Origin of the sequence: Streptomyces sp. NPDC044984, assembly GCF_040646935.1 — a bacterium.
In the GTDB taxonomy this organism is placed as follows: Bacteria; Actinomycetota; Actinomycetes; order Streptomycetales; family Streptomycetaceae; genus Streptomyces.
Genome location: NZ_JBEZBE010000002.1, coordinates 265,601 through 429,682, shown reverse-complemented (window position 1 = coordinate 429,682; position 164,082 = coordinate 265,601). Strand labels below are relative to the sequence as shown.

The following is a 164,082-nucleotide window of genomic DNA, read 5'->3' as shown; positions in this document are numbered from 1 at the left end:
CGCCGGAAGGAGACCACCATGTCCGTTCAACGTTTCACCCCTGAGGGCTTGTTGCAGCCCGCGCCTTACCATCACGTCGCTGTCGGTACCGGCAGTAGACATGTTCACGTTAGTGGGCAGACTTCCAGCCTCGCGGACGGGACACCCGTCGCGCCAGGAGATCTCTCCGGGCAGGTCGCGCAGGCGCTGCGGAACACCGCCCGCGGTCTCGCCGGGGCCGGCGCGACATTCGACGACGTGGTGCGACTGACCGTCTACGTCACCCAGTGGAAGCCGGAGAAGATGGGCGCCTTCATGGCGGGCGTCGAAAGCGTCGCGGACGAGATCGGGCTGCCGCAGCCTCTCCCTCCGTCGTCACTCATCGGCGTCGACTGCCTCTTCGACCCCGGCGTCCTCGTCGAAATCGAAGCCACCGCCCTCGTCGACTGACAGTGAGGATGCGACGTGGTGACGCTGCGGGTGGGTCTGACCCTCCGGCCGACTGACGTCTCGACTGTCCTGTTCGGGATGTGTCGGCTCGCCGGGCGTCACCACGCACGCGGCCGGAGTCATGGTCGTCGAGGTGGACCGCCCCGGACCGCAAGACGCGGCGGATGAAGGGCTCAACGCGACGCTTCACGCCCTGCAGATCCACTGATCCACCGCAGGAGTGCCGGGGCCGCGGAGGCGCCTCGGTGCACGGCAGGCCCCGCGACGTATCGGCGACATCCCACGCGGCCCGGGGCATGTCCACGTACCCCCGCGGCATCACCGGGGTGCTGTTCGAAACGCTCGGCACGTTTCCGGCGGCGCCCCGGTACTCCTGCTGTGGACGGCGATTTCCACCGCCGAAGGAGCGACGGAGCCGAACGGTTCGAGGACGACGGGGAGCTCAGTGATCGGGGTTGGCGGATTGCGTGGACTCGCCGGGCGCGACAAGTCCTGCCCCGTAGGCGAGGACGACGTCGGGCTGGAGGCGGCGGACGGCTTCGACGGTCTTGGCTCCGTCCCCGGCCTGGCCGACCACCTCGATACCGCGTGCGGTCAGGGTCAGGCGGAAGCCGGTGCGGACCATGTCCTGGTCGTCGCCGCCAGCTCTGGTGGCGAACCGCTCTGGCCGGCCGCCGAGGAAGCCGGCGAACCGGTGGCGGAACCGGCTCAAGGACTGCTGCGGGCGGCGTACTGGCGCGGTGCGAGACGGCCTGTCGGGGATTGCGCACTGAGACGTGGTGACCGCCCGTATTCATGGGACGCCTGGCGCGTTGTCGGGCCGACTTGTGCAGCGGCCGCTTCACGGCTCCCTGCGTGGGCGATGCAACTGACGCCCGCTTGACGCTCTGAGTGTGCGCCAGCCTGGCCGCGAGTCGAAAGAATGGGGTCTGACCTGGCATTTTCCGAGAAGGGCTCAGGCTGACATGTTCCCGATGACCCACCACGTGGAGTGCGTGGCGATTCTGGAGCCTACTGCAAAGGGGCTCTGAGCTGCGGCTTTCCGGCGCCGAGGACCTCGGCGCCACGGGCGTACGCATCGGTGCCGTACCAGCCGACCCGCCGGACGACGGCACGTTCTCCTCGACGGCCGACGCGGCGGCGGCCTGGACCGGGTCCACGGTCGCGGTCGTGCACCTCCACGCCACCACGTGGCAGGCCGAAGTCAGCCGGTCGCCGCGCCCCCGGCCTTGGCGATGAGCATGTCCAGAAGCGAGAGCAGCGCACCGCGCGCGTCGTCACGGAGGCGGGCATCGAGCAAGTGGATGGGTGTGTTCGGGTCACGCAGATGCAGCGCCGCCCTGATCTCCTCGACGGTGTAGGGCTGTTCGCCGTGGAAACAGTTCGCGGCGACCAGGAACGGAACCCCTCGGTTCTCGAAGAAGTCGACGGCCGGGAAACTGCGGTCGAGGCGTCGTGTGTCGACAAGGACAATCGCCCCGAGTGCCCCGTTCAGCAGGTCGTCCCACATGAACCAGAAGCGCTCCTGGCCAGGTGTGCCGAACAGGTAGAGCACGACCTGTGCGTCGGTGAGGGTGATGCGGCCGAAGTCCATCGCGACGGTGGTGACCGCCTTGGACTCGATGCCGTCGAGGTCGTCGACGCCGACGCCCGCGCTCGTCAGCCGCTCCTCGGTGCGCAACGGCTCGATCTCGGAGACCGTCTCGATCAGGGTCGTCTTGCCGACGCCGAATCCCCCAGCGATGAGGATTTTGACGGGGTCCGCTTCATGGGCAGGGGCGTCATATCCAGGCAAGGTTGTCCCTAATTTTCATGAGCAGGTGCACATTGGTGGTCTCGGCCCCTTCCAGGGGTGGCCGGTGCTCGATCAGCCCCCGGTCCGCGAGTTCGCCGAGAAGAAGCGTCATGGGAGTGAGGCGCATGTGCATGCGCGCCGCGATCTCGGCGACCGCCAGGCCGCCCGGAGGCGAGCACATCGCGAGGATGGCCTGCCACTCGCTGGGCAGGCCGCTGTGGCCGTCCGCGACGGCCACCGCCGTGATCGTGGTGTCCATGGTGAGGGCGGTGTGTGCAGCCGCCGTACGTCCATCGGTCAGCGCGTACAGCCGCGTCCGGCGGTGGCCTCCCTCTCCCGGCCTGGGCTCGTCCGCCATTACGACGGCTGCGCCTGGCCGCGATCAGGTGTGCTCAGCCACTCACCGAGTGCCTGGGCGGTGCGCACGGCTTCACCGCCCAGCTCCCCCAGCCGCGCCTTGCGGGAGGTCACCACGATGAGCGTGCTGCCCTCCCCGCACCCGACGATGCAGAGATAGCAGTCGTCCATCTCGACCAGCTGGCGGATCACCCGGCCGCCGTCGACCTCCCTGGATATCGCCTTCATCGTGGAAGCGATGCCGGAGGACGCGGCGGCTATGCGCTCCGCCTGGTCCCGTTCCAGCTCGTACGAGCTGAGCTTGATCCCGTCGTTGGACAGGAGCACGGCTCCCTTGATGCCGGCGATCCTGCTCAGGTTGTTGTCCAGGACGCTGTAGATCATGTCGTTCGTTGTCGTCATGGCTGATCCTGTCGGAGTTCTTCTTCCACTGTCTGAGTCCCGTGTTCGTAGTCCGCCCAGGCGTCGGCCACTTCTTCGGGTGTCGCCGCGTCCTGGTGGACGCCGGTCTCCGGTGCGTGCGGCGCGCGGAGCTGCTCGGCGATGTGAGCCTGTGGGATCCGCTCGGGGAGGGCCGGCTTCGCGTCACCGTTCCGTGCCGGGGAAGGAACCGGCGGCTTGCTCTTCACCGGCCGCTCGGGCAGGCGCTCCGGCGTCCTGCGGGCGGCCGACCCGGTCTTCGCGTGCAGGACCAGTTCGGGCTTGCGTTCGTCGAACGGGCCCGGTGCCGGGGCGGGCATCGCCGCGCGCGGCGCTTCCTTTCCCGCCCGGACCGGTTCGGTCGGCACGAGGAGTTCCTTGGGGAGGATCACCACGGCCGACGTCCCCCCGTACACCGAGCGGCGCAGCGTCACTGTGGCCCCGAGCTGTTCGGCGATGTGGCCGACCACGAACAGTCCGAGCCGGTGCGCGTTCTCCGCCAGGACGGAATACGGCGGGGCCGAGTGCAGACGCCCGTTCATCTCCTCGTAGGTGGCGGCGGTCACCCGAGGCCCGCGGTCCTCGATGTCGACCGACAGCCCGTCCGTCACCAGTTCGGCACGGATGACCACCTTCGACTGCGGCGGGGAGAACCGGGTGGCGTTGTCCAGGAGTTCTGCCAGGAGGTGGCTGATCTCGCTGATCACCCGCGGTGCCACGCTGATCTCGTCCAGGGCCTGGCGCTCGATCCGCCGGAAGTCCTCGACTTCCGCCGCGGCTTCGCGCAGCAGGTCGGCGACGCGCATGGGCTCGGTGTGCGGATCGGGGATCTCCCCACCTGCCAGGATGAGCAGGTTCTCGATCTGCCGCCGCATACCCACCGTCAACTGGTCGGATCGCATCAACCGGGCGAGAAGCTCCTCGTCGTGCCCGAAGGCGTCCTGCAGTTCGTCGGTGAGGGCCAACTGGCGGCTGACCAGGTTTCCGGTGCGCGAGGCGATGCCCGCGGCGAACATACCGAAACCCTGACGCTCGGCCGCGAGCCGTGCATGCCCGTCGACGGATACGGAGACGACCCGGGCGAACGCGTCGCTGATACGTCCGACCTCGTCCCGGTCTCCGCTCACCGCGGGCAGCGCGTCGACGTCGACGCGCTGCCCGCGCTGGAGCCGGGCAACGACATCCGGCAGCGTGTCCTCGGCAACGGCCACCGTACGTTCGTGCAGACCGCGCAGGCGGCGGAGCACGGAGCGCGTGGTGAGCACGATGACGGCCGCGACGGCGATGACGGCTGCGCCGTTTCCGACGATCAGCCAGATGACCTCGTTCTCCAACTGCGTGGCCTTGGCGTCGGCGTGCACGAGCAGGGCTCGCCCCTGTTCCGCGTTGAGCGCGGCAAGGCGCGGCGCGAACTCGTCGTACGCGGCCTGCCAGGCGTCAGCTTCCTCGGGCAGCTCGATGCCGGAGGCGGTGCTCTGGTGGTCGGAGATGACCACGTCCTCGAGACGGACCTTCGTCTTCCAGCCGTCCGACGCGAAGACCTGGTCGTAGGCCGCTTTGTCCTCGGCCGTCAGATACGGCGCGACCCACTCGTCGTACTGGTACCGCTGGGATCCGACGGAGTTGACGAATTCGGCGAACCCGGAAGGGCTCAGACGCCTGGACGGCCCGGCCATCGCGAGGATGGTGGTCTCGCGTGCCACCATCTCGGTCACCGTGAACACCGTGACGACCAGGCCGCTCTCCTGGATGAGCTCGGCGTCTTCCGCATGGCTGAACTCGTTCTGGTACACCCGGATGATGCGGTCGACGAGGTCGGAGTAGTAGCCGATCGTCCGGTCCGCGTCCCCGCTGCGGGCGTCCGCGCGCTCGCGGAACGCGGCCAGATCCGCGAGGCTGTGCTTCAGCTCCGCGACGTAATGATCGTCCTCGCGCCCGGTCGCCGCCAGAGCTCCGTCCGCCGCCCGGCGGAACTCGTCCGCGGCCCGGTCCGTGGCCGCGCGCTGTTCGCGCAGCTCCTTCTCGGACACGGAGTCGCTCGCCCACCGTGTGGCGGTCATCGTCCGCTCAGCCTGCAGTTCGACCATCAGCCTGGTCAGGGGTGCATCGGTCCGCTCAGCGACTGCCACATCAGCGCGTAGTTGCTTTGACTGGTGCACCAGCGGCTGTGCGGTCATGGCCACTTGGGCACTCATCGCCAGAATGGGGACGATGGCCAGCCAGATGAGCAGCGTACGCAGGCGCAGAGTGCGCCGCCGACGAGTCGCCGGCTGCCCTCGTGTGCCTTCGGGTTCTATGGGAGACATCAATCCTCGGAGAGCGGGAAACCAGGGGGACGGCCCGACCGCCGAGACCGGACGCAGTCCTGGGTTCAGGACCGGGGGAAGTCCGGTTCGGCTTTGACGCGACGTGATGTACCGATCATAACCAGCCACACCGGGGAAACGGAGAGATGGCTTCCGCTGGTCACATGTGGTAGGGGCGACGAAGCATTGCACGCAGAGGACGTCTGACCGCCCACGAGGGACAGCCGACAGCCGGCTTGTGCATAGGGCGCAAGCCGGTGATCGGTCATCACGTCGTCCGGCCCCATCGGTGACGACGGAGCGCATGCCGGAGGAGTCTCATAGCCGCTCCCGGGTCGTCCGGTCGCGGACGCCCAGGACGTCACCCGCACGGACTCGGTGCGCGGCACGTCCCGGGTGCTCCGATCCGCTTCAGCCGCCGATGGGCGTGACCCCTGAGGGAGCCGGGACCAGTCGGTACCCGCCGTCCTCGCGCAGCACGTGTCCGGCGGTCGGCGGCGGGAAGTGGCTCCCCAGCAGGAGAGTCGACGTACCGGCCAGTGAGCCGAGCACCTGGTTCCGGGTCCTGGCCGCGAGTTCGGGAGCGACGTCCACACAGCTGCAGAGCTCCGGATGCGCCATCTGGACCGGGTGGTGGATGCTGTCGCCGGTGACCAACGCGGTCTCGCCACGGCTGCTCAGTTCCACCGCCACCTGCCCCGGTGTGTGGCCGGGGGTGGGCAGCAGACGGATGCCCGGCGCGACCTCCGTGCCCTCGTCCGCGACATCGACGAGGTCGAACAGACCTGCTTCCCGGACGGGATGGACCGAGTCCCGGAACATCTGCCGGCGCGCCTCCTCCATGTCGACACCCGCCCAGTAGTCCCACTCGGTGCGTGAGGTGAGATAGCGCGCGTTCGGGAAGGTGGGCACCCAGGCGTCGCCCTCGGCACGCGTGTTCCACCCCACGTGGTCGGTGTGGAGGTGGGTCAGGACCACGAGGTCGACGCTCTCCGGCGCGAAGCCCGCCGCCCGTAGCCGTGCTTCGTAGTCGCTGTTCAGGTCGTGCCAGGCGGGGTTGGCGCGCCGCTTCCCGTTTCCGATGCCGGTGTCCACCAGCACCCGCATGCCGTCCACCTCGACGGCGAAGCTGTGACTCGCCAGGCGCAGGACGCCTTGTTCGTCGGCGAATTCGGGGCTCAGCCAGGGAGTCCGGTTCACGAGGTCGGTGGTCGCCCCGGGCAGCAGCCACGGACCGGTCCGGGCGGGCAGGACCACTTCGTCGATGCGTCGCACGATGTGGTTGCCCACCGTCCAGGAGGAGGCGGGGGGAGTAGCGGACTTGGTCGTTTGCGATGAGGTGAACACGGCGACTTTCCTTACCTGTCGTGGGTCGCGAGGACGGAGACGTCTGGAGCGGGTGTGTCGGGTGAGGCGGATGTGCAGTTGCTCGTCGCCGGGCGGGAGTGGGTGTCCGGGGACGGTGTCCGGCGCCGACTGCGCAGCGGCGCGGTCAGCGTCGCGACTGCGACGGTCGCCAGTACGGCCACGCAGCCGGCATGGGCCAGTGCTGCCGCACGCAGCCCGAAGCCGGCGGTGAGGGCGCCGGCGCCGATGGCGGGCAGACTCATCGCCAGGTAGCTGAGTACGTGATAGGAGGCGAGCGTGCCGCCCTTCTCCCGGGCCGGGACCGAGTCGACGACCGCGCGCAGCGCACCCTGGGAGACGGCTCCGAAGCCGAACCCGGCCAGCGCCGCCCCGGCGAAGAGGAGTACGGGGCCGGCGAGGTGGAGGGCACCCAGGGTCAGGGCGGCCGCCGGAACCACCGCGCAGCTCCCGAGAAGAGCGGAGACGTCGGGACGCATCCTGCGCGTGAAGTACACCGTCGGGGCGGCGACGGCCGTGAGCGTGAAGAAGACCGTGCCGCCGGCGTATTCGGGTCCGCCGGGGGAGACGAGCCGTGTGAGGCCCGGTCCCAGGGACGCGTAGAAGCCGCCGAGTGCCCAGACGGCGACGACGCCGGCGCCGTGGAGCAGGAGAGCGTGGGCGGCCGCCGACGGCAGCGCCAGGTGGGGCCGCGTCGAGCGCAGTGCTCCGGGACGGCGGCGGACGGTCTCGGACGTCGAGACGAGGGCGATGGCCTGCGCGGCGAACACGGCGATCAGGGCCGCGTACACCGTGATCGTCGGAACGGGGGCGAAGCGCACCACGAGGGTGGCTGCCAGGACGCCGGCCGCCATGCCCGTCACCGGCGCGATGCTGTTGGCCAGAGCGGGGCGACCGGGCCGGGCGGGATCCTCCAGGTCGAGGAGAGCCGCACCTGCCGCGCTGGTCGCCGCGCCGGTCGCGATGCCCTGCAGCACGCGGGCGCCGATCAGGGTGGTCAGGCCGTCGGCCGTCGCGAACAGTGCCATGGAGGCGACCTGGACCGCGAGCGCGCCCAGGAGCACGGGGCGGCGTCCGACATGGTCGGAAAGCGTTCCGGTCGTCAGCAGTGCGATCAGGAGCGCCAGGGCGTAGGCGCTGAAGACCACAGTGATGTCGAGGGACGACAGCTGCCACTGAGCCTGGTAGCGGGGGTACAGCGGGGTCGGCGCGCTGGACGCGGCGAGCAGCGCGATCAGGATCGAGGCGTGCAAGGCGAACGGCAGGCGTCCGGATGGGGAGGTGCGGGGAGGCGCGAGGCCCGCGGGGGCGCTCTGCATGAGGGTCCTTCCCGTGCTAAAAGCGATTGGTTTGCTTTAAGTCACCGTAGGTCCTACGATCGACTAAAGCAAATAATTCGCTTTTACGGTGGTCGGAGGTCCTGTACCAGCCCCGGCCCGTCGCGCCGCACAGATCCGGAAGGAAGCCATGACCAGCGAACTCACCCCCCAAGAGGCAGCCCGAGGGGCGCTGCGGGCGGGGCTCCCCCTCGGGGACGGCCGACACGAAGGAGTGGCCATGACGGCCAACCACATCCACTCCGTGATCAGCACGTTGCGCGAGCTCGACTTCGGCGAGATCCCTCCCGCGTCCTCCTACCGAGCCGTACAGGGGAACGCCGATGCAACCGTTTGAGCTGTCGCTGACCGAAGCCTCCCGTGCGGTGCGCGCACGGGAGCTGTCCCCCGTCGAACTCACCGAATCGGTGCTCGCCCGTATCGCCGCCGTCGAAGGACGACTGGGCGCCTACGTCACCGTCGCCGCCGACGCGGCCCTGGCCGCAGCGGTCCGCGCCGAACGGGAGATCTCCGGCAGCGGACCGCGCGGGCCGCTGCACGGGATCCCCATGGCGCTCAAGGATCTGATCGACGCGGAGGGGATGCCCACCACGGCGAGCTCGCGCGTCCGGGCGGGGCACGTGGCGGAACGCGACAGCCGGGTGGCCGAACGGCTCGGCGCCGCCGGGGCCGTCCTCCTGGGCAAGACGCACACGCACGAGTTCGCCTACGGCCTGACCACTCCGCAGACGAACAACGCCTGGGACCACAGCCGGGTCGCGGGCGGGTCGAGCGGCGGCTCGGCGGTGGCTGTCGCCGCCGGCGGGGCGACGTTCGCCATGGGCACGGACACGGGCGGTTCCATCCGGGTCCCCGCGGCCCTGAACGGCGTGGTGGGCCTCAAGCCGACCTACGGCCTGGTCCCACGCACAGGCGTGACCTCGCTGTCCTGGTCCCTGGACCACGTGGGTCCTCTCGCCCGCACCGTCCAGGACGTCGCGCTGGTGCTGTCGGCGACCGCCGACCACGATCCGCGCGACCCGGCGAGCGTGCCCGGCCCGATGCCGGACCGCTTCCCGGGAGGCGACCTGCGGGGACTGAAGGTCGGCGTACCGCGGAACCACTACTTCGACCGGGTCACGCCCGAGGTCGAGGAGTCCGTGCGCGGCGCGATCGAGCGGCTGGCGGAGCTGGGGGCGGAGCTCGTCGACGTCGAGATCCCGATGGCGCGTCACATCCGGGCCGTCCAGTGGGGGCTGATGGTTCCCGAGGCCACCGCCTACCACGAGCGGTCGCTGCGGGCCACCCCCGACCTGTACGCGGCGGACGTTCGCGTCCTGCTGGAGGCCGGCGCACTCACCTCTGCGGGCGACTACCTCCGCGCCCAGCGGGCCCGCACCATGATGCGAGACGCCTGGGCTCTCATGTTCGACGAAATAGACGTCCTCGCCGCGCCGACGGTGCCGATGACCGCCGCCGAGGCGGGGCAGGAAGCCGTCGAGTGGGCCGATGGCACGACCGAGGCCGTGTCGGACAGCTACGTCCGCCTCTGTGCCCCAGCCAACATCACCGGCGTCCCGGCCCTCACCCTGCCGGTCGGTCACGACCGCGCCGGACTGCCGATCGGTATGCAGCTGATGGCGCGCCCCTTCCACGACGCGACGGTGCTCCGTGTGGGCCGGGTCTACGAGGAGTCGGTGGCCGGCGCGGGGCGGCTCGCTCCCCTCGCTGCCTGAGGGAAGGCGGACGTTCCGGCCGGCACGCGGTCGCGTCGCCGCTGGGGCGTCCGCCGGGCTCGGGCACCCGGATGTGCAGCCCCGCGGGTCGCCGACGCCGGCCACCGCCTAGAAGCAACAAAATCGCATTAAGGTGGACCGCATGAGTCCCAGGCCCATGGTTCGCCCCGGCGGGCGCAGCGCACGCGTACAGGAGTCCGTCCACGCGGCGGTACGTGAACTCGTGGGGGAGGTGGGCCGCGACGCGCTCACGGTCCCGATGGTGGCCGCTCGGGCGGGCGTGACCCCCTCCACCATCTACCGTCGTTGGGGCGACCTGCAGGAACTCCTGTCCGACGTGGCCGTCGAACGACTGCGCCCGGAAACGGGTCCGGCCGATCTCGGAAGCCTGCGGGCCGATCTCGACGCGTGGGCGGAACAGTTCCTCGACGAGATGGCCTCGCCGCCGGGGCGCGCCTACATCCGGGACGTCCTGCTCGGCGACCCCGACGGAACCAATGCCGGTCAGTGTTCGGCGTATGCCGCAGAGCAGATCGACGCCGTGTTGGCCCGTGCGGTGCAGCGGGGGGAGCCGGTGCCCGAGACGGAACTGCTGATCGACCGTGTCGTGGCGCCAATCATGTACCGCATCCTCTTCCGCCCCGGCCGACTGGACGCCGCATACGCGCGCGAACTCGTGACGAACGCCGTGTACGCCCAGCAGATCGAGGCCGGCGCTCGCCCCACCCGGGCCGCCGCCCCCGGGCGCTCGAAGAAGAAACCCGACAGCTGACCACTTCGCTCATCGGGCGGTCCGGCCACCGGGCCGTGGAGGCCAAGCGGCCGGCTGTACCGGCAGGGGTCCTGAAATCCCCGGCAATGACCGACCAGAACGTAGCCCTTGGGCGTGACGCCCGTTTGACGCTCCGTGCGCGCGAAGGGTCCTTCTGCGGAGCAGAAAACGGCCCCTGAGCTGGTGTCATATGAAATCCATCCTGCCGGGGCATCTTTCCGATGACGCACCACGTGGAGTGCGTGGCGATTCTGGAGCCTGCGGCAAAGGGCTCCTGACCTGCGTTTTTCTGTTCCTGTCAAGCTCGGGGGCCGGGCCGGCCTGTTTTCGTGGGTGCGTCACGCGGACTGTGTCGAGTTGCCGGAAGAAGCTGTTGACCTGCTGCTTCCTGGGCTTGCGTGGGGGGCACGGATGCATCGCCCCGACCCCGCACCGGGGGAGCGGAATCGCCGCGACGCTCCCTCTGGCGGGTCGTCAGGCGAGTGGATGGCGCCGGTCTGCCGGCGGGCCGCATTCCGTAGGGTCTCGGCGGGCAGCTCACTTGGTGGGCCACATCGTCGGGGTTCACGGGACGGGGCGCGATGGAGGGGCAGTCCTCCGACGAAGGCGCCCAGCCGGCGTGCGGTGTCCGGATCGCAGTGCTTCTCGAAGTGGGCGCGGCTGCGGTGTGCCCATTCGTGGGCGGGTTCCCGGTAGACGGTTTGGCGGGCGGCAAGGGCGTACAGCTCCTGGGCGAGGACGAGGCTTGACGCCGGCGCCGGTGGTTGAGGGGTGCCCCGGGGAACTTCCCGCCGACCACCCGCAGGCGGGCCGGCTCGAAGTCCTCGTCCGCAACCGGCTCAAGCGCCCTCAGCACCGGCCCGGCACCCTCGACGGCTTCATGGCCGCACCGGCCCGACCCCCGACGATCCAGCGTCACCCTGACAAGCCGAAGTCAGTGCGGAGCCTGCGGTAAAGGGGATCTGACCTCCGATTTCTCCGGATCGCTGAGGTTCACCGGTGGTTGCTCGACCTGTTTTCCGAGATGCACGACGCGGGGTGCACCGCTTGTCGGCAGGAAGGCCCTGACCTGCGGCTTTCAACCGGTGCCGCGATGGTGAGGAGCGATGCGCCCGATCCCCCGCGAGAACAGCGCGGGGAGTGCCGGCGCTCACCTGACGCTCTTTCCGGAGGGCGGGGTCAGGGGAGGCCGGCGCAGGCAGCGTCGGGTGCTGGTCGAGGTCCGAGGAACATGCCCGGTGGATCGTGCGCCGAGCTTCCTCCCCGCTGGTTTGTGCCTGGACCGGGAGGCGGCGAGACGGTGCCGGTGCCGGTGGCGTGCCGGGGCCGTGGGTCCGATGTCGGCTGTTGGGCGGCGGGGATCGGAGTCCTGCTGGTGACCACGCCGGATCCCCGACCGGGACGGGAACGTGCGGCTTGACCAACGCGACAACCGTACGGGCGGACGCCCGCGGTGGCGCGCGGCGCTGCGGCGGATCCTGTTCGACCCGCTGTCGGCAGCGTCCAGTGGAGGCACAGGACCGGCAGGACCCGCACCCTCGGCGAGGGACGTCACGAGGTGACGTTCGCCAGCGGCAGCACCGTCGTCACCAGCCTGCTGGTCGGCGCGGACGGCGCCCGGTCGCGGAACGCCGATCGTCTCGAGCGGCCGGGGGAGAGGCGCAGCGGTGATGTGAACGACAAGGCCGGTTCCGGTGGCAGCCGGCGCTTTGGACGCACGGGCCGGGGACCGTACCGCACCGGCCTTGGTGTTCGTCTGCCGCTGGGGTGGCTCCGCCGACACATGGAACGACGTGATCGGTGATCTGCCGCCCGGGCGGGCGACGGTCCGCTTCGACCGATGCGACTGGGGCGCCTCGCGGGTTCTGCCCGGCCCTTGGTCACCTCGTCCAGCCCGCCGACGGCCTCGGCAGCCGTCGTGAGGCTCGTTCGACGCTCCGGCCGGTCCGAAGATCGGTGCGCAGGTCTGAGAACGTGATCCGACCTGCCGTTCGGCGCGCCCCACGCTTCCTGGAATGTTGCGCTCCGGCTGGGTCAATACCTGTGCCCGCGGGGTGAGATTTCAATGGAATACGCAGACAGATTCTCTGCCGCAATAAGTGAACTCGGATTCTTCCCCGCACGCAGGCCGCTGCGGCGTGCTACTGTCGATCCCAGTTGCAGTTGTGGTTCCCGAAAACTTCAAGTGTCTCCGGCTCGGCTCCTGTGCCACTGGAAGCGCTTTTGTATATCCGGTCTTTTTCCGGGCGGGGTGATCATCGCGGCGACGCGGGGTCCGCACAGTGTGGGCCCCGAGGCACTGCCCCGAAGGAGAAATGACATGGCTGCTGGTACTGTGAAGTGGTTCAACGCGGAAAAGGGTTTCGGCTTCATCGAGCAGGACGGTGGCGGCGCCGACGTGTTCGCCCACTACTCGAACATCGCCTCCCAGGGCTTCCGTGAGCTGCTCGAGGGCCAGAAGGTGACCTTCGACATCGCGCAGGGTCAGAAGGGCCTGACGGCCGAGAACATCGTTCCCTCCTGACGCTGACGCGCATTTCGTAGCTGGGACCCGCATCCTTTGGGGTGCGGGTCCCAGCTGCTTGCGTTTCCCGTAGCTGTTTCTCCTGTGGACGACAACCAGGAAAACCGTATGCTCACCGCATGCGAAGCATCCTTCAAGGGTGCGCGCAACCCGTCATGACCTCATCGCGGTGGACGCCCGAACATTGCGTCCACTTTGCGTCACTCATTTCAGCGCCTGTGCGCGTACGGATTTCCGTCGGCCAGATGCGCTGTCGCGTTCCACCGGCCCGTTCTTGCAATTCTCCGTGCTGCTCATCGCTGCGGGAATTCCTTGATATGTGCCGCATCGAGGAAGGTTCCGCATGAACCGCACACGTACGAACGACCGTTTCGCCCTTGCCCGTAAGGGCGGTGCCGACTCCGGAAGGGGTGGCAGCCGATTCGGTTCGTCGGCCCCGAACCGGTCGGGCAGCTCGAGCCGTTCCGGCGGTTACGGACGCCGGCCTGCCGCGATTCAGGGAGAGTTCGCCCTCCCCGAGACGGTCACTCCCGCGCTTCCCGCCGTGGAGGGCTTCGCCGATCTCGACATGCCCAAGGAGCTGTTGGCCGCGCTGGGGTCGCAAGGCTTGACCGTGCCGTTCCCGATCCAGGCCGCGACCCTGCCGAACTCCCTCGCCGGGCGGGACGTCCTGGGCCGTGGCCGCACCGGCTCCGGCAAGACCCTCGCCTTCGGTCTGGCGCTGCTGGCCCGTACGGCCGGGCAGCGCGCCGAGGCCCGGCAGCCGCTGGGACTGGTCCTCGTACCGACGCGTGAGCTGGCGCAGCAGGTCACCGATGCGCTCACCCCCTACGCCCGCTCAGTGAAGCTGCGGCTGGCCACCGTGGTGGGCGGGATGCCGATCGGCAGGCAGGCGAGCGCGCTGCGCGGTGGCGTCGAGATCGCCGTCGCCACACCGGGACGTCTCAAGGACCTCGTCGACCGCGGCGACTGCCGGCTGGACCAGGTGTGCGTCACCGTCCTCGACGAGGCCGACCAGATGGCCGACATGGGCTTCATGCCGCAGGTCACCGCCCTGCTCGACCAGGTCCGCCCCGAGGGTCAGCGCATGCTGTTCTCCGCCACCCTCGACCGCAACGTCGACCTGCTCGTGCGCCGCTACCTCAGCGACCCCGTCGTGCACTCCGTCGACCCCTCGGCCGGCGCGGTCACGACGATGGAGCACCACGTGCTGCACGTCCACGGCGCCGACAAGCACACGGCCACCACCGAGATCGCCGCGCGTGACGGCCGCGTGATCATGTTCCTCGACACCAAGCACGCCGTCGACCGCCTCACCGAGCACCTCCTGAACAGCGGGGTACGGGCCGCCGCCCTGCACGGCGGGAAGTCGCAGCCGCAGCGCACCCGCACGCTGACGCAGTTCAAGACCGGGCACGTCAACGTGCTGGTGGCGACCAACGTCGCGGCGCGCGGCATCCACGTCGACAGCCTCGACCTCGTCGTCAACGTCGATCCGCCCACCGACCACAAGGACTACCTCCACCGCGGTGGCCGCACGGCCCGCGCCGGCGAGTCCGGCAGCGTCGTCACCCTGGTCACCCCGAGCCAGCGCCGCGCCGTGACCCGCCTCATGGCAGCGGCCGGCATCGTCCCGCAGACCACCCAGGTCCGCGTCGGCGGGGAAGCCCTGCACCGCATCACCGGAGCCCAGGCCCCCTCCGGCGTCCCGGTCGTCATCACCGCACCGGTGGCCGAACGCCCCAAGAAGCGCGGCGCGACCTCACGCGGCCGACGCCGTCCCGCTTCGGCGGCCCACCGTGCGTCCGTACGGCAGTCGACCGTCGGTACGGCGGCGTAGAACCTTCGTGATCAGAAAGCCGGCCCATCCCCGCAGGAGGCACCCTTTGACGCTGGTCCAGACGCAGTTCCGCCCGGAGAGTGCCCACCGCGTGCACGGCACGGTGGCCGACACCATGGAAGCGGCCGGACCGCAGGTCTGGGAGGACATGACCGTGGAGGTGGCACTGTCCGTGATGGCCGCCGCCCGTACGGCTCACCTGATCGTCTGCGACGACGACGGTCTGTGCACCGGTCTGGTCACCCGGGCCCGGCTCACGGCCGTTCGTGACAGCTCCCGGTACACGGACCGGATCTGTCTGCGTGACATCGCCGACGTCATCGCTCCCTTCGCCTCGCCGCTGACCACGAGGGCCGAAGCCGAGCGTGCGATGCGGCGCCGCCGGCTCGGGGCCCTGCCCGTGGTCGACGGACAGGGCAACGCTCTGGGCGTCCTCGCCCTCTCCCGCTGAACCGCTTCACGGCGGTCGGCCCCGTCCCTCCTTCTCCCCGTGAGGCATCATGCGCTGTGTCATCGCCCGCTTCCCGTTCGACCTGACCAAGAGCGGCGTACTGGAATCGATGAAGGACATCAGGCCCGAACCGGTCACCGGCGAGTCCGTGATCATCGGACGACGCCACTACCCCGCCAAGCAGGTCGGCGAGGTCGTCACCCGCCAGGACCGCCGTGATTTCAGCGTCGGCGAGGTCCTGCGGGCCATGTCCCGGCTCGGCTTCACCTGTCGCGCCCTTCCCGAGACCGCACCTGCGCGCGTGGACAGCCCGTTGCAGCGGGCTTCCGCGATGCTCGGCACCCCCTTGTCCGGCTGACCAACGGGACGAGCAGGGACCGAACAGAGCAGTGAGGGCCCTACCGGTACATACCGGTAGGGCCCTCACTGCGTGACGTGCCGCTCCCGGCGCGGCGGTGGGTCAGTGGTCGGAGTAGCTGAAGTCCCCCACGGTCCAGGCGCTGACGTCCTCGATCGCGATGCGGTACATCCCGCCCGTCTCCGGGATCCCCACCGTGCCCTGCAGGATCCGCGCGACGTGGAAGTGCAGATGCGTGGGCGGCCCCTCCTTCTTCGCGGGGGTGTCGAAGACGGCGGAGAACTCGCCCAGGTGTGCGGAGTCCATCAGCACCTCCGACACCCTCTGCCTCCACACGGCTTCGGGAGCCAGCCGACCGGTGATGACAGCACCACCGGTGACCACGGTCAGGGACATCTGATTGCTCTGCCCGGACTCCACGAGGGCGGCGATGTCAACGATCAGCTCGTCAGGTTTCGGCATGAGATCGAATTCTATGCCTTGGTCCGTCCGGGCGTCCCGGCCGGTGGCATCACCGGCCGGGACGGGGCGCACACGGCTCGCCCGGTGCCGCACCACGGGGCCGGTGGGTTCGTATGCGCGGCACCTGTGAGCCGGGGGTCGTGGACGGCCACCTCGATGGTCAACGGGTGGGTCGTCCGTTCCCGCGCGCAGGTGCCCCGTCGTGGCGCGGAGCGTCGGTGGCGAGCCCGGACGCGATCAGGACCGCGGTGTCCGAGGCTCGCCCGGGGCATTGGTCGGCTGCCGTTCGGCTGCCGCAGGTCTTCGACGAGGACGTGTGCGGCTTCGCGTGTGTCGGCAACGGCCGCGGTGGAACGGACAGCCGTGGCGTTGGCGGACACCGTGCTCATCAGGATCATTCCGGCCCCGGCCTTTGTCCCGCCCGCCCCTGCGCTCCACCCGCCGACCCAGGAGCCACCGTGTTCGCCGGAGGGGCTGAGGATCGCGGTCGGCGGCGCGCCGCGCCGGTCGGCGGCGTCACGGAAAGCTCGGCGGGTGGCTCTGGGTCCCGTCCGTGCGGCGGGTTGCGCTGCGGACGGCCCTCAGCCGCACAGATCGCCTCATCGGGAGTCTTCCCCGTCCGACGGCAGTAAATCTGTAGTTGTGGGGATAGACATTCGGATGCTCCACGGCTACGATTTCTCTCGTAGCCGAGATCTAACAAGGCCCGGCAGGCGCGAACTGCCGGGCAGCAGTCCCTGTGTGGCGGTGCGGTGGTGGAGTTCCGAAGCCAGGTTGTCGTACGACGGTGACGGGACTGACGACCGGACCGGGTGGCCCGAAGTGATGAGGGGCCGCCGTGAGCAGGACCGCAGTTGATGCGGTCGCGGTACCAGCAGTGCTGTATCGAGTGGTGCCCCGGTGAAGGCGTTGGACTGCGGACGCGCGCGCCGGGGGTCCGGTGGTGGGGTTCCGAGCCAGAGCAGACGCAGGACGGGCGACGGGGCCGACTGCCGGAGGGTGGCGCTGTGCAAGGTCACCAGCAGTTCGCGGTATCAGCAGTACGCAATCCCTGTTTGCAAGTGATTGGTTTCGAGGGAAGAACGGAGGAGTCGAGCACCATCGGGATCACCCGGGCGGAAGACACGAGCTCGGGTACCGCAGGACATCGATAGGCAGGTGGTCTCCGGTCACGCATCCGCGATCCCCGCACCCCCGTCGGAGTATCAGGCGGCTGGGCGGGAACAGTAGGCCGGCGCAGCACTAGGGCCGGCAGATGGTGTTGCAGTTCCTTCGGGGCCTTGGTGTCGTACGGCACCAAGGCCCCTCCATGTGTTGCACAGAGAGGCGAGATGACAGCAGACGAGTCGCTGAGCCGTCTCGACGACGACGATTTCCCCGCCTACACCATGGGCCGGGCTGCCGAGTTGCTCGGCACCACTCCCGGCTTCCTCCGCGCCATCGGCGAAGCGCGACTGATCACACCACTGCGTTCCGCAGGCGGACACCGCCGCTACTCCCGCTACCAACTGCGCATCGCAGCCCGGGCGCGTGAGCTCGTCGACCGGGGCATGCCGATCGAGGCCGCATGCCGGATCGTCATTCTCGAAGACCAGCTCGAAGAAGCCCAGCGCATCAACGCCGAGTACCGCCGCGCCGCTGGGACGTCCAGTCCGTCGGCCGCGGCCTGAGGTGGTGGGTCCGCCGGTATCGGCGGGCCGTCACAACCGCGCACGGCCGGGCTGTGCCGCTGGGTTCGTCTTCGTGTCCGGTCGGTTCCACTGGCATGTCGCTCGCCTTCGGCCCGGTCGCGGCGCCCCCACAGCGGATGAGGCGGCCGGCAGGCTCCAAGCCCGGGCGCCGCCTCTTCTCAAGGGCATCCCCCATACGGCCGTTGATCGGGCCGCGAGTGCGGCGACGGCTCCGTTCCGCAGGAATGCATGTCGTGCTGCTGTGGTCAGTAGGCGGTGAGGGAGATGGCGATGTAGTGCGCGGTGAAGGCCGCCACGGTCAGGGCGTGGAACACCTCGTGAAAGCCGAACCAGCGGGGCGAGGGGTCGGGGCGCTGGACGGCGTAGACCACCGCGCCCGCGCTGTAGAGGAGGCCGCCGGTCACTACAAGGGTGACTGCGGCCGCACCGCCGGTGTGGAGGAAGTCGGGCAGGTGACGCACCGGCGCAGCAGGTGTGGGCGCCCCGGACCGCCGGGAAGAAAGAGAACGCACAGGCGGTGGATCATGCCGTCCCACTCTCCGGGTACCGTGGAGGCATGAGTCATCCGCACCCCGAGCTGAAAGCCGCCCCGCCCCTTCCCGAGGGAGGACTGCGGGTCATCGCTCTGGGCGGCTTGGGCGAGATCGGCCGCAACATGACCGTCTTCGAGCACGCCGGCAAGCTGCTCATCGTCGACTGCGGCGTGCTGTTCCCCGAGGAGACCCAGCCCGGCGTGGACGTGATCCTGCCGGACTTCACCTCGATCCGGGACCGGCTGGACGACATCGTGGCCGTGGTGCTCACCCACGGCCACGAGGACCACATCGGCGGCGTGCCGTACCTGCTGCGCGAGCGGCGCGACATCCCCGTCGTCGGCTCGAAGCTGACGCTGGCGTTCCTGGAGGCCAAGCTCAAGGAACACGGCATCCGGCCGCGCACGGTGCGCGTGCGCGAGGGCGACCGGCGCGGCTTCGGGCCCTTCGACTGCGAGTTCGTGGCGGTCAACCACTCCATCCCCGACAGCCTCGCGGTCGCGATCCGCACCCGGGCCGGGATGGTGCTGCACACCGGCGACTTCAAGATGGACCAGTTCCCCCTCGACGAGCGCATCACCGATCTGCGCGCCTTCGCCCACCTCGGCGAGGAGGGCGTGGACCTGTTCCTCACCGACTCCACCAACGCCGAAGTACCCGGCTTCACCACCTCCGAGCGTGAGCTGAACCCGGCGATCGAGCAGGTGATGCGCACCGCGCCGCGCCGGGTCATCGTCTCCAGCTTCGCCAGCCATGTGCACCGCATCCAGCAGGTCCTGGACGCCGCCCACCAGCACGGCCGCAAGGTCGCCTTCGTCGGCCGGTCGATGGTCCGCAACATGGGCATCGCCCGTGACCTGGGCTACCTGAAGGTCCCCTCCGGTCTGGTCGTGAGCACGAAGGAGCTGGAGAAGCTCCCGGACCACCAGGTCACTCTGGTGTGCACCGGCTCCCAGGGCGAACCGATGGCCGCGCTGTCGCGGATGGCCAACCGCGACCACATGATCCGCATCGGCAAGGGCGACACCGTCCTGCTCGCCAGCTCCCTCATCCCCGGCAACGAGAACGCCATCTACCGGGTGATCAACGGACTCACCCGGTGGGGCGCCCACGTGGTCCACAAGGGCAACGCCAAGGTGCACGTCTCCGGGCACGCCAGCGCCGGCGAACTCGTGTACTGCTACAACATCGTCAAACCCCGCAACGTCATGCCCGTGCACGGCGAGTGGCGCCACCTGCGGGCCAACGGCGACCTCGCCATCCGTACCGGTGTCGACCCCGACCGGGTCGTCATCGCCGAGGACGGCGTCGTCGTCGACCTCGTCGACGGACGCGCGTCCATCACCGGCAAGGTCCCCGCCGGCAACGTCTACGTGGACGGCATGGAAGTCGGTGGCGCCACCGAAGCGTCCCTCAAGGACCGCCTCACCCTCGCGGAGGAGGGCGTCGTCACGGTGGTGGCGATCGTCGACGCGGACACCGGCGCCCTCGCCGAGGCCCCCGACTTCCTGGCCCGCGGTTTCGTCCACGACGACACCACCTTCGAACCGGTCATCCCCGTCATCGAGAAGACCCTGGCCACCGCGGCCGAGGAAGGCGTCGGGGACGCGCGCCAGCTCGAACAGCTCATCGCCCGCGCCGTGGCGAACTGGGCGTTCCGCACCCACCGTCGCAAGCCCCTCATCATCCCCGTCATCATCGACGCCTGAGCCACAGCCCGGCAGTGGAGACCGGTCACGTGGTCGGCGACGACCCGGACCCCAGGTGGTTCATGGGCGCTGGGCTCAGGGAAGCAGTGGGCCACGTCCCGCGCGTACTCGCTGACGCGTACCGGGTCGAGCGGAGGAGGCGGGACCAGCTGGCCGGGGGCCGGTGATCGTGCCCGTGCGGTTTGCCGGCTTCGTGGTCCGGCGGCTACAGCCGGCGGAGAACGGAGTTCAGTGTTTCGATCTCCTGCGCGGAGAGCTTGTCGGTGAAGTGCCGGCGCACCGCGGCGTCGAGGCCGGGGTGCACGGCGGTGACGGCCCGGCGTCCGGTGTCGGTGAGGGTGACGATGACACCGGCGGCGCGTTCGCGGGTGACGAGCTGACGCTTGCTCATGCGGGTGAGCTGGTGGGAGACGCGGGTGCGGTCCCAGCCGAGCGACGCGGCGAGCTCGCTCTGGCGCAGGGACCCCCCGCCCTTGTTCAGGGCGGCGAGGATCGTCAGGTCCGGCTCGGAGAGGCCCGCCGCCTCGGCGGCGTCCGCGATCACACGGGTTCGGACGATCTCGTGGGCGCGCTTGAAGGCGGACCAGAGGGCGACGGGATCCGGTGCGTCCTCGGTCGGTGCCTCGCCCGGCTGGGGAGTCCCGGCGTCCGACGTTGACATGTCAACACACCCTTTCTGGTGTTGAGATGTCAACGCTAGTAGGCGCCTGCCGCTACGTCGGCCCCTGACGGGAACCCCGAGCCGACGCGTCGGTCTACGCAGTCGCCCACGCCTACCGGCAGTTCCTGGAGGACCTGCGGGAGGGCACGTCACGCGTACCCGATTTCGCGCACGGTGTCGCCCGGCACCGCAGCATCGCATCCGTCATCGCGGCAGCGTGACCGGACGTGTGGGTCTCGGGCGGATGAGCCGAGCCGGCGATGAACGGTTCCCGCAGGTCGGTGCGTCCGGGTTGCCCGCACTCGACGGCTGACGGGTCGTTGATTCGCTGACGCTCGTTCGGCGCTCCGGTTCCCGGATGGCCGACGAGAAGAGCTGAAATACGCCCCTGACCAGGCGCTTTGCTTGCTGTGGTACCGGCTGGCGTCTTCTCGACGACGCATCACGTGGAGTGCGCGGCGATTCTGGAGCCTGCGGCAAAGGGTGTTTGACCTGATGGTTCTCTGATTTCCCAGGTTTCGGGCGGGGCGCGTCTGCGTGGTTCCATGGGCGCACGACGTGGAGTGCGCCGCCCGCCGGATGTGCATCCCGGAGCTGCGGTTTCCACGCATCGTTTGGAGGATGGCGAGCGTCGGTCGGGATACCGCCCGGGCGCGGTGGAACGAGGCCGAACCCGGGGCAGGCAGAAGGGGCGTATCCGGTGGCGCGGCCGGTGGTGTCGGGAAGCGTTCCGCGGGCCGCGTGGGGAGTCGAGGCGTCCGTCAGGGCGAGGCTGGCGGATTCGAGGGTCCGTGCGCGGCACCGCACCCCGACGTAGGCGACGGCCGCGGATTCCGCCGCGTCGTACGCGGTGGCCCGGGCCGGGCGGTTCGCGCGCGGTCGTTCCCGGTGAGGGCCGCCGTAGCCGCGTCCACACCCGTTCGAAAGTTTCGGACGTCACGCACATGATTGCGCTACTCCCCTTCCTCGTATTACTCCATCCCTCGCAAGGGTTCACGTAATAGGTGTCTTGACCAGCGGAGTCGTACTCGCCAAGACCTCTTCCGGTGAGTGGGATATTTCCGAAAGCCTGTCGAAAGAGTTGACAGGGTCATGGTGCTCTACGAAAACTGTGGCCACTGAACGACAGGAGGCCGTCGTTCCCCCCCCCGCGTCATGCGACCGGGGGAGGGCGGTCGGTCGTTGCGGCACCACGACGGGCGATCCCCGCCGTGTTCCATGCAAGGCCGCGGGCGGCAGAAGTCGCCCGCCCCCCACCAGCCTTCATCGGGAGGACGCATGCAGCAGGACGGCACGCAGCAGGACCAGATCCAGCAGAACCCCGCCCCCTTCAGCGGCTTGAGCCGACGAGGCTTCCTCGGCGGCGCCGGCACCGTCGCACTCGCCACCGCGTCCGGACTGCTGCTGCCCGGCACCGCCCACGCCGCCACCACCATCACCACCAACCAGACCGGCTACGACGGCATGTACTACTCGTTCTGGACCGACGGCGGCGGCTCCGTCTCCATGACGCTCAACGGCGGCGGCAGTTACAGCACCCGGTGGACCAACTGCGGCAACTTCGTCGCCGGCAAGGGCTGGAACACCGGCGGGCGCAGGACGGTCCGCTACACCGGTTACTTCAACCCGTCGGGCAACGGCTACGGCTGCCTCTACGGCTGGACGTCGAACCCGCTGGTGGAGTACTACATCGTCGACAATTGGGGCAGCTACCGGCCCACCGGTCAGCACAGGGGCACCGTCTACAGCGACGGCGGCACGTACGACATCTACAGGACGACACGGTACAACGCCCCCTCCGTCGAGGGCACCCGCACCTTCGACCAGTACTGGAGCGTCCGGCAGTCGAAGGTGACCAGCGGCTCCGGAACCATCACCACCGGCAACCACTTCGACGCCTGGGCGCGCGCGGGCATGAACATGGGCCAGTTCAGGTACTACATGATCATGGCCACCGAGGGTTACCAGAGCAGCGGAAGCTCGAACATCACGGTCAGCGGCTGACCTCTGTCCGGCGAACGACCGGCTGCGGGCCCCGTCCTCGTGGCGGATCCCGCAGCCGTGGCGAACCCCCCACCGCGGTGGGGGCACTCCCGGCCGAAGGCCGGGGGAGGGGCGACCGGTTCGACGACCGGCACCTCCACACAGCGATCGGCGACCTCCCGCCCTCCGCGGCCACCCGCGCCTTCCGCGCCCCGCCAGCCGCTGCGCGAAGGCGGGGTGAGGGACCCGTCATCACGGCAGCGTGACCGGGTGTGTGGGCCCCGGGCCGACGAGCCGAGCCGGTGATGAACAGTTCCCGCAGGCCGGTGTTCCGGGTCACCCGCACTCGACGGCTGTCGGACCGCCGGTGGGCGGAGGGCCGGCGGCTCCGCGCGGTAGCCGTCGCCCACCAGGAACGGTGCTCCCGCGGGGGTGCTGTGAAGCCCCGCTCCCGGAGAGCGCATCCGACGCCCTCGGCGACGCCGCGGAGGCGGCGACCCTCGGCTGCCCGCAGCCGTCGGGCAGGCGAAGGGGAGCGGAAGCCCGCACGGCCGGCTTCGGCCCCCTCCGTGACGCCGCGCCCCGCGTCAGCCTTCGCCGACCGCCATCTCGCCGAGCAGCGACCAGTCGTCCTGGGGCACCTTCGCGTTGACGATCCTGGGTGTCGCGGCGAGGTGGGGAGGCAAGGTCTGCTGCGCCGCCCTGAAGTGCGCCGAGCCCACGTGTGCCGCACCGGCCTCGTCGTCCCGGAAGGCTTCCACCAGGACGTACTCCGTCGGGTCCTCGATGCTGCGGGACCAGTCGAACCACAGGCATCCCGGCTCGGCGCGCGTCGCGCGGGTGAACTCCTCCACCACCTCGGGCCATCGGTCGGCGTGCTCGGGAAGGACACGGAACTTCGCGGTGATGAAAATCAAGGGATTGCCTCCTTCGTGGTTCGGGGTGAGGATCGCCCGGCCCCGGATGCGGCCGCTCCCCGGGATCGCCCAGGGCGTCCTGGAAACGGTCGAGGGACTACTTGGCGGTGTGCGGGCATACACGGCCCCGCGCGGCGAGGACCATCGGCCCGCACAGGTCGTCGTGGGGGCCGACGAGGTCACCGATGAAGTTGATCTCGGCGGAGATGACGTCGATGGTGGGGTTGTCGACGTTCTCACCGTAGCCGACCACGTGGTGTTCGCCCGCCCGGCGCGGCAGGCCGACGCCGTCCTTGGCGGAGCCGCCCACACCGACGAAGTCGGCGACTGCTTCCGCGTCCTGGGGAATCCCGGCCCGGCAAGCGGCCGGGAGCTCCACCGCCGGCCGTGTGATGCTCGGCGGAGCCCCGGCGTCCATGGCGTGGTGGCAGGCCGTGGCCACGGCCGCACAGTCCTCCGGCGAACCCTCGGCGTCTTCCCTCGACACGGCCATTCCGCCTCCCCCGTTCGGCCGTTCCGCCGTTCGGCCACGGTGATCCGCGATCCACACGGCACGCACTGTCCGAAGACGGTCCCACACCTTCCCCGGTGGCGATGACGCCGTGCGGCAGGGGGACGGCGAGCCGGTCACCGTGGTGGCACGGCCGGGGAGGGGGCGGCGGCGGTGCGCGGTGCGACGGCGGCGGAAGCGGTGCGGCGAAGCCCCGGCCGATACTCGCCCCGACCGCGACCGGTCCCCGACCGGACGGTCCGGTTGGCTTGAGCCATGGGGCGTTCGAGCGGAGGACCGGAGGGGGAGCCGCTCCCTCCTGAGCGGTCCGCGCCGGGAGTGGAGGCGTCGGTGCCGTACGACACGGCGCGAGGGGGCGCATCGTGGACGAGGGAGTGCACCAATGCGCCCACGAGTCCACTCATGAGACGACTGAGGGCGACGGACCGGTTGCGGCCTGCGAACGCGCTCGCGACAATGGGCCGTCCCTTGGGGGGGAACCAACGAAAAAGCGTTGGATGTCCAGGAGTTGACTACAGGGCCCGGTGTGACCGGATAGTTCCCCGGGCTCGTCTCGGATCGGGCTCCTCCTCGCGGCGGCACCGCCCGGTGCCGCCGCGAGGAGTGATGCCGCAGCACAGCAGGGGCAAGGGGGCAGACGTGACGTCCATCAGAAGTGGTGCCGGGTGCGGACATCGCTCCAGGCCGCTCTGAGAGGGCACCGCGAACGTGTTGCTCTCTTCCGGAGCTGACGAGAAACGGTCCGGTCCGGTGGTGCGCTGCCCTGTCTGCCTCCACCCGGGGCGGGACGAACGACGCTGCCCGGCGTGTGGATTCCCGCTCTTCGGGGATCCGGTCCTGGGGGCCGCGACCGAGGAGGACCACCGGTCGGCAGCGGCCGAGCTGGCTGCCGCCGCGCGCGCCTGGGACCTCGACGCGGCCCGGCGCGCGCTGAGCGGTCCGGCCGAGCAGGCGGAGATCGCCGGGCTGCTCCGCCCGGCACCCTCCGGTATCCCGCACCCCTCCGACATCCCCGGCCCCGTCGCACTCCCCGCCCCCGCGGTGGCCGCCGAACCGCACGCCCTGGCCGAGCTGCTGCACGGGCTCACCACCGGTGAGGTGCCCGAGGTGCTGTTCGTCGAGTTCGGCACCCGACGGGCGGCGGTGGTACGGGCGTACGCCGACGCCGCCGGCCTGCCGCACGCGCGCCCGCACGCCGAGACGCCCTGGACCGAGCTGGTCCCCGGGCTCGCCCCCGGGGAGGCCCCGCGCCGCTTCCAGCTCGCCGGAGGCATCGGCACCGTCGAGCCGGTGGACCGTCCGGACTTCGACCGGGCCGTGCGCGACTGGCTGCACGCCGTCGTGCCCGGCGCGTGCGAGGGGACGGGCACCCGTGCCACCGCGCTGGTGCTGCTGCGCGGTGGCGTCGGCTGGACCCTCCTCGACCGGGCCGCCGCCGTGCTGCACGATTCCTGCGCGGCGCGTACCGAGAGCGCCCCGGCCCCCGCACCCGGTCCGGGCACGGCGGCCGCCACCACGGACCGGGTCCGCCGGCTGCTGCGCGGCGCACCGTTGCGGGAACCGCACACCCTGCTCCTGGCGCGGACCGGAACCGGCACGGGCGACCACCTTCCGGTGGAGCTCGCGCACCACGTCCTGTTCGAGGCCGGCCTGCGGCTCGCCCCCGGTGAGACCCGGACGGCCTCGGTCACCGTGCACGGCGGCCTCCCGGTGCCGCCCCCGGGAGGCGGCGCCGCGCCGTCCGAGACCCTGACCGTCGTACTGCCGCTGCTCGCCGGTCACTACCGCCCGGCGGACCACCGCCCCCCGCTCCTCGGCCTGCCCCGTGCCGAACTGCCCGTGCTCGGCTCCGCGCACCTCACCTTCGTCCTGCACGGACCGGGCGAGATCGAGGTGCGCACGGACGGCGGCCACCTCCTGGCCGAGGCACCGGACGGACGCGGACCCGACCTGCGCGCCGTGCTCGCCCGCATGCCGCGGCACCTCCGGCGGCCCAGGCCCGTGGAGCTCATCTGCGCCGTCGAGATGTCCGGCACCGACCGGGCCGAGGTCGCCGAGCGCGTCGGTTTCACGAGCGACCTGATCCGTGCCGCCGAGCGCCACGGCGGCGCGGGCGGCGGCCTGCGGGCCGCGGTGATCGGCTACTACGACCACGCGCCCCGCAACGAGCACCAGCCCGACCGGAAGGTCGTCCGGTCCGTGCGGCCGGGGACGCCCGGCCGGGCACTGCGGCACCTACGGGAGCTGACCTTGGAGGTACGGCCCCGGCGCACCCTCACCTCCTCGCTGGAGGACGCGCTCAGGGAGGCCGCCAGAATGACCGCCGGGCAGCGCGACGAGTCGGCCGACCAGGTGCTCCTGGTGGTCGGGGGCCGGCCGCCGGCCCCGTACACGCAGGAGGGCCTGGTGCCCGGCTGCCCGCGTGCCGTCGACTGGCGGGAGCAGCTGCGGACCCTGCGTCACCGGGGGGTGCGGGTCGGCGTCCGGGCCGAGCCCTTCACCGCGCCCGTCGCTCCCGGGACACCCGGCGGGGACCGGCTGGGCCGCTACCTCTCCGGGGCCTGGCGAGACCTGACGGGCCCGGACCGCCTCCTGCTCCGGCCCGGTACCGACTCGGCGGAGCAGGCGGCGCTCGCCCTCACCGCCGAGCGGTCCCACGACACCGACGGCACCCCGCTCGCGTTCACCGCGCCGCCCTTCCCCCCACGGCCATCCGACCCACCTAGGAGCTGAACCGGCCCATGACGACACAGCAGCGCCGGCCCGACCCGGAGCCCGAGGGCTCCGGGGACGAGGCCGGCTCCCCGGAGCAGAGGCAGTCCCCGAACGCGCACCCCGACGCGGACCGCACCTGGCAGTCGCTCGCCCTCAACGGCAAGCCCGGCGCCGAGGGACCGGCCCCCGCCCCGGCACTCCGGCCCGTACCGGAGCCGCTGCAGGTCGGCGCCCACGACAGCCACACCGTGTCCGACCGGGTCACGCCGCCGAAGGCCATACCGCAGATGGGCGGGGCCGCTCCCGCCGGCGTCAGGATCGGCGTGTGGGGAGCCTCCGGGTCCGGCAAGACGACGTTCCTGGGCGCGGTGCCGATCGGCGCCATGCAGCACCAGCAGCGCGCCCGGGTGAACTGGGTGATCGCCGGGATGGACCCGTCCTCCCAGGAGTTCCTGCTGGACAGCGTGGACCAGCTGGTGTCGCAGCAGCGTTTCCCGGAGGCGACCCGGGCGCAGCGGGACCTCAGATGGTCCTTCACCGGCGACGCGCAGGGCGTCGGAGGCCTCCGGCGTCGGCAGATCTCGTTCGCGCTCGAGGTGCTCGACCTCCCGGGAGAGGCGTTCAACCCCAGGTCCAACCAGGTCGCCGAGGACCTGCACGAGCAGGCCGTGACCCATCTGTCGGGCTGCGGTGGCCTGGTCTACCTGTTCGACCCGCTCCTGGACGCCAACCAGCAGACCGCGAGCATCAACTACTTCTTCGGGATGGCCACTCAGATGACGGCCCGGGTGCGCGACGAGAACCGGCTCCTGCGCAACGGCCGGCTGCCGCACCACGTCGCGGTGTGCATCACCAAGTTCGACCACCCGGACGTCTTCGAGCCGGCGCTGCGGGCCGGCTGGGTCACCCAGGAGCGGGTCGGCGTCATCCCGCGGGTCCCCGACCACCAGGCGCGGGGTTTCTTCGACTGGATCTGCAACAGCTTCCGCGGCGGCAGCGCCCGCCTGGTCCGCGACGGCCTCGGCAACTTCTTCCACCCCGACCGGATGTCCTACTACGCCACCTCCGCCATCGGTTTCCAGCTCAACGCCAACAGCCAGTTCGACTACCGCGGTTACGTCAACGTGGAGCCTGACGGCGAGCGGATCTGCAGCTCCCCGCCGACGCCGATCAACGTCATCGAGCCGCTGATGGCCCTCGAGGAAGGGCTGCGGGGGTCGTCGCGCGGGGGTGGCAGGCTCTGGCGGGGGCGCAGGTGAGCGGGGCATCGGCCGGGACCTCGGTGCACGCCGCCTGGTCCCTCCAGGGCAAGGCGCCGGGGCAGGTGGCCTACGACGTGCAGGCCGGCAGCGTGGAACCCCGGGTCGCCCAGAAGTACTTCTGGGCCGCGTCCACGGAGACGCCGCGCGCCGATCGCGTCCACGCCCCCGACGCGTTGCCCTGGGTGGCGTTCCTCGGCGGCACCGAAGCCGGCCGGACCGTGACCGGTCTGGTGGAGACCACCTGGTCGGGCGGGCGGGACGCCACCGGCCGGATCAGCTACTCGGCACGGTTGCTGCTCCTCGACTGGCAGCCGGTCAGCGGCGCGGGGCTCACCTGGTCCTCGCTCTACGCCGCCGCCCTGGACGCCGAGTGGCCGGCCGCCGACCCGGACGCCGGGCACCCGCCGCACCTCGTCCTCGACGCGGCCCCCACCACGGTCGCGAAGCTGGCCCGGTACATCGAGCAGGACATCGGGTTCGAGTGGGCCGCGCGGTGCGCCGCGCTGCTCCTCGAAGGGCGGCACGTGGCCGTCACGCTGTCCCCGGAGCACGCCGGTCTGAACGCCGTCACCCGGGTCGCCGTGCTCGACGGGATCTGCGCCCTGCTGCCGTACGGCAGCCGCGCCTGGCTGTCCGCCGCGACCTGGGCCGGCCACGGCGCCGACCACGAGCTGCGGCTGACCTTCGCGCTGCGTCCCCGGGGAAACCAGTGCCATGCCGTACTCCGCGGACAGCCGCCGCAGGAGCCCCGCTCGAGTCAGGGCCGTGCCTACCTGGCGGAACTGCTGCGGCTGCGGCAGCAGAAGGGCGTCGACGCCCTGCTCCCCCACCTGCTGTCCCATCGCACCCCGCTGACCCCGCACGACGCCGAGCCGGCGCTGCAGCACCTGCGGGACCTCGATCTGCGGGCGGTGGTGCTGGGGGACATCGACCGGGGGGTGGGCCGGCTGAACGACGTGGCCAGGCTGCTGAGCCTGCACCCGTTGGAGAGCCTGACCGAGCCGGAGGCCGCCACGGTGGCGCGGCACCTGGCGCGCCGCGCCCTGTCCGGCGGCCGCTCCGGGGCGGAGCGCGCGCAGGCCCGGAGCCTGCTCCTGGAGCACTGGTCCCCGCGGGCCGGGGAGGCCCTCGTGGACGAACTCAACTCCTGGGACGCCGAGAGCCAGACCCTTCCCCGGGTGCGTGCCGTCCTCGACCTGGCGGCCGCCGCGGCGCCCCGGGACGGGCAGGCCCACGCCCTGGTCCTGGCCGGCTACCTGGACGGGGACGCGGCGGCCACGACGCCGGACGGACTGCGGTCGCGGAGCGCGCTGCTGCACGCCCTGCAGCGGGACCTGGAGGAGAACACGGCCGCCGCCGTGCACGCCGTTCTCCTCCGGCGCCCGGCCCTGGCCCTGGCCTGGCTCGACGTCAACGCCGAACGGAACACCCTGGACGACCGGCCGGTCCGGGACCTGCTGTCCCTGCCCGGCGGGGACAGCGCGCGGGAGACGCCGAAGTGGCTGCGCGGCGCCGCGCTGATCCACCGCGAACCGCTCGTCGCCGCGGTCGGCGGGGAGATCGACGCGTTCGCCGACGTCTCCGCGACGGCCTGGCGCACCGGCCTGAGACTCGCCTGTCACGCCGGCAACCCCGACGTCCTCCCCTGGCTCAAGCCGGAGCTGTACGACGTCGCCGCGGGACGGAGCGGCACGGACACGGACCGCGACCTCCTGCTCCGCGCGATCGACATCCTCGTACCGCGGCGGCCCGGCCCCACCGGGAAGCACGCCGCGTGGGCCGATCTGTTCCAGCGCCCCCTGCTCGGCTCGGACATGCGGCGGTCCCGGTGCCTGGCGGACGACGGCCGGGCGCCCGCCGAATACGCCGCCGTCCTCAGAGAGGAGCTGCCCCACCTGGGACTGCTGAGCTGGGAGGAGGCCGAGCTGGCCGCCGGGCTGGTCGGCGACCGGCCCGAACAGGTCCCGTACCCGGTCCTGTGGGAGCTGATCCACCCCCGGGGAGCCCCGGCCGCGGGCGGTGTGCGGAGCCTGGAGGGCCCGGTGCTCGCCCGGATCGCCGAGCTGCTGAAACGCACCGGGGACTGGATCACCCACGGCATGCCCGCGCAGTGGGAGCACCATCTGAGGAGCCACCCCGACCTGCAGTGGCTCGCCCACACCGCGGACATCCGCCGGCTCGTCGCCACCCGTACGGCCGCTCCCGAGGAGCTGGGCGACGCGGTCGTGCGGGCCAGCCCCCACTCCCGGTACGCCGACCGCGGGCAGGAGGTCGTCGAGTACCCGTCGGCCGTGCTCGAGGCGATCAGGCCCTGGCTCCACGACCGAGCGGGAAGCGGCGACGCGCTCCACCGCCTGGCCAGGCACCTCGACCGCGCCTCGCCGCAGCGGGCGCTCGGTCGTCTGCTCTACCACTCCATCTCCCAGCAGCGGTTCGGCGACCTGGTGCGGCAGCGGGCACTGGACGGCCACGAGGAGCTGAAGGACAGCGTCGAGCAGGCGATCAGGCTCCTGCGCCAGAAGCCGTCCCGGCGACCGCCGACGCCGCCCGCGCCGTCCTCCGGCCGAGGGCTGGGCGACGGCCCGTCCCGCCCGCCGTCCGGCGCCTACCCCGAGCCCGACCAGGACACGAAGTCCTCCTGGCTGCGCTGGCGGCGGGGGCGAGGGGACGACCGCGTATGAATCCGCCGCACACCCTCGCCCTCGACATCGGCACCCGCTACGCCCGGCTCGCCGTCGCACGGCCCGGCGCCGCGCCGCCGCGTCCGGTACCGCTGCCCGGTGACGTGCCGGGCGAGGGGCTGCCGCTCTCCGCCGCCGTGCGCGGCCGGCCCGTGGCCGCGCTGCGCGAGGCGTACGGCGCCTACCTCGCCCGGTACGGTCCGCCCGCCGGGGCCGTGGTCGTCCTGCCGCGGCGCACCGCACAGGCGTCGGCCGGCCCCGCGACGGCGGCCCTCGCCGCGGAGGGCTGTCCACGGGTCCGGGCGATCGGCACGGCGCACGCCCTGCTCGCCCTGGTCCGGCACGCCGCGGGCGCGGCGGCCGACACCGCGGAGGAGTACCTCGTGTGCGACGCCGGGGCCCGCGCCGTCGACGCCGCCCGCTGCACGCCGGCCGGCCCCTCGGTGCTCCTGCGCGCCACCGCCGAGGCGACCGGGCCGACCGGCCGCCTGGGAGCGGAACTCGACGCGGCGCTCCTCGCCGCCGCCGGTCTCCCCGACGACGAGGAAGGGCACCGCAGACTCGCCGCCGCGCGCCTGGACGACCCCGGCGGCCGCCGGCTGGGGCTCGCCGTGGCCAGGGCCGTGCGCCGCCCCGACCCGTTCGACGAGATCCCGGTCCACCGCCTGGGCGACCGGGACGTCACCGCCGGGACCGTACGGACGTCCCTTCCGCCGCTGATCGACGCGGTGCGGCAGGCCCTGGACGAGGTCGCCGCGCCGCCCGGCGCGGCAGCGCGGCCGCCGTTGCTGCTCGCCGGAGGCCTGGCCCGGCTCGAACCGCTCACCCGGCAGCTGGCGGAGCGTCACCGGCTGCTGCCGCTGCCCGCGGACGTGGACCCCGGGTACGCGGCGGCGGCCGGCGGCGCCCTGGTGGCGGCGGGACTCGCCGACCCCGGCGACCGCTATCCGTACGCCGTCCGCATCAGCACCCACCGCCGCGCCGCCGGACGACTGCACACCGAGGCGCTGGAACTGGCCCCCGCCGGGGCCCTGGAGCCCGGCGGCGACATCGTGTTCGCCGCCAGGGACGGCCGGCCCGTCCAGGTGCTCCCCGACGCGGCGGCCGGGCGCCCGCTGCGGATCGAGGCCGTCGGCCCCGACGGCCGCCCGGTCCCGCTGCCGGACGTCACACTGCCCGCCGGCACCCCGGACGGGCCCTGCCGGGTCGGCGTCCGCGTCGGCGCGGACGGGGCGGCGGCCCTCGTGCTGCGCCCGGTGGCGAACGGCGCGGACGCGGAGACCCGCCTTCCGCTCGGCCCCCTGCCCGTCCCGCCCGAAACCTGATCCGTCCCCGTCCCCGTCCCCGTCCCCGTCCCCGTCGACCCCGACCAGTGCCGCGCCCGAGGAGCTCTCATCCGATGAACCAGCCGCCGCCACGCCCGAGGCCGGAACGAGCGCGCGCCCGTGCCGTCCACCGCGCCGCCGCCGGACTCGCCGCCCTGGTGCTCACGGCCCTGCCCGCCGTGGCGTCCGGGACGGCTCCCGCGGCCGCCCGTACCGCCGCCGACCCGACGCGGGCCGGGTCGTCGCCCAGCCGCAGCGAGATCTACTCCGAGCTCGGCCTGGACCGGGTGCCCGCCGACTACGTCGTCCTGGTGGACGTCTCCGGCTCGATGCTGGACAAGGGGCGCTACTCGTCGGTCCGGTCGGCGCTGCTGCCGTTCCTGAAGGGCCTGTCGCCACGGGACTACGTCGCCCTGTTCACCTTCGGGGACAAGGCCGAGGCGGTCTACCTGGGCCACCCGTCCGACCCGGAGGGCATCATCGGCAAACTGCCCGGCCGGGCCGGGCCCTCCGGCGTGCAGACCGACATCGGCGCCGCCCTGGACCGCGGCCTGGCCGAGCTGGAGCGGCCCGGTGCCGCCGAGATCGGCTCGGTGGTGATGTTCACGGACGGCAAGCACGATCCGCCGGAGGGCTCCGCGTACCCCAGGTCCGACGGGACGGCGTGGAACGCGCTGCGGGGCCGGGCCGAGAAGCTGGCCGACGGACACGAACTGGCCGCCTACTCCATGCCGTTGGCGACCGACGAGTCCGGCACCGCGCAGCTGTCCGGCGTCGTCCCGGACACCACCGAGCTGCGGCCGGACTCGGTACAGAACCTCGCCGAATACCTCGGGCGGGCCGCCGAGCGGGTCCGGGCGCGCAAGGCCGCGCGGCTGATCGCACCGGACGAGGGCAAGGGCGTCACCGCCACGCTGTCGCCCACCGGGGCACTCGACCTGGACGACGGCGGCGCGGCGGCCACACTGACCCTGACCGCCACGACCGAGCGGGTGCCGCTGACCGTGACCGGCCTCGGGGCGACCCTGGACGGGCAGCCGCTCACCGTCACCGGCCTGCCGGACCGGGTGTCCCTGGAACCGGGCGCGGCACGGCGGTTCGACGTCCAGGTACGGGGCGAGCCCGACGCCGGGCTGCTGCCGGTGCGGCGGACCTGGGAGGCCGAGGTCGGCCTGACCGTGCACGGCGAGGTCGCGACGCCCTGGGCGGCCACCCTGGACGACGTGGAGTTCGAGGTGCCGGAGGCGGTGGAGGGACCGGCCGAGGGCCTGCGGCTGCGGGCGGAGGTCGGCTCCGCGCTGACCCTGCCCCTGCTGATCGGGGTTCCGCTGCTGGTCCTCCTCGCGGCCCTGCTGCTGTGGACGCGGTACAACCGGGCGGTCCTGAACGGCGTACTGGTCCTGTCCCCGGCGTCCGGCGACGGCCCGCAGGACCACATCGCCCTGCACGGACGGCGGCTGGCGCTCGCACCGCCGCAGACCGGCGGCGCGGGCCGCGTCCACGGCCGCCGGTTCCGGGCGGACGACGGCCGTCGCGGGGTCGCGCTGCACCTCAGCTACAGCCCGGACGGCACCCCGGCACGGAGCGCGGACGCCGTGTGCCGGCCGGGCGACGCGGTAGTGGTCAACGGCATCCGCTTCGCCTACCGGGCGGACCGCGACGGGCCGCCCGCGGCCGCCGCACCGGAAGCCGGCGGAGTACCCGCCCCCATGCCGATCCCGCGGCCCGGTTCACTCCCGCACCACGGGGACGGCCCCTGGGGCGGCTCCCCGCCGCGACCGCCCGCGCAGCGCGAGAGGCCCGCGCCCTCGGAACGGGACCTTCCGTGACCGGCCCCGCCCTCAACGTCGCCGCCACCCGGGTCGGCACCCACGCCCTGGGCCCGGGGCGACGGTCGGTGGTGTGGGTGCAGGGCTGCCCCTTCCGCTGCGCGGGCTGCCTGGCCCCGGAGTGGATCCCGGACCGCCCCGCCCGCCACGTGGAGCCCGCCGAGCTGGCCGACGAGTTGCTCGCCGATCCCGGCGTGACGGGTCTGACGCTCTCCGGGGGCGAGCCGATGGCCCAGGCCGACGGGCTCGCCGCGCTGGTCCGCGCGGCCCGCGGCCGTCGCGACCTCTCGGTGGTCTGCTTCACCGGCTACCGCCTGGAACGGCTGCGTGCCCGCCCGCCCGTACCGGGCGTCACCGAACTGCTCGGCCTCCTGGACGTGCTGATCGACGGCCGGTACGTCGCCGGCCTCGACGACGGCAAGGGGCTGCGGGGAAGCAGCAACCAGCGCGTCCACCACCTCACGCCCCGGCTCGCCGGATGCGGACACGACTTCACGGGCGGGCCGCGTACCGCCGAGATAACCGTCGACGGGACCACCGCCCTGCTGGTCGGGGTCCCGCCTCCCGGGCTGCTCGCGGCCTTCGACTCCGCCGTGGAGGAGGCCCGTTCGCGGCTGCGCCTCCCCGGAACACCCGACGCGGCGCCCGGCACCACCCGGGCGCGGACCACCGCCGACCGAACAGGTGAGGACGACTGATCATGAGCGGCAAGAAGCGCATCCTGGTGGACGAGACCGAGTGGTACCGGGCTCAGCGGGCGGCCCAGAACCTCAAACAGGTCCGGCGCGACGTTCCCCGGCTCCTCGACGAGGTCCGGCGGCGGACCGAGGCCGACCAGGCCCGCACCCGCGCCCAGTTGGAGGAGCGCGCCCGCAGGACGGAAGAGGCGCTCTCCGGTCTGACGGCCCACACCCGGCGACTCGAACGGGACACGGAGCGCAGGCTGCGCGAGCAGTCCGAGCGCCTGCGCCAGGAGCTGCGCGGCACCGCGGAGCGCCTCGAACGCGACACCCGTACCAGGCTCGCGGAGCAGCGCGCGGCCCTGGAAGGGCAGCTCGCCGCCGAACGCGAACAGCGCCGCCGCGACATCGCCGGCCTGACCGAACGCGTCGACGAGCTCGCCGGGAACCGCGAGCGTGCCGCGGCCGCCGTCCGGGACTGGCTCGCCGACGGCGCCACGATGGCCGACCTCGTCGCCGCTCTGCCGCACGAACGGCACGCTCCCGGCAGGCTCGACCGGCTCCGCCTGGACCTCGACACCGCCCGGCGGAACAGCGACGCCGGCCATCACGAGGCCGCGCTCCCCCTCGCGCAGCGCGCCTACCTGGACCTCGGCGAACTGCGCCTCGACATCGAGCACCGGGAGCTGGAGCGGCGGCTCGCCCAGGGCGCCGCCACCGACGCCCTGGTCCTGGTCGAGACCCTGTGCACGCAGAACGGGGTCAGGCCGGTGACGGGCCCCGACGGCCGGCCGCTGCAGGGGGCCGAGCTCGATGTGGACCACTGGTCGGAGGGCGAGCTCGAAGAGCTGCGGGGTCAGGTGGCCGAGCGGCTCTCCCGGGCGAGGGACGACGCGACGACCGTCGCCGAGCAGCGCGAACTGGCCGCCGAGGCGGCGGAGCTGGAGCAGCGGCTCGGCGAGGTCGTGGACCGGGCCGGCATGCGGCTGCTCGCCTCACAGCTCCGTGTGAACCTCGCCGACTCGGTGGCCGGGACCCTCTCCCGGATCGGCGCCTACGAGCTGACGGACGGCGAGTACGAGGACGAGGACGAACGCCGCTCGTACCACGCCGTCCTCGAGCACGCGAACGGCAACAAGATCGTGGTGCAGGTCCTGCCCGCGCCGGAGGGGGAGACGGGGCAGGTCCTGCGGGTCCTCTCCTACGACTACGACACGGCCTCGGAACGTGAACTCCGGGACCGCGCCGAGGCGGTACGGCACGCGCTCGCGGACGACGGGCACCCGACCGGGGCCCTGGAGAGCGAACCCGGCGTCCCGGACCCGACGGCCGTCGATCTGGACCGGTTCCGCAAGCCGGCGGCCGCCCCGCTGCGCAAGCGCCCGGCCGACGGCGTCTCGTGACCGGTCGGCTCGGCTCCCGCTTCGCCGACCTGCGGCTGGGCGTCGGCGAGCCGTTCACCGTGGTGTACGGGCCCGGCGTGGACGACACCTTCGTCGGCGCCGACTACCGGGAGAGGAACCTGGACGCGGTGCTGTGGCACCTGCTGCGCGCCCGGTCCTGCGCGTATGTGGCCTACAGCTCCCAGCGCCGGCCCCTGTACTTCCTGGACCCGGAGTCCGAGGCGCGGTCCCGGCCGTCCGGCCGCGCCCCGGCCGACGCGCCGCCGCGCACACCGACGGGACCGGCGGGCTCGGCGGGACCCGGGCTCATGCGCCACCCCAGGCTGCGCGGCCCGCTCGGCCGGGTGGTGGTCCGCCCGCCCGCACCGGAGCCGAACCCCGCGCCCGCCGGGGTGCGGAACGCCTCCTCCGCCGCGGAGGGGACCGGCTCGCCCGCCGAGCCCGGACCGCCGCGCGCCCTCTCCGACCCCTTCACCGTCATGACCCTGACGGGATATCTGACCGATCCGCCGCGCCGTGCGGCCGTGGTGTTCACCGAGGCGGAGAGCACCCTGCGGCACACCGACGCCACCCGCCCCCTGAACACCTTCTTCAGCGACTGGGCCCGGCACGGCGACTACGACCACCCGGTCGTCCTGGTCTTCGCGCGCCCGACGTTCGACGCCTGTGTGGAGTACGTCGAATCGCTGCACGGTTACCCCGGCCTGGCCGCCCGGCTGTGCCGGCAGGCCACGCCCTCCGTCCGCGTCGGCTTCCCGGACGAGGCCGAACTGCACCGCCTCGTCCAGCGCATGCGCCTGCGCGACGGTCTGCGCATCGGTGACTGGCGCGAACTGGACAGCGTCGTACGGGCGATGGCCGCCCAGCCGCTCACCGTGAAGAACTGGCGCAGCAACCTGCTGTCCCTCGGCGACACCCCGCTCAGCGGCGGCGAGCTGACCGAGCGGGGCTGGCTGCCGCGCTCGGGCCGGGACACGCGCCCGGCCGAGAAGCAGCTGGAAGACCTGGTGGGCCTGGAACCGGTGAAGGAACACCTGAAACGGCTGCGCAGGCGGGTGGCGGCGGAAGCGCTGCTGCGCGGGCAGGGGTTCGGCGAGAACGCCGAACCGGCCTCCCCCCACCTGCTGTTCGCCGGCCCACCCGGTACCGGGAAGACCATGGTGGCCCGGCTCGTCGGCGAGATGTACCGGGAACTCGGCGTGCTGAGCCGCGGCCACACGGTGGAGACCCGGCTCGACGACCTGATCGCGGGGTACGTCGGACAGACCTCGTCCCGCGCCCACGCCGTGCTGGACGAAGCCGTGGACGGGGTGCTGTTCCTCGACGAGGTGCACGGCCTGAGCAGTGAGAACGGCAGCTTCGACCGGGACGCCCTGAAGGTCCTGCTCGCCAGGCTGGAGAACGACCGGGACCGGTTCGTGGTGATCGCGGCCGGGTACCCCGACAAGGTCGACGAGTTCCTCGCCTCCGACGACGGCCTCCACCGCCGGTTCGGCGAGCGCATCGTCTTTCCCGACTACCCGCCGGACGTGCTGCACCGCATCCTGCTGCGGTACCTGGCGGCACGCGGCCTGCGCTGGGACGGGACGCTGGCCGACCGGCTGCTGCAGGTCGTCACCGAACTGCACGCCACGCGCGGCCCCGACTTCGGCAACGCCGGCACCATGCGCAACCTCAGCGAGGAGATCTTCACCGAGTGGGCCGTCCGGGTCGGCGAGGACATCGGGCAGCCGCTCACCGCCGAAGACCTGCCGGAGGGCTACCGCGCCCTGCTGCCCCGGCCCGCGCCCGACGACGCCGCCCTGCTGTCCGAGCTGGACGACATGGTGGGCCTCGCCCCGGTGCGCCGGACGCTCACCGACCTCGCCAACCGCATCCGGCTCCGCCAGGCCCGCGGCAGAAGCCTGCCCGCGCCCCCGAACCTGCTGTTCACGGGGCCGCCCGGCACCGGCAAGACGACCGTGGCGCGGGCCGTCGGCGAGATGTTCCGCAAGCTCGGAGTGCTGCGCAAGGGCCATGTGGTCGAGACCACGCGCGCCGACCTGGTCGCCGAGTACGTCGGCCAGACCGCGCCCAGGGTCCGCGAGGCCGTGCACGCGGCCCTCGACGGCGTGCTCTTCATCGACGAGGCGTACAGCCTGACGGCCGGCGCCGGCATCCACGGCGCCGACTTCGGCAAGGAGGCCGTCGACACCCTGGTCAGCGAGATGGAGAACTGGAACGACCGGCTCACGGTGATCGCCGCGGGTTATCCGCGCGAAATGGACGCGTTCGTGCGCAGCAACAGCGGTCTCGCCTCCCGCTTCACACTGAGCGTGGAGTTCCCGCCGTACGGCGCCGAGGAACTGGTCGAGGTGCTGCGCCGGAGCGCCGCGGCCGACGGCTACCTCCTCACGCCGGAGGCCGCGGAACGGGCCGGGCAGTGGTTCGACGTCCGACGGCACGCCGATCCCGCCGGGTTCGGCAGCGCCCGCGAGGTACGCGGCCTGCTCGCCGCCATGGAGTCCCGCCTCGCCGGCCGCCTCCTGGCGGGCCCCACCGCCGCCGACCCCTCCACGTTCACCGCCGACGACGTCCCGCCCCCCTAATCCAGCGCCTCCCGCAGCACCCGGTCGATCTCGCCGAGGCGTCGCTCCACGTCGGCGGCGGTGAGCCGCGCGCGCTCGAGTGCCGTACCGGTCTCGACGAGCCGGTCCCCGTGCGCGCCGCCGCCGCTGCCGTCGCCGTCGGCCTGTCCCCACGCGGACAGCGCCTCCGCCAGCTCCCGGTCCGCCCGCGCGTAACGCTCCAACTGGGGAACCCGTTCCCCGAGCGCGGCGCGGACCGCCTCGAGGCGCCGACTCCGCTCGTCCAGCTCGGAGGTGACCCGGGCCAGCTCCCGCTCCTCCACGGCGAGCCGCTCGCCGCTCTCCTCGGCCTGGCGCAGCGCCTCCCGGGTCCGCGGGGCGAGCGCGTCCAGCTGGTCCTCGCTGAGCCGCACCAGTGCGCCGCAGTCCGCGGTCAGCGTCCGCTCGGCGGAAGTGTCCCGGGAGCGCAGCGCCTCCAGACGCTCGTCCACCACCTGCTGCTGTCCGCGCAGCGCGTCCAGCGTGTCCACCAGCCTTTCGAGGCGGCGCAGTTCCGCGACGCGGTCCCGCAACTCCGCGTGCTCCGCGAGGCGTCGGCGCAGCTCGTCCTCGGCGCCGGCGAGCCGCTCCAGTGCCGTCCGGTCGGCCCGCAGCCGTTCGTGGAGCGCGGTGAGCTCGGCGAGCCGCTTGTCCAGCTGCTCCGCCGGCCGCTCCCCGGGCCGGGCGGCCGCCACCAGGAGGGGAGCCTCGGCGGCCAGCGCCGGAACCTCCTCCAGCGCGTCGTACAGGTCGAACACCCCCTCGAGCGCGGCGACACCGTCGCCGTCCCGTCTCTCCGCCAGCACCTCCGCGGCCCACCGGAGCGAGGCGCCGAGCGCCGCGAGGGCGTCGCCTCCCGCGAGCGCGTCGCGCAGTACCCGGCGGGCACGCCCCTGTGAGGACGTGTCGTCCGCAGCCGTCATCCCCGCCCCGCTTCCCTGTCCACACCGCTGCCTCAGGCAGCGTAGCGCCGAAGTTCCGGCCGGCAGGCGCATTCGCCTGTGGGACGGGGCCGCCCGGACCTAGACTGCGCCATCGGTGAGCCGGCCTCGTCCCACGGACGAGGCCCGGGGGAAGGGAGGAGCCCGTGAGCGAGCCGGAAAGCGACCCCGTGCCCGAAGCCCGCCCCCCGCTCCCCGCGGAACCCGTCCTGACCTCAATGGTGTTGGCCCTGCTCGGCGATGTCGCCTCCGCCGAACGGAACTGGCACGAGGCGCGCCACTGGTACCGCCGCGCCCTGGCGGCCCCCGACGGGGACCGGGCACACGACCGTGCTCGCGCGGCCCTCGGGACCCTTCCACCACAGCGCCCGGACGGCCGGTGAGCCGGGTGCCCCCGGGCGGGTCAGCTCGGTGCCGCGACCAGCAGATGCGTCTCCAGGGGAAGGCCGTGGAGGGATTCCACCGTGAAGCCGGCCTTGTCGAGGAGGGTGCGGTACTGCGTCTCGTCCCGCTCCCGGCCACCCCCGAGGACCACCAGCATGTGCATGTTGTAACCCTGGGACAGTGAGGAGCCGGTGCCCCGGACCAGTACGCGTTCCAGGATGACCAGCTTGCCGCCGGGGGCCATCGCGCGACGGCAGTTGGTGAGGATCCGATGGCACGCCTCGTCGTCGAAGCAGTGCAGGATGCGGGAGAGGAGGTAGACGTCGCCGTCGGACGGGACCGACTCGAAGAAGTTCCCGGCGATCCGTTCGCACCGGTCCGCGTGGTCCGTGGCGATCGGGCGGTCCTTGCTCTCCTCGATCACGTGCGGGGCGTCGAACAGGACGGCGCGCGGGCCCGGGTTGGCGTTCAGGATCTCGTTGAGGAGCGCTCCGTGGCCGCCCGCGACGTCCACGATCCGCCGCGCCCCGGAGAAGTCGTAGGCGCTGCTGACCTCGGCGAAGAAGGGTGTGCCCGCCACCATGGCCCGCTCGTAGGTCAGCGAGACCTCGGGGTTCTTGTGCAGGTACGAGAACAGGTCGGAGCCGTAGACGTGTGCGAACGCCGAGCGCCCGGTGCGCAGCGAGTGGGAGAGCGCGCCCCAGGCCGGGTAGAAGTGCGAGCCGTAGATGCGCACGTGGTCGCGCATCGAGTCGCGGGTGTCGGTGCGCAGCAGTTCACCGACCTCGGTCAGCGCCCAGCCGCCGGCCTCGTCGCCCTCGACCACTCCGAGGCTCTCCAGGAACAGCAGGAGCCGCCCCAGCGCGTCGGCGTCGGTCCGGGTCTCGATGGACAGGTCGACGGTCGAGGCACGGCCCGCCGCCGCGATGGCGTCGACGGTGCCCGACTCGACGGCGAGGTAGACGGCCTGGGTCTTCCAGAACCCGGCCATGAGCTCGAACAGGTGACGCCCTGCCGTTTCCTTCATGGTCATGCCCCCATCGTGGTGTCCGACGCCGTGTGCGGCCCGCCGGGCGGCGGGTGCTCTTCCCGTATCAACCGGGCGAGTTCGGAGCGCTGTACCTTCCGGGTCGAGGTGCGCGGCAGGTCGTCGAACCGGAGTTGGCGGAAGTCGCTCATCGGAGGCAGGTCGAAGGTCGCCCGCCGCCACCGCTTCTCGTCGAGGGGCGCCTCGCCCCGGGTGGCCACGACCGGGACCGGCTCGCCCTGCGGGCCCGCCACTATCACCACTTCCCGCAGTTCTTCGAGACGGCCCATCAGGAGGTCCTCGACCGCGAGGTTGCTGTCCACGGCCTCGATCCGGTCCACCTCGCGGTCGATCAGGTGCAGCAGGCCCCAGCGGCTGAGGTAGCCCATGTCACCGACCCGCCACCAGCCGTCGCGCAGTTCGCTCCGGAACCGTTCGTCCTCGCCCAGGTAGGTGAGGATCCGGGTGCGGCTGCGCACTTCGAGGTGGCCGGTCCGTCCGGCCCCGAGCCGGCGGCCCGAGTCGTCGACGACGCGCATGGAGATGAAGCCGGGCAGCGGCATCCCGACGCAGCGGCCGTCGGCCTTGTGGGCGGTCTGGCGGGTGTACCAGCGGCCGGCCATGGGACCGATCTCCGACTGCCCGTAGAACTGGACGAAGACCGGCCGCTTGTGCCGTGAGGCGGCGAGCATCCGCTGGATGGTGCGCGGGTGCATCGCGTCGAACGTGGCGCCGAAGACGCGGACGCTGGACAGGGGAGCGCCGGGCGCGTCGTCGAGTTCCTCCCAGTCGACGTACGTGTTGGGGTGGGTCTCGATGTAACCGGGGCGGGTGCGGACGAACAGCGGGCCGATGCGGTCCGGGTGCGGATCCACGGCGATCACCAGCGGGTTGCCGTGGCTGAGGAACATGGCGATCCCCTGGTAGAAGCGGGAGTGCACGAACGTCATGCACAGCGCGGCCGTCTCCTTGCCCCGGATGGGCCAGGAGACCAGCCGCTGCGGCACGAGCCGGTGCCAGCCGGCCTCGGGGCAGTGCACGGCCAGCTTCGGGACGCCGGTCGTACCGGAGCTGTGCGTGATCAGTGACGGCTGACGCGGGTGGAGGAACACCGGCTCGCGCCTGGGGGCGTCCGCGTACTCGGCGAGCGCGGTCGGTTCGATGGTCCGCCCGGAGGTTTCCGTGACGGGGCCCGAGGGTGCCGTACCGGCGGACAGCAGGATCTCGCGCACGTCGTCGGCCAGGGGCACGTCGCGCAGCTTGCCCGCCAGGGTGTCGCCGTCGGTGAGCAGCCACGGCTTCTCGAGCCGGACGAGCAGTTCGTGCGCCACCGCGCCGTCCAGGGCCGGTGACAGCAGCGCGGGTACGGCGCCGATGCGCGCGGTGGCGCAGGCGAGCAGCGCGATGTCGAAGTTGTCGGTCTTGTACAGGGCCACCCGTTCGGTGGGCCGGACGCCGGCCGCCCATAAGCGGGCCGCCAACTCGTCTATGTAGTCGGCCAGTTGCCCGACGGTGAAGTGGGTGCCCCGGTCGGGCGCCGACTGCAGCGGGCGGTCCAGCGTCACGTGTGTCGTGGCGTCGCGGCGCGCGGCGGCATGGAAGAGGTCGCCGATGTAGAAGCCGTTCCCGCGGGTGGCCCGGCTCAACAACGTGTGCAGCACTGGTTCTCCTCGTAGGTCAGGGGCGGGGGGTGAGACGTACGGCCGCGGGCTCCCGTCCGGCAGCCCGTTCGGGCCCCGGGACCGTGGTCGCCGCCGCGGCGTCGTGGCCGTACAGCCAGTCGAGGTGCTCCAGGTCCTGCCGCGCGCGCATGTCACGGTCGCGCCGCTCCTGGTGGGTGCCGTCGGGGAGGTGGAACGTCCGGCCCAGGGCGCGGGCGCGCCGGTGGACGTCGGCGGTGCGGGGCAGGCGGAGCTCCTCGTAGCGGCGGACGGCCCCGGCCAGGTCGCCGGGGCGGGCGTCCTGGAGGCAGCGCGCGAGGACCACGGCGTCCTCCAGCGCCTGGTTCGCCCCTTGGGAGAGATAAGGGAGGGTGGGGTGTGCGGCGTCGCCGAGCAGCACCACCCGGTCGGTGGCGTACCGGTCGGCCATGTCGCGGTCGAACAGGTCCCACCGGGTGACCGAGGCGGCGGCGGTCACCACCCGCCGGACCTCCTCGTGCCAGCCGGCGAACGCCGCGTCGAGGTCCTCGACCGCGCCCGGGGCCGACGTGGAACCGGAGCGGGTGTCCGGGCTGACGCCGACGGCGCTGAAGTGGACCGTGTCGCCGCCCGCGATGGGGTAGTACGTGACGTGCCGTTCGGGGCCGAGCCAGAACACCACCCGCGGATCGCGGGTGAAGGAGGGCACCACCTCGGCTGGGACGAGACCCCGGTGCACCGAGTAGCCCGAGAACCGCGGCGCGTCGTCGACGACCGCCGCGCGGACGACGGAGTGCACGCCGTCGGCCCCGATCACCAGGTCGGCGGTGGCCACGGAGCCGTCCGTGAGGTGGAGTTCGACCGCGTCGGGCCGTTCCACCAGGCGGGTGCAGCCCTTGCCGAGTTCGACGACGCCCTCGGGCAGGGCGGACACCAGACAGCGCTGCAGATCCGCGCGGTGGATCAAGTAGTACGGGGCGCCGAACCGTTCGTCGCACAGGGTGCCGTGCGGCACCCGGGCGATCGGGCTTCCGTCGTCCCACCGCCGGGTCTCGATGGCGCCGGCCCGCACCCCGGTCCGGGCGAGGGCGTCCGCGAGCCCGAGCCGGTGCAGGACGCGCACCCCGTTGGGGGAGAGCTGGATGCCCGCGCCCACGGCCCCCAGCACCGGTGTCCGTTCGAAGAGCCGGACGTCCATGCCGTGACCGTGCAGGAGTGTGGCGGTGACCAGGCCGGCTACGCCACCTCCCACGATGGCTACCTGTGCCTTCGACGGGGCCATGCGCATCCTCTCGACCAGGGGGAGGTTGGTCCGGGTGACGCCGTGAGGGCCGGTTCGCCGCCCGGACCGCAGGGTTTCCGTCAGCGTCGCAAACACCTGTCGAGGCCGAGCAGTAGGAGTGCTCAATGCCATGGGCACGTGCGGGAAAAGAGGCAGGAGCCCACCCCGGGGGATTGGGTGGACTCCTGCCGGTCCGTTGTCCGGACGGTCCGTTCGGCCGTCCGGCGGCCCGCCGTGGCGGGCGGCTCACCGGGCCGCGGTCCGTCGCCGGCCCGTGGCGGAGCGCCTACACGCGCTGGTCCTCCTCGATCCGGCGCGGTGAGAGCCGGGCGATGGGGGCGAGCATGAGCAGGGTGACGGCGGTGAGGAGGCCGAAGCCGAGGCGGTAGTCACCGGTGGCGTCGCGCAGACCCCCCACGATGACCGGTCCGACGGCCGCACACGCGTACCCGACGAAGAACGCCATCGCGGCGAACCGCCCGGCCTGGGCGGCGTCCCGGCTCGCCGAGACGGGCAGGGTCAGCACCAGCGTGAACAGTCCGCCGTGTCCGATGCCCATGGCGAGGACCCAGAGCCAGGTGCCGGTGCCCGGGCTGAAGGCGAAGCCCAGGAATCCCACGGCGGTCAGCGCCGTCGTCACCGCCAGTCCGAAGCGCTTGTCGTCGCGCTCGCCGAGCAGGGCGGGAACGCCCAGCATCGCGACGACCTGGATGGAGATCATCACCGTCAGCACGAAGCCGGCCCGGGCCTCGCTCAGTCCGCCGTCGTCGTGCAGCAACGGCGCGATCCACGCCAACTCGCAGTAGTACAGGGCGGAGTTGCCGGCGGAGATCGCGGTGATCCGCCAGGCCAGGCCGGAGCGCCAGGGCAGACCGGTGGTGGTTGGGCCCTTGGGGCCGTCGATGTGGGCGAGGCGCAGTTGCCCCTTCGCCGCCGACCAGAGCACGATGCCGGCGACGGCGAGGAGAGCCCATGACGCCAGGGCCACGGGCCAGGAGTCGACCGCGTCGGCCAGGGGGGCGCTGACCCCGGCCGCCACCGCGCCGCCCAGTCCGAGCCCCGCCGTGTAGATCCCGGTCACCAGGCCGGCGCGGTCGGCGAAGCGGGTCTTCACGACGGCCGGCAGCAGCGTCTGGGCGATCGCGATGCCGGCGCCCACGACGGCGGCACAGCACAGCTGGAGCCAGGTGGTCCCGCCCAGTCCCCGGGCCGCGGTGGCCACGGCGACGACGGCCAGGCCGATCAGCACACCTCGCTGCAGTCCCCACCGGCGGCCCACCGACGCGGCCAGCGGAGCGCACAGGCCCATGGCCAGGGTCGGGATGGTCGTCAGCAGGGACACCGCGGTCGCCGACAGGTCGAGGTCCGCGCGGATGCGGTCCACCAGGGGGGAGACCGCGGCGATCGCGGGACGGAGGTTGGCCGCCGCCACGAACAGGGCCACGGCGGCGAACCCGAGGGCGGCGCGCTCCTGGCCGGAGGTCGCGGCGGCGTCTTCCGAGCGGTGACCCGGTGCCGCGGCGGCGGGTGACGCGGAGGATAAACGATCTTCAGTCTCGCTCATGACCTGCACCTTCGTCTATCTCGGATATGTGCCGTCCTTGTTTATACCAGGATCTCGGACAGTCAACATCCGAGACTGCTAGTCTGGCGTCATGAAGCTGTCCAATGGAGTCGAGTGGGCGCTGCACTGCTGTGTCTCGCTCACTCAGAGCCAGGCCCCCGTGCCGGCCGGGCGGATCGCGAAGCTGCACGGCATCCCGCCGGCCTACCTCGCCAAACACCTGCAGTCGCTCTCCCAGAGCGGCATCCTGCGCTCCACGCCGGGGCCGACCGGCGGGTACGTGCTCACCCGGTCCCCGGACCGGATCACCGTCCTGGACGTCGTCCTGGCGATCGACGGCCCCGAACCGGCGTTCCGCTGCACGGAGATCCGCAGACAGGGCCCGCTCGCCCTGGAGCCCGAGAAGTGCCGCACGCCCTGTGCCGTGTCGCGGGCCATGGCCGCCGCCGACTCCGCGTGGCGGGCGGCGCTCGAGGGCGTCACGATCGCCGACCTCGCCCGGGACATCGAGGCCGACAGCTCGGGAGCGGCCATGGGGTCGGTACGGCAGTGGCTGGCCGGGACGGGATAGCCCGCCCCTCCTCCCGCCCGCGCCGCCCCCTTACCGCATGTTCCCGGAGGTACACCGAGCAATGAGCCCCGACGAGTGCCTCGTGCCCGTGTTCGGCTCCGAACTGTCCGCCGTGGAAGTAGTACCGATCGCCCGCCTGCTGCTGGCCGACTCCCCTCGCTGCGGGGGCGAGGACCATGAACACGTCCGTCTGCTCGCCGAATCGGAGGCGCCGCTGCCGCCGATCACCGTGCACCGTCCGTCCATGCGGGTCATCGACGGCGTACACCGACTGCTGGCCGCCCGGTGGCGCGGCAGGCACGAGATCCAGGTGCGGTTCTTCGACGGGCCGGCGGAGGACGCGTTCATCCTCGCGGTCGAGGCCAACGTCAGACACGGGCTGCCGCTGTCCGCGGCCGAGCGCACCACTGCCGCGATCCGCATCCTCCGCACGCACCCGGAGTGGTCCGACCGCGCCATCGCCTCCATCGCCGGCCTGTCGGCCAAGACGGTCGCCGCCCAACGCCTCAAGGTCCAGGGTGACGCGGGTCGGACGGGCCGCATCGGCAAGGACGGCCGGGTCCGTCCGCTCAGCAGCGCCGAGGGACGCAGGATCGCGGCCCGGCTCATCGCCGAGGATCCGTCCGCGTCACTGCGCAGCATCGCCAAGAGGGCGGGCATCGCGCCGGGAACGGTCCGTGACGTGCGCGACAGACTGCGGCGCGGAGAGGACCCCGTGCCGTCCAGACCGCAGCCGGCGCAGGCCACTCCCGCGGCCGTGCCCGCGTCGCGGCCCGCCCCGCCGCGCCTGGTCGTCCACCGGGACACGGCGTCCCTGTCGGCCGAGGCCCGTGAGGCGATGTTCCGCAGCCTGTGCCGGGATCCGTCCCTGCGGATGACCGAGACCGGGCGTCTGCTGCTGCGGATGATGGAGGTCCACATGGCCGCGGACCACCGGCACATCGCCGCGGCGGTGCCGGCGCACTGCGCGGAGTCGATCTCCGCGATGGCCACGGCCTGCGCGGAGGTCTGGCAGGAACTGGCCACCCTGGTCAAGGCGTCCGCGCCCACCCCGTCGTTCCCCCAGGCGCCTCCGTGGAGCGCCGCCCCCGCCGTATAGGACCCGTCGGACGGCCGACGGCGGCTTGCGGTCCCGGGAACGACCGTTCCCGGGACCGCAAGCCGCCACCGGTGCGCCGGTTCACCGGTGCGGGTGCTCGGTGCTCTCAAGGGTCCCCGCGGGCGGAGCCGGTCTCAGACGGCGAGGGCGTCCGAGTTCAGGATGGCCAGTTGAAGGTCCTGGAGCGGGGCTCCGGGTTCGATTCCGATCTCCTCCACGAGACGCACCCGCAGACCGCGCAGGACCTCCAGGGCCTCGGCCCGCCGGCCACCGAGCGCGAGCGCCCGTACGTACTGGTGGTGCAGGGCCTCGTGGAGCGGGTGCTCCCGGGTGACGGCGGCGAGCTGGGTGATGGCCTGCTGGTGCAGACCGGCCTTGATCTGGGCCTCGGCCCGTATCGCTATGGCGTCGAGTCTGGATTCCTCAAACAGCCTCCGCTTGGAGTCGAGTACGCGACCGGCCGGCGCGTCCGCCAGCGCGTCTCCCCGCCACAACTCCAGGGCGGCGTCCAGCAGTCCGATGCCCTCGAGCGTCTTCCCCTCGCTCAGCGCTCTACGGCCGAGCATCGTCAGCCGCTGGAACTCCAGCCAGTCGAGCTGGAGCTGGTCGCCTTTCAGGCAGTAACCACCGGATCCGGTCACCAGTACCTCCTGGGAGATCCGGGCGGCGGAGTGCCCGATGACCCGGGCCAGCAGTTTTCGGCAGTTCAGGATGTACGTCTGCAGGGTGCGCAGACCCGTCACGGGCGGGTTCTCCTGCCACAGCTCCCGCACCAGGCCCTGGACCGGGACCACCTGGTCGGTATGGACCAGCAACATGGCCAGGACCGTTCGTATCTTCGGTGCGACCGCGACGGCTTCGACCGCCCCCTCGACACCGATGTGCAGGGCACCCAGAACCCTGGCCTGCACACGGGGTGGAGCGCTCTCTGCCCGGGGGGCCTCGCGTGCGATGTGAAAGTCGAGGCAGAGGTCGGCCGCATAGTTCGTTTGGTGCATCTGTCCCCCATCACTCGAATCCGGTCACCTGTTGCCAGTAATTCGGCCACATGGATTGACTGAGCGATCCAAAGGTAACAGCCCCCCTCCGCTTACCCGGATCGGTTTCGGCCGACCTGGCTGTAAACATATGAAGCATTTGCGCAAGCTGCTTCTCGCCTGTGCAACCGAGGAACTTCCTCGGTTGCACAGACAGCCGTGTGACCTGCGGTTCGAACGGTGCGAAGCGTCCGCCTCGGAATCCCGAGCTGTAATTCAACGATTCCTTCGACTGTTTCTTGAACGCCCTCTGTGACGCTGCAAGCGCCCCGCCGAAACCAACCTCCGCCTGTTCCAAACCAGCCGGCAGAAGGAGCACCCGATGGCGCGCGCACCATTAACCGGTAGAGCATTACGTCTGGCCAGGCTGTCCGGTCATGACGACGGACGACTTCTTCTCGTCCCCCTGGACCACTCGGTGTCCGACGGCCCCGTCGCCACGGCCGCGGGCTTCGGCGGTCTGATACGCGACATCGTGGACGGCGGAGCGGACGGCATCGTCGTGCACAAGGGCCGGGCCCGGCTGATCGATCCCGAGATGTTCACCACCTGCTCGTTGGTCGTCCACCTCAGCGCCAGTACCGCGCTCGGCCCCGACAGCAACGCCAAGGTCCTGGTCGGGGACGTCGAGGAGGCGGTCCGGCTGGGAGCGGACGCGGTCAGCGTCCATGTGAACATCGGAGCCGACACCGAGTCCGCGCAACTCGCGGACCTGGGCACGGTCGCGGCGGCGTGCGACCGGTGGAGCGTGCCCCTGCTCGCCATGGTCTACCCGCGCGGCCCGAGACTGACCGGACCCGCCTCCCCCGAGCAGGTGGCACACGTGGCCAACATCGCCGCCGACCTCGGCGCCGACGTGGTCAAGACGGTCTTCGCGGGACCGGCGGAACGCATGGCCGAGGCCGTCGCCGCCTCACCCGTGCCGATCCTGGTGGCGGGTGGCGCCGCCGACGGGCAGAGCCTGGCCGAATTCGCCCGCACCGCGCTGGCCGTCGGTTGCCGCGGCCTCGCCGTGGGGCGGCGCGTCTTCTCCTCCCGCACTCCGGGTCGTGTGGTCCGCGAACTCGCCGACATCGTGCACGGCCCGGCCGGAACCCCCGATTCCCTCCCTTCCCGACACATGGCAGGTGTGATGTGAAGCTCAGCTGGATCGACATCCGCAACGTCGGCTCCGCGAAGGACGCCATCCTCCAAGAAGCGATTCACGCGCGCGTCGACGGCATCCTCGCCGCGGCCCCCGAGGACCTGGAGCATCTGCCGCCGACCGTGAAGAAGATCCTGTTCCCCCAGGACCGGCCGCTGCCGGAGGACTTCGGTGCCGCGGACGTGGTCATCGTCGATCCGGCCAAGCACGGGGACCCCGCCGAGCTGGCCGGACGTCACCCGGACGTCGAGTTCGGGCGGTACGTGGAGATCAAGGACGCCGAGACCCTGGAGGACGCCTGCCGGTCCGGCCGCACGGACAAGTGGAGCCTGCTGTTCTTCCGCGATCCCACGAAGATCCCGCTGGAGATCGTGATCGCCGCGGCGGCCGGGGCGAAGGGCAGCCTGATCACGGTCGCGCAGGACGTCGAGGAAGCCGAGATCATCTTCGGTGTGCTGGAGCTGGGCTCGGACGGGGTGCTCATGGCCCCGGCCCGGGTGGGCGACGCCACGGCGCTGAGGCAGGCGGCCGAGGTCGACATACCCGATCTGACCCTCGTCGAGCTCGAGATCACGGCGACGGCCCACGTGGGCATGGGCGAGCGGGCCTGCGTGGACACCGCCACGTATTTCCGCGAGGACGAGGGCATCCTCGTCGGCTCGCACTCCAAGGGCATGATCCTCTGCGTCAGCGAGACCCACCCCCTGCCGTACATGCCCACCCGGCCGTTCCGCGTCAACGCCGGGGCGATCCACTCGTACACGCTCGCCAAGGACCGGCGCACCAGTTACCTGAGCGAGCTGAAGTCGGGCAGCAAGGTCACCGCGGTGGACATCCACGGCCGGACCCGGCTGGTGACCGTGGGCCGCGTCAAGATCGAGTCCCGTCCGCTGCTGTCCATCGACGCCATCGGGCCCGACGGGCGCACCGCCAACCTGATCCTCCAGGACGACTGGCACGTCCGGGTCCTCGGGCCGGGAGGTTCGGTGCTCAACAGCACCGAACTCAAGCCCGGCGACAAGGTGCTCGGCTACCTGCCGGTGGAAGACCGTCACGTCGGCTACCCGATCGACGAGTTCTGCCTGGAGAAGTGAGTCCACCCGGCCGGGGCGCACCCCCTCGCCCCGGCCGGGTCCGCCCCGGACCGCACGGAAGGCATAGGGAGAGTGCCTCATGCTCAGCACACACGCTTCCCCGTATCCGGCGGGCCCCCGGCCGGCGCGGCGGCGACGGACGGCGCTCGAACGACGCGGTCTCGCCCTCCGATTCGTCATGATCATCGGGGATCAGCGGCTGGCCGAGGCCCGCCACGTCCTGTGCGACCAGGACACCGTGGTGGTGGACTTCCCCGAGTCGTCCGTCCGCATCGGCCTGTCCAGGCTGCTGCCCGAGCCGGACGGAGGCATCGTGCTGGACTGCCGCGTCCACCTCCACGACGAGGACGGCACCCCGCGCGGGTCCACCTCCACCTCGTGGCAGCGGGTGCTCACCGGCCGGCCGGGCGCCCTGCACCAGAGGGAGGCGCTGCTGCGCGAGGTGGTGGCGGCCAGGAGCCGGGTCCCCGACCGGGCCGTCGCCCGTCCGGAACTGGCGTCGCTGCGCTACCTGGCGGCAGCGGTGTGAACGAAGCCCTGTGCGCCCGGGCCCACCGCGGTGGACCCGGGCGCACAGGGCACCGCGGCTCTCCGGACAGGCACCCCTCCCGCCCGGGCACCTCCTAGGAGCCGGCGCGGTCCTCGAAGCGCGCCACGCCGGGCACGGCCAGGCACAGGAGGCTCGACGCGGCGACCACGGCGCCTCCGGCGACGAGGGTGCCGGTCATGCCCAGCCAGGAGACCATGGGGCCGACGAGCGCGAACCCGACCGGCAGGAGCGCGTACGCGCCGAGCTGGTCCAGGGCGAAGACCTTGCCCAGCAGCGCGTCGGGGAAGGCGCGTTGCAACGCGGAGATCCAGTACACGAAGTAGAGCTCGACCACGAAGCCGCCCAGCGCGAAGCAGAGCATCACCGCGGGCAGCGGGAACGGCGCGGCCAGACTCAGCGGCACCAGCGCGTACCCGGTCAGCGCGAGCATCGACACGGCTCCCCGGGCCCTGGGCTGCCAGCGCCCCGCCAGCGCGATCGCCGGGAGCGCGCCGGCCCCCATGGCGGCCAGCACGACGCCGTACGCCACATCGCCGCCGAAGTCGCGCCGTGCCACGATCGGCAGGAGCGTGAGCGCGGTCGCCGAGCCGGCGAACAGGTGCAGGCACACCGTGCCCATGACGGCCATCACCCAGGGACGCCGGCGGATGGCCCGGAGTCCGGCGGCCACCTCACCGAGTACGGACGCACGGGCGGCCGCCGAGGGCCTGGAGTCCGACACCCGCAGGACACAGAACGCGGCCAGCGCGAACACGGCGCTGGTCACCAGCAACGCGGGCCGCACCCCGATCAGGGTCACCGCGGTCACCCCGACCAGCGCACCGCCGACGGCGGCGCCCCGCTGAGCCGCGGAGACCAGGGCGTTGCCGCGCTCCAGGAGGCCGTCGGGCAGCAGGTTCGGCAGCAGCGAGCGCGACGCCGGCCGGGAGAGGGCTTCGCCGGCGCCGACCACGGCGGTGATCAGGGGCAGGACGCCCAGGGGCAGCCAGGTGAGGAGGACCGCGGTGACGAGCAGGACGACCGAGCGGAAGCCGTCGGCCGCGATCAGGATGCGGGTGCGGCGCAACCGGTCCGCGATCACACCGCCGGCCAGCAGGCACACCACCAGGGCCACGCCCCGGCCGGCCAGCACCAGGCCGACCTGCGCCGCACCGCCCCCCTCGTGCAGGACGTACAGACTGAGGGCCACCGGGAACACCTGGTCGCCGACGGCCCCGCTGGCCTGTCCCGCCCACAGCCGCAGGAACTGCGGGTGGTCCCGTAACTTCCCGCCGCTCGCCGTGTCCTCGTCGACGCGGCCGGCCGCGGTGGTGTCTTCCGTCATGAGTCGTCCGGATCGCTTTCTCTTCCCGGTGCGCCCTCCGGCCGCACCGCCTCCTGCGCTGTGGTGGCGTGCCAGGGCGCGGCGGAGGGAGGCAGCAGCAGACCGATGTCGACCAGCGCCGCGGCCACCTTTCGCGCGTCGTCCTCGCCCAGGGCCGCGGTGAGCCCCGCCATGTCCGCGACCTGATCACGGTGCAACGCCGCCAGGAAGGGCGACACCGACGCGGGCAGCCGCACCCGGCGGTTCCCCACCGACAGCTGAACTCCATCCTTCACGGAAGCCGTGTGAAAGTACACGCCCGCCCGCAGCCGGTGAACACCCTGAGGCCGTACGCCCTCCGGCAGGGGCAGAAACGGCACGGGTTCCGGCGTCTGTTCCCGGAACGCCGCTTTCCGCAGCGCCCACAGCACGTCTTCCGGAGCCGCGTCGGCGGCCAGCGCCGCGAGCCGTTCGCCGGCTTCCCTGAGCAGGTTCCGCGCGAGTCCGGGGTCGGCGACAAGCCCGTCGGTGTCGACGCCGACGCGCATCCAATCGTCGTCGACCGCCTTGCGCACGAGCTCGCCGAGCAGATCGTGCCGGGTGATCGTCGAGACGGCGACGGTGAGATGGATGGACAGCGTGTCCCGCGCCATCGGCGAGTGCATCGTCCCCCGCGGCAGGTACAGGCTGTCGCCGGCCCGCAGCACCAGATCCGCGAGCGGCCGGCTGGCCGCGCGCATCTCCTCCCGCCGCCGCGCCGGAACGTCGAACCAGGCGTGGGCCGGCAGGGGGTCGGGCAGCGGCGGCGTACGCAACAGCCACCGCTTGTCGCCCGCTATCTGCAGCACCAGCACGTCCTGGACGTCGAAGTGCAGATCCACCCCTTGGGAGCCGGGCGGTGTGACGAACGCGTTGACCTTGACGGGGTGACCGATCTCGGCCGCCAGTTCATGCGCGAAGCGCCGTATAGGGGGGTGGAAGCGGTGCAGGGAGCGCACGATCAGGGTCTGTCCCGAGGCGAGCGCGTGACGAATGCCGTCGGTGTCGGGGAACGGCGGGGTGCCGGGAGCGTCACCCGATTCGGCGACGCAGCCCCGGGTCACGTCGCCTTCCACGCCGTCACGCACCAGTCGGAGCGAAGAGGTGCGCAGCCCGCCCGAGAGCAGCTCCTCCAGGACGTGGGGGGAGAACAGGTCGGTGAAGTCGTCCGGCAGATCGGCGGCTCGGGTGTGCACATGTCGATGACCGAACACCGACGCGCGGAACTCGTCCGGCGGCAGTGCGACACAGCGCTTCAGACTCATGACCCACTCCTGCGGCAGACGGCCCGGTGCGGGGCGCGGACCACGGTGAACCGCCGTGTCATCGCACCGCTCCCGGGCTCGGGAAGGCGAAGTCGGCCGGGAGCAGCGAGGCGGGTGCCTCCGGAACCCCCGCGGCCAACAGATAGACGGCGAACTCGTCGTCGGGGTCGACACCCAGGAACCGCTCCACCTGGCTGTCGGCGAAGGCGACGGTCTGGAAGGGGCCGAGGCCCAGAGCCGTGGCGGCCAGCGCGAAGGTCTGGGCGTAGTGCCCGGCGTCGTACATCCACAGGCGATAGGCGCGCGGGTGACGGTACTTCCAGGCCAGGCGGTTGGCGACGGCCGTGGTGAGAATGGTGAACGCGCCCTGGTAAGACGCTTCTTGATGGTACGTCAGGTCGGCCAACCGCGCCCGGTCGGCCCGGGCGTCCAGGAGTTCCAGCGCGTGGCGCACCACCGAGTAGTGGTACAGGCCGGTCGGGACGCCGGTGACGTTGTGGACGACGACGTACGCCTCGACTTCGTGGCGGCCGCCGGCCGAAGCGCTCACCCGGCACTGCTGCACCCCGAAGTCCCCGCCGTCGATGAACCGGTGCGGCGCGAAGCTGTGGAAGAGCAGTGTCGCGAGCTGGTCGAGGGAGACGGGGGCGTCCGCGAACCGGCGGTGGGTGCGCCGCCCGGCGAAGACGTCGTCCACCGGCGCGGTCAGGGGCAGGGGCCTGCGCGGCAACAGCACGACGGGGCTGTCCGCGTACTCCTTGAACGCCGCGGGGGCGTCGCCCCCGGCGAGGATCGCCTCCGCCTCGTCGGCCCGCCGGGGCGAGTCGACGAGATAGTCGACGTCCCGCGCCTCGACGTGGAAGCGCTGCGTCAGGCCGCCCCAGTGCTGCCACAGGGCCGGAACCCGGGGGTTGTCGTCCACGGCGGTGAGCACCCCGAGCCGGAGCAGACCGGTCACCGCCTGGCGCACCTGGGCCTCGTGCTGTGAGCCGAACGCGCCCGCCAGCTCGTCCAGGTCGATTCCGTCCCCGGCCCGGTCCAGCACCTTGCGCAGATCGTCCGAGAGCCTGATCCACTGCGCCCGCCCCGGGACGCCGACCTCCAGTCCCTCGGGAAGCCATCGCAGAACCAGGTGTTCGGGACGGCGGACCTTCATTCACGTCTCCCTCTCGGCGACCGCGCCGGCGACCGCCCTCCAGATGTGGTCCGGCTGTGATGCCTGGGCATCACAGCCGGACTTACCGTTCGTCCGCGCGGGACGATCAGGTGGACGGGTGGTGCAGCAGCACCTGGCCGTCCTCGACGATCTCGATGTCGAGCTCCATTTCTGTCACCTCCTGTTACTTGGTCAGCGGTTTTCCGACGTGTCGGCGGAGAGAAAAGAGAGCCCATTCTCAGCCTGGGCCGCTATTCGTTCCGCCGACGTGTTCGACATTAGGCCCGGTGTTTCGGCTCGGGCAAGACGCTCCACGATTCATGGCCAAAAATGCGGCTACGGCGCGCCGGCCCCATAGAGAAACTCCAGGTGAGGGCCTGTTTGATCGAGGCGACTCCTTCACTCGTGGCTTCCTGATCCGACCTTCAGGGGATCGTGAAACAAGTCTTGAGCGGTTCTCGACAGGGTGCCACTAGAATCCCCCGTCCGGAAATTGAAAGGTCTCCCTTTTTCGGGAATCCATCATTTCCGGCGGGCGTGGGAATTCTCGTCGAGAGCGGATGTGCGGTGTATCGGGTTTCCCGCGGCGATCCGCACGGGTGACGGCACCCGCGGACCGTCGCCCGCACTCGGGACTGCGCCGCGTGCGGTCCCGACGCCCGGCGAGCAGGCATGGGCGCGGTGGGCGCGGTGTGCGTGGTGGATGCGGTGGCCGTGGTGGCCGCGGTGGAGAGCCGACGGTCCGCCCCGTCGGCCCTCAGTCGCTGTCCGAGGCGGCGCCCGTCGCGGCGGGGCCGGGGTGACCCTGGTGGATGAAGGGGGCCCAGGCGGCCGGGCGGTCCAGCCGTGGACCCCCGCGCAGTTGGCCGAGCAGGTCGTCGCCGAGCGATCCCGGGTCCTCGCGGTGCGGATCGAGCATCCACATCTGCGCCGCCCTGAGCGCGTCCACCGGACTGAGGCCCTCGACGGACACGTAGTGGTGGAACACGGTCATCATCAGGGCCGAGGCGGAGTCACGGGTGGCCCACCGGGAGCCCACCACGTCGCGCGCGCCACCCGCCACGAAGGCGGTCGTCAGGGTGAGCGCCTCGTCGTGGTCGCGGGTGCTCAGGTCCGTCTCGCAGGCACTGAGCACCACCAACGGGCCGTCGTCCGAGCCCTGTTCACCCGTCCGGCGGCCGAGGAGCCGGGACACGGTCAGCATGCCGGGGTTCGGCCGCGCGTCCGGCCCGCCCTCGTCCGGCAGCAGTTCGGGACAGTCCTCGGGATACGCCAGTTGCAGGGCGGACGCCGTAGGGCTCGGTCCGGCCGAGCCGTGGCAGGCCACGTGGAGCACGGACGGGGTCCCGGCGAGCACGTCGAGGAGGTCGTCCGGGGTGCCGGCGGCCTCCGGTTCGACGGGGAGGTCGTAAAGGTCTCCGTACAGCCGTGCCCCCGGGTACAGGGACCGGTGGAGCGCCGCGACCTCCAGCTCGGCGTGCGGCAGGCTCATGCTGGGATCCGCCACCAGGACGGGATCGGCGGCCGGGGCGCGCCGGGCGCGGCGGACCGTGTCGAGGAACTGCCGGCCGGACGCCGCGTAGCTGAACACCATCGCCTGGCACGCGTACGCGTGCGGTGCCCCGGCGGGCAGCCGCGCCGCGTGCCACGGGACGATGCCGAGGCGCCCGCACGGCACCAGCACGATCCTCGGCGGGCCCGGCCTGCCCCTGCGCCGGTTCCCGTTGGCGGCGAGCCGCTCCGCGACGCCGCTCATGACGGGCACGATCACCGCTCCGGTCGCCCAGTCGCACAGCGCGGCGAGCGCTTCCTCCCATTCCTGTCCGGCGGACGCGTCGTGGGGCCGCGACTGGTGCCGGGCCGCCGCGTCGAGGTAGGCCTCCAGGGGGCCGCTGTGCTCGCCGGAGAGCATCGGCAGCGCCCGTACGCCGGTGCCGGTGTCCGGGCCCACCACGATCGCCATGCCCGGTGTGGTGCCCTCACCGGCCAGCAGGTAGACCAGCGCGTCCGCCTCGCCCTCCGCGACCCCGGCCTTCAGCTCCTCGACCGTGGGCGTCCGGAACAGCACGCCGTCCGGCTCCCGGTGGCCGAGCGCCACCAGCGCGCGGCGCCGCAGGGAACTGGGCAGTTCGCGGGGGAGCACGCCGGGCTCCCCGCAGCCGGCGGTGTCCGCCGCCCGCCACTCCCGGGCGAGTTCGTGGTGGCCCCGGGACTCCAGCAGGTCGGGGACGGCCCGCGAGGTGGACGCCGCCTGCAGCACCAGCGCCCGGCCCAGTTCCAGCGCGGCCACGGCCTCCTCGACCCGGCCCTGGGAGGCGGCCCAGACGGCGGCCCGTACGCCGCGGTCGGCTCCGGACCGGGCGGCCAGCAGACCGTGGTCGGGACCGGACTGCAGGACGACGTCACCGGCGAGCGCCTGGAGGGCCTCCAGCGCCGCGTCCGTGGCGGCGTCCCGGTCCGCCGGGTCCTGGGTGCGGGCCAGGCGGACGCGGTGGTTCTCCGCGAGCTGCCAGAGCGCGGGGGCGGCGATGTGCGGGTGCCTGCCCTGCCGGACGCGGTCGCGGACCCGTTCCAGTTCGCCGATGGCGGCGTCCAGGTCGGCCGGGTCCTTGGTCACGGTGTGCCGCATCGTCGCCGCCAGGGCGGAGAAGTAGCGGGTGTCCACGGAGGCGTCCGCGGGGAGAGGGGCGTGCTCGGGCATGAGGTCCGGCGCGTCGCCCACGACGGCCCGGGCGGTGAGCAGCGTGTCCCTGAAGGCCTTGACCAGCGGGTCGGGCAGGCCGTGGGAGGCGGAGGTCATGGAGGCCAGGGTCTCCTCCTGGTGGGCGAAGCCGCGCAGGAGCGTCCCGGTGTCCCGGGTGTGCGTGCCGAGGCCGGTCAGCGCGGTGCCGAGCGCGAGCCGCACCACCGGGTGGAACGGGTGGCCGGCCGGAACGGACCGCTCGAGGGACTCCAGTTCGTCCACCAGCGCCGCGAGGTCCTCCCCGGACTCCGCCTCCTCCGCCTCGCGCACCCGGAGGAGCAGGTTCATCGCCCGGTTGCCGATGAGGAGCCCGGCGGCGGCCGGGTCGGCGGCCGCCTGCTGTTCGAAGTGCTCGGTGACCTGCCTCGCGTGGCCGCGGGCGGCGTCCGTGTCCTGGTGGCTGCCGCCCAGCGGCTGGCCCGCCTGCAGCACCAGACGCATCAGGGTCTCGATCTCGGAGGCCCGGCCGTGACCGTCCGGCAGCCGGTCCAGGTCTGTGCCCAGCCGCTGGAGCAGTCGGCTGATCTGCTCCGGGTCGCCCGTGCGCAGGGCGTCCATGGTGCCGAACATCGCGGCCAGCCAGGAGCCGAGGACGGTGGTGTCGGCCTCCGGGTCCGGGGCGGCAGGGTCCGGGTCTGGGCGGGCAGGGTTCGGGGCGGCCGGGTTCGGGGCGGTCGGATTCGGGTCCGGGGTGCCGCCGTCGACGGCCGCCGACGGGGTTCCGGGGGTCCCGGCGGTTTCGGGGGTCCCGGGGGTCCCGGCGGTTTCGGGCAGGTCCTTCACCAGGTCCAGGAGCACCCGCAACTGCTCGGCGAAGGGAAGGTCCGCGGGCAGCATGCCCAGCAGCCGCTCCGGTTCGGAGAGGCCGGAGCGCGCCAGGTACGACAGCAGTTCCTGGGCCTGCCCGAGCTTCTCCCGGACATCCGGCGGCACCGGCAGCCGACCGGCCTCCTCGACCAGCGCGGCCAACTTCGCCATCTCTTCCTCCACCGCGCCCGAGCCCACCTTCAGCGTCTGGTCGAGGACGGGCCAGAAGTCCGGGGCCGCCCCCGGCGTGCCGACCGGTACCGACATGTCCGTCACCATCAGCAGGAACATCGCCGCCCACTGCCTGTCCTGCTCCGTCACCGCCTCGCCGGACGGTGTCGCGGGGTCCCGCGCCTCGTTCAGCAGGCGCTGCGCGCGCTCGCGGTCCTCCTGGGTGCCGTTCCCGGTGGCGTACCGGACGGCGAGCAGGGCGCCCAGGCGCACGGTGACCAGGCCCAGCAGCGCGTGATCGTGGTCCAGGAGGCCCCGCAGGCCCGAGAGTTCGGCCACCGGGCCGTCGAAGTCCCCGGGGGACAGGGTCCCCTCGCCCGCCCGGGAGATCACCCGGGCCGCACGCTCGGTCGCGTCGGCGGCCCAGAGCCGCAGTCCCCGGACGCCCCCGCCCGACTCGTCGCTCACCATGCTCGCGCGTCCCCCTGTCCGCCGCCGGTGTTTCCGCATCCACCGGCTCACCGGCCTCGTGGGCCCATGATGGTTCCACGGCCGCTCCCGCGGTACGGCGATCGCGTCAACTACCGGAAGAAAACCGGAAGTCGGCCAGGAGATGCCCTGAGAGGTGGTAAAGCTCCCCGAGGCTCCCCGAGGTTCCCCGAGGCGCGCGGCACCGCCGTTCGCCGTGTGCGGCCGGCCACCGGTGTCCGGGGGGCGGGGGCGGGGCGAACACCGGTCGTTGTCCGGGCCGGTTGTTCACCCGGCGGGGGACGTGCTGCTTCGCTGGTCCCGTGGGGAAACGGCGGAACACGTGGAGCGAGGGCGAGGGAGGGAGGTCCCGTGGACCTCGGTGGTGCGACCGTTCCGGTGACCACGGTCGTCGGGGTCGGCGGAACGCCGCTGTCCGCGCCGCTCACCCGGCGCGCGGCGGACCGCAGCCGGCAGCGCGGGCAGGAGCGCGCCGAGGAGCTGCGGGAACGCCGCAGTGAGACCCAGGAACCGCGGTCGTGCCACGTGGCGCTGAACACCGCGGGCCGGCAGCACCTGGCCGCGCTCACCGACCAGGCGCACGCACTGGACCGGCCCGGGGAGCCGGGTTCCGCACGGCAGCGGCTGGCCGAGGCGCGCGACCGGTACCGGGACGTGTGCGCGGAGGCCCGGATGCGGCTGCCGCAGCGCGTGCTCGAGCACGCGGGTGGCGTCAGCCACGACCTCGGCGTGGTGTACGGCAGGGTGCGGCGGCTGGACGACGGCGTACCGAGACGCGGGGACTCGCCCGCCGTCGTGCAGGAGGGCATCGACGCGCTGTGGGAGCGGTTGCGGGGGATGCGGCGCGAGGTGCGAGCCGATCTGGGCGTGTCCCGGGCGGATTCTCGCCGCCGACGGCTGCGACGGGGTCGACCTGCACCGCAGCGTCGAACACCCCACGCGCTACCGCCTCATGGTCCGGTGGGAGACGGTCGAGCACCACACCGTCACCTTCCGCGCCTCCGAGGGCTTCGCCCGGTGGCGGGCCCTGGCGGGGCCGCACTTCGCGGCCCCGCCGCAGGTCGAACACGTACGCTCCGTCCTCGCGCACGCCGAAGGCCCGTGAGGACCCTCGAGCCGCGTGCCGACCTGTCCCGTCCCGTCCTGGCCTGGCCCGTCCCGGCCACCTCCCGCGTCGTCTCCGTGCCGTCGGCGGAACGCTTCCGCGGTGCCGTGACCATCGGCCGCCCGCACCTGCACCCGCGCCCGTGACGCCCCGGCTCGGCTACCGGGAACGACGGCCGGCCGGCGGGTCGCCGGCCGTGCGGACGGCCTCGGCGATCCAGGCCATGGCCTCGGGCACGTCGAAGTTGCCGGCGTGCGGCTGGTTCCAGGCGAGCCGGTAGTCGAGGTTCTCGACCTGCTGGTCGGCGGCGAGCGCCCGGTCGAGGTTGACCGACACCGTGAAGGAGGTGTCCCGGTCGCGGGTGCCGTGGCGGACGTACCAGTTCGGCGCGGTGTCGGCGCGGGTGCCGATGAAGTCCATCGGGTTGATCAGGTGGACCTGGTCGTCGACGGTGGTGCTCCTCCTGGCGGTGTACTGGTCCCAGGTCAGCCCGGTGTCGTCGAGGCCGCTGCCGTCGCCGGCGACGTCGTTGTGGTTCCAGCCGTACTCGGTGTAGTTCATGTACGTCTGCGTCGACGGGCCGAAGAGGTTGGTCTCGGTGCGACTGGTGGTGTTCCCGTCGACGCCCACGGCGTCGAAGGCGGGGGTCGTCTTCAGTGTGGCCTGGGTGGCGACGAAGGCGAGGTACTTCGCCATGTCGACGGAGCGCACCGTGCGGGTGGCGGTGTCGACGTCGATCCAGTCGTTGACGTACGACGTGGTGGTGCCCCTCGACGTGATCTCGAAGGTGCCGCCCAGCGGCGGGATCGTGTGGGCGGGGTCCGCCTCCAGATAGGTCTCGGCGGAGCGGACGACCTCCTGCTCGACGGCGTCGAGCATGGTCGCGGCGGTGAGTCGGGAGCCGTCGGGGTTGCGCAGCCCGAGGCTCTTCTCGTACGCCGCGAACCGGGCCGCCATCTCGGCTGCTCCCTCGGGCGAGGGGTTCTGGCCGGTGGTGACGCGGGTGCCGAGGGCGTTGTACAGCCACTCGTAGGCGATGTCGGCGTTGCCGAGGTCGGTGATCGGGCAGTAGGCGTTGACGGCGAAGACGTCGTCGCGCAGGGTGCTGCGCCCCTTGGCGTCGATGCCGGCGGCACCGATCGCGGCGAGGTACGGGGCGTACTCGGCGCTGTTGCCGGAGGCCCCCAGGATCGATGCCAGCGCGCCGCCGCCGCTGGTGCCGTTGACGACGATCCGCTCGGCGCTGCCGGGCATCGCGGTGTCGTTGAGGCGCAGGTAGCGCACGGCGGCCTTGGCGTCGACCACCGCCGCGGGGGCCTTGCCGGGGGACGAGCCGTCGGCGCCGACCAGTCCGCGGCTGCGGTTGGCGACGTCGACGAAGACGTATCCGGCCTTCAGGGCGGCGCCGACGTTGCTGGTCGAACTGTTGTAGGAGGCGCCGGCGGTCACGCTCGCCCGTATGTAACTGGCCATCCAGCCACTGTTGTTCACGGCGAAGTAGATGGGCGCCCGCTGGTCGCCGAAGGCGCTCTCGGGGACGAACACGTTCATGCTCTGGTAGCCGCAGGCGGTGTTGGGGATGGTGGTGCTGCCCCCGGTGGGACCACCGGACTGCTGTGCCGCGGCGGCGACCGGGTTCGCGACGTAGCAGATCTCCTTGTACCAGCGCACGGTCACGGGACGGCCGTCGACGGTGACGGTGATCGTCGTGTAGCCGGAGGAGGCGAAGGCGAGCGCCGCGTCCTGGGGGTCCGCGGCAGGGCCACGGCTCTGCGCGGGGGCGGCCGCCGCGACGGTGGCCGGTACTACAACGGACGTGAGGACGAGGGAACCCGCGAGCGCCACGCTTCTCAGGAGGCGCTTGCGGGGCGCGGGGCGTTCCGCCCGCACGCTCGTCGGGTGGGCGAGTGCGTCACGTCCGTGGGAAGCGGTCAGCCGCTGCATGGGTCTCCCCTCATCGAGCACCAGGTGCTCCGCCGATGCCTCGGGGTCAAGGCGTGACGCACGCTACAAGATTGTCAACAATATGCCCAGCAATCTAGCGGACATTTTTCTCGGAGCTCTTGGACCATGTGCGATGCGGATGCGTACGGTCGTACACATCGGGAATGTACGACCGTACGCTCCACCTGTAGGCTCCCCGCATGACTGTCGACGTACTGCAGCAGCCCACCCGGGCCGACCGGCGGGCCCGTGCGGCCGTGGCCGTGCTGTTCCTCACCAACGGGGCGCTGTTCGCCAACCTGCTGCCGCGGTATCCGCAGATCAAGGCCGATCTCGGAATCGGGAACGCCGCCTACGGGCTCGCCGTCGCGGCGTTCCCGACCGGTGCCATCGCCGCGGGGCTGGCGGCGGGAGTGCTCGTCCGCCGGCTGGGGTCGGCCCGCGTCGCGGTGGCCGGCACCCTGCTGACCGGCGCGGGAGTCCTCGCCGCGGGCCTGGCCGACTCGGTGGCCGTGTTCGCGGCGGCGCTGTTCCTGGCCGGGGCCATGGACGCGATCACGGACGTCGCGCAGAACGCCCACGGCCTGCGGGTGCAGCGCCGCTACGGACGCTCCATCATCAACTCCTTCCACGCCATCTGGTCCATCGGCGCCGTCACCGGAGGAGCCATGGCCGCCGGCGCGATCGCCCTGGACCTGTCCCGGGGGCAGCACCTGCTCGTCTCGGGTGCGGTGTTCGGGATCGCCGCCTGTGCCGCCCTGCGCCACTGCCTGCCCGGGCCCGACACCGAGCCGGCCGGGGAAGGAGGGGGCGCCGCGGACGGCGACCCGCGGCGGGAGCGGAACACGACGGCCTCCCGGCGCACCGGGTACGTGCTCACCGCTCTCGTCCTCATCGCCACCGCCGGCACACTCGTCGAGGACGCGGGCAACTCCTGGGCCGCGCTGTACCTCGCCGACTCCCTGGACGCGTCGGTGACACTGGCCGCCTGCGGATTCATCGCCCTGGTCGGAGCGCAGTTCGTCGGCCGCCTGATCGGTGACCGGCTCGTGGACCGGTTCGGCCAGCGGCAGGTGGCCCGCGCCGGCGGGGCCGTCGCCGCGGCCGGCATGGGCCTGGCGCTGGCCGTCCCCACGGTGCCGGGGACGGTCCTCGGCTTCGCCGCGGCGGGATTCGGCGTGGCGACCCTCGTGCCCGCGGCGATGCACGAGGCCGACGAACTGCCCGGCCTCAAGCCCGGATCGGGACTCACCCTCGTCTCCTGGCTCATGCGCCTGGGCTTCCTGTGCTCCCCGCCCGTCGTCGGGCTCGTCGCCGACGCGGCCGGCCTGCGCGCGGGCCTGCTCGTGGTACCCCTGGCCGGACTCCTCGTCGTCCTGCTCGCCGGGGTGCTGCGCCCCCGGCGACGCTGAGACACCGCCCGGGACCGTCCGCGCGTCATGACGGGACGGGTTCCAGCTTGCAGCGGAAATGACGGAGGAGGGGAGGCTGCTCGACCACGCGGTAGCCGGGGATCCGCTCCTTGGCCTTCACCGTCGCGGCCAGGACCTCGCCCACGTGGTTCAGGTGGCTGAGGCCGTAGGTCCTGCGGGGAAGCGCCAGCCGGACCAGTTCGTAGGGGGCCGTGATGACCGGTGCGCCGTTCTCGTCCTCCCGGCCGAGGTAGAGCGAACCCAGTTCCACCGAGCGGATGCCGCCCTCGAGGTAGAGCTGACAGGCGAGGGCGTGGCCGGGGAAGCGGTGCGCGGCGATGTGCGGGAGCAGACGGCCTGCGTTGAGGTAGAGGGCGTGCAGGCCGGGAGGTTCGACGATGTCGATGCCGGCGTCACGGGTCAGGCGGGCGAGGTGCCGGGTGGCGTCGGCGCGGGACCGGAGGTACCGGGGATCAGTGGCCTCGGTCAGCCCTTGGGCGACCATGTCCAGGTCCCGGCCGGCCAGGCCGCCGTAGGTGGGAAAGCCTTCCGTGGCGATGAGCAGCAGCTCGCACCGCTCGGCGAGGGCGCGGTCGCGCAGGCCGAGGAAGCCGCCGATGTGGACGATGCCGTCCTTCTTCGCGCTCATCAGGCAACCGTCCGCCAGCCGGAACGCCTGCTCGGCGACCTGCCGCGGACTCAGGTCACGGAACGCCGGCTCGTGCTGGGTGACCAGCCACGCGTTCTCCGCGAAGCGGGCGGCGTCGAGGAAGAGCGGGACCGAGTGTTTCCGGCACAGGGCGGCGGCCCGGGTGAGGTTGTCCATGGACACCGGCTGGCCGGCCGCGCCGTTGTTGGTCAGCGTCATGACGACCAGGGCGATCCGGGAGGCGTCGGGGCCCCGCAGCGCTTCGTCCAGCCGGTGCAGGTCGATGTCGCCCTTGAACGGCTCGTCGCTGTCGAGATCCCCGGCCTGCGGGCAGGGAAGGTCAACCGCCTGGCAGCCGGCCAGTTCCACGTTGGCGCGCGTGGTGTCGAAGTGGGTGTTGCTGAGCGTGATCCGTCCCGGGACGAGCAGGGTGGAGAAGAGGATGCGCTCCGCCGCCCGGCCCTGGTGGACCGGTAGGACACAGGGGTAGGAGGTCAGTTCCCGCACCACTTCCCGGAAGCGGTGGAAGGACCGTGACCCGGCGTAGGACTCGTCGCCCGCCATGCCCGCGGCCCACTGCGCCGCCGACAGGGCACCCGTTCCCGAGTCGGTGAGCAGGTCGACGGTGACCTCGTCGGCGCGCAGCCCGAACAGGTTGTAGTGCACGCGCCGCAGGGCTCGTTCACGCTGTGCTCTCGTCGTCACCGGAACCGGTTCGACGACCTTGATCCTGTACGGCTCCACAACCTCACCCTTCCTGGTGCGCGGTCTGTTCGGGGTCCGAACCGTCATCCGGTGGTACGGAGTCGGTGTGCGCCGCGCGGAGGGCGGACCCCGTAGGCCTCCGGCGAGAAGTAGACGTTCACGCGAGGCGGTTGCCAGGTGCTCCGCACGAGGGACAGATAGGCGATCAGGCCCACTCCGTCCGACGGGTGACGGGACGTCATCGCGTCCCACGCGCGGTCGATGACGGTGGCGTCCATGCCGTGGAGCCGGAGAACGGCCGCCGCACGTCTCCGGGCGACCCCGTCGTCCCGTGCGTAGTCGCGGACGGGTACGTGGACGGTGTAGCCGCTGGGGTGCTCCCCGTCCCGCTCGGTGTAGGAGAGGCAGGACACCAGGGGCCGGTGGGCGAAGCGCCCGGGGTCGCCTCCCGCCACGCGGCAGAACTCGTCCACCCGCCCGGCGCGACCTCCCGGCAGCAGGCGGGAGACAGCGTGCACGTCCGTGGCGGTGACGTCGTGGTGAGCGACGTACACCTTCACCCGTGGCGTGTGCCACCGGCCCAGGTCCAGTGCGAAGAACAGGATCTCGTCCTTCTCGGGGCCGCGTGGCACGGCTCGTTCCCGCAGCGCGCGCCATGCCCGGCCGAATCCGAACCGGCCCAGTGCCTCCTTCGCCACCTCGGCGGCTCGCTCCCGCCCGTGGGCCTGCGGATTGACGTACACCTTGATGCCCGTGGGCCGGTCCCGCCGCAGGTCCATCGCGCACCACAGCGCGAAGGGGCCGTGGGCCGCCGCCGGGAAGAAGAGGTCCTCCACCCGGCGCACCGGTTCGGTCGAGAAGGCCCGGCGCGAGGCCAGCGCCTCCAGGGCCCGCAGGCCCAGACGGCCGTTCTCCCCGATCGTGGCCGCCGTGCAGCCGGGTTCGGCCAGGACCCGTACGGCCGTCTCGCTTCCCGCGGTGAACGCGAGGGAGAACTCCACCGGGGAGTGGTCGTCGCAGACGAACGAGGGGGAGGGCGGGCCGGCGTCCAGAGGACGCCGGGCGGCAGGGCCGAGCAGGTCCAGCAGGTCGAGGAGCGGGACCTCACCGACGCCGTCCGGGTCCGTGAATCCGGCCGCACGGCACACCCCGCGCAGTTGTCCCCCGACGAGCTCGCCCAGGGTCATGCCGGTGACGGCCGCCGCGGACGTCGTTTCCGCGGCGGGGGAGTGCGGCTGTCGGGGATTGCTCGGAACCATGTGCGGACTCCAGGACGGTGTGCCGTGAACGCCGGGCCCACCGTCCTCACCGGGGGCTTCGCGCCGGTCACTTCCCGGTCACGCGCTGGCTACAATGCGTGTCGGGGTGGTCGCTCTTCGTTCTCTGGTCGTGGCCGCCCCGGGCGAGTGACCGGGGGAGCGGTGAGTACGCGGTACGAGTTCAAGGTCCTGGGGCCCCTCGAAGTCCTGCGCGACGGGCGGCCGGTGCGCATCGACGCGGCCAAGGTCCGGCTGCTGCTGGCGGCTCTGCTCGCCCGGGCCAACCACGTGGTCACCGTGGAAACGCTGGTGAACCGGCTGTGGGGCGAGCATCCGCCCGGCCGGGCGCGCAACACGCTGCAGAACTACGTCCTGCGCCTGCGTCGCGCGCTGGACTGTCCGCCGGGCGGTGCGCCCGTCCTCACCCGCCCCCACGGTTATCTGATCGAGGCCGCGCCGGACGATCTGGACCTGCACCGTTTCACCGCCCTGGTCCGCCAGGGCCGCACGGCCCTCGAAGAGGGCGCGGCGGTGCGCGCGGCCCCCCTGCTGCGCGAGGCCCTGGGGCTGTGGCGGGGGGATCCGCTGTCCGACCTGCCCGCGCACCTCCTCCAGGGCGTCGTACCGGCGCTGTCCGAACAGCGTCTGGACGCACTGGAGTTGCGGATCGACGCGGACCTGGCCCTCGGCCGGGCCGCCGACGTACTCCCGGAACTGAGGGGCCTGGTCGAGGAGTACCCGCTGCGTGAGCGTTTCTGGGCCCAGCGGATGCTCGCGCTGTTCCGTTGCGGGCGACAGGGTGAGGCGCTGGAGAGCTACCGCACGGTCACCGCGTTGCTCGCCGACGAGCTGGGCGTCGCGCCCGGGGCCGGGCTGAGGCAGGTCCACCGGTGGCTGCTGGCCGCCGCCCCGAATCTGGACGGGGTGCGGGCGGAGAAGGCGGCTCCGCCGTCCCGGGACGGCGGACTGCCGGTCGAGATGACGACGTTCGTCGGCCGCGAGACCCAGGTGGCGGAGGTGCGGCGCCTGCTGGGGGCCGCCCGGATCGTCACCCTCACCGGAGCGGGCGGTGTCGGCAAGACGAGGCTCGCGCTGCGGGTCGCCGCGGAGGTCGCGCCGTCCTTCGCCGACGGTGTCCGGCTCGCGGACCTCGCCCCGCTGAGCGACGCGGGCCTCCTCGACCGGGCCGTCTCCGAGGCACTCGGACTGCGGGACCAGTCCGCGCGGCCCGCCGCGGACGCCGTCGTCGGCCATCTGCGCGACCGGTGCCTGCTGCTCGTCCTGGACAACTGCGAGCACCTGGTGGAGCACGTCGCCGCGCTCGTGCTGAGGCTGGCGCGCGCGGCACCCGGACTGCGCGTACTGGCCACCAGCAGACAGCGCCTGGGCGTGCCCGGAGAGCACGTGCTGACGGTGCCGTCGCTCACCCTGCCCGGCGCGGACGGCCAAGGGGACGGCACCGTCCGCCCGGAGGACACGGCCGGAGCCGACGACCCGCTGCTCCGCTCCGAGGCCGTGAGACTGCTCGTGGACCGTGCCGCCGGCTCCGCCCCGGCCTTCCGGCTCACCGCCCGCAACCGTGAGGCGGTCGCCCAGCTGTGCCGGCGGCTCGACGGCATGCCGCTCGCCATCGAACTCGCGGCGGTACGGCTGAGCGCGATGACGGCCGAAGAGGTTCTGGAGCGCCTCGACGACAGGTTCCGCCTGCTGTCCGTGCCGCGGTCGCGTACGTCGGCCCGCTACGGCCACACCCTGCGGGGCGTCGTCGACTGGAGCTACGACCTGTGCACCGAAGGGGAGCGGCGGCTCTGGAACCGGCTGTCCGTGTTCTCCGGCGGCTTCGATCTGGAGGCGGCGGAAACGGTCTGCGAGGGCGAGGGAGTGGCGCGCGAGGACGTGCTCGACCTGCTGGCCGGGCTGGTGGACAAGTCGATCGTGGTGGTCAACAGCTCGGGTGACCGCGCCCGGTACACCTTGCTGGAGACCATCCGCCAGTACGGCCGGCAGCGGCTCCGGGAAGAAGGCCGTACGGCACGGCTGCGGGACCGGCACAGTGACTTCTACCGGATGACGGCGGTACGGGCCGGCCGGGAATGGTGCGGGCCGCGCGAGGTCGACTGGCTGATCCGGCTGCGCACCGAACTGCCCAACCTGCGGACCGCCCTGGACTACTGCGCGACCCGGCGGGACCGGGTCGGGGCCGGTGTCGAGATCGCCGTGAACCTGGCCCGTACCCGGTGCTGGTTCTTCAGCAGCACCCTGGGGGAGGGGCGGCACTGGCTGGAACGCCTGCCGGCCCCCGGCCCGGACGGGGCGCGCGCACCGGTGGTGCCGGACGCGTCGGGTACCGCGACCGCGGTGACACCGGAGCTCGTCGTCGGGGCGCTGGTGATGAAGGCGTGGATCGCGCTCTGCCAGGGCGACAACCCGGCGGCCGGGACCTTCCTGGCCGAATGCCGTGCCGCGGCCCGAGAGCTGCCGGACGGCCCGTCGGCGGCTCCGGTGACGTACATCGAGGGAGCGCACGCCATGCTCGTGCGGGGCGACCCGGCCGGCATCGCGCTGCTGGCCGAGGCGCGGGACGGGTTCCGTGCCGTCGGGCAGAAGGGCGACGCCCATATGGCGACGATGCTGTGGGCCATGGCGGAGGCGTTCTTCGGCGATCGCCCCTCGGCCTGCGCGGCTCGGGACGTGTACGTCGCCGAGGCCGAGGCGAGCGCGGCCGAATGGGCCCGCACCTGGGCCCGGTGGTGCACGGGGCTCGTGGAGCTGCGACACGGCGAAGCGGCCGACGCCCTGGCCCCTTTGCGCGAGGCGCTGGTGCGGCAGAGGGCCATCGGGGACAGCTGGGGACCGGTGTGGGGCCTGGAGACACTCGCCTGGGCGGTGGCGGCCACCGGCGACTGCACCAGGGCGGCGTGGCTCCTGGGCGCCGCCCACCGCCTGCGGCGGGACACGGGGGTGGCGCTGATCGGTCTGCGCCCCTTCCACGAGGCGCACGTCACCGCCGAAGGCCGGGTGCGCGCGTCCCTGGACGCCGACGCGTACCGGACGGCATGGTCCCGGGGCGCGTCCGCCGAGGACGGTCTGCGACTCGCGCTGGACGAGGGGGCGTTCGGGGGGTGACGCGGGCGGTCGTCCTGTGGGACCTGCCTTCCTGTCCGCTTGCGGCGGGTGCCTGAAGCCGGGCCCGGCCTTTCCGCGGGGCGGTGTGTGTCACGGGGTCCTTTCGGGCGGTTCGGTTCATTCGGTTCAGAGGTAGGGCTTGGTGACCATCTCGATGGCGTGGCCGGCGGGGTCGTTGAAATGGACACCGCGGCCGCCGTGCTCGGTGTTGGTCTCGCCGGGCCGCGTCATCCGGGGATCGGCCCAGTGCTCGGTGCCGGCGGCCCGGAGGCGGGCGTAGGCCCGGTCGAACAGGTCGTCGTCGACCAGGAACGCGTAGTGGTGCGTCTGGATCCGGTCGACGCCGGGCAGCTCGGCGAACCGCAGCAGTACGCCTTCGTCGAGCTGGACGTTGGTGAACGGACCCCACGACGGCGCCTCGGGGAGTTCGAACAGTTCGCGGAAGAACCGGGCCGGCTCCTCGCGGTCGTCGGCCGGGACGATCGTGTGGTTGAACGTCACGGGCAAGGTGAACTCCTCTGTCAGGAAAGCGTGTTCGGGGCGATACGGGCGAGGGCGCCGGTCTCCAGTGCCGTCCACACGGCGCCGTCGGGGCCGAGGGTGATGCCGTGCGGCTCCGAGCCGGACGTGGGCAGGTCGTGCACCTCGATCACGCCCTCGGTGGTGATGGAGCCGACGCGGTTGCCGCCCCACTCGGTGAACCACAGGGCGCCGTCGGTGCCCGCAGTGATGGCGTGCGGCCGGCCGGCGCGGTCGGGCAGCGGGAACTCCCTGATCTCGCCCTCGGGGGTGACGCGGCCGATGTGGCCGGCGGCGATCGCGACGTACCAGACGGCGCCGTCGGGACCGAGGGCGATGCCGACGGGCGCGGCGGCCGCGGTGGGCAGCGGGTGGACGGTGACCGTGCCGTCGGTGCCGATCCGGCCGATCGCGTCGGCCTGGTTCATGGTGAACCACATCCCGCCGTCCCCTCCCGCGGTGATCGCGGACGGGAACGTGCCGGTGGCCGGGAGCGGGAACTCGGTGACCTCACCGCCGGTGGTGACGCGGCCGATGCGGTCGGCGGCGGTCTCGGTGAACCACAGCGCCCCGTCGGGCCCCGCCGCGATGCCGAACGGCCCGCACTCCGCGGTGGGCAGCGGGAACTCCGTGACGGCGCCGTCGGTGGTGATCCGGCCGATGCGGTGTGCCTTGTATTCGGTGAACCACAGCGCGCCGTCCGGCCCGGTGGTGATGACCGTCGGCCCGCAGTCCGGGTCGAGCCGGTGGCTCTCCGGTTCGGCGCCGGGCACGAGCCGGCCGATCCGGCCACTGTGGACCAGCGTGTACCACAGCGCGCCGTCCGGGCCGGTGGTGATCGCGTACGGTCCGCCACCGGCCACGGGGTGTTCCACGATCGACACGTCTGTCATGCGGTCACCTGTCCGTGGTCGGTGGCGATGCGGGCGATGTCGGCCGGGGTGCCGGCCATGATGGTGCGGGCGTGTTCGGTGACCAGCCCGACCGGCCAGTCCCACCAGGCGGCCCGCAGGAGCCGGTCGACGTCGGCGTCGTCGAACCGCCGCCGGATCGGGCGGGCCGGGTTGCCGCCGACGATCGTGTACGGCGGTACGTCCGCGGTGACGACCGCGCCGGCGGCGATGATGGCACCGTCGCCGATGCGTACGCCGGGCATGACGGTGGACCGGTGGCCGAACCAGACGTCGTTGCCGACCACGGTGTCGCCCCGGCTGGGCATGCCGGTGACGATGTCGAGGGTCCGCTCGGCCCACTCGCCGCCGAACATGGTGAACGGGAAGGTGGACACGCCCATCGTCGGGTGGTCGGCGCCCGCCATCAGGAACCGGGTGCCCGTGGCGATGGCGCAGTACTTGCCGATGACGAGCCGCTCCGGGCCGTAGGCGTAGAGCACGTTGCGGTGCTCGAAGTCGGTGGCGCCTTCCGGGTCGTCGTAGTAGGTGTACTCGCCCACGACGATCTTCGGTGAGCCGACCAGCGGTTTGAGGAACACCACCCGGTCGTGTGCCGGCAGCGGGTGAAGGACCATCGGATCGGGTGTCAACTTCCAGCTCCTGGTGAAGTGGTGTCTGCGGGGACGGGGTCGAGGAAGCCGTACACGCGACGCAGGCGGCCCTGCTCGGTGACCATGACGGCAAGTCCGACGATCACCGGAGGGCCGCCGGCCGGCGCCAGCTCCCACGCGAGGCGTGCCACGGCGTGGTGGCCGTCGACCTTTCCGGCCGGCCGGTACACCAGGCCGGGGAACTGCCGCTGGGCCGTGGCCACCACCTCCTCGATGGCGTCGCGGCCCTCGGCCGCCACGATCGGATCGACGTAGCCGGCGTCGTCGGTCCAGAGCTCGTCGACGAGCACCCGGCGCCTGGCCGGATCGCGCTCGTTCCAGCTCGCCAGGTACCGCCTGGCCAGCTCGTCGAAGCCGGACATGGTCGATCTCCCTCCGCCGCCGTGCCCTGTTCCACCACGCTACGCCCGGGGGCCGGGGGCGGAATCCGTCACGCCCCGGTCATCCGGTCCGGGAATCCCGGTCGGCTTAAGTACTCTCGCCAGGTGTTGCACGGACGGGGTCACGAGATATCAGTCATCGACCGCTTGCTGGCGGACTGCCGGACCGGTCGCAGCGGTTGTCTGCTCATCACCGGGGAGCCGGGCATGGGCAAGACCGCGCTGATGGAGTACGCGGCGTCGGCGGCCGACGGGCTGCGGGTCCTGCGCGGCACCGCGATCGAGTCCGAGGCCCATCTGCCGTTCGCCGGCCTGCACCTGCTGCTGCGACCCGCTCTCGACCGGACCGACGCCCTCCCCGCACCGCAGGCGCGTGCCCTGCGCGGGGCCTTCGGCCTCGCCCCGGCCGAACCGGGCGACCGTATGCTCGTCGGCCTCGCCGTCCTCTCCCTCCTCGCCGAATTCGCCGACGGCGGGCCCGTCCTGTGCCTCGTCGACGACGCGCAGTGGCTGGACCGGGCGTCGGCCGAGGCCCTGCTGTTCGCCGCGCGGCGGCTCGACGCCGAGGGCACGGCGCTCATCATCACCGCCCGGACCGGCTTCGACGCCCCCGGACTCGCCCACCTGCCGCTGACGGGGCTCGACGCGCCCGCCGCCGCCGGCCTGCTGGCCGAGCACGCCGCCACGCTGTCCCCCGCCCACCGGTACCGGGTACTGGCCGAAGCACAGGGCAACCCGCTCGCCCTGCTGGAGCTGCCGGTCGCTCTCGCCGCAGGCCGGCCGGTCGCCGCCGGCCAGGCACTGCCCATGACCGACACGGTCCAGGCGGCGTTCCTCGACCGGGTACGGCGGCTGCCCGAGCCGAGCAGGCACCTGCTGCTCGTCGCGGCCGCCGAGGACACCGGTGACCGCGACGTCGTTCTGCGCGCGGCCGCCCCTCTCGGCTGCCGCCCCACGGACCTGGTGCCCGCGGAAACGGCGGGGCTGCTCCGGGTGGACAACCACACCGTGCGCTTCCACCACCCCCTCGTGCGGTCGGCCGTCTACCAGGCGGCGCCGGTCAGCCTCCGCCTCGTGGTGCACACGGCCCTCGCCGAAGCCCTCCACCGGCCGGAGGACGCCGACCGGCGCGCCTGGCACCACGCCGTGGTGGCCACCGGCCCCGACGAGCAGGTGGCCGCGGAACTGGAGGGCACCGCCCGACGGGCCACCGAGCGAAGCGGATACGCCGCCGCGGTGGCGGCCTACGAACGGGCCGCACAGCTGACGGAGTCCGGCACGGACCGGGCCCGCCGACTCGTGCTGGCGGCGGAGGCGATCGCCGAGGAAGGCGACATCGACCGCATGGTGGAGCTCGCCCGGCACGGCGCCGCGAGCACCGACGACCCGGCCCTGACCGTGCGCGCCATCCGGGTCCGCGCCGCCGCGGCGTTCCACCACGGATTGCTCCGCACGGCCCGCCGGTCGCTGACCGAGGCGGCCGAGCTGACCCGGGCCGACGACCCGGCACTGGCCGCCCACATGCTGCTCGACGCGGTGCACGCCGCCTGGTATCTGGGGAAGGACGAGATCGCGGACACCGCGGACCGGCTGGACGCCCTGCCGTTGCCGCCCGACGATCCGCTCACCCACGTGGCCCGTCTGCTGACCTGGGTGGTGCGGTCCGCGACCGGCCAGGGGGGCCGGGACCCCGAGACCCTCACACGACGCGTCGCGGCCGCCGAACGGACCGGATTCGGCGGCCCGCACGACACGATCCTGGTCGGAGCCACCAGTCTCCAGGCCGTCGGCCGGGACACCGAGGCACACCGGGTGGCCGGCGAGCTCCTCGCCCAGTGCCGCGACCGTGGACGGATCGGCCGGACGCCGCCCGTGCTGGCGTGTGTCGCCCGGTCGTCGGCCTTCCTCGGCCGTCACACCGACGCCGGGGACGAGGCGACCGAAGCGCTGCACATCGCCCGGGAGCTCGGACACCGGCAGTGGACCGCCGAGATCAGCGGCGTACTGGCCTACCTGGCCGCGGTGGCGGGCGACGAGCGACGCTGCCACGCCTTCGCCGACGACGCGCTCGCCGCGCCGGAGCCCGGCGCGGCCCCGCCCGGCATGTCCTGGGCACACTGGGCACTGGCCCTGCTCGACCTCGGCCACGCCCGATGGGAGTCCGCCCGCACCCGTCTGGCCGCCCTGCACACCGGACCGGTGAGCCATCAGCTTCCCGGCCTGCGCAGCATTCCCGACCTGGTCGAGGCGGCGGTGCGGCTCGGCCGGCCGGCCGACGCCCGTGAGCCGCTCGCACGGCTCACGGACTGGGCGCACGACGCCGCGCAGCCGTGGATCGACGCGCACGTCCAACGCTGCCGCGCGCTGCTCGCGCCGGAGGCGGACGCCGCGGAGCTGTACCGGGCCGCGTTGCGGCTGCACCCCGGCGACCGGCAGTTCGAACGCGCGCGAACCGCTCTCCTCTACGGCGAATGGCTGCGCCGCACGCGCCGCAAGTCCGAGGCCAGGACCCAACTCCGCGACGCGTTCGAGACCTTCCGGAGGCTCGGCGCCACGCCCTGGGCGGAACGGGCCCGCGCCGAGCTCGACGCGACCGGCGAAGTCGTGTCCGCGCCCGAGGACGCGGGCGGAGCCCTGTCCGTGCTCACCTCGCAGGAACGGAAGATCATCCGGCTGGCCGCACGCGGCCTGTCCAACCGGGACATCGCCGCGCAGCTCTTCCTCAGCCCGCGCACCGTCGGGTACCACCTCTACAAGGCGTTCCCCAAACTCGGCGTCACCGCACGGACCGAACTCGCCGCCCTCACCCTCACCGATGCCGCACCATGACGTCATCCCCGGTCCTGGCATCGTCCTTCGGCGCGGCCCTCCCCGACTCCGTTACCGGGCCCCTCCGTCGACCCTCGTGAGCGAACGGGGTCCCTGGGCGGTTCCGGCGGGCCGGGGCGGCTCCGGTTCGTCTCCGGGGCCGCCCCGGCCGTCAGGGGCGGGTCAGTTGGCGTCCACCAGGTGGTGCGGGGGGACCGTCACCGTGCGGGCGCCCTTCTCGCCGCCCAGGACGACCTCCCGCAGCGCGCTGTTGTTGCTGTGGTCGGTCTCCTTGAGCCGGTTCTCCGGGTTGGCGAGGACCTGGATGTAGTACGTGCCGTTCGGCAGGTCCGTGATGTCGAAGGACTGGCCGGGCAGGTCCTGGGTGTAGGTGTCGCCGGAGCCGACGTCGAGCACCTCGCGGACGGAGATGGAGTTCTCCTCGCCGCACGCGGTGGACAGGTCCGTGTTGTCCGGGTGCCAGTCGGCGTTCTTCACCGTGTAGTCGACGGCGTCGGTGTTGGCCAGGCAGAACGCCTCCTTGCCGCTGCGCACCGTCTCCTTCTGGTCGGCCGTCAGCAGCCGGTAACTGGCGAAGTCCAGGAAGTGCCAGTGCTCGTGGCCGGGACGCGGGTCCCACTCCATGCCGCCGGTCGGGGTGTATCCGACCTGCTTGCCGTCGGCGTCGTAGAAGTACTGGTAGGCGTCCATCACTTCCTTGCCCGGGGAGCGGAAGCCGTCCACGACGAGCTTGGCCGGGCCCGCGTTCCACACGTTGGCGCTGAAGGCGAGGTAGTCCTTGCCGGGCACCTCCTCGTAGCCGTCGCTGACGGTGATGCCGAACGCGGGCAGCGAGCGCAGGTCGGGCTTCGGAACGTCGGGCACGGACGCCTTGCCGGCGGGCCGCTTCGCGTTGGGCTGGGCGCCCGGCGCCTGCCGCGAACCGTCGGTCTGCCCGGGACCGTCACCGACCTCGGCGGTGGTGAGGGCCTGCCGCCCCAGGGACTTCCTCTTCAGCGCCCACGGCAGGGCGGGCGGAGCCGACGGGTAGGGTCCGTGGCCGGCGTTGTACGAGGGGCCGGCGCCGCTCGTCACGGCGCCGGGGGCCGGGGTGTCCGCGGCGGCCCCGTGCTGCGCGTGCGCGTCGTGCCGCGCGTGGGCGTCGTGCCGCGCGTGGGCGTCGTGCTGCGCGTGGGCGCTGTGCCCGGAGGCGGTGGTCTTCGCCGAGCTGCGGGCGCCGGCACTCTCCTCGTCTTCCCAACTGCGTTCGCGGACCACCACCTTGACGGTCTGCGGCTTGTCGGCGATGCCGAAGAGATCACGGTACTTCTTGGCCACGTTGATCTCGGCGGTGTAGGTGCCGGCGTCCAGCTGGGCTGTCTCGGTGTAGTGCCCCGAGTAGGTGTTGGACGCCCAGCCGTTCTCGACGCCCCACACCGAACCGAGGGTGAAGGGGTTCGTCGGACAGCTCTCCGGATACTTCGAGTTGGCGGGGGCGTCCGGCCGGACCCGCCCCGAGGCGTTGTTGGGGCAGAACGTCTCGGTCTTCTCCAGCACCGTCGAGCCGGCCGCGTCGGTGAGGGTGATCTGCGTGAAGTCCGGCAGGCCGGCGAAGTCGTTCACGAGCCCGGCGGGGAGCGTCTTGGTCCGGGTCTTCTTCCCGTTCCGGAGGATCTGCTGGGCGACGACCGGGTCCTTGTAGGACTTCCGGGTCACCTTGAGCTCGAAGGCGCCGTTCTCGGAGGTGAGGTACGTCCCGAGGTCGAGATAGACCCCGGGATCCTCCTTCCACGAGTCGAGCGTGACGGAGGTGGAGGCGGCGATCAGGCTGAGCTTCGGCGTCGGCTCCTCGGACTTCGCGTCGGGCGCGGCGGCGACGACGCCCGCGGCCACGGCGATGGCCGCGGCGATGGCGAGGGAGGGGCGGGTCAGGCGGCTGGGGCGGCCCTTTGGGAGTCTGTTCATCAGTCCTCGTGCTTCCGGCTTTCGAGTGCGTCATGGAACGTGGACGATCAGCACGACCCCAACTGGCTTTCGGAGCCGCGGTGTTCGGATCATGAGAGGCCGCTGGGCACCCTCCGGGTTGTCTCTGCTCACCCGGACGGCCCCCAGTTTGTCCGAAAAGCGCTTACCGGCTGCCGGACTTGGCTTACGTCCATGTGGAGTCCACCCGGATCGTCCCGCTCGGCGGGCAGACGGTGCCAACCGGACACGGTCGGCACTTCGGGGCTTTCGGACATCGCGCGGTCCTTCACCGACGAGTTCAGGTCCGCGGACCTTGCCCCGCTGCGCGACACGGATCTCCTTGACCGGGCCGTCGCGGAGGCGCTCGGCCTGCGTGACCAGTCGCCGGCCTGCCGCGGACGCCGTGGTCCGCCGGCTGCGTGACCGGCGCCTGCTGCCGGTGTTTCGACAACCGCGAGTACTTGGTGGAACCCGTCGCCGCGCTGCTACTGGGCTGGCGTGCGCGCCACTCCACCTGGAACAGGGCCGGGAACATCCAGCACATGGCGTGCGTGGCTCGCGCCGGAGGCGGACGCGCGGAGCTGTACCGGGCCGCCCGGACGCCACGACGGTACGGGTTCCGGCTCGCATCCGGCTCGGTTCCGTCGTCGCCGAGGCGCGTTTTTACGTTGCCAACCTGTGTGTCCGAGTGGACAGTTGATGACTCCAGTATCGCGTTCGCACCTGAAGGGCAGCAGAGATGAGAGTGACACTGGCCGTCGACGCCGGGGACGCGGCCGGAGCTTTGGACGATCTCTACCTGTGGCTCCGCCAGGACCCGGATCTGCGCGCGTTCGTCCGCCGGGAGGTTCCCGCCACGCCGCCGAGCGGGGCCATGGGTGCCCTGGGGGAGCTGGTCTCGCTGCTGCTGGCTCCCGGCGGTCCGACGGCGGCCCTGGGGGCGGCCGTCGTGGTGTGGCTGCAGGGCCGCCGGGGCACTCAGACCGTCACCCTCAGCCTGCCGGACGGTACCCAGGTCGTGGTCTCCTCGGAGAAGGTGCGCGGCCTGACCGCCGAAGGCGCCAGTGAGCTGGCCGAACAGGTCGCCGCAGCGCTCCGGCAGGACCGGCACCCACCGGCGGCGCAGGAAACGCCGAGGCCGCAGGAAGCACAAGGCGTCCAGGAGACCCAGGGCGTCCAGGAGACCCAAGGCGTCCAGGAGACCCAGGGCGTCCAGGAGACGCAGGGTGTCCAGGAGGCACGGGGCACGGCGGGGGACGACGGCCGCGTCGGCCCCTCGCGGGACGCGGGCTGACCATGGCCCCGGGGGACGTGCCTGCTCCACCGGCCGGAACGGATCTGGCGGCAGCCGGCTGCCATGCGCTGGTGGTCGGGACGGCCACCCATCCGGGACGGCTGCTGCCCGCCCTGCCGTCCGCCCTCCGGTCGGCGCGGGACGTGGCCGAGACCCTGAGCACGGTGTGCGGCATGGGCGACCGGGTCACGCTCCTCACCGATCCGACATCGCCGAGCGACGTCCTGGAGGCGCTGACGACGGTCATCGGCCGGGCCGAGCCCACCGAGCAGCGGTACGAGCGCGGAACCGTCCTCCTCTACTTCGTCGGGCACGGGCTGCGCGGACCCGGCCGGCAGCTCTACCTGGCGACAGCGAGGACCAAGTCCCAGACCGACACGGCACACTCCGTCCCCTACACGGAGGTCGAGCGCTACCTGAGCGACGCCGTCGCCGACCCGGTCGTGATCCTCGACTGCTGTTTCGCCGGAAACGCACAGGAGCCCGGCCGGCCGGCCGCCGCGGACCCGTTCGCCGGTGCCCGGCCCGACGGCAGCTACCTGCTCGCCTCGGCGATGCGCGACGCCCTGGCGTACGCCCCGCCGGACGCGGAGCACACCCTCTTCAGCGGCCACCTGCTCCGCCTGCTGCGGGAGGGCGACGCCGGCGGCCCGAAGCGGCTGACGCTCGGCGGCGTCTACCGGCTGCTCGACCAGCGGCTCCAGGGCAGTGCCGCCCGCCCGTACGGCGGTGGCACCGCGCGCATGAGCGAGCTGGTCCTCGCCGTCAACCGGCGGTACGAACCGCTGCCGGGCCCGCACACCGGACAGCGGGCGGCCGACGCCCCGGATCCCGACGCCGTCTGCCCCTACCCCGGCATCCTTCCCTTCCTCCCCGAGCAGCACCGGCTCTTCTTCGGCCGCGAGGAACTGACCCAGGAGCTGCTGCGCCGTGTCGAACAGGCGCGCCCCGGTGAGCCGGTGGTCCTGGTGGGGCCGTCGGGGGTCGGCAAGTCCTCGCTCCTGCGGGCCGGGCTCGGCGTGGCCGCGGAACAGGCGGGTCTCGGTCCCGTGCGGCTGGTGCCGGCGCCGGGCGAGCGGCCCTTCCACAGGCTCGCCGAGGCGTGGGCGGCGGCGGTGGGCAGGGCGCCTTCCGACGTCGTACGGGATCTGGAACGCGGGCGCTTCAGCCGGCCCGCGGCGACGGAGGACGGGGCCGGGGCCGGGCAGGCACCGCGTCTCCTCGTCATCGACCAGCTCGAGGAGTACTTCACGCTCTGCTCGGACGAGGCCGAACGCGAGCGGTTCGCCGCCGCCCTCACCGCGCGAGCGGACGAGGGCGAGGGCGAGAACGGGGCGGAGGGCGCGACGTCCGGTCCGCGGATCGTCCTGGCGCTGCGCGCCGACTACTACGGCGACGCCCTGAGCGACCCCCGTCTGGCGCCCGTCGTGCGGCCGGGCCACTTCGCCGTGCCCGCGCTGGACGACCAGGAGGTCGAGGCCGCGATCGTGCGCCCGGCGGAGTACGCGGGCCTGCGGTGGGAGGAGGGCGTGCCGCAGCTCCTGCGGCGCGATGTGAACGAGGAGCGACGCACCACGGGTGATGCCGCGGCACTGCCCTTCCTGGCCTACGCCCTCCCCGAGATCTGGCTGAGGCGCCGGGGGACGACGCTGACGTACGCCGGGTACGCGGCCGCCGGCGGCATACGGGGCGCGGTGGCCACGGCCGCCGAAAGGATCTACGACTCCCTCGACGACACCGGCCGCACGGCTCTGCGGAGCCTCCTGCTGGCCATGGTCCACGTCGTCGACGGTGAGGGTCGGCTGGTCCGCCGCCGGGTGCTCCCGGCGGAGTCGGCGGGGAGCGAGGACCTGCTGCGCCGGCTCGCGGACGCCCGCCTGGTCGTCGTCGACGAGGAGGGCGGGGCGCAGCTCGGCCACGATTCGCTGCTGCACGCGTGGGGGAGGCTGAGCGGCTGGATCGACGAGGTGCGGGACGACCTGCTGAGACTCCGCCGGCTGACCGCGGCGGCGGAAGGCTGGGCCGAGGCCGGGCGGAAGCCGAGCGGTCTCTACGGGGGTGATGCCCTGGCGGAGGCGAAGAAGCTCACCACGGAGCACACCCGGGGGGCTCGCCAAGCCCCGCCCGCCCGGGACGACCGGCGGGTTCGGGGGCCGGCTCGGAAAGTACTGCGGTCCCTGGGCGGCCGGCCGGCTCACGAAGCCCCGCACGTGGCCGGCGACGGCACGGTCGGCACGGCCGCGCCGGCCGTGGTCCGCGTACCCGTCCCGCGGGTGGTGGACGAATTCGTCGCCGCGAGCGACCACGCGCAGCGCCGGCGACGCCTCGTCACCCGGGCATGGATCGCCTCCCTCTCGGTTCTGTCCCTGGTGGCGGTGTCCCTCTTCGGCTGGGCCGCCCATGAGAACGAGCAGGCGGAGAGCCGGGAGAAGAGCCTGATCGCCAGGGAGCTGGCCGCCCGGGCGGACACCCTGCGGGAGCACGACCCGCAGACCGCGCTCCGCCTGAGCCTGGCCGCCTACCGTACGGCGGTGACCCCCGAGACCCGCTCCAGCCTCTACGCGGCCTCGACGACCGTCACACCGGCCCACCTCGTGCCCGAGGAACCACATCGCGAGGCCGTTCTCAACCTCGCCTACAGCCCCGACGGAAAGGTCCTGGCCGCGAGCCACCGGGTCGACGGATCCCACGGCGGACGTGTCCAGCTGTGGGACGTGTCCGCGCCGACCAGGCCGGTCGAAGCGGGCCGGTTCACGCTGCGGAGCAGTCCGGTCATCGCCTTCCACCCGCGCTCACGGATCCTCGCCGCGCAGTCGGCGGACGAACTGACGCTGTGGGACACCGCGGACCCGTACGAGCCGAGACGGCTCGCCCTGGTGCGGCTCGCCCACCGGACGACGTACACGCTGGCCTTCAGCAAGGACGGCCGGACCCTCGCGGCGGGCAGCGACAAGGGACTGCTGCGGCTGTGGAACGTGGGCGACCCCGCCCGGCCCACGCTGCGGGCGCGGCGGACGGTCGCCGAGGCGAAACTGATCTCCCTGGCCTTCACTCGCGACGGGAGCCATCTGATCACGGGCAACGGCAACGGGGAAACGGACGGGCAGCCCGCGCAGGTACGGCTGTGGGACGTCGGCGACCCGGACCGACCCGTGCTGCGGGACACGGAAGAGGCCGAGACGGTCATGGCGGTGGCCGCCCACCCCCGCCGCGACCTGGCGGTCGCGACCGGCGGATACGGGAAGATCGCCTGGTGGGAAGTGGTGGACGGGCAGGACCTGCGGCGCGTGGAGGCGGAGGAGTACCGGGACACCTGGGGCACCGACAACGACGGCATGCCGTCCCTGGCCTTCAGCGCGGACGGCAGGTTCCTGGCGGGAGCCGACCGCGACAACGGCGTCAGGCGGACCGACACGACCGGGAAGGCGTCGGAGCTGGTGGACGGCGCGTACGGGGTGACGCTGCCGACGGGCGAACCGTCCCAGTCGGTCGCGTACAGCCCGGACAGCAGGTATCTGGCGGTCGGCGAGGTGGGCGGAGAGATACGGCTGTGGCCGGACCGGCCCTGGGCACCGGCGTTCACGGGCGGCATCCACGTCACGCCCCAGACGGGCACCAGTCCGTTCAGCACCGACGGTGAACTGGTCATCGCCTCGCAGGACGACGACGTGGGCCGCACGACGAAGGTGTGGGACGTCAGCGACCTCGAGGCGCCGAAGGTCCGGTACACCCTGCCGAGGGGATGGGAGGCGAAGTTCTTCCTGACCCGCCGCGAGAAGCCCGTCTTCCTGGCCCACCACTGGACGGGAGGGCTGGACCACACCCTGCAGGTCTGGCAGTTGGAGCCGGACGGAGCCGTGAGGAAGAGCTCCGGTATCCGGTTCACCGCCGACAACCCGACCATCGCGGTGAGTCCCGACGGCATGCTCCTCGCGGTGGGTTCGCACGAGGAACCCGATACCGCGCTGTGGGACGTCAGCGATCCGACGAGCCCCGTGCGCCGGGGCACGCTCGAGGTGAGGGCGAGCAGCGCGCTCGGCAGCTCGGGAAGCCTGTGGTTCGCCGGAGAACGGGTACTGGCGACGACGGAGAAGGGCCGGCACATCCGGTTCTGGGACGTCTCCGACCCCGCCCGCCCCCGCAAGGGCGGTCGCGTCGAGGAGGCGGCGTCGATGGCCGGCGCGATGTACCACGGCCCGTCCCGGCTGCTCGTCACCGAGCGGGTGGGGGACGAGATCCGGCTCTGGGACCTCTCCCGGCCCGCGCACCCCGTCAAGGGCGGCGTTCTTCCGGCTTCTCCCCAGGGCTACTTCCCCATGGGCAAGGGGCAGTTGGCGGTGATGCTGGCCGACGGGAGCGTCGAGTTCTGGGACGTCTCCGATCCGGCACGTCCCCGAAGGACGGGTCACGACCTCCTGTTCGACCGCGCGGTCGGTTCGATCGACATGACCTCCGACGCCCGCTACGCGGTGACGAGCAAGCCCTATCGCCTCTGGTCCATCGGGAAGGACGGGCGGTGGGACACCCCCGAGCTCTTCACGCTGGAGAACGCGGAAGCGGTACACGTGCCCCCGGTGACATCGCCGGAGGGCCCCCGGTGGCTGGCCGTCACCGCCCAGGACACCACCGGCATGACTCCGGAGACGACCTACGTGCTCGACTTGGCCACCGACGGCCTCTACGAGGACCTGTGCACGGCCTACCCCTCGAGCATTCCCGAGGACCGGTGGCGACAGATGTTCCCGCACCTGACCTACCGCGAGTCCTGCGACTGACCCCACGCGGTCGTGGTGGAGCGTCGGGCGGGCCGTCGTCCGCCCGTTTCCCCCGGTTGGCGTGACCGTCTCTCCCGGCGGTCGCCCAACCACCGTTCCCCGTACGGCACATGGGTACGGGAACGCGTGCCGAGCGCATACCGGTGGCCGTTCTCTACCGGACAGTAGGTGTGCAGGCTTCCCGGGTGGGTTGTGAAGGTTGGATGGATGGGGACACTCCGGTCGCGGGAAGTAACGGTTCCGCTTCGGAACGGTCATGCGGCGTCGGGAACGGAGATCCGCAACGCTTCCCTCCATAGGATCCCCGTGTGCTTGTTCAGCACTTGAGACAACTGGCGTGACTCTTCCACCACGCATCACGTGTGAACACATCTCGCGTGTCCCGTTGCGGGTCCCGCCGGAGGGGAAATCTGTGTTTGCTCTTCATTCCGCGTCCGCCATGACCGGGCGGCGCACCACCGGACGACGTGTCGCCGCAGGGGCGGCCGCGGCCGGACTGCTCACCATGGGCTTTCTCGCCGGTGCGGGTAACGCCGCCGCCGACGACGGGGACGTCCACCACCAGGGGGGTGCGGTCGCCACGCTCGACGGGCTGAAGACGTACGACTCGGCCCGGCTGGACGTCGGCGACGGCAAGACCAAGAACATCGCCGCCGGCCTGTTCGAGATGAGCGTCGAGGGCAGCGGCCGCCTGCAGTCGTACTGCATCGACATCCACAACCCGACCCAGAACAAGGCGACGTACCTGGAGACCCCCTGGGCCCAGACCTCGCTCGGCGCCAACGAGAACGCCGGAAAGATCCTCTGGATCCTCCAGAACTCGTACCCGCAGGTCGACGACCTGACGGCGCTGGCCCAGAAGTCGGGTACCGAGGGGCTGACGGCCAAGACCGCGGCGGCCGGCACCCAGGTGGCCATCTGGCGCTTCTCGGACGGGGCGAAGGTCGAGGCCCGCGACGCGCAGGCCGAGAAGCTCGCCGACTGGCTCGAGGCCCAGGCCCAGAACCTCCAGGAGCCGAAGACCTCCCTCACGCTGGAGCCCAACGCGGTCTCCGGCAAGGCCGGCGGCAAGCTCGGCCCGGTGACCGTGCGCACCGACGCCGGTCAGGTCTCCGTCGCCGCCTCCGCCGACGCCGCCGGGGCCGGCGTCAAGGTGACCGACAAGAGCGGCAAGGCCGTCACGTCCGCCAGTGACGGCACCGAGCTGTACTTCGACGTTCCCGAGGGGACGGCCGACGGTTCGGCCTCGCTGTCGGTCCGGGCGACCACCGAGATCCCGGTCGGCCGCGCGTTCGCGAGCCCCAGCAAGAGCCAGACGCAGATCCTCGCCGGCTCCAGCGAGTCCACGGTCACGGCCGACGCGACCGCGAACTGGGCCACCAAGGGCGCCATCCCCTCGGTGACGGCGGAGAAGAACTGCGCCAAGGGCGGCGTGGACGTCACCGCGAGCAACGAGGGCGACACCCCGTTCACCTTCGAACTCGCGGGCGCCGAGCACACGGTCGAGCCGGGCGGCACCAAGACGGTGACCGTCCCGGTCGACGAGGACGCGGCGTACGACTTCACCGTCACGGGCCCGAACGGTTTCTCGGAGCGCTTCCAGGGCGTCCTGGACTGCAAGACCCAGGGCACCCCGGCCCCGGGAACCGAGACGCCGGGCACGGACGGTGACACCCCGTCCTCGGCCCCCAGCCCGGCGGGCGGCTCCGCCGAGGACACGACCGGCGGCGAGGGCGACCTCGCGAACACCGGCGGCTCCAGCGCGACCCCGGTGATCGCGGGTGTCGCGGTGGCCCTGGTGGCCGCGGGCGGCGCGGCGATGTTCTTCCTGCGCAAGAAGAAGGCGGCCGCCGGGGAGTGACCGGCCGCTGATCCGACGGACGGGTCCGGCACACGCGTCGCGTGTGCCGGACCCGTCCGTCATGGAGGACCGTACGGGAGCACGGTGCCGGTTCGCCGTGCGGTCCGCACGGCCCGGGAGCACGCGGCTGCGGAGCCGCGTACGCTGCCGTTCACGGCCGGCGGGTGGGAGTACGAGCCCGAGGCGCGGTTCTTCGCACTGCCGGGGGGCAGGGCCGCGCGTACGCGCGGCTGTCCGCCTGGGAGAGCCTGTACGCGCTGACGGGCCTGTTCGCCGACGGCGCGGCCCTCCTCGCCACCGCCGTCGCCTGCGAGAACCGGCTCCGCAAGCACCAGGTCGGTGTGGAGGACCGGAAGTTCAGACGAGCGAGTCGGCCGCCAGCTCCGTGAACGCCGACCAGGCATTCCAGGAGACGGCGAGTGCTCGCCTCTGGGTGTCCTTCGAGTCGCGGACAAGGACCGCCTCGGTTCGCACGGCGACCTCGACGCAGTTGTCGCCAGAGCTGCCGCTGTAACTGCTCTTGAACCAGGTCAGTTCAGTGGTACTCATAATGCTCCTCGCATCTGCTCCGGCAGGCTTACTGTGGCTTCACGGCCGAGGGCCTGCGAGCGCAGCTTGCCATAGCGTTGGAGCATCGCGCTCACGTCTTTCGGCGACGTGATCAGAATGCTTGACTGCTGGCCCTCGGAGTAGCCCACCCACTCGTGCTGAGGAGTCTCCGCCAGGTACATCAGGCCGTCGATCCCGGCGTGATCGTACTGACGCAAGGGCATCACTTGGATCTCGACGTTCCTTCGGGCGCCTTCCTTCAGTAGGTGATCCACCAGGGTACGTGCCACCTGCGGCCCGCCCATGTGTCGCTCAAGCAGAGCCTGCTCGATGATGAAGCTGAAAGCTGTGTTCGGCCGTTCGGTCAGAAGCTGCTGCCGTTCCAGACGTGAGCCGACCTGGCGTTCGATCTGTTCCTCGGAGAGAGGCGGCAGCCGCCGCTCGAAGATGGCCCTGATGTACGGCTCGGGCTGCAACAGCCCTGGAATCGCCCGGCACTCGTACGCATACAGCGAGATCGCCTCCTCCTCGATCCCCGCCCACTGCCGGAACCACGACGCCAGCCCCGCCTTCCGCGTCAGGCTCCGTGCAGCCGCCCCCAGGACTCGTGCGGCAGTCGCCCCCAGGACCTCTTCCGACCGGTCCAGCAGGTCTCGTGGAGGGAATCGCTTGCCCTGTTCGATCTTGGCGATGTACGCGACCGAGTACCGCACCAGTGGTGCGAACTGCTCCTGCGTCAGGCGGGCTTCCTCGCGCAGGGCCTTGAGTACCGCGCCGAAGGTTTTCAGGCTCTCCGAGAGCTCCGGCTCGCAGTTTCCGCCCCGCCCTGCCCGCCGCCATCGCAGCCGCCTTCCCCTGTGCCCGTGTGCTCCCGGGCCGTGTCCCTGCCAGGCCCGAGCACCTCCCGTACCGTGTGCCAAGCGCGCTGCGCCACGCTCGGCACACCCATGCTCACGTACAGCGACCGACCCGGTCCAGCGAGTCGACCAGTACAGCGCGATCTGTATCGGCGCCGGGCCTGCCGACGGCCCGACACTTCGCGGCAGGGTGGCCGCCATGTCAGTCCCCCGCACCCATGGCCTCACCCCGGCCCGTACGTTCACCCAGCGCTTCTCCGCCACCCGCCGCGGTGCGCGCCTCGCCCGACTGCTCGCCGCCCGCCAACTGACCGAGTGGGGCCACCCGCACGGCACCGGGGCACACGACACCGTCGTCCTCGTCGTCGCCGAACTCGCCGCGAACGCGGTCCTCCACGGCCGGGTCCCGGGACGGGACTTCGCCCTGTCGCTGTCCTACGACGCCGCCCGAGGCGCGGTCCGGATCGAGGTCACCGACACCCACCCCGCCCGGCCGGCGCGCAAGGCTCCCGGCTCGGACGAGGACGGCGGTCGCGGCCTGGTCCTCGTCGACGCGCTTGCCGCCGACTGGGGCGTACGCGACCGCCTCGGTCCCGGCAAGACGGTCTGGGCCGAGTGCCGCCTGGTTCGTCATGCGCAGCCTGGGTCGTGACGTCGAGCCGTGCATCCGTGGAGGGGTGTCCAGCCGAGCAGGCGGGACACCGACCTGGCGGCAACCGGGTCCGGGAGCGGACGTCAGGAGCGGAACCCGCGGGTCTCGTCACGGCGCTCGACGCCTGGGTAGGGAGTGAACCACTCGTCCCCCAGGTCTTCCTCGACCACGTCCGACGCCGGATCGAGTCGTGGGCCGCGCGGACCTCGTCCTGGAACGTGCTGGAGAAGGTCAGCTCGTCGTCGATGCGTAAGCGGCCCTGCTCGACCTGCTCCGGTGAACCGCGCGTCGGCCACTCCACGGGACAACCGCCCCCGCATCGCGCGCGGCTGACTGCGGGTCCATGTCCCCTCGCTCTGCCGAAAAGTGTGAGCACCCGGCGGGCGAATGCGACCCACGCACTCAAACGAGCGGAGCGTGAACACTGGAGGCTGAAATGCTCCCGCTTTCGGAACGAGTACATGCCTCCCGGCGGTGCGGCGAGGAACCGTGCCCTGCGGCGTGGTGCGGGCGGAGTCGCGCGGAAAGCATTGACGGGTCGTCAGGCGGGTCCTAGTTTCTGACCGGCTTCCCGAACCTTGTTCGTCATGTCGAACAGCGGTGGGGGTCGTCGAACCGATCACGCCCGTTCCGTTCGCGCACCCGCCCCACACACCTGGAGAGCCGATGAGCGCACGCCCCCACAGCCAGGCCATGCCGTCCCGCAGACTGTTCCTCGGCGCCGCCGCGGCCACGACAGCGGTCTTGGCCGTCGGCCTGTCTCTGGGCGCCCGGCCCGCCCACGCCGCCGACTCCGCCTACGTCATGGGCTACTTCACGGAGTCACCGAACGGCCTCGGCACCGACTACGGCCTCCACCTGGCCGTCAGCACCGACTCCCTCAACTGGACGCCGCTGAACCAGAACAACCCCGTCGTCACCCCCACCGCCGGTGCCGGCGGCCTGCGCGACCCGTTCATCATGCGCAAGCGCGACGGCGGCTTCATCGTGCTGGCCACGGACCTCAAGGGCACCGACTGGGGCTACAACAGCCGGACCATCCACGTGTGGGACTCCGCCGACCTGCGCACCTTCACCCACTACCGCCGCCCGCACCTGCACGACATGGTCACCCACAGCTGGGCCCCCGAGGCCTTCTGGGACGCGAGCCGCGGACAGTACGCCATCCTCTACTCCGCCGTGAACTCCACCGGCCACAACGTCCTGATGGTGAACTACACCAGCGACTTCACGACCGTATCCGCCCCCCAGGTCTTCTTCGACCCCGGGTACGACGTCATCGACGGCGACATGGCCGTCGGCGTGAACGGCGTCAACCACCTGTACTTCAAGAGGAACGGCACCCTCGTGGGCGCCCGCTCCACCTCGCTGGATCCAGGCAGCTTCACACCGTTCAGCACGGCCGTCTCCCACGGCGGCACCGAGGCCCCCACCCTCGTGAAGCCCCTGACCTCGAACACCTGGTACCTGTGGGGCGACACCTACACCCCCAACGGCGTCCTCTACGCCTGGCGGACCACCGACCTCGCCACCGGCACCTGGACCCCGGTCGACCAGAGGCTCTACACACACCCGGTCAACGCCAAGCACTGCACCATCGCCCCGATCACCGCCACCGAGTACGGCAACCTGCTGGCCCGCTGGGGCGCCCCCGCCTGGAACCGGCTGAAGTCGTACAACCACCCGTCCCGTTACGTGCGCCACGCCGACTACCTGGCACGGATCGACACCTATCCCTTCGACCCGTACACCGACTCGCAGTGGAAGCTGGTCCCCGGGCTGGCCGACTCCTCCGGCGTCTCCTTCCAGTCGGTCAGCCACCCCACGCGCTACCTGCGGCACTACGACTACCAGGTCCGCCTCGACGTCAACGACGGCACCGCCGTCTTCGCCCAGGACGCCACCTTCCACCGGGTCGCCGGCCTGGCCGACGCCTCCTGGTCCTCCTTCCGCTCCCACAACCACCCCACCCGCTACCTCCGCCACTCCGGCTACGCCCTGCGCGTCGACCCGGTCGGCACCGCCACGGACCGCGCCGACGCCACCTTCTCGGTGGTCCACTGACCGCACGCCACCGGGAGCGCGTTCCCTCCGGAGGACGCGGTGCCGCGGTTCCGGCGGGTGACGGAAGCGGTCCCCCGAAGCACCACGAGCCCCTACAGTGCTGCTCGGCAGTGGGCAGGGGGAGGGGACATGGACGGGCAACCGCCGTCGGAGCACCGGGCGTTGGTGGTGGGCGTCGAAGGCCCCGCGGCCGATCTGGTGGGCGAGGAGCAGCCGGAATGGCCGCCGCTGCCGTTCGCCGCGGAGTACACCGGGCGGCTGCGCGACACCCTCCGCTTCTTCGGCTACCGGGCGCACGACGCCGAGGAGGACCCCTCCGGATCGGCGGCCGCGCTGGAGCGGGCCGTCGAGTCGGTGCTGGAGGCCGGTCCCGGGTTCGTCCTCCAGGAGAGCGTCCGCCTCTTCGACTTCCACCGCGTCGCGGGCTACCTCCGCAGCCCGGCCCTCGCCGCCGTCCTGGACCCCCACGTGCCGCGGGCCTGACGCCGGGAGGCGCGTGGGTCACGTCCCCGCCGGCGCCGGGACGTCACCGACCTCGAGGGCACGTACCTCCACGACCCCCGGCACGTCCTGCTCGTGGCCCTCCACGACGGCGAGGTGGTCGCCACCACCGGCGTGCACTCACAGGGCCCCGCCCACCCGCCGCACCCCCGCTGGCCGGCCGAACGCCACCCGTCCGGCACCACCGCCCAACTGGTCCGCGTCCACGTGCGCCCGGAGCACCGGCGCCGCGGCCTCGCGGCACGCTGGTCGACGCGGCGTGCGACTTCGTCGCGAACACCCCCGGCCACGACTGCGTCTACCTGCACACCGACGTGGACGTCGAGGGCGCGGAAGCCTTCTGGCGCAGCACGGCCGAGGAGATCTTCGACGCCCGCACCACCGGCGAACACGGCCCGGGCGTCTCCACCGTCCACTTCGAGATCCCGTTCTGATCCGAGACCCCGTTCCGAGCAGGGATATTCGGCCCGCCCGGGCGGTCCGGGGCGTCAGAATGACGCGATGGAGCATCACTTCGCAGGCATACCGGAGTTGACCGGCGTTCCCCGTGTCGCCGTCGTCATCGACGTCATGCGCGCCTTCACCGTGGCCGCCTGGGCCTTCTCGCGCGGCGTCGAGAGGATCGTCCTGGCCCCGACGGAGAGCGAGGCACTCGCCCTGAAGGAGGGCCACCCGGGCTGGCTGGCCCTGAAGGACGGGGCGCCGGCGGCGGGCTTCGACGCGGTGAACTCACCCGGCCTGCTCAGGTCACGCGATTTCACCGGCCGCACGCTGGTGCAGAAGACGACGGCGGGGACCGTGGGCGCGCTGGCCGTCGCGGACGCGCCGCTGGTCCTGTGCGCGAGCTTCGTGGTGGCCGGCCCGACCGCGCGGTTCCTGCGGACCGAGGGCTCCGGCCCGGTGACGTTCGTGGTCACCGGCGAGGACGGCCGGGCCGACGAGGACCTGGCCTGCGCCGAATACATCGGCCGGTCCCTGGCCGGGGACGATGTCGAGGCGGCCCCGTACCTCCACCGCGCGAGGACTTCCCGTGCCGCGGCCGACCTCGCCGCCGGGCTGCGCAGCGGGTACCACCCGGACGACGTCGAACTCTGCCTGGAGGTCGACAGGTTCCCCTTCGCGATGGTGGCCCGCCGGGAGGAGTCCCTGACGGTGCTCCGTCCCGTTGCGGTGCCCGGCGTCCCGCCCGGGCTCCGCTGACCGCGCCACTCCCGGTCGTGCCGGCCCGGATCGGCCCCGAGCCCGGCCCGGCGGGCCGCCCCGACGGAGCGCGGGGCACCCGGGACGGCCGCTCAGTCCTCGTGCGGCGGCGCCGGTTCCTCCACCGCCTCCGCCAGCACCGCCGTCACCGAGGGCGGCTGGCCCAAGCTCTTCGGCCCGGAACTGCACGGCCGGACCATCGGCGTCGTCGGCTTCGGCCGGATCGGACGGCTCGTCGCCGGCTACGCGCGCGTCTTCGGGACGGACGTCCTCGCCCACGACCCGTACGTCCCCGACGACGCGGTGCGGGCGGCGGACGCCGAACCCGTCACCCTCGACGCGCTCCTCGCCCGCGCCGACGTCGTCACCCTGCACCTCCCGCCCGCCGGCGCACCGCTCCTGGACGCCGCCCGCCTCGACGCCATGAAACCCGGCGCGATCCTCGTCAACGCCGCCCGCGGCGGCCTCGTCGACGACACCGCGCTCGCCGCCGCCCTGCACTCCGGGCACCTGGCCGCCGCCGCGCTCGACGCCTTCGCCGTCGAACCCCTCCCGGCCGGCCACGTCCTGCGCACGGCACCCCGTCTCACCCTCACCTCCCACATGGCCGCCTGCACCCCGGGGGCCAACCGCGCGATGGGCCTGATGGTCGCCGAGGACGTACTCCGTGTCCTCGCCGGCGAGCCCCCGCGCCACGCGGTCGGCTGACCCCGCCCCGACCCGCCACGTCACCCCCCATGCCGTCAACCGCCCTGTTTGCCTTCCGCTCCGGCGACGGCGCCGGATCCAGCAAAGGAACACCGCCATGTCGACCACCGCCACCGCCCCAGCGGCGGAGCACGCGCAGGCCGATCCGTACGCCCTGCGCCCCGAGGACGCCCGCCCGGCACCCACCGCCTTCCGCGACCGGATCCGCCACCTCGGCCCCGGCTTCGTGCTGTCGGCCGCCGTCGTCGGCTCCGGCGAGCTGATCACCACCACCGCGCTCGGCGCCCAGGCCGGCTTCGCGCTGCTGTGGCTGGTGATCGTCTCGACCGCGGTCAAGGTCTGGGTCCAGATGGAACTGGCCCAGTGGACCGTCCTCAACGGACGCACCGCGCTCGAGGGCTACCGCGAGGTCGGCCCCCGCATCGGCCGGCTGAGCTGGATCAACTGGCTCTGGACCGGCATGGACTTCGCCAAGATGTTCCAGCGCGGCGGCATCATCGGCGGTACCGCGGCGGCCTGTTCGGTGCTGTGGCCGGTCATCGGCGAACCGCTGAGCTGGGGCTCCCTGGCGCTGTGGGCCGTCGTCGTCACCGTCGCCGCGATCCTGCTGCTGCAGTCCGGCAAGTACAGCCTCGTCGAACGAGCCTGCCTCGTCTCCGTCGTCGTCTTCACCCTGGTCACCGTCAGCCTCGCGGTCGGCCTGCCCGGCACCGAGTTCGGCTACGGCGGCAGCGAACTGGGCAGCGGCTTCGGCTTCGCGATCCCGGCCGGCACCGTCGGCATCGCGCTGGCCGTCTTCGGTATCACCGGCGTCGGCGCCGACGAGATGACCACGTACACCTACTGGTGCCTGGAGAAGGGCTACGCCCGCTGGACCGGTCCCGACGACGGCAGCGAGGAGCGCGCCCGCCGCGCCGAGGGCTGGATCAAGGTGATGCGCCTGGACGCCCTCACCGGCCTCGCCGTCTGCGTGCTGTGCACCCTGTCCTTCTACGTCATCGGCGCGGCCGTGCTCCACCCGCAGGGCCTGGTGCCCGAGGGCAACGAGATGACCACCACCCTCTCGCGGATCTACACCGACACGATGGGCCCCTGGGCCGAGTACCTGTTCCTCGTCGGCGCGTTCGCCGTCCTCTTCTCCACCCTCATCGGCTCCACCGCCTCCGTGCCCCGGCTGTGGACCAACACCCTCGGCCTGCTCGGCGTCGTCGACTGGAGCGACGTGCGCGCCCGCACCCGCGCCATCCGCGTCCTCACCTGGTGCCTGCCGCTGCTGTGGACCTGCTTCTTCCTCTGGATGCAGTCGCCGGTGCTGATGGTGCAGATCGGCGGCATCGGCGGCGGGATCTTCCTGCTCGCCGTGGTCGTCGCCGCGTGGCGGCTGCGCCGCACCGGAGTGCCGAAGCGCTTCCGCGCCAACGCCTGGCTCACCGCGGCCCTGGTCCTGAGCAGCGCGGCGATCCTGTGCGTCGGCGTGTACGGCGTCCTGAAGACGCCGGGCGCGGTGCCGGAGTAACGGCGGCAGCCCGCCGCTCGCCCCGTGAACCCGTCGCAGGGCTCCCGCGCGGACCTCCCGCGCGGGAGCCCTCCACCGTTCAGCGGGGCACCGGCTCGGCCTCCCGTTCCCCGAAGCGGACCCGCGTCGAGCACACCGCCACCAGCACGGCGGACACCGCGACCACCGTCATGCCGACCGTCAGGTCCGTGTGGCCGGCGACGAAGCCGATCAGGGCCGGGCCCGCCAGGAGGCCGGTGGTGCCCATGGCGGCGACCAGGGCGAGGGCGCCGGGCCCCTCCGCGGCGGCGGCGACGTAGAGGCAGGGGGTCACCGTCGCCATGCCCAGGCCGACGCAGGCGAAGCCGACGAGGGCGGGCCAGGTGCCGCCGGCCAGCAGGGCGAGGGCGAGACCGGTGCCGGCCATCGTGCTGCCCACCCGCACCATGCGCGCGTCGCCCCACCGGTTGCGCCAGCCGTCGCCCAGGAGGCGGGCCAGCACCATCATGACCGAGACGACGGCGATGCCCAGCGGGGCCAGCCGCCCGGACGCGCCGGTCTCCTCCGTCAGATAGAGCGCCGACCAGTCGTTCATGGCGCCCTCGACGACCGTGCCGAACACCATGGCGCAGCCCAGGACGAGGGCCGTGCGCGAGGCGCCCGTCAGGCTCCGCAGGCCCTTGCCCCCGTCCTCCGCCGGCTGCTCCCCGGCCGGGGGAGCCGGGGCGTCGGTGAGCACCCGGGGCCGGGAACCGGCCAGCAGCACCACCCCCAGCGCCGCCGCCACCGCGAAGTGCGCGGTCACCGAGTGCGTCACGGTGTTCACCCCGGAGGCCAGCAGCGCGCCCCCGAGCGAGCCTCCGCTGAACGTCGCGTGCAACTGGGCCATCGCGGCCCGCCCGTAGTGGGACTCGAGGGCGGCGCCCTGCGCGTTCATGGCGACGTTCAGACAGCCGACGGCCACACCGTCGACGAGGATCACCAGCAGGGCGAGCGGATAACTGCCGGCCGCGGCCAGCACGGGCAGCACCGCCACCAGGCCCAGCGCGGACCACAGCGCCAGCCGCCGGGCGCCCAGCCGCCGCATCAGGGGCGCGACCAGCGGGAAGGACACCGCCGCCCCGACACCGGCGGCCATCAGCAGCAGCCCCACCTCCGTCCCGCCCAGGTCGAAGCGGTCCTTGAAGGCGGGCAGCCGGGAGGCCCAGGTGGCGTACTGGAAACCGAGGAAGAAGAACAGGGTGGCGGTCGCCAGTTGGTCACGGCGGAAGTCGCCGAGGGTGGGCAGCATGGACGTCAGGACCCCTCTTCCGGGCCGCCGGGGCGGCGGTGCTGGACCGGGCAGGACATGTAGACGGCGCCGTCGCCGTAACCCCCGTGGACCTCGACCCCGGGCTCGGGACGGTAGCCGTGCCCGGACCAGAAGCTCTCCGTGCCGCCGACGGCGACCAGGGAGATCCGTTCGTACGACGACCGTCCCGCGACCGTCGTGAGGTGCCGCAGCAGCCTGCCGCCCAGTCCCCTGCCGCGCAGGTCGTCCGCGATCACGAGGTCGTGCAGGTGCAGGTTGCGGGAGTCGTACGCCCGCTCCTCCGGCCGGGTCAGGTCCGGGTACCGCAGCCGCGGGTAGGGCAGGGCGAGCACGTAGCCGGCGACGCGGTCACCGCTCTCCAGGACGAAGCAGGTCGCCGGGGAGGCGCGGCCCCGGGAGCGGAGCGCCTCGACGCCCTCGGACAGCGAGGCCGACGCGTACACCTCGGCCTCCAGCGCGGCGATCCGCGGCCAGTCGTCCTCGGCGACACGGCGGATGCGCACGTCCGGGCCGTCACCGCCCACGCAGACGCGGGGGAGCGGCGCGAAGCCGTTGAAGCCCTCGGTCGTGTAGCTGGCGGCGTACGCGCCCGCCGACAGCACCCAGACCGGGTCGCCCGACGCGACCGCCCTCGGCACCCGCACCCGGCGGTGCCCGTGGTCGTAGGCGTCGTCGCTGTCGCAGGTGGGGCCCGCGACGACGGCCGGCACCAGGCCGGCGCCGGCCGTGTCCGGGTGGGACGGGAAGACGAGCGGGTACCGCACCTGGTCCATCTCGTACAGGCCGTTGAACTTGCCGCAGCTCAGGTACAGCCAGTGCGCACGCTCCCCGTCCGGCAGGCGGCGGGACGTCAGCCGGGAGACGTGCGCCCTGATCGCGCCGTGGTCGGCCACCAGGTGGCGGCCCGGTTCCACGAGGAAGTCCAGGGGACGGGGGGACAGCTCCGCCAGCCGCTCCACGCCCTCGCGCAGCACGGCGAAGATCTTGTCCAGCGGGGGGTCGAGCCGTTCACCCCGGCGGTCGGCGTAGCCGAGCGCGGGCAGACCGCCGCCGAGGTTGACGTGGTCCGGCACGATCCCGCGGCCGTGCAGGGCCGTGAGCACCTCGGCGAGGGCCGCGAAGGCCCGCCGCCACGCCTCGGCGGTCATCTGCTGCGACCCGACGTGCACCGAGAGACCGGCGGGGACGAGACCCGCGTCCCGCGCGGTCTCCAGCACCCGTACGGCGTCGTCCGCCGAGCACCCGAACTTCCGGCTCAGCCCCCACAGCGCGCCCTCGCCGCTGGTCGCCAGCCGGCAGAACACCCGGGAGCCCGGAGCGTGCCGGGCCAGCGCCGCGACGTCCTCCACGCTGTCCGTGGCGAAGTCCCGGACGCCGAGCCGGTACGCCTGAGCGATGTCCCGGTCGGACTTGACGGTGTTGCCGTAGTGGACCCGGTGCGCGGGCACGCCCGTCGCCAGCGCCCGGGTGATCTCCCGGGGGCTCGCCGCGTCGAAACCGGCGCCCCGGCCGGCCAGCAGGGCCAGGACCTCCGCCACGGGACACGCCTTCATCGCGAACCGCACGTCCACGCCGGGCAGTTCCGCGGTCAGCGCGTCGTACCGGGCGGCGATCCCGTCCAGGTCGTAGACGAGCGCGTCCTCGGTGGCGGCCGCGAGGGCGGCACGCAGGGCCGCGGTCACCGGAGAGCGCCCCGGCTCGCGTGCACGAGGGCCTCCCAGGCGCCGATCAGCGCCACGAAGTCCTCGACGTCGAGCGCGGCCTCGTCCAGCAGCCGCTCCCGGTCCGCCGTCATGCCGCGCGCGAACTCGGCGTACTTCCCGCCCAGCCGTCCGTACGCCGCCGCGACCGTGTCCAGCCGCCGCTCGTTCTCCGCACGGTCAAGGCGCACGCTCTCGGCGAGGAACGCGGCGAACGGCGCCGGGTCGAGCCGCCCGCTCTCGTCCAGCAGCGCGGCGCCCGCGCCGGCCGTCCGCTCGTAGACGTGGTGCAGGTACAGCATGGAGAGCAGGAACTTCACGAACCGCGTCTGGTACGCCAGGAAACCGGCGTGGGTGCGGCGCTCCCCGGTGTAGTAGTTCTCGATGTGCCGGTTGTGCAGGACGCCGGGCAGCGCGGCGTCGTACACGGCGTGGATGAGGAAGTAGTCGCTGCCGATGGTCGCGGTGGCGGGCGGCAGCGGCAGCCGCTCGTACACGTCCCGGTCGAAGGCGATGTTGGACATGTCGACGCGCATCGGATCGACCAGCGTCAGCGTCGAGCGGTCGCCCGTGAAGGGCAGTGTCCCGGCGCCCTTGAAGGACTCCTCGACCAGCTCCCGCTTCTGCTCGGCGGACCAGTGGCCGGGCGCCCACAGGGCGACGACCTCGTCGTACACGTCCTTGTCGAGCTCCCGGATGCCGCCGATGTCGACGGAGAGCTCCCCGATGAAGGAGGCGCCCACCATCGACACGGGCCGGTCGGCGAGCGCGGGGTCGAGCGCCACCTCCGACACCCCGGCGAAGGCGTCGCGGGCCCGCCTGCCCAGGGAGGTCAGCTCGTGGTGGACGGGGTAGACGGGCTTGCCGTCGAAGACCTGGTAGCTGCAGTCGGAGTCGCGCCGGTGCACCGAGCGGCAGTCCAGCGCCGCCGCGACGAGGAACGCCCGGTTGGTGCAGGCGCCGTACGAGAGCGCGTCCGGCAGCATCAGGCCGAGGATCCGCTCCGGCTCCGCGAGCGCGGCCCGCTCGACGGCGCCGCGCAGGAAGTCCCGCTGGGCGGACTCGTCGAGGTGGTGCACGACGACGCCCGCGGTTTCGGGGAGCGCGGCGACCGTTTGGGCGTGGGCCTCGCGGGTCCGCTCGTCGGAGGAGTCGAGGATCAGCAGGTGCACCTCGACGTCGAAGTGCCGGGTGGCGTACGAGGCCTCCCCGCCGATGGCGGTGATGGTCGCGGAGCACTCCCGGTCGGTGGGGAGGCTCAGGCATATCCGGTGCACGTCGGTTCCCTCGCTCATCGGGTCCGCCCGTTCCAGGAGTCCAGTCCCAGCAACTTCCGTCCCAGATCGTTGAGTTCGGCGGGCCCGTAGCGCAGGGACTCGTGCTTCACCGCGTCGCCGAGCAGGGTCGCGTTCCACTCCGGGGTGCTGAGCGTGCGCCAGGACTCCACCCGGGAGCGGCGCAGCTCCTCGTGCTCCTCCAGGGCGGGCATCATCGACAGGTACTGCACCGCCCGCACCCCGTCGGCCGAGGTGTTGGGCGCCACGCCGTGCGCCAGCATCCCGTTGAAGATCAGCAGGTCACCGGCCTTGAGCCGGGGCCGGACGACCGGGAACTCGGTGCGGTCGACACCGGGACGGATCGGGTCCCGGTCGGCGGGCTGCGCGACCTTCCACTCCTCGAAGCGGCGGAAGAGTTCCGGGGAGCACTGGAAGCCGCCCTGGTCCGGCTCGGTGTCGGTGAGCGCGATGATGCCCTGCACCCGCTGCGGCGGCACGCTCGCCGTGGTGTCCACGTCCCAGTGCAGCTCGATGTCGAACCCCTCGTCCGTGGGGTCGATGAGGGAACGCGAACGGTTGCGCACATTGGGCGGGTTGAGGTTGAGCCGGTCCAGGGTGACCCACAGCTCCTCGCAGTCCCACACGTCCACGAAGGCGTCGTACACCCGCCGGGCCTGCCGGCTGTCCCAGATCAGCTGGTGCTGGTACGCCTCGACGAAGCCGTAGACGAACAGGTCCCGGTCGAGGTCCGAGCGGAAGGCGCGCTCCTCGTACCAGGTCTCGGGGCGCTGCGGGTCCAGGCCCTGGAAGTCCCAGGCGAACTCCAGCAGCAGCTTGGCGGCGTCGGGGGAGATCGCCTCCGGCACCACCACGTAGCCGTGGTTCTGCCAGGACGCGAACTGCTCCTCGGAGAGCACCCGCAGCGGCAGGTCCTTGGTCAGGTGCCGCAGTTGCGTCCCGGCGAGGTAGGTCTCGCCGTCGGCGCTGAAGTAGGGGCGCTCGGAGGCGGCGCGGTGCAGGAAACGGTGGTGCGTCGTCATGCGGTACTCCGGAGATCGGGATCACTCACGGCATGCGGACGGGAGGAAGGAAGGGAGGGAGGGAGAGGGGCCGTTGGGGAGCCGGTGCCACGGCGGCCCGGCGCGCCCCTCACGGGCCTCGGCACGAGGGCCGGCCGACGGGCCACCCGCGTGACATCGATGTCGCCCAGTGCGCCAGATGTGCGGCCGCCCGGTGCGGACCACTGGGATATTGGACTGGACCATTGGGTCGTGTCAAGGAACCCTCTTCCGGCGCGACGACCCAACTCCCCTCCGGCGAAACCGCTTTGGAGGTGAACCGCCCGGTCAGGGCCCCGGGCGGGTCAGCGTCGCCGTGAACTTGTAGCGCGAGCCCCGGTACACCGAGCGGACCCACTCGACCGGCGTTCCCGTCTCGTCCCGCGAGTGGCGGGACAGCAGCAGCATCGGCAGGCCCACGTCCGTGGCGAGCAGCCCCGCCTCCCGGGGTGTCGCCGGCGAGGTCTCGATGGTCTCGTCGGCCTCCGCCGGCCGTACCCCGTACACCTCGGCGAGGGTGGTGTAGAGCGAGGTGTAGCGGGTCAGGTTGCTGCGCAGCCGGGGGAAGCGCCGGTCGGACAGGTGGGTCGCCTCGATCGCCATGGGCTCCCCGCCGGCCAGCCGCAACCGCTCGATGCGCAGCACCCTGTCCTTCGGCTCCACCTCCAGCAGGGCCGCCAGCTCCGCGTCGGCGGCGATGTACCCGATGTCCAGCACCTGCGAGGTGGGGTTGAGCCCCTGTGCCCGCATGTCCTCGGTGTACGAGGTCAGCTGGAGCGTCCGGTAGACCTTCGGGCGGGCGACGAACGTGCCCTTGCCCTGGATCCGGTCGAGCCGGCCCTCGCCGACCAGCTCCTGCAGGGCCTTGCGGATCGTGGTGCGGGAGGTGCGGAACTCGACGGCGAGCAGACGCTCGGCCGGCATCGGGGCGCCCGGGGCGCGTTCGTCGGTCATCTGCAGCAACCGCTGCTTGATGCGGTAGTACTTCGGTACGCGCCCGATGCGGCCCGGCGCCCCCGTGTCGGCCTGGGCGCTGCTGACGTCCGTGCTCATGACCTGCCTTCCGGCTGCGGTGTCCGGCGCGCGGACGGCAGGTGCCGACCGCGGTGCACGTCGGCGGACGGCCGGGTTCGGCGCCGCACGCTCGGCGATCCCGTTATAACGGTGTGTTCTCGCTTTGGTCTAGTCCAAACGTCAACCCGTCCTCGTTTGGGTGGAGTTCCGCGCTTCACCGGGGACGCCGGAGCCGTTATCCAGGCGTGAGTTCACGACCCTTGACAGGGCCATAGGTCTAGGCCAAGCTCCCCTTGCTGGTCTAAACCATTTAGAGGAAGCCGGGTCCCAGCCCACCGAGCTGTTGCGCCGCTGTGGGGGTACCGCCGAGGGCGTGGGTGTGCAAGGCATTCCTGAGGAGGGGTGGCGCGTGAAGCGCAAGCTGATAGCCGCGATCGGGGTCGCGGGCATGCTGTTCTCCGTCGCGGCGTGCGGCGGCGACGACGGTGACGGCGGCGACAAGGCCGGCGCGGACGGTTACGCCGGCGAGACGCTCACCGTGTGGGTGATGGACGGCTCGTCGCCCGACGACTGGCAGGCGGACCTCGCCAAGGAGTTCGAGGCGAAGACCAAGGCGAAGGTCAAGTTCGAGAACCAGCAGTGGAACGGCATCCAGCAGAAGCTGACCACCGCCCTGTCCGAGGAGAACCCGCCGGACGTCTTCGAGATCGGCAACACCCAGACCCCGGCCTACGCCAAGACAGGCGGCCTCGCCGACCTGGGCGACCTCAAGACCGAGATCGGCGCCGACTGGACCGACTCCCTCAACAACTCCTCCGTCTTCGAGGGCAAGCAGTACGCGGTGCCGTGGTACTTCGCCAACCGCGTCGTCGTCTACAACAAGAAGGTCTGGGCGGACGCGGGGCTGAAGGACACCCCCAAGACCCGCGACGAGTTCTACGACGCGCTCAAGACGATCGGTGACAAGACCGACGCCGAGCCGATCTACCTGCCGGGCCAGAACTGGTACCACTTCGTCGGCCTGGTGATCGGCGAGGGCGGCGAGCTGGTCAAGAAGGACGGCGACAAGTACGTCTCCAACCTGGCCGACCCCAAGGTCGCCGCCGCCACGGAGACCTACAAGAAGTTCCAGGCGCTGTCCGAGGCGCCCAAGGACAAGGACGAGGCCACCCCGCAGCAGGGCGAGATCTTCGCCAAGGGCAAGACCGGCGCGTTCATCGGCATGGGCTGGGAGGCCGCCACCGCGGTCAAGGCCAACCCGAAGATCGAGCAGGACATCGGCTACTTCACCATCCCCGGTGCCACGGCCGACAAGCCCGAGGGCGTCTTCCTCGGCGGCTCCAACCTCGCCGTCGCCGCGGGCAGCAAGAAGCAGGAGCTCGCCAAGGAGTTCCTGCGGATCGCCCTCTCCGACAAGTTCGAGGGCGCGCTCGCCAAGGCCAACGGCGTCATCCCCAACAAGGAGTCGCTGCAGAGCAACCTCGAGGGCAACGCGCCCGCCGAGGCCGCCGCGCCGGCCGCCGCCGTCGGCGGCACCACGCCGCTGATCCCCGAGTGGGCCGCCGTCGAGAACGACCCCAACCCGATCAAGACGTACCTGACCGCCGTCCTGAACGGCAAGTCCCCGGCCGAGGCCGCCGAGCAGGTCGAGGGCGAGTTCAACAAGCGCCTGGCGCAGCAGCAGTAGGCGCGCGAGCGCACGGATGGGGACGGGGGCCGGCCGCGCGCCGGCTCCCGCCCCGGCGTCGAGTACGTCGAGAAGAGAGAGCGCGAGCATGACCGTGCAGACCGAACGGCCGCCCTCCGGCCCGGCGGACGTCCGCAAGGCGGACGACACAGGACCCGGCAGGCCGACACCGCGAGCCGCGTCGCGCGCCGGCGCGCTCGCCCCGTACCTGTTGCTGCTGCCCGCCGTCGCGGCCACCGTGCTGCTGCTCGGCTGGCCGCTGCTGAAGGACCTGCTGCTGTCCTTCCAGAACCTCAACATGGCGCAGCTGATCCAGCACGTCACCGAGTGGAACGGCGTCGACAACTACAAGGAGGTCCTCACCGGCGAGGACTTCTGGCGGGTCACCCTCCGCTCGATCCTGTTCACGGCGGCCAACGTCGTCCTGATCATGGTCCTGGGCACGCTGACCGGCCTGCTGCTCGCCCGCCTCGGCACACGGATGCGGTTCACCCTGCTGTTCGGCCTGGTGCTCGCCTGGGCGATGCCCGTCGTGGCCGCCACCACCGTCTACCAGTGGCTGTTCGCCCAGCGCTTCGGCGTCGTCAACTGGGTCCTGGACAAGCTCGGCTGGCACTCCATGGCCGACTACAGCTGGACCAGCAGCCAGATGTCGACGTTCTTCGTCGTCACCCTGCTGATCGTGTGGATGTCGATCCCGTTCGTCGCGATCAACCTCTACGCGGCGACCACCACCATCCCCAAGGAGCTCTACGAGGCCGCGTCCCTCGACGGCGCCGGCGCCTGGCGGAGCTTCACCACGGTCACCATGCCGTTCCTGCGGCCGTTCCTCTACGCGACGACGTTCCTGGAGGTCATCTGGGTCTTCAAGGCGTTCGTCCAGGTCTTCACCTTCAACGGCGGCGGCCCCGACCGGCTCACCGAGATCCTGCCCGTCTACGCCTACGTCGAGGGCGTCGGCAACCAGCACTACGGCATGGGCGCGGCGATCGCCGTCCTGACCATCCTGATCCTGCTCGGCCTGACCGCCTACTACCTCAGGATCGTGCTCAAGCAAGAGGAGGACGAGCTGTGAAGCGCTCGCTCTTCGGCCGCCTGTGGCCCAACGTCACGGCCGTCGTCCTGTTCATCGGCTGCGTCTTCCCCGTGTACTGGATGTTCGCCACGGCGTTCAAACCGACCGGCGACATCATCTCGGAGGACCCGGTCTGGTTCCCCACCGACATCACCTTCGAGCACTTCGAGACCGCGACCAGCGTCGACAACTTCTGGACCTTCGTCGGCAACTCGCTGATCGTCACCGTCCTCGCGGTCGTCTTCTCGCTGGTCATCGCCCTGGTCACGTCCTTCACCCTGGTGCGGATGCGGTTCAAGGGGCGGCGCGGCTTCATCATCGGCTTCATGCTCGCCCAGATGGCGCCCTGGGAGGTCATGGTCATCGCGATCTACATGATCGTGCGGGACGCCTCCATGCTGAACAGCCTGGTGCCGCTCACGGCCTTCTACATGATGATGATCCTGCCCTTCACCATCCTGACGCTGCGCGGCTTCGTCGCCGCCGTGCCCAAGGAGCTGGAGGAGGCGGCGATGGTCGACGGCTGCAGCCGTCTCACCGCGTTCCGCCGGGTCGTCCTGCCGCTGCTCGCGCCGGGCCTGATGTCCACCTCGATGTTCGGCTTCATCACCGCCTGGAACGAGTTCCCGCTCGTGCTGGTGCTCAACAAGGAGGCCGAGGCGCAGACCCTGCCCCTGTGGCTGTCCAGCTTCCAGACCGTCTTCGGCGACGACTGGGGCGCGACCATGGCCGCCTCCTCCCTGTTCGCCGTCCCGATCCTGATCCTCTTCGTCTACCTGCAGCGCAAGGCCGTCAGCGGCCTCACCGCGGGCGCCGTGAAGGGATAACGCCACCCGATGACGACAACCACCACCGGCACCGACACCCTCACCCGGGACGCGCTCGCCGTACTGCAGCCGGGCTTCGCCGGCACCACCGCGCCCGACTGGGTGCGCCGCCGGCTGGCCGAGGGCCTCGCCTCCGTCGCCCTCTTCGGCCGCAACGTCACCACCGCCGAACAGGTCACCGCCCTCACCGCGCAACTGCGGGCCGAGCGGGACGACCTGCTGGTCGCCATCGACGAGGAGAGCGGCGACGTCACCCGCCTGGAGGTCCGCACCGGCTCCTCCTTCCCCGGCAACCACGCCCTCGGCGCCGTCGACGACACCGACCTGACCCGGGGCGTCGCCCGCGAGCTCGGCCGCCGGCTCGCGGAGTGCGGCGTCAACTTCGACTGGGCGCCGTCCGCCGACGTCAACGCCAACCCCGACAACCCGGTGATCGGCGTGCGCTCCTTCGGCGGCGACACCGCCCTGGTCGCCCGGCACACCGCCGCCTACGTCGAGGGTCTGCAGTCCACCGGCGTCGCCGCCTGCACCAAGCACTTCCCCGGCCACGGCGACACCAGCGTCGACTCCCACCACGCGATCCCGCACATCGACCTCGACGCCAAGACCCTCGACGAGCGCGAACTGCAGCCGTTCCGGGCGGCGATCGCGGCCGGCACCCGTGCCGTCATGAGCGCGCACATCCGGGTGCCGGTCCTCGACCCGGACCGCCCGGCCACGCTCTCCCGGCGCATCCTCACCGACCTGCTGCGCGGCGAACTCGGCTACCAGGGCCTGATCGTCACCGACGGCATGGAGATGCGCGCCATCTCCGGCACCTACGGCCTCGAACAGGGAGTCGTCCTCGCCATCGCCGCCGGCGCCGACGCGATCTGCGTGGGCGGCGGGCTGTGCGACGAGGGCACCGTGCAGCGCCTGCGGGACGCACTGGTCGCCGCCGTACGCTCCGGCGAACTCCCGGAGGAGCGGCTCGCCGACGCCGCCGCCCGGGTGCGCGCCCTCGCCGACTGGACCGCCTCCGTACGACGGTCCCCGGCCGCGGCCGTCGCACCCGAGCCGGAGATCGGCCTCACGGCGGCCCGCCGCGCGGTGACCGTCACCCGCGCCGCCGGTCCCGCGCCGGTCACCGGACCGGTGTACGTGGCCACCTTCAACCCGGCCCCGAACATCGCCGTGGGCGACGAGACCCCGTGGGGCGTCGGCGCGGAGCTGGAACGGCTGCTGCCCGGCACCACCACCGGCCACTTCACCGGCCCCGACGCCGGCGAGCAGGCGCTGAAGGCGGCGGCAGGGCGGCGCGTCGTCGCCGTGGTCCGCGACGAGCACCGGCACCCGTGGATGCGCACGGCCCTGGACACCCTGCTCGCCGCCGACCCGTCCACCGTGGTCGTGGAGATGGGCGTACCGCAGTCCGCACCGCGCGGCGCGGCGCACATCGCCACCCACGGCGCGGCCCGCGTCTGCGGCGTGGCGGCGGCGGAGGCGGTCGTAGCGGGCTGACCGGACAGGGGGAACGGGGGAACGGGGACATCGGGGATGTCTAGGGGTAGATCTTCCGCCCCTCGGCGAGCATGGCGACGAACTTCTCGATCCGGGCCGCCCGGGTCCCCGGCCGCTTCGCCTCCTCGATCCGGTGGAGGATCGCGTACCGGTTGCGGCTGTCGAGGGTGCCGAAGAAGTCACCGGCTCCGGGCGCCGCGTCCAGCGCGGCCCGCAGGTCGTCGGGGACGGTCGCCGTGCTCTGGCTCGCGTACGCGGCGTCCCAGCGGCCGTCCGCCCGCGCCCGTTCCACCTCGCGCAGTCCGGACGGCCGCATACGTCCCTGCTCGATGAGGTCGAGGGCCTTCTGCCGGTTGACCGCCGACCACCGGCTGCGCGCCCGCCGCGGGGTGAACCGCTGGAGCCAGTGGGTGTCGTCCAGCCCCTTCTTGTGCCCGTCGATCCAGCCGTAGCACAGTGCCGACTCCAGCGCGGTCGCGTAGTCGACCCCGGTGATCCCGGACCCCTTCTTCGGGATCCTCAGCCACACCCCGTCGACGTCCCCCTGATGCTCCTCCAGCCACGCCTCCCAGTCCCCTTGCGTCTCGAAGGCGGCAACGGGCCCCACCACACCGTCCACTTCATCAGCCATGCGCTCATGCAACAGGGCCGAGCGACACGGGTCAACGAGAGACCGCCCCCGCCGCCCCTTCCCTGAAGGCTGTGCTCCCAGACCCCCCTTTCGGCCCTGAGCGGAGCCCCGGGTCGGGACGGGAAGGGGCGGCGAGGTCGGGCAGGGCCAGCCCACTCATGGGGTCTCCCTCCCGCTCATGGGTCTCCTTCGCGAGCGGCGCGGTCCTCGACGGTGCGCCGGGCACCCCACGGGTACCCGGGGCAAGCGTCACGCTGCGCGGGCCCCGCGATGGCGGAGCGTGTCGTTATTGGGCCGAACGGGTGACCATGAGTAAGAATTGCCCGATGCAGACAGCCAGCGCGACAGGGGACGGAGCATGCCGGTGAACAGCCACGACGTCACCGACGAACAGTGGGAGGGGCTCGCCCAGGTCGTTCCGCTGCGGGGCCGCGACGCGTGGCCGTCCGCGGTGGGCCACCGCGCCCTGCCCGAGGCCGCGACGGAGGCGCGCCGCCGCTTCGTCGTCCTGCGGGTGAACGTGTTCGCGGACGCCCGCGAGGTCGCCGAGACACTGATGTCCGGGATACCGGTCCTGCTCGACCTGACCGGCGCGGAGACCGAGACCGCCAAACGGGTCCTGGACTTCAGCACGGGCGTCGTCTTCGGCCTGGCCAGCGGAATGCACCGGGTCGACCGCAACGTCTTCCTCCTGACCCCGGCCGGCACGGAGGTCACGGGGCTGATGGAGGGGGTGGGGGTGCCGGGGGCCTGAGCGCGTCGCCCGATCGTGGGAAGGCCCGTGGAGCGGAACGGTTCGCCCCGTACCGGACCCCTTAGCGTCCCGCACATGACCCCACCTTCCCCGCCCCGCCCGGGCATGAGCACGCCGCCCTCGTCCGCGGGCCCGGCCGCACCGGATCCGCGGGCCGCACCGGATTCACCGGTTGTGCCGGATCAGCTGGATTCACCGGTTGCGCCGGATCTGCCGGCCGCGCGGTCCGTCGGCGTCGTGGGTCACCCCGACCGGCCGCGCGTCACCGAGCTGCTGCTGTCCGCCTTCGCCGGGCACCGCGGCACGGCGCTCCCGCTCGGGGCGCTCACCCTGCTCGCCGGGCCCAGCGGGAGCGGCAAGACCAGCGCGCTGCGGGCGTACGAGGCGCTCGCCCGGCTCGGCGGCGGGGCCGAGCTGGGGGAGGCGTTCCCGGAGCCCGGCGCCTGTGTGCCGGAGCGGGCCCGCGCCGACGCCCAGCGCCGCCGCGGCTTCCGCATCGGCTGCACGGCCGACGGTCCCGGGGGGCCGGTCCGGCTGGAGGTCGCCGTACAGGCCGAACCCGGGCTGCGGATCGTGGGGGAGCGGCTGACGGCGGGCGGGACGGTCCTCCTGGAGACCGCCCTGCGCGACCCCGGCCGGCGCACCGTACAGGCCGCCTGGCACACGGCCGGGGCGGCTCCGGTGACCCGCGCCCCGCTGCCGGACGACCGGCTCGGCACCGCGCTGCTGCCGCTGCGCGTCGCCGGCAAGACCCCCGGGCAGCGCAGGGTGCTCGCCGCCGCCGAGCAGATGGTGGTCGCCCTGCGCTCCGTCTTCCCCTGCGACCCCCGCCCCGAGCGGATGCGGGACCCCGTCCGGGTCGGCACCGGGCGGCTGCTCGGCGGCTGCGACAACCTCGCCGACGTCCTGTGGCGCACCCGCGCCGAGTGCGGACGCCGGTACGCCCTCCTCGTGGAGGCGGTGCGCGCCGGATGCGCCGGGCCGGTCACCGGCCTGCTCGCCGAGCCGTACGACGCCGGCCGCCTGGTCCGCGCCCTCCTCGACCGGGGCGACGGCACCCGTACCGAGCTGCGGCGCCTCGGTGACGGCGAGCTGCGGTACGCCGCGCTCGCCCTGGTGCTGCTCACCGGGCCCGGTGTGCTGGAGGTCGACGCGCCCGGCGAGGTCCCGGCGGCGCTCCAGACCCTCACGGTCCTCGCCGACGGCCTGGACCGGGCGCTGGATCCGGTGCAGCGGGGCGAGCTGCTGCGCCTGGCGGCGCGGATGTGCGAGCGCGGGCACATCCGGCTGGTCGGGGCGGTGAGCGACGCCTCCTGGGCGGCGGGGGTGAGCGGGGTGACGGTGGTACACCTGGACCGTGACTGATCCTTACGACCTCGCGGGGCTCCAGCACCGGCTCGCCGAGTTCGCCGCCGCGCGCGACTGGCAGCCGTACCACACCCCGAAGAACCTCGTCGCCGCGCTCAGCGTGGAGGCGTCCGAACTCCTCGAGATCTTCCAGTGGTTGACGCCCGAGGAGTCCGCCCGCGTCATGGACGACCCGGACACCGCGCACCGCGTGAGCGACGAGGTCGCCGACGTCCTCGCGTATCTGCTCCAGCTGTGCGAGGTGCTCGGCGTCGACCCGCTGGCCGCGCTGGCCGCGAAGATCGACCGCAACGAGCGCAGGTTTCCGGTGGGGGAGCCGCCCCAGGGGTGAGGATCCATCGACTCCGTTATCACTCTCCGTATATGAAAAGTGAACTCCATCCGAATCGTTGTCGGCAGATTTCGGTCTTCCTCTGGCTTTTTGTCTCACACTCTTTCACTCTGGGTAGTGAACAAGGGAGTTCAACGGATGCGGACGCGCGGGCAGCGCGTCGGACGGACGGGGGCAGCGCATGGACGCTGTGCGGCTCATCGTGACGAGCAGGCGCGCCCTGGCCGCGGGCGGTGGCGTGCGGGAGCTGCTGACCGAGGTGTGGCAGGCGCAGGCTCTGGCGCAGGCGATCGGGAGCCGCCTCGCCGTCGTCGGCCCGCCCGAACTGCGGGGTGAGGCACTCGGGCTGACCGAGCTGGCGGGCCGAGGCTGCGGAGTGCTGGGCGCCCCGGAACTCGGCCCGGACGAACTGCGCGCGGCCCGGCTCACCGAGCTGGGCGAGACCCGACCGGTCCTGATGCACCTCGGCGGTCTGCTCGGCGAGGTCGGTATCGCCCTGGTGGGGCTCGCCTCCTCCGCGGACGACGAGGCGACGTACTGGCAGTGCATGGAGGCCATCGACGCGGCGGACGAGTCCCGCGACCGCGTCCTGGAGATGCTCCGCAAACTGGCCTCCCGCGACGAGGCGCCACCGGAGCGCGAGGCCGGCTGACACGGAGTTCGGTCCGGTGGGGCTGCGGGTCGTGCGCCTGCGGCGCAGCGTCCGGTCCGGTGGGGCTGCGGCAGCGCCTGCGGCGGGTGGGCGCGACGGCGCCCCGCAGGCGCCGGGCCGCGCGGACACCCCTCCGGCCCGCACCGACGCCGCTCACCTTGTGAGAGCAGAGCCGCGCACCCCCCCCGCAAGCACCGCCCCCCGTCCCCGAGAGTGCAGGATGGAGCCATGGATCTTCGCATCTTCACCGAGCCCCAGCAGGGCGCCACCTACGACACCCTCCTCACCGTCGCCAAGGCCACCGAGGACCTCGGCTTCGACGCCTTCTTCCGCTCCGACCACTACCTCAGCATGGGCTCCGCCGACGGCCTGCCCGGTCCCACCGACGCCTGGATCACCCTCGCCGGCCTCGCACGCGAGACCAAGCGCATCCGGCTCGGCACCCTGATGACCGCCGGCACCTTCCGCCTCCCCGGCGTGCTCGCCATCCAGGTCGCCCAGGTCGACCAGATGTCCGGCGGCCGTGTCGAACTCGGCCTGGGCGCGGGTTGGTTCGAGGAGGAGCACAAGGCGTACGGCATCCCCTTCCCGAAGGAGAAGTTCGCCCGCCTCGAGGAGCAGCTGGAGATCGTCACCGGCCTGTGGGCCACCGCGGTCGGCGAGACCTTCGACTTCCACGGCACGTACTACGACCTCACCAAGTCGCCCGCGCTCCCCAAGCCCGCCCAGTCCAAGGTGCCGGTGCTCATCGGCGGTCACGGCGCGACCCGCACCCCGCGCCTCGCGGCCCGTTTCGGTGACGAGTTCAACATGCCCTTCGCCTCGGTCGAGGACACCGCGCGCCAGTTCGGCCGGGTCCGCGACGCCGCCCGGGAGGCTGGCCGCGACCCGGGCGAGCTGGTCTACTCCAACGCCCTCGTCGTCTGCGTCGGCAAGGACGACCAGGAGGTCGCCCGCCGCGCCGCCGCGATCGGCCGCGAGGTCGACGAGCTCAGGACCAACGGTCTTGCGGGCTCCCCCGCCGAGGTCGTCGACAAGATCGGCCGCTACGCCGAGACCGGTGCCGACCGCATCTACCTCCAGGTCCTCGACCTGCACGACCTCGACCACCTGGAACTGATCTCCGCCCAGGTCCAGTCCCAGCTGTCGTAGGCGCGAGCACCGCACCACCCGGGGCCGTCCGTACGGAACGGGCGGCCCCGCCGCATGCGCCGGTAAATTCCCGGGGCATTCCCGACGGTTCCCGGTACGTTGGCACCACACGTCCGAATCCGGCGTGTCCCCCCAGCTCAGAAGGCGTTTCGAGGTGTAACCACCGTGTTCCTGACGATCAGTACCACCGGCTCCGCCGAGCGCCCGGCGACCGATCTCGGTTTCCTGCTGCACAAGCATCCCGAGAAGGCGCAGGCGTTCTCCACGTCCTACGGCACGGCCCACGTCCTCTACCCCGAGGCGGACGCCGAGCGCTGCACGGCGGCGCTGCTGCTGGAGGTGGACGCGGTGGCACTGGTCCGGCGCGGCAAGGGCAAGGGCCGCGGGGGTGCCCCCGACGCGGCACTCGCGCAGTACGTCAACGACCGCCCGTACGCGGCGTCCTCCCTGCTCGCCGTCGCGCTGAGCGGCGTCTTCTCCAGCGCGATGCGCGGCGTGTGCGCCGCCCGCCCGGAACTGCCGGGGCAGCCGCGTCCGCTGCGCATCGAGGTGCCCGCGCTGCCCGCGCGCGGCGGCGCCGAACTCGTCCGCCGGCTCTTCGAGCCGCTCGGCTGGACGGTCACCGCCGAGCCCGTGGCCCTGGACGCCGAGTTCCCCGAGTGGGGCGACTCGCGGTACGTGCGTCTGGTCCTGGAGGCGGCGACGCTCACCCTCGCCGAGGCCCTGCGCCACCTCTACGTACTGCTCCCCGTCCTCGACGACGCCAAGCACTACTGGGTCTCCTCCGACGAGGTCGACAAGCTGCTGCGCGCCGGTGAGGGCTGGCTGCCCGCGCACCCGGAGCAGAAGCTGATCGCCGGCCGCTACCTGTCCCGCCGCTGGTCGCTGACCCGCCAGGCCATGGAGCGGCTCGAGCTGGTCCGGCTGGCCGAGGTGGACGACAGCGACGTCGAGGAGATCGACAACGCCGTGGCGGCGGAGACCGAGTCCGAGTCCGAGGAGAAGCCGACCCCGCTCGCCGTGCAGCGGCGGGAGGCGATCCTCGCCGCGCTCCGCGCCTGTGGCGCCGCCCGGGTGCTCGACCTCGGCTGCGGCCAGGGCCAGCTCGTACAGGCACTGCTCAAGGACCCGTCCTTCACCGAGATCGTCGGCGTCGACGTGTCGATGCGGGCGCTCACCATCGCCTCCCGGCGGCTCAAGCTGGACCGCATGGGGGAGCGGCAGGCGGCGCGCGTACAGCTCTTCCAGGGCTCGCTCGCGTACACCGACAAGCGGCTCAAGGGGTACGACGCCGCCGTGCTCAGCGAGGTGATCGAGCACCTCGACCTGCCCCGGCTGCCCGCCCTGGAGTACGCGGTGTTCGGCGCGGCCCGCCCCCGCACGGTCCTCGTGACCACCCCCAACGTCGAGTACAACGTGCGCTGGGAGACCCTCCCGGCCGGGCACGTCCGGCACGGCGACCACCGCTTCGAGTGGACCCGCGAGGAGTTCCGCGCCTGGGCGGCCGAAGTGGCCGAACGGCACGGATACACCGTGGAGTTCGTGCCCGTCGGGCCGGACGACCCCGAGGTCGGACCGCCCACCCAGATGGCCGTGTTCACGGCCGGCACCGTGAAGGAGGAGAAGGCCGCATGACCGCCACCACCGGGACCCCGCAGCCGCGGGGCCGCACCCTGCCCGTCACCGACCTCTCCCTCGTGGTGCTCGTCGGCGCCTCCGGCTCGGGCAAGTCGACCTTCGCCCGCCGCCACTTCAAGCCGACCGAGGTCATCTCCTCCGACTTCTGCCGCGGTCTGGTCGCCGACGACGAGAACGACCAGAGCGCGAGTCGGGACGCCTTCGACGTGCTGCACTACATCGCCGGCAAGCGGCTGGCCGCGGGCCGCCGCACCGTCGTCGACGCGACCAACGTGCAGCAGGACGCCCGGCGGCAGCTGGTCGAGCTGGCCAGGAAGTACGACGTCCTGCCGATCGCCGTCGTGCTCGACGTCCCCGAGAACGTCTGCGCCGAGCGCAACGCCACCCGCACCGACCGCGCCGACATGCCCCGCCGGGTCATCCAGCGCCACACCCGCGAACTGCGCCGCTCCCTGCGTCACCTGGAGCGCGAGGGCTTCCGCAAGGTGCACGTGCTGCGCGGTGCGGAGGAGGTCGAGCACGCCACCGTCGTCACCGAGAAGCGGTTCAACGACCTCACCCACCTCACCGGCCCCTTCGACATCATCGGTGACATCCACGGCTGCGCGGCCGAACTGGAGGCACTGCTCGGCAAGCTGGGGTACGTCGACGGCGTGCACCCCGAGGGCCGTACCGCCGTCTTCGTCGGCGACCTCGTCGACCGCGGCCCGGACAGCCCCGGCGTGCTGCGCCGCGTGATGGCCATGGTGAAGGCGGGCGACGCGCTGTGCGTGCCCGGCAACCACGAGAACAAGTTCGGCCGCTACCTCAAGGGCCGCAAGGTCCAGCACACCCACGGACTCGCCGAGACCATCGAGCAGATGGACGAGCAGAGCGAGGAGTTCCGCGCCGAGGTGCGGGAGTTCATCGACGGACTGGTCAGCCACTACGTCCTCGACGGCGGCCGGCTGGTGGTCTGCCACGCCGGTCTGCCGGAGAAGTACCACGGCCGCACCTCCGGCCGGGTCCGCAGCCACGCCCTCTACGGCGACACCACCGGCGAGACCGACGAGTTCGGCCTGCCCGTGCGCTACCCGTGGGCGGAGGACTACCGCGGCCGGGCCGCCGTCGTCTACGGCCACACCCCCGTCCCGGAGGCGACCTGGCTCAACAACACCATCTGCCTGGACACCGGCGCCGTCTTCGGCGGCAAGCTCACCGCGCTGCGCTGGCCGGAGCGGGAACTGGTCGACGTACCGGCCGAGCGGGTCTGGTACGAGCCGACCCGCCCGCTGCGCACCGAGGCCCCCGGCGGCCACGACGGCCGCCCGCTGGACCTGGCGGACGTGTACGGCCGCCGCTTCGTCGAGACCCGGCACCACGGCCGGATATCGGTCCGCGAGGAGAACGCCGCCGCGGCCCTGGAGGTGATGAGCCGCTTCGCGGTCGACCCGCGCCTGCTGCCGTACCTCCCGCCGACCATGGCACCCACCGCCACCTCGCACCTCGACGGCTACCTGGAGCACCCGGTCGAGGCGTTCGCCCAGTACGAGCGGGACGGCGTCGCCCGGGTCGTGTGCGAGGAGAAGCACATGGGCTCCCGCGCGGTCGCCCTGGTCTGCCGCGACGCCGGCGTGGCCGCCGCGCGCTTCGGCGTCGGGGGAGGAACGACCGGCTCGCTCTACACCCGCACCGGCCGTCCCTTCTTCGACGACCGGGCCGTCACGGAGGAGATCCTCGGCCGGCTGCGCACGGCGGTCACCGAGGCCGGCCTCTGGGACGAACTCGACACGGACTGGCTGCTGCTGGACGCCGAACTGATGCCGTGGTCGCTGAAGGCGTCCGGGCTGCTGCGCTCCCAGTACGCGGCGGTCGGCGCCGCCTCCGGCGCGGTCTTCCCGGGCGCACTGGCCGCCCTGGAGAGCGCCGCGGCCCGCGGTGTGGACGTCGAGGACCTGTTGAACCGTCAGCGCGAACGCGCCGGTTCCGCCGCGGCGTTCACCGACGCGTACCGCCGCTACTGCTGGACCACCGACGGCCTGGACGGCGTCCGTCTGGCCCCGTTCCAGATCCTCGCCGTCCAGGGCCGCAGCCTCGCCGCCCTGCCCCACGACGAGCAGCTCGCCCTCATCGACCGCCTGGTCGAGCACGACACCACCGGACTGCTGCAGACCACCCGCCGCCTCTACGTCGACACCGCCGACCCCGAGTCCGTGCGCGCCGGAGTCGACTGGTGGCTGGAGATGACCGGACGCGGCGGCGAGGGCATGGTCGTCAAGCCGGTCGGCGCCCTGGTGCACTGGGGGTCCCCCCGCTCGAGCGAAGCCGAGAGTGGGGGAGAGAAGGGCCGCCCGGTGCAGCCCGGCATCAAGTGCCGGGGCCGCGAGTACCTGCGGATCATCTACGGTCCCGAGTACACCCGCCCGGAGAACCTGGCCCGCCTGCGCAACCGCTTCCTCAACCACAAGCGCTCCCTCGCCCTGCGCGAGTACGCCCTCGGCCTGGAGGCCCTGGACCGCCTCGCCGGAGGCGAGCCGCTGTGGCGGGTCCACGAGCCGGTCTTCGCCGTCCTGGCCCTGGAGTCGGAGCCGGTGGACCCGAGGCTGTAGCGGGCGGACGCGCACCACGACCCGGTCCGGGCGAGGTCCTCCAGGGCCCTGTCCGGACCGGACCGGTGTGCGCGGCCCCGTGCGCCGCGGCTGACGGAAGCGGATTTCCGGAAGCCGGGAACCCGGGGACAGGGGTGAACCCGCGCCCGGACGGTCAGGATGAAAGGCATGACCTACCACGTCGACTCCGAGGCCGGCCGGCTCCGCCGCGTCATCCTGCACCGGCCCGATCTCGAGCTCAAAAGGCTCACCCCCAGCAACAAGGACGCCCTGCTCTTCGACGACGTGCTCTGGGTGCGCCGGGCGCGCGCCGAGCACGACGGGTTCGCCGACGTCCTGCGCGACCGCGGCGTCGTCGTCCACCTCTTCGGCGACCTGCTCGCCGAGACGCTGGACGTCCCGGCGGCCCGCGCGCTCGTCCTGGACCGCGTCTTCGACGAGAAGGAGTACGGCCCGCTGGCCACCGACCACCTCCGCGCCGCGTTCGAAACCCTCCCGGGGCCCGAGCTGGCCGAGGTGCTGATCGGCGGGATGACCAAGCGGGAGTTCCTGGACGCCCACCCCGAGCCGACCTCCGTGCGCTTCCACGCCATGGAGCTCGACGACTTCCTGCTCGGCCCGCTGCCCAACCACCTCTTCACCCGCGACACCTCCGCCTGGATCTACGACGGTGTCGCCATCAACGCGATGCGCTGGCCGGCCCGGCAGCGCGAGACCGTGCACTTCGAGGCGATCTACCGGCACCACCCGCTGTTCCGCGCGGAGCCCTTCCACGTCTGGTCCCAGGGGCAGGCCGACTACCCGTCCACCATCGAGGGCGGGGACGTGCTGGTCATCGGCAACGGCGCGGTGCTGATCGGGATGAGCGAGCGGACCACCCCGCAGGCGGTGGAGATGCTCGCGCACAAGCTGTTCGCGGTCGGCTCCGCCGAGACCATCGTCGCGCTCGACATGCCGAAGCGGCGTGCCTTCATGCACCTCGACACCGTGATGACCATGGTCGACGGCGACACCTTCACCCAGTACGCGGGGCTCGGCATGCTCCGCTCGTACACCATCGAGCCGGGCGCGGGGGACAAGGAGCTGAAGGTCACCGACCATCCGCCGGAGCACATGCACCGCGCGATCGCCGCCGCGCTGGGGCTCAGCGAGATCCGGGTGCTGACCGCCACCCAGGACGTGCACGCGGCCGAGCGCGAGCAGTGGGACGACGGCTGCAACGTCATGGCCGTCGAGCCGGGCGTCGTCGTCGCCTACGAGCGGAACGTCACCACCAACACGCACCTGCGCAAGCAGGGCATCGAGGTGATAGAGATCCCCGGCAGCGAGCTGGGCCGGGGCAGGGGCGGGCCGCGCTGCATGAGCTGCCCCGTCCAGCGGGACGCGGTGTAGAGCGCCGTACGGAAACGTCCCGCACGGAAACGTCCCGCAGGAAAACGTTCCGTATAGAAATACAAAAGTTCGTATACACTTCCAAGTGTTCGTGTCCCCCATCCCTGGAGCACCCCATGGCGACTGTCCCGACCGCCCTCGCCGGCCGCCACTTCCTCAAGGAGCTGGACTTCACCGCGCAGGAGTTCCTCGGCCTGCTGGAGCTGGCCGCCGAACTGAAGGCCGCCAAGCGGGCCGGGACCGAGCATCGCCACCTGCGGGGCAGGAACATCGCGCTGATCTTCGAGAAGACCTCGACGCGCACGCGCTGCGCGTTCGAGGTCGCGGCCGCCGACCAGGGCGCCTCCACGACGTACCTCGACCCGTCCGGCTCGCAGATCGGCCACAAGGAGTCCGTGAAGGACACCGCGCGGGTGCTGGGCCGGATGTACGACGGGATCGAGTACCGGGGGGACAGCCAGGCCAAGGTGGAGGAGCTCGCGGCGTACGCGGGGGTGCCCGTCTACAACGGTCTCACCGACGACTGGCACCCCACCCAGATGCTCGCCGACGTGCTCACCATGACCGAGCACAGCCCCAAGCCGCTCACGGACATCGCCTTCGCCTACCTCGGCGACGCCCGCTTCAACATGGGCAACTCCTACCTCGTCACCGCGGCCCTGCTGGGCATGGACGTCAGGATCGTCGCCCCGAAGGACTACTGGCCCGCCGGGGAGGTCGTCGACCGGGCGCGGGAACTGGCCGCGTCGAGCGGGGCGCGCGTCACGCTCACCGAGGACGTCGCCGAGGGCGTCGCGGGCGCGGACTTCGTCGGCACGGACGTCTGGGTCTCCATGGGGGAGCCCAAGGAGGTCTGGGACGAGCGGATCAAGGCCCTCGCCCCGTACGCGGTGACCATGGACGTCCTGCGCGCCACCGGCAACCCGGACGTGCGGTTCCTGCACTGCCTGCCCGCCTTCCACGACCTCGGCACCAAGGTCGGCCGGGAGATCTTCGAGACCCACGGCCTCACCTCCCTGGAGGTGACCGACGAGGTCTTCGAGTCGGCGCACTCGGTCGTCTTCGACGAGGCGGAGAACCGGATGCACACGATCAAGGCCGTCCTGGTCGCGACCCTCGCCTGAGCCCCCGCGTCCCGCTCAGACCGGGCGCCGCTGGCCCGGCAGCCGGAACCACACCGCCTTGCCGGACTCGGTGGGGCGGTGGCCGCAGGACGAGCTCAGGGTGCGGATCAGCAGCAGCCCGCGCCCGTGCTCCTGCCAGGGGTCGGGCACGCCGCGGGCCGGACGGGTGAGGTCGCCGGGCGGCTCCGGGTCGGCGTCGTGCACCTCGACCTGGCAGCCGGCCGGCAGCAGCCGCACCACCAGCTCTATCGGGGCGCTCCCGGAGGTGTGCTCCACGGCGTTGGCCACCAGCTCCGCCGTCAGCAGCTCCGCCGTGTCGCAGTCGGCGGCGTGCTCCCGTTCGGCCAGCGCCGTACGGACCAGCGCACGCGCCACCGGCACCGCCGCGGTGGTGTGCGGCAGTGCGACGCGCCAGGAGGTGGAGGCGGCGGGAGGTTCGTGCACGGCGAGTCCGTTCGTGGAGCGGGTGCTCCTGTTTTCAGCCGCCCATGGTACGGCGCACCCGGTGCGGCCCTGCGAGGGGGCGGGCCCCGCCGCGCGCGACGGCGCCCGAACAGCGTATCGCGCGGCCATGACGACGGTCACCGATCGGTGATAACTTCATGGGGCAGAGCTCACTGAGCAGCGCAGTGCCCGTCCTAGGAGGCCGCCCTCATGAGTCCCTTCACCGGCTCCGCCGCCCGCACCGACCGCTGGGAGCATCTGCGCGTCGAGCTCGCCGACGGCGTCGCCACCGTCACCCTCGCCCGCCCCGACAAGCTCAACGCGCTCACCTTCGGCGCCTACGCCGACCTGCGCGACCTGCTCGCCGAGCTGTCCCGGGAGCGGGCCGTACGGGCCCTGGTGCTGGCCGGCGAGGGGCGCGGCTTCTGCTCCGGCGGCGACGTCGACGAGATCATCGGCGCGACCCTCGCCATGGACACCGCGCAGCTCCTCGACTTCAACCGGATGACCGGCCAGGTGGTGCGGGCGGTACGGGAGTGCCCGTTCCCGGTGATCGCCGCGGTGCACGGAGTGGCGGCGGGCGCCGGCGCGGTCCTCGCCCTGGCCGCCGACTTCCGGGTCGCCGATCCCAGCGCCCGCTTCGCCTTCCTCTTCACCCGGGTCGGCCTGTCGGGCGGCGACATGGGCGCGGCGTACCTGCTGCCGAGGGTCGTCGGCCTGGGCCACGCCACCCGGCTGCTGATGCTGGGCGACACGGTGCGCGCGCCGGAGGCCGAACGCATCGGCCTGATCAGCGCACTGGCCGACGAGGGCGGCGCGGACGAGGCCGCCCGGAACCTGGCCCGCCGCCTCGCCGACGGCCCGGCACTCGCGTACGCCCGGACCAAGGCCCTCCTCACGGCGGAGCTGGACATGCCCCTGTCGGCGGCGGTCGAACTGGACGCCTCGACCCAGGCCCTGCTGATGAACGGCGAGGACTACGCCGAGTTCCATGCGGCCTTCACCGAGAAGCGCCCGCCGAAATGGCGGGGGAGGTAGCGGGATGCGCTCGACCGACGGCACGCCCCACAAGAAGAACCACCCCCTTCGGGTGGCGATCGTCGGCGGAGGCCCCGGCGGCCTCTGCACCGCCGCGCTGCTCAAACGCCTGGCCCCCGACCGTCAGGTCACCGTGTGGGAACGCAACGCCCCCGAAGACACCTTCGGCTTCGGCGTCGTCCTCTCCGACGAGACCCTGGGAGGGATCGAGCACGCCGACCCGGAGGTCTACGGAGCCCTCCGACGCTCCTTCGTCCACTGGGACGACATCGACATCGTCCACCGGAACATCCGCCACACCTCCGGAGGGCACCGCTTCGCCGCCCTCGGCAGGCACCGCCTGCTGGAGATCCTGCACGAGCGCTGCCGCTCCCTCGGAGTCGACCTGCGCTTCCGCACCGAGGCACCCGACCCGGCCCGGCTGGCGGAGACGTACGACCTGGTGGTGGCCGCCGACGGGGTGCACAGCGGCACGCGCGAGGCCTTCGCCCACGTGTTCCGGCCCCGGATCACCGCGCACCGCTGCCGCTACATCTGGCTGGCCGCCGACTTCGCCTTCGACGCCTTCCGCTTCGAGATCGCCGAGACCGAGCACGGCGTGATGCAGCTGCACGGCTACCCGTACTCCCGCCCGTCGCCCGGCCACCGCCCCTCGACGAGGCCCTCCGGGCCGCAGGACCACGGCGCCTCCACCGTGATCGTCGAGATGCGCGAGGAGGTGTGGCGCGCCGCGGGATTCGACGAGACGGACGAGAGCGAATCGGCCGAGCGCTGCGCCAAAATCTTCTCCGACGCGCTCGGCGGACGCCCGCTGAAGTCCAACGACTCGGCGTGGACCACCTTCCGCACGGTCGTCAACGAGCGCTGGTCGCACGGCAACGTCGTGCTCCTCGGCGACGCCGCCCACACCGCGCACTTCTCCATCGGCTCCGGCACCAAGCTCGCCGTCGAGGACGCGCTGGCGCTCGCCGCGTGCCTGGACGAACACTCGTCACCGGCCGACGCGCTGGCCGCCTACGAGGCGGAGCGCCGGCCCGTCGTCGCCTCCACCCAGCGCGCCGCCCGGGCCAGCCTGGAGTGGTTCGAGAACCTGTCCCTCTACGTGGACCAGCCGTCCCGCCGGTTCGCCTTCAACCTGCTCACCCGCAGCCGCCGCGTCACCCACGACAACCTGCGGCTGCGCGACGCCCGCTTCACCGGGTCGGTGGAGCGCGAGTTCGGCTGCCCGCCCGGCACGCCGCCGATGTTCACCCCGTTCCGGATGCGCGGACTGACCCTGCGCAACCGGGTCGTCGTCTCGCCCATGGACATGTACTCGGCGGTCGACGGCGTCCCCGGCGACTTCCACCTCGTGCACCTCGGCGCCCGCGCGCTGGGCGGGGCCGGACTGGTGATGACCGAGATGGTGTGCGTCAGCCCCGAGGGGCGCATCACGCCCGGCTGCGCGGGCCTCTACACCGGTCGGCAGACCGAGGCGTGGCGGCGGATCACCGACTTCGTGCACGATCGGGCGCCCGGCACCGCGATCGGCGTGCAGCTCGGCCACAGCGGCCGCAAGGGCTCGACCAAGCCGATGTGGGAGGGCATGGACGAGCCGCTCGACGACGGCAACTGGCCCCTCGTCGCCGCCTCGCCCCTGCCGTACCGGCCGGGCAGCCAGATCCCCCGCGAACTGTCCCGGGCCCAGCTCACCGACCTGAGGGAACAGTTCACGGCCGCCGCCGTGCGGGCCGCGCGGGCCGGTTTCGACCTGCTGGAACTGCACTGCGCCCACGGCTACCTGCTCTCCGGCTTCCTCTCCCCGCTCACCAACCACCGCACCGACGCCTACGGCGGCTCACCGGAGAAACGGCTCCGCTTCCCGCTGGAGGTGTTCGACGCGGTGCGCGCGGCGTGGCCGGGGGACCGGCCGATGACCGTCCGGATCTCCGCCACCGACTGGGCGGAGGGCGGCACCACGGCCGACGACGCGGTCGCGATCGCCCGCGCCTTCGCCGCGCACGGCGCCGATGTGATCGACGTGTCGACCGGGCAGGTCGTGGCCGACGAGACACCGGAGTTCGGGCGCTCGTACCAGACCCCGTTCGCCGACCGGATCCGGCACGAGGCGGGCGTCCCGGTGATCGCGGTCGGCGCGATCTCCTCCTGGGACGACGTCAACTCCCTGATCCTGGCCGGGCGTACGGACCTGTGCGCCCTGGCCCGCCCCCACCTCTACGACCCCCACTGGACGCTCCACGCGGCGGCCGAGCAGGGCTACGAGGGCCCGGGCGCGGTCTGGCCGGCACCGTACCGTGCGGGCAGCAGGCGGCCCCGGACCGGCCGCACGGACGCGCCCAGACCCCGTCTCGGCCTCGGGAGCTGACCCCGGACGTCACGAGCCCCGCCCGCCGGGCCGGCCCGTGCCCCGCCGGCGTCGCGTGGACCGCGTCGGCCGGCTCCCACGGGGCCGGCGACCGGGTGCGCGGGACCGGCGCCGGGCCGGTGGGCGGCTCACACGTCCACGAACACCGCCCCCGCGTCCCGCAACCGCTCGTGCAGGGAGCGGAAGACGGCCGCCGAGCGGGTGCCCGGCCAGTCGGCGGGGAGCAGGGCGGCGGGCAGGCCCGGGTCGGCGTAGGGGAGGTGGCGCCAGGAGTCCAGGGCGAGGAGGTAGTCGCGGTAGGCGTCCTCGGGCGGGGTGTCCGCGCGCCGCTCCCAGGCGCGCAGCACCCGCGCGTGCCGGTCCAGGAACGCCTCGTGCTGCTCGGCGATCCGGGCCAGGTCCCACCAGCGGGCGACCGCCTCCGCGGTGGGCGCGAAGCCCAGGTGCTCGCCGCGGAAGAAGTCGACGTAGGCGTCCAGGCGCAGGCGCTCCAGGCTGTGCCTGGCCTCCTCGTACAGCCGCGCGGGGGCGATCCACACGCCGGGGGCCGCCGTGCCGAAGCCGAGGCCGGACAGCCGGGAGCGCAGCACGTGCCGCTTCTGCCGTTCGGACTCCGGGACGGAGAACACGGCGAGCACCCAGCCCTCGTCCTCGGGCGGATCGGTGGCGTACACGCGCCGGTCGCCGTCGTCGAGCACCTGGCGTGCGTCGGGCGACAGTTCGTAGCCGGCCGCGCCCTGTGCGGTACGCGCGGGGACGAGCAGGCCGCGCCGTTTGAGCCGGGACACCGAGGAGCGGACGGACGGGGCGTCCACGCCGACCGCGGCCAGCAGCCGGATCAGCTCGGCGACGGGCACCGGGCCCGGCACGAAGCGGCCGTACGCGCCGTAGAGCGTGACGATGAGGGATCTCGGAGCGTGGAGGACTTGCTGGTCGGACACGTTGATCATCTTAGGTCGTATGCGGACGGCGAGGTTCCCCGACGTCACGCACGGTCGTCCCCGCTCCCGGTGGGAGCGCGCAGCCGGAACCGCTGGAGCTTGCCGGTGGCCGTGCGGGGCAGGGCGTCCAGGAAGACGATCTCCCGCGGGCACTTGTACGGCGCGAGCTCGGACTTCACGAAGGCGCGCAGCGCCTCGGCGTCGCGTTCCGCGCCCTCCCTCAGGACCGCGTACGCCACCACGACCTGGCCGCGCGCCTCGTCCGGCCGTCCGACCACCGCCGCCTCGACCACGTCCGGGTGGCGCAGCAGGGCGTCCTCGACCTCGGGGCCGGCGATGTTGTACCCGGCCGAGATGATCATGTCGTCGGCGCGGGCGACGTACCGGAAGTAGCCGTCGGGGTCACGGACATAGGTGTCGCCGGTGATGTTCCAGCCGCCGCGCACGTACTCCCGCTGGCGCGGGTCGGCGAGGTAGCGGCAGCCGACGGGGCCGCGCACCGCGAGCAGTCCCGGCTCCCCGTCGGGCACGGGCGTGCCGTCGGCGTCCTGCACGCGCGCCTGCCAGCCGGGGACCGGAACTCCCGTCGTGCCGGGGCGGATCGCCTCGTCGGCGGCGGAGACGAAGATGTGCAGCAGTTCGGTGGCGCCGATGCCGTTGATGATCCGCAACCCGGTGCGCTCGTGCCAGGCCCGCCAGGTGGCGGCCGGCAGGTTCTCGCCCGCCGAGACGCAGCGGCGCAGCGACGTGACGTCGTGGCCGTCGAGTCCGGCGAGCATCGCGCGGTAGGCGGTGGGCGCGGTGAACAGCACCGAGACCCTGTGCTCGGCGATCGCGGCCAACAGCTGGGTGGGGTGCGCCTGTTCGAGGAGCAGCGCGCTCGCCCCGGCCCGCAGCGGGAACACCACCAGGCCGCCGAGCCCGAAGGTGAAGCCCAGCGGGGGACTGCCGGCGAACACGTCGTCCGCGACCGGCTTCAGCACGTGCCGGGAGAAGGTGTCCGCGATCGCCAGCACGTCCCGGTGGACGTGCATGCAGCCCTTGGGGCGTCCGGTGGTGCCGGAGGTGAAGGCGATCAGCGCCACGTCGTCGGCCGCGGTCGGCACGGCCTCGTACGGCGTCGCGGGCGCCGGGCGGTGCAGCAGGTCGCCGGGGGAGTCGCCGCCGTAGGTGGTGAGGGAGAGGTCCGGGACACCGGCCTTGGCGAGGTCGTCGACGGCCCTGACGTCGCACAGGGCGTGGTGGACCTCGGCGATCTCGCAGACGGTGCTCAGCTCGTGCGGGCGCTGCTGGGCCAGCACAGTGACGGCGATCGCGCCCGCCTTCAGCACCGCCAGCCAGCAGGCGGCCAGCCACGGCGTGGTGGGGCCGCGCAGCAGCACCCGGTTGCCGGGGACGACCCCGAGGTCGCCGGTGAGGAGGTGCGCGAGCCGGTCCACGCGGGCGCGCAGCTCGCCGTACGTCCACCTCGTGCCGTCGGGGGTGCGGAACGCCGGGCGGTCGTCGGGCGGGCCGTGCAGCAGCTCCGCGGCGCAGTTCAGCCGGTCGGGGTAGCGCAGCTCCGGCAGGTCGAAGCGGAGTTCGGGCCACTGGCCGGGTGGCGGGAGGTGGTCGCGGGCGAAGGTGTCGACGTGCGCGGTGGCCCGTGGGTTCATGACGGTTCGCCCCCTTGGCGTGGTGGGCTCGCATCAGGAGCGTATCGTGTTGGTGACGGCAGTCAACGGTTCGCGATAACCTCGGGAGTGGCCCGGAGGCGAGGGAAGGGACCGGCGATGACCGCATTCTCGCTCGAACCGGCACGACTCGCCTGGTGCGCCGAGCTGCGCGCACTGGCCGCGGAACGCCTGCGGCCACTCGCCGGGAAGGGTGAACCCGGCCGGGTCGACCGCGCCCTGGTCGCCGAACTGGGCACCCTCGGCCTGCTCCCCCGCCTGTTCACCTCGGGCGCCCTCGACCTGTGCCTGATGCGGGAGTCCCTGGCCCACGCCTGCACCGAGGCGGAGACCGCCCTGGCCCTCCAGGGCCTCGGCGCCCACCCGGTGCACGCCCACGGCACCCCCGCCCAGCGCGCCCGCTGGCTCCCGGGGGTGAGCGACGGCAGCGTCGTCGCGGCGTTCGCGCTCAGCGAGCCGGACGCCGGCTCGGACGCGGCGGCGCTGTCGCTCACGGCGGAGCTGGCCGAGCGGGACGCGGCGGCGTCGGGTGCCGCCCCGGCCCCGGCGCCCCCGGATGCCGCCCCGGCCCCGGCGTCCCTGGCCGCGCACCCCGAGGGCCGCTCCGGATGGCGGCTCACCGGGGAGAAGTGCTGGATCTCCAACGCCCCCGACGCCGACTTCTACACCGTCTTCGCCCGCACCACCCCCGGCGCCGGCGCGCGGGGCGTGACCGCCTTCCTGGTTCCCGCCGACCGCCCCGGCCTCACCGGCAGCCGCCTCGACATGCTCTCCCCGCACCCCGTCGGCACCCTCCGCTTCGACGCCGTACCGGTGACCGCCGACGACGTGCTCGGTGAGGCCGACCGGGGGTTCCGGGTCGCCATGGACACCCTCAACCTGTTCCGCCCCAGCGTCGGCGCCTTCGCGGTCGGCATGGCGCAGGCCGCCCTGGACGCGACCCTCGCCCACACCGCCCGGCGGGACGCGTTCGGCGGCAAGCTGAAGGACCTCCAGACCGTCGCCCACCAGGTCGCCGAGATGGCGCTGCGCACGGAGTCGGCCCGGCTCATGGTGTACGCGGCGGCGACGGCGTACGACGAGGGCGCCGCCGACGTGCCCCGGCGCTCCGCGATGGCGAAGCTGCTGGCCACCGAGACCGCGCAGTACGTCGTCGACCGGGCCGTCCAGCTGCACGGTGCCCGCGCCCTGCAGCGCGGGCACCTGCTCGAACACCTCTACCGCGAGGTCCGCGCACCCCGCGTCTACGAAGGGGCGAGCGAAGTGCAACGGGGCGTCATCGCCAAGGAGCTGTACCGGAACGTGGAGGACCGGTGAGCGCCGAGCGCGTCAACCCGCCCGGACTCTCCCCGCCGGCCGGCTTCTCCCACGCCGTCGTCGCCACCGGCTCCCGGCTGGTGTTCCTGGCCGGCCAGACCGCCCTCGACGCCGACGGCGAGGTGGTCGGGGACACCCTGCCCGAACAGTTCGCGCGGGCCCTCACCAATCTCCTCACCGCCCTGCGCGCGGCCGGCGGCACCCCCGCCGACCTGGCCCGCGTCACCGTCTACGCCACCGACGTGGCCGCGTACCGCACCCACGCCCGCGCACTCGGCCGCATCTGGCGGGAGCTGGCCGGCCGCGACTACCCGGCGATGGCGGTCGTCGGGGTGGTCCGCCTCTGGGACGAACAGGCCCTGGTCGAACTCGACGGCTTCGCCCTGCTGCCCTGAGCGGGGCGGACCGGCTCAGGCGGCGACCGGCTCAGGCGGCAATCGGCTCAGGCGGCGACGGCGAGCCGGTCGGCGGGGACGCGGTGCGGGGCGATCACCCGGCCGTCGGGGAGCAGCTCGCCGGTGTCGTCGAAGACGATCGCACCGTCGCACAGCAGGCTCCAGCCCTGCTCGGGGTGGGCGGCCACCACATGTGCGGCGGAGTCATGGGGCCGGGGGCAGGAAGACCGGTGGGCACACATGGCGCACCTCCACATAGGTGGAACGATCCGAATGGGTCGTATGCACAGACCATGCCCGGGACGCGCACGCGTCGGAACCGCCGGCCGGGAAACGTGACAGCCCCAGGACATTCCCGGGACGGTTCCCCGACGGCCGCGGCCGACTCGCCACCGAAGGGGTGACGACGACCGGCCCGGGCCCCACGCCGGGTACTGGTGGAGCTCCTTGTTCCGCTCATTTCGGGAGGTTCCCCATGTCCGTACGTCCCGTCCTCGGTGCCGCGGCCGGTTCCGCGTTGCTGCTGCTCGGTTTCGCCGCGGCGGCCCCCTCGCCGGCGTCGGCCGCCCCCTCCACCACCTCGGAGTCCGTGACGGTGGACGCGGAGGGCCGGATGGCCGACGGCGCCGTCACCCTCTCCGGTACCTACCGCTGCCTCGGCGGTGACGGGCCGGTCTTCGTCAGCTCCTCGGTCGGCCGGTCCTCGTCCGACACCCACTACTCCGGCGGCGGCACCCGCGCGGTGTGCGACGGCGAGGAGCACCGCTGGGAGGACACCGCCACCGTGCCCGACAACGCCCTCGAGGAGGGCCGGGCCCACGTCGAGGCCACCCTCGTGGAGCTGCGCCCCGGCGGCGTCCTCCTGCTGCCCGCCTTCCACGCGGCCGAGCACCGGGACATCACCCTGGTCGAGGACTGACATCCATAGGAGCATCCCGGGCGTCCCCCCTCACGACTCGCCGGCGGGCCAGTCCAGCAGGCGTGCGCCGATCACCGCCGTCTGGAGCATGTAGCGGTGGGACGGGTCCGACGGGTTGGCGCCGGTGAGCTTGTGGATGCGCTCCAGACGGTAGGTCAGCGCGCGCACGCTCAGCGAGAGCCGCCGGGCCGCCTCCGCGGCGACACAGCCGGAGTCGAAGTACGCGGTGAGCGTGTCCAGGAGGGGCGCGGCGCCGCCGCGGGCCGTGGCCAGCGGCCCCAGGGTGTTGTGCACCAGGTCGGCCATCGCCTGGCGGTCACGGGCCAGTACGGGATAGACGAGCAGGTCGGCGGCGCGCAGCACCGGATCGTCGAGCCCCAGCCGCTCGGCTATCTCCAGTGAGCCGAGGGCCTCCTCGTAGGACTGGACGACACCGCCCGGACCCGGCTGCGGGCGGCCGATGGCGACCTGGCCGCCGTCGGTGGCGGCGTGCGCCTGCTTCGCGAAGTACGTGAGCACCTCCCGCTGGTGCCCGGGGGCGATGCACAGCAGCCGTCCGTCCTTGGTGGTGAGCAGGATGCTGCGGTCACCGAACCGGGAGAGCAGGGCGCGCTCCACCTGCCGCGGTACGGGGTCGCCCTCGTCGTAGGCGACCGCGCCCCGGGCGACGGCGACCGCGTGCTCGTGGGACAGCCGCAGCCCGAAGCGCCCGGCGCGTTCCGCCAGCCGTCCCAGATCGCTGCGGCCGTAGAGCAGGTCGTCGATGAACTCACGCCGCGCCGCCTCCTCCTGACGCACCGCCATCCGCTGGGCCCGCTCGTACCCCTCGGCGAACGCGTCCACGACCTGCTGCACGGCCACGAGCGCGCTGTCGGCCGAGTCCGCCCCGCGCGGCCACGCCCCGCGGGCGCCGGACAGATGCGCGTTGACGAGGGACCGCAGACCGAAGCCCGCCTCCGCGGCCCGTTCCCCCAGGGCCCGCCGGGAGGCGATCTCGTCCCGGGTGAGGCGTCTGCCCGTGGCCGCGACCTCGGTCAGGATGTGGGCATAGCCCTCGAGATACTCCTCCGGGACCTGCCGTTCCGTCACGCCTTCCCCCCGATTCTTGACGCTTCCCTGACGCGCCGGTTGTGTCACACCGGCATCAAGACACTAATGAACATTGCCGGGTTCCGGCAATGCGCGAGTCCGTCCCGAGCGGGCAGCATGGTCCGCGGGGAGCACCGCGGATGGTTCCGGTGCCGGGCACCGGCAGGTGCCCGGGCCGGGACCCGGAGGGGAGCGGTGCTGCCACCCCGACGTGAGCGGTGAGCAGGGGGGGCGCGCCGGGTGCGGACGGCGTCCGTCCGCGCCCGGCGCAGAACCGCGGCGGCCGCTGCGCCGTCTCCTCCTCCACCGGACCTTCACCCGCCTCGTCAACGAGGCACCGCTCGACCTACTTTCCAGTCCAGGAGGACGTGTCCCATGGATGCCGCCACCGTGGGCATCGCCGTACTCGTCGGCGTCGCCCTGCTGCTCGTGCTCATCGGCCTGCTCGTCGTCTCCAAACTGTTCCGCAAGGTGGAGCAGGGCAAGGCGCTGATCGTCTCCAGGACCCGCAGGGTCGACGTGACCTTCACCGGGTCGGTCGTGCTGCCGGTGCTGCACAAGGCCGAGGTGATGGACATCTCGGTGAAGACCATCGAGATCACCCGGGCCGGCAAGGAAGGCCTGATCTGCCGGGACAACATCCGCGCGGACATCCGCATCACGTTCTTCGTCAAGGTCAACAAGACCGTCGACGACGTCATCAAGGTCGCCCAGGCCGTCGGCACCGCGCGGGCCAGCGACCGCAACACGCTCCAGGAGCTGTTCCACGCCAAGTTCTCCGAGGCGCTGAAGACCGTCGGCAAGCAGCTGGACTTCACCGACCTCTACACCAAGCGCGAGGAACTGCGGTACCGGATCATCGAGGTCATCGGCGTCGACCTGAACGGCTACCACCTCGAGGACGCGGCGATCGACTACCTGGAGCAGACGCCGCTGACCCAGCTCGACCCGGGCAACGTCCTCGACGCGCAGGGCATCCGCAAGATCACCGAGCTGACGGCCGTGGAGCACGTCCGCACCAACGAGGCCCAGCGCAACGAGCAGAAGGAGATCACCCGGCAGGACGTCGACGCGCGCGAGGCGATCCTGGAGCTGGAGCGCCGGCAGGCCGACGCCGAGATCAAGCAGAAGCGGGAGATCGAGACCGTACGGGCCCGCGAGGAGGCCGAGACTGCGCGGGTGGTGGAGGAGGAGCGGCTGCGGGCGCAGAGCGCCTTCCTGCGCACCGAGGAGCAGCTCGGCGTGCAGCGCGAGAACCAGGCCCGTGAGGTCGCCGTCGCCGCCAAGAACCGCGAGCGGGTCATCGCCGTGGAGAGCGAGCGCATCGAGAAGGACCGCCTCCTGGAGGTCATCGCCCGCGAGCGGGAGACCCAGCTGACCAGGATCGCCGCCGACAAGGAGGTCGAGGCGGAGAAGCGGGAGATCGCCGAGGTCGTCCGGGAGCGGGTCGCGGTGGACCGTACGGTCGCCGAGCAGGAGGAGTCGATCAAGAAGCTGCGGGCCGTGGAGGAGGCGGAGCGGCAGCGGCAGGCCGTGATCATCGCAGCGGAGGCCGAGGCGCAGGAGAAGCTGGTCAAGGACATCAAGGCCGCCGAGGCCGCCGAGCAGGCCGCCACGCACCGCGCCGCCGAGGAACTCACCCTCGCCGAGGCCCGGTTGAAGACCGCCGACCTCGACGCACGGGCCAAGCTGCGGCTGGCCGAGGGCGTCCAGGCGGAGTCCGCGGCCGAGGGGCTGGCCGTCGTCCAGGTCCGTGACAAGGAGGCCGACGTCATCGAGAAGGCGGGCCGCGCGGAGGCCGAGGCCACCGGGGCCCGGCTGCGCGCCGAGGCCGAGGGGGCGCGGGCCAAGGCCCTCGCCGACGCGGAGGCCATCGGCAGCAGGCTGCGGGCGGAGGCGGCCGGCCTCACCGAGAAGGCGGCGGCGATGGCCGCCCTCGACGAGGCGTCCCGCGGCCACGAGGAGTACCGGCTGCGGCTGGAGGCCGAGAAGGACGTCCGGCTCGCCGGACTGGACGCGCAGCGGCAGATCGCCGAGGCACAGGCCACCGTCCTCGCCGCCGGACTGGAGAACGCGGACATCAACATCGTCGGCGGGGAGTCGGTGTTCTTCGACCGCCTCGTCTCCTCGATCGCGCTCGGCAAGGGCGTGGACGGCTTCGTCAAGAACTCCGAGACCGCGCAGGCCCTCGCCGGACCCTGGTTGGACGGCTCGGCGAGCTTCACCGACGACCTGAGCCGGATCCTCGGCTCCGTCTCCACCGCCGACGTGCAGAACCTCACGGTGTCCGCGCTGCTGATGCGGCTGATGCAGCAGGGCGGTGAGAACACCGGACGGTTCAAGGAACTGATCGAGAAGGCCGGTGAGCTGGGCCTCTCGGACACACCGCTGGCCGTGCCGAACGGCCGCGCCGGGGCCTGACCACCCTCCGGCCGGGAGCCGCCGCGCAGGGGACGGCGGCTCCCGGCCGCACCTTCCGAGAGGCAGCCATGACCACCGGCACCCACGAGCCCACGAACACGGCCCCGCGCGAGACCCCCGACGCGGGTGACCACCGCACCGCGGCCCACCCGGCGGTCGACGGTGGCGCCTACCAGGTGCTGCGCGACCGCCTCGCCGACCGGGCCGCCGAACTAGCCCGCCGCGCGGAGGCGTTGAACCACCGCCGGACCGAGGAGTTCGGCGCCCCGGAACTGCGCCTCACCGGCACCGAGCGGCTGCGCACCGACCGCACCGCCGTACCCCGCGACATCGTCGCCGTCGGGAACGTCCTGCTCTTCGGCTACGACACCCGGCCCCGCCCGGAGGCCGACACCACGGTGGGCGACGTCCTCGCCCCGCACGACCGCGAGCTGAACCGGCTCCCCGACGACGCCGTGCCCGGGCTCCTCGACGACCCCGGCTTCGTCCGCGAGTTCGCCGCCCTGCACCGCTACTACCGCCAGGCGCGCCTGCTGCGGCTGCGCCGGGTCGACGGCAAGCTGCTCGCCGTCTTCCAGACCGGGGAGAAGGCCGGCGACATCCGCGTCCTGCGCTGGACGATCCCGGAGGACGGCCGCTCGGCGGTCTTCCTGGACGCGCGCGGCGACCGCGACCACGCCCGCACCCCGCCCGCCGGCGTCGACTGGACGCCCACCACCCGCGAGGACCACGTCCTCGGCCGCCACCCGCACGTCTCCGTCCGGGGCGAGGTCTTCGTCGACACCCTCGGCGGCACCCTCACCGTCAAGACCGACGACGACACCGACACCCCCGACGGCATCCACAGCGAACCGGTCGACGAGCCCCTGCAGTCCCTCGCCGACGCCGAGATCGCGCACGCCCGCGTCGGCCCCCTGATCCTGCTGCGGATCCTCCCCTACAAGGAGACCGCCCACCGCCACCTGGTCTTCAACACCCTCACCCGGTCCGTCGTCCGCCTCGACGGCATCGGACAGGGTTGCCGCCGGCTCCCCGACGACCAGGGCATCGTCTTCCCCGGCGGCTACTGCCTCGCCACCGGCCCGCACAAGACGTACGAACTCGACACGGACGGCATGGAGTTCGCCCACGAGGTGCGCTCGCCGCACGGCGAGGACGTGCTGTACGTCTTCCACGCGCCCGGACGCGGGCGCGCGCTGCTGCTGTCGTACAACCTCATCCGCGAGGCGGTCGCCACCCCGATGGCCTGCCACGGCTGGGCGCTGTTCGACGACGGACTCCTCGCCCTGCTGCGCCCCGACGGCGACGACCCCGCCCGCGTCCACCCCGTGCAGCTGTGGCACTCGCCCTACGTCTCCGACACCCACGCCGCCGCACAGCCCGTCGGCGAGGGCCCGCTGGCCCGGGTCGGCAACGCCGACCTCGTACGCGGCATCTCCGACTGCCTGTCCCTGGCCCGCTCCGTCACCGAGACCACCCCCACCACCGAGGTGTACACCGCCCTGGTGGCCGCCTGCGTCCGCGCACTGGACGCCCACCACTGGCTGGGCGACACCGGACTCGGCGATCTGCGCACGCCGTTGGAAGAGATGCGGGCCACCTCCGACCAGGTGCTGGCCGAGTTCGAGACCGTGCGCGACCTCACCGTCCGGGCCGCCGACGCGCTCGACGAGGCCGCGGACCGGATCGCCTCCGTGGTGCGCCGGCTGCGCGGCGAGCAGCCGCGCGAGGCCGCCGCCTGGGTCACCGGACTGACCGAACTCCGCCACGCCCAGGGCCATCTGCTGACCCTGAAGGAGATGCGGTACGCGGACCACGCCCGCATCGACGCACTGGCCGACGGGGCCGGGGCCGACCTCGCCTCCTTCGGGCAGCGCGCGATCGCCTTCCTGGCCCGCGAGGACGCCTTCGCCGCCCACCACGCGGACGTCGAGCGCCTGGTCGCCGACGCCGGGGCGATCACCACCGCCGCCGAAGCGGTCCCGGTCGCCACCCGTCTGGACGAGCTCGCCGACGGGCTGGGCACGGTGACCGAGGTGGTCGCCGGGCTCGACATCGCCGACACCACCGTCCGCACGGCCGTTTTGGAACGGGTCGCCGAGGCGATGGGCGGCGTCAACCGCGCCCGCGCCACCCTCGACGCCCGCCGCCGGGCGCTCCTCGACCGTGAGGCGCGTGCCGGTCTGGCCGCCGAACTCGCCCTGCTCGGCCAGACGGTCACCGGCGCCCTCGCGGCGGCCCGCACCCCGGAGGCCTGCGACGAACGACTGACGCCGGTACTGGCCCGGTTGGAGGCCCTGGAGTCCCGCTTCGCCGAGTTCGACGACGTCCTCGGCGAGCTCGCCGACCGGCGCACCGAGATCCACGAGGCGTTCTCCGCCCGCAAGCAGAGCCTGTCCGACGCCCGGGCCCGCCGCGCCGAGCAGCTCGCCTCCGCCGCCGTGCGCGTGCTGGAGACGGTCACGCGGCGTTCCGCCGCGCTCCCCGACGCCGACGCGGTGAGCACCTACTTCGCCTCCGACCCCCTGGTCGCCAAGGTCCGCCGCACCGCCGACGAACTGCGCGAACTCGGCGACCGCGGCCGGGCCGAGGAACTCGACGGCCGACTGCGCTCCGCCCACCAGGAGGCCGCCCGCGCCCTGCGCGACCGCACCGACCTCTACGCGGACGGCGGACGCGCCCTCCGCCTGGGCGGCCACCGGTTCGCCGTCTCCACCCAGCCCTTCGACCTGACCGTCGTCCCGCACGGCGACGGCCTCGCGCTCGCCCTCACCGGCACCGACTACCGCGCCCCCGTCACCGACCCGGCCCTCCTCGCCGACCGTCCGCTCCGGCACCGGCACCTGCCGTCCGAGTCGCCCGAGGTCTACCGCGCCGAGCACCTCGCCGCCCGTCTGCTGCACGAGCCCGGCCCCGACGCCCTGACCGGCACGGACGACCTCGCCGCCCTGGTCCGCCGGGCCGCCGAGGAGGCGTACGACGAGGGGTACGAGCGGGGCGTCCACGACCACGACGCCACCGCGATCCTCACCGCCGTCCTGCCCCTGTACGACGGCGCGGGCCCGCTGCGCCACGAGCCCGCCGCCCGCGCCCACGCCCTGCTGTACTGGGCGCACGGCACCACCGCCCAGGAACGCGCCGACCTCACCCGCCGCGCCCGCTCCCTGGCCCGCGTCCGCGACGCCTTCGGCCCCCCGCCCGCCCTGGACGCGCTGCGCACGGAACTCGCGGGGGCCGTACGCGCCTGGGACGAGGACGCCGCCGTCCGCCCGGAGGCCTGCGCCGCGTACCTCCTCGACGAACTGACCACCGGCCCCGAGGGCTTCGTCCTCAGCGCCCGTACCCGTACGCTCCTCGACACGTTCCGCCGCGAGGTCGCCACCGACGCCTACGACGACGACCTCCCGGCCCTCGCCGGCCTCACCGCCCGCCGCCAACTGGTCGAGGCCTGGCTGACCGCGTACGCCGCGACCACCGGAGAACGGATGACCGCCGGCGACCTCGCGGAGGCCGTGGCCGCCGAGCTCTGCCCGGACACGCCCCGCCACACCTCCGACGCGCCCCTGACCGTCACCGTGGACGGCCTGCTGGGCGCCCACCCCCGGATCACCGACCGCCGTCTCACCCTCCGCCTGGACGAGTTCCTCGCCCGCACCGAGGAGTTCAGGGAGCGTGACGCACCCGCCTTCCGCGCCTTCCAGCGCCGCCGCACCGCCCTGGTGACCGCCGAGCGCGCCCGGCTGCGCCTGGACGACCACCGGCCGCGCGTGATGTCGTCGTTCGTCCGCAACCGGCTGGTCGACGAGGTCTACCTCCCGCTGATCGGCGACAGCCTCGCCAAACAGCTCGGCACCACGGGCGAGTCGGGCCGCACCGGCACCGGCGGCCTGCTGCTGCTCGTCTCCCCGCCCGGCTACGGCAAGACGACCCTCATGGAGTACGTCGCCGACCGCCTCGGCCTGGTCCTGGTGAAGGTCAGCGGACCGGCCCTCGGCCACGCGGTCACCTCGCTCGACCCGGCCGAGGCACCGAACGCCACCGCCCGCCAGGAGATCGATAAGATCAACTTCGCGCTGGCCGCCGGCAGCAACACCCTCCTGTATCTCGACGACATCCAGCACACCTCGCCCGAACTGCTGCAGAAGTTCATCCCGTTGTGCGACGCCACGCGCCGGATGGAGGGCGTGTGGGAGGGCGAGCCGCGCACCTACGACCTGCGCGGGAAGCGGTTCGCCGTCTGCATGGCCGGCAACCCCTACACCGAGTCCGGCGACGCCTTCCGGGTCCCCGACATGCTGGCCAACCGCGCCGACGTGTGGAACCTCGGCGACGTCCTCACCGGCAAGGAGGACGTCTTCGCGCTCAGTTTCGTGGAGAACGCCCTCACCGCCAACCCGGTGCTCGCCCCGCTCGCCGGCCGCGACCGCGCCGACCTGGACCTGCTGATCCGCCTCGCCGGGAACGACCCCACGGCCCGCGCCGACCGCCTCACCCACCCCTACGCCCCCAGCGAACTGGAACGCGTCCTGGCGGTGTTGCGCCACCTGCTCACCGCCCGCCGCACGGTCCTCGCCGTCAACGCGGCGTACATCGCCTCCGCCGCCCGGTCCGACGACGCCCGCACCGAGCCGCCGTTCCGGCTCCAGGGCTCCTACCGCAACATGAACAAGATCGCCCAGCGCATCCAGCCCGTCATGAACGACACCGAGCTGGCCGCCGTCATCGACGACCACTACACGGCCGAGGCCCAGACCCTCACCACGGGTGCCGAGGCGAACCTCCTCAAACTCGCCGAACTGCGCGGCACGCTCACCGCCGAACAGGCGGCCCGCTGGACCGAGGTGAAGTCCGCCCACGTCCGCACCCTGACCCTGGGCGCCCCCGACGAGGACGCCCTGTCCCGGGCGGTCGCGGCGCTCGCCCTCCTCGCCGACCGCATCGCCGCGGTCGAGTCGGCCATCAAGGGGGTGTGGCCGGGACACGCGCCGAAGGGGCCGGAGGAACCCGGAGACGCCGTGCCCCCGGAGATCACGCACGGCGGCCCGCGCTCAGCGACGGACGCGGGAAGCCGGTCACCCGCGGCCTTCGTCGCCCCGTAGGTACGCTCCCGCACGCGCCGCGGCCGCCGCGGCCTCGGCGGCCCGGTCCGCGGCGGCTTCGTCGAGGGGGGCGCCGGTGGTCAGCAGGCGGTAGTAGAGGGGGGCGGAGACGGCGCGGATCACCTCGTGGGCGTCGGTGCCCTCGGGCACCTCGCCACGGTCGACGGCCTGTCGGACGCAGGGTGCCCACTCCTCGACGCGGATGTCGTAGAAGCGGTGCAGGGCCTCGGCCGTCTTCGCCTCGCAGGTGGCGGCGGCGATCACCGCCTTGAACAGCGCTCCTTGCCGCGGATCGGCCAAGGTGCGCTGCACGAGCCGGGCGTTGGCCTTGAGATCACCGAGCAGCGAACCGGTCTCGGTGCGCGGCAGCGACTGCTCGGCCATGTCCAGCAGCAGATCGGCCACCAGACCGGTCACCGTTCCCCAGCGGCGGTACACGGTGGTCTTGCCCACCCCGGCACGGCGCGCGACGTCGGCGAGGTCCAGGCGGGCGAAGCCGTGCTCCGCCAGGGCGTCCCCGGCCGCCCGCAGCACCGACGCCCGCACCCGCGCCGTGCGCCCACCAGGACGGACGGTCCCCGGATCAGCATCCTCAAACCCCATAACGGGACTCCAGTTTCGTTAATCACTCACATCTGCTACGTTGAGAGCCATATTAACGGAACTCCAGACCCGTTAACTGGATCGGGCGACGTGAGAGGAACAGTCATGGAGTACAGGCGGCTGGGCGCATCCGGCCTCAAGGTCCCCGCACTGAGCTTCGGCGCCGGCACCTTCGGCGGCCAGGGACCGCTGTTCGGCGCCTGGGGCACCACCGATGCGCAAGAAGCGCGTCGTCTGGTGGACATCTGCCTCGACGCCGGGATCACGATGTTCGACACCGCCGACGTCTATTCCGGCGGGGCCTCCGAGGAGGTGCTGGGCGCGGCGATCAAAGGCCGCAGGGACCAGGTGATCGTGTCCACCAAGACCGGCCTGCCGATGGGCGACGGCCCGGGCGACGCGGGCACCTCCCGGGCACGCCTGATCACCGCGTGCGAGGACGCCCTGCGCCGGCTCGGCACCGACCACATCGACCTGTTCCAGCTGCACGCCTTCGACGCCGGCGCGCCGATCGAGGAAGTCCTGTCGACGCTCGACGATCTCGTGCGGGCGGGGAAGGTCCGCTACCTCGGCATCTCCAACTTCTCCGGCTGGCAGGCGATGAAGTCCCTGGCGAGCGCGGAGAGGCACGGCCACCCGCGCTATGTCGCACATCAGGTCTACTACTCACTCATCGGCCGCGACTACGAATGGGAGCTGATGCCCCTCGGGCTCGATCAGGGCCTCGGAGCCCTCGTCTGGAGCCCGCTCGGCTGGGGACGGCTCACCGGCAAAGTCCGCCGCGGCCAGGCGCTCCCGGCCGGCAGCCGACTGCACCGCACCGCGGACTACGGCCCGCCGGTCGAGGACGAACACCTCTACCGCGTGGTCGACGCCCTCGACGAGATCGCGCGGGAGACCGGCAGGAGCATTCCGCAGATCGCCATCAACTGGCTGCTGCAGCGACCGACCGTCTCCTCCGTCATCATCGGTGCCCGCGACGAGAACCAGCTCCGCCAGAACCTCGGTGCCGTCGGCTGGACGCTCACGCCCGACCAGACGGCGAAACTCGATGCGGCGAGCGGCAGGACGGCGCCCTACCCGTACTTCCCCTACCAGCGCCAGGAAGGCTTCGCCCGCCTCAACCCGCCGGTGGTCGCGCCTGTCCCTGCCGCATGACAGCGGCGTCTGCCGCGGGCAGCCGGGGATCGGTGATGCCGAGCTTGCCGCGCGGCACGCGGGTGACAACAAGGGTGTCCGCGTCGACGTCGCCCTTCACCTACGCCTCGGTGTCGCGGCCGGAGGCCCCGGAGGCGGGAGCCCTTCGGCCTCGACGGAGCCGGTGGCCGAGGCGACGGCGGCCGGATTCCCCGAGTGGCATGACGGACCGGCCCGCCCTCAGGGGAGCCGTGCGTCACCGCCGGTGACGGACGCGGTCACCAGGGCCGCCAGTTCCTCCGGGGAGCGGGGGCCGGTGGCCGAGCCGGTCACCAGCCCCTGCGCCCGGAGCAGCCGCCCGACCGCCACCCCCCACGGCAGCCGCAGCCCCGCCGCCGCGAGGAGGTCCGTGCGGGCCAGCATGTCGGCCGCCGGACCGGTGTGCGCGCCCGACGGGGTGAGCAGGGCCGCGTCGTCGGCCCAGCGCAGGGCGAGGTCCACGTCGTGGGTGGCCATGACGACCGTCGTGCCGTTCCCGCGCAGGCCGTCGAGGGTGGCGAGCAGGCGTTCCTGGCCGTCGGGGTCCAGGCCCGCCGTCGGCTCGTCCAGGATCAGCACGCGGGGCCGCATGGCGACCGCGCCCGCGATCGCCGTCCGCTTGCGCTGCCCGTAGGACAGCAGGTGCGTGGGACGGTCGGCGAGGGCGGTGATGTCCAGCGCGGCGAGCGACTCCGCCACCCGGGCGCGCACCTCCGTGTCGGACAGGCCGAGGTTGAGCGGCCCGAACGACACGTCCTGGCCGACCGACGCCGCGAACAACTGGTCGTCGGGGTCCTGCACCACCAGCTGCACGGTGGTGCGCAGCGCCGTCAGCCCTTTGCGGTCGTAGCGCACCGGCCGTCCCTCGACGGTCAACTCACCGTCGTCGGGCCGGAGTCCGCCGCTCAGCAGCCGCATCAGCGTCGTCTTGCCGCTGCCGTTGCGTCCCAGCAGCGCCAGCGCGCGTCCCTCGCGCACCTCGAAGTCCAGGCCGCCGAGCACGGGCGGGCCGTCCTCGTACGCGAACGACGCGCCCCGCAGGGCCAGCAGCACGGACTCACTCACGGCAGTCGCCTTTCCAGTACGAGGGTGAGGGCGGCCAGCGCCACCAGGAGCACCACGCTCAGCGCCGTGAACCGGACGGAGACACGGGCCTCGGGCACCAGCACGCGCAGGGTGCCGTCGTAACCGCGTCCGGCGAGCCCGGTCTGCAGCCGCGCCGCCCGGTCGAAGGACCGGACGAACGCGGTCGCGCCCAGCCCGCCCAGCGAACGCCACGTCGCCGCCCGGGTGGTGTGCCCGAGCCGGGCCGCCTGCGCCTGGCGGACGCGGCGCACCGAGTCCAGCAACAGGAAGCTCATCCGGTACGTCACCAGCGCCACGTCCACGAGCGGGGCCGGCACCCCGGCCCGCACCAGACGCGGCAGCAGGTCGGACATCGGCGTGGTGAAGGCGAACAGCAGCACGCCCAGCGAGGCCGCCGACGTGCGCAGCAGCAACTCCCCGGCGCGCGGCGGCCCGTCCTCGGCCCAGGACACGAACCCGCCCGGCCCGCCCACCCGCACCAGCAGGGGCAGCGCCCCGGTGACGCAGAAGCCCAGCGGCACCCGGTACGCCCGCCACAGCCGCCGGCCCGGCACCCCCGCCGGGCCGAGCAGCACCGCGAGCGCCGCCACCAGCACCAGGGCCGCGCCCGGCCAGGGCGGCAGCGAGATCGCGAGCACGGTGAGGCCCAGCCCCAGCACGGCCTTGTCCACGGGATGACGGCGGCGCCAGCGACTGCCGTGCGCCGCCGCGTCGATCGGCAGCACGTGCCGTCAGCCCCGTCGTCGTTCGGAAACGGCCTCGGCGTCCGTGTCCGTGTCCGTCGTGTCCGTGTCCGCCGTATCCGTATCCGCGTCCGCGTCCGCCTCCGCCCGCAGCCGCTCCAGCGCCCGAGCCTCCCCCTGCCGACGCCCGCGCCGCACCCCGAAGTAGTACGCGAGGACGCCCGCGCCGAGTGCCGCCTGGAGGGCGAACAGCGCCGACTCGATCTCGCCGGACGGCGGTTCGTACAGCGGCGAGAACCAGGGCTCGTAGTCCGGGTCGAGCTCGGTGATCGCCGTCTCCGCCTCGGCGTCCGCGCCGGCGAAGGGCTCCTCCTTGTGGTCGCCGAGCCCGAAGACCAGCGGGATCACGGCGAGGGCGGCCACGAGCACCAGCAGCAGCGTGTTGATCTTCGCGTTGCGGCTCATCGGGCCACCGCCTCCGCCGAGTCCGCCGTCTTCCGCCCGGCCGCCGATGTCACCAGCACCCCGAGCCGCGTCAGCTCCCCCTTGCTCGACTGCACCAGCATGCGCATCACCAGCACCGTCAGCAGCCCCTCGCTCACCGCGAGCGGGATCTGCGTCACGGCGAAGACGGAGCCGAACTTGCCCAGCGCGCCCAGGAAGCCGCTGCCCGGGTCGGGGAAGGCGAGCGCCAGCTGCACGCTCGTCACGCAGTACGTCGACAGGTCGGCGACGAACGCGCCGGAGAACACCGCCACCATCAGCGGCACGTCGTACCGGCGCAACAGCCGGTAGAGCCCGTACCCGGCCCAGGGGCCGACGACCGCCATCGAGAAGACGTTGGCGCCCAGCGTGGTCAGCCCGCCGTGGGCGAGCAGCAGCGCCTGGAACAGCAGGGTGATGGTGCCCAGCACCGCCATGACCGGCGGCCGGAACAGGATCGCGCCCAGACCCGTGCCGGTGGGGTGGGAGCAACTCCCCGTGACGGACGGCAATTTCAGCGCGGACAGGACGAACGTGAACGCTCCCGACGCGCCGAGGAGCAGCGTGCTCTCGGGATGCTCCCTGACGTCGCGGACGAGCGACCGGGCTCCGTGGACGACGAACGGCGCCGCCGCGACGCCCCAGGCGACCGCGTGCGCCGGTGGCAGAAAACCCTCGGCTATGTGCATGGCTCAGCAGACCCTCTCCAGCACCTCGTGGATGGTTGACGCGCCTTGGCCGGTCTCCTGGCTGACGGGTACCACCGCCCGTGCTCCGCCTTCCCGGGTCCCGAAGGACCCAGTGGCCGTCCGTGAGGACTGGAGCCGGACTTCCCGATCACAGTGGCGAGGGCCGCACCGGTGTCGCACCGATTTCCCGTCACCAAGGCGTGGTGACAGTAGTGCCCGTTCCGGTCCGGTGACAAGCGGCCACAGGGGGCGCGCGGACGGCGCCCGGCAGCTCGCGCACCGGCGCGCACCTGCGCACTTGACACGAGCGGCGCCGCCCGCCGGGGCGGGGGAGTGAGGGGCCGGTGTCCTGGGCAGTACCTTGCTGCAATTAATATGCAACAACGATTTCCAGGCATCAGGGATGTGAGGTTCGATGACGACCCGACGAATACGGGGTGCCGCCGCCGCGCTCGCGATGGCCGGCGCGGTCGCCGCCTGCTCGGCGCCGGGCGACGGCGGCGCGGACGGCGGGGCGTCCGCCGATTCCGTCGTGATCGGGGTCCCGTCCGAACCGGACACCCTCAGCCCCCTGCTCGGCTACGGCAAGGACGGCAACTCCAAGATCTTCGACGGACTCCTCGCCCGCGACGCCGACATGAAGCTGAAGCCCGCCCTGGCGAAGGCGCTCCCCGAGATCAGCGACGGCGGCCGCACCTACACGTACACCCTGCGCGACGGCGTGAAGTTCAGCGACGGCGAACCGCTCACCGCCGACGACGTGGTGTTCACGTACCGCACCGTCCTGGACGACGAGACCAACAACACCGCCAAGAGCGAACTCGACGCCGTCAAGCAGGTCCGGGCGGACGGCGACGACAAGGTCGTCTTCACCCTGGACTACCCCTACGCGGCCTTCGCCGCCCGCACGGTGCTGCCCATCGTCCCCGAGCACGTAGCGGGCGAACAGGACCCCAACACCGGCTCCTTCAACACCGAGCCGGTCGGCACCGGCCCGTACGTCCTCACCGGCTGGAGCAAGGGCGAAAAGCTCACCTTCAAGGCCAATCCGGACTACTGGGGCGGCGCGCCGAAGGTGAAAAAGCTCACCATGGCGATCATCGCCGACGACGACGTCCGCGCCACCCGGCTGCGCTCCGGCGACCTCGACGGCGCGACCCTCCCGCCCAACCTCGCCGCCACCTTCAAGAGCGACGACGGCAAGAAGACGTACCGGGCGACGTCGTACGACTTCCGCGCCGTCACCCTCCCCACCGGCAACCCGGTCGCCGGCGACACCGCGATCCGCCGCGCCCTGGACCTGGCCGTGGACCGCGAGACCATGGTCGACAAGATCCTCGACGGCGCCGGCCGCCCCGCCTACGGCCCGCTGCCCCTCGACGACCCCTGGTTCGCCGAGGACGTCGAACGCCCCCAGGACCTCGGCAAGGCCAAGAGCATCCTCGACGAGGCCGGCTGGAAGCCCGGCGAGGACGGCATCCGCGCCAAGGACGGCCGCCCCGCCCGCTTCACCCTCTACTACCCCTCCGGCGACAAGGTCCGCCAGGACCACGCCCTCGCCTACGCCTCCGACGCCAAGAAGGCCGGCATCGACGTCGAGGTGGAGAGCGCCACCTGGGAGGTCATCGAGCCCCGGATGAAGCACGACGCCGTCCTCGCCGGCTTCGGCAGCACCGGCGACCCCGACTTCGGCCTCTACACGCTCCTGCACTCCTCCCTCGCCGGGGACGGCTTCAACAACATGGCCCTGTACGACAACCCGGCCGTCGACGAGGCCCTCGACACCGGCCGCCGCAGCCAGGACCCGAAGGACCGCGAGGCCGCCTACGACGACCTCCAGCGCGAACTGGTGAAGAACCCCGGCTACACCTTCCTCACCCACATCGACCACATGTACGTCCTCGCCGACCGCTGGCAGGACCTCACCACCCAGACCGAACCGCACGAGCACGGCTTCGCCAGCGGCCCCTGGTGGAACGTCGAGGACTGGCAGCCCGGCGCATGACTTCCCTCCCCTGGGGAGAGATGACCCGGCTCACGGCACGGCGGGCCCTGTTCGCCGTGCCCGTGCTGCTCGTCGTCACCTTCGGCGTGTTCGCCGTCGCCGCCGCCTCCCCCTTCGACCCCGTCAAGGCGTACGCCGGCACCGCCGCGCTCGGCGCCGACCAGGAGACCCTGGACCGGCTGCGCGAGAACCTCGGCGTGGACCGGCCGTTCACCGCCCGCTGGTGGGACTGGCTGACCTCCGCGTTCGGCGGCGACCTCGGCCAGTCCACCGTCATGCGCCAGCCCGTCGCCGAGGTCATCGGCGAACGCCTGGTCTGGTCGGCCCTGCTGTGCGCCGTCGCGTTCGCCGTCGCCGTCCTGCTCGGCACCGTGCTCGGCGTGCTCGCCGCCCGCCGCCCCGGCTCGCTCCTCGACCGCACGGTCACCTCCCTCGCGTACGCCCTGGAGGCCGCACCGGTCTTCTGGACCGCCCTGCTCGCCGTCTGGCTGTTCGCCCTCCACCTGGACGTCCTCCCGGCCGGCGGCCTCACCGACACCGGCAGCGAACAGGTCACCTTCGGCCAGGTCACGAGCCACCTGATCCTGCCCGCCGGCGTCCTCGCCGTCTCCCAGCTGCCCTGGTTCACGCTCTACGTCCGTCAGGGCGTCGGCGACGCCCTCGCGGAGGACCCCGTGCGCGGCGCCCGCGCCCGCGGGCTGAGCGAACGCACCGTCCTGCTCGGCCACGCCCTGCGCTCCGGACTGCTGCCCGTGCTCACCCTGATCGGCTCCCGCGTCCCCGAACTCATCACCGGCGCCCTGCTGGTGGAGACCGTGTTCAGCTGGCCGGGCATCGCCGCGGCCACCGTGGAGGCGGCCACCTCCGTCGACTTCCCGCTGCTGGCCGCGCTGACCACCCTCGCCACCGCCGCCGTCCTCGCCGGAAACCTCCTCGCCGACCTGCTCTACGGACTGATCGACCCGAGGGTGAAGCTGAATGAGATGTGACCCCCATGGACGTGACTCCCATGGACGCGACTCCCATGGACGTGACCCCCACGGATGTGACCCCCATGGCTGCTGACACCACCGCCGTGACGAAGACGGTGTGGCGCGCGCACGGCACCGCCCGCCGCTCCACCCACACCCTCCGCCTGCGCGTCTCCGCGGTCCTGGTCGCCGTGACGGTCCTCGCGGTGCTCCTCGTACCGCCGCTGGTCCGGCTCGACCAGCAGGCCGTCGACCTCGCCGCCAAACTCCTGCCGCCGTCCTGGTCCCACCCCTTCGGCACCGACGACGTGGGCCGCGACCTGCTGCTGCGCTGCGTGTACGGGCTCAGGGTCTCCCTGCTCGTGGGCGTGGTGGCCGCGCTCGCCGCCACCGTGATCGGCACCGCCGTCGGCGCCGCCGCCGGCGCGCTCGGCGGCTGGACCGACCGCGCGGTCATGCGCCTGGTCGACACCTTCTCCTCCGTACCGCACCTGCTGCTCGGCGTCTTCATCGTCGCCATGTTCCGGCCGGGCGTCTGGCCGGTGGTGATCTCCGTCGGCCTCACCCACTGGCTGTCCACCGCCCGCATCGTCCGCGCCGAGGTCCTCTCGCTGCGCTCCCGCCCCTACATCGACGCGGCCGTCTCCGGCGGCGCCTCCCGGTGGCGGGTCGTCGTGCGGCACCTGCTGCCCGGCGTGCTGCCCCAGGCCGGCCTCGCCGCCGTCCTGATGGTGCCGCACGCCATGTGGCACGAGTCGGCCCTGTCCTTCCTCGGCCTCGGCCTGCCCGCCCACACCGCCAGCCTCGGCACCCTCATCCAGGACGCCCGCGGCTCCCTGCTCGCCGGACAGTGGTGGCCGACCCTCTTCCCCGGCCTGTTCCTGATCGTCCCCACCCTCGCCGTCGCCGGCCTCGCCGGTGTCTGGCGGGAGCGGATCAACCCCCGCCGCCGATCGGAGCTGACGCTGTGACCGAGCGATCCCCCGTGCTGTCGGTGCGCGGCCTTTCCGTACGCTTCCTGCTGCCGGGCGGCCGCCGGATCGCCGCCGTCACCGACGCCCGCTTCGACGTGGCGCCCGGCGAATGCCTCGCCCTGATCGGTGAGAGCGGCTGCGGCAAGTCCGTCCTCGCCTCCGCCCTCCTCGGCCTGCTCCCCGCCAACGCGCAGACCGCCGGCAGCGCGCTGCTCGGCGACCTGGACCTGCTGACCGCCGGTGAACGCGTCCTCGCCCGCACCGTGCGGGGCCGGCGCATCGGCCTCATCCCGCAGAGCCCCGCCGCCCACCTCACCCCGGTACGCACCATCCGCTCCCAGATGGAGGAGACGGTCGCCCAGCTCACCGGCGTCCGGGGCCGCGCGGCCCTGCGCGCGGCGGCCGAAGGGGCCGCCGGACGCGCCGGGTTCCCGCCGGACCACCTCGACCGCCACCCCCACGAGCTCTCCGGGGGTCTCGCCCAGCGCGCCGCCACCGCCCTCGCCCTGATCGGCGACGCACCCCTGCTCCTCGCCGACGAACCCACCACCGGCCTGGACCGCGACCTGGTGGACCGCACCGCCGACGAACTGCGCCGCCACGTCGACGCCGACGGCGACCGGGCCCTGCTGATGATCACCCACGATCTCGCGGCGGCGGAACGCGTCGCCGACCGGGTCGCGGTCATGTACGCGGGCCGCATCGTCGAACTCGCCGACGCAGCCGCCTTCTTCGGCACGCCCGGCCCCCGCCACCCCTACAGCCGGGGCCTCCTGGACGCCCTCCCCGACCGGGCCTTCACCCCCATCCCCGGCATGCCCCCCGAACTCGGTGACCTCCCCGGCGGCTGCGCCTTCGCCGCCCGCTGCGACCGGGCCACCGACGCCTGCACGGCGCTCCCGCCCTTCACCGGGTCGATCGCCTGCCACCACCCGGCCCCGGCACCCACCCCCGAGGACATCCGTGCTTGAACTGCGCGCCATCACCGCCGGTTACGACCGTCGCGCCCCCGCCGTCCGGGACGCGACCCTCACCGTCGCCCCGGGCGAGTCGGTCGGCCTGCTCGGCCCCAGCGGCTGCGGCAAGTCCACCCTGGCGAGGGTCGCCGCCCTCCTGCACCGTCCGGACTCCGGGGAAGTGGTCCTCGACGGCACCCCCGTACACCGCTGGCGCCACCGCGCCCCGCGCGAGCTGCGCACCGCCGTCGGCGTCGTCTTCCAGCAGCCCCGCCTCTCCGCCGACCCCCGCCTGCGCCTCGCCGACCTGATCGCGGAGCCCCTGCGCGCCACGGGCCGCCGCTCGTCCGTCCCCGGCCGGGTGGCCGAACTCGCCGGAACCGTCGGCCTGACCTCCGACCTGCTCACCCGCCGCCCCCACGAGGTCAGCGACGGCCAGCTCCAACGCGCGTGCGTGGCGCGTGCGTTGGTGCTCCGTCCCCGCTGGCTGATCTGCGACGAGATGACCGCGATGCTGGACGCGTCGACCACGGCCGCGCTGGTCGGGGTCGTCGAGGACTACCGCGCCTCGACGGGCGCGGGCCTGCTGGCCGTGGGCCACGACCGAACCCTCCTGAACCGCTGGTGCGACCGCACGGCCGACTGGGAGACGGTGGCGGCGCCACCCGCGGTCACCCCGTCTCCGCGTGCGGGGCGCGCGGCGGGTTGGGGCGCCCCAGCGCGGAGTTGAGCCGGTAGGCGCCGCCGAGCCCGTGGAAGACCGCCATGACCAGCGCTCCGGCGAGGAGACCGACGGCGCCCGCGAGCGGATGGGCCGGAAGGCCGGCCCCGTACCCGAACGGACCCGCCAGCGCGAGGCCGAACGTTCCGGCCACGGCGTTGCGCAGCGGGTCGTTGCCCCACGAGTTCGGGCCGTCGCGTGGGACACCACGTTCCAGCAGCCGCCGCACCGCGTCGTCGTCGAGCGGGGCCGCGACGGGACGGTCCGCGTGGGCGAGCCGGGAGATCCGTTCACGATTGATCACCGGAGCCTGACACGGACAGGGCCTCGGCACACCTGCTCTTCCGCTGGGTCCCGTGGCGCGGAAAAAGCGTGCCGGTCAGTCGTCCCCGTGCGCACGGGGACGCACCAGGCCGCTCTGGTAGGCGATCACGACGAGCTGGGCCCGGTCGCGGGCGTGCAGCTTGGTCATGGCGCGCTGGACGTGGCTGCGCACCGTCAGCGGGCTGACGACGAGGTGGTCGGCGATCTCGGCGTTGGACTTGCCGTGTGCGGCCAGCGCCATGACCTCGCGCTCGCGTTCGGTGAGGGCGATGAGGCGTTCGGGCGGGGCGAGCGGTGCGTCGTCGTCGGGGGTGGCCAGGAAGCGGGTGATGAGGGTCCGGGTCGCCGTGGGGGAGAGCAGGGAGTCACCGGCGGCCACGGTGCGGATGCCGGCCAGCAGGACGTCCGGGCCGACGTCCTTGCCGAGGAAGCCGCTGGCACCGGCCCGCAGGGCCCTGGCGACGTTCTGGTCGTTCTCGAAGGTGGTGAGGATCAGCACCCGGGTGGCGGCCAGTTCCGGCCGGGAGCAGATGTCGGCGGTGGCGGCCAGGCCGTCGGTGCCGGGCATACGGATGTCCATGAGGACCACGTCGGGCGTGTGGAGGCGGGCGAGGTCGACCGCCTCCCGTCCGTCGGTGGCCTCCGCGACGACGGTCAGACCGGGGTCGGAGTCGATGAGGATGCGGAAGGTGGCCCGCAACAGGGCCTGGTCGTCGGCGAGCAGGACGCGGATGGTCATGGGGCGGTGCCTTCGTCGTGGCCGTGCAGGGGAAGGGTGCAGGCGACCTCGAAGCCGCCCTCCGGCCGGGGCCCCGCGCGGAAGGTGCCGCCCGCGGCGAGGGCCCGTTCGCGCATGCCGAGGAGCCCGAAGCCGTGGCCGGAGGCGGGCCCGGGCCCGGGCCCGGGCACGGGACCGGCGGTGTCGTTGGTGATCGTCAGGGTGAGGAAGTGGGGGGTGTGGGCGAGCCGCACCCGTGCGGTGCGGGTGGCCGCGTGCTTGGTGACGTTGGTGAGGGCCTCCTGGACGATCCGGTACGCCGTCAGGTCGAGCCCCGGCGCGAGCGGCCGCGCCCGCCCCTCCTCGGTGACGGTGACGTCCAGGCCGGCCGTCGCGCAGGCGGCCACCAGGCCGGGCAGCTGCGCCAGGCCGGGCGCGGGCGCCAGCCCGTCGTCGGTGTCGGTGTCCTGGCGCAGCAGTCCGACGGTGGCCTTGAGTTCGCGCAGGGCCGCCGCGGTGGTCCCCGCGAGCTTGTCCAGGATCTCGTGCGCCTTCTCCGGATCGGCCCGTGCGAGGTGGGCGGCGGTGCCCGCCTGGGCGTTGGCCAGGGCGAGGTGGTGGGCGACGACGTCGTGGAGTTCGCGGGCGATGCGCATGCGCTCCTGGACGACGCGGTGGCGGGCCTCCTCCTCGCGCTCACGGGCGATGTGCTCGGTCCTGGCGGCGGCGTACTCGCGGCGGACCCGCACGTAGCCGCCGAGCGCCGCGGACAGCGGCACCCAGGCCGCCGGATTGACCAGGCCGATGATCCACTGGTCCCGCAGTTCGCCGTGGAACAGACCGGAGGCGACCATGAGCGCGGTGACCGCCAGCGCGCTGTACCAGGCCGTCCGGCGCTCGGCGCGCAGGCTGACCGAGTACTGCGCGACCATGAGCGGGCCCATGTTCATGGCCGTCACGAGGTGCCCCAGGGAGGACAGGGCGACCATGCCCAGCGCGGTCACCGCCAGCACCGGAAGGGGGTGGGTACGGCGTTTGGGCAGTACCGCGCAGGTGAGTGCGGACAGGGTGACGGCGGGCCACAGCGGGGGCGGTCCCGGCATCACCGACGAGGACAGGAGACAGCCGGAGACGGCGACCGCGAACAGCGCCACGAGGAGGACGGCCTCGGTGGTCCGGGGGCGGCTCGTCGCCCGGCTTCGCCAAGGTGTGCTCATCGTGCGTTCTCCGGGTCGGGCCTGCGGGGACATCGTGGCACGTGACGGACGGGGCCGCGCGGCCGTGGGACACGACCGCGCGGCCCGCCGGGAGCGGGCCCGGATCAGGTGCGGACCGGTTCCCGGGCGGAGCGGCCCTCATCTGCGGGCGCGGACCGTCCGGTGAGTCCCGTGCCCTCGACGTCGACGCGGGGCAGCAGCCTGTCGAGCCGGCGAGGCAGCCACCACGCCTTGTCCCCGAGCAGGGCCAGGACGGCGGGCACGAACACCATGCGGACGACGAACGCGTCGAACAGCACGGCGACGGCGAGACCGAAACCGATCGTCTTGATCATGGACTCGCCGGACCCGACGAACCCGGAGAACACCGCGATCATGATCACCGCGGCGGCGACGACCACCCGGGCGCTGTGCCGGAACCCGCTGACGACCGCCTGCGCCGGCCGCTCGCCGTGGACGTACGCCTCCCGCATGCGGGAGACCAGGAAGACCTCGTAGTCCATGGCCAGGCCGAAGACGATGCCCACCAGGAAGATCGGCATCAGGCTCATGATCGGTCCGGTCTGCTCGACGCCCAGCAGTCCCGCGCCCCAGCCCCACTGGAAGACCGCCACGACCGCGCCGAGCGACGCCAGCACCGACAGCAGGAACCCGACGGCGGCCTTGACCGGCACCAGCACGGAACGGAACACCAGCATCAGCAGCAGGAGGGAGAGGACCACGATGACGGACAGGTACGGCACGAGGGCGTCCTGCAGGGCCTGCGCGACGTCGATGTTCATCGCCGTGCTGCCGGTGACCTCGAAGGTCGCACCCGTCTCGTCCTCCAGGCCGCCGCGCTCCGCCCGGATGGTCTGCACGAGCTCCTTGGTGCGCTCGTCGTTCGGCGCGGTGGCGGGGACCGCCGAGAACAGCGCGGTGTCGCCCTCGGCGTTGAACCGGGGCGGCGAGACGGACACGACACCGTCCGTGTCCCGGATCGCGTCGGCGACGGTGGTCGCGGCGGCCTCCGGATCGGACGCTCCCTTGACGTCGGCGACGACTGTCAGCGGGCCGTTGAAGCCCGGTCCGAAACCCTCGGCGAGCGCGTCGTAGGCGCGCCGCTCCGTCGTCGAGACCGGCTTCGCCTCGGCGCCCGGCATGCCCAGTTGCAGGTCGGTGGCCGGCAGGGCGAGTACACCCAGCCCGGCCACGCAGGCCAGCAGCACCGCCACCGGGCGGCGCAGCACGAACCGGGCCCAGCGGGAGCCGCCGTTGCCCGCGCCGTCGGTGTGCCGGACGGCGGCGACGCCGCGCCCGCGGGCCTTGCGCGACAGGACGGCGTTCGGCCACATCCCCAGCAGGGCGGGCACCAGGGTCAGCGCGACCAGCACGCCGACGACGACCGCGCCCGCGGCGCTCAGGCCCATCTTCGTCAGCATCGGCACGCCGACCACGGACAGTCCGGCCAGCGCGATGACGACCGTGAGACCGGCGAAGACCACCGCGGAGCCGGCCGTACCGACCGCGAGGCCCGCCGCCTCCCGCGGTTCGTGCCCGTTCTCCCGCTCCTCCCGGTAGCGGGAGACCACGAACAGGGCGTAGTCGATGCCGACCGCGAGACCGAGCATCGAGGCGAGCGTTCCGGTGGTCATGGACAGTCCCAGGGCGCTGCCGAGGGCCAGGATCGCCCCCATGCTGATCCCCACCCCGACGACGGCGGTGAGCAGGGGCAGCCCGGCCGCGGCGAGGGAGCCGAACGTGATCAGCAGGACGACGGCGGCGAGACCGACGCCGACGGCCTCGGCCGCGCCCCCGGCGGCCGGCTGCGAGGAGAGCGCGCTGCCGCCGACCTCCACGGTGAGACCGGAGTCGCGGGCCTCGTCGACGGCCGTCTCCAGCGCGGTCCGTCCGGCCTCGGTGAGGTCGCCGGACGAGACCTCGTAGGTCACGGTGGCGTAGGCGGTGGAGGCGTCCTCGCTCACCGCGTTCGCCGTGAAGGGGCTCACGGCGCTCGCGACCTGCGGCCCGTCGCCGGCCGTGGCCACGAACGCGTCGATGGCGGCGCGGTGGCCGGCGGCGGTCACCTTCTCCCCGTCGGGGGCGATGAACACGATCCGCGCGTCGGCGCCGTCGGCGTCCGAACCCGGGAAGCGCTCCCCGATGAGGTCGAAGGCCCGCTGCGCCTCGATGCCGGGCATGAAGGACGTGCCGTCGTCACCGGCGGCGGGCGCCGTGGCGGCGCCGACCCCGGCGGTGCCGAGGATCACCGCCCACAGCAGTGTCACGAGCCATCGCCGCCGGAAGGCGCCGCGGCCGATGCGATACAGGAAGGTAGCCACAGGTCAGGGATCTCCGCGTTCGGTCTTGGGTTCCCTCCAAGACTCGCGGGCGGAGCCCCGCACGGCGTCGTGCGCCTGCCGTCACTTTCCCCTGGTGCGCTCGCACGAGACGGGGCGCCGTCTTCTCCTCCTCAGGGAGGACGGCGCCCCGCCACGGACCCCGGTGCCTGTCAGCCCTCGGCGCCTTCCGCGAACTCCTCCTCGTCGAGCGCCCCCGCCGCGAAGCCGCCGAAGAAGCCCTCCATGAGCTCGTCGACCCCCACCTCGGTGGCGCCCGCCGGGGCCGTGGTCTTCTCGCCCCCGCCCAGGCGCAGCACCAGCGCGAACTTCTTGACCTTCGCCTTCTCCGCCAGCTTGGCCAGGTCCACGGAGACCTCGGTCAGCTCGCCGTTCTTCAGCGTGAAGTCGGCCGTGACCTTCTCGTTCGGCGCGTCCTTGAAGTCCTTGGCCGTCGGCATCTCGGTGCCCACCGGCAGCTGCTCCGTCAGCGGGCCGAGCTCGTCGAACAGCTCGGTCATCAGCGTGCGGAAGGGGGCCGTGGCCGTGATGTGCTCGGTGCCGTCCGATCCGTCGGAGGTCTTGAAGTCGACCTGCCGGCCGATGACCTGCCGCAGCGCCTTGGTGAGCTTCTTCTGCGTCTTGGCGTCGAGCGTGGGCTCCGCCGAGGGCTTCCCGGCCTCGGCGTCCTCCGCCCCCGACATCTGCTCGCCGGTCTCCTCGATCTCCTTCGTCGAGATCTTGATCCACTCACCGGCGAGGAGCTTCTTGAACGCCCCCGCCTCGTCGGGCAGTTCGTCGGCCGACGGCATGGGGCTGCCGCTCATCCGCCCGAGCGCGTCCACGTCGGCACGGACGTAGGTGTAGTCGCCGACCAGCCGGTACTCGAACAGGTCACCGTCCGGGACGCTGAACTTCAACGCCATGGCGCTGAAGTCCTCCTCGCCGGACTCCTCGATCGGCTTCCTGGACTGCACGGAGACGGAGATCCGCGCGTCGCTGAGCAGCTCGGCGACCTCTTCGGGCATCTCCTCGCCGGGTTCCGCCCCGGAGTCCAGCGCCTTCAGCGACGCGGCGTCGGTGTCCAGGTCCAGCTCGAAGGAGAGCGAGCGTTCCTTGCCGAGCTTCTCGAAGGCCTGGTCGAGCTTCTGCCCGGCGGACAGGTTCTCCACGGTGCCGCAGGCGGCGGCCCCGGCCAGGACCACGGTGGCGACGGCGGTGGCGGTCAGGGTCTTGCGTATGGCGGGAATGACGGTCTCCTTGTGAACACGACCGGAGTGGTCGATGTAAAGACCGATCATCACCCCGAACGGTTGTACACCGCAGCCGGGTTTTCGGGGACGGCCACCCGCCAACTGTTCGAACGCGGAACACCACCGGCTGTTCGCCCGCCGTTCAGCAGTGCTCCCTAGCGTCGCCGCAATGTCAGACGCACCCGCCCCCGCGACACCGCCGTCGGTGCCGCGCCCTCGGGAGAGATCTGGGGGAACCGCACTGGTCAGCTACGTGCTGCCGGTGTTCAACGAGCAGGACGGCATACGGCGCTTCCACGACGAACTCGTGGCGGCGATCGGTACCCGCCCGGAGCTCTCCTTCGAGTTGGTGTACGTCAACGACGGTTCGTCCGACGCCTCCCTGGCGATCCTCCGCGACCTGGCGAAGAACGATCCGCGGGTGCGCGTGGTCGACTTCGCGCGCAACTTCGGGCACCAGATGGCGATCACGGCCGGACTGGACGAGGCGCGCGGCGACGCGGTGATCGTGATGGACACCGATCTGCAGGACCCGCCGCGGGTGAGTCTCGAACTCATCGACGCCTGGCGGGACGGTGCGGAGGTCGTGCACGCGCGGCGCCGGTCCCGGCGGGACGGGGTGTTCAAGAGGGCGACGGCCGCCACGTACTACCGGGTCCTCCGGGCGTGCACGGAGGTCGACATCCCGCTGGACACCGGGGACTTCCGGCTGCTGGACCGGCGGGTCGCCGACGAGCTGCGGCGCTACCGGGAGCGCAGCCGGTTCGTGCGGGGCATCGTCGCCTCGATGGGCTTCGTCCAGACCGAGGTGCGCTTCGACCGCGACGAGCGGTTCGCCGGCGAGACCAAGTACCCGCTGCGGAAGATGGCGCGGCTGGCGGTCGACGGGGTGACCGGCTTCTCCACGGTGCCGCTGAAACTGATCACACGCCTCGGGTTCGTGGTGCTGGCGCTGTCCTTCGCGGGCATCCTCTACGCGCTGGCGATGAAGGCGTTCCGGCCCGACATCACGGTGTCCGGCTGGACCATGCTCATGGTCGTCGTGCTGTTCCTGGGCGGGGTGCAGATGCTCTCGCTCGGGGTGCTCGGCTCGTACATCGGGCGGACGTACAGCGAGGCGCAGGGGCGGCCGCTGTACATCGTCCGGCAGGTGGTCCGGCATGACGGCGACTGACGCGCCCGCCCCCGCCGAGCGACCTCCCCGCAAACTCCGGCAGCTCGTCAGCTACACGCTCGTCGGCGGCAGCGGCGTCGCCCTGGACCTGGCCGTGTTCGCGCTGCTCCACAATGTCCTCGGCTGGCACGAACAGGTCGCCAACGGTGTCGGCACCACCTTCGGCATCACCAACAACTTCGTCCTCAACGCGGTGTTCACCTTCGGCAGGCGCGACCGGCCGGTGCTGCGCTTCGTGCGCTTCTACGCCGTGGGGATGTGCGGCATCGCGCTCACCTCCGGGCTGCTGTGGCTCTTCGCCGGTCGGCTCGGGACCGATCCGAACCTGGTCAAGGCCGCCTCCCTGCCGCTGGTCCTGGCGGTGCAATTCGTGCTCAACCGGAAGTGGAGCTTCGCGTGAACCTGGGCATCATCGGCGCCGGCGCCACCGGACTGACCGCCGCCTACGACGCGGTCAAGGCCGGGCACACGGTCACGGTGCTGGAAGCGGCCGACGAACTGGGCGGCCTGGCCGCCTCACTGACCGTGCAGGGCACACCGCTGGAGCGCTACTACCACCACATCTTCCGCTCCGACCACGCCATGATCGAGCTGATCGAGGAGCTGGGCCTGGGTTCGTCCCTGCGCTTCCACAAGCCCACCACCGGCATCTACCGCGCCGGACGGCTGCGCCCCTTCAGCACCCCGCTGCAGATGCTGCGCTTCCTCCCGCCGCTGCCGGCACTGCGCTTCGCGTTCTCCTCCGCCGCGCTGAAGGCCGTACGCAAGGGCGAGCGCTTCAACGACCGCACGGCGCTGAGCTGGCTGCGCCGCTGGGCCGGGCGGCGCGCCACGGAGGAGATCTGGGAGCCGCTGCTGCGCGGTAAGTTCGGGGAGCGCGCCGAGGAGGTGTCCATGGCCTGGCTGTGGGCCCGGGTGCACTGCCGCACCTTCGAACTGGGCTATGTGCACGGCGGGTTCGACAAGGTGTACGCGGCGCTGGCGGACGCGGTCGCCTCGCGCGGCGGGAAGATCGAGTTCGGCAAGCGGCTGACGCGCATCCGGCAGGACGGCGACACGGTGACGGTCGACACCGAGGACGGGTCGTCGTACGGCTTCGACCACGTCGTCGTCACCACCCCGCAGCCCGCCTTCGCCCGGGCCGCGGGACTGCCGTCCGACGACGTGACGTGGCGCAACCAGTACCTCGGCGCGACCTGCCTCGTGCTGGAGCTGGACCGCAGCCTCATCCCGTACTACTGGCTCAACGTCAACGACACCGACTTCCCGTTCCTGGCCGTCGTCGAGCACACCCGGATGGTGGACCCGGCGGAGTACGGCGGCAAGCACGTCGTGTACGTCGGGAACTACGTGCCGCGCGACGACTGGTGCTTCACCGCCGACCCGGAGGACCTGCTGCAGGCGTACACGCCCTGGCTGCGACGCCTGAACCCGGACTTCGACCGCTCCTGGATCTCCCGCAAGCACTTCTCCCGCGCCCCCTTCGCGCAGCCCGTCGTCACCCCGGAGTACCGGGAGCTCATCCCGCCGCACGAGACGGCGATGAGCCGGGTCACGCTGGCCACGATGGCGCAGGTCTACCCGCAGGACCGGGGGCAGAACTACGCCGTGGCGATGGCCCACCGGGTCATGGAGCTGATCGGCGCCCGGTGAACCGCGGTACGGCGACGGCCACCGCCCCGGACGGGGGCGGTGGCCGTCGCCGTGCGGGCGCGCCGGCCCGCGCTCACCGCAGCCGGCACACGACGAGCCGCTCCGCGGGCGCCGGCGGACAGTCGTAGCGCGCCTCGATCCGCCGCGCCAGCGACCGGTCGATCTTCGCCGGGGGGAACCAGCCGCGGTTCAGCACCGCGTACCGCGGCGGGTCCTCGTCCAGGCAACGGGCGTTCTCGACGTACGAGTCGAGGGTGCTCACGTCCGGCAGGTAGCGGGTGCGCTGCAGGAACGTCGGGATCGGGTAGGGGCAGGGCGAGGCGTGCCCGATGAAGTACGCCTCGTCGCCGAAGGCGAGGTACTGCACGAGCGCCCCGTCCGGCAACCGCCGCCGCACCTCGGCCGCCGCGTCGGCCTTCTCCCCGGAGACCCGCAGGTACGCGGCGTTGGTCTCGCCCACCTCGCCGCGGTCCATGAGGTTGGGGGAGGACGGCCAGACGGCCACCGCGACCAGTCCGACCCCCGCCACGGCGGCCGGCACCCGGAACCCGGAGCCGCCCCCGGCCGGGCGCCGCACGTCGAGGAACGCGGCGCCGAGCGCGACGACCCCCGCCCCCCACACGACCGCCGACCGCTGGAGCCCCTGCGGGGCGGCGGAGTACCACGGCGCCAGGACGGCGATCACGCCGCTGACCGCCAGGAAGCCCAGCGGCACCCGCCCCCGCGCCCCGTACCACCGCGCCACCGCGAGCCCCCACAGCGCGGCGGCGCCCACCGGCAGCGCGGCGGCGTGGTACGCGAACCAGTTGCCCTGCACCACGACCGCACCCAGCCCCACGGCGGCCCCCGCCACGGCGAGCACCGCCCACTCGGTGCGCCGGCGCCGGTCGTCCTGGCAGGCCAGCAGCAGGAGCAGCGCCGCGGGCAGCAGGAGCAGTACGGGGCTGAGCACGGCCCGGTCCGCGAGGAAGTCGACCGACCGGGCGAAGAGCTCCCCGGGCCGCACGCCCTGCCGGGACAGCGCACCCTGGTTGATCTGCGGCATGTCCCGGACCCACTGCCACTCCCGCGACCCCGACCAGAGGCTGAAGCCCAGCAGCAGCACGCTCGACACGGCCGTCGCGGCGGCGAGGAGCAGCGCGCGCAGCCGGTCGGCGGCGAGGACGGCCAGCAGCGCGATGAGCGCGGTCGCGGCGGTGGAGTACTTCATCATCACCGCGAGCCCCAGCGGCACGGCCGCGAGCGCCGCCGCGGGCACGGGCCGCACGCCGGCGAGCACGACGGCCACCGCGAGCACCGACAGCAGCGCGGCCGTCCACTCCGGCTGCAGGAAGTCGGTGCGCGGCGCCAGCGCGAGCACCAGGGCCACCGCGGCAGCGGCCGGATCCGCCTCCCGGCCCGGCAGCCGCCGCCGCAGCGCCGCGCGCAGGGCGAGCCCGGCGGCGAGGCACAGCAGCACACCGGCGCCCCGCAGGACCGCCTCGCGCACCGCGGTGGGACCGGCGCCCAGCTGATCGAGGCAGTACAGGAACCACCGGTAGAAATAAGGCCGGTGGGTAAAGGTCTCCGACGGCGAGATGCCGACCGCCGCACCGCTCCGCAGACACGCCAGCACATACCGGATGTCCCCGTGCAGCCGGGCCGTCACCACGGAGTACACCAGCACGGACCCCGTCACGAGCCCGACGACCAGCCGCGCCACGCGCGCTCGTCGTCCGGCCGGCGGCTGCGTACGGGTCCGCGACATCAGCAATTCGGTCACGACGCGGGACATTAACAGTATGCCGTGAAATCCTTCGCAGGGAATTCAGCGCAGTGGGTCGTTCATTTATCGGACATCTTCGATTTCCCGTGAGTTCGCCGGGTAATTTCCGCGAGGCCTTCCTTGTGATCAAGGTCGCTTCATGGTTTGAGCTGTGCGGGGCGGTACCGCGTAAATGTACCCAGTTGTTCGTGTGGACCCGTTCACATGCCCTCCTTAGAGGTTGTTGCAATTGGTGTGATCGGTAGCCTGCGTGTTCGTGACGATCGTGGAGCGTTTGGTCCCGGATGGGCTGTGGGAGTTGTTCCAGCGCGTGGTGCCGGTAGCACCGGTCCGGCCACAAGGTGGTGGCCGTCGACGCTACGGCGACCGGGAGGTTTTGGCAGCAATCATGTTCGTGGCTACCTCCGGTTGTACCTGGCGGCAGATTCCAGAGAGGTTCGGACCGTCTTGGTCGACCGTGTACCGACGGTTCACCGAGTGGAGCGGAGCTCGGGTCTGGGTCAAACTGCACCGGCTGGTGCTGGACGAACTCGGGCGGAAGGGTGAGCTGGACTGGTCGCGGTGCGCGATCGACTCGGTGAATATGCGGGCGTTGAAAGGGGGGGATCTGGCGGGTCCGAATCCGGTAGACCGGGGCAAGAAAGGCTCAAAGATCCACTTGGTTACCGAGCGGACCGGTCTGCCCCTCTCGGTTGGTATTTCCGCTGCCAACACCCACGACAGCCTGGGGCTTGAGCCTTTGATCCGCGGCATCCCACCGATCCGTTCCCGCCGTGGCCCTCGTCGACGCCGCCCCTCCAAACTGCACGCCGACAAGGGATACGACTACGACCACCTGCGGATGTGGCTTCGCAGTCGGCGTATTACACCCCGTATCGCCCGTAAGGGCGTCGAGCCTTCGACTCGACTGGGGAGACACCGGTGGACTGTTGAGCGCACCATGAGCTGGCTGGGCGGCTTCCGTCGGTTGCACCGCCGTTACGAGCGCAAGGCCGGGCACTTCCTTGCCTCCACCGGCATTGCCGTAGCCGTCATCTGTTACCGCCGCCTTGCCGGGTGACGAAATAGCTCACACCCGTTCTGTCTGTTCGGCAGGGCGCGGGGAGGCAAGGCCCTTTGCGGGGGTGGAGCGGCGGGCGAGGTCGGGCAGGACGGTCGCCAGACCGGCCAGGGCCATGACTGCACCGAGCCAGAGCGGGGCGCGCAGGCCCCAGGTGTCGATCGCGACGGCGCCGATGGAAGAGCCGAGGATGATGCCGAGGGTGATGAAGGAGGAGTGGACGGTGTTGACCAGCGGGCCGGCGTTTCCGGTGCGCTGGACGCGGGTCGCCATGGCCGGGTTCATGGTGACGCCGACCAGACCGATGCCCATCATGCAGATGACGGTCGGTGCGGGCAGGTCGGCGAGCAGGGCGAAGCCGGTCAGGAACACGCTGTTGAGGACGAGGCCGATGGCAAGGACAGGGACGGTGTGGCGGTCGGCGAAGCGGCCGACGATGTTGTTGCCGACGACGGTGGCGGCGCCGTAGGCGATCAGCAGGAGGGGGACGGCGCCAGTGGAGAAGCCGACGAGGTCGGTCAGGATGGGGTTGAAGTAGCTGAAGGCGGAGAACGTGGCGCCGATGACGAGTGTGCTGGTGGACAGCACAAGCCACAGCTTGGGCTTCCTGAAGACGCCGAGCTCCTGGCGGAAGCCACCGCCGCCTTCAGCGCGTTCGATGCGGGGCACACCGAACCAGGTGGCCACGGCGGCGATCACGGTGATCGCGGCGATGGCCCAGAACGCGGCGCGCCAGCCGAAGCGTTCGCCGATCAGGGTGGAGATGGGGAGTCCGAGCAGGGTGCCGAGCATGAGGCCGTTCATCGCGACCGCGATCGCCCGGCCGCGGATCTCGGGGCGGGTGATCTGGGCGCACATCGAGATGCTCACGCCGAAGAAGGCCTGTGAGGCGATGCCGGTGACGATCCGCGCGGCCATCATCGTGGAGTAGCCGGTCGCGGTGGCAGCCAGCGCATTACCCGCCAGGAAGATGACGAAGATCGCCATCAGTGCCGTCCGTGGCGGGAGTTTCATGAGCGCCATGGTGAGGAACGGCCCGCCGGCCGCCATGGCCACCGCGAACGCGGTGATGAGGTATCCGATCTGCGGGATGGTGGCGTTCAGGCCGTCGGCCATCTGTGGCATCAGCCCGGCGACCACGAACTCGCTGGTCACCATGGCGAAGATACCGAGTGCCAGGACGTATACGGCACGGGGCACGGTCTTGTCTCCTTGGAATCGACGCCGACCGGCGTAGGGGCCGGGTGACGTAATAATGAGAGTTATGGATTGGTCAGTTCAAAACATGGACATGCGTAGGCATTGCCCGGGTGGCGCGTGGGTCAGTTCAGTGCGTCGAGGGTGACTTCGGCGATCGACTCCAGTGCGGTCCGGTCGGCGCCGCCCTGACTGGAGATGCGCATGCCGCCGATCGCCGCGTTGATGAAGCGGGCCAGTGCTCCAGCGTCGCGCCGGGAGGTGATGCTGCCGTCCCGGCGACCCTCCTCGATCACCGCGCGCAGCACGGCGAGCCTGCGGGCCGTGTCGCGCTCCAGCAGTTCCGCCGCCCGGCTGTCGCGAGCGGCTAGTTCGACCGTGGTGTTCACGGTCAGGCAGCCCAGGCTGCGGCCGCCGGCCCGGTGCTCGGTCTCACCGTCGACGACCATGGCGAACAGGTCGCGGATGCGGTCGGCGGCGCGGCGCCGCGTGTCCTCCAGGACGCCCAGCTGGGCGGTGGTCATGGTGTCGATGTAGTGGGCCAGTGCACGCTCGAACAGGTCGTGCTTGCTCTTGAACGTGTTGTAGATGCTGCTGCGCCCCAGCCCGGTGGCTTCGCACAGGTCCTGGGTGGAAGTGGCTTCGTAGCCCTTCTCCCAGAACGTGTGCATTGCCGCGTCCAGGGCCCGTTCCTCGTCGAACATCCGCGGTCGGGCCATGCTGCCAGCTTAGTCATTTTGGATCGATCGTTGCAATACATGCTCGCAAGCCTTCCGATCACTATCACTGAGGCCCCCGGTGCAAAGCGAGCCAGCGGGACAGCCTGGCCCCTTACCGAAGCTTCCCCTGCTGAGCGCGACACCCCTGCGGCCCTCCTCTCGCCAATCGCAACGACCTCTTATCGGCCGAGGAATCGGACAGCACGCTGCCGAGGCCGGGTGCCCTGCAGTGGGACGAACTGCTGCCACACCCGTCGGGCACGACCCATGAGATCGCCTTCACGGCCGGCTCGATTCTCGTCGTCGCTGCTGATCTGGCTGCGGCATGGGGGCGAAGCTGACCTCCTGACGGAGCATCGAAGAATCCCGGAGCGGTCCGTCTCTCCGGGGTCTTCCTTCGGTGAGCGCACCCACTTCGAGGAGGGGCTGTCCGGTGGCTGCCGAGCTGCGGGTGGACGAGATCACCCGAATTCTGACGGGCACCGTCGCCCCCTCCGTCGGCAGGGCTGTGGACATGGGCATCGTCGAGTTCCACGGCCCTGACGGCGAGGAGGTCATGGGCCGTATGCGGTGTCCGTTCCGGATCGCGCACGACGTGAAGGCCGTCCTGGGATCCGCGGACATGCGGTATGCGCAGAAGGGCGCGGGACCACAGGCGTTCGACAAGTTCCGCATGATCTACGACGCCCGGACCACCACGTTCAACCGAGTGCTCGGCGAACTCCGCCCCTGCGTCGACAGCGTGACCGTGGGCCGGCCGGGTGAGCTCACAGTGAGCTGGGAGCAGGCGTTCCGGCTCGAGGTGTTCCCCGACTGCTCGGGGCGGATCGAAGCCTGGCGGGTACTCGTCCGCGGGGGAGCCCACCACGTCTTTCCTCCGGGCCTCGACTGATCACCCAGGGGGCCGGTTCCGCCCGGTGCTCTGCTGGGCGGAACCGGCCTTCGTGCCCCACAGGGTGGGCGCCACCCGTCGCTCACCGCGTACTGCACACCGTCTTCGGAGCCGCTCTGCCGCCGGCCCCCGGCGTGGACTGCGCGTCCTGCACCCGCTGCACGTCCTGGAGGAGGCCCGGAATGTCGGGGTCCTGGCCGGCGGCGGCCCGCGCGATGGTCAGCAATACGGCCTCGTAGAAGGCGTCCCGCACGGCGGGCGCCATGACGTCCGAGGCGTCCAGGCAGCGGGGCCCTTCACGGAGCCGCCGGGCGATCTGGCCCTTGATCGCGTCGCCTTCCGGCTTCACCTGACGGTTCGCCGAGAAGACGCCCGCCTGTTCGACCCATCTCCGCTGGCCCTCCTTCGAAGCCAGCAGTCTGATCAGCTCCTGTGCCTCGGAGCGATCGCTGAACAGCGCCGCGAAGTCGCCGGTCACCTCGTGGGCCCGGACTGGGCCGCCGCCGTCGGGCAGGAGCGGAGCGGAGTCCGTCAGGCGCGCGTGCCTCGCGTCGGATCCGTAGAAGGAGAGCGCGAAGGAACCCTGGTGCTCCAGGGCGCACTCGCCCGAGGGGTTGTCGAACAGCAGACCATGACCGCCCGGGTCGCCGCGGTGGTCGGTCAGCAGAGCCCTCTCGGCCGCGCGCTCGTCCTGCCGCAGCAGACCGGCCCAGGCCTCCCAGGCGGTGCGCACCGGATCGCTTCGCCACCACTTCGTCCCGCCCGTGCCCAGCGCCCACTTCTCGTAGACCTCCGGGCCCTCCCGTTGCAGCACGAGGTCCTCGATCCAGTCGGTGCCGGGCCAGCCGGAGGCGCCGTCGTCCCCCATGCCGATGCACCACCTCTTCAGCGGGGCCGGTGCAGCGTCCGGCTTCCGGCCCCCGCGGTACCAGACGATGCTCTTCAGGTCCGCCTTGACCGGGACCCAGTACACGTGCCCGGGGGACGAGGCGGCCGCCATCCAGGGGGCGCCGTACTCCCGCGGGTCGTAGAGATCGTCCAGCGGCTCCAGGAGCTTCTGGTCGGCGTACTCGGCGAGTTCACCGAGGCCCGGCATGATCACGATGTCCGGGGGGTCCCCCGCCTGCACCTTGGAGAGCAGCACCTCCCGCTGGGCGGCGGTGCCCTGGTAGCGGAAGGGGATGCCGAAACCCCGCAGCACGGTCTCGAACCGCTCCGCCTGCCCGGCCGTCCACGTCCCGAGGATGGTCACCGGCTCCTCGTCGTCGTGCTGCGCCCAGACCACCACCATGCCGCCGGCCGCGATCAGCAGCATGACCACACCGAACACCAGCATCCTGAACCGCCGGGTCACCGTCGCCTCCAGTAGTCGTGGTCGAGCCGCAGACCGAGCCCCAGCGCGGGCAGGACGACGGCGAGCAGGCTGCCGACGAGAGCGCCCCGGTACACCGACTCGGTCCACGTGCCGTCGGCCAGCCGCTGCCGGACCTCCTCCGACGTCTCCGTGACGCGCTGCTGCCGCACCTCGGCCGACGGGCCGCTCTGCCAGGACGCCTCGGTGATCCGCCGCAGCTCCCCGAGCGCCCCGTCGAGTTCGTCCTGGGTGGAGTACGCCGTCAGCAGCGGGACCACCGCGAGCAGCACGGTGAGGAGGAGGGCCGCGAGCAGGTACGGGTTCCAGTCCCGGCCGCAGCGGTCGCGCAGCACGAACAGCGCCGAGAGCAGGGTCAACGCCACCGCGACCAGGGCGAGTTCGGCGGTCCACCACCCGGTGTGCTGCCACCGCCCCATGGCGGTCGTGGCCTCGGCGTGCTCCAGCTGGTTCCGCTGCAGGACCTTCAGGCGCGGTGCGACTCCCACCGTGTCGCGGGTGAGCAGCGACTCGGCCTCCCGAAACCTCAGCTTCCGCATGAGGGGCTGGTCACGGTAGAGGGACGTGCCGAGGGCGAGCGAGTCGCTGTAGGTGGCGAGCAGGCCCTTGACCGTGCCGAGGTCCTGGTCCGTGCGGTCGGCGATCCGGGACAGGCCCTGGTCGGCGGCCGAGAGCTGGGACCGGTAGGCCTCGCCCGCGCCCGCCACGCCGACGAGGTCCCTCTCCACCAGGCTGCCGGCCTCCTCGTGGGCGCGCAGGGCCGCGAGCCGGGCGGCGGCGAGCCCCTGCACGGCCGGCGCCTCGCGGGACGCCAGCGCCTCGGCGCCGTGCTGGACCTGACGGCTGGAGAGGAAGAGCGCGGTCGACGCCACGGCCGTGAGCAGCAACAGCACCAGCAGGTGCACCTCCAGCAGCCGACGGGTCCGCCAGGAACCCAGACGCCCGCGCCAGAAGGCGGCGGGGGAGTACCGGCGCCAGGAGGCGGCGCGTCCGGCCGTCACAGCAGCTTCTCCCCGCAGGCGATGCAGTAGCGGGCCTCGCTCCCGGCCGGCGTGCCGCAACCGCCGCAGCGCGGACCCGGCCGGGCGCCGACGGCTTCGGCCAGGGGCCCGCCGGGACGGGACCCGGCGCGCAGGATCATCGGGCCGAGGGTGTCGGCGTCGACGGTGCGCAGCCGGATGCGCCCCCCGGCCGCGTCCTCGATGCGGGCGACCGCGCGGATCTCGTCCAGCACCCAGTCCGTGCCGAGCCGCACCGCCAGCCGGGCGGCCTGCCCCAGGCGGTCCTCCGCGGTGTCGCGCCGGTGTTCCCGGAGAGCGACGAGCCCCTGGCGCAGGGCGCTCCGCATCCGGGCGGTGGCGTTGAGGGCGCGCACGCTGTCGGCGCCCGCCGGGGCGTGCGGCGGGGAGTGCCCGGGAAGGTGCCAGCGGGCAGTGACGGGCGCGTGGACGTCACCGATGGAGACCATGGCGAACTGCAGCTCGGTCTCCAGCGGGTCGGTGTCGGAGTCGGCGACCAGGGTGAGCAGGTAGTCGCGTCGGCCCTGCTCCCACTGGTAGGTGGGGAAGCTCCAGCAGTGCGGCCGGCCGGGCCGGGGCAGCCCGCCGAGCCGGTGCGGCCGGGGCGCCTTCTCGCTGAGCGAGACCTGGCGCACGGAGGGCCGTACGGTCACCTCGACCGGCAGCTGGGGAGTGTGCACCCGGCGCAGCCGCTGGATGGCGGCGGTGATCGCGGGGCCGAGTCCGTCGTCCACGAACTCGGCCGTGCCGTGCAGCCGTTCGGCGAGGGCCAGCAGGGGATCGGGGGACCAGTCCGTGCCCACGGCGAACACGTCGCAGGTGAACTGCCCGGCACAGGCCTCCAGTTCCTCCTCCAGACGGTCGTCGGCGGCGACGGCGCTGCTGCCGTCGGTGATCAGCACCAGATGGCGTACGGACACCGGCCGGCCGGCGAGCAGGGCGCGCGCCCCGGCCACCCAGGCGGCGTACCCGGCGGGACGTGGCCCCTCCCGGTGCAGCGGGAGCGAGCCCGCGACGAAGGCGGCCCGGCGCCTCTCGTCCCGGTCGGCGACGGCCCACTCGCCGTCACCCCGCGGATAGCACCGGACCGGCTCGGGGCCGCCGCCGAGCACGGCGAAGGAGATGCGGTCGGGCAGGGCGCGCAGCGCCGCCGGCAGGGCGTGCCGGACGGCCGCCCGGTGGGATTCGGCGACGTCCACCGCGATGATCACCGCGAGCTGGACCGCGGGCAGATCGGTGGGGGCGCCGCCGGCGGCCACGTCGACCCGCAGATGGGCCTCGATCTTCGCGCTCCGGTGCGGGCGCGGATCGTCGCCGAGGTCGACGTGGAGTCGGATGCCCGGCTGCGGGGGCCGGGTGGGGCTGCTCATGTCGTACGTCACCGCTCCTTTCGCCTTCGTCCGCCTGCGTCGCCGGGGGCTGTTCCGTCCGGTCGGGGCGCACGGTCAGAACACGGTCTGCGGCCGCACCGCGTGCATGAGGTCCACGAGGTGCTCGTGGGCGGCGGCCGGTTCCTGGTGGTGTGCCGCCAGCCGCCGGTAGTGCGACTCCAGCTGCTCGCGCAACGCGCGCTCCGGCGCGCCCAGACGGCGCAGGGCGCGGGCGGTGAGCCGTCCGGCACCGCTTCCCGGGGAGCCGGGACGGTCGCTGAGGCTGTGCACCGCGTCCAGTTTCCACTCGTGGAGTTCGGTGCTCAGGCGCAGCGCCTCGTCCTCGGACAGGCCAGGCTCCCCGTCGCCCGGACGCCGGCCCACCAGGCCGTGCAGTTCGGCCAGTGCCGCGTCGACCTCGGCGGGCAGGGGCAGCGGATCGCCGTCCCCGGGCAGCCGGGCCGCGCGGATGCGCAGGGCGGCGATCCGGGCGACGGTGTGGTCCAGCGTGCCCTGCCGGACCCGGCCGAGCACGTCGATGGCCGTCCGGCGGTCGCGTGCGCGGAGCGCGATCCTGGCCAGGCCGAGGGCGGCGCCGCCGTGCGCGGGGTTGCGGGCGAACACGGCCTCGTACAGTTCCTTGGCCGTGGGCCCGGCGGGGTCGTCGCCGAGCCGTTCCGCGCAGTGGGCGAGGGCCAGTTTGGGGGCGTACTCGCCGGGCAGCTCGAGGTGGACCCGCGTGAAGTGGTTCCGGGCCTCGGCGACCTGCCGGGGGTCGTCGTCGAGGTCGGCGCCGCGCAGCGCGAGCAGGGCGCGGTGCCACTCCAGCCGCCACCGGCGCACGGCGGACGGTCCGGGTACGGAGTCGGCGGTGTCGAGCTCCTCCTGGGCGCGCCGCAGGTCGTCGCGGGTGTTCCGGCCCAGCAGGACGCGCACGTTGTGCAGGCGGATCTCCACCGAGGGCGGCTTCTCGTCCTCCTGGTCGAGGAGCCGGTCCGGGTCGTAACCGCTGCTCACCTCGAACCGCGTGGCCTGCGGATCGCCCGGATAGGGCCTGGGCACCGGCAGGCAGGCGGCGATCTCGGCGGGTGTGGGCGTGCCGAGGTCGAGGACCGGTGCCACCGGCGGCTGGTACCGGTCGCGGCGGGGCCTCTCCAGCCAGTGCTCGATGCCCGGCACCGTGCCGAGCCGGGCGCCGGGCAGCCGGGTGGACGGCCGGAAGTGGTCGGAGGGCTCCGGCGGGTCGCTCTTGCCGCGCAGCGCGCGGATCTCCCGCAGGGCGCCGCGCAGTTGGCCGACCATCTCACGGGCGTCGGTGAAGCGGCGGCCCGGGTCGGTCCGCACGGCGCGGTCGACGACCCGCTGGAAGGAGGCGGTGCCGAGGCCGGGCGCCTCGGTGACGGCCCAGCGGGAGAGTTCCCGCAGGGTGACGCCGACGGTGTGCAGGTCGTGGGCGACGGTGGGCGCGGCCGACGTCGCGGTCTCGGGCGCCATGTAGTCGGGCGTGACGTGGGCGGGCGGCAGGCCCTGGCCCTGTTCGCGCATGCCGCCGAGGTCGATGACCTTGATGCCGTCCCGGTGGTGCACGACGTTGGAGGGCTTCATGTCCCCGTACACGAAGACCCGTTCGCCGTCGGCGTGCAGATGGACGAAGGCCTCGAGGATCTGGCAGCCGTACGCCGCGACGTGCTCGATGTCGAGGACGGACTCCCCGCGCCGCACCTCCTCGGTGACCCTCGCGAGGGTGCCGTCGCCGACGTCGTCCATGACGATGTAGCCGCCGGTGACCTGCCCGCTGTCGTCCCGGCGGGCGACGAAGTCGCGGATCTGGACGATGCGGGGGTGGCGGATGGCGACGAGGTTGCGGCGTTCCACGTCGGCGAGGCGGGCGCCGTCGTGCTCGTACCGGTTGAGCAGTCCCTTGACGGCGACGACGTCACCGAGGTGGGTGTCCTCGGCGAGGTAGACCCAGCCCTGGCCGCCGTGCGCGATGGGTCCCATGATCCGGTACTGGTCGCGCAGCAGGTCGCCCTCGGCGAGTTCGGGCCGGTACGAGTAGCGTTCGCCGCACGCCGGGCAGAATCCCTCGATCGGCACCGGTCCCTCGGTGTAGGGCGGGGCGAAGGTGATGCCGCAGTCCGCGGACGAGCAGCTCATGCGGATGCGCAGCGGGGCCTCGGGACGGATGAGGCGCTCCCCGGCGGGGCGCGGTTCGCGCTCGGGGAGGGCGAGGAGTTCGCGGGGGCCGAGTGCGCGGGGGTCGTCGGGCAGGCCGGGCAGTCCGGGGCCGTTCGCCGCGCGGCCGCAGGCGGCGCAGTAGCCGGTGGGCAGCACGGTGCCACCGCAGGGGGCTCCGGTGAAGCGCCGGTGCGGGCAGGTCGTCATGGTCGCGCGGCCCTCCTTCCCCGCCCGGGCCGGGCGGTGCGCCGCGTCACCGGTCCCCGCAGCGTCTCAGGTCGGCGCGCAGCGTCCTGATGAGGGCGCGCAGCCGGGTGAGTTGCTGTTGCGGGTCCCGTACGTCGTCGAGCAGGCGGCGGGTGGCCCGGTGCCGGTCGGCGGTCTCGGTCA

The 164,082-nt window shown here is 72.5% G+C and carries 127 protein-coding genes, 7 pseudogenes and 1 riboswitch (1 of these 135 running past the window's edge); of the genes and pseudogenes, 72 read left to right on the top strand and 62 right to left on the bottom strand.

Translation table 11 applies throughout. The annotated features are described in order from the left end of the window. Nucleotides 1-18 precede the first annotated feature (18 nt). The gene (locus AB0A94_RS04025) at nt 19-429 is read left to right on the top strand and encodes a RidA family protein (RefSeq protein WP_361738479.1); all 411 of its coding nucleotides are present in this window, start codon (nt 19-21) and stop codon (nt 427-429) included. Between the two features lie 505 nt (nt 430-934). Here AB0A94_RS04025 and AB0A94_RS04020 read toward each other — a convergent pair. The 7 genes and pseudogenes from AB0A94_RS04020 to AB0A94_RS03990 all read right to left on the bottom strand — a co-directional run. Then, nucleotides 935-1,054: pseudogene (locus AB0A94_RS04020) on the bottom strand (DNA-binding response regulator); the annotation flags it as partial. A gap of 579 nt (nt 1,055-1,633) precedes the next feature. Next, nucleotides 1,634-2,224 carry an ATP/GTP-binding protein gene (locus AB0A94_RS04015; RefSeq protein ID WP_361738436.1) on the bottom strand — a complete coding sequence of 197 codons (591 nt, stop codon included), beginning with the start codon at nt 2,222-2,224 and terminating at the stop codon, nt 1,634-1,636. Next, complete coding sequence (locus AB0A94_RS04010; RefSeq protein WP_361738433.1) at nt 2,211-2,582, bottom strand: DUF742 domain-containing protein; 372 nt, start codon at nt 2,580-2,582, stop codon at nt 2,211-2,213. The genes AB0A94_RS04015 and AB0A94_RS04010 overlap by 14 nt, the downstream gene beginning before the upstream one ends. Next, complete coding sequence (locus AB0A94_RS04005) at nt 2,582-2,983, bottom strand: roadblock/LC7 domain-containing protein (protein WP_145866754.1); 402 nt, start codon at nt 2,981-2,983, stop codon at nt 2,582-2,584. Before AB0A94_RS04005 ends, AB0A94_RS04010 begins: the two co-directional genes overlap by 1 nt. Next, on the bottom strand, nt 2,980-5,307 hold the full coding sequence (locus AB0A94_RS04000) for a sensor histidine kinase (RefSeq protein WP_361738476.1): 2,328 nt from the start codon (nt 5,305-5,307) through the stop codon (nt 2,980-2,982). Before AB0A94_RS04000 ends, AB0A94_RS04005 begins: the two co-directional genes overlap by 4 nt. 411 nt (nt 5,308-5,718) lie before the next feature. Next, nucleotides 5,719-6,654: an MBL fold metallo-hydrolase gene (locus AB0A94_RS03995; protein ID WP_361738430.1), complete on the bottom strand. Its 936-nt coding sequence runs from the start codon at nt 6,652-6,654 to the stop codon at nt 5,719-5,721. Nucleotides 6,655-6,665: 11 nt separating this feature from the next. Then, entirely contained in the window at nt 6,666-7,991 is a 1,326-nt protein-coding gene (locus AB0A94_RS03990) for an MFS transporter (RefSeq protein ID WP_361738427.1), read from the bottom strand. Between the two features lie 148 nt (nt 7,992-8,139). Here AB0A94_RS03990 and AB0A94_RS03985 point away from each other — a divergent pair, with 148 nt between their 5' ends. The 8 genes and pseudogenes from AB0A94_RS03985 to AB0A94_RS03950 all read left to right on the top strand — a co-directional run bounded on the left by AB0A94_RS03985 (nt 8,140) and on the right by AB0A94_RS03950 (nt 15,669). Further along, complete coding sequence (locus AB0A94_RS03985) at nt 8,140-8,346, top strand: hypothetical protein (protein WP_361738425.1); 207 nt, start codon at nt 8,140-8,142, stop codon at nt 8,344-8,346. Beyond that, the gene (locus tag AB0A94_RS03980; RefSeq protein WP_361738422.1) at nt 8,333-9,724 is read left to right on the top strand and encodes an amidase; all 1,392 of its coding nucleotides are present in this window, start codon (nt 8,333-8,335) and stop codon (nt 9,722-9,724) included. The genes AB0A94_RS03985 and AB0A94_RS03980 overlap by 14 nt, the downstream gene beginning before the upstream one ends. Nucleotides 9,725-9,866: 142 nt before the next feature. Next, on the top strand, nt 9,867-10,496 hold the full coding sequence (locus AB0A94_RS03975) for a TetR/AcrR family transcriptional regulator (protein WP_361738419.1): 630 nt from the start codon (nt 9,867-9,869) through the stop codon (nt 10,494-10,496). 1,385 nt (nt 10,497-11,881) lie between these two features. Continuing rightward, a pseudogene (locus AB0A94_RS03970) lies at nt 11,882-12,123 on the top strand (FAD-dependent monooxygenase); the annotation flags it as partial. A 693-nt stretch (nt 12,124-12,816) separates the two neighbouring features. Further along, the gene (locus AB0A94_RS03965) at nt 12,817-13,020 is read left to right on the top strand and encodes a cold-shock protein (protein WP_361738416.1); all 204 of its coding nucleotides are present in this window, start codon (nt 12,817-12,819) and stop codon (nt 13,018-13,020) included. Nucleotides 13,021-13,363: 343 nt separating this feature from the next. Further along, the gene (locus AB0A94_RS03960) at nt 13,364-14,860 is read left to right on the top strand and encodes a DEAD/DEAH box helicase (RefSeq protein ID WP_361738413.1); all 1,497 of its coding nucleotides are present in this window, start codon (nt 13,364-13,366) and stop codon (nt 14,858-14,860) included. Between the two features lie 46 nt (nt 14,861-14,906). After that, nucleotides 14,907-15,311 carry a CBS domain-containing protein gene (locus AB0A94_RS03955; protein ID WP_361738411.1) on the top strand — a complete coding sequence of 135 codons (405 nt, stop codon included), beginning with the start codon at nt 14,907-14,909 and terminating at the stop codon, nt 15,309-15,311. A gap of 49 nt (nt 15,312-15,360) precedes the next feature. Then, nucleotides 15,361-15,669, top strand: coding sequence for an SCO5918 family protein (locus tag AB0A94_RS03950; protein WP_361738408.1), 309 nt, complete (start codon nt 15,361-15,363; stop codon nt 15,667-15,669). 102 nt (nt 15,670-15,771) lie between these two features. Here the strand turns inward: AB0A94_RS03950 and AB0A94_RS03945 are convergent, their stop codons facing one another. Then, entirely contained in the window at nt 15,772-16,131 is a 360-nt protein-coding gene (locus tag AB0A94_RS03945; RefSeq protein WP_361738405.1) for a hypothetical protein, read from the bottom strand. Between the two features lie 1,331 nt (nt 16,132-17,462). Between AB0A94_RS03945 and AB0A94_RS03940 the strand changes: the two genes are divergently transcribed. Continuing rightward, nucleotides 17,463-17,801 carry a MerR family transcriptional regulator gene (locus tag AB0A94_RS03940; RefSeq protein WP_361738402.1) on the top strand — a complete coding sequence of 113 codons (339 nt, stop codon included), beginning with the start codon at nt 17,463-17,465 and terminating at the stop codon, nt 17,799-17,801. Nucleotides 17,802-18,067: 266 nt separating this feature from the next. On the opposite strand, the pseudogene AB0A94_RS03935 reads toward AB0A94_RS03940, so the two are convergent. Continuing rightward, nucleotides 18,068-18,289: pseudogene (locus tag AB0A94_RS03935) on the bottom strand (hemolysin III family protein); the annotation flags it as partial. Between the two features lie 89 nt (nt 18,290-18,378). Between AB0A94_RS03935 and AB0A94_RS03930 the strand changes: the two are divergent. Beyond that, nucleotides 18,379-20,064 carry a ribonuclease J gene (locus AB0A94_RS03930; protein ID WP_361738399.1) on the top strand — a complete coding sequence of 562 codons (1,686 nt, stop codon included), beginning with the start codon at nt 18,379-18,381 and terminating at the stop codon, nt 20,062-20,064. Between the two features lie 205 nt (nt 20,065-20,269). Here AB0A94_RS03930 and AB0A94_RS03925 read toward each other — a convergent pair whose 3' ends face one another. Further along, nucleotides 20,270-20,725 carry a MarR family winged helix-turn-helix transcriptional regulator gene (locus AB0A94_RS03925; protein WP_361738396.1) on the bottom strand — a complete coding sequence of 152 codons (456 nt, stop codon included), beginning with the start codon at nt 20,723-20,725 and terminating at the stop codon, nt 20,270-20,272. 1,278 nt (nt 20,726-22,003) lie between these two features. Here AB0A94_RS03925 and AB0A94_RS03920 point away from each other — a divergent pair. Next, nucleotides 22,004-22,729 carry a glycoside hydrolase family 11 protein gene (locus AB0A94_RS03920; protein WP_361738394.1) on the top strand — a complete coding sequence of 242 codons (726 nt, stop codon included), beginning with the start codon at nt 22,004-22,006 and terminating at the stop codon, nt 22,727-22,729. A 566-nt stretch (nt 22,730-23,295) separates the two neighbouring features. Here AB0A94_RS03920 and AB0A94_RS03915 read toward each other — a convergent pair. Next, nucleotides 23,296-23,625, bottom strand: coding sequence for a putative quinol monooxygenase (locus AB0A94_RS03915; RefSeq protein WP_361738391.1), 330 nt, complete (start codon nt 23,623-23,625; stop codon nt 23,296-23,298). A gap of 97 nt (nt 23,626-23,722) precedes the next feature. Continuing rightward, nucleotides 23,723-24,112: a hypothetical protein gene (locus AB0A94_RS03910; RefSeq protein ID WP_361738388.1), complete on the bottom strand. Its 390-nt coding sequence runs from the start codon at nt 24,110-24,112 to the stop codon at nt 23,723-23,725. A 774-nt stretch (nt 24,113-24,886) separates the two neighbouring features. Between AB0A94_RS03910 and AB0A94_RS03905 the strand changes: the two genes are divergently transcribed. The 8 genes from AB0A94_RS03905 (at nt 24,887) to AB0A94_RS03870 (ending at nt 38,619) form a co-directional block, all read left to right on the top strand. Continuing rightward, a complete protein-coding gene (locus AB0A94_RS03905) occupies nt 24,887-26,869 on the top strand; it encodes a hypothetical protein (RefSeq protein WP_361738385.1) in 1,983 nt (660 codons plus the stop codon). 8 nt (nt 26,870-26,877) lie between these two features. Then, the gene (locus tag AB0A94_RS03900) at nt 26,878-28,110 is read left to right on the top strand and encodes a hypothetical protein (protein ID WP_361738382.1); all 1,233 of its coding nucleotides are present in this window, start codon (nt 26,878-26,880) and stop codon (nt 28,108-28,110) included. Continuing rightward, entirely contained in the window at nt 28,107-30,794 is a 2,688-nt protein-coding gene (locus AB0A94_RS03895; RefSeq protein WP_361738379.1) for a hypothetical protein, read from the top strand. The genes AB0A94_RS03900 and AB0A94_RS03895 overlap by 4 nt, the downstream gene beginning before the upstream one ends. Beyond that, the gene (locus tag AB0A94_RS03890) at nt 30,791-32,119 is read left to right on the top strand and encodes a hypothetical protein (protein WP_361738376.1); all 1,329 of its coding nucleotides are present in this window, start codon (nt 30,791-30,793) and stop codon (nt 32,117-32,119) included. The genes AB0A94_RS03895 and AB0A94_RS03890 overlap by 4 nt, the downstream gene beginning before the upstream one ends. Nucleotides 32,120-32,193: 74 nt before the next feature. Then, nucleotides 32,194-33,948: a vWA domain-containing protein gene (locus AB0A94_RS03885; protein WP_361738373.1), complete on the top strand. Its 1,755-nt coding sequence runs from the start codon at nt 32,194-32,196 to the stop codon at nt 33,946-33,948. Further along, a complete protein-coding gene (locus AB0A94_RS03880) occupies nt 33,945-34,646 on the top strand; it encodes a 4Fe-4S single cluster domain-containing protein (RefSeq protein WP_361738370.1) in 702 nt (233 codons plus the stop codon). The genes AB0A94_RS03885 and AB0A94_RS03880 overlap by 4 nt, the downstream gene beginning before the upstream one ends. Nucleotides 34,647-34,648: 2 nt before the next feature. Then, nucleotides 34,649-36,031, top strand: coding sequence for a hypothetical protein (locus AB0A94_RS03875; RefSeq protein WP_361738367.1), 1,383 nt, complete (start codon nt 34,649-34,651; stop codon nt 36,029-36,031). Beyond that, nucleotides 36,028-38,619, top strand: coding sequence for an AAA family ATPase (locus AB0A94_RS03870; RefSeq protein WP_361738364.1), 2,592 nt, complete (start codon nt 36,028-36,030; stop codon nt 38,617-38,619). Before AB0A94_RS03875 ends, AB0A94_RS03870 begins: the two co-directional genes overlap by 4 nt. On the opposite strand, the gene AB0A94_RS03865 is transcribed toward AB0A94_RS03870, so the two are convergent. Beyond that, nucleotides 38,616-39,560 (bottom strand): hypothetical protein, encoded by a 945-nt coding sequence (locus tag AB0A94_RS03865; RefSeq protein WP_361738361.1) that lies wholly within the window; start codon nt 39,558-39,560, stop codon nt 38,616-38,618. The genes AB0A94_RS03870 and AB0A94_RS03865 overlap by 4 nt on opposite strands. A 164-nt stretch (nt 39,561-39,724) precedes the next feature. On the opposite strand from AB0A94_RS03865, the gene AB0A94_RS03860 reads away from it, so the two are divergent. Then, nucleotides 39,725-39,961, top strand: coding sequence for a hypothetical protein (locus AB0A94_RS03860; RefSeq protein ID WP_361738358.1), 237 nt, complete (start codon nt 39,725-39,727; stop codon nt 39,959-39,961). A gap of 20 nt (nt 39,962-39,981) precedes the next feature. On the opposite strand, the gene AB0A94_RS03855 is transcribed toward AB0A94_RS03860, so the two are convergent. The 4 genes from AB0A94_RS03855 to AB0A94_RS03840 all read right to left on the bottom strand — a co-directional run bounded on the left by AB0A94_RS03855 (nt 39,982) and on the right by AB0A94_RS03840 (nt 45,475). Beyond that, nucleotides 39,982-40,995, bottom strand: coding sequence for a methyltransferase (locus tag AB0A94_RS03855; RefSeq protein ID WP_361738355.1), 1,014 nt, complete (start codon nt 40,993-40,995; stop codon nt 39,982-39,984). Continuing rightward, nucleotides 40,992-42,650, bottom strand: a complete 1,659-nt coding sequence (locus AB0A94_RS03850) for an AMP-binding protein (protein ID WP_361738352.1) — start codon at nt 42,648-42,650, stop codon at nt 40,992-40,994. The genes AB0A94_RS03855 and AB0A94_RS03850 overlap by 4 nt, the downstream gene beginning before the upstream one ends. Nucleotides 42,651-42,666: 16 nt before the next feature. Beyond that, complete coding sequence (locus AB0A94_RS03845) at nt 42,667-43,911, bottom strand: FAD-dependent monooxygenase (protein WP_361738349.1); 1,245 nt, start codon at nt 43,909-43,911, stop codon at nt 42,667-42,669. Nucleotides 43,912-44,197: 286 nt separating this feature from the next. Next, nucleotides 44,198-45,475 carry an MFS transporter gene (locus AB0A94_RS03840; protein ID WP_361738346.1) on the bottom strand — a complete coding sequence of 426 codons (1,278 nt, stop codon included), beginning with the start codon at nt 45,473-45,475 and terminating at the stop codon, nt 44,198-44,200. A 91-nt stretch (nt 45,476-45,566) separates the two neighbouring features. Between AB0A94_RS03840 and AB0A94_RS03835 the strand changes: the two genes are divergently transcribed. Both AB0A94_RS03835 and AB0A94_RS03830 read left to right on the top strand, forming a co-directional pair. Beyond that, complete coding sequence (locus tag AB0A94_RS03835; RefSeq protein ID WP_361738343.1) at nt 45,567-46,046, top strand: Rrf2 family transcriptional regulator; 480 nt, start codon at nt 45,567-45,569, stop codon at nt 46,044-46,046. Between the two features lie 61 nt (nt 46,047-46,107). Beyond that, nucleotides 46,108-47,145 carry a ParB/RepB/Spo0J family partition protein gene (locus tag AB0A94_RS03830; protein WP_361738341.1) on the top strand — a complete coding sequence of 346 codons (1,038 nt, stop codon included), beginning with the start codon at nt 46,108-46,110 and terminating at the stop codon, nt 47,143-47,145. 134 nt (nt 47,146-47,279) lie between these two features. Here AB0A94_RS03830 and AB0A94_RS03825 read toward each other — a convergent pair whose 3' ends face one another. Beyond that, nucleotides 47,280-48,143, bottom strand: coding sequence for an AfsR/SARP family transcriptional regulator (locus AB0A94_RS03825; protein ID WP_361738338.1), 864 nt, complete (start codon nt 48,141-48,143; stop codon nt 47,280-47,282). Between the two features lie 361 nt (nt 48,144-48,504). Between AB0A94_RS03825 and AB0A94_RS03820 the strand changes: the two genes are divergently transcribed. From AB0A94_RS03820 to AB0A94_RS03810, 3 genes are all read left to right on the top strand, one after another. Then, nucleotides 48,505-49,320 carry a 2-amino-3,7-dideoxy-D-threo-hept-6-ulosonate synthase gene (locus AB0A94_RS03820; RefSeq protein WP_361738335.1) on the top strand — a complete coding sequence of 272 codons (816 nt, stop codon included), beginning with the start codon at nt 48,505-48,507 and terminating at the stop codon, nt 49,318-49,320. After that, nucleotides 49,317-50,420: a 3-dehydroquinate synthase II family protein gene (locus tag AB0A94_RS03815; protein WP_361738332.1), complete on the top strand. Its 1,104-nt coding sequence runs from the start codon at nt 49,317-49,319 to the stop codon at nt 50,418-50,420. Before AB0A94_RS03820 ends, AB0A94_RS03815 begins: the two co-directional genes overlap by 4 nt. Before the next feature lie 79 nt (nt 50,421-50,499). Beyond that, entirely contained in the window at nt 50,500-50,949 is a 450-nt protein-coding gene (locus AB0A94_RS03810; RefSeq protein WP_361738329.1) for a hypothetical protein, read from the top strand. A 94-nt stretch (nt 50,950-51,043) separates the two neighbouring features. Here AB0A94_RS03810 and AB0A94_RS03805 read toward each other — a convergent pair whose 3' ends face one another. The 4 genes from AB0A94_RS03805 to AB0A94_RS03790 form a co-directional block, all read right to left on the bottom strand. Next, nucleotides 51,044-52,294 carry an MFS transporter gene (locus AB0A94_RS03805; protein ID WP_361738326.1) on the bottom strand — a complete coding sequence of 417 codons (1,251 nt, stop codon included), beginning with the start codon at nt 52,292-52,294 and terminating at the stop codon, nt 51,044-51,046. Continuing rightward, nucleotides 52,291-53,577, bottom strand: a complete 1,287-nt coding sequence (locus AB0A94_RS03800; protein WP_361738323.1) for a cupin domain-containing protein — start codon at nt 53,575-53,577, stop codon at nt 52,291-52,293. Before AB0A94_RS03800 ends, AB0A94_RS03805 begins: the two co-directional genes overlap by 4 nt. 58 nt (nt 53,578-53,635) lie before the next feature. Continuing rightward, nucleotides 53,636-54,733 carry a SagB/ThcOx family dehydrogenase gene (locus AB0A94_RS03795; protein ID WP_361738321.1) on the bottom strand — a complete coding sequence of 366 codons (1,098 nt, stop codon included), beginning with the start codon at nt 54,731-54,733 and terminating at the stop codon, nt 53,636-53,638. A 757-nt stretch (nt 54,734-55,490) separates the two neighbouring features. After that, nucleotides 55,491-58,925, bottom strand: a complete 3,435-nt coding sequence (locus AB0A94_RS03790; RefSeq protein WP_361738318.1) for a CHAT domain-containing protein — start codon at nt 58,923-58,925, stop codon at nt 55,491-55,493. Nucleotides 58,926-59,649: 724 nt separating this feature from the next. On the opposite strand from AB0A94_RS03790, the gene AB0A94_RS03785 reads away from it, so the two are divergent. Together AB0A94_RS03785 and AB0A94_RS03780 are read left to right on the top strand one after the other, a co-directional pair. Further along, nucleotides 59,650-60,048 (top strand): antibiotic biosynthesis monooxygenase, encoded by a 399-nt coding sequence (locus AB0A94_RS03785; protein WP_361738315.1) that lies wholly within the window; start codon nt 59,650-59,652, stop codon nt 60,046-60,048. After that, the gene (locus AB0A94_RS03780) at nt 60,045-60,194 is read left to right on the top strand and encodes a hypothetical protein (protein WP_361738312.1); all 150 of its coding nucleotides are present in this window, start codon (nt 60,045-60,047) and stop codon (nt 60,192-60,194) included. The genes AB0A94_RS03785 and AB0A94_RS03780 overlap by 4 nt, the downstream gene beginning before the upstream one ends. Nucleotides 60,195-60,207: 13 nt before the next feature. Here AB0A94_RS03780 and AB0A94_RS03775 read toward each other — a convergent pair whose 3' ends face one another. After that, nucleotides 60,208-61,992 carry a subtype B tannase gene (locus AB0A94_RS03775; protein WP_361738309.1) on the bottom strand — a complete coding sequence of 595 codons (1,785 nt, stop codon included), beginning with the start codon at nt 61,990-61,992 and terminating at the stop codon, nt 60,208-60,210. A gap of 200 nt (nt 61,993-62,192) precedes the next feature. On the opposite strand from AB0A94_RS03775, the gene AB0A94_RS03770 reads away from it, so the two are divergent. Next, nucleotides 62,193-63,404, top strand: coding sequence for an MFS transporter (locus tag AB0A94_RS03770; RefSeq protein WP_361738306.1), 1,212 nt, complete (start codon nt 62,193-62,195; stop codon nt 63,402-63,404). Between the two features lie 25 nt (nt 63,405-63,429). Here the strand turns inward: AB0A94_RS03770 and AB0A94_RS03765 are convergent, their stop codons facing one another. Both AB0A94_RS03765 and AB0A94_RS03760 read right to left on the bottom strand, forming a co-directional pair. Further along, the gene (locus tag AB0A94_RS03765; RefSeq protein WP_361738303.1) at nt 63,430-64,797 is read right to left on the bottom strand and encodes a tryptophanase; all 1,368 of its coding nucleotides are present in this window, start codon (nt 64,795-64,797) and stop codon (nt 63,430-63,432) included. A gap of 44 nt (nt 64,798-64,841) precedes the next feature. Next, nucleotides 64,842-66,017: a tryptophan dimethylallyltransferase family protein gene (locus AB0A94_RS03760; protein ID WP_361738300.1), complete on the bottom strand. Its 1,176-nt coding sequence runs from the start codon at nt 66,015-66,017 to the stop codon at nt 64,842-64,844. 162 nt (nt 66,018-66,179) lie between these two features. Between AB0A94_RS03760 and AB0A94_RS03755 the strand changes: the two genes are divergently transcribed. Next, nucleotides 66,180-69,143, top strand: coding sequence for a BTAD domain-containing putative transcriptional regulator (locus AB0A94_RS03755; protein ID WP_361738297.1), 2,964 nt, complete (start codon nt 66,180-66,182; stop codon nt 69,141-69,143). A gap of 126 nt (nt 69,144-69,269) precedes the next feature. Here the strand turns inward: AB0A94_RS03755 and AB0A94_RS03750 are convergent, their stop codons facing one another. The 4 genes from AB0A94_RS03750 to AB0A94_RS03735 are packed head-to-tail and all read right to left on the bottom strand — an operon-like array spanning nt 69,270 to nt 71,588. Further along, on the bottom strand, nt 69,270-69,650 hold the full coding sequence (locus AB0A94_RS03750; RefSeq protein ID WP_361738294.1) for a VOC family protein: 381 nt from the start codon (nt 69,648-69,650) through the stop codon (nt 69,270-69,272). 14 nt (nt 69,651-69,664) lie between these two features. Next, the gene (locus AB0A94_RS03745) at nt 69,665-70,555 is read right to left on the bottom strand and encodes a virginiamycin B lyase (RefSeq protein ID WP_361738292.1); all 891 of its coding nucleotides are present in this window, start codon (nt 70,553-70,555) and stop codon (nt 69,665-69,667) included. Further along, nucleotides 70,552-71,190: a CatB-related O-acetyltransferase gene (locus AB0A94_RS03740; RefSeq protein ID WP_361738473.1), complete on the bottom strand. Its 639-nt coding sequence runs from the start codon at nt 71,188-71,190 to the stop codon at nt 70,552-70,554. The genes AB0A94_RS03745 and AB0A94_RS03740 overlap by 4 nt, the downstream gene beginning before the upstream one ends. Nucleotides 71,191-71,201: 11 nt before the next feature. After that, nucleotides 71,202-71,588, bottom strand: coding sequence for a nuclear transport factor 2 family protein (locus tag AB0A94_RS03735; protein ID WP_361738289.1), 387 nt, complete (start codon nt 71,586-71,588; stop codon nt 71,202-71,204). Between the two features lie 123 nt (nt 71,589-71,711). Here AB0A94_RS03735 and AB0A94_RS03730 point away from each other — a divergent pair, with 123 nt between their 5' ends. Then, entirely contained in the window at nt 71,712-74,435 is a 2,724-nt protein-coding gene (locus AB0A94_RS03730) for an AAA family ATPase (RefSeq protein WP_361738286.1), read from the top strand. 162 nt (nt 74,436-74,597) lie between these two features. Here the strand turns inward: AB0A94_RS03730 and AB0A94_RS03725 are convergent, their stop codons facing one another. After that, nucleotides 74,598-76,379 carry a lysyl oxidase family protein gene (locus AB0A94_RS03725; RefSeq protein ID WP_361738283.1) on the bottom strand — a complete coding sequence of 594 codons (1,782 nt, stop codon included), beginning with the start codon at nt 76,377-76,379 and terminating at the stop codon, nt 74,598-74,600. 739 nt (nt 76,380-77,118) lie between these two features. On the opposite strand from AB0A94_RS03725, the gene AB0A94_RS03720 reads away from it, so the two are divergent. The 3 genes from AB0A94_RS03720 (at nt 77,119) to AB0A94_RS03710 (ending at nt 84,309) form a co-directional block, all read left to right on the top strand. Continuing rightward, entirely contained in the window at nt 77,119-77,673 is a 555-nt protein-coding gene (locus AB0A94_RS03720) for a hypothetical protein (RefSeq protein ID WP_361738280.1), read from the top strand. A 17-nt stretch (nt 77,674-77,690) separates the two neighbouring features. Then, nucleotides 77,691-82,448, top strand: a complete 4,758-nt coding sequence (locus AB0A94_RS03715) for an AAA family ATPase (RefSeq protein WP_361738277.1) — start codon at nt 77,691-77,693, stop codon at nt 82,446-82,448. A gap of 439 nt (nt 82,449-82,887) precedes the next feature. Beyond that, nucleotides 82,888-84,309 (top strand): Cys-Gln thioester bond-forming surface protein, encoded by a 1,422-nt coding sequence (locus AB0A94_RS03710; protein ID WP_361738274.1) that lies wholly within the window; start codon nt 82,888-82,890, stop codon nt 84,307-84,309. Nucleotides 84,310-84,666: 357 nt separating this feature from the next. On the opposite strand, the gene AB0A94_RS03705 is transcribed toward AB0A94_RS03710, so the two are convergent. Together AB0A94_RS03705 and AB0A94_RS03700 are read right to left on the bottom strand one after the other, a co-directional pair. Then, nucleotides 84,667-84,858 (bottom strand): DUF397 domain-containing protein, encoded by a 192-nt coding sequence (locus tag AB0A94_RS03705; RefSeq protein ID WP_361738271.1) that lies wholly within the window; start codon nt 84,856-84,858, stop codon nt 84,667-84,669. Beyond that, entirely contained in the window at nt 84,855-85,916 is a 1,062-nt protein-coding gene (locus AB0A94_RS03700; protein ID WP_361738268.1) for a helix-turn-helix transcriptional regulator, read from the bottom strand. Before AB0A94_RS03700 ends, AB0A94_RS03705 begins: the two co-directional genes overlap by 4 nt. Between AB0A94_RS03700 and AB0A94_RS03695 the strand changes: the two genes are divergently transcribed. From AB0A94_RS03695 to AB0A94_RS03665, 7 genes and pseudogenes are all read left to right on the top strand, one after another. Beyond that, nucleotides 85,915-86,367, top strand: coding sequence for an ATP-binding protein (locus AB0A94_RS03695; protein WP_361738265.1), 453 nt, complete (start codon nt 85,915-85,917; stop codon nt 86,365-86,367). The genes AB0A94_RS03700 and AB0A94_RS03695 overlap by 2 nt on opposite strands. 666 nt (nt 86,368-87,033) lie before the next feature. Beyond that, on the top strand, nt 87,034-88,431 hold the full coding sequence (locus tag AB0A94_RS03690; protein WP_361738262.1) for a glycoside hydrolase family 43 protein: 1,398 nt from the start codon (nt 87,034-87,036) through the stop codon (nt 88,429-88,431). A gap of 129 nt (nt 88,432-88,560) precedes the next feature. After that, nucleotides 88,561-88,914: a hypothetical protein gene (locus tag AB0A94_RS03685; protein ID WP_361738259.1), complete on the top strand. Its 354-nt coding sequence runs from the start codon at nt 88,561-88,563 to the stop codon at nt 88,912-88,914. A gap of 78 nt (nt 88,915-88,992) precedes the next feature. After that, nucleotides 88,993-89,366, top strand: a pseudogene (locus tag AB0A94_RS03680) (GNAT family N-acetyltransferase); the annotation flags it as partial. Between the two features lie 67 nt (nt 89,367-89,433). Further along, nucleotides 89,434-90,132, top strand: coding sequence for a 2-phosphosulfolactate phosphatase (locus AB0A94_RS03675; protein ID WP_361738256.1), 699 nt, complete (start codon nt 89,434-89,436; stop codon nt 90,130-90,132). A 141-nt stretch (nt 90,133-90,273) separates the two neighbouring features. Next, nucleotides 90,274-90,840: pseudogene (locus AB0A94_RS03670) on the top strand (NAD(P)-dependent oxidoreductase); the annotation flags it as partial. Between the two features lie 97 nt (nt 90,841-90,937). Further along, nucleotides 90,938-92,356: an Nramp family divalent metal transporter gene (locus tag AB0A94_RS03665; RefSeq protein ID WP_361738253.1), complete on the top strand. Its 1,419-nt coding sequence runs from the start codon at nt 90,938-90,940 to the stop codon at nt 92,354-92,356. A gap of 79 nt (nt 92,357-92,435) precedes the next feature. Here the strand turns inward: AB0A94_RS03665 and AB0A94_RS03660 are convergent, their stop codons facing one another. The 6 genes and pseudogenes from AB0A94_RS03660 to AB0A94_RS03635 form a co-directional block, all read right to left on the bottom strand. Beyond that, a complete protein-coding gene (locus tag AB0A94_RS03660) occupies nt 92,436-93,626 on the bottom strand; it encodes an MFS transporter (protein ID WP_361738250.1) in 1,191 nt (396 codons plus the stop codon). A gap of 5 nt (nt 93,627-93,631) precedes the next feature. Then, nucleotides 93,632-94,150, bottom strand: a complete 519-nt coding sequence (locus AB0A94_RS03655) for a GNAT family N-acetyltransferase (RefSeq protein ID WP_361738470.1) — start codon at nt 94,148-94,150, stop codon at nt 93,632-93,634. Between the two features lie 30 nt (nt 94,151-94,180). Beyond that, nucleotides 94,181-95,329, bottom strand: a pseudogene (locus tag AB0A94_RS03650) (type III PLP-dependent enzyme); the annotation flags it as partial. Then, a complete protein-coding gene (locus AB0A94_RS03645; protein WP_361738247.1) occupies nt 95,326-96,642 on the bottom strand; it encodes a DUF6271 family protein in 1,317 nt (438 codons plus the stop codon). The gene AB0A94_RS03645 and the pseudogene AB0A94_RS03650, both read right to left, overlap by 4 nt. Beyond that, on the bottom strand, nt 96,639-97,664 hold the full coding sequence (locus tag AB0A94_RS03640) for a phytanoyl-CoA dioxygenase family protein (protein ID WP_361738244.1): 1,026 nt from the start codon (nt 97,662-97,664) through the stop codon (nt 96,639-96,641). The genes AB0A94_RS03645 and AB0A94_RS03640 overlap by 4 nt, the downstream gene beginning before the upstream one ends. Nucleotides 97,665-97,970: 306 nt before the next feature. After that, entirely contained in the window at nt 97,971-98,735 is a 765-nt protein-coding gene (locus AB0A94_RS03635) for a GntR family transcriptional regulator (RefSeq protein WP_361738241.1), read from the bottom strand. A gap of 370 nt (nt 98,736-99,105) precedes the next feature. Here AB0A94_RS03635 and AB0A94_RS03630 point away from each other — a divergent pair, with 370 nt between their 5' ends. The 4 genes from AB0A94_RS03630 to AB0A94_RS03615 all read left to right on the top strand — a co-directional run bounded on the left by AB0A94_RS03630 (nt 99,106) and on the right by AB0A94_RS03615 (nt 103,785). Next, nucleotides 99,106-100,383 (top strand): extracellular solute-binding protein, encoded by a 1,278-nt coding sequence (locus tag AB0A94_RS03630; protein WP_361738238.1) that lies wholly within the window; start codon nt 99,106-99,108, stop codon nt 100,381-100,383. Between the two features lie 88 nt (nt 100,384-100,471). Further along, nucleotides 100,472-101,458 carry a sugar ABC transporter permease gene (locus AB0A94_RS03625; RefSeq protein WP_361738235.1) on the top strand — a complete coding sequence of 329 codons (987 nt, stop codon included), beginning with the start codon at nt 100,472-100,474 and terminating at the stop codon, nt 101,456-101,458. After that, complete coding sequence (locus AB0A94_RS03620) at nt 101,455-102,285, top strand: carbohydrate ABC transporter permease (protein WP_361738232.1); 831 nt, start codon at nt 101,455-101,457, stop codon at nt 102,283-102,285. The genes AB0A94_RS03625 and AB0A94_RS03620 overlap by 4 nt, the downstream gene beginning before the upstream one ends. 9 nt (nt 102,286-102,294) lie before the next feature. Continuing rightward, complete coding sequence (locus AB0A94_RS03615) at nt 102,295-103,785, top strand: glycoside hydrolase family 3 protein (protein WP_361738229.1); 1,491 nt, start codon at nt 102,295-102,297, stop codon at nt 103,783-103,785. Between the two features lie 40 nt (nt 103,786-103,825). Here AB0A94_RS03615 and AB0A94_RS03610 read toward each other — a convergent pair whose 3' ends face one another. Further along, nucleotides 103,826-104,416 (bottom strand): YdeI/OmpD-associated family protein, encoded by a 591-nt coding sequence (locus tag AB0A94_RS03610; protein WP_361738226.1) that lies wholly within the window; start codon nt 104,414-104,416, stop codon nt 103,826-103,828. Between the two features lie 358 nt (nt 104,417-104,774). Here AB0A94_RS03610 and AB0A94_RS03605 point away from each other — a divergent pair, with 358 nt between their 5' ends. The 9 genes from AB0A94_RS03605 (at nt 104,775) to argF (ending at nt 115,415) form a co-directional block, all read left to right on the top strand. Further along, nucleotides 104,775-105,170, top strand: coding sequence for a cell division protein SepF (locus AB0A94_RS03605; protein ID WP_217129135.1), 396 nt, complete (start codon nt 104,775-104,777; stop codon nt 105,168-105,170). A 105-nt stretch (nt 105,171-105,275) separates the two neighbouring features. Continuing rightward, a complete protein-coding gene (locus tag AB0A94_RS03600) occupies nt 105,276-106,535 on the top strand; it encodes an ATP-binding protein (RefSeq protein WP_361738467.1) in 1,260 nt (419 codons plus the stop codon). After that, on the top strand, nt 106,528-106,869 hold the full coding sequence (locus AB0A94_RS03595) for a nucleotide pyrophosphohydrolase (protein WP_361738223.1): 342 nt from the start codon (nt 106,528-106,530) through the stop codon (nt 106,867-106,869). Before AB0A94_RS03600 ends, AB0A94_RS03595 begins: the two co-directional genes overlap by 8 nt. A 181-nt stretch (nt 106,870-107,050) precedes the next feature. Then, nucleotides 107,051-107,521, top strand: a complete 471-nt coding sequence (locus tag AB0A94_RS03590; RefSeq protein WP_361738220.1) for a DUF6099 family protein — start codon at nt 107,051-107,053, stop codon at nt 107,519-107,521. A 228-nt stretch (nt 107,522-107,749) separates the two neighbouring features. Continuing rightward, nucleotides 107,750-108,673 (top strand): LLM class F420-dependent oxidoreductase, encoded by a 924-nt coding sequence (locus AB0A94_RS03585; RefSeq protein WP_361738217.1) that lies wholly within the window; start codon nt 107,750-107,752, stop codon nt 108,671-108,673. A gap of 165 nt (nt 108,674-108,838) precedes the next feature. Then, on the top strand, nt 108,839-110,308 hold the full coding sequence (locus AB0A94_RS03580) for a 3' terminal RNA ribose 2'-O-methyltransferase Hen1 (RefSeq protein WP_361738214.1): 1,470 nt from the start codon (nt 108,839-108,841) through the stop codon (nt 110,306-110,308). Next, nucleotides 110,305-112,899 carry a polynucleotide kinase-phosphatase gene (locus AB0A94_RS03575; protein WP_361738211.1) on the top strand — a complete coding sequence of 865 codons (2,595 nt, stop codon included), beginning with the start codon at nt 110,305-110,307 and terminating at the stop codon, nt 112,897-112,899. Before AB0A94_RS03580 ends, AB0A94_RS03575 begins: the two co-directional genes overlap by 4 nt. Before the next feature lie 168 nt (nt 112,900-113,067). Beyond that, nucleotides 113,068-114,291, top strand: coding sequence for an arginine deiminase (locus AB0A94_RS03570; protein WP_361738209.1), 1,224 nt, complete (start codon nt 113,068-113,070; stop codon nt 114,289-114,291). A gap of 116 nt (nt 114,292-114,407) precedes the next feature. Further along, a complete protein-coding gene (argF, locus tag AB0A94_RS03565; protein WP_361738206.1) occupies nt 114,408-115,415 on the top strand; it encodes an ornithine carbamoyltransferase in 1,008 nt (335 codons plus the stop codon). A 15-nt stretch (nt 115,416-115,430) separates the two neighbouring features. Here the strand turns inward: argF and AB0A94_RS03560 are convergent, their stop codons facing one another. Continuing rightward, nucleotides 115,431-115,859: an ATP-binding protein gene (locus AB0A94_RS03560; protein WP_361738203.1), complete on the bottom strand. Its 429-nt coding sequence runs from the start codon at nt 115,857-115,859 to the stop codon at nt 115,431-115,433. A gap of 210 nt (nt 115,860-116,069) precedes the next feature. On the opposite strand from AB0A94_RS03560, the gene AB0A94_RS03555 reads away from it, so the two are divergent. Together AB0A94_RS03555 and AB0A94_RS03550 are read left to right on the top strand one after the other, a co-directional pair. Continuing rightward, entirely contained in the window at nt 116,070-116,897 is an 828-nt protein-coding gene (locus AB0A94_RS03555) for an enoyl-CoA hydratase family protein (RefSeq protein WP_361738200.1), read from the top strand. A 4-nt stretch (nt 116,898-116,901) separates the two neighbouring features. Further along, a complete protein-coding gene (locus tag AB0A94_RS03550) occupies nt 116,902-119,262 on the top strand; it encodes a bifunctional salicylyl-CoA 5-hydroxylase/oxidoreductase (RefSeq protein ID WP_361738198.1) in 2,361 nt (786 codons plus the stop codon). Between the two features lie 128 nt (nt 119,263-119,390). On the opposite strand, the gene AB0A94_RS03545 is transcribed toward AB0A94_RS03550, so the two are convergent. Next, on the bottom strand, nt 119,391-120,212 hold the full coding sequence (locus tag AB0A94_RS03545; protein WP_361738195.1) for a PaaX family transcriptional regulator C-terminal domain-containing protein: 822 nt from the start codon (nt 120,210-120,212) through the stop codon (nt 119,391-119,393). A gap of 35 nt (nt 120,213-120,247) precedes the next feature. Further along, nucleotides 120,248-121,858 carry an AMP-binding protein gene (locus tag AB0A94_RS03540; RefSeq protein ID WP_361738192.1) on the bottom strand — a complete coding sequence of 537 codons (1,611 nt, stop codon included), beginning with the start codon at nt 121,856-121,858 and terminating at the stop codon, nt 120,248-120,250. 117 nt (nt 121,859-121,975) lie between these two features. Between AB0A94_RS03540 and AB0A94_RS03535 the strand changes: the two genes are divergently transcribed. Continuing rightward, nucleotides 121,976-123,193, top strand: coding sequence for an acyl-CoA dehydrogenase family protein (locus tag AB0A94_RS03535; RefSeq protein ID WP_361738189.1), 1,218 nt, complete (start codon nt 121,976-121,978; stop codon nt 123,191-123,193). Beyond that, nucleotides 123,190-123,588 (top strand): RidA family protein, encoded by a 399-nt coding sequence (locus tag AB0A94_RS03530; protein ID WP_361738186.1) that lies wholly within the window; start codon nt 123,190-123,192, stop codon nt 123,586-123,588. The genes AB0A94_RS03535 and AB0A94_RS03530 overlap by 4 nt, the downstream gene beginning before the upstream one ends. A 47-nt stretch (nt 123,589-123,635) precedes the next feature. On the opposite strand, the gene AB0A94_RS03525 is transcribed toward AB0A94_RS03530, so the two are convergent. After that, a complete protein-coding gene (locus tag AB0A94_RS03525; RefSeq protein ID WP_361738183.1) occupies nt 123,636-123,830 on the bottom strand; it encodes a DUF5999 family protein in 195 nt (64 codons plus the stop codon). A 233-nt stretch (nt 123,831-124,063) separates the two neighbouring features. On the opposite strand from AB0A94_RS03525, the gene AB0A94_RS03520 reads away from it, so the two are divergent. Then, nucleotides 124,064-124,507, top strand: coding sequence for a DUF6299 family protein (locus AB0A94_RS03520; RefSeq protein ID WP_361738180.1), 444 nt, complete (start codon nt 124,064-124,066; stop codon nt 124,505-124,507). Between the two features lie 30 nt (nt 124,508-124,537). Here AB0A94_RS03520 and AB0A94_RS03515 read toward each other — a convergent pair whose 3' ends face one another. Beyond that, nucleotides 124,538-125,596, bottom strand: coding sequence for a helix-turn-helix domain-containing protein (locus AB0A94_RS03515; RefSeq protein ID WP_361738177.1), 1,059 nt, complete (start codon nt 125,594-125,596; stop codon nt 124,538-124,540). 375 nt (nt 125,597-125,971) lie between these two features. Between AB0A94_RS03515 and AB0A94_RS03510 the strand changes: the two genes are divergently transcribed. Continuing rightward, nucleotides 125,972-128,017, top strand: coding sequence for a flotillin family protein (locus tag AB0A94_RS03510; RefSeq protein WP_361738174.1), 2,046 nt, complete (start codon nt 125,972-125,974; stop codon nt 128,015-128,017). Nucleotides 128,018-128,085: 68 nt separating this feature from the next. Further along, nucleotides 128,086-133,116, top strand: a complete 5,031-nt coding sequence (locus tag AB0A94_RS03505; protein ID WP_361738171.1) for a DNA repair ATPase — start codon at nt 128,086-128,088, stop codon at nt 133,114-133,116. Here the strand turns inward: AB0A94_RS03505 and AB0A94_RS03500 are convergent. After that, complete coding sequence (locus AB0A94_RS03500) at nt 133,090-133,719, bottom strand: TetR/AcrR family transcriptional regulator (protein ID WP_361738168.1); 630 nt, start codon at nt 133,717-133,719, stop codon at nt 133,090-133,092. The two genes, AB0A94_RS03505 and AB0A94_RS03500, sit on opposite strands and share 27 nt — an antisense overlap. 105 nt (nt 133,720-133,824) lie before the next feature. Between AB0A94_RS03500 and AB0A94_RS03495 the strand changes: the two genes are divergently transcribed. Next, nucleotides 133,825-134,877, top strand: coding sequence for an aldo/keto reductase (locus tag AB0A94_RS03495; RefSeq protein WP_361738166.1), 1,053 nt, complete (start codon nt 133,825-133,827; stop codon nt 134,875-134,877). Nucleotides 134,878-135,096: 219 nt separating this feature from the next. Here AB0A94_RS03495 and AB0A94_RS03490 read toward each other — a convergent pair whose 3' ends face one another. Genes AB0A94_RS03490 through AB0A94_RS03475 form a run of 4 tightly spaced genes read right to left on the bottom strand, consistent with a single transcriptional unit; the run spans nt 135,097 to nt 137,836 of the window. Beyond that, the gene (locus AB0A94_RS03490; protein ID WP_361738163.1) at nt 135,097-135,960 is read right to left on the bottom strand and encodes an ATP-binding cassette domain-containing protein; all 864 of its coding nucleotides are present in this window, start codon (nt 135,958-135,960) and stop codon (nt 135,097-135,099) included. Continuing rightward, a complete protein-coding gene (cbiQ, locus tag AB0A94_RS03485; protein WP_361738160.1) occupies nt 135,957-136,706 on the bottom strand; it encodes a cobalt ECF transporter T component CbiQ in 750 nt (249 codons plus the stop codon). The genes AB0A94_RS03490 and cbiQ overlap by 4 nt, the downstream gene beginning before the upstream one ends. A gap of 6 nt (nt 136,707-136,712) precedes the next feature. Beyond that, on the bottom strand, nt 136,713-137,129 hold the full coding sequence (locus AB0A94_RS03480; protein ID WP_361738157.1) for an energy-coupling factor ABC transporter substrate-binding protein: 417 nt from the start codon (nt 137,127-137,129) through the stop codon (nt 136,713-136,715). Then, the gene (locus AB0A94_RS03475; RefSeq protein WP_361738154.1) at nt 137,126-137,836 is read right to left on the bottom strand and encodes an energy-coupling factor ABC transporter permease; all 711 of its coding nucleotides are present in this window, start codon (nt 137,834-137,836) and stop codon (nt 137,126-137,128) included. The genes AB0A94_RS03480 and AB0A94_RS03475 overlap by 4 nt, the downstream gene beginning before the upstream one ends. A 29-nt stretch (nt 137,837-137,865) precedes the next feature. Then, nucleotides 137,866-138,049: riboswitch (cobalamin riboswitch) on the bottom strand. A 202-nt stretch (nt 138,050-138,251) separates the two neighbouring features. Between AB0A94_RS03475 and AB0A94_RS03470 the strand changes: the two genes are divergently transcribed. From AB0A94_RS03470 to AB0A94_RS03450, 5 genes are all read left to right on the top strand, one after another. Beyond that, a complete protein-coding gene (locus AB0A94_RS03470) occupies nt 138,252-139,841 on the top strand; it encodes an ABC transporter substrate-binding protein (RefSeq protein WP_361738151.1) in 1,590 nt (529 codons plus the stop codon). Between the two features lie 20 nt (nt 139,842-139,861). Continuing rightward, complete coding sequence (locus AB0A94_RS03465) at nt 139,862-140,830, top strand: ABC transporter permease (RefSeq protein WP_361738464.1); 969 nt, start codon at nt 139,862-139,864, stop codon at nt 140,828-140,830. A 65-nt stretch (nt 140,831-140,895) separates the two neighbouring features. Then, the gene (locus AB0A94_RS03460) at nt 140,896-141,783 is read left to right on the top strand and encodes an ABC transporter permease (RefSeq protein WP_361738148.1); all 888 of its coding nucleotides are present in this window, start codon (nt 140,896-140,898) and stop codon (nt 141,781-141,783) included. Next, the gene (locus AB0A94_RS03455; protein ID WP_361738145.1) at nt 141,780-142,757 is read left to right on the top strand and encodes an ABC transporter ATP-binding protein; all 978 of its coding nucleotides are present in this window, start codon (nt 141,780-141,782) and stop codon (nt 142,755-142,757) included. The genes AB0A94_RS03460 and AB0A94_RS03455 overlap by 4 nt, the downstream gene beginning before the upstream one ends. Further along, the gene (locus tag AB0A94_RS03450) at nt 142,750-143,472 is read left to right on the top strand and encodes an ATP-binding cassette domain-containing protein (RefSeq protein ID WP_361738142.1); all 723 of its coding nucleotides are present in this window, start codon (nt 142,750-142,752) and stop codon (nt 143,470-143,472) included. Before AB0A94_RS03455 ends, AB0A94_RS03450 begins: the two co-directional genes overlap by 8 nt. A 187-nt stretch (nt 143,473-143,659) precedes the next feature. On the opposite strand, the pseudogene AB0A94_RS03445 reads toward AB0A94_RS03450, so the two are convergent. The 5 genes and pseudogenes from AB0A94_RS03445 to AB0A94_RS03425 form a co-directional block, all read right to left on the bottom strand. Further along, a pseudogene (locus AB0A94_RS03445) lies at nt 143,660-143,764 on the bottom strand (SAM-dependent methyltransferase); the annotation flags it as partial. A gap of 78 nt (nt 143,765-143,842) precedes the next feature. Then, a complete protein-coding gene (locus AB0A94_RS03440; RefSeq protein WP_361738139.1) occupies nt 143,843-144,526 on the bottom strand; it encodes a response regulator transcription factor in 684 nt (227 codons plus the stop codon). Then, on the bottom strand, nt 144,523-145,722 hold the full coding sequence (locus tag AB0A94_RS03435; protein ID WP_361738136.1) for a sensor histidine kinase: 1,200 nt from the start codon (nt 145,720-145,722) through the stop codon (nt 144,523-144,525). Before AB0A94_RS03435 ends, AB0A94_RS03440 begins: the two co-directional genes overlap by 4 nt. Nucleotides 145,723-145,826: 104 nt before the next feature. After that, nucleotides 145,827-148,043, bottom strand: coding sequence for an MMPL family transporter (locus tag AB0A94_RS03430; RefSeq protein ID WP_361738133.1), 2,217 nt, complete (start codon nt 148,041-148,043; stop codon nt 145,827-145,829). Nucleotides 148,044-148,213: 170 nt separating this feature from the next. After that, the gene (locus AB0A94_RS03425) at nt 148,214-149,341 is read right to left on the bottom strand and encodes a hypothetical protein (protein ID WP_361738130.1); all 1,128 of its coding nucleotides are present in this window, start codon (nt 149,339-149,341) and stop codon (nt 148,214-148,216) included. 121 nt (nt 149,342-149,462) lie between these two features. On the opposite strand from AB0A94_RS03425, the gene AB0A94_RS03420 reads away from it, so the two are divergent. Genes AB0A94_RS03420 through AB0A94_RS03410 form a run of 3 tightly spaced genes read left to right on the top strand, consistent with a single transcriptional unit; the run spans nt 149,463 to nt 152,120 of the window. Next, nucleotides 149,463-150,467, top strand: coding sequence for a glycosyltransferase family 2 protein (locus tag AB0A94_RS03420; RefSeq protein ID WP_361738127.1), 1,005 nt, complete (start codon nt 149,463-149,465; stop codon nt 150,465-150,467). Next, entirely contained in the window at nt 150,454-150,867 is a 414-nt protein-coding gene (locus tag AB0A94_RS03415; protein WP_361738124.1) for a GtrA family protein, read from the top strand. Before AB0A94_RS03420 ends, AB0A94_RS03415 begins: the two co-directional genes overlap by 14 nt. Further along, nucleotides 150,864-152,120, top strand: a complete 1,257-nt coding sequence (locus AB0A94_RS03410) for an NAD(P)/FAD-dependent oxidoreductase (RefSeq protein WP_361738121.1) — start codon at nt 150,864-150,866, stop codon at nt 152,118-152,120. Before AB0A94_RS03415 ends, AB0A94_RS03410 begins: the two co-directional genes overlap by 4 nt. A 73-nt stretch (nt 152,121-152,193) precedes the next feature. Here AB0A94_RS03410 and AB0A94_RS03405 read toward each other — a convergent pair whose 3' ends face one another. Next, on the bottom strand, nt 152,194-153,882 hold the full coding sequence (locus tag AB0A94_RS03405; protein WP_361738119.1) for a hypothetical protein: 1,689 nt from the start codon (nt 153,880-153,882) through the stop codon (nt 152,194-152,196). Nucleotides 153,883-154,147: 265 nt separating this feature from the next. On the opposite strand from AB0A94_RS03405, the gene AB0A94_RS03400 reads away from it, so the two are divergent. Further along, nucleotides 154,148-154,945 carry an IS5 family transposase gene (locus tag AB0A94_RS03400; RefSeq protein ID WP_361738461.1) on the top strand — a complete coding sequence of 266 codons (798 nt, stop codon included), beginning with the start codon at nt 154,148-154,150 and terminating at the stop codon, nt 154,943-154,945. Between the two features lie 9 nt (nt 154,946-154,954). Here the strand turns inward: AB0A94_RS03400 and AB0A94_RS03395 are convergent, their stop codons facing one another. After that, a complete protein-coding gene (locus tag AB0A94_RS03395) occupies nt 154,955-156,145 on the bottom strand; it encodes an MFS transporter (RefSeq protein ID WP_361738116.1) in 1,191 nt (396 codons plus the stop codon). Nucleotides 156,146-156,267: 122 nt separating this feature from the next. After that, nucleotides 156,268-156,861: a TetR/AcrR family transcriptional regulator gene (locus AB0A94_RS03390; RefSeq protein WP_361738113.1), complete on the bottom strand. Its 594-nt coding sequence runs from the start codon at nt 156,859-156,861 to the stop codon at nt 156,268-156,270. 433 nt (nt 156,862-157,294) lie between these two features. On the opposite strand from AB0A94_RS03390, the gene AB0A94_RS03385 reads away from it, so the two are divergent. Beyond that, nucleotides 157,295-157,753 carry a hypothetical protein gene (locus AB0A94_RS03385; protein WP_361738110.1) on the top strand — a complete coding sequence of 153 codons (459 nt, stop codon included), beginning with the start codon at nt 157,295-157,297 and terminating at the stop codon, nt 157,751-157,753. Nucleotides 157,754-157,835: 82 nt separating this feature from the next. Here AB0A94_RS03385 and AB0A94_RS03380 read toward each other — a convergent pair whose 3' ends face one another. The 5 genes from AB0A94_RS03380 to AB0A94_RS03360 all read right to left on the bottom strand — a co-directional run. Then, nucleotides 157,836-159,107, bottom strand: coding sequence for an ABC transporter substrate-binding protein (locus AB0A94_RS03380; RefSeq protein WP_361738107.1), 1,272 nt, complete (start codon nt 159,105-159,107; stop codon nt 157,836-157,838). Next, nucleotides 159,104-160,126 carry a hypothetical protein gene (locus tag AB0A94_RS03375; protein WP_361738105.1) on the bottom strand — a complete coding sequence of 341 codons (1,023 nt, stop codon included), beginning with the start codon at nt 160,124-160,126 and terminating at the stop codon, nt 159,104-159,106. Before AB0A94_RS03375 ends, AB0A94_RS03380 begins: the two co-directional genes overlap by 4 nt. Next, nucleotides 160,123-161,514, bottom strand: a complete 1,392-nt coding sequence (locus tag AB0A94_RS03370) for a hypothetical protein (protein ID WP_361738102.1) — start codon at nt 161,512-161,514, stop codon at nt 160,123-160,125. The genes AB0A94_RS03375 and AB0A94_RS03370 overlap by 4 nt, the downstream gene beginning before the upstream one ends. Nucleotides 161,515-161,589: 75 nt before the next feature. After that, the gene (locus AB0A94_RS03365; protein WP_361738099.1) at nt 161,590-163,899 is read right to left on the bottom strand and encodes a tetratricopeptide repeat protein; all 2,310 of its coding nucleotides are present in this window, start codon (nt 163,897-163,899) and stop codon (nt 161,590-161,592) included. Nucleotides 163,900-163,945: 46 nt separating this feature from the next. Next, on the bottom strand, nt 163,946-164,082 hold the 3' portion of the coding sequence (locus AB0A94_RS03360) for a serine protease (RefSeq protein WP_361738097.1). The gene runs 1,189 nt beyond the window's last position; the window shows 137 of its 1,326 coding nt (coding positions 1,190-1,326); its start codon lies off the right edge, out of view; its stop codon occupies nt 163,946-163,948.

What these genes read in the sequence shown, in the direction of transcription:
- AB0A94_RS03790 (WP_361738318.1), bottom strand. Translation starts at nt 58,925, where the DNA reads ATGGTGAGCGACGAGTCGGGCGGGGGCGTCCGGGGACTGCGGCTCTGG.
- AB0A94_RS03540 (WP_361738192.1), bottom strand. Translation starts at nt 121,858, where the DNA reads ATGAACCCACGGGCCACCGCGCACGTCGACACCTTCGCCCGCGACCAC.
- AB0A94_RS03495 (WP_361738166.1), top strand. Translation starts at nt 133,825, where the DNA reads ATGGAGTACAGGCGGCTGGGCGCATCCGGCCTCAAGGTCCCCGCACTG.
- AB0A94_RS03470 (WP_361738151.1), top strand. Translation starts at nt 138,252, where the DNA reads ATGACGACCCGACGAATACGGGGTGCCGCCGCCGCGCTCGCGATGGCC.
- AB0A94_RS03885 (WP_361738373.1), top strand. Translation starts at nt 32,194, where the DNA reads ATGAACCAGCCGCCGCCACGCCCGAGGCCGGAACGAGCGCGCGCCCGT.
- AB0A94_RS03460 (WP_361738148.1), top strand. Translation starts at nt 140,896, where the DNA reads ATGGCTGCTGACACCACCGCCGTGACGAAGACGGTGTGGCGCGCGCAC.
- AB0A94_RS03740 (WP_361738473.1), bottom strand. Translation starts at nt 71,190, where the DNA reads ATGGTCCTTCACCCGCTGCCGGCACACGACCGGGTGGTGTTCCTCAAA.
- AB0A94_RS03950 (WP_361738408.1), top strand. Translation starts at nt 15,361, where the DNA reads ATGCGCTGTGTCATCGCCCGCTTCCCGTTCGACCTGACCAAGAGCGGC.
- AB0A94_RS03420 (WP_361738127.1), top strand. Translation starts at nt 149,463, where the DNA reads ATGTCAGACGCACCCGCCCCCGCGACACCGCCGTCGGTGCCGCGCCCT.
- AB0A94_RS03505 (WP_361738171.1), top strand. Translation starts at nt 128,086, where the DNA reads ATGACCACCGGCACCCACGAGCCCACGAACACGGCCCCGCGCGAGACC.
- AB0A94_RS03550 (WP_361738198.1), top strand. Translation starts at nt 116,902, where the DNA reads ATGCGCTCGACCGACGGCACGCCCCACAAGAAGAACCACCCCCTTCGG.
- AB0A94_RS03640 (WP_361738244.1), bottom strand. Translation starts at nt 97,664, where the DNA reads ATGACGACGCACCACCGTTTCCTGCACCGCGCCGCCTCCGAGCGCCCC.
- AB0A94_RS03615 (WP_361738229.1), top strand. Translation starts at nt 102,295, where the DNA reads ATGACGACAACCACCACCGGCACCGACACCCTCACCCGGGACGCGCTC.
- AB0A94_RS03555 (WP_361738200.1), top strand. Translation starts at nt 116,070, where the DNA reads ATGAGTCCCTTCACCGGCTCCGCCGCCCGCACCGACCGCTGGGAGCAT.
- AB0A94_RS03940 (WP_361738402.1), top strand. Translation starts at nt 17,463, where the DNA reads ATGACAGCAGACGAGTCGCTGAGCCGTCTCGACGACGACGATTTCCCC.
- AB0A94_RS03840 (WP_361738346.1), bottom strand. Translation starts at nt 45,475, where the DNA reads ATGAGCGAGACTGAAGATCGTTTATCCTCCGCGTCACCCGCCGCCGCG.
- AB0A94_RS03690 (WP_361738262.1), top strand. Translation starts at nt 87,034, where the DNA reads ATGAGCGCACGCCCCCACAGCCAGGCCATGCCGTCCCGCAGACTGTTC.
- AB0A94_RS03745 (WP_361738292.1), bottom strand. Translation starts at nt 70,555, where the DNA reads ATGACAGACGTGTCGATCGTGGAACACCCCGTGGCCGGTGGCGGACCG.
- AB0A94_RS03800 (WP_361738323.1), bottom strand. Translation starts at nt 53,577, where the DNA reads ATGAGTCTGAAGCGCTGTGTCGCACTGCCGCCGGACGAGTTCCGCGCG.
- AB0A94_RS03610 (WP_361738226.1), bottom strand. Translation starts at nt 104,416, where the DNA reads ATGGCTGATGAAGTGGACGGTGTGGTGGGGCCCGTTGCCGCCTTCGAG.
- AB0A94_RS03365 (WP_361738099.1), bottom strand. Translation starts at nt 163,899, where the DNA reads ATGACGACCTGCCCGCACCGGCGCTTCACCGGAGCCCCCTGCGGTGGC.
- AB0A94_RS03675 (WP_361738256.1), top strand. Translation starts at nt 89,434, where the DNA reads ATGGAGCATCACTTCGCAGGCATACCGGAGTTGACCGGCGTTCCCCGT.
- AB0A94_RS03500 (WP_361738168.1), bottom strand. Translation starts at nt 133,719, where the DNA reads ATGGGGTTTGAGGATGCTGATCCGGGGACCGTCCGTCCTGGTGGGCGC.
- AB0A94_RS03930 (WP_361738399.1), top strand. Translation starts at nt 18,379, where the DNA reads ATGAGTCATCCGCACCCCGAGCTGAAAGCCGCCCCGCCCCTTCCCGAG.
- AB0A94_RS03835 (WP_361738343.1), top strand. Translation starts at nt 45,567, where the DNA reads ATGAAGCTGTCCAATGGAGTCGAGTGGGCGCTGCACTGCTGTGTCTCG.
- AB0A94_RS03510 (WP_361738174.1), top strand. Translation starts at nt 125,972, where the DNA reads ATGGATGCCGCCACCGTGGGCATCGCCGTACTCGTCGGCGTCGCCCTG.
- AB0A94_RS03925 (WP_361738396.1), bottom strand. Translation starts at nt 20,725, where the DNA reads ATGTCAACGTCGGACGCCGGGACTCCCCAGCCGGGCGAGGCACCGACC.
- AB0A94_RS03770 (WP_361738306.1), top strand. Translation starts at nt 62,193, where the DNA reads ATGACTGTCGACGTACTGCAGCAGCCCACCCGGGCCGACCGGCGGGCC.
- AB0A94_RS03875 (WP_361738367.1), top strand. Translation starts at nt 34,649, where the DNA reads ATGAGCGGCAAGAAGCGCATCCTGGTGGACGAGACCGAGTGGTACCGG.
- AB0A94_RS03600 (WP_361738467.1), top strand. Translation starts at nt 105,276, where the DNA reads ATGAGCACGCCGCCCTCGTCCGCGGGCCCGGCCGCACCGGATCCGCGG.
- AB0A94_RS03985 (WP_361738425.1), top strand. Translation starts at nt 8,140, where the DNA reads ATGACCAGCGAACTCACCCCCCAAGAGGCAGCCCGAGGGGCGCTGCGG.
- AB0A94_RS03705 (WP_361738271.1), bottom strand. Translation starts at nt 84,858, where the DNA reads ATGAGTACCACTGAACTGACCTGGTTCAAGAGCAGTTACAGCGGCAGC.
- AB0A94_RS03660 (WP_361738250.1), bottom strand. Translation starts at nt 93,626, where the DNA reads ATGCTGCCCACCCTCGGCGACTTCCGCCGTGACCAACTGGCGACCGCC.
- AB0A94_RS03725 (WP_361738283.1), bottom strand. Translation starts at nt 76,379, where the DNA reads ATGAACAGACTCCCAAAGGGCCGCCCCAGCCGCCTGACCCGCCCCTCC.
- AB0A94_RS03710 (WP_361738274.1), top strand. Translation starts at nt 82,888, where the DNA reads ATGACCGGGCGGCGCACCACCGGACGACGTGTCGCCGCAGGGGCGGCC.
- AB0A94_RS03695 (WP_361738265.1), top strand. Translation starts at nt 85,915, where the DNA reads ATGTCAGTCCCCCGCACCCATGGCCTCACCCCGGCCCGTACGTTCACC.
- AB0A94_RS04010 (WP_361738433.1), bottom strand. Translation starts at nt 2,582, where the DNA reads ATGGCGGACGAGCCCAGGCCGGGAGAGGGAGGCCACCGCCGGACGCGG.
- AB0A94_RS04025 (WP_361738479.1), top strand. Translation starts at nt 19, where the DNA reads ATGTCCGTTCAACGTTTCACCCCTGAGGGCTTGTTGCAGCCCGCGCCT.
- AB0A94_RS03700 (WP_361738268.1), bottom strand. Translation starts at nt 85,916, where the DNA reads ATGGCGGCCACCCTGCCGCGAAGTGTCGGGCCGTCGGCAGGCCCGGCG.
- AB0A94_RS03425 (WP_361738130.1), bottom strand. Translation starts at nt 149,341, where the DNA reads ATGATCGGTCTTTACATCGACCACTCCGGTCGTGTTCACAAGGAGACC.
- AB0A94_RS03570 (WP_361738209.1), top strand. Translation starts at nt 113,068, where the DNA reads ATGACCTACCACGTCGACTCCGAGGCCGGCCGGCTCCGCCGCGTCATC.
- AB0A94_RS03805 (WP_361738326.1), bottom strand. Translation starts at nt 52,294, where the DNA reads ATGACGGAAGACACCACCGCGGCCGGCCGCGTCGACGAGGACACGGCG.
- AB0A94_RS03685 (WP_361738259.1), top strand. Translation starts at nt 88,561, where the DNA reads ATGGACGGGCAACCGCCGTCGGAGCACCGGGCGTTGGTGGTGGGCGTC.
- argF (WP_361738206.1), top strand. Translation starts at nt 114,408, where the DNA reads ATGGCGACTGTCCCGACCGCCCTCGCCGGCCGCCACTTCCTCAAGGAG.
- AB0A94_RS03890 (WP_361738376.1), top strand. Translation starts at nt 30,791, where the DNA reads ATGAATCCGCCGCACACCCTCGCCCTCGACATCGGCACCCGCTACGCC.
- AB0A94_RS03645 (WP_361738247.1), bottom strand. Translation starts at nt 96,642, where the DNA reads ATGAGCGAGGGAACCGACGTGCACCGGATATGCCTGAGCCTCCCCACC.
- AB0A94_RS03960 (WP_361738413.1), top strand. Translation starts at nt 13,364, where the DNA reads ATGAACCGCACACGTACGAACGACCGTTTCGCCCTTGCCCGTAAGGGC.
- AB0A94_RS03370 (WP_361738102.1), bottom strand. Translation starts at nt 161,514, where the DNA reads ATGAGCAGCCCCACCCGGCCCCCGCAGCCGGGCATCCGACTCCACGTC.
- AB0A94_RS03415 (WP_361738124.1), top strand. Translation starts at nt 150,454, where the DNA reads ATGACGGCGACTGACGCGCCCGCCCCCGCCGAGCGACCTCCCCGCAAA.
- AB0A94_RS03845 (WP_361738349.1), bottom strand. Translation starts at nt 43,911, where the DNA reads ATGGCCCCGTCGAAGGCACAGGTAGCCATCGTGGGAGGTGGCGTAGCC.
- AB0A94_RS03440 (WP_361738139.1), bottom strand. Translation starts at nt 144,526, where the DNA reads ATGACCATCCGCGTCCTGCTCGCCGACGACCAGGCCCTGTTGCGGGCC.
- AB0A94_RS03585 (WP_361738217.1), top strand. Translation starts at nt 107,750, where the DNA reads ATGGATCTTCGCATCTTCACCGAGCCCCAGCAGGGCGCCACCTACGAC.
- AB0A94_RS03465 (WP_361738464.1), top strand. Translation starts at nt 139,862, where the DNA reads ATGACCCGGCTCACGGCACGGCGGGCCCTGTTCGCCGTGCCCGTGCTG.
- AB0A94_RS03575 (WP_361738211.1), top strand. Translation starts at nt 110,305, where the DNA reads ATGACCGCCACCACCGGGACCCCGCAGCCGCGGGGCCGCACCCTGCCC.
- AB0A94_RS03480 (WP_361738157.1), bottom strand. Translation starts at nt 137,129, where the DNA reads ATGAGCCGCAACGCGAAGATCAACACGCTGCTGCTGGTGCTCGTGGCC.
- AB0A94_RS03760 (WP_361738300.1), bottom strand. Translation starts at nt 66,017, where the DNA reads ATGGTTCCGAGCAATCCCCGACAGCCGCACTCCCCCGCCGCGGAAACG.
- AB0A94_RS03975 (WP_361738419.1), top strand. Translation starts at nt 9,867, where the DNA reads ATGAGTCCCAGGCCCATGGTTCGCCCCGGCGGGCGCAGCGCACGCGTA.
- AB0A94_RS03865 (WP_361738361.1), bottom strand. Translation starts at nt 39,560, where the DNA reads ATGACGGCTGCGGACGACACGTCCTCACAGGGGCGTGCCCGCCGGGTA.
- AB0A94_RS03525 (WP_361738183.1), bottom strand. Translation starts at nt 123,830, where the DNA reads ATGTGTGCCCACCGGTCTTCCTGCCCCCGGCCCCATGACTCCGCCGCA.
- AB0A94_RS03825 (WP_361738338.1), bottom strand. Translation starts at nt 48,143, where the DNA reads ATGCACCAAACGAACTATGCGGCCGACCTCTGCCTCGACTTTCACATC.
- AB0A94_RS03965 (WP_361738416.1), top strand. Translation starts at nt 12,817, where the DNA reads ATGGCTGCTGGTACTGTGAAGTGGTTCAACGCGGAAAAGGGTTTCGGC.
- AB0A94_RS03830 (WP_361738341.1), top strand. Translation starts at nt 46,108, where the DNA reads ATGAGCCCCGACGAGTGCCTCGTGCCCGTGTTCGGCTCCGAACTGTCC.
- AB0A94_RS03520 (WP_361738180.1), top strand. Translation starts at nt 124,064, where the DNA reads ATGTCCGTACGTCCCGTCCTCGGTGCCGCGGCCGGTTCCGCGTTGCTG.
- AB0A94_RS03535 (WP_361738189.1), top strand. Translation starts at nt 121,976, where the DNA reads ATGACCGCATTCTCGCTCGAACCGGCACGACTCGCCTGGTGCGCCGAG.
- AB0A94_RS03625 (WP_361738235.1), top strand. Translation starts at nt 100,472, where the DNA reads ATGACCGTGCAGACCGAACGGCCGCCCTCCGGCCCGGCGGACGTCCGC.
- AB0A94_RS03990 (WP_361738427.1), bottom strand. Translation starts at nt 7,991, where the DNA reads ATGCAGAGCGCCCCCGCGGGCCTCGCGCCTCCCCGCACCTCCCCATCC.
- AB0A94_RS03605 (WP_217129135.1), top strand. Translation starts at nt 104,775, where the DNA reads ATGCCGGTGAACAGCCACGACGTCACCGACGAACAGTGGGAGGGGCTC.
- AB0A94_RS03920 (WP_361738394.1), top strand. Translation starts at nt 22,004, where the DNA reads ATGCAGCAGGACGGCACGCAGCAGGACCAGATCCAGCAGAACCCCGCC.
- AB0A94_RS03795 (WP_361738321.1), bottom strand. Translation starts at nt 54,733, where the DNA reads ATGAAGGTCCGCCGTCCCGAACACCTGGTTCTGCGATGGCTTCCCGAG.
- AB0A94_RS03735 (WP_361738289.1), bottom strand. Translation starts at nt 71,588, where the DNA reads ATGTCCGGCTTCGACGAGCTGGCCAGGCGGTACCTGGCGAGCTGGAAC.
- AB0A94_RS03435 (WP_361738136.1), bottom strand. Translation starts at nt 145,722, where the DNA reads ATGAGCACACCTTGGCGAAGCCGGGCGACGAGCCGCCCCCGGACCACC.
- AB0A94_RS03900 (WP_361738382.1), top strand. Translation starts at nt 26,878, where the DNA reads ATGACGACACAGCAGCGCCGGCCCGACCCGGAGCCCGAGGGCTCCGGG.
- AB0A94_RS03590 (WP_361738220.1), top strand. Translation starts at nt 107,051, where the DNA reads ATGGACGCTGTGCGGCTCATCGTGACGAGCAGGCGCGCCCTGGCCGCG.
- AB0A94_RS03720 (WP_361738280.1), top strand. Translation starts at nt 77,119, where the DNA reads ATGAGAGTGACACTGGCCGTCGACGCCGGGGACGCGGCCGGAGCTTTG.
- AB0A94_RS03810 (WP_361738329.1), top strand. Translation starts at nt 50,500, where the DNA reads ATGCTCAGCACACACGCTTCCCCGTATCCGGCGGGCCCCCGGCCGGCG.
- AB0A94_RS03855 (WP_361738355.1), bottom strand. Translation starts at nt 40,995, where the DNA reads ATGACCATGAAGGAAACGGCAGGGCGTCACCTGTTCGAGCTCATGGCC.
- AB0A94_RS03945 (WP_361738405.1), bottom strand. Translation starts at nt 16,131, where the DNA reads ATGCCGAAACCTGACGAGCTGATCGTTGACATCGCCGCCCTCGTGGAG.
- AB0A94_RS03665 (WP_361738253.1), top strand. Translation starts at nt 90,938, where the DNA reads ATGTCGACCACCGCCACCGCCCCAGCGGCGGAGCACGCGCAGGCCGAT.
- AB0A94_RS04000 (WP_361738476.1), bottom strand. Translation starts at nt 5,307, where the DNA reads ATGTCTCCCATAGAACCCGAAGGCACACGAGGGCAGCCGGCGACTCGT.
- AB0A94_RS03475 (WP_361738154.1), bottom strand. Translation starts at nt 137,836, where the DNA reads ATGCACATAGCCGAGGGTTTTCTGCCACCGGCGCACGCGGTCGCCTGG.
- AB0A94_RS04005 (WP_145866754.1), bottom strand. Translation starts at nt 2,983, where the DNA reads ATGACGACAACGAACGACATGATCTACAGCGTCCTGGACAACAACCTG.
- AB0A94_RS03635 (WP_361738241.1), bottom strand. Translation starts at nt 98,735, where the DNA reads ATGAGCACGGACGTCAGCAGCGCCCAGGCCGACACGGGGGCGCCGGGC.
- AB0A94_RS03775 (WP_361738309.1), bottom strand. Translation starts at nt 61,992, where the DNA reads ATGCAGCGGCTGACCGCTTCCCACGGACGTGACGCACTCGCCCACCCG.
- AB0A94_RS03980 (WP_361738422.1), top strand. Translation starts at nt 8,333, where the DNA reads ATGCAACCGTTTGAGCTGTCGCTGACCGAAGCCTCCCGTGCGGTGCGC.
- AB0A94_RS03820 (WP_361738335.1), top strand. Translation starts at nt 48,505, where the DNA reads ATGGCGCGCGCACCATTAACCGGTAGAGCATTACGTCTGGCCAGGCTG.
- AB0A94_RS03390 (WP_361738113.1), bottom strand. Translation starts at nt 156,861, where the DNA reads ATGGCCCGACCGCGGATGTTCGACGAGGAACGGGCCCTGGACGCGGCA.
- AB0A94_RS03545 (WP_361738195.1), bottom strand. Translation starts at nt 120,212, where the DNA reads ATGATCAACGTGTCCGACCAGCAAGTCCTCCACGCTCCGAGATCCCTC.